The 227,080-nt window shown below is 73.3% G+C and carries 205 protein-coding genes, 2 pseudogenes and 2 riboswitches (2 of these 209 running past the window's edge); of the genes and pseudogenes, 110 read left to right on the top strand and 97 right to left on the bottom strand.

All coding sequences use genetic code 11. The features are described from left to right. On the bottom strand, positions 1–17 hold the 5' portion of the coding sequence (locus ACGGAQ_RS17645) for an NAD(P)/FAD-dependent oxidoreductase (protein WP_393050269.1). Its footprint begins 1,540 nt before the window's first position; 17 of the gene's 1,557 nt are visible here — the first part of the coding sequence; the start codon lies at positions 15–17; its stop codon lies off the left edge, out of view. A 170-nt stretch (positions 18–187) separates the two neighbouring features. Between ACGGAQ_RS17645 and ACGGAQ_RS17640 the strand changes: the two genes are divergently transcribed. The 4 genes from ACGGAQ_RS17640 to ACGGAQ_RS17625 are packed head-to-tail and all read left to right on the top strand — an operon-like array spanning position 188 to position 3,015. After that, positions 188–1,453 (top strand): hypothetical protein, encoded by a 1,266-nt coding sequence (locus ACGGAQ_RS17640; RefSeq protein ID WP_393050266.1) that lies wholly within the window; start codon positions 188–190, stop codon positions 1,451–1,453. Positions 1,454–1,486: 33 nt separating this feature from the next. Then, positions 1,487–1,927: a hypothetical protein gene (locus ACGGAQ_RS17635; protein ID WP_393050263.1), complete on the top strand. Its 441-nt coding sequence runs from the start codon at positions 1,487–1,489 to the stop codon at positions 1,925–1,927. 59 nt (positions 1,928–1,986) lie between these two features. Continuing rightward, positions 1,987–2,559 carry a GNAT family N-acetyltransferase gene (locus tag ACGGAQ_RS17630; protein ID WP_393050261.1) on the top strand — a complete coding sequence of 191 codons (573 nt, stop codon included), beginning with the start codon at positions 1,987–1,989 and terminating at the stop codon, positions 2,557–2,559. Positions 2,560–2,601: 42 nt separating this feature from the next. Beyond that, entirely contained in the window at positions 2,602–3,015 is a 414-nt protein-coding gene (locus ACGGAQ_RS17625; protein WP_393050258.1) for a type II toxin-antitoxin system Phd/YefM family antitoxin, read from the top strand. A 51-nt stretch (positions 3,016–3,066) separates the two neighbouring features. Here ACGGAQ_RS17625 and ACGGAQ_RS17620 read toward each other — a convergent pair whose 3' ends face one another. From ACGGAQ_RS17620 to ACGGAQ_RS17590, 7 genes are all read right to left on the bottom strand, one after another. Then, positions 3,067–4,122 (bottom strand): ABC transporter ATP-binding protein, encoded by a 1,056-nt coding sequence (locus ACGGAQ_RS17620; RefSeq protein WP_393050430.1) that lies wholly within the window; start codon positions 4,120–4,122, stop codon positions 3,067–3,069. A gap of 62 nt (positions 4,123–4,184) precedes the next feature. Beyond that, positions 4,185–5,021 (bottom strand): ABC transporter permease, encoded by an 837-nt coding sequence (locus ACGGAQ_RS17615; RefSeq protein ID WP_393050255.1) that lies wholly within the window; start codon positions 5,019–5,021, stop codon positions 4,185–4,187. A 43-nt stretch (positions 5,022–5,064) separates the two neighbouring features. Next, entirely contained in the window at positions 5,065–5,856 is a 792-nt protein-coding gene (modA, locus tag ACGGAQ_RS17610; RefSeq protein ID WP_393050252.1) for a molybdate ABC transporter substrate-binding protein, read from the bottom strand. Next, the gene (locus tag ACGGAQ_RS17605; protein ID WP_354856049.1) at positions 5,853–6,278 is read right to left on the bottom strand and encodes a TOBE domain-containing protein; all 426 of its coding nucleotides are present in this window, start codon (positions 6,276–6,278) and stop codon (positions 5,853–5,855) included. Before ACGGAQ_RS17605 ends, modA begins: the two co-directional genes overlap by 4 nt. A gap of 199 nt (positions 6,279–6,477) precedes the next feature. Then, the gene (locus ACGGAQ_RS17600) at positions 6,478–6,870 is read right to left on the bottom strand and encodes an SCO5389 family protein (RefSeq protein WP_393050249.1); all 393 of its coding nucleotides are present in this window, start codon (positions 6,868–6,870) and stop codon (positions 6,478–6,480) included. A 117-nt stretch (positions 6,871–6,987) separates the two neighbouring features. Beyond that, the gene (gene smpB / locus ACGGAQ_RS17595) at positions 6,988–7,479 is read right to left on the bottom strand and encodes an SsrA-binding protein SmpB (protein WP_393050246.1); all 492 of its coding nucleotides are present in this window, start codon (positions 7,477–7,479) and stop codon (positions 6,988–6,990) included. A 25-nt stretch (positions 7,480–7,504) separates the two neighbouring features. Continuing rightward, entirely contained in the window at positions 7,505–9,760 is a 2,256-nt protein-coding gene (locus ACGGAQ_RS17590) for a hypothetical protein (protein ID WP_393050243.1), read from the bottom strand. Between the two features lie 148 nt (positions 9,761–9,908). Here ACGGAQ_RS17590 and ACGGAQ_RS17585 point away from each other — a divergent pair, with 148 nt between their 5' ends. The 3 genes from ACGGAQ_RS17585 (at position 9,909) to ACGGAQ_RS17575 (ending at position 15,109) form a co-directional block, all read left to right on the top strand. After that, a complete protein-coding gene (locus tag ACGGAQ_RS17585; RefSeq protein WP_393050240.1) occupies positions 9,909–11,567 on the top strand; it encodes an FAD-dependent oxidoreductase in 1,659 nt (552 codons plus the stop codon). Positions 11,568–11,622: 55 nt separating this feature from the next. After that, positions 11,623–13,062: an ATP-binding protein gene (locus tag ACGGAQ_RS17580; protein ID WP_393050237.1), complete on the top strand. Its 1,440-nt coding sequence runs from the start codon at positions 11,623–11,625 to the stop codon at positions 13,060–13,062. Positions 13,063–13,168: 106 nt separating this feature from the next. Beyond that, entirely contained in the window at positions 13,169–15,109 is a 1,941-nt protein-coding gene (locus ACGGAQ_RS17575) for an ABC transporter ATP-binding protein (RefSeq protein WP_393050427.1), read from the top strand. A 27-nt stretch (positions 15,110–15,136) separates the two neighbouring features. Here the strand turns inward: ACGGAQ_RS17575 and ACGGAQ_RS17570 are convergent, their stop codons facing one another. The 12 genes from ACGGAQ_RS17570 to ACGGAQ_RS17515 all read right to left on the bottom strand — a co-directional run bounded on the left by ACGGAQ_RS17570 (position 15,137) and on the right by ACGGAQ_RS17515 (position 27,753). Next, positions 15,137–15,652 (bottom strand): NUDIX domain-containing protein, encoded by a 516-nt coding sequence (locus tag ACGGAQ_RS17570; RefSeq protein WP_393050234.1) that lies wholly within the window; start codon positions 15,650–15,652, stop codon positions 15,137–15,139. A 49-nt stretch (positions 15,653–15,701) separates the two neighbouring features. Beyond that, positions 15,702–16,025 (bottom strand): hypothetical protein, encoded by a 324-nt coding sequence (locus ACGGAQ_RS17565; RefSeq protein WP_354862166.1) that lies wholly within the window; start codon positions 16,023–16,025, stop codon positions 15,702–15,704. Beyond that, positions 16,018–18,204, bottom strand: coding sequence for an EAL domain-containing protein (locus tag ACGGAQ_RS17560; RefSeq protein ID WP_393050231.1), 2,187 nt, complete (start codon positions 18,202–18,204; stop codon positions 16,018–16,020). Before ACGGAQ_RS17560 ends, ACGGAQ_RS17565 begins: the two co-directional genes overlap by 8 nt. 181 nt (positions 18,205–18,385) lie before the next feature. Then, complete coding sequence (locus tag ACGGAQ_RS17555) at positions 18,386–19,027, bottom strand: SRPBCC family protein (RefSeq protein ID WP_393050228.1); 642 nt, start codon at positions 19,025–19,027, stop codon at positions 18,386–18,388. Beyond that, positions 19,027–19,392 (bottom strand): ArsR/SmtB family transcription factor, encoded by a 366-nt coding sequence (locus ACGGAQ_RS17550; RefSeq protein ID WP_393050225.1) that lies wholly within the window; start codon positions 19,390–19,392, stop codon positions 19,027–19,029. Before ACGGAQ_RS17550 ends, ACGGAQ_RS17555 begins: the two co-directional genes overlap by 1 nt. 28 nt (positions 19,393–19,420) lie before the next feature. Then, positions 19,421–21,511 (bottom strand): xanthine dehydrogenase family protein molybdopterin-binding subunit, encoded by a 2,091-nt coding sequence (locus ACGGAQ_RS17545; protein ID WP_393050224.1) that lies wholly within the window; start codon positions 21,509–21,511, stop codon positions 19,421–19,423. Then, a complete protein-coding gene (locus tag ACGGAQ_RS17540) occupies positions 21,508–22,491 on the bottom strand; it encodes an FAD binding domain-containing protein (RefSeq protein ID WP_393050221.1) in 984 nt (327 codons plus the stop codon). The genes ACGGAQ_RS17545 and ACGGAQ_RS17540 overlap by 4 nt, the downstream gene beginning before the upstream one ends. Then, entirely contained in the window at positions 22,488–22,985 is a 498-nt protein-coding gene (locus ACGGAQ_RS17535; RefSeq protein WP_393050425.1) for a 2Fe-2S iron-sulfur cluster-binding protein, read from the bottom strand. Before ACGGAQ_RS17535 ends, ACGGAQ_RS17540 begins: the two co-directional genes overlap by 4 nt. A gap of 159 nt (positions 22,986–23,144) precedes the next feature. Then, entirely contained in the window at positions 23,145–24,530 is a 1,386-nt protein-coding gene (locus ACGGAQ_RS17530) for a GH1 family beta-glucosidase (RefSeq protein ID WP_393050218.1), read from the bottom strand. A gap of 29 nt (positions 24,531–24,559) precedes the next feature. Next, a complete protein-coding gene (locus ACGGAQ_RS17525; RefSeq protein ID WP_393050215.1) occupies positions 24,560–25,399 on the bottom strand; it encodes a carbohydrate ABC transporter permease in 840 nt (279 codons plus the stop codon). Continuing rightward, entirely contained in the window at positions 25,392–26,384 is a 993-nt protein-coding gene (locus ACGGAQ_RS17520; protein ID WP_393050212.1) for a carbohydrate ABC transporter permease, read from the bottom strand. The genes ACGGAQ_RS17525 and ACGGAQ_RS17520 overlap by 8 nt, the downstream gene beginning before the upstream one ends. A 70-nt stretch (positions 26,385–26,454) precedes the next feature. Beyond that, entirely contained in the window at positions 26,455–27,753 is a 1,299-nt protein-coding gene (locus ACGGAQ_RS17515; protein ID WP_393050209.1) for an ABC transporter substrate-binding protein, read from the bottom strand. A 237-nt stretch (positions 27,754–27,990) separates the two neighbouring features. On the opposite strand from ACGGAQ_RS17515, the gene ACGGAQ_RS17510 reads away from it, so the two are divergent. After that, positions 27,991–29,193 carry an ROK family protein gene (locus ACGGAQ_RS17510; protein WP_393050206.1) on the top strand — a complete coding sequence of 401 codons (1,203 nt, stop codon included), beginning with the start codon at positions 27,991–27,993 and terminating at the stop codon, positions 29,191–29,193. Between the two features lie 227 nt (positions 29,194–29,420). Continuing rightward, positions 29,421–32,060: a discoidin domain-containing protein gene (locus ACGGAQ_RS17505; RefSeq protein ID WP_393050204.1), complete on the top strand. Its 2,640-nt coding sequence runs from the start codon at positions 29,421–29,423 to the stop codon at positions 32,058–32,060. Between the two features lie 111 nt (positions 32,061–32,171). Here ACGGAQ_RS17505 and ACGGAQ_RS17500 read toward each other — a convergent pair whose 3' ends face one another. Then, positions 32,172–33,494 carry a flavin monoamine oxidase family protein gene (locus ACGGAQ_RS17500; protein ID WP_393050201.1) on the bottom strand — a complete coding sequence of 441 codons (1,323 nt, stop codon included), beginning with the start codon at positions 33,492–33,494 and terminating at the stop codon, positions 32,172–32,174. 133 nt (positions 33,495–33,627) lie between these two features. On the opposite strand from ACGGAQ_RS17500, the gene ACGGAQ_RS17495 reads away from it, so the two are divergent. Continuing rightward, positions 33,628–34,869, top strand: a complete 1,242-nt coding sequence (locus ACGGAQ_RS17495) for a TIR-like protein FxsC (RefSeq protein ID WP_393050200.1) — start codon at positions 33,628–33,630, stop codon at positions 34,867–34,869. Positions 34,870–34,881: 12 nt separating this feature from the next. Then, positions 34,882–38,793, top strand: coding sequence for an FxSxx-COOH system tetratricopeptide repeat protein (gene fxsT / locus ACGGAQ_RS17490; RefSeq protein ID WP_393050197.1), 3,912 nt, complete (start codon positions 34,882–34,884; stop codon positions 38,791–38,793). Positions 38,794–39,035: 242 nt separating this feature from the next. Here the strand turns inward: fxsT and ACGGAQ_RS17485 are convergent, their stop codons facing one another. The 4 genes from ACGGAQ_RS17485 to ACGGAQ_RS17470 all read right to left on the bottom strand — a co-directional run bounded on the left by ACGGAQ_RS17485 (position 39,036) and on the right by ACGGAQ_RS17470 (position 42,689). Then, positions 39,036–40,736 carry an aKG-HExxH-type peptide beta-hydroxylase gene (locus ACGGAQ_RS17485; RefSeq protein WP_393050194.1) on the bottom strand — a complete coding sequence of 567 codons (1,701 nt, stop codon included), beginning with the start codon at positions 40,734–40,736 and terminating at the stop codon, positions 39,036–39,038. Beyond that, positions 40,733–41,962: an FxsB family cyclophane-forming radical SAM/SPASM peptide maturase gene (locus ACGGAQ_RS17480; RefSeq protein ID WP_393050191.1), complete on the bottom strand. Its 1,230-nt coding sequence runs from the start codon at positions 41,960–41,962 to the stop codon at positions 40,733–40,735. The genes ACGGAQ_RS17485 and ACGGAQ_RS17480 overlap by 4 nt, the downstream gene beginning before the upstream one ends. 2 nt (positions 41,963–41,964) lie before the next feature. Beyond that, complete coding sequence (fxsA, locus tag ACGGAQ_RS17475; protein WP_393050188.1) at positions 41,965–42,156, bottom strand: FxSxx-COOH cyclophane-containing RiPP peptide; 192 nt, start codon at positions 42,154–42,156, stop codon at positions 41,965–41,967. Between the two features lie 179 nt (positions 42,157–42,335). Beyond that, the gene (locus tag ACGGAQ_RS17470; RefSeq protein ID WP_393050185.1) at positions 42,336–42,689 is read right to left on the bottom strand and encodes an ArsR/SmtB family transcription factor; all 354 of its coding nucleotides are present in this window, start codon (positions 42,687–42,689) and stop codon (positions 42,336–42,338) included. Positions 42,690–42,788: 99 nt separating this feature from the next. On the opposite strand from ACGGAQ_RS17470, the gene ACGGAQ_RS17465 reads away from it, so the two are divergent. Both ACGGAQ_RS17465 and ACGGAQ_RS17460 read left to right on the top strand, forming a co-directional pair. Beyond that, positions 42,789–43,808 carry an NADPH:quinone reductase gene (locus tag ACGGAQ_RS17465; RefSeq protein ID WP_393050183.1) on the top strand — a complete coding sequence of 340 codons (1,020 nt, stop codon included), beginning with the start codon at positions 42,789–42,791 and terminating at the stop codon, positions 43,806–43,808. 199 nt (positions 43,809–44,007) lie between these two features. Continuing rightward, positions 44,008–45,141, top strand: coding sequence for a glutamate--cysteine ligase (locus ACGGAQ_RS17460; protein WP_393050422.1), 1,134 nt, complete (start codon positions 44,008–44,010; stop codon positions 45,139–45,141). Between the two features lie 10 nt (positions 45,142–45,151). On the opposite strand, the gene ACGGAQ_RS17455 is transcribed toward ACGGAQ_RS17460, so the two are convergent. Together ACGGAQ_RS17455 and ACGGAQ_RS17450 are read right to left on the bottom strand one after the other, a co-directional pair. Further along, positions 45,152–46,936, bottom strand: a complete 1,785-nt coding sequence (locus tag ACGGAQ_RS17455; protein ID WP_393050181.1) for an N-acetylglutaminylglutamine amidotransferase — start codon at positions 46,934–46,936, stop codon at positions 45,152–45,154. A 118-nt stretch (positions 46,937–47,054) separates the two neighbouring features. Next, on the bottom strand, positions 47,055–47,483 hold the full coding sequence (locus ACGGAQ_RS17450) for a MarR family winged helix-turn-helix transcriptional regulator (RefSeq protein ID WP_393050178.1): 429 nt from the start codon (positions 47,481–47,483) through the stop codon (positions 47,055–47,057). A gap of 94 nt (positions 47,484–47,577) precedes the next feature. On the opposite strand from ACGGAQ_RS17450, the gene ACGGAQ_RS17445 reads away from it, so the two are divergent. The 3 genes from ACGGAQ_RS17445 to ACGGAQ_RS17435 all read left to right on the top strand — a co-directional run bounded on the left by ACGGAQ_RS17445 (position 47,578) and on the right by ACGGAQ_RS17435 (position 50,520). Further along, positions 47,578–49,356, top strand: a complete 1,779-nt coding sequence (locus tag ACGGAQ_RS17445) for an ABC transporter ATP-binding protein (protein ID WP_393050419.1) — start codon at positions 47,578–47,580, stop codon at positions 49,354–49,356. Positions 49,357–49,555: 199 nt separating this feature from the next. Beyond that, entirely contained in the window at positions 49,556–49,750 is a 195-nt protein-coding gene (locus ACGGAQ_RS17440; RefSeq protein ID WP_393050175.1) for a hypothetical protein, read from the top strand. Positions 49,751–49,989: 239 nt separating this feature from the next. After that, entirely contained in the window at positions 49,990–50,520 is a 531-nt protein-coding gene (locus ACGGAQ_RS17435) for an endonuclease domain-containing protein (protein WP_393050172.1), read from the top strand. A 463-nt stretch (positions 50,521–50,983) separates the two neighbouring features. On the opposite strand, the gene ACGGAQ_RS17430 is transcribed toward ACGGAQ_RS17435, so the two are convergent. After that, the gene (locus ACGGAQ_RS17430; RefSeq protein WP_393050169.1) at positions 50,984–51,547 is read right to left on the bottom strand and encodes a carboxymuconolactone decarboxylase family protein; all 564 of its coding nucleotides are present in this window, start codon (positions 51,545–51,547) and stop codon (positions 50,984–50,986) included. Between the two features lie 381 nt (positions 51,548–51,928). Here ACGGAQ_RS17430 and ACGGAQ_RS17425 point away from each other — a divergent pair, with 381 nt between their 5' ends. After that, positions 51,929–52,810, top strand: coding sequence for a DUF559 domain-containing protein (locus tag ACGGAQ_RS17425; protein WP_393050167.1), 882 nt, complete (start codon positions 51,929–51,931; stop codon positions 52,808–52,810). 75 nt (positions 52,811–52,885) lie between these two features. Here the strand turns inward: ACGGAQ_RS17425 and ACGGAQ_RS17420 are convergent, their stop codons facing one another. The 3 genes from ACGGAQ_RS17420 to ACGGAQ_RS17410 all read right to left on the bottom strand — a co-directional run bounded on the left by ACGGAQ_RS17420 (position 52,886) and on the right by ACGGAQ_RS17410 (position 54,836). After that, a complete protein-coding gene (locus ACGGAQ_RS17420; protein WP_393050164.1) occupies positions 52,886–53,347 on the bottom strand; it encodes a hypothetical protein in 462 nt (153 codons plus the stop codon). An 82-nt stretch (positions 53,348–53,429) separates the two neighbouring features. After that, a complete protein-coding gene (locus ACGGAQ_RS17415; protein WP_393050161.1) occupies positions 53,430–53,933 on the bottom strand; it encodes a hypothetical protein in 504 nt (167 codons plus the stop codon). 129 nt (positions 53,934–54,062) lie between these two features. After that, positions 54,063–54,836: a hypothetical protein gene (locus tag ACGGAQ_RS17410; RefSeq protein ID WP_393050159.1), complete on the bottom strand. Its 774-nt coding sequence runs from the start codon at positions 54,834–54,836 to the stop codon at positions 54,063–54,065. 341 nt (positions 54,837–55,177) lie between these two features. Between ACGGAQ_RS17410 and ACGGAQ_RS17405 the strand changes: the two genes are divergently transcribed. The 17 genes from ACGGAQ_RS17405 to ACGGAQ_RS17325 all read left to right on the top strand — a co-directional run bounded on the left by ACGGAQ_RS17405 (position 55,178) and on the right by ACGGAQ_RS17325 (position 73,585). After that, complete coding sequence (locus tag ACGGAQ_RS17405) at positions 55,178–55,549, top strand: ribonuclease domain-containing protein (RefSeq protein ID WP_393050416.1); 372 nt, start codon at positions 55,178–55,180, stop codon at positions 55,547–55,549. A 66-nt stretch (positions 55,550–55,615) separates the two neighbouring features. Beyond that, positions 55,616–55,963: a barstar family protein gene (locus tag ACGGAQ_RS17400; RefSeq protein WP_393050157.1), complete on the top strand. Its 348-nt coding sequence runs from the start codon at positions 55,616–55,618 to the stop codon at positions 55,961–55,963. A gap of 140 nt (positions 55,964–56,103) precedes the next feature. Continuing rightward, complete coding sequence (locus ACGGAQ_RS17395; RefSeq protein WP_393050154.1) at positions 56,104–57,045, top strand: hypothetical protein; 942 nt, start codon at positions 56,104–56,106, stop codon at positions 57,043–57,045. Positions 57,046–57,082: 37 nt separating this feature from the next. Beyond that, positions 57,083–58,252: a hypothetical protein gene (locus ACGGAQ_RS17390; protein ID WP_393050151.1), complete on the top strand. Its 1,170-nt coding sequence runs from the start codon at positions 57,083–57,085 to the stop codon at positions 58,250–58,252. Positions 58,253–58,268: 16 nt separating this feature from the next. Then, positions 58,269–58,697, top strand: coding sequence for a hypothetical protein (locus ACGGAQ_RS17385; RefSeq protein ID WP_234582446.1), 429 nt, complete (start codon positions 58,269–58,271; stop codon positions 58,695–58,697). Between the two features lie 28 nt (positions 58,698–58,725). Continuing rightward, positions 58,726–58,980: a hypothetical protein gene (locus tag ACGGAQ_RS17380; RefSeq protein ID WP_088989350.1), complete on the top strand. Its 255-nt coding sequence runs from the start codon at positions 58,726–58,728 to the stop codon at positions 58,978–58,980. A 2-nt stretch (positions 58,981–58,982) separates the two neighbouring features. After that, positions 58,983–62,225 (top strand): hypothetical protein, encoded by a 3,243-nt coding sequence (locus tag ACGGAQ_RS17375; protein WP_393050147.1) that lies wholly within the window; start codon positions 58,983–58,985, stop codon positions 62,223–62,225. After that, positions 62,222–63,700, top strand: coding sequence for a hypothetical protein (locus ACGGAQ_RS17370; RefSeq protein ID WP_393050144.1), 1,479 nt, complete (start codon positions 62,222–62,224; stop codon positions 63,698–63,700). Before ACGGAQ_RS17375 ends, ACGGAQ_RS17370 begins: the two co-directional genes overlap by 4 nt. Positions 63,701–63,702: 2 nt before the next feature. Then, a complete protein-coding gene (locus tag ACGGAQ_RS17365) occupies positions 63,703–64,203 on the top strand; it encodes a hypothetical protein (RefSeq protein ID WP_053659787.1) in 501 nt (166 codons plus the stop codon). Next, complete coding sequence (locus ACGGAQ_RS17360; RefSeq protein ID WP_393050140.1) at positions 64,203–64,853, top strand: hypothetical protein; 651 nt, start codon at positions 64,203–64,205, stop codon at positions 64,851–64,853. The genes ACGGAQ_RS17365 and ACGGAQ_RS17360 overlap by 1 nt, the downstream gene beginning before the upstream one ends. Next, a complete protein-coding gene (locus ACGGAQ_RS17355; protein WP_393050138.1) occupies positions 64,850–66,877 on the top strand; it encodes a hypothetical protein in 2,028 nt (675 codons plus the stop codon). Before ACGGAQ_RS17360 ends, ACGGAQ_RS17355 begins: the two co-directional genes overlap by 4 nt. Positions 66,878–66,887: 10 nt before the next feature. Then, entirely contained in the window at positions 66,888–67,211 is a 324-nt protein-coding gene (locus tag ACGGAQ_RS17350; RefSeq protein WP_387262213.1) for a hypothetical protein, read from the top strand. Position 67,212: 1 nt separating this feature from the next. Next, positions 67,213–67,716, top strand: a complete 504-nt coding sequence (locus ACGGAQ_RS17345) for a hypothetical protein (protein ID WP_387179680.1) — start codon at positions 67,213–67,215, stop codon at positions 67,714–67,716. Next, the gene (locus tag ACGGAQ_RS17340) at positions 67,709–69,145 is read left to right on the top strand and encodes a baseplate J/gp47 family protein (protein ID WP_393050134.1); all 1,437 of its coding nucleotides are present in this window, start codon (positions 67,709–67,711) and stop codon (positions 69,143–69,145) included. Before ACGGAQ_RS17345 ends, ACGGAQ_RS17340 begins: the two co-directional genes overlap by 8 nt. Positions 69,146–69,156: 11 nt before the next feature. Beyond that, positions 69,157–71,499 (top strand): hypothetical protein, encoded by a 2,343-nt coding sequence (locus ACGGAQ_RS17335; RefSeq protein WP_393050131.1) that lies wholly within the window; start codon positions 69,157–69,159, stop codon positions 71,497–71,499. A 13-nt stretch (positions 71,500–71,512) separates the two neighbouring features. Further along, on the top strand, positions 71,513–72,640 hold the full coding sequence (locus tag ACGGAQ_RS17330) for a hypothetical protein (protein ID WP_393050128.1): 1,128 nt from the start codon (positions 71,513–71,515) through the stop codon (positions 72,638–72,640). Positions 72,641–72,778: 138 nt separating this feature from the next. Continuing rightward, the gene (locus ACGGAQ_RS17325) at positions 72,779–73,585 is read left to right on the top strand and encodes a BTAD domain-containing putative transcriptional regulator (RefSeq protein WP_393050126.1); all 807 of its coding nucleotides are present in this window, start codon (positions 72,779–72,781) and stop codon (positions 73,583–73,585) included. Positions 73,586–73,612: 27 nt separating this feature from the next. On the opposite strand, the gene ACGGAQ_RS17320 is transcribed toward ACGGAQ_RS17325, so the two are convergent. Beyond that, positions 73,613–74,335, bottom strand: a complete 723-nt coding sequence (locus ACGGAQ_RS17320) for an HD domain-containing protein (RefSeq protein WP_393050123.1) — start codon at positions 74,333–74,335, stop codon at positions 73,613–73,615. 69 nt (positions 74,336–74,404) lie between these two features. Beyond that, on the bottom strand, positions 74,405–75,760 hold the full coding sequence (locus ACGGAQ_RS17315) for a polysaccharide lyase family 1 protein (RefSeq protein ID WP_393050120.1): 1,356 nt from the start codon (positions 75,758–75,760) through the stop codon (positions 74,405–74,407). A gap of 358 nt (positions 75,761–76,118) precedes the next feature. Between ACGGAQ_RS17315 and ACGGAQ_RS17310 the strand changes: the two genes are divergently transcribed. After that, positions 76,119–76,898, top strand: coding sequence for a phosphotransferase (locus ACGGAQ_RS17310; protein ID WP_393050118.1), 780 nt, complete (start codon positions 76,119–76,121; stop codon positions 76,896–76,898). A 69-nt stretch (positions 76,899–76,967) separates the two neighbouring features. Here ACGGAQ_RS17310 and ACGGAQ_RS17305 read toward each other — a convergent pair whose 3' ends face one another. Then, positions 76,968–77,303, bottom strand: coding sequence for a hypothetical protein (locus ACGGAQ_RS17305; protein ID WP_393050115.1), 336 nt, complete (start codon positions 77,301–77,303; stop codon positions 76,968–76,970). Positions 77,304–77,341: 38 nt separating this feature from the next. Then, positions 77,342–77,881, bottom strand: coding sequence for a GNAT family N-acetyltransferase (locus tag ACGGAQ_RS17300; RefSeq protein WP_393050112.1), 540 nt, complete (start codon positions 77,879–77,881; stop codon positions 77,342–77,344). Positions 77,882–77,955: 74 nt separating this feature from the next. Between ACGGAQ_RS17300 and ACGGAQ_RS17295 the strand changes: the two genes are divergently transcribed. Further along, the gene (locus ACGGAQ_RS17295) at positions 77,956–78,546 is read left to right on the top strand and encodes a TetR/AcrR family transcriptional regulator (protein ID WP_393050110.1); all 591 of its coding nucleotides are present in this window, start codon (positions 77,956–77,958) and stop codon (positions 78,544–78,546) included. Positions 78,547–78,548: 2 nt separating this feature from the next. Here the strand turns inward: ACGGAQ_RS17295 and ACGGAQ_RS17290 are convergent, their stop codons facing one another. The 5 genes from ACGGAQ_RS17290 to ACGGAQ_RS17270 are packed head-to-tail and all read right to left on the bottom strand — an operon-like array spanning position 78,549 to position 85,344. After that, positions 78,549–79,748, bottom strand: coding sequence for a Gfo/Idh/MocA family protein (locus ACGGAQ_RS17290; protein ID WP_393050107.1), 1,200 nt, complete (start codon positions 79,746–79,748; stop codon positions 78,549–78,551). 25 nt (positions 79,749–79,773) lie between these two features. Further along, a complete protein-coding gene (locus ACGGAQ_RS17285) occupies positions 79,774–81,267 on the bottom strand; it encodes a mannitol dehydrogenase family protein (protein WP_393050105.1) in 1,494 nt (497 codons plus the stop codon). Next, positions 81,258–82,562 (bottom strand): enolase C-terminal domain-like protein, encoded by a 1,305-nt coding sequence (locus ACGGAQ_RS17280; protein ID WP_393050102.1) that lies wholly within the window; start codon positions 82,560–82,562, stop codon positions 81,258–81,260. Before ACGGAQ_RS17280 ends, ACGGAQ_RS17285 begins: the two co-directional genes overlap by 10 nt. Then, entirely contained in the window at positions 82,559–83,992 is a 1,434-nt protein-coding gene (gene uxaC / locus ACGGAQ_RS17275) for a glucuronate isomerase (protein WP_393050100.1), read from the bottom strand. The genes ACGGAQ_RS17280 and uxaC overlap by 4 nt, the downstream gene beginning before the upstream one ends. 23 nt (positions 83,993–84,015) lie before the next feature. Beyond that, positions 84,016–85,344, bottom strand: a complete 1,329-nt coding sequence (locus ACGGAQ_RS17270) for a Gfo/Idh/MocA family protein (protein ID WP_393050097.1) — start codon at positions 85,342–85,344, stop codon at positions 84,016–84,018. Positions 85,345–85,582: 238 nt separating this feature from the next. Here ACGGAQ_RS17270 and ACGGAQ_RS17265 point away from each other — a divergent pair, with 238 nt between their 5' ends. The 6 genes from ACGGAQ_RS17265 to ACGGAQ_RS17240 all read left to right on the top strand — a co-directional run bounded on the left by ACGGAQ_RS17265 (position 85,583) and on the right by ACGGAQ_RS17240 (position 91,598). Then, the gene (locus ACGGAQ_RS17265; RefSeq protein ID WP_393050095.1) at positions 85,583–86,713 is read left to right on the top strand and encodes a LacI family DNA-binding transcriptional regulator; all 1,131 of its coding nucleotides are present in this window, start codon (positions 85,583–85,585) and stop codon (positions 86,711–86,713) included. A gap of 19 nt (positions 86,714–86,732) precedes the next feature. After that, positions 86,733–88,079: an ABC transporter substrate-binding protein gene (locus ACGGAQ_RS17260; RefSeq protein WP_393050093.1), complete on the top strand. Its 1,347-nt coding sequence runs from the start codon at positions 86,733–86,735 to the stop codon at positions 88,077–88,079. Positions 88,080–88,110: 31 nt separating this feature from the next. Next, entirely contained in the window at positions 88,111–89,094 is a 984-nt protein-coding gene (locus ACGGAQ_RS17255) for a carbohydrate ABC transporter permease (RefSeq protein ID WP_393050090.1), read from the top strand. Positions 89,095–89,201: 107 nt separating this feature from the next. After that, positions 89,202–89,963: a carbohydrate ABC transporter permease gene (locus tag ACGGAQ_RS17250; protein WP_393050414.1), complete on the top strand. Its 762-nt coding sequence runs from the start codon at positions 89,202–89,204 to the stop codon at positions 89,961–89,963. Next, the gene (locus ACGGAQ_RS17245; protein ID WP_393050087.1) at positions 89,947–90,636 is read left to right on the top strand and encodes a hypothetical protein; all 690 of its coding nucleotides are present in this window, start codon (positions 89,947–89,949) and stop codon (positions 90,634–90,636) included. The genes ACGGAQ_RS17250 and ACGGAQ_RS17245 overlap by 17 nt, the downstream gene beginning before the upstream one ends. Then, positions 90,633–91,598 carry a PmoA family protein gene (locus tag ACGGAQ_RS17240; RefSeq protein ID WP_393050084.1) on the top strand — a complete coding sequence of 322 codons (966 nt, stop codon included), beginning with the start codon at positions 90,633–90,635 and terminating at the stop codon, positions 91,596–91,598. Before ACGGAQ_RS17245 ends, ACGGAQ_RS17240 begins: the two co-directional genes overlap by 4 nt. A 20-nt stretch (positions 91,599–91,618) precedes the next feature. Here ACGGAQ_RS17240 and ACGGAQ_RS17235 read toward each other — a convergent pair whose 3' ends face one another. The 17 genes from ACGGAQ_RS17235 to ACGGAQ_RS17155 form a co-directional block, all read right to left on the bottom strand. Then, positions 91,619–92,371, bottom strand: coding sequence for a hypothetical protein (locus tag ACGGAQ_RS17235; RefSeq protein ID WP_393050082.1), 753 nt, complete (start codon positions 92,369–92,371; stop codon positions 91,619–91,621). A gap of 81 nt (positions 92,372–92,452) precedes the next feature. Then, positions 92,453–92,911 carry a hypothetical protein gene (locus ACGGAQ_RS17230; RefSeq protein ID WP_393050079.1) on the bottom strand — a complete coding sequence of 153 codons (459 nt, stop codon included), beginning with the start codon at positions 92,909–92,911 and terminating at the stop codon, positions 92,453–92,455. Continuing rightward, positions 92,908–93,840 (bottom strand): hypothetical protein, encoded by a 933-nt coding sequence (locus ACGGAQ_RS17225; RefSeq protein WP_393050076.1) that lies wholly within the window; start codon positions 93,838–93,840, stop codon positions 92,908–92,910. Before ACGGAQ_RS17225 ends, ACGGAQ_RS17230 begins: the two co-directional genes overlap by 4 nt. Further along, positions 93,837–94,394, bottom strand: coding sequence for a phage tail protein (locus tag ACGGAQ_RS17220; RefSeq protein WP_393050074.1), 558 nt, complete (start codon positions 94,392–94,394; stop codon positions 93,837–93,839). The genes ACGGAQ_RS17225 and ACGGAQ_RS17220 overlap by 4 nt, the downstream gene beginning before the upstream one ends. Further along, complete coding sequence (locus tag ACGGAQ_RS17215) at positions 94,375–97,011, bottom strand: putative baseplate assembly protein (RefSeq protein ID WP_393050072.1); 2,637 nt, start codon at positions 97,009–97,011, stop codon at positions 94,375–94,377. The genes ACGGAQ_RS17220 and ACGGAQ_RS17215 overlap by 20 nt, the downstream gene beginning before the upstream one ends. Continuing rightward, on the bottom strand, positions 97,008–97,439 hold the full coding sequence (locus ACGGAQ_RS17210; protein ID WP_354862851.1) for a GPW/gp25 family protein: 432 nt from the start codon (positions 97,437–97,439) through the stop codon (positions 97,008–97,010). Before ACGGAQ_RS17210 ends, ACGGAQ_RS17215 begins: the two co-directional genes overlap by 4 nt. Then, the gene (locus tag ACGGAQ_RS17205; protein ID WP_393050069.1) at positions 97,436–97,774 is read right to left on the bottom strand and encodes a hypothetical protein; all 339 of its coding nucleotides are present in this window, start codon (positions 97,772–97,774) and stop codon (positions 97,436–97,438) included. Before ACGGAQ_RS17205 ends, ACGGAQ_RS17210 begins: the two co-directional genes overlap by 4 nt. Further along, positions 97,774–99,378 (bottom strand): contractile injection system protein, VgrG/Pvc8 family, encoded by a 1,605-nt coding sequence (locus ACGGAQ_RS17200; protein WP_393050065.1) that lies wholly within the window; start codon positions 99,376–99,378, stop codon positions 97,774–97,776. The genes ACGGAQ_RS17205 and ACGGAQ_RS17200 overlap by 1 nt, the downstream gene beginning before the upstream one ends. Beyond that, the gene (locus ACGGAQ_RS17195; protein WP_393050062.1) at positions 99,375–100,277 is read right to left on the bottom strand and encodes a hypothetical protein; all 903 of its coding nucleotides are present in this window, start codon (positions 100,275–100,277) and stop codon (positions 99,375–99,377) included. Before ACGGAQ_RS17195 ends, ACGGAQ_RS17200 begins: the two co-directional genes overlap by 4 nt. After that, entirely contained in the window at positions 100,277–100,408 is a 132-nt protein-coding gene (locus ACGGAQ_RS17190) for a hypothetical protein (protein WP_363939500.1), read from the bottom strand. The genes ACGGAQ_RS17195 and ACGGAQ_RS17190 overlap by 1 nt, the downstream gene beginning before the upstream one ends. 1,225 nt (positions 100,409–101,633) lie before the next feature. Beyond that, positions 101,634–102,116: a phage tail protein gene (locus tag ACGGAQ_RS17185; protein WP_354862842.1), complete on the bottom strand. Its 483-nt coding sequence runs from the start codon at positions 102,114–102,116 to the stop codon at positions 101,634–101,636. 3 nt (positions 102,117–102,119) lie between these two features. Further along, positions 102,120–103,382, bottom strand: coding sequence for a phage tail sheath family protein (locus tag ACGGAQ_RS17180; protein WP_393050059.1), 1,263 nt, complete (start codon positions 103,380–103,382; stop codon positions 102,120–102,122). 23 nt (positions 103,383–103,405) lie between these two features. Next, positions 103,406–104,104 (bottom strand): carboxypeptidase-like regulatory domain-containing protein, encoded by a 699-nt coding sequence (locus ACGGAQ_RS17175; RefSeq protein ID WP_393050056.1) that lies wholly within the window; start codon positions 104,102–104,104, stop codon positions 103,406–103,408. Further along, entirely contained in the window at positions 104,101–104,709 is a 609-nt protein-coding gene (locus ACGGAQ_RS17170; protein WP_387179731.1) for a glycine zipper family protein, read from the bottom strand. The genes ACGGAQ_RS17175 and ACGGAQ_RS17170 overlap by 4 nt, the downstream gene beginning before the upstream one ends. An 11-nt stretch (positions 104,710–104,720) precedes the next feature. Continuing rightward, entirely contained in the window at positions 104,721–105,056 is a 336-nt protein-coding gene (locus ACGGAQ_RS17165) for a hypothetical protein (protein ID WP_355065267.1), read from the bottom strand. A gap of 143 nt (positions 105,057–105,199) precedes the next feature. Further along, positions 105,200–105,991, bottom strand: a complete 792-nt coding sequence (locus tag ACGGAQ_RS17160; RefSeq protein ID WP_393050053.1) for an LppM family (lipo)protein — start codon at positions 105,989–105,991, stop codon at positions 105,200–105,202. 194 nt (positions 105,992–106,185) lie between these two features. After that, on the bottom strand, positions 106,186–107,349 hold the full coding sequence (locus tag ACGGAQ_RS17155; protein ID WP_393050050.1) for an FAD-dependent oxidoreductase: 1,164 nt from the start codon (positions 107,347–107,349) through the stop codon (positions 106,186–106,188). Positions 107,350–107,415: 66 nt separating this feature from the next. Here ACGGAQ_RS17155 and ACGGAQ_RS17150 point away from each other — a divergent pair, with 66 nt between their 5' ends. Then, the gene (locus ACGGAQ_RS17150) at positions 107,416–108,045 is read left to right on the top strand and encodes a TetR/AcrR family transcriptional regulator (RefSeq protein ID WP_393050047.1); all 630 of its coding nucleotides are present in this window, start codon (positions 107,416–107,418) and stop codon (positions 108,043–108,045) included. 192 nt (positions 108,046–108,237) lie between these two features. Further along, entirely contained in the window at positions 108,238–109,362 is a 1,125-nt protein-coding gene (locus tag ACGGAQ_RS17145; protein WP_393050044.1) for an aromatic acid exporter family protein, read from the top strand. A gap of 4 nt (positions 109,363–109,366) precedes the next feature. On the opposite strand, the gene ACGGAQ_RS17140 is transcribed toward ACGGAQ_RS17145, so the two are convergent. Together ACGGAQ_RS17140 and ACGGAQ_RS17135 are read right to left on the bottom strand one after the other, a co-directional pair. Continuing rightward, entirely contained in the window at positions 109,367–110,101 is a 735-nt protein-coding gene (locus ACGGAQ_RS17140) for an alpha/beta hydrolase (protein WP_393050041.1), read from the bottom strand. A gap of 75 nt (positions 110,102–110,176) precedes the next feature. Further along, a complete protein-coding gene (locus ACGGAQ_RS17135; protein WP_393050038.1) occupies positions 110,177–111,166 on the bottom strand; it encodes a LacI family DNA-binding transcriptional regulator in 990 nt (329 codons plus the stop codon). Between the two features lie 161 nt (positions 111,167–111,327). Between ACGGAQ_RS17135 and ACGGAQ_RS17130 the strand changes: the two genes are divergently transcribed. Continuing rightward, positions 111,328–112,614: an MFS transporter gene (locus ACGGAQ_RS17130; RefSeq protein ID WP_393050035.1), complete on the top strand. Its 1,287-nt coding sequence runs from the start codon at positions 111,328–111,330 to the stop codon at positions 112,612–112,614. A 73-nt stretch (positions 112,615–112,687) separates the two neighbouring features. After that, complete coding sequence (locus ACGGAQ_RS17125) at positions 112,688–113,584, top strand: aldo/keto reductase (protein ID WP_393050032.1); 897 nt, start codon at positions 112,688–112,690, stop codon at positions 113,582–113,584. A 67-nt stretch (positions 113,585–113,651) separates the two neighbouring features. Here ACGGAQ_RS17125 and ACGGAQ_RS17120 read toward each other — a convergent pair whose 3' ends face one another. Both ACGGAQ_RS17120 and helR read right to left on the bottom strand, forming a co-directional pair. Further along, positions 113,652–114,314, bottom strand: a complete 663-nt coding sequence (locus tag ACGGAQ_RS17120) for a hypothetical protein (RefSeq protein WP_393050029.1) — start codon at positions 114,312–114,314, stop codon at positions 113,652–113,654. A gap of 18 nt (positions 114,315–114,332) precedes the next feature. Further along, complete coding sequence (gene helR, locus ACGGAQ_RS17115; RefSeq protein WP_393050027.1) at positions 114,333–116,495, bottom strand: RNA polymerase recycling motor ATPase HelR; 2,163 nt, start codon at positions 116,493–116,495, stop codon at positions 114,333–114,335. Between the two features lie 262 nt (positions 116,496–116,757). Here helR and ACGGAQ_RS17110 point away from each other — a divergent pair, with 262 nt between their 5' ends. The 13 genes from ACGGAQ_RS17110 to cobA all read left to right on the top strand — a co-directional run bounded on the left by ACGGAQ_RS17110 (position 116,758) and on the right by cobA (position 134,036). Continuing rightward, positions 116,758–117,093 (top strand): hypothetical protein, encoded by a 336-nt coding sequence (locus ACGGAQ_RS17110; protein WP_234589536.1) that lies wholly within the window; start codon positions 116,758–116,760, stop codon positions 117,091–117,093. Positions 117,094–117,376: 283 nt separating this feature from the next. After that, positions 117,377–117,506, top strand: a riboswitch (cobalamin riboswitch). A gap of 282 nt (positions 117,507–117,788) precedes the next feature. Continuing rightward, on the top strand, positions 117,789–121,457 hold the full coding sequence (gene cobN / locus ACGGAQ_RS17105) for a cobaltochelatase subunit CobN (protein ID WP_393050024.1): 3,669 nt from the start codon (positions 117,789–117,791) through the stop codon (positions 121,455–121,457). Further along, on the top strand, positions 121,454–123,733 hold the full coding sequence (locus tag ACGGAQ_RS17100; RefSeq protein ID WP_393050021.1) for a VWA domain-containing protein: 2,280 nt from the start codon (positions 121,454–121,456) through the stop codon (positions 123,731–123,733). Before cobN ends, ACGGAQ_RS17100 begins: the two co-directional genes overlap by 4 nt. A gap of 73 nt (positions 123,734–123,806) precedes the next feature. Next, positions 123,807–124,418, top strand: a complete 612-nt coding sequence (gene cobO / locus ACGGAQ_RS17095) for a cob(I)yrinic acid a,c-diamide adenosyltransferase (protein ID WP_393050018.1) — start codon at positions 123,807–123,809, stop codon at positions 124,416–124,418. Then, a complete protein-coding gene (locus tag ACGGAQ_RS17090; RefSeq protein WP_393050015.1) occupies positions 124,412–125,767 on the top strand; it encodes a cobyrinate a,c-diamide synthase in 1,356 nt (451 codons plus the stop codon). The genes cobO and ACGGAQ_RS17090 overlap by 7 nt, the downstream gene beginning before the upstream one ends. Next, positions 125,764–126,585, top strand: a complete 822-nt coding sequence (gene cobI, locus ACGGAQ_RS17085; protein WP_393050012.1) for a precorrin-2 C(20)-methyltransferase — start codon at positions 125,764–125,766, stop codon at positions 126,583–126,585. The genes ACGGAQ_RS17090 and cobI overlap by 4 nt, the downstream gene beginning before the upstream one ends. Beyond that, positions 126,582–127,415: a precorrin-4 C(11)-methyltransferase gene (cobM, locus tag ACGGAQ_RS17080; RefSeq protein ID WP_393050009.1), complete on the top strand. Its 834-nt coding sequence runs from the start codon at positions 126,582–126,584 to the stop codon at positions 127,413–127,415. Before cobI ends, cobM begins: the two co-directional genes overlap by 4 nt. Then, positions 127,412–128,563: a cobalt-precorrin-5B (C(1))-methyltransferase gene (locus tag ACGGAQ_RS17075; RefSeq protein WP_393050006.1), complete on the top strand. Its 1,152-nt coding sequence runs from the start codon at positions 127,412–127,414 to the stop codon at positions 128,561–128,563. The genes cobM and ACGGAQ_RS17075 overlap by 4 nt, the downstream gene beginning before the upstream one ends. Beyond that, on the top strand, positions 128,560–129,876 hold the full coding sequence (cbiE, locus tag ACGGAQ_RS17070) for a precorrin-6y C5,15-methyltransferase (decarboxylating) subunit CbiE (RefSeq protein WP_393050004.1): 1,317 nt from the start codon (positions 128,560–128,562) through the stop codon (positions 129,874–129,876). Before ACGGAQ_RS17075 ends, cbiE begins: the two co-directional genes overlap by 4 nt. Then, positions 129,873–131,600 (top strand): precorrin-3B C(17)-methyltransferase, encoded by a 1,728-nt coding sequence (gene cobJ, locus ACGGAQ_RS17065; RefSeq protein ID WP_393050002.1) that lies wholly within the window; start codon positions 129,873–129,875, stop codon positions 131,598–131,600. Before cbiE ends, cobJ begins: the two co-directional genes overlap by 4 nt. Next, on the top strand, positions 131,588–131,785 hold the full coding sequence (locus ACGGAQ_RS17060; protein ID WP_393050000.1) for a 4Fe-4S binding protein: 198 nt from the start codon (positions 131,588–131,590) through the stop codon (positions 131,783–131,785). Before cobJ ends, ACGGAQ_RS17060 begins: the two co-directional genes overlap by 13 nt. Further along, the gene (locus tag ACGGAQ_RS17055) at positions 131,782–132,378 is read left to right on the top strand and encodes a precorrin-8X methylmutase (RefSeq protein ID WP_393049999.1); all 597 of its coding nucleotides are present in this window, start codon (positions 131,782–131,784) and stop codon (positions 132,376–132,378) included. Before ACGGAQ_RS17060 ends, ACGGAQ_RS17055 begins: the two co-directional genes overlap by 4 nt. Further along, positions 132,375–134,036, top strand: a complete 1,662-nt coding sequence (gene cobA / locus ACGGAQ_RS17050) for a uroporphyrinogen-III C-methyltransferase (protein ID WP_393049996.1) — start codon at positions 132,375–132,377, stop codon at positions 134,034–134,036. The genes ACGGAQ_RS17055 and cobA overlap by 4 nt, the downstream gene beginning before the upstream one ends. Before the next feature lie 3 nt (positions 134,037–134,039). On the opposite strand, the gene ACGGAQ_RS17045 is transcribed toward cobA, so the two are convergent. The 7 genes from ACGGAQ_RS17045 to ACGGAQ_RS17015 all read right to left on the bottom strand — a co-directional run bounded on the left by ACGGAQ_RS17045 (position 134,040) and on the right by ACGGAQ_RS17015 (position 140,570). Next, positions 134,040–136,196 carry an FtsX-like permease family protein gene (locus ACGGAQ_RS17045; protein WP_393049993.1) on the bottom strand — a complete coding sequence of 719 codons (2,157 nt, stop codon included), beginning with the start codon at positions 136,194–136,196 and terminating at the stop codon, positions 134,040–134,042. Beyond that, positions 136,193–136,873: an ABC transporter ATP-binding protein gene (locus ACGGAQ_RS17040; RefSeq protein WP_393049991.1), complete on the bottom strand. Its 681-nt coding sequence runs from the start codon at positions 136,871–136,873 to the stop codon at positions 136,193–136,195. The genes ACGGAQ_RS17045 and ACGGAQ_RS17040 overlap by 4 nt, the downstream gene beginning before the upstream one ends. Continuing rightward, positions 136,870–137,394, bottom strand: coding sequence for a PadR family transcriptional regulator (locus tag ACGGAQ_RS17035; protein ID WP_354862237.1), 525 nt, complete (start codon positions 137,392–137,394; stop codon positions 136,870–136,872). The genes ACGGAQ_RS17040 and ACGGAQ_RS17035 overlap by 4 nt, the downstream gene beginning before the upstream one ends. An 89-nt stretch (positions 137,395–137,483) precedes the next feature. Next, positions 137,484–137,846, bottom strand: coding sequence for a fluoride efflux transporter CrcB (crcB, locus tag ACGGAQ_RS17030; protein ID WP_393049988.1), 363 nt, complete (start codon positions 137,844–137,846; stop codon positions 137,484–137,486). After that, entirely contained in the window at positions 137,843–138,319 is a 477-nt protein-coding gene (locus tag ACGGAQ_RS17025) for a fluoride efflux transporter FluC (RefSeq protein WP_393049985.1), read from the bottom strand. Before ACGGAQ_RS17025 ends, crcB begins: the two co-directional genes overlap by 4 nt. A gap of 130 nt (positions 138,320–138,449) precedes the next feature. After that, complete coding sequence (locus tag ACGGAQ_RS17020; RefSeq protein WP_393049983.1) at positions 138,450–139,208, bottom strand: class I SAM-dependent methyltransferase; 759 nt, start codon at positions 139,206–139,208, stop codon at positions 138,450–138,452. 141 nt (positions 139,209–139,349) lie between these two features. After that, a complete protein-coding gene (locus ACGGAQ_RS17015) occupies positions 139,350–140,570 on the bottom strand; it encodes an MFS transporter (RefSeq protein ID WP_393049980.1) in 1,221 nt (406 codons plus the stop codon). A gap of 136 nt (positions 140,571–140,706) precedes the next feature. Here ACGGAQ_RS17015 and ACGGAQ_RS17010 point away from each other — a divergent pair, with 136 nt between their 5' ends. The 6 genes from ACGGAQ_RS17010 (at position 140,707) to ACGGAQ_RS16985 (ending at position 145,943) form a co-directional block, all read left to right on the top strand. Then, positions 140,707–141,156, top strand: coding sequence for a MarR family winged helix-turn-helix transcriptional regulator (locus tag ACGGAQ_RS17010; protein ID WP_393049977.1), 450 nt, complete (start codon positions 140,707–140,709; stop codon positions 141,154–141,156). Between the two features lie 78 nt (positions 141,157–141,234). After that, entirely contained in the window at positions 141,235–142,542 is a 1,308-nt protein-coding gene (paaK, locus tag ACGGAQ_RS17005; RefSeq protein WP_393049975.1) for a phenylacetate--CoA ligase PaaK, read from the top strand. A 75-nt stretch (positions 142,543–142,617) separates the two neighbouring features. After that, positions 142,618–143,724 carry a nucleotide disphospho-sugar-binding domain-containing protein gene (locus ACGGAQ_RS17000; RefSeq protein ID WP_393049972.1) on the top strand — a complete coding sequence of 369 codons (1,107 nt, stop codon included), beginning with the start codon at positions 142,618–142,620 and terminating at the stop codon, positions 143,722–143,724. Between the two features lie 55 nt (positions 143,725–143,779). After that, positions 143,780–144,346 carry a dienelactone hydrolase family protein gene (locus tag ACGGAQ_RS16995; protein ID WP_393049969.1) on the top strand — a complete coding sequence of 189 codons (567 nt, stop codon included), beginning with the start codon at positions 143,780–143,782 and terminating at the stop codon, positions 144,344–144,346. A gap of 173 nt (positions 144,347–144,519) precedes the next feature. Then, a complete protein-coding gene (locus ACGGAQ_RS16990; RefSeq protein ID WP_393049966.1) occupies positions 144,520–145,338 on the top strand; it encodes a class I SAM-dependent methyltransferase in 819 nt (272 codons plus the stop codon). A 59-nt stretch (positions 145,339–145,397) separates the two neighbouring features. Next, positions 145,398–145,943 (top strand): YciI family protein, encoded by a 546-nt coding sequence (locus tag ACGGAQ_RS16985; RefSeq protein WP_393049963.1) that lies wholly within the window; start codon positions 145,398–145,400, stop codon positions 145,941–145,943. A gap of 4 nt (positions 145,944–145,947) precedes the next feature. On the opposite strand, the gene ACGGAQ_RS16980 is transcribed toward ACGGAQ_RS16985, so the two are convergent. Then, entirely contained in the window at positions 145,948–148,203 is a 2,256-nt protein-coding gene (locus ACGGAQ_RS16980; RefSeq protein ID WP_393049960.1) for an AAA family ATPase, read from the bottom strand. Between the two features lie 192 nt (positions 148,204–148,395). On the opposite strand from ACGGAQ_RS16980, the gene ACGGAQ_RS16975 reads away from it, so the two are divergent. The 4 genes from ACGGAQ_RS16975 (at position 148,396) to ACGGAQ_RS16960 (ending at position 155,274) form a co-directional block, all read left to right on the top strand. Further along, complete coding sequence (locus ACGGAQ_RS16975; RefSeq protein WP_393049958.1) at positions 148,396–151,293, top strand: AAA family ATPase; 2,898 nt, start codon at positions 148,396–148,398, stop codon at positions 151,291–151,293. A gap of 135 nt (positions 151,294–151,428) precedes the next feature. Beyond that, the gene (locus ACGGAQ_RS16970; RefSeq protein WP_393049955.1) at positions 151,429–152,199 is read left to right on the top strand and encodes a DUF5995 family protein; all 771 of its coding nucleotides are present in this window, start codon (positions 151,429–151,431) and stop codon (positions 152,197–152,199) included. A gap of 491 nt (positions 152,200–152,690) precedes the next feature. Then, positions 152,691–153,080, top strand: a complete 390-nt coding sequence (locus tag ACGGAQ_RS16965; RefSeq protein ID WP_393049953.1) for a hypothetical protein — start codon at positions 152,691–152,693, stop codon at positions 153,078–153,080. A 100-nt stretch (positions 153,081–153,180) separates the two neighbouring features. Next, on the top strand, positions 153,181–155,274 hold the full coding sequence (locus ACGGAQ_RS16960) for an amino acid transporter (protein ID WP_393049951.1): 2,094 nt from the start codon (positions 153,181–153,183) through the stop codon (positions 155,272–155,274). 76 nt (positions 155,275–155,350) lie between these two features. On the opposite strand, the gene ACGGAQ_RS16955 is transcribed toward ACGGAQ_RS16960, so the two are convergent. Both ACGGAQ_RS16955 and ACGGAQ_RS16950 read right to left on the bottom strand, forming a co-directional pair. Next, positions 155,351–156,322, bottom strand: a complete 972-nt coding sequence (locus tag ACGGAQ_RS16955; RefSeq protein ID WP_393049948.1) for a TIGR03557 family F420-dependent LLM class oxidoreductase — start codon at positions 156,320–156,322, stop codon at positions 155,351–155,353. A 248-nt stretch (positions 156,323–156,570) separates the two neighbouring features. Continuing rightward, positions 156,571–156,777, bottom strand: coding sequence for a hypothetical protein (locus tag ACGGAQ_RS16950; RefSeq protein ID WP_007460667.1), 207 nt, complete (start codon positions 156,775–156,777; stop codon positions 156,571–156,573). Between the two features lie 252 nt (positions 156,778–157,029). Between ACGGAQ_RS16950 and ACGGAQ_RS16945 the strand changes: the two genes are divergently transcribed. Beyond that, on the top strand, positions 157,030–157,857 hold the full coding sequence (locus ACGGAQ_RS16945; RefSeq protein WP_393049944.1) for a hypothetical protein: 828 nt from the start codon (positions 157,030–157,032) through the stop codon (positions 157,855–157,857). Between the two features lie 37 nt (positions 157,858–157,894). On the opposite strand, the gene ACGGAQ_RS16940 is transcribed toward ACGGAQ_RS16945, so the two are convergent. From ACGGAQ_RS16940 to ACGGAQ_RS16920, 5 genes and pseudogenes are all read right to left on the bottom strand, one after another. Then, positions 157,895–159,100 carry a low temperature requirement protein A gene (locus ACGGAQ_RS16940; protein WP_393049942.1) on the bottom strand — a complete coding sequence of 402 codons (1,206 nt, stop codon included), beginning with the start codon at positions 159,098–159,100 and terminating at the stop codon, positions 157,895–157,897. Positions 159,101–159,311: 211 nt separating this feature from the next. Beyond that, positions 159,312–160,319, bottom strand: a complete 1,008-nt coding sequence (locus ACGGAQ_RS16935) for a hypothetical protein (RefSeq protein ID WP_393049939.1) — start codon at positions 160,317–160,319, stop codon at positions 159,312–159,314. A 416-nt stretch (positions 160,320–160,735) separates the two neighbouring features. Beyond that, positions 160,736–161,041, bottom strand: a pseudogene (locus ACGGAQ_RS16930) (NAD(P)-binding protein); the annotation flags it as partial. 24 nt (positions 161,042–161,065) lie between these two features. Then, positions 161,066–161,413 carry a TcmI family type II polyketide cyclase gene (locus tag ACGGAQ_RS16925; RefSeq protein WP_393049936.1) on the bottom strand — a complete coding sequence of 116 codons (348 nt, stop codon included), beginning with the start codon at positions 161,411–161,413 and terminating at the stop codon, positions 161,066–161,068. A gap of 93 nt (positions 161,414–161,506) precedes the next feature. Beyond that, the gene (locus ACGGAQ_RS16920) at positions 161,507–162,319 is read right to left on the bottom strand and encodes a BTAD domain-containing putative transcriptional regulator (RefSeq protein WP_393049933.1); all 813 of its coding nucleotides are present in this window, start codon (positions 162,317–162,319) and stop codon (positions 161,507–161,509) included. A gap of 443 nt (positions 162,320–162,762) precedes the next feature. Here ACGGAQ_RS16920 and ACGGAQ_RS16915 point away from each other — a divergent pair, with 443 nt between their 5' ends. The 9 genes and pseudogenes from ACGGAQ_RS16915 to ACGGAQ_RS16875 all read left to right on the top strand — a co-directional run bounded on the left by ACGGAQ_RS16915 (position 162,763) and on the right by ACGGAQ_RS16875 (position 171,019). Then, on the top strand, positions 162,763–163,101 hold the full coding sequence (locus ACGGAQ_RS16915) for a TcmI family type II polyketide cyclase (protein ID WP_354862797.1): 339 nt from the start codon (positions 162,763–162,765) through the stop codon (positions 163,099–163,101). Beyond that, complete coding sequence (locus tag ACGGAQ_RS16910; protein ID WP_393049930.1) at positions 163,098–164,867, top strand: acetyl-CoA carboxylase carboxyltransferase subunit alpha; 1,770 nt, start codon at positions 163,098–163,100, stop codon at positions 164,865–164,867. The genes ACGGAQ_RS16915 and ACGGAQ_RS16910 overlap by 4 nt, the downstream gene beginning before the upstream one ends. Then, a complete protein-coding gene (locus ACGGAQ_RS16905) occupies positions 164,864–165,565 on the top strand; it encodes an acetyl-CoA carboxylase biotin carboxyl carrier protein (RefSeq protein ID WP_393049928.1) in 702 nt (233 codons plus the stop codon). The genes ACGGAQ_RS16910 and ACGGAQ_RS16905 overlap by 4 nt, the downstream gene beginning before the upstream one ends. A gap of 19 nt (positions 165,566–165,584) precedes the next feature. Continuing rightward, positions 165,585–167,027: an acetyl/propionyl/methylcrotonyl-CoA carboxylase subunit alpha gene (locus tag ACGGAQ_RS16900; RefSeq protein WP_393049926.1), complete on the top strand. Its 1,443-nt coding sequence runs from the start codon at positions 165,585–165,587 to the stop codon at positions 167,025–167,027. Then, positions 167,024–167,806: an SRPBCC family protein gene (locus ACGGAQ_RS16895; RefSeq protein ID WP_393049923.1), complete on the top strand. Its 783-nt coding sequence runs from the start codon at positions 167,024–167,026 to the stop codon at positions 167,804–167,806. The genes ACGGAQ_RS16900 and ACGGAQ_RS16895 overlap by 4 nt, the downstream gene beginning before the upstream one ends. Next, a complete protein-coding gene (locus ACGGAQ_RS16890; RefSeq protein ID WP_354862623.1) occupies positions 167,799–168,203 on the top strand; it encodes a cupin domain-containing protein in 405 nt (134 codons plus the stop codon). Before ACGGAQ_RS16895 ends, ACGGAQ_RS16890 begins: the two co-directional genes overlap by 8 nt. Next, the gene (locus ACGGAQ_RS16885; RefSeq protein WP_393049920.1) at positions 168,200–169,474 is read left to right on the top strand and encodes a beta-ketoacyl-[acyl-carrier-protein] synthase family protein; all 1,275 of its coding nucleotides are present in this window, start codon (positions 168,200–168,202) and stop codon (positions 169,472–169,474) included. The genes ACGGAQ_RS16890 and ACGGAQ_RS16885 overlap by 4 nt, the downstream gene beginning before the upstream one ends. Continuing rightward, positions 169,471–170,721, top strand: a complete 1,251-nt coding sequence (locus tag ACGGAQ_RS16880) for a beta-ketoacyl synthase N-terminal-like domain-containing protein (protein ID WP_393049918.1) — start codon at positions 169,471–169,473, stop codon at positions 170,719–170,721. Before ACGGAQ_RS16885 ends, ACGGAQ_RS16880 begins: the two co-directional genes overlap by 4 nt. A 17-nt stretch (positions 170,722–170,738) precedes the next feature. Continuing rightward, positions 170,739–171,019, top strand: a pseudogene (locus ACGGAQ_RS16875) (antibiotic biosynthesis monooxygenase family protein). On the opposite strand, the gene ACGGAQ_RS16870 reads toward ACGGAQ_RS16875, so the two are convergent. Both ACGGAQ_RS16870 and ACGGAQ_RS16865 read right to left on the bottom strand, forming a co-directional pair. Further along, positions 171,016–171,411, bottom strand: coding sequence for a DoxX family protein (locus tag ACGGAQ_RS16870; protein WP_393049915.1), 396 nt, complete (start codon positions 171,409–171,411; stop codon positions 171,016–171,018). The pseudogene ACGGAQ_RS16875 and the gene ACGGAQ_RS16870 sit on opposite strands and share 4 nt — an antisense overlap. Next, positions 171,408–172,064, bottom strand: a complete 657-nt coding sequence (locus ACGGAQ_RS16865) for a carboxymuconolactone decarboxylase family protein (protein WP_393049912.1) — start codon at positions 172,062–172,064, stop codon at positions 171,408–171,410. Before ACGGAQ_RS16865 ends, ACGGAQ_RS16870 begins: the two co-directional genes overlap by 4 nt. A 292-nt stretch (positions 172,065–172,356) precedes the next feature. Between ACGGAQ_RS16865 and ACGGAQ_RS16860 the strand changes: the two genes are divergently transcribed. Both ACGGAQ_RS16860 and ACGGAQ_RS16855 read left to right on the top strand, forming a co-directional pair. After that, a complete protein-coding gene (locus tag ACGGAQ_RS16860; RefSeq protein WP_393049909.1) occupies positions 172,357–173,034 on the top strand; it encodes a TetR/AcrR family transcriptional regulator in 678 nt (225 codons plus the stop codon). A 309-nt stretch (positions 173,035–173,343) separates the two neighbouring features. Continuing rightward, positions 173,344–174,738 (top strand): class I adenylate-forming enzyme family protein, encoded by a 1,395-nt coding sequence (locus ACGGAQ_RS16855; protein WP_393049906.1) that lies wholly within the window; start codon positions 173,344–173,346, stop codon positions 174,736–174,738. On the opposite strand, the gene ACGGAQ_RS16850 is transcribed toward ACGGAQ_RS16855, so the two are convergent. Continuing rightward, positions 174,633–175,409 (bottom strand): 4'-phosphopantetheinyl transferase family protein, encoded by a 777-nt coding sequence (locus ACGGAQ_RS16850; protein WP_393049903.1) that lies wholly within the window; start codon positions 175,407–175,409, stop codon positions 174,633–174,635. The genes ACGGAQ_RS16855 and ACGGAQ_RS16850 overlap by 106 nt on opposite strands. A gap of 15 nt (positions 175,410–175,424) precedes the next feature. Between ACGGAQ_RS16850 and ACGGAQ_RS16845 the strand changes: the two genes are divergently transcribed. The 12 genes from ACGGAQ_RS16845 (at position 175,425) to ACGGAQ_RS16790 (ending at position 186,709) form a co-directional block, all read left to right on the top strand. After that, a complete protein-coding gene (locus tag ACGGAQ_RS16845) occupies positions 175,425–175,691 on the top strand; it encodes an acyl carrier protein (RefSeq protein WP_354862635.1) in 267 nt (88 codons plus the stop codon). Then, positions 175,691–175,936: an acyl carrier protein gene (locus tag ACGGAQ_RS16840; RefSeq protein WP_393049899.1), complete on the top strand. Its 246-nt coding sequence runs from the start codon at positions 175,691–175,693 to the stop codon at positions 175,934–175,936. Before ACGGAQ_RS16845 ends, ACGGAQ_RS16840 begins: the two co-directional genes overlap by 1 nt. Beyond that, positions 175,929–177,041 (top strand): beta-ketoacyl-[acyl-carrier-protein] synthase family protein, encoded by a 1,113-nt coding sequence (locus ACGGAQ_RS16835; RefSeq protein WP_393049897.1) that lies wholly within the window; start codon positions 175,929–175,931, stop codon positions 177,039–177,041. The genes ACGGAQ_RS16840 and ACGGAQ_RS16835 overlap by 8 nt, the downstream gene beginning before the upstream one ends. Before the next feature lie 98 nt (positions 177,042–177,139). Continuing rightward, positions 177,140–177,634 carry a beta-ketoacyl synthase chain length factor gene (locus ACGGAQ_RS16830; RefSeq protein ID WP_393049894.1) on the top strand — a complete coding sequence of 165 codons (495 nt, stop codon included), beginning with the start codon at positions 177,140–177,142 and terminating at the stop codon, positions 177,632–177,634. Then, positions 177,631–179,247: a class I adenylate-forming enzyme family protein gene (locus tag ACGGAQ_RS16825; RefSeq protein WP_393049891.1), complete on the top strand. Its 1,617-nt coding sequence runs from the start codon at positions 177,631–177,633 to the stop codon at positions 179,245–179,247. The genes ACGGAQ_RS16830 and ACGGAQ_RS16825 overlap by 4 nt, the downstream gene beginning before the upstream one ends. Positions 179,248–179,269: 22 nt before the next feature. Continuing rightward, entirely contained in the window at positions 179,270–180,508 is a 1,239-nt protein-coding gene (locus ACGGAQ_RS16820) for a beta-ketoacyl-[acyl-carrier-protein] synthase family protein (protein ID WP_393049889.1), read from the top strand. A gap of 70 nt (positions 180,509–180,578) precedes the next feature. Further along, positions 180,579–181,670: a 4-hydroxyphenylpyruvate dioxygenase gene (gene hppD, locus ACGGAQ_RS16815; protein ID WP_393049887.1), complete on the top strand. Its 1,092-nt coding sequence runs from the start codon at positions 180,579–180,581 to the stop codon at positions 181,668–181,670. After that, positions 181,667–182,596 (top strand): phytanoyl-CoA dioxygenase family protein, encoded by a 930-nt coding sequence (locus ACGGAQ_RS16810; RefSeq protein WP_393049885.1) that lies wholly within the window; start codon positions 181,667–181,669, stop codon positions 182,594–182,596. The genes hppD and ACGGAQ_RS16810 overlap by 4 nt, the downstream gene beginning before the upstream one ends. A 1-nt stretch (position 182,597) precedes the next feature. Continuing rightward, complete coding sequence (locus tag ACGGAQ_RS16805; RefSeq protein ID WP_393049882.1) at positions 182,598–183,389, top strand: DUF3050 domain-containing protein; 792 nt, start codon at positions 182,598–182,600, stop codon at positions 183,387–183,389. Then, the gene (locus ACGGAQ_RS16800) at positions 183,386–184,357 is read left to right on the top strand and encodes a thiamine pyrophosphate-dependent dehydrogenase E1 component subunit alpha (RefSeq protein WP_393049880.1); all 972 of its coding nucleotides are present in this window, start codon (positions 183,386–183,388) and stop codon (positions 184,355–184,357) included. The genes ACGGAQ_RS16805 and ACGGAQ_RS16800 overlap by 4 nt, the downstream gene beginning before the upstream one ends. 28 nt (positions 184,358–184,385) lie before the next feature. After that, complete coding sequence (locus tag ACGGAQ_RS16795) at positions 184,386–185,354, top strand: alpha-ketoacid dehydrogenase subunit beta (RefSeq protein WP_393049877.1); 969 nt, start codon at positions 184,386–184,388, stop codon at positions 185,352–185,354. Next, positions 185,351–186,709 (top strand): hypothetical protein, encoded by a 1,359-nt coding sequence (locus ACGGAQ_RS16790; RefSeq protein WP_393049874.1) that lies wholly within the window; start codon positions 185,351–185,353, stop codon positions 186,707–186,709. Before ACGGAQ_RS16795 ends, ACGGAQ_RS16790 begins: the two co-directional genes overlap by 4 nt. Before the next feature lie 71 nt (positions 186,710–186,780). On the opposite strand, the gene ACGGAQ_RS16785 is transcribed toward ACGGAQ_RS16790, so the two are convergent. Both ACGGAQ_RS16785 and ACGGAQ_RS16780 read right to left on the bottom strand, forming a co-directional pair. Further along, positions 186,781–187,452 (bottom strand): SGNH/GDSL hydrolase family protein, encoded by a 672-nt coding sequence (locus tag ACGGAQ_RS16785; protein ID WP_393049872.1) that lies wholly within the window; start codon positions 187,450–187,452, stop codon positions 186,781–186,783. 9 nt (positions 187,453–187,461) lie between these two features. Continuing rightward, positions 187,462–188,418, bottom strand: coding sequence for an exo-alpha-sialidase (locus ACGGAQ_RS16780; protein ID WP_393049869.1), 957 nt, complete (start codon positions 188,416–188,418; stop codon positions 187,462–187,464). Positions 188,419–188,720: 302 nt separating this feature from the next. Between ACGGAQ_RS16780 and ACGGAQ_RS16775 the strand changes: the two genes are divergently transcribed. Next, entirely contained in the window at positions 188,721–189,296 is a 576-nt protein-coding gene (locus ACGGAQ_RS16775) for a hypothetical protein (RefSeq protein ID WP_393049866.1), read from the top strand. Positions 189,297–189,330: 34 nt separating this feature from the next. Here ACGGAQ_RS16775 and ACGGAQ_RS16770 read toward each other — a convergent pair whose 3' ends face one another. The 3 genes from ACGGAQ_RS16770 to ACGGAQ_RS16760 all read right to left on the bottom strand — a co-directional run bounded on the left by ACGGAQ_RS16770 (position 189,331) and on the right by ACGGAQ_RS16760 (position 193,273). Next, positions 189,331–190,254 (bottom strand): aminoglycoside phosphotransferase family protein, encoded by a 924-nt coding sequence (locus ACGGAQ_RS16770; RefSeq protein WP_393049864.1) that lies wholly within the window; start codon positions 190,252–190,254, stop codon positions 189,331–189,333. 233 nt (positions 190,255–190,487) lie between these two features. Next, positions 190,488–191,711: an MFS transporter gene (locus ACGGAQ_RS16765; protein ID WP_393049861.1), complete on the bottom strand. Its 1,224-nt coding sequence runs from the start codon at positions 191,709–191,711 to the stop codon at positions 190,488–190,490. Next, the gene (locus ACGGAQ_RS16760; protein WP_393049859.1) at positions 191,708–193,273 is read right to left on the bottom strand and encodes an AMP-binding protein; all 1,566 of its coding nucleotides are present in this window, start codon (positions 193,271–193,273) and stop codon (positions 191,708–191,710) included. Before ACGGAQ_RS16760 ends, ACGGAQ_RS16765 begins: the two co-directional genes overlap by 4 nt. 312 nt (positions 193,274–193,585) lie before the next feature. Between ACGGAQ_RS16760 and ACGGAQ_RS16755 the strand changes: the two genes are divergently transcribed. From ACGGAQ_RS16755 to ACGGAQ_RS16730, 6 genes are all read left to right on the top strand, one after another. Beyond that, positions 193,586–194,863, top strand: a complete 1,278-nt coding sequence (locus tag ACGGAQ_RS16755) for an SGNH/GDSL hydrolase family protein (protein WP_393050411.1) — start codon at positions 193,586–193,588, stop codon at positions 194,861–194,863. 67 nt (positions 194,864–194,930) lie between these two features. Then, positions 194,931–196,142, top strand: a complete 1,212-nt coding sequence (locus ACGGAQ_RS16750) for a cytochrome P450 (RefSeq protein ID WP_393049856.1) — start codon at positions 194,931–194,933, stop codon at positions 196,140–196,142. A 9-nt stretch (positions 196,143–196,151) separates the two neighbouring features. Then, a complete protein-coding gene (locus ACGGAQ_RS16745; RefSeq protein ID WP_393049853.1) occupies positions 196,152–197,219 on the top strand; it encodes an alpha/beta hydrolase in 1,068 nt (355 codons plus the stop codon). Then, entirely contained in the window at positions 197,212–198,333 is a 1,122-nt protein-coding gene (locus tag ACGGAQ_RS16740) for an alpha-hydroxy acid oxidase (RefSeq protein ID WP_393049851.1), read from the top strand. The genes ACGGAQ_RS16745 and ACGGAQ_RS16740 overlap by 8 nt, the downstream gene beginning before the upstream one ends. Before the next feature lie 3 nt (positions 198,334–198,336). Continuing rightward, positions 198,337–199,665: an aminotransferase class I/II-fold pyridoxal phosphate-dependent enzyme gene (locus ACGGAQ_RS16735; RefSeq protein ID WP_393049848.1), complete on the top strand. Its 1,329-nt coding sequence runs from the start codon at positions 198,337–198,339 to the stop codon at positions 199,663–199,665. Continuing rightward, positions 199,665–199,925, top strand: coding sequence for a hypothetical protein (locus ACGGAQ_RS16730; RefSeq protein WP_234587138.1), 261 nt, complete (start codon positions 199,665–199,667; stop codon positions 199,923–199,925). The genes ACGGAQ_RS16735 and ACGGAQ_RS16730 overlap by 1 nt, the downstream gene beginning before the upstream one ends. A gap of 140 nt (positions 199,926–200,065) precedes the next feature. On the opposite strand, the gene ACGGAQ_RS16725 is transcribed toward ACGGAQ_RS16730, so the two are convergent. The 5 genes from ACGGAQ_RS16725 to ACGGAQ_RS16705 all read right to left on the bottom strand — a co-directional run bounded on the left by ACGGAQ_RS16725 (position 200,066) and on the right by ACGGAQ_RS16705 (position 205,530). Next, on the bottom strand, positions 200,066–201,502 hold the full coding sequence (locus ACGGAQ_RS16725) for a glycine hydroxymethyltransferase (RefSeq protein WP_354860687.1): 1,437 nt from the start codon (positions 201,500–201,502) through the stop codon (positions 200,066–200,068). A 19-nt stretch (positions 201,503–201,521) separates the two neighbouring features. Then, positions 201,522–201,611, bottom strand: a riboswitch (ZMP/ZTP riboswitch). 111 nt (positions 201,612–201,722) lie between these two features. Further along, positions 201,723–202,223 (bottom strand): hemerythrin domain-containing protein, encoded by a 501-nt coding sequence (locus ACGGAQ_RS16720; protein ID WP_393050408.1) that lies wholly within the window; start codon positions 202,221–202,223, stop codon positions 201,723–201,725. Positions 202,224–202,314: 91 nt separating this feature from the next. Further along, positions 202,315–203,184: an NAD(P)H-hydrate dehydratase gene (locus ACGGAQ_RS16715; protein WP_393049844.1), complete on the bottom strand. Its 870-nt coding sequence runs from the start codon at positions 203,182–203,184 to the stop codon at positions 202,315–202,317. Next, positions 203,168–203,899, bottom strand: a complete 732-nt coding sequence (locus tag ACGGAQ_RS16710; RefSeq protein WP_393049843.1) for a histidine phosphatase family protein — start codon at positions 203,897–203,899, stop codon at positions 203,168–203,170. The genes ACGGAQ_RS16715 and ACGGAQ_RS16710 overlap by 17 nt, the downstream gene beginning before the upstream one ends. A 71-nt stretch (positions 203,900–203,970) precedes the next feature. Next, entirely contained in the window at positions 203,971–205,530 is a 1,560-nt protein-coding gene (locus ACGGAQ_RS16705; protein ID WP_393049840.1) for a glycosyltransferase family 39 protein, read from the bottom strand. 207 nt (positions 205,531–205,737) lie between these two features. Between ACGGAQ_RS16705 and ACGGAQ_RS16700 the strand changes: the two genes are divergently transcribed. The 4 genes from ACGGAQ_RS16700 to ACGGAQ_RS16685 are packed head-to-tail and all read left to right on the top strand — an operon-like array spanning position 205,738 to position 209,967. Next, positions 205,738–206,628 carry a glycosyltransferase gene (locus tag ACGGAQ_RS16700; protein WP_354862608.1) on the top strand — a complete coding sequence of 297 codons (891 nt, stop codon included), beginning with the start codon at positions 205,738–205,740 and terminating at the stop codon, positions 206,626–206,628. A 29-nt stretch (positions 206,629–206,657) separates the two neighbouring features. Beyond that, a complete protein-coding gene (locus tag ACGGAQ_RS16695; protein WP_393049837.1) occupies positions 206,658–207,632 on the top strand; it encodes an NAD-dependent epimerase/dehydratase family protein in 975 nt (324 codons plus the stop codon). A gap of 21 nt (positions 207,633–207,653) precedes the next feature. Further along, complete coding sequence (locus ACGGAQ_RS16690) at positions 207,654–208,958, top strand: acyltransferase family protein (protein ID WP_393049834.1); 1,305 nt, start codon at positions 207,654–207,656, stop codon at positions 208,956–208,958. A gap of 37 nt (positions 208,959–208,995) precedes the next feature. Beyond that, positions 208,996–209,967: a DNA polymerase domain-containing protein gene (locus ACGGAQ_RS16685; RefSeq protein WP_393049831.1), complete on the top strand. Its 972-nt coding sequence runs from the start codon at positions 208,996–208,998 to the stop codon at positions 209,965–209,967. Positions 209,968–209,989: 22 nt separating this feature from the next. On the opposite strand, the gene ACGGAQ_RS16680 is transcribed toward ACGGAQ_RS16685, so the two are convergent. Both ACGGAQ_RS16680 and ACGGAQ_RS16675 read right to left on the bottom strand, forming a co-directional pair. After that, positions 209,990–212,143, bottom strand: coding sequence for an acyltransferase family protein (locus tag ACGGAQ_RS16680; protein ID WP_393049828.1), 2,154 nt, complete (start codon positions 212,141–212,143; stop codon positions 209,990–209,992). Positions 212,144–212,218: 75 nt separating this feature from the next. Next, positions 212,219–212,662, bottom strand: coding sequence for an Lrp/AsnC family transcriptional regulator (locus ACGGAQ_RS16675; RefSeq protein WP_393049825.1), 444 nt, complete (start codon positions 212,660–212,662; stop codon positions 212,219–212,221). Positions 212,663–212,830: 168 nt separating this feature from the next. Here ACGGAQ_RS16675 and pdhA point away from each other — a divergent pair, with 168 nt between their 5' ends. From pdhA to ACGGAQ_RS16655, 4 genes are all read left to right on the top strand, one after another. Beyond that, positions 212,831–213,997 carry a pyruvate dehydrogenase (acetyl-transferring) E1 component subunit alpha gene (gene pdhA / locus ACGGAQ_RS16670; RefSeq protein WP_393049822.1) on the top strand — a complete coding sequence of 389 codons (1,167 nt, stop codon included), beginning with the start codon at positions 212,831–212,833 and terminating at the stop codon, positions 213,995–213,997. Further along, positions 213,994–215,010 carry an alpha-ketoacid dehydrogenase subunit beta gene (locus ACGGAQ_RS16665; RefSeq protein WP_393050406.1) on the top strand — a complete coding sequence of 339 codons (1,017 nt, stop codon included), beginning with the start codon at positions 213,994–213,996 and terminating at the stop codon, positions 215,008–215,010. Before pdhA ends, ACGGAQ_RS16665 begins: the two co-directional genes overlap by 4 nt. Beyond that, on the top strand, positions 215,007–216,395 hold the full coding sequence (locus ACGGAQ_RS16660; RefSeq protein WP_393049819.1) for a dihydrolipoamide acetyltransferase family protein: 1,389 nt from the start codon (positions 215,007–215,009) through the stop codon (positions 216,393–216,395). Before ACGGAQ_RS16665 ends, ACGGAQ_RS16660 begins: the two co-directional genes overlap by 4 nt. Positions 216,396–216,528: 133 nt before the next feature. Then, positions 216,529–218,208 carry a right-handed parallel beta-helix repeat-containing protein gene (locus ACGGAQ_RS16655; RefSeq protein WP_393050403.1) on the top strand — a complete coding sequence of 560 codons (1,680 nt, stop codon included), beginning with the start codon at positions 216,529–216,531 and terminating at the stop codon, positions 218,206–218,208. Positions 218,209–218,439: 231 nt separating this feature from the next. On the opposite strand, the gene ACGGAQ_RS16650 is transcribed toward ACGGAQ_RS16655, so the two are convergent. Further along, a complete protein-coding gene (locus ACGGAQ_RS16650) occupies positions 218,440–220,545 on the bottom strand; it encodes a PQQ-dependent sugar dehydrogenase (protein ID WP_393049816.1) in 2,106 nt (701 codons plus the stop codon). Positions 220,546–220,565: 20 nt separating this feature from the next. Next, positions 220,566–221,540, bottom strand: coding sequence for a sugar phosphate isomerase/epimerase family protein (locus ACGGAQ_RS16645; RefSeq protein WP_393049812.1), 975 nt, complete (start codon positions 221,538–221,540; stop codon positions 220,566–220,568). Positions 221,541–222,294: 754 nt separating this feature from the next. Between ACGGAQ_RS16645 and ACGGAQ_RS16640 the strand changes: the two genes are divergently transcribed. Continuing rightward, entirely contained in the window at positions 222,295–223,554 is a 1,260-nt protein-coding gene (locus tag ACGGAQ_RS16640; protein WP_393049809.1) for an Ig-like domain-containing protein, read from the top strand. Positions 223,555–223,662: 108 nt separating this feature from the next. Here the strand turns inward: ACGGAQ_RS16640 and ACGGAQ_RS16635 are convergent, their stop codons facing one another. Continuing rightward, entirely contained in the window at positions 223,663–224,679 is a 1,017-nt protein-coding gene (locus ACGGAQ_RS16635) for an SMP-30/gluconolactonase/LRE family protein (RefSeq protein WP_393049806.1), read from the bottom strand. A 201-nt stretch (positions 224,680–224,880) separates the two neighbouring features. Between ACGGAQ_RS16635 and ACGGAQ_RS16630 the strand changes: the two genes are divergently transcribed. After that, a complete protein-coding gene (locus tag ACGGAQ_RS16630) occupies positions 224,881–225,303 on the top strand; it encodes an STAS domain-containing protein (RefSeq protein WP_393049803.1) in 423 nt (140 codons plus the stop codon). Between the two features lie 131 nt (positions 225,304–225,434). Here the strand turns inward: ACGGAQ_RS16630 and ACGGAQ_RS16625 are convergent, their stop codons facing one another. The 3 genes from ACGGAQ_RS16625 to ACGGAQ_RS16615 form a co-directional block, all read right to left on the bottom strand. Then, positions 225,435–225,827, bottom strand: coding sequence for an FKBP-type peptidyl-prolyl cis-trans isomerase (locus ACGGAQ_RS16625; protein WP_393049800.1), 393 nt, complete (start codon positions 225,825–225,827; stop codon positions 225,435–225,437). Between the two features lie 194 nt (positions 225,828–226,021). Next, positions 226,022–226,579 carry a hypothetical protein gene (locus ACGGAQ_RS16620; protein ID WP_393049797.1) on the bottom strand — a complete coding sequence of 186 codons (558 nt, stop codon included), beginning with the start codon at positions 226,577–226,579 and terminating at the stop codon, positions 226,022–226,024. Between the two features lie 165 nt (positions 226,580–226,744). Then, on the bottom strand, positions 226,745–227,080 hold the 3' portion of the coding sequence (locus tag ACGGAQ_RS16615; RefSeq protein ID WP_393049795.1) for a hypothetical protein. Its footprint extends 225 nt past the window's final position; 336 of the gene's 561 nt are visible here — the last part of the coding sequence; its start codon lies beyond the right edge, outside the window; its stop codon occupies positions 226,745–226,747.

The raw sequence follows: 227,080 nt of genomic DNA, 5'->3' as shown, positions 1-227,080 counted from the left end.
CCGTGCTGCTCGCTCATGCCGCCCGTACTCCCTGCCGATGGTTGAGGCGCGGCGCGTACCCGTTATGCCCGGGATGTCACCTGCGGGTCGTGGTCGTTTCGCTCCGGCGGGGCGCGCCGGGGCGTACAACGAGAGGGGCAGCACCCCCACGCGGCGGGTGGGTCGGCGGACCGGGGGAGCGGGGCGGATGCACCGGTGGCGAAGCGGCCGGCGGCACGCAGCGATGCTGGCTGCCCGGCCCGCCGGGGTGGCGTGGGCGGCCCGGCTGGCCGGGGCGGCCGGAGCGGGCGCGCGGCTGGCCCGCCGCGTGCCGGCGCCCTGGCCGTACCTCATCGGGCTCTTTATCGGCGCGAAGCTGCTGCTGACCCTGCTCGGCCTGCTGGTCCTGCACGCCTGGGACGGCATTCCGGGCGCGCCGCCGCCGGACGAGGCGATGATGTGGGCGCAGCAGCGGGAGGTGTCCGGCCACCGGTGGATCTCCTTCTGGTTCGCCTGGGACGCGCTGCTCTACCTGCGGCTGAGCGAGCTGCCGCTGACCGGGCGGCCGTGGGGGGACTTCGGTTTCCCGCTGCTCTACCCCTTCCTCGCCCGGCCGGTCGGCGCGCTGCTCGGCGGCGACAACGCGCTGGCCCTGCTGCTGATCAGCAACGTCGCGTTCCTGGGCGCCCTCGCGTACGGCTACCGGCTGGCCGAGCTGCTGCTCGGCGACGCGGACGCGGCCCGTCGGTTCACCCGCTACCTGGTGCTGCTGCCGACGGCCTTCCTGTTCCAGGCCGCGCTGACCGAGTCGCTGTTCGTCTGCCTCGCGCTGGCCGCGTTCTACTACGCCGAGCGACGTCGGTGGCTGCTGGTCGGCGTGCTCGGCTACTTCCTGGCGATGAGCCGGTCGGTCGGGCTTCTCGTGGCGTTGCCGCTGGCGCTGGTGCTGCTGCGCCAGCACGACTGGCGGCTCGGCCCACGCGCCCTGCTCGGGTATCTGCGGATCGGCTGGCCATTGCTGCTGCTGCCCGCCGGATGGTTCACCTTCATGGCGTTCTGCCGGTGGCGCGGCGGGGACTGGTTCGCCTACCAGCACGCCCAACAGGTCGGCTGGGGGATCAGGGTGCAGAACCCGGTGCCGGTGGTGGTCGACGCTCTGGCCGGAGAGCCACGCGACGCCGGCCGGGTCCTCTTCGCCCTGGTCGTGCTGGCCGTGCTGGTCGCCGGGCTCCGTCGCCGGGAGCTGCCGTATCTGGTCTACGGCGTGCTCATGGTGCTGGTGCCGCTGTCGATGGGCCCGCCGGTCTACAAGAGCCTGCTGCGCTACCTGCTGGCCGTGTTCCCGGTGGCCCTGGTGCTGGCCCGCTGGGCCCGTCACGCCGGTGTCGACGTGTGGCTGACGGCGGCGCTCGCCGTGGTGCAGGGTGCGCTGTTCGCGCTCTGGCTCACCTACTGGACCCACATGATCATCTGATTGGGTGGCCGCCGATCGGGGCAGGATGAGGCGATGACCGAGCCACGGGTGCGCCTCGACGATCTCGGCGCCTGGCTGATCAAGGGCAACGCGGACGCCGTCGACCTCACCGCCCGGTTCGCCCGCGAGCCGCTGGTGACGGACTGGTGCGTACGCCCCGGCTACCGGGCCCGGTTGATGCGTGCCGGGCAGCCGGTGGTGTTCTGGGCCAGCGGCAGCCGCGCCCGCCTGCCGTACGGGGTGTGGGGCATCGGGCGGGTCACCGGGGTGGCCGAGCCCGCGCCACCGGGGCGACCCTGGTCGGTGCCGCTGGAGTTGCCCATCCTTCCCGAGCGGGACCGGGTGCCCCGGCAGGCGTTGCGCGCCGACGACCGGCTCGCCGCCCTGGAGGTGTTCCGTCAGCCGCAGGCGGCCAACCCGTCGTACCTGACGGTGGCCCAGTTCGCCGCCCTGCGGACGTACCTGCCGGTCTGAGCTTTCAGCCGGCCTGTGCAAGGCTGCTACCCGTCGTCGCCAACTTCGGGGGAGGCCCGGTGTTCGCCCTGCCGCTGACCGAGGACGTCGAGCTGCGCCCGCTGGACCCGTGGCGGGCCGAGGAGTTCCTCGCCCACCTGGACCGGGCCCGCGAGCACATCCGCCCCTGGGTGTCGCCGACCTTCGTCGCCACCGACCTGCCGTCGGCCCGCGCGGTGTTGCAGCGCTACGCCGACCGCTGGGCCAGCGACAGCGGCGGCATCTGGGGACTGTGGCGGCACGGGACCCTGGTCGGCGGGGTCATGTTCGTGTCGTTCGACGTCACGCTGGGCGTCTGCGAGGTCGGCTGCTGGCTGGAACCGGCGGCGCAGGGCCGGGGCATGATGGCCCCCGCCGTCCGCCGGATCGTCGACTGGGCGGTCCGCGAGCGCGGCATCCAGCGGGTGGAGTGGCGCACCAACGCGGCCAACACCCGCAGCATCGCCCTGGCCCGCCGGCTCGGCCTGCGCCACGACGGCACCCTGCGCCAGCTCTACCCGAGCCCGCGCGGGCGCATCGACCTGGAGGTCTGGTCGGTGCTGGCCGACGAGTGGCTGGCCCGGCCCACACCGTCACCGCCCACCGTCCACTGACGACGGCGGATTTCTGTCGTACCCGGGCGGCACCATGCATTCATGGCCGTCCCCGCGCTCACCCCGCATTCCGACCCGCCGCGTTCCGTGCCGCTGCGTGAGGCGCGCACCCGGTTCAGCCAGCTCGTCGCGCTGGCCGAGCTGACCGACGCCGTCACCGTCGTCACCCGCGACGGCGATCCCCGCCCGGTCGCCGCGATCGTTCCCGCCGCCGCCGCCCGCAGTGGCGCGCAGGCCCGCGCCGACGCCGACCGGCTCGCTGCGGTCACCGCCGGTTGGGCCCGCCGCCTCGACGAGCAGCACCGTCGCAGCAGCCAGCGACACGCCGCCGAGCTGGGGGCGGTCCGCGCGGCGCTGGCCGAGGTGTGGGCCGAGCTTGACCGCCGCGTCGTCCCGGGCAGCGACCCGGCGCTGTCCCGGCTGCGCGCCGCGCACGCCGACCTGCTCACCGACTGACCGCCGCTCGTCGAGGGCCGTCGCCGGCCCAGGTATCGCGCAGCGCAGGCGTCAGGTCGTGGCCGGGTAGGCGTGGGTCTCGGTCGCTTTGACCGCGACCCAGACCCGCTGGCCGGGGATCAGCCGCAGGTACGCCGCGGCGGCCGGCGTGACGTCGGCGGCCACGCCGATCGGCCCGTCCACCTGCACGCGGACGTTGTCGCCGTGGCGCTGCACGCCGGTCACGGTGCCCGCCCAGGTGTTGCGGGGGCTGCCGTCCGGCCGGGCCGGGTGCAGGGCCACCGCCGCCGGGCGGAACGCGACGAACGCGTCCCCGTCGAGCCGGTCGGCCACGCTGAGGGTCAGCTCCGGCGCGACACGTACCGCGTGGCCGTCCGCCCGGCCCCGGTAGAGGTTCAACCCGACCAGGCGGGCCACGTAGTCGGTGCGCGGGCGGGCGGTGACGCTCGGGCCGTCGCCCTCCTGCACCACGCGCCCGCCCTCGACGATGACCAGGCGGTCGGCCAGCGCCAACGCGTCCAGCGGATCGTGGGTGACCAGCACCGTGGCGCCCGGGTGCGCGGCCAGGTGGCGGTGCAGCTGCGCGCGGGTGTCCAGGCGGGTGCGGGCGTCCAGGGCGGCGAGCGGCTCGTCGAGCAGCAGCAGCGACGGCCCGACGGCCAGCGCGCGGGCCAGCGCCACCCGCTGCGCCTGCCCGCCGGAGAGCTGCCGAGGCCGGCGGTGCGACTGGCCGGCCAGGCCCACCCGGTCGAGCCAGTCCCGGGCGGTGGCCCGCGCCGCACGCCGGTCGACGCCGTGCCGGCGCGGCCCGAAGGCCACGTTGTCCAGCGCGTTGAGGTGCGGAAAGAGCAGGTAGTCCTGGAAGACCACGCCGATCGGCCGGCGTTCGGTGGGCACCCAGCCCCGGCTCGCCGGCCGATCCAGGTCGACGCCGCCGAGGGTGACGTGCCCGGCCGTGAGCGGGTGCAGCCCGGCCAGCGCGCGCAACGCGGTGGTCTTGCCGGCGCCGTTCGGCCCGAGCAGCGCGACGACCTCGCCCGACGCGACCCGCAACGGCACGTCCAACCGGAAGGCGCCCCGGTCGACGACGAGCCGGGCGTCGAGCAGCGGCGCAGGTCCCGCCTCGTCGTCCCGCGGCGCGGGTCCGGCCTCGTCGTGCAGCGGCGCGGTCACGGGCTGGCCAGCCAGCGGTCCCGCAGCGCGGCCAGGATGCCCACCGAGACGATCAGCAGCACCAGGCTGAGCACGATCGCGGACTCCAGGTCGGTCTCCAACGCGAGGTAGACGGCCAGCGGCATGGTCTGCGTACGCCCGGGATAGTTGCCGGCGAAGGTGATGGTGGCGCCGAACTCGCCGAGCGCCCGCGCCCAGCACAGCACCGCGCCGGCGGCCAGACCCGGTGCCACCAGGGGCAGCGTGACGTGGGTGAAGGTGGTCCACCGCCCGGCGCCGAGCGTCGCGGCGGCCTCCTCGTAGCGGTGGTCGGCGGCGCGCAGCGCACCCTCGACGGCGATGACGAGGAACGGCATGGCGACGAACGCCTCGGCCAGCACCACGCCCGCGGTCGTGAACGGCAGGGTGACGCCGAACGTGGCGTCGAGCCAGCCGCCGAGCAGCCCGCGCCGGCCGAAGACCAGCAGCAGCGCCACGCCGCCGACGACCGGTGGCAGCACCAGTGGCACGGTGACCAGGGCGCGGACCAGCCGGCGGCCGGGAAACTCGACCCGGGCCAGCAGCCAGGCCAGCGGCACCCCGAACAGCAGGCAGAACAGGGTGGCCAGGGTCGCGGTCTGCACCGACAGCCGCAGCGCCGTCAGCGCCCCCGGCGCGGTGAGCCGTTGCGGCAGCGTCGTCCACGGCGCCCGGACCACCAGCCCGGCCAGCGGCAGGACGAGGAAGAGCAGCCCGAGCCCGGCCGGGATCAGCAGCGCCGCCGGCACCCGCCCCCGTCGGCGCGGCGCGACGTCGGGAAGCCGCCTCGCGCTGCCGGGAGGGGTCTGTCGCACGGCGTTGGGAAGGGTCCGGCTCACGGTGCCGGGAAGGCCCGTCTCATGGCGCCTGGAAGCCGGCCGCGGCGAGGACCGTCTGTGCCGGCGTCGAGCGGACGTACGCGACGAAGGCCCGCGCGCCGGCCGGATTCGGCGCGTCCTTCAGCGCGACGATCGGATAGTCGTTGATCGCCCGCGCCGACTCGGGAAACTCGACACCGGTCACGTCGCTGCTCGCGGCGCGGGCGTCCGTGCGGTAGACGAGGGCCGCGTCGACCTCGCCGAGCTTGACCTTCGCCAGCGCTCCCTTGACGTCCTGTTCCAGGGTGACGGGGGTCAGCGCGACACCTGCCGCGGTCAGGGCGGTATGCGCCGCCGCGCCGCAGGGCACCTGGTCGGCGCAGAGCGCCACCTTCACCCCTGGGCGGGCCAGGTCGGCGAGACCGGTCACGCCCTTGGGGTTGCCGCTGGGCACCGCGATCACCAGTTGGTTGCGGGCGAAGACGAGCGGTGTGCCGTCGGCGTCGCCGGCCTCGGTCACGGTCGCCATGTTCTTCGGCGCGGCCGACGCGAAGACGTCCGCCGGAGCGCCCTGGGTGATCTGGTTGGCCAGGGCGGAGCTGCCGGCCAGGTTGAGGGTGACGGTGACGCCCGGGTTGGCGGCCTCGAAGTCCTTGGCGATGCGGGTGAACGACTCGGTCAGCGAGGCGGCGGCGAACACGGTCACCGTGCCCGATGCCCGACCGTCCCGGGTGTCGCCCCCGGATGCGGGGTCGCCGGCGCGGTCACAGCCGGTCGTCGCCAGCAGGGCCACCGCCAGCGCCACCGCGACGAATCTGGTCCGACGACTCATCCGACCGCCCTTGCTCCGGCCGGGGTGGTGGGCGCGGCGCGCTCCACCACCACGGTGGTCGACTTGATGACGGCGACGGCGACCGAACCGACCCTCAGGTCGAGGTCGTCGACGGCCTCCCGGCTCATCAGCGACACGACCCGGAAGGGGCCGGCCTGGATGTCGACCTGGGCCATCACCGTGTCCTTGCGGACGTCGACGACGATGCCGCGCAACCGGTTGCGGGCCGAGGAGAACTCGGCGCCCGCGTCCGGGTCGGCGGCCTGCGCGCGGGCGAACGCCGCGAGGTCGACGCCGTCGATGATCCGGTGGTCGTGCTCGTCACGCCCGGCGGGCAGCCGCCCGGCGTCCACCCAGCGGCGGATCGTGTCGGCGCTGACGCCGAGCAGTTCGGCCGCCGCGCCGATGCGGAACGTCGTCACCGCCTCACCCTAGCGGCCCGCATCCGCGAGGGCATAGACCCCATGCCACCCGCATTCGCATGGCTTCGCCGCTCGATATGCCAGCATCTGCTATCCGCCAGGTCGGCGACGTGGTGGTATCGCGCTGCTGCGACACCACCACATCGCCCACGCGGAGTGGATCATCCGATGAGACCGAGCGCGGTCCCGGACGTGGCCGTCAGCAGTTGCGCAGCGCGGGGGACTGGTTCAGGAGTTGGCCCCGAGGCGACACGAAGCGGCGGTAGCGCTCCCCGTCGACCGCCGACGGACGGAACGCGGCGACCCGGTGGCAGTTCTGGAAGGCCAGTCGCACCCCGAAGTGACGCTCCAGGCCGGAGCGGATCGCGTCGCTCGCCAGCGCCCGGAGAAGTTGTCCCCGTTCGGTGTCGGTGGGCGGCGGGACGACGTTGTCCGCCAGGTCGGCGTCGCTGGCTTCGAGGTCGGCGACCACGCGGCTGACGGTGGCCCAGGCGTACGGCAGGGAGTCGCGGACGCAGGCGATGAACGCCTCGTCGTCGACGGGGCCGCGCTCGGCGGCGTCGAGCAGGGCTGGCGGGACGGTGAGCGACATGATTCTCCTCCACATCTCGAAACGACTACCGTTTTCATTAACGGTGTCGAAGTGAGCACACCACGCCGTGCCGGCACCGTCAACGGTGGCGCGGCGTGCGGCGCGGAGAAATGCTGGTCAGTGGCGGCGGGGGTGGCCCTTGAGGTGTCGGCCCAGCTCCCGGGCGATCTCGCGGTTGGCGTCGCGTTCGGCGAGGGTCTGCCGCTTGTCGTACGCGCGCTTACCCTTGGCCAGGGCCAGCTCGACCTTGGCCCAGCCGTTGTCGAAGTACATCGACAACGGCACCAGCGTCACCCCGCCCTCGCGGACCTTCTCCAGGATCTTGCCGATCTCGGAGCGGTGCAGCAGCAGCTTGCGATTGCGGCGCGGCGCGTGGTTGGTCCACGTGCCGTAGCTGTACTCGGCGATGTGCAGCCCGTACAGCACGATCTCGCCGTCGCGTTCGTGCGCGAACGCGTCCACCAGCGACGCCCGTCCCTCGCGCAGCGACTTCACCTCGGTGCCGACCAGCACGATGCCCGCCTCGTACGTGCGCAGCACGGTGTACTCGTGCCGGGCCTTCTTGTTCGAGGCGATCAGTCGACGTTCGGGCTGCTTGGACGGGCTCACCCGGAGACGATATCCGGCCACCGCCTCAGCCGGTCGTCCGGCGCTGAGCGCGCAGCCGCGCGGCCAGTTCCCGCACCGCCTGCGTGAACTCCTCCTGCGACTCGCACAGCCAGTGGCCCAGGATCGGCGGCGGCACGCTGTCGCTGGGCGGAGGCAGTAGGCCCTGTGGGTCGGTCAACCGGCGGTCCACCGCCGCCTGCGGCCCGGTCAGCGTCGCGCGGTCCCCGGGCCGGTGCGGGACGAAGATCCACCCACCGATCGGGTCGGTGTCGCGCCACAGGTTCACCCAGCGCCAGCCGAGGCGCTCGCCGATCTCTCGCAGCGACGACTCGTTGACGTAGGCGGGGAACAGGCGCGAGTACAACCGGCTCAGCGGCGACCCGTAGGTGAGCAGGGCGACCCGGTCGGTGACCCGCGGCGGCAGTTGTAGCAGGGTGGCCGCGAGCAGCACCGAACCGTGGCTGTGCCCCGCCAGCAGCACCCCCGCGCCCTGGTCGACGAGGTAGGTGATCCGCTTGGTCAGCTCCGGCACGGCCCGTTCGGCGTAGCAGGGCGGCGCGAAGGGGTGCGCCGCCCGGGGCCAGAAGGTGCCCAGATCCCACAGGACGCCCACGTACCGACGGAATCCGGCCGTCCGGTACGCGAAGATGCCGCCGATCACGAGCCCGACCAGGATCGCGCCGATCGCGTAGCTGCCCGCCCCGATGAGGAAGTTGACGAGGGTGTCGGGCACCCCGACGTACTGCTCGAACACGTCCCCGGGATAGAGCTCGAGCAGGCCGAGCAGGCTGGTGGCCAGTCCGAGCGCGGCGGACCCGGCGTAGACCACGGCGAGCGGTTCCAGCCGTTCGGTGAACCGGGCCCGCGCCACCGCCTGCTCGACCCGGCGCAGCCGCGCCGCCGCCTCCGGCGGGGCGTGCGGGAAGTCGGCGGCCACGATCGCCCGTGCGACCCGCCACCGGCTGGGACGGGTCGCCACGGTGACCACCACGCCCACCAGCAGCGCGGCCAGCACTGCCAGGAAAAACCCGACGATCGCCCACTTGTACGACAGCGGCGGGCCGAAAACGAACCGTTCCCGGTACCCGCTGTTGCGGTCCAACACGTCCGCCACCCGATAGACCAACTCGGCGGAGAACGCCACCGCGAGCCCGGCGCCGACCGTGACGAAGACCGGAGCGCCCAGCGCGCGCAGCCGGGGGAGCCGCTGTCCGTCGGGGCGTCGCCCCCTGCCGCGCGCCCAGATCACCACCGCCGCGAGAATCACCAGCAGGACGGTCTGGCTGACGAACAACCAGGCCACGGTGGCGCTGTACCCGGGCAGCAGCCTGCTCCGCGGCCACGGCTCGCGGCTGGTGAGGGTGTACGCGATCACCAGGATCGTCAGCCCGCAGGCGATCGTGCGCAGCCCTCGCGTGACCGCCTCCAGCCGGGGCACCGGGCTGGGCCGGTCCATGCCCCGCACCCTCGTCAACAGGATCACGCAGGCGAGCAGCACGGCCCCGGTCGCCACCGCCAGCGCCGCTCGCACCGTCGACTCGTTCTGGCTGTCCCAGGCGGCCAGCAGGCTGACGTCCAGCGTGGCGAACGCGGCCGCGACGTGCACCGAGCGCAGCCGTCCCACCGCCGGGGTCCCGTCCCACTGGCCGACCGCGCTCAACTGCTGGACGGAGGTCTCCTGGGTCGCCCCGGTGCGAAAGGCGTCGAACGAGTGGCTCGGCCGCGCGCCGAGCCACCACACGATCCCGATGGCGACGACCGGCACCAGGGCCAACACACCCAGCCGTACCCCGGGCGGACGCTCGCCGAGCCAGGACAGCCAACTCCGGCCGGCCGTGCAGGTCGGGGAACCCATGCAGCGCCAGGCGACGAGGTCCAGCGCCATCCCGACGATGGAGAGCACGTAGAGCATCGTGAGGGTGAGCGCGAGCACCCGGCACAGCGCGACGATGACGTGTTTCCCCGAGAGGCTCGCCGGGCGCATCCAGAGCGCCACGTTGCAGAGCATGAACGGCAACAGGAACACCAGCGACAGCGTCCGTACGGCCGTGCCGGACGGCAGGTCGCTCCAGCGGTACGCCTCCAGCGTCACCCCGTCCGGGCCGGTCGAGTCCGGGTAGCCCGGGCGGGGGCGGAAGAACCCGCCGCTGCGGTCTCCGGCGACCTGGTGCACGTGCGGCCGGTTGAGGACCTGGTCGGCGCCCGCCCCGGAGACGCCGTGCACCCGCAGCTCCACTACTCGACCCGAGGTCGTCGGTTCGGTCGGCGACGCGTCCGTCATGGGCCCCCCGAGGTGTGCGACCGCCGGCGGGTCGGCGGTCGCACACCGCCCGCGGCGGTCCCGCTTACCCGTCCCGGCGCGGGTCACGCATGCGTCGGCGCCCACGTGGTGGTGCGACCGGGCCCTGCGGGGTGGTTCTATTGGCGCCATGGCAAACCCGGTGATCCTGACCGTCGACGACGATCCCGCGGTGTCCCGGGCGGTGGCCAGGGACATGCGACGCCACTACGGCGACCGTTACCGGGTGCTGCGCGCCGCCTCCGGGCCGGAGGCGCTGGACGCGCTGCGGGAGGTCAAGCTGCGCGGTGAGCAGGTCGCGCTGCTGCTGGCCGACCACCGGATGCCGGAGATGACCGGCGTCGAGTTCCTCGAAGCCGCGATGGACATCTTCCCCGCCGCGCGCCGGGTGCTGCTCACCGCGTACGCCGACACCGACGCGGCGATCCAGGCGATCAACGTGGTCGACCTGGACCACTACCTGCTCAAGCCCTGGCACCCGCCGGAGGAGAAGCTGTACCCGGTGGTCGACGGCCTGCTGGAGGCGTGGTCGGTCACCCCGGACGCGACGAGCGTCGAGATCCGGGTCGTCGGGCACCGCTGGTCGGCGCCGTCGTTCAAGGTCCGCGACTTCCTGGCCCGCAACCTCGTGCCGTACCGCTGGCTGTTGTCCGACGATCCGGAGGGCGCCCGCCTGCTCGACGCGGCCGGGGCCACCGAGGCGGACGTACCCCTGGTGGTGACCGCCGAGGGCAAGGCCCTGGTGGCCCCCGACGAGGCCGAGTTGGCCGCGCTGGCCGGGCTGACCGTGGTGCCGGCGTCCGACTTCTACGACCTCGTGGTGATCGGCGGCGGTCCGGCCGGCCTGGGCTCGGCCGTGTACGGCGCGTCGGAGGGGCTGCGCACCGTTCTCGTGGAGCGGCGGGCGACCGGCGGGCAGGCCGGGCAGAGCAGCCGGATCGAGAACTACCTGGGCTTCCCGGACGGCGTCTCCGGCGCGCAGTTGACCGACCGGGCCCGACGGCAGGCGGTGAAGTTCGGCGCCGAGCTGCTCAGCGCCCGGGAGGTGGTCGGCCTGAGCGAGGCCGGCGGGGCCCGGCTGCTGCGGTTCGGCGACGGCAGCGAGATCGCGGCGCACACCGTGGTGCTGGCCACCGGGGTCTCCTACCGGGTGCTCGACGCGCCCGGCCTCGCCGACTTCACCGGCCGGGGAGTGTTCTACGGCGCCGCTGCCACCGAGGCGCCCAGCTGTGTCGACCAGGACGTCTACATCGTGGGCGGGGCCAACTCGGCCGGCCAGGCCGCCGTGCACTTCTCCCGGTACGCCGCCCGCGTCCACCTGCTGATCCGCGGCGCGGACCTCACGGCGTCGATGTCGCGTTACCTGATCGACCAGCTGGAACGCATCGACCGGATCACCGTGCACCCGCACACGGCGGTGGTCGGCGCCACCGGGCAGGACCACCTGCAACAGCTCACGCTCTGCGACACCCGCACCGGGCAGGCCCGCTCGGTCGACACCTCCTGGCTGTTCATCTTCATCGGCGCCGAGCCCCGCACGGACTGGCTCGACGGGGTGCTCGTCCGCGACGGGCGCGGCTTCATCGTCACCGGCCCGGACCTGTTGAACGGTGGCCGCCGCCCGGCCGGGTGGTCGCTGTCGCGCGACCCGTACCACCTGGAGACCAGCCTGCCGGGGGTGTTCGCCGCCGGGGACGTCCGCGCCGAGTCGGTCAAGCGGGTCGCCTCGGCCGTCGGCGAGGGCGCGATGGCCGTCTCGCTCGTGCACCGCTACCTGGAGGCCCAGTGAGCGCGAGGAGTGAGCCGGGTTTGCGAGCCCCGCAGTCGCGAACGAAGGAGACCCCATGACCACCCCGTCGGAGCGGTTGACGCCCGCGCAGCTGCGTGCCCTGTTCCTGTTCGAGGCGCTCGACGACGAGCAGCTCGACTGGCTGCTCGAGCACGGCCGTGTGGAGCAGCGTGCCGGCGGCACCCTCGTGTACGGCGAGGGTGAGGCCGCCACCTGCTTCTTCGTGCTGCTGCGCGGCGCGGTGGCGTTGAGCCGTCAGGTCCGTGGCGACGACGTCGAGGTCAGCCGGACGGACCAGCCCGGGGTGTACGGCGGCGCCACCCAGGCGTACCTGGGCGACCAGGTCGAGCAGACCTACCGCAACAGTCTGCGGGCGGTGGTCGACTCCGACTTCTTCGTGCTGCCGGCGGAGGACTTCGCGCACGCCCTGCGGTCCTGGTTCCCGATGCCCATGCACCTGTTGGAGGGGCTGTTCTTCGGCATGCGGGACAGCCAGACCATCGTCGGCGAGCGGGAGCGGCTGTTGGCGCTCGGCTCGCTCTCGGCGGGGCTGACGCACGAGTTGAACAATCCGGCCGCGGCGGCGGTGCGGGCCACGTCGGTGCTGCGCGACCGGGTCGCGGGGATGCGGCACAAGCTCGCGATGATCGCCGACGGTCGGCTCGACGGCCGCGCGTTGCACGGGCTGGTCGCGTTGCAGGAGGAGGCGGTGGCCCGGGTGGCCACCGCGCCGAAGCTGAGTCCGGTTGCCACCGCCGACGCCGAGGACGCCCTCACCGACTGGCTGGAGGAGCACGGGGTGGGCGGCGCCTGGGACCTGGCGCCCATCCTGGTCGGCGGGGGTCTCGACGCGGCCTGGCTCGCTCAGGTGAAGGCGGCCGTCGGCCCGGCGGACCTGGAGGCCGCAGTGCGGTGGCTCTCCTACACCGTCGACACCGAGCTGCTGATGCGCGAGATCAGCGATGCGGTGACCCGGATCTCGGGTCTGGTGGGTGCCGCCAAGCAGTACTCCCAGTTGGACCGCGCCCCGCACCGCGTGGTGGACGTGCACGACCTGCTCGACGCCACGCTGGTCATGTTCAAGGGCAAGGTGCCCGCCGAGGTCAAGCTCGTCCGCGAGTACGACCGGTCGCTCCCGCCGATCCCGGCGTACGCGGCCGAGCTGAACCAGGTGTGGACGAACCTGATCGACAACGCGCTGGGCGCGATGGGGGAGAAGGGCGTGCTGACCGTCCGCACCGGCCGGGTCGGCGACCTGCTGGCGGTGGAGATCAGTGACACCGGTCCCGGTATCCCGCCCGAGGTGCGCCCGCGCATCTTCGAGCCGTTCTTCACCACCAAGCCGGTCGGTGCCGGCACGGGTCTGGGGTTGGACATCTCGTACCGGATCGTGGTCAACAAGCACCACGGCGACATCCGGGTGGAGACCGAGCCCGGAAACACCACGTTCCGGGTGCTGCTGCCGATCACCGAGGACGTCGCGCCGACTGTGTGAAACACGCGTACGACGCGCCGACTACCTACAGACATCGGGCAGTCGCTGGCAGTAGTCTCGGGCGGCGTTCGTGCTTCCCGCCCCCCGAGGAGCGTCCGTGGACTCGATGGCCCGCCCGCGCACCGCGCCCCACGACGACGACCAGCCGATCGATCCGCCTCACGACAGCTCCATGCTTCCGGAGCTGGAGGACGCCGCCTGGATGCACCACGCGAACACGTTCGCGCACACCAGTTTCTGGGCGGTGGCCCGACGCCTGCCGAGGTTGGTGCGGGAGGCGGTGGCGCTGGCCTGGGCCACCAACCGCATGGACACGGTCGCCTCCATCGGCCTGAACGTCGCCGCCGGGGTGATGACCACCTTCGGCCTGCTCGCCACGACAAGCGTGCTGACCGAACTCTTCGCCGCCGGTCCCACCCCGGACCGGGTGCGCTCCGCCCTGCCGGCGCTGGTCGTGGCCGCGGCGGCGGTCTCGGCGCGCGGCGGTCTGACGATCGCGGCCGGTTGGGCCCAGGCGCGGCTCACCCCGCAGATCAACTACCAGGTGGAGTTGCGGCTGTTCGAGGCCACCACCGCAGTGGATCTGGCCGCGTTCGACGACGCCGGGTTCGCCGAGGAGATGGACCGGGTCCGCGACCGGGGGATGGGCGAGGCGGCGTGGATCGTCGACCACACCGTCAACCTGGTCACCGGCGTGGTCGGGATGCTCGCCACCGCCGTGGCGGTCACCGTCATCCAGCCGCTGCTGCTGCCGTGCCTGCTGCTCGCGGCCGTGCCCCAGGCGATCACGGCGGTGCGGATGGCCCGCCGGGAGTACCTGGCGATGCTGGCCCGGATCACCCGCCGCCGGCGGATGTGGATGCTCGCCCACCTGATGGCCAACCGGCACACCGCCGCCGAGGTGCGCGCCTACCAGATGCGCGACTTCCTGCTCGCCGAGTACCGCGGTGTGATGGCCGTCGAGACCCGCGCCCAACTGCGGCTGGTGCGCTCGCAGACCGGCACCCGCGTGGCCGGCGCCAGCGTGGCGGGGCTGGCCACCTTCGGGGTGTACGCCGTGCTCGGCGGCCTGCTGCTGGCCGGCATGGTCGCCCTCGCCGCCGCGGCCACCGCCCTGCTCGCCCTGCAGTCCGCCCGGAACAGCCTGGGCGTCGCGGTCGTCGCCACCAACTCGCTGTACGAGGACGCCCTCTACTACCAGGACTACCGGGACTTCCTGACCCGGGCGCAGGGCCGGGTGCCCGTCGGCGGCGACCACGTGGTCGACGGGGTCGAGACGATCGACCTGCACGAGGTGAGCCTGCGCTACCCCGACACCGACGCGCCGGCGGTGGACCGGGTCAGCCTGACGATCCGACGTGGTGAGGTGATCGCGCTGGTCGGCGAGAACGGCTCCGGCAAGACCACTCTGGCCAAGTTGATCGCCGGGCTCTACCAGCCGACCGGTGGCACGATCCGCTGGGACGGCGTCGACGCCGCCGAGCTGGATCCGCGGGCGCTCGGCGCGCAGGTGGCCGTGATGACGCAGGAGTACTGGAAGTTCCCGTTCACCGCGGGGCAGAACATCCGCGTGGGCCGGCACGACCGTACGCCCGACCAACCCGGCCCCGACGTGCAGGAGGCCGCCGCCGCGGCCGCCGCCCACGACATGATCGTCGGTCTGCCGCACGGCTACGACACCCTGCTGGACCGGGAGTTCAAGAACGGTCACGAGTTGTCCGGCGGTCAGTGGCAGCGGCTCGTCGCCGCCCGCGGGCTCTACCGCGACGCCGACCTGCTGATCTGCGACGAGCCGTCGGCCGCCCTGGATGCCCGCGCCGAACATGCCCTGTTCCAGCACCTGCGCCGTCGGCCCGACCGGGCGGTCGTCCTGATCACCCACCGGCTGGCCAACGTCCGGCACGCCGACCGGATCTTCGTCATGGACCGGGGTCGCCTCGTCCAGCAGGGCAACCACGACGAGCTGATGGCGGCCGGCGGTCTCTACCGCGAGCTGTTCGAGTTGCAGGCCAGCGGCTACCGGGCCACCGACGCCGCAAACCACTGACCCCCGACCACTGTGCCCGCCGTGCCGTCAGGCGGCGTGGTGGCGGGTGAGGAAGTCCGCGAGGACCCGGGTGTGGGTGGAGAACGCCAGCTCGACCGGGTCGGTGAGCACCAGCCACTCGGTGGCCTCCTCCGTCGGCGCCGACGGCGGCAGGTCCTCGACGGCCCGCTCGGGCAGCACCCCGAAGACCATCATGGTGCCGCCCGCCGGGGCGCCGTGCACGGCGAAAAGCTGGGCGTCCTCGGCCGCCGCCACGAGCCCGGTCTCCTCCCGCAGCTCACGCACGAGCGCGTCGGACCACTCCTCGCCGTACTCGATGAAGCCGCCGGGCAGCGCGAGCAGCCCGCGGGCCGGTTCGATGTCCCGGCGGACGACCACCACCCCGAGGCCCTCGGCGGTGCGGACCGGGAGCACCGCCACCGCGACGGGCAGCGGGTTACGCCAGACGGTCTCGCCGCAGACCGCGCAGACCCGCGGCCATCGGGCCGCCGTCGGGTACGCGGCGCCGCAGTAGGAGCAGTGCGAGTATGGCGTGCCGGTCATGACGCAGCACGTTACCCGGGCCCGATCGGATCGACGCGCCGCCCGAGGCTCAGTCGTCCCGGTCGAGCAACGGGCGCAGTTGGTCGAGCAGCTGCGCCCGGCTCACGTTGCGCGGCAGCTCGATGGTGAGGTCCAGGCCGGGGCCTCGCGCGGTCAGCGTCACCGTCGGGCGGGGATCGCGCAGCCGCCAACCTCGGATGGCAGAGACCAGCGCCTCGGCCTGTGGTTGCAGGGTGGCCAGCGTGGCCAGATTCGCCAGGACGCTGATTCCTTCGATGGCCAGGGTCAGGGCGCCCGCGTCCCGAACGCCCTCGTGTGGCAGGCGCAGCTCGGCGACGACCTCGGGCGGTAGCAACAGTCGAACGCTAGTCATCCTCACCCCTCACCATCGCGGCGATCCGGTCCCGGACGCTCTGGCCGAGCGGACGCAGGGACGTCGACGCGGTCTCCCCGCAGATGAAGCCCTGTACGTGCCGGATCCGCAGGTCGTAAATCTGCTTGAGGGTCACCGGCGCCTGCTCGTCGAAGCCCTCCACGATGACGGCGCGTGGGTTCGGCGCGTGTCCGAGGTCGCTGGCGTAGCGGGCGACCCGGGTCACCAGGTCCAGTTCCTCGACGGCCAGCGGGTGGTGCAGGACGGCCCGGTCCACTTTGATCTGGGTCAACGGAAGCTCGGCCATCCGGGCGAGTGACGAGTAGCCGACCCCGAAGTCGTCCACCGCGAAGCTGATTTCCAGGTCACGGGCCAGGCTGGTCAGTCGACGATGGAAATACGTCAGCGGCTCCTGAGGCCACACCTCGCCGGGATTGGGCTGGATCGGGTCCTGCTCGGAGATCTCCAGCGTGACGGTGCGCGGATCCAGATTGGCTTCCATGATCGCCGTGCGCACCTGGGCGATGTAGGCGTCGCTGAGCAGCGAGCGGACCGCGACGTTGACCGAGATCGGCTTGGTGACGTCGAAGACGGACGCGACGTCCGCCTCGGCGTACGAGTCGATCGCCTTGGCCAGCAGCAGCGCGTCGCGTTCGATGACGAAGCGGTCACCCCAGGCGTAGGCCATCTGAAGGGCCGCGACCGGCGCGCGCACGTCGGTCTCCAGCCGCCTCGCCAGCGCCTCGTAGCTGTGGATGCCCACCCCGGCGGGCCGCCGGTCCAGCGACATCACCGGCTGGAACACCATGGTCAGTGACTCGATCAGCTTCTGGTACAGGCTGAAGGCGTGCGAGTACAGATCCACCGGCAGCCGGCCGTAGGCCGAGCGCAGGGCGGTGAGCACCTGCATCTCGGCGTGCACCGGGTCGTCGCGGACATCGGAGTTCCAGATGGCCCGCAGCATGGTGGCCAACGGCTCGCCCATGTCCAGTGCGGCGAGGGCGGGATCGACCACCGCGAGGGTGAGGTTTCGGCTGTTCTCCTGGGACAAGGGGACGCAGAGGATCCGTCGGCCAGCGTCGTCGGCCACCACATGCCCGGGGGAGGAGGTGCGGACCAGGGTCGTGTCCGCGGCGCTCAGTTCGAGCAGCGGTCGCAACTCCTCCTTGTTGAACCGGGCCGTGGAGGTGACCTGGCCGATACCCGTGGGGCTGGATTCCACCACCGCGACCGAATCCGCTTCCAGGGCGTACCGGATCACCTCGACCCGTTCGGCGTGCCCCGCCTGTTGGGCGGAACGCGGCGGACGAGACTGCGAGCGGAACACCCGCCCGAGCAGCTGGGTGATCGAGCTGGACAGGTCGTCGAGTGGGTTCTTGCAGGGCCGGATCGTGCCGGAGTTGACCGGGGCCGTCAGTGACTGCCGCTCGTGGCGGGACACCGGCGGCTGGGTGAGCACTGTGGTCGGGCCCCACATGTGGACGAGCTGCCCGGGTGCGGGGTGGATGCCCTGCTCGGCGACGAAGGTGGCCATCTGAGCGAAGGAGACCTTCCCGCTGGGGTCGGCGGCCTCGCCGCGCAACGCCCGCAGCAGTTGGTGGGTGAGCACACCCTGCCGGTGCTCCTCGCTCTCCCGGGCCGCGGCGCCGCTCGGGCACGCCAGCAGGGCGCTGTGCCGGTCGACCTGGGTGCGGTACGTCTGCATCGCCTCGGTGTGTCGCAGCTCCGAGTCCAGGTAGACGCCCGCATGGCAGCAGTCGAGGATCAGGAACGAGGTGCCGGCGAACGCCTCGAAGACGTCCCGCTTGAGGAACGCCATCCGCAGTCCGTTGTCCGGCTCGCGGCGCAGCCCGTCGGCCTCCAGGTCCGCCGTCACCAGGTACGCGTCGGACTGCGTGCCCCATTCCGGCACGAGGGCGTGACCGGCGAAGTAGACCAGCAGCACGTCGGAGGGGCGCGACTCCAGCACCCGCTCGCGCAGCCGGGCCTTGATCTGGCGCCAGTTGGCGCCCTCGCCGATGAACAGGTCGACGTCGCCGTCGTCGAACGTGCCGATCCGCTCGTCCAACAGCACCGCCCGTACCGCCCGCGCATCGTCCTCCGCATAGCGCAGGCTGGGCAGGTTGACGTCATACCCGCAAGCGTTGGCTCCGATCAGGATCGCCCACCGTCGGCTCATCACAGCACCCCCAGGTGATCCAGTGGGCAACTACGTTGCGACAGCACAGCAACGCTTTGCGTGACCCTACCGGATCTAGGAGAGGCCGCTGATCCAACCGATGAGTCGGATTCACGTCAGGTTCTCATCGGGTGCGCCGGACGACGGCGGCAGGCGGGCCCGCCGCCCTCGTCGGAGCCGCTCAGGCTTGCGGGGCGCCGGTGTAGAAGGCGGTGGTGCGCTCGGCGGCCGCCTTGGCCTCGTCGGCGTCGGTGCCGGCGGCGATGCTCGCCTCGCACCACAGCTGGCTGCTCAGCTCCATGGCGCGTCGTCCCTCGGCGGAGGCGACCCACTCGGCGCTGTCCTCCGGCCGGACGCCGCTGCCGTCGCCGGAGAGGTAGGTAGCAAGACCGAGCAGGCCCAGGTCCCAGCCGACGCCGACCGCGCCCGGCCCGAACTGTGCCCACCGGTCCTGGTCGACGTGCGCGATGTGGTCCAGGTCGAGGCGGGCCCGCTCGTCGCCGACCGGCGTGACCCGCACCTCGATCCAGCTCACCTCGCCGCCCATCTCCCAGGTGGCGGTGAAGCGGTGCGGAGGCTCGCAGCTCTCGATGGTGCCGTGGGCGTTGCCCTGGAGCTGGTACGTGCCGTGCAGCCGCAGGTCGCCGCTGATCGGCAGGAACCAGCGGGGGATGCGCTCGGCGTTGGTGCAGGCGTCCCACAGGTCCTCGGCCGTCGCCTGGTAGGTCTGGCTGATCGTGGTCACCCGGGCCTCGCCCGCGGCCAGGGTGCGGCTGCCGACCTGCCGCTGGACGGCGTTGATCTGCTCGGTCGCGTCGAACATCAGGTGTTCCTCTCCTTGGGTGGGTCGGCGGGCCCGCGTAGGCGACGCTCGCGTCGGCCCCGGGCCAGCTCGGTGGCGAGTGCCGCCAGGGGTGGCGCCCAGAACCGGCGGAAGTGCTCCAACCAGCCGTCGACCTCGCGCAACGGGCGTGGGTCGACCGCGTACAGCCGCCGGGCGCCCTCTGGCCGCACCGTGGCGAAGCCGTTGTCCCGCAACACTTTGAGGTGCTGTGACACGGCGGGCTGGGAGATGCCGAACTCGTCGCGGATGACCGCGCTGACCGCGCCCGCGGTCCGCTCGCCGTCGGCGAGCAGTTCCAGGATGCGGCGCCGGACCGGATCGCCCAGCACGTCGAAGGCGTGCACGGCGACAGTTGTATCACCTCTGGCTTATTTAAGCCAAGCCTGAAACTTCGAGCAGCTTGTCCAACCGGATGGGCAGGTCCCGGATGCGGACGCCGGTGGCGTGGTGGACGGCGTTGGCGACCGCCGCCGCGGTGCCGACGATGCCGATCTCGCCGACGCCCTTCACCCCGGCCGGATTCAGCTCGTCGTCCCGCTCGTCCAGCCAGTACGCGTCGATGGCCTCGACGTCCGCGCAGCCGGTGATGTGGTACGTGGCCAGGTCGTGGTTGACCCAGTCGCCGTAGCGCTCGTCGAGCAGGCCCTCCTCGTGCAGCGCCATCGACAGCCCCATCGTCATGCCGCCGATCAGCTGACTGCGCGCCGTCGTCGGGTTCACCACCCGTCCGGCGGCGAACACCCCGAGCATCCGGTTCACCCGCACCTCGCCGGTGTCCGCGTCCACCCGTACCTCGACGAACTGCGCCCCGTACGCGTACCGGGGCCGCTCGGGCTGCCCGCCCACCTCGTCGGTGGTGTCCGCCTCGGCGCTGACCTCGGTACCCGGCGCCGCGCCCTCGCGCAGCTTGCCGCGCAACGCCTCGCAGGCCCGGATCACGGCCCAGCTCCACGAGGCGGTGCCCATCGAGCCCCCCGCCAGTGGCGCCACCGGGAGGTCGCTGTCACCGATGCGGATCTCGACCCGCTCGGGCGGCACCCCCAGCGCGTCGGCGGCCACCTGCCAGAGCGCCGTCCTGGCGCCGGTGCCGATGTCGGTGGCGTCGATCCGTACCAGAAAGGTGCCGTCGGGCCGGGCGGTGGCCACCGCCGACGACGGTCTGGCCCGGGCCGGGTAGCTCGACCCGGCCACGCCGGTGCCGATCAGCCACCGCCCGTCGCGCCGGGCCCGGGGCGTGGGATCCCGGCCGGTCCAGCCGAACCGCTGCGCCCCCTCGCGCAGGCAGGCCACCAGATTGCGGCTGGTGAACGGCTCCCCCTGGTCGGGGTCGACCGGGGCGTCGTTGCGGATCCGCAACTCCACCGGGTCGACGCCGACGGCGATGGCGAGCTCGTCCATCGCCGACTCCAGGGCGTACGCGCCGGGGCACTCGCCGGGGGCGCGCATCCAGAACGGCGTGGGCACGTCGAGGCGGACCAGCCGGTGGGTGGTGCGTCGGTGCGGCGCCGCGTACATGCTGCGGGTGTAGACGGCGAGCTGCTCGGCGAACTCCCGGATGGTCGAGGTCTGGCTGATCGCGTCGTGACAGACCGCGGTGAGCCGGCCGTCGCCGTCGCAGGCGAGGCGGACCCGTTGGATGGTGGGGGTGCGGTAGCCGATCGGCCCGAACAGTTGCTGGCGGGTGAGCGCCAGCTTGACCGGGCGGTCCACGTGCCGCGCGGCGAGCGTGGCGAGGACGACGGCGGCCTTGGCGAAACCCTTGCTGCCGAAGCCGCCGCCGACGTGCTCCGCGACGACCCGGACCGACTGCTTGGACACCCCGAACATCTCGGCGAGGGTGGCCTGTACGGTCGCGGCGCCCTGGTTGGAGTCGTGCACCAGCAGCCGTCCGTCGTGCCACCGTGCCGTCGTGGCGTGCGGTTCCATCGGATTGTTGTGGTACGCCGGTGTCCGGTAGGTGGCGTCGACCCGTACCGGCGCGGCGGCGTACCCGGCGTCGAAGTCCCCCTCGGCGGTGTCCGTCGGATAGCTGGGATTGACGTGCTCCGGCCGGTACAGGCCGGGGTGGTCGTCGGTGAGCACGGTGCTGTGCGGGCCGGCGTCGTAGTCGATCCGCACCAGTCGGGCGCCCTCGCGGGCCGCCTCCAGGCTGGTGCCCACCACCACCGCGACGAACTGCCCCCGGTGGTGCACCGCCGGCTCCTGCAACAACCACAGCTCCGGCTGCGGGCCGGGCGCGATCCGGGGCGCGTTGCCGTGGTGCAGTACGGCGAGCACGCCGGGCGACGCCAGCGCCTCGTCGGTGTCGACGCGGGTGATCCGGCCCCGGACCACGGCCGCCGGCACCGCCCAGCCGTACGTGACGCCGTCCACCGGGTACTCCACCGCGTACCGGGCCGTGCCGGTGACCTTCTCCCGACCCTCCAGCCGGGGATGCGCCTGACCGACCGCGCCGGTGCTCACGAGGCCGCCAACTCGCTGAGCACCCGCACCGTGATGGCCCGGGTCAACGGCAGCTTGAACCCGTTGTGCCGCAGCGGCCGAGCCTCGGTCAACTCGGCGTCGGCGGCCCGCGCCGCCAGCTCCGGGCTGAACAGTCGACCGCGCAGCTCCTCCTCGGCCCGGTACGCCCGCCACGGCCGGTGCGCCACCGCCCCGTACGCCAGGCGGACGTCGCGGACCACGTCGCCGTCGAGGTCGAGGACCGCGGCCACCGAGCCGGCCGCGAAGGCGAACGACGCCCGGTCGCGCACCTTGAGGTACGCCGAGCGGCGCGCGGCCGGCAACGCGGGCAGCCGTACGGCGGTGATCAGCGCGCCACGCGCCAGGGTCGTCTCCCGCTCCGGATGCGTGCCGGGGGAGCGGTACAGCGCGGCGAGCGGGACGTCGCGGGGACCGTCGGCCTCGTGCACCTCCACCACGGCGTCCAGCGCGGCGAGGGCGACCGCCAGGTCCGACGGGTGGGTGGCCACGCACTGTTCGGACCAGTCCAGCACGGCGAGGTCGCGGTTCTGCCCGTGCAGGGCCGCGCAGCCGGTGCCCGGGTCGCGCTTGTTGCACGCCTTGCCGGTGTCCTGGAAGTAGACGCAGCGGGTGCGCTGCAACAGGTTGCCGCCGGTGGTGGCCAGGTTGCGCAGCTGACCGGACGCGGCGGCGAGCAGGGCGCGGGCCAGCACCGGATAGTCGCGGCGAACCGCCGGGTGGGCGGCGAGGTCGCTGTTGCGCACGGTCGCGCCGATGCGCAGCCCACCGTCGGGCAGCTCCTCGACCGTGTCCAGCGGCAGCCGGGTCACGTCCACCAGCAGCTCGGGCCGCTGCACCCCGAGCTTCATGAGGTCCACCAGGTTGGTCCCGCCGCCCAGGTACGCCGCGTGCGGCTCGCCGGCCAGCACGGCGACGGCGTCGGCCACGTCGGCCGGCCGGTGGTAGCGGAACGGCCTCACGGCGCGGTCGCCGTCTCGCGGATCGCCGCGACGATGTGCGGGTACGCGGCGCAGCGGCAGAGGTTGCCGGCCATCCGCTCCCGGATCTCGGCATCGGTCAGCTCGGGCGGCGCGTCGAGGTCGTCGGTGACCGCGCTGGGCCAGCCCTGGGCGACCTCGTCGAGCATGCCCCGGGCGGAGCAGAGCTGGCCCGGGGTGCAGTAGCCGCACTGGAACGCGTCGTGTGCGACGAACGCGGCCTGCAACGGGGACAGGTCGTCCGAACCGGCGAGCCCTTCGACGGTCAGCACCGAGCGGCCGTCCACCGTGACCGTGAAGACGAGACAGCTCTTCGCCCGCCGACCGTCCAGCAGCACCGTGCAGGAGCCGCACTGGCCGTGGTCGCAGCCCTTCTTCGCCCCGGTCAGGCCCAGGTGCTCGCGCAGCGCGTCGAGCAGGGTGGTGCGGTTGTCCAGCGTCAGCTCACGGCGGTCGCCGTTGACCTCGAACGCCACCCGGGACGAGTGACGCTCGTCGGTCGTCGTCTCGTTCTCCGGTCCGCCCCGCACCGGCCCAGACTAGCGGCAGTGGCACATAAGTGGGCGAATTACGCACAGAGCCCCATCGTGGTGCGCCCCGGGCGCCGCCGGCTGCGGCGCCCGGGGCCTGCGGGCTCAGGCCACCGGTGCGGCGGCGTCGGCGGCGTCGGTGGCGCGGGCGAGGTGTCGGTGGGCGCGGATCAGCTCCGCGTAGCGCAGGCCGCTCGCCTTCACCGTCCGCCGCTGGGTGGCGTAGTCGACGTGCACCAGCCCGAAGCGCTTGTCGTAGCCGTACGCCCACTCGAAGTTGTCCAGCAGCGACCACACGAAGTAGCCGTCCAGCGGCACCCCCCGGGCCACCGCCGACGCGCACGCCGCCAGGTGCTGCTCCAGGTGGTCGGTGCGTTCCTTGTCCTCGACCGTGCCGTCGGCGGTGACCTCGTCGTGCCACGCCGAGCCGCTCTCGGTGACGATGATCCGGGCCGGCCGGTACTCCTCGTGCACGTCGACCAGCAGCCGCTCCAGGCCGGCCGGGTACATCTCCCAGCCCATGGCGGTCTCCACCGAGCCGGGCACCGGCACCTGCTTCGCGTACGGCGCCGGGCCGGTCGGGTCGTCGACGACCAGTTGACGGAAGTAGTAGTTCACCCCGAGGAAGTCGGTCGGCGTGGCGATCACCGCCAGGTCGTCACCGCGCACCGGAGGCTCGACCCCGTACGTGTCGATCATGTCGGCGGGGTAGCCGCGCCCGTGGATCGGGTCCAGCCACCAGCGGTTGACGTGCCCGTCGGCCCGCCGGGCCGCCGCGACGTCCTCGGGTCGGTCGGTCGCCGGCTCGATCGGGCTGAGGTTGAGCACCAGACCGACCGACGCCGGCCGGGTGGCGTTCGCCCGGATCGCCTGCGTGGCCAGCCCGTGCCCGAGCAGCACGTGGTGCGAGGCGTGCACGGCGCGGGTCAGGTCCCGCTCGCCGGGGGCCATGTTCCCGTCCAGGTGCCCGATCCAGCACACGCAGAGCGGCTCGTTGACCGTGCACCAGTCGGCCACGCGGTCGCCGAGGCGGCCGGCGACCACTGCCGCGTAGTCGGCGAACGCCTCGGCGGTGGCGCGCTCCGGCCAACCGCCACGATCCTGGAGAACCTGCGGCAGGTCCCAGTGGTAGAGCGTGACGAACGGCCGGACCCCGTCGGCGAGCAGCGTGTCCACCAGCCGGTCGTAGAAGTCCAGCCCGGCGGGGTTGACCCGCCCGACGCCGTCGGGCATCACCCGGGGCCAGGCCACCGAGAAACGGTACGCGTCCACGCCGAGCCGGCGCAGCAACGCGAGATCCTCCGGCCACCGGTGGTAGTGGTCGCAGGCCACCGCGCCGGTGTCGCCGTTGTCGACGTTGCCGGGGATCGCCGAGAAGGTGTCCCAGATGGACGGCGCCCGGCCGTCGACGTCGACGGCCCCCTCGATCTGGTACGCCGCCGTGGCGACGCCCCAGAGGAAGTCGGGTGGCAGCTTGGACAGGTCGGGCACGGGAAGGCTCTCCTCTGGGATGGGGTGACTCACTTGACGGCACCGGCGGTGAGGCCGGCGACGAAATACCGCTGCAGGGCCAGGAACCCGGCGACGACCGGGATGCTGACCACCAGCGAGGCGGCCATGATCTGGTTCCAGTAGACGTTGAACTGGGTGGAGTAGCCCTGCAGGCCGACGGCCAGGGTGCGGCTGCCCTCATCGGTCATCACGGAGGCGAACAGCACCTCACCCCAGGCGGTCATGAACGCGTACACGGTCACCGCGACCACGCCGGGCACGGCGGCCGGCAGGATGACCTGGAACAGGGTGCGCAGCGCCCCGGCGCCGTCGACCTGAGCCGCCTCGTCCAGCCCGCGCGGGATCGAGTCGAAGTAGCCGACCAGCATCCAGATCGAGAACGGCAGCGAGAAGGTCAGGTACGTGATGATCAGGCCGGTGCGGCTGGCGTACAGCTCGATGCCTGTGGCGTTGCCCAGGTTGACGTAGATGAGGAACAGCGGCAGCAGGAACAGGATGCCGGGGAACATCTGCGTGGACAGCACCGTCACCGTGAAGACGCCCCGACCACGGAAGCGGTACCGGCTGACCGCGAACGCCGCGAAGATCGCCACCGCCACCGAGCAGACCGCCGCGACGCTCGACACCACGAGGCTGTTCACCAGGTAGCGGGCCAGCGGCACGGTGCTCCACATGTCCACGAACGGTTGCAGCGTGGGCCGGCTGGGCCACCAGGTGAAGCCGTTCTGCACGTCCCGCAGCGGTTTCGCCGCGGAGGTGACCATCACGTAGAGCGGGATGACGACGAAGAGGGTGAGCAGGGTCAGCACGATGCGCCGGCCCCAGCGCTCACCGGCGGTCTCACGCATGGTCGTCCCTCCGACGGTTGGTGATCAGCAGGTAGGCGGCCGAGACGATCATCAGGAACAGCAGCAGCGCCACCGACATCGCCGAGCCCGACCCGAAGTCCCAGGTCTTGAAGGAGCTGCGGTAGATGTGGATGGAGATCAGGTCCGCCTGCTCGGGCGCGGAGCCGCCGAAGAGCACGAACGGGGTGTTGAAGTCGTTGAACGTCCAGAGGAACAGCACCAGCAGCAGCACCAGGTTCACCGGCCGCAGCATGGGCAGGGTGACCGAGCGCAGTCGGCGCCAGAATCCCGCGCCGTCGATCGCGGCGGCCTCGTACAGCTCGCCCGGCACGTTCTGCAGGCCGGCCATCAGGCAGAGGAACGCGAACGGCCAGTTGCGCCAGACCGACACCACCAGCAGCGACCAGAAGCTGTTGTCGCCGATCAGCCAGAACGGCCGCTCGTTCAGCAGCCCGAGCTGGTCGACGAGCACGTGGTTGACCAGGCCGGTGTCGCGCTGCAGCAGAAAGCTCCAGGTGATCACGGCGGTGTAGACCGGCAGGGCGTACGGGGTGAGGAACAGCGCCCGCAGGATGGCCCGCCCACGAAACGGCTTCTGCAGCACGACGGCCGCCGCGATGCCGAGCAGCCAGGCGAACCCGACCGAGAGCACGCTGTAGACCAGCGTCACCCAGAACGAGTGCAGCAGCTCCTTGCCGGCGGCGCTGTTGAAATCGAGCGTGGCCCGGTAGTTCTCCAGCCCGACGAAGGGCGCGGTGGACCAGTCCCGGATGTGGAACTGGGTCAGCTCCAGCAGGCTCATCCAGACCCCGACCACCATCGGGATCACGTGGATGGCGAGTTCCAGCACGATGGCCGGGGCGAGCAGCAGGTACGGCAGGAGCGAGCGGCGGGGGCCGCGCGGCCGGCGGGCGGCCCCCCGGGCGGGTGACCCGGCCCGGGGTACGCGCCGGTCGGCGTTCGGCGCGGTGGTGCTGGTTGCCATCGGGGTCCTCTCGGAGGCGGTGGCCGTGGCCGGGCTCGTCGCCCGACCACGGCCACCGGCGCTGCGTGGGTCAGCGCATCTTCTGCTGCGCGTCGGTCAGCTTCGCCTTCACCGACTGCTCGGTGACCGGCTTGCCGCTCGCCGCGTCGGCGAACAACTCCTTCATCGCGGTGCCGACCAGGGTCTCGAAGGTGCTCTCGTCGGGCACCTGCGGCAGCGGGGCGGCGGTGGTGACCAGCGTCTCCTGGATGTTCTTCTGCTCCGGGGCGGTGAACGCCGGGTCGGCGCCCGCGGTCTTCACCGCCGGCAGCGAGCCGTACGTCTTGTTGAGGAGCGTCTGCTCCTCGTCGCTGGTCATGAACTTGACGAAGCTCAGCGCGCCGTCCTTGTTCTTGGTGTGCTTGAAGACCGCCATGTTGATGCCGGCGACCATGCTGTTGACCTTCTTGCCACCGGCCGGCGGGCTGGCCAGGAACGGCACCGGGGCCACCCCGTACGCGTCGGCGGGCATGTTCTGGGTCTTGAGGTTCGAGCCGGCGGACTGCCAGAGCAGCATGGCGGCCTTGCCGTTGGCGAAGTCGGAGACGGACTGGTTCTGCGCGTACTCGGCGTTGCTCGGGTTGGTGATCTTGTCAGCGGCCATGAAGTCGATGTAGCGCTTGATGGCCGAGACGTTCTGCGGGGTGTCGAAGGTCGGCTTGCCGGCTGAGTCGAACCACTCGCCGCCGTACTGCTGGCTGAAGGTGAAGGCGTGGTGCGCGTTCTCGGACGGGTTGGCGCCCTCGATCGCCAGGCCCCATTTGCCACCCTTGGTGAGCTTCTTGCCGTCCTCGGCGAGCTGCTCCCAGGTGGTCGGCGGGGCGGTGATGCCGGCGTCGGCGAACGCCTTCTTGTTGTAGTACAGGCTGTACGCCATGGAGTAGAGCGGCACGGCGGCCGGCGGCTTGCCGGGGGCGCCGGCGGCGGCGAGCGCGGCGGGCACGATCCGGTCCTTGCCGCCCACGGCCTGCAGGGTGGCGTCGTCGAACTCGACGAGCGCGCCGGTGGCCTGCAGCGACGCCGACCAGGTGTTGCCGATGTTCACCACGTCCGGGCCCTTGCCCGAGGTGGCGGCGGCGAGCAGCCGGTTGAGCAAGTCCGACCAGGGGACCACCTCGACGTTGACCTTGATGCCGGTCTGCTTCTCGAACTTGTCCAGCTCGGGCTGGAGGGTGGCCTTGTCGGCCTCCAGGCTGGCGCCCTGGTTGCTGGCCCAGTAGGTGAGGGTCTTGGGCGATGCGGCGGAGTCGTCGCCGGAGCCGCCACAGGCGGTCAGCGATGCGGCGGCCAGTACGGCGGCGGTGAATATCCCGAGGTGTCGTCTCGACACGGTCAGCCCTTCCGGTGCGTGGTGGGGGTCCGCCGACCGCCGTCGTCGATAGGGGTGCGGCGACGGTTGCCGGCTGCGGACGGGGTTTCTCCGGATGCGCCGTCGGGGGTCCGTCGGCGTTTCCCGGGAGTTACATCACGGCTTAATGAATGTCGTCATTAAAGTTGCTGGCAGGTGGGTCGTCAAGCACGGTGCGGTTACAGTCGCCACCTACGGCCGACGGGAACGAGGTGACGAGTGGAGCTGGCGCGTGCCACCAACCGGAGCGTCCGGCTGCGCAACCGGTCCGCCCTGCTGACGAAGCTCTTCCTGGACGCCCCGCTCACCCGGCAGGACCTGGTGCGCAGCACCGGGCTGAGCCAGCCGGCGGTGAGCAACGTGGTGGCCGACCTGATCGACGAGGGCATCGTGGCCGAGGCCGGCGCCGCCGAGTCCGACGGCGGCCGCCCCAGCATGCTGCTGCGGGTCGCACCCCGGTACGCCTTCGTGATCGGCGTCGACGTCGGCGAGACCCGGGTCCGGGTCGAGCTGTTCGACTTCGCGATGACCCTGCTCGCCAGCATCGAGTACCCGCTCGACCCGGCGCGCACCGAGCCCGACGTGGTGGCCGGGCACGTGCTGGCCGGCATCGAGGTCGTTACCGGGAAGGCCCGGGTGGCCACCGCCGACGTGCTCGGCGTCGGTATCGGCGTCTCCGGCGTGGTCGAGCAGGGCGTCGAGGCCGTCGTACACGCCCAGGCGCTCGGCTGGGACCGGGTCCCGCTGGAGCGCCTCATCGGCGCCGGCACCGACCTGCCGCTGCACATCGACAACGGGGCGAAGACCCTCGGCCAGGCCGAGATGTGGTTCGGCGCCGGGCGCGGCGCCCGGCACGCCGTCTTCGCGCTTGTCGGCTCCGGCGTGGGAGCGGCCGTGGTGACCAACGGCGCCACCTACCGGGGCGCGTCCAGCAGCGCGGGGGAGTGGGGGCACACCACCCTGGTGTACGGCGGCCGGGCCTGCCGGTGCGGCGCGCGCGGCTGCCTGGAGGCGTACGTGGGGGCGGAGGCGATCATCGACCGTTACCGCGAGGCGCGTCGGGGTCGCGCCGTGCCGGGCGAGGACGAGGAGTCGCAGCTCGCCGCGCTGGTCACCGCCGCCGGGTCGTCGGCCACCGCCCGCCGGGTGCTGGACGACACCGCCGGCTACCTCGGCGCGGGGGTGGCCAACCTGATCAACCTGTTCAACCCGGAGCGGGTCGTCCTCGGTGGATGGGCGGCGATGGCGCTGGGCGACCTGCTGCCGGCCGTGCGGGAGGCCGCCGGTCGGCAGGCGCTGCGCCAGCCGTACGAGCAGGCGTCGATCGAGCTGTGCCGCCTCGGCGTGGACGCGGTGGCCCTGGGAGCGGCCACCCTCCCCATCGCCCGCTTCCTCACCGAAGGTGGCGTCCGCCGCACCTGACCTGGGGGACGGGGGTGGGGGTTGGGAATTACACAAAACCGATCCTCGGGATAAATAACGAAGTTATAGATCGATGTCTTGACTCCGTCGCAACCTCGCCGCAACACTCCTACGAGAGCGCTCTCATCCCCCCGCGGCGTCGCATCGGCGGCACCACCCACGGCACCACGGGCGAAGACCGATCCCCCACCCCCGGCGTCCGTAACGCCCTATCGACAGGCGATGTCATGACATCTCGTGCTACATCCGTACGCCCGCGTCCCCGGCGGCGGACCGTCCGGCACCTCCTCGCCGGAGTCGCCGTGGCCCTGGTGGCGGCCCTGACCCCGGCCGTGGCCACCGCCCCGGCGCAGGCCGCCCCCACCCTGCTGTCGCAGGGACGCCCGGCGACCGCCTCGTCCACCGAGAACGCCGGCACCCCCGCGTCGGCTGCTGTCGACGGCAACACCGGCACCCGCTGGGCCAGCGCCTTCAGCGACCCCCAGTGGCTCCAGGTCGACCTGGGCGCGCGGGCCACCATCAGCCAGGTCAACCTGCTCTGGGAGGGCGCCTACGGCCGTGCCTTCCAGCTCCAGACCTCCGACGACGCGGCCACCTGGACCACGATCTACTCGACCACCACCGGCGCGGGCGGCACCCAGAACCTCACCGTCACCGGCGCCGGCCGGTACGTGCGCATGTACGGCACCGCCCGGGGCACCGGCTACGGCTACTCGCTCTGGGAGTTCCAGGTCTACGGCGAGACCGACGGCGGCACCTCCACCTGCGGCAGCACCAACGTCGCCCAGGGCAGCCCGGCGACCGCCTCGTCCACCGAGAACGCCGGCACCCCGGCGTCCGCCGCCGTCGACGGCAACACCGGCACCCGCTGGGCCAGCGCCGCCAGCGACCCGCAGTGGCTGCGCGTCGACCTCGGCAGCACCCGCACGATCTGCCGGGTGACGCTCACCTGGGAGGCCGCGTACGCCCGGGCCTTCCAGCTCCAGACCTCCGCGGACGGGTCCACCTGGACCACCATCTACTCGACCACGACGGCCACCGGCGGCACGCAGAGCCTCACCGTCACCGGCAGTGGCCGCTACCTGCGCGTGTACGGCACCGCCCGGGGCACCGCCTACGGCTACTCACTGTGGGAGCTGGCGGTGAACACGACCGGCGGCGGCACCACCGAGCCCCCGGTCGGCACCACCGACCCGTACAACCCCAACCTCGGGCCGAACACGTACGTCTTCGACCCGAGCACGCCGACGTCGACCATCCAGAGTCGACTGAACACCCTCTTCACCCAGCAGGAGACCAACCAGTTCGGCCCGCAGCGCTACGCCGTGCTGTTCAAGCCGGGCACCTACACCGCCGACGTCAACCTCGGCTTCTTCACCCAGGTCGCCGGGCTCGGCATGAGCCCCGACGACGTCAACCTCAACGGCCACGTCCGCACCGAGGCCTTCTGGATGGGCGGCAACGCCACCCAGAACTTCTGGCGGGCCGCGGAGAACCTCTCGGTCACCCTGCCCGCCGGGCAGACCGTGGAGCGCTGGGCGGTGTCGCAGGCCGCGCCGTACCGGCGGATGCACCTGCGCGGCGCGCAGAACCAGATCCAGCTCTGGAACGGCGGCGACGGCTGGTCCAGCGGCGGCCTGCTGGCCGACACCCGCATCGACGGCCTGGTCGTCTCCGGCTCGCAGCAGCAGTGGTACTCCCGCAACAGCGAGTTCGGCAACGGCTGGACCGGCTCGGTGTGGAACATGGTCTTCCAGGGCGTCGTCGGCGCCCCGGCGCCGAGCTTCCCCAACCCGTCGCACACGGTCATCGCACAGACCCCGCAGGTGCGGGAGAAGCCGTTCCTGTACGTCGACGGCAGCGGCGAGTACCGGGTCTTCGTGCCCGCCCTGCGCACCAACTCCACCGGCACCAGCTGGTACAACAAGACCCCGGCCGGCTCGTCGATCTCGCTGTCGCAGTTCTTCGTCGTCCAGCCCGGCACCAGCGCGGCCACCATCAACGCGGCCCTCGCCCAGGGCCGGCACCTGCTCTTCACCCCAGGCGTGCACCACGTGACCGAGCCGATCCAGGTCAACCGGGCCGACACGGTCGTCCTCGGCCTCGGCCTGGCCACCATCCAGGCCGACAACGGCAGCGTGGGGATGCGGGTGGCCGATGTGGACGGCGTCAAGGTCGCCGGCCTGATGTTCGAGGCCGGCACGACCAACTCGCCGGTGCTCATGGAGGTCGGGCCGTCCGGCTCGGCGGCGAGCCACGCCACGAACCCGACCTCGCTGCACGACGTGTTCTTCCGCATCGGCGGGCCGCACGTCGGCAAGGCCACCAACACGCTGACCGTCAACAGCGACAACGTGATCGGTGACCACATGTGGCTGTGGCGGGCCGACCACGCCGCCAGCGGCGTACCGACCGGGTGGACGCTGAACACCGCCGACACCGGACTGACCGTCAACGGCGACAACGTCACCATGTACGGCCTCTTCGTCGAGCACTACCAGAAGTACCAGACCGTCTGGAACGGCAACGGTGGGCGGACGTACTTCTACCAGAACGAGATGCCGTACGACCCGCCCAACCAGGCTGCCTGGATGAACGGGTCGACCCGGGGGTACGCCGCGTACAAGGTGGCCGACTCGGTCACCAGCCACGGGGCGTGGGGCCTGGGCAGCTACTGCTACTTCAACGTCAACCCGGCCGTCGTCGCGGACCGGGCCATCGAGGCGCCCACCAACTCGAATGTGCGGTTCACCAACATGGTGACCGTCTCGCTCGGGGGTGTCGGCACCATCAACCGGGTGATCAACAACGCCGGCGGGACCGCGAACGCGGCCACCCAGCAGGTGTACCTGACCACCTACCCCTGACCGGGGCGCCCGCGCCGGCCCGCTCGCACACGTGACCGGGCTGGCGCGGGTGGCACCGAGGGCCGGGCCGGCCCGGTCCCGCCGAAGACCGGGCCGGCCACGGTCCTTGCCTCAGTACGCCAGCACCTCGGCCGCCGCGCGTTCGCCCGCGCGTACCGCGCCCTCCAGATAGCCGGCCCACCGGGTCGCCGTCTCGGTGCCCGCCCAGTGCACCCGCCCAACCGGCGCCCGCAGCCGCGGCCCGTACGTGCGCCACGCCCCCGGAGTCAGCACGCCGCCGAAACAGCCCCGCGTCCACTCGTCGGCCGACCAGTCGTACTCGACAAGCGCCACCGGATCAGCCGCGCGCGGCCCGACCACGGCGGCGAACGCGTCCAGCACGCACTCGCGCCGCCGCGCCGGGGACATCTCCCGCAGCGCGGCGGCGTCGCCGGCGTAGCTGAACCCGGTCAGCACGCCGCGCGGCGAGGTCGGGGTGGAGTTGTCCACCGTCTCGGTGAGCGGCCCGGCGCTGCTGGTGGACACGCCGGAGCGCCCATCGGCACGCCAGAACGGCTCGGCGTAGACGGCGTGCACCTTCCACGCCGACCCCATCGGCATCCGCTGCGTCAGGCCGTCGCGCAGCGCCGGGAGCGGCGGGTCGTACCGGATCCGGCCGGCCAGCGCCGGCGCCAGCGCGACCACCACTGCGTCGCCGTCGACGGGCCCGGCGTCGGTGCACACCGTCACCCCGCCCGCGTCCTGCCGGATCGTGTGCACCGCGGCGCCCAGCCGCAGCGTCTCCGGTGGCAGCCCGGCCGCCATCCGCTCGGCCAGCGCCGGCGGACCGCCCACGATCCGGTCCTGCTGCGCGCCGCCGGCCATGCTCAGCAGGGGCCCGGTGCCGCCGGCGCTGCGCAGGTAGAACAGCAGGTGCAGCAGGGACAGCTCGTCCGCGGCGGTGGCCAGTAGCCCGCCGGCGAGCAGCCGTCCCAGGTAGTCGGCCGTGTCGGCGTCCCCGGCCGTGGCGCGCAGCCAGCCGCCGAGCGTCGTCGCGTCCCACCGTGCGGCCTCCGGCGCCCGCCACGGCTCGGCCGGGTCCAGGACGGCGGCGTACTCGTCGAGCAGCCCGAGCACCCGGGCGACCTGCGCCGGAGGGTCGGGTCGCCGCTCGCCGGACCACAGCAGAGTGGACGCGCCGAGCGCCGCCGAGGCGAAGGTGACCAGCCCGTGCTCGGCGACCAGCGCGTACATCCGGTCCTGGGTCGGGCCGATCCACTGGGCCCCCAGGTCGAGCTGGGTCCCGTCGGGCAGCCACCGGGTCAGCACCCGCCCGCCGACGCGGTCGCGGGCCTCGAGCACCCGCACGCGCGCGCCGGCCCGGTGCAGCGCCGCCGCGGCGGCGAGACCGGAGAAGCCGGCGCCGACCACGACGACCCGGACGCCCTCGGACACGGCACGGTCTACCCCAAAGCGTCGGGCATATGACTCTTCGCGGGCCCGCGGCGATGATCGCGGTCCGGGTGGGGTGGCATCGACGGTCCTATACTGTGCCTACCGGTCGTGGAACCCGTGAGCGGAGGCGGGCGTGCCACTCTTTTTCCTGAGTTACGCCCAGGAGGACAACCGCAACAGCCAGATACACGAGTTCTTCGTCGATCTCAGCGAGGCGGTGGCCGGGCTGGCTGCCCTGCACTGGGACGAGGCGGGGTTCATCGACGGGCACATCCCGCTCGGCAGCACCTGGCCGGACACCCTGTCCGACGCGTTGTCCACCAGCGCCTGCCTGGTCGCGCTCACCTCGCCGCGGTACGTCGTCAGCGACTACTGCGGTCGGGAGTTCCAGGTCTTCGCCGACCGGATCGACGAGCACGAGCGGCAGTTCCACGTTCGTCCGCCGGCGATCGTGCCGGTGCAGTGGCTTCCGTGTGACCGGCTGCCCACGGCGGTCGCCGCCTTCCAGTACCGCAACTTCCATACCGGCACCGCCTACGCCCAGGACGGCCTGCTCACCCTCAAGCAGCGCAAACGGCACGAGGACGATTACAAGGACTTCGTCGACGCGCTCGCCCGGCACATCGTGCAGACCGCCCGCGACCACACCCTGCACCGGCCGGCGCAGCGCCCCGTGCTGTCCAAGGTGACCAGTGCCTTCGACCGGCCGGCGCGGCAGCAGGCGCACCACGGCCCGAGCGTGTCGACGGCGGCGCAGCGGGCCACCAGTGCCCGGCACGTGCACATCGTGCTGGTCGCCGGCAGCTCCGCCGAGATGGCCGGCAGCCGGCCCGGCGCGGAGGACCGCTACGGCGCGGTCTCGCGGGACTGGCGGCCGTACCGGCCCGAGCTGGAGGTGCCGATCGGCAGCTGGGCCGGGGCCATCGCCACCACCAAGAGCTACGGCTGGACGGTGGAGGACGCCGAGGAGCTGGCCGCGGTCCGGGAGTGGGCGCGGGCGCACAACCAGATCGTCGTACTGGTGGTCGACGTCTGGTCCGCCGACCTGCCGCGCTACCAGGTCAGCCTGATCGCCTACGACCGTGACGTGAACTCGCCCCGGGCGCCGGTGCTGGTGCCGTGGACGGCCGCCGACGACGCGGCTGCCGGCGGCAACCGCAAGATGTGGGACACCCTGGCCCGGGTGCTCCCGCATCACGTGCTGCACAACACCCGCGACGTGTGGCGCACCGAGATCGCGACCTCCGCACGCTTCCAGGAGGAACTGGAGGACGTGCTGGTGGTCGAGCAGGGTCGGATCTACCGCACGGGCACGGTCTACCAGGAGCCGCCCACCGACGGCTCCGGTCTTCGCCCGATCCTCGAAGGTCCCTAGGGGAGGCACGCCATGGCGGTGAACGAGACGGCACGCGGCCAGATCGTGACCTTCTACTCGTACAAGGGCGGCACCGGCCGCACGATGGCGCTGGCCAACGTGGCCTGGATCCTGGCCAGCCAGGGGTTGCAGGTGCTGGTCGTCGACTGGGACCTGGAGTCCCCGGGCCTGCACCGCTACTTTCATCCGTTCCTGCGCGACAAGGAGCTGCGCGCCACCCCCGGCGTCATCGAGATGATCTGGGATTACTCGATCGCCACGATGCAGCGCAACCGTGACGAGGACTCCCAGGAAATCCTCACCGGTCATGCCAAGATCCAACGCCGTGCGGTCTCGCTGAACTGGGACTTCAGCCACGGCGGCGTGATCGACTTCGTGGCCGCCGGGCAGCAGGACTCGGCGTACTCCCGGCTGGTGAGCACCTTCGACTGGGCCAACTTCTACGAGCGGCAGGGCGGCGCGTCGTTCATCGACGCGGTCCGGGCGCAGATGCGCGCCGAGTACGACGTGGTGCTGATCGACAGCCGCACCGGCCTCAGCGACGTCGCCGGCATCTGCACCGTGCAACTGCCCGACCTGGTCGTCAACTGCTTCACCATGTCCACCCAGAGCATCCGCGGCGCGGCGGCGGTGGCCCGCTCCATCCGCAGCCAGCGCCCGGACGACCCGCCGCTGCTGCTGCCGGTGCCGATGCGCGTGGAGGACGCCGAGCTGCGCAAGCTGGAGACCGGTCGGGACCTGGTCCGCGCCGAGTTCGCCCCGTTCCTCGACCACCTCTCCGACGCGGCGGCCGCCCGCTACTGGAACACCATCGAGGTGCCGTACCGCACGTTCTACGCCTACGAGGAGATCCTCGCCGCGTTCGGCGACCGGCCCGAGCAGGTCGGCACCCTGCTGGCCGCGTACGAGCAGCTCGCCTCGGTGATCACCGACGGGCGGATCACCCAGCTGCACCCGATTGGCGAGACGGACCGTCGCCGCTCGCTCGCCGAGTTCGAACGGAGCCGGCTCACCGCCGAGCAGGCCGTGCTGCTCAGCTACGCCTCCGCCGACCGGCTCTGGGCCGAGTGGATCACCGACCAGTTGGAGGACGCCGGGCTGCGGGTGGACCGGCGCGCGCTGGACGTGCCGCTGCTCGCCGGCGGGCGGGCCGAGTTCGACCGGGCCGTCAGCGGCGCCAGCCGGGTGCTGGCCGTGCTCACCCGGCACTACGCGAGCACCTCCCTCGCGGGTGAGGTGTGGAAGACCGCCACCGGCCGCGACCAGCTCGGCGGCGGGGGAGTGCTGGTGCCGCTGCGGGTCGACGAGTCGCGGCTGACCGCCCCGTACAGCGAGCACAGCCCGGTCGACCTCACCGACAGTGACCCGTCCACCGCGCGGACCCGGCTGCTGGAGGCGGCGGGAACGCCGACGATCACGGCCGGCGGTCGCGCGGTCGGCCGGTTCCCCGGCCCGTTCCCGGCGATCTCCAACGTCCGCCAGCACGGGACGCCGTTCGTCGGCCGCGCCGCCCAGTTGGAGGCGCTGCGCGACCGGCTCACCACCTCGCCGGACTCGGCCACGCAGGTCGTGCACGGCCTCGGCGGCGTCGGCAAGACCCAGCTCGCCGCCGAGTACGCGCTGCGCTTCGCCCGCGACTACGACCTGGTCTGGTGGATCCCGGCGGACAGCGAGGACCGCATCCGCGGTGGTCTGGCCGACCTCGGCCAGGCGATGGGGCTGGGCACGGGCGGCGGCGCCGAGGCGGCCCGCCGGGTGCTCGACACGCTGCGCCGCGCCGGGCCCGACCGGCGCTGGCTGATCGTCCTGGACAACGCCGACAAGCCCACCCGCGCCACCCGGGCGCTGCTGCCGCAGGGGCCCGGCCACGTCCTGCTCACGACCCGCGACCAGAGCTGGAGCGAGTACGCCACCGCGACCGAACTGACCGTCTTCGACCGCGCCGAGAGCGTCCAACTGCTGCGCGACCGGGTCCGCGGGCTCACCGAGGCCGAGGCCGCCCAGGTGGCCGAGAAGCTCGGCGACCTGCCGCTCGCCGTCGAGCAGGGCGCGGCGTACCTGCGGGCCAGCGCCATGCAGGTCGAAAAGTATCTCAGCTCGCTGGACACCCCCGGCCTGTTGCGCATCCTCGACGGCCGGCAGTCCGCCGGCTACTCCAAGGCGCTCGCCGCGACCTGGCTGTTCACCCTCGGCCAGTTGCGCGAGGAGAAGCCGGCGGCGGCCCGGCTGCTGGAGCTGTGCTCGTTCTACGCGCCGGAGCCGATCCCGGTCGCGATGCTCACCGGCGACCGCTTCGCCAGCTTCATGGCCCCGATCGACCCGACGCTGACCGACCCGATCCTGCAGGGCCTGGTCACCGCCGAACTGGGCCGCTACGGCCTGGCCCAGGTCGACGCGGAGAACAACTCCGTGCGGATCCACCGGCTGGTTCAGCTCGTCATCCAGGACCAGCTGGCCGACCCCGACCAGGCCCGCCGGGAGGCCCAACTGCTGCTCGCCGCCGCCAGCCCACGCGACCCCGACAAGCCGGTCAACTGGCCGCGGTACGCCGAGCTGTGGCCGCACGTACGCCCCAGCGGCCTGCACCTGTCCACGATGGACGAAGCCCGGCAACTGGTCGTGGACATCGTGCGTTACCTCTACCGCCGGGGTGACTACGACACCAGCCGCGCACTGGCCGAGGAGTCGCTGGCCGCGTGGCGCGACACCGACGAGGACGACCCCACCAAGCTGCGGATGCGCTTTCACCTGGCGAACGTCCTGCGCGCGCAGAGCCACTTCGACGGGGCGTACGAGATCGACCGGGACGTCTACGACCGGCAACGGCGGATCTTCGGCGAGGAGCACCTCTACACCCTGATGACGGCCCGCAGCCTCGGTGCGGACCTGCGCGCCCAGGGCCTCTACCACGAGGCCGAGGCGCAGGATCGGCGCACCCTGGAGCTGAGCGTGCGCAGCTTCGGCGACGACAGCGGCCGTACGCTGACCGCGGAGAACAACCTCGCCGTCTCGCTGCGCCTGGTCGGCGACTTCCGTGGCGCCGCCGCGCTCGACCAGCACATCCACGAGCGGCGGCGGGACCGCTTCGGTGAGGAGGATCCGTCCACCCTCGCCTCGGCCAGCAACTACGGGCGCGGCCTGCGCGACACCGGCGAACTGTGGCGGTCGCACAGCGTCCTGCAACGCACCTACACCATCCAGCAGAAGGTGATCGGCGCGGACCATCCGGAGACCCTGCGAACGGCGAAGGAATTGGCGCTCACCCTGCGTCAGCTCGGGCGCTTCGCCGACGCGCACCGGCTGATCGAGCGGACCGTGGTCCGCTACCAGCGCACCCTGGGCGGTGAGCACGCCGACACGCTCTCCGCCGAGATGGCCCTGGCCACCACGTGGTCGGCGGTGGGCGACAACCAGACCGCCCTGCGGGTGGCACGCCGCCTGCGCGACGGCTACAACGAGGTGCTCGGCGAGTCGCACGCCATCACCCTGGCCTGCCTGAACAACCTCGGCGTGCTGCTGCGCAAGCAGGGCGACCACACCCAGGCCCGCGAGCTGTCCCAGCGGGTCCGCGACCAGTTGCTGACCAACCTCGGCGAGCGGCACCCGCACACCCTGCTGGCCACCCTCAACCTGGCCAACGACCTGTTCGCCCTCGGCGACCGCGACAACGCGTTGCTGCTGGACACCACCGCGTACGTGGAGCTGACCCGGGCGCTGGGCGCCGAGCACCCGGACACGCTCTCCGCCTCGGTCAACCTGGCATTGAGTCGGCAGGCCACCGAGAGCGAGGCGGACGCCGGCCGGGCCCTCTACGACGAGGCGTTCGGCCAGTTGGTGCAGCTCTTCGGCGGCGACAACCCGCGGGTGATACAGGCCCGCCAACGGGAACGCTCCAACGCCTATATCGAGCCTGCGCTGCTCTGACCCGCGCCGCCGTCCCGCCCCGCATCGCCGTCCCGCCCCGCGCCGCCACGTCTCGACGGCGTCGCGGTCCGCCTCGGCCATCTCTCGTGCGTCCTTTGCTCTGCTTCACTCCACGCAACACCGCCGGGCCGCGAGTGTTGCGCCCGTTGAAGCAGAGCAAAGGACGCAACTGCCCCCTGGCCTCGCGTCCGGAGCGGGGCGGGGGGCAGGGCGGGGCGGCGTTGCTGTCCGCAGCCGACCGGTCAGGCGGGCTGTGCCAGCCAGGCCGCGAGCGCGAGCGGGTCGGCGTCGGGGAGCGTGTGGCTCAGCGCCCGCACCAGCTCGGGCCGGCTGGTCAGCACCCCGGCCGCGGCCGGCTGCCCGGTGTGGTGGGCGGTCAGGGCCAGCCCCACCCAGGCGTCGACGTCCCCGCAGTCGGCCGCGACACGTCGCCGGTATCCGGCCAACGCGTCCTCGGAATTGCCCGCCGCGTACGCCTGGTCGCTCGGGCTCGACCCCGGCGGCGCGCCGGAGCCCAGCAGCCGTTGGCGGACGGCGCCCTCGGGACCGCCGCCCATGGTGAGGGCGGGGCGGGCCGCGGTCGGGACGACTGTCGACGTCGCGCGGCCGGCCTCCGGTGGCACACCCTGTCGCCACGCGTGCGCCAGGCGGGCAACCTCGTCCGGATCGGGGATCAGGTTGGCCAGGCCCCAGCGCACCGCGCTGGCGTCCGCCACGTCCCGCACCGCCGCCGCGACCGCGCCGTCGACCGGGTCGCGCCAGCCGCGCAGGGTGCCCGCCATGTCGGCCACGAACGACCGGCCGGCCGCGGTCAGCTCGGCCGCGTCGGCGAGCTGCCGGACCGCGCGGATGGTCTGCTCCCGCCAGTACGCGTACTCGAACGCGGCGGCGGTGCCCTCGTGCCGCCGGCAACGCCACACCTCGGCCACCCCCAGGTGGGCGTAAGCGCCTTGGAGCAGCGCGCCGACCGGGCGCGGGTCCAGTCGCCAGGGCGCCCGGTAGCGGGCCGGCCCACCCGGTTCGTGGAGCGGGACCAGGTCGAGCAGCGCGCCGAGTTTGGTGTGCTGCAACTCGTGCACGAGCAACAGCGCGAGGGTCCGCGCGTCGGCGGGCACGGAGAGCGCGATGGCGCCGAGCGCGTCCCTGCTGGTGGCGCTCACCGGGTTGCCCGAGGGCGGCGGCCGCAGCGGCACGAGTGTGCGCAGCAGCCCGGCCAGCGCGTCGGCGTGCGCCGGAAGGTGGGCACGCAGCCACTGCCCGGCCTCGGCGGTGAGCCGGTCCAGTCGGTCGGCCGACACGTCGTCCAGTCGGGGTGCCGACGGCCGGTGGTAGCAGTCGCGCCACGGGTCCTGGTCGTCGACCAGCACCTCGACCGCGTCGAACGGCCTGGTCCTGCGGACCGGTAGCCAGCCGATCCCGCCGACGCCCGCGTCGAGCAGCCGGCCACCGCCCGCCTCGATCCGTACCCCGTCCGCGTCGCCGCTGGCGGCGTCGATCCGCAGCGTGCCGGCCGCGCCGGACAGCCGCACCGGGCTGTCGAAGGGCAGGCCCGTCGCCGCGCCGACGGTGGGCAGCGGCAGCACACCGTCGGCCGGCCGGGGCAGTGTCAGCGTGAACGTCAGGCCGGCGCGGGTCGCCGCCGCCGCGGCGAGCGCGGCCAGGTAGGCGGGCCCGGCGGCGCCGTCCAGCGCGGCGCGGGCCCATCCGGTCACCGGCGGATGGGTCAGCACCGCGGCAACCGTTGCCGGGTCGGCGTGCTCGGCGCGGGTGAGCAGCTCCAGACTCTGCCGGACCAGTGGCTCGCCACGGCAGGCGCGGGCCGCGGCGACGGTCAGCAGCCGACGGCGACCGAGCTGCCCGCCCCGCAACACCGCGACCGTCGCGGCGTCGCCGTGGCCCCCGGCCAGCCCGGCGAGCTGCGCCGCCGACAGCGGGCCGGTCATGGGCGTGCCACCGGCGTCGGCACGCTCGCCCCGGCGACGCGACGGTGCAGCGCGTCCAGGTCGGCGGTCACCACCGTCCGCACGTGCTGGATCAGCCGCAGCAGGTCGGCACAGTAGACGGACGGGTGGGCAAAGCCGGCGCCGTCGCGGAAGCGGTGCGCGTACAGGCCGCCACCGCAGACGTCGACGACCGGGCAGGCCCGGCAGGCCGGCGCGAGCGCCGCGGTCCCGGTGGGACGCCCGGCCAGCGACGGGTGCCGCAGCGCCTCGTCGAAGCTGTGCCGGAAGACGTCGAAGCCGGTCCGCATCGCCGACGCGGTGGTCGTCTTGAGCGTGTCGGTGCCCTCGATGGTGCCGTCGGTCTCGATCGTCATGACGTCCGGCTCGGCGGCGCCCAGCGCCTGGGTGCCGCTGCGTCCGCCCAGCAGCAGCGCGATAAGTGACTCGAACAGGCGGATGCCGGTACGCCGGGGCGTCTCGGCGTACCAGCGGTCGAAGACGGCGATCAGCCAGTCCGCGTACGGGGTGGCGGGGTCGTCCGGGTGGCGCCCGGGTGGGGGAGCGCTCCAGTTGCCGTGCGGCAGCAGCAGATCCAGTCGGGGCGGGTCGAACTCCCGCAGGCCCTCGTAGACGGCGATCGGGTCGTTGGCCAGGTCGACCGTGCAGAGCAGACCGGCGTAGCGAGCCCGGTGTTCGGGCCGGGCCAGCAGGCGCAGCGCGGCGGCCACCTCGGCGAAGCTGCCCCGGCCGTCGGCGTGGCGGCGATGGCGGTCGTTGGCGGCGCGGTCGCCGTCCACGCTCACCCCGACGTCGATGCCGTGCGTGTGGCACAGCTCGAGCGCGGCCTCGTCGAGCAGGAGCCCGTTGGTCTGCATCGCCACGTCGAGTGCGACGCCGGAGGGCATCGCGGCGCGCAGCGTGCGTACCGTCCGGTCGAGCACTGCGGGGCCGGCGAGCAGCGGCTCCCCGCCGTGCAGCACCACCCGGACCCGGTCGGTGCCGTGCCGGGCCACGTGGGCGGCGAGCCGGTCGGCGACCCGGCCCACGGTGCCGGGGGCCATGACCCGTGGCCGGGTCCGCCAGCCCTGGTCGGCGTGGCGGTAGACGTAGCAGTAGTCGCAGGCCAGGTTGCACCGTGAGTGGATCTTCAGCACCACCTGGCGGATGCGGGGCGCGGCCACGGCAGGGCGGTGTCGGGTGGCCGACGGCGGGGCGTCGGCCGGCACGGTCAGAAGCTCGACTCGAACGCCGACACGTCGCCGGGCCGGCCCGGCTCACTCTCGGCGGCCAGCGTGCCCAGCACGTGGGCCAGGACGCCGTCACCGGCGCCGGCCAGCAGGTCCGCCAGAGGTACGTCGCCGAGCTGCACCAGAGCGGTGCCGACAGTGCGGGGGATAAGCGGCTGGTCGTGGTCAGCCACCGTGGATCGTCCTTCGGTCGAAGACCGGCACCTGCGTCACCGCTGCGCTCACTCCGCCTTTCTACACCATCGCACCCGGCCCCGGACGGCGCGACACCGCAGCCCGTACGCGCTGGCCACCGTGCCGTTACCTGGCGTACGACCGGGGCCGCCCGGCGGGCCTGTCGGACCTGTTCGCGTCATGGGGTCGACACGGGTTCCTGCGCGGAGGCACGGGCCGGGTCGTGGTCGCGGAGCATGGCCAGCAGCCCGGGAAACCGTTGTTCCACCTCGTCGTGGCGGAGCGTGACCAGCCGGCGGATGCCGTCGACGCGCGTGCGGATCAGGCCGGCATGGCGCAGCACCTTGATGTGGTGCGACAACGTCGACTTGCCGATCGTGACGTGAGTGTCCCGGAGGACGTCGCTGCCGCAGGTCCAGTCCCCGGCGGCGTCGAGGGCGCGCACGAGCGTGAGCCGTACCGGATCGGCGAGCGCGCTGAGCACGACGTCGATCGTCACGGTCTCGATGGCGGGTTCGATCACCTCGGTCACGAGACGAAGCCTAGCCAGTTGTTGCAGAAAGTACGACCTTCGTCGTACTGTTCGACGCATCTCGAACAGTACGATGCGGATCGAACATTGGGTAGAACCTTGAGAGCGATCATCTACCGCGACAACGGCGGCCCCGACGTCCTGCAACTCGTCGAGCGTGACCGGCCGGCGCCCGCACCCGGCGAGGTCCTCGTCCGAGTCGCCGTGTCCGGGGTCAACCCGACCGACTGGCAGGCCCGCTCCGGCGTCGCCCACCGCAAGCTGTTCCCCGAGATCACCCCGCACCTCGACGGGGCCGGTGTCATCGACGCCGTCGGTGACGGGGTCGACCCGGGCCGCGTCGGTCAGCGGGTGTGGCTGTTCATGGCCGCCGCCGGGCGACCCACCGGCACCTCCGCCGAGTTCACCGTCGTACCGGCCGAGCAGGCAGTGCCGCTGCCGGACGAGGTCGGGTTCGACGTCGGCGCCTCGCTCGGCGTGCCCGCGCTCACCGCCCACCGCGCGCTGACCGTCGCCGAGGACGGGCCACGCCGTCTGCGCCCCGGCGCGCTCAACGGCGCGGTGGTGCTCGCCGCCGGCGGGGCCGGCGCGGTCGGCCACGCGGTGATCCAACTCGCCCGATGGGCCGGCGCCATGGTGATCAGTACGGTCAGCGGCCCGGAGAAGGCCAAGCTGGCCACCGCCGCCGGGGCCCACCACACGATCAGCTATCGCGAGGGCGACCCTGCCGCCGACATCCGTGCCATCGCCCCCGACGGCGTCGATATCGTCGCCGAGGTGGCCCTCGGCGCCAACCTCGCTCTGGACCTGGCCGTGCTGCGCACCCGCGGCACGATCGCCACGTACGCCAACCAGGGCGGGCAGGCCGTCGAGCTCAACGTCGGGCAGAACATGGTGCTGAACACGCGCCTGCAGTTCCTGGTGCTCTACACGGCTGGCCCGCAGGCGCGCGCCGCAGCCGTCGAGGACGTCGCCGCCGCGGTCCGTGACGGCGCCCTGCCGGTCGGCGCGCAGCACGGCCTGCCACTGCACCGCTTCCCGCTGCACCGCACCGCCGACGCGCACCGAGCGGTGCAGGACGGCGCGGTCGGCAAGGTGCTGGTGGACGTCGCACCCTGACGTTCAACCGGCTACGCCCGCTTGGACGCGCTATGGGACGTACCGGACGGCCGCCGCCGTGACGGACAAGGCGGTCGAACGGGACGACCGGGTGGCGGTGCCGGTGGGCCGGACCGCGCGTTTGCTCACGGCCCGGGCCGGGAAACCGAGCCGCCCGGCCGGGGTCCACCCGTGGCCGCAGCAGCGGATGGAGGCGGCCATGGCGTACCGACCGGCGACCGTCGACACCGTGCCCGACCTCGGCACCCTCACCCTCGGTGTCGAGGAGGAGTTCCTGCTGCTCGACCCGGACAGCGGCCGGAACCTGCCGGTGGCCGACCAGGTGCTGGCCGCGCTGCGCGGCCCGGCCCGCGACCAGGGCCGCCAGGAGTTCCGGCACAGCATGGTGGAGATGGTGACCCCGGTCTGCGCCGATCTCACCGAGTTGCGCACCCACCTGGTGGCGCTGCGCCGCTCCGCCGTCGAGGCCGCCGCGGTGGCCGGGGCCCGGCTCGTGGCGGTCGGCGCCACCCCGGTGGCCGAGCCGCACCGGACGGTGCCCGACCGGCCGCGCTACCACGCCATGTCCCGCCGGTACGGGCCGGTGGCGCACGACCCGGCGGTCTGCGGCTGTCACGTGCACGTCGGGCTGCCGGACCGGGAGCTGGCCGTACAGGTCTGCAACCACCTGCGGGTGTGGCTGCCGGTGGTGCAGGCGATCGCCACCAACTCGCCGCTGCACGACGGGTACGACACCGGCCACGCCAGCTGGCGGTCCATGCAGTTGGAACGCTGGCCCAGCATCGGCCCCACGCCGTACTTCGACTCCGCCGCCGACTACGACCGCACCGTCGACGAGCTGATCGCCGCCGGCATCATGCTGGACGCGGCGATGGTCTACTGGTACGCCCGGCCGTCGTCGGCGTACCCGACGGTGGAGGTCCGTGTCGGTGACGTCTGCCCGACCGTGGACGACGCCGTGCTGGTCGCGGCCCTGGTCCGCAGCCTGGTCGCGACACTGGCCGACGACGTACGCGCCGGGGTGCTCGCCCCGCCCGTGCGCGACTGCCTCGTCGCCGCCGCGCACTGGCGGGCGGCCCACGACGGGCTGGACGGCGAGCTGATCGACCTGCGCGCCGGCGGCACCAGACCGGCCTGGGATCTGGTGGACGAGCTGATGGCGGTGATCGCCCCGGCGCTGCTGCGTCACGGCGATCTCGGCTACGTGCTGGCCCAACTGGCCCGGCTGCGCCGCGACGGCACCGGCGCGACCCGACAGCGACGGGTGCTGGAGCACACCGGCGACCTGCGTGCGGTCATCGACGACCTCGCCGCCCACACCGCCGCCGGCTGACGGGCCGAACTCAGCGGATGTCGTGGGTCTGCAACCACAGTTCCAGCAGACCGAGCTGCCACAGCTTGTTGCTGCCCGCCGCGGCCTCGGCCCGGTCCGGCTCGGCGAGCAGCTGCGCCACGTACTCGGGGCGGAACAGGCCCCGCTCGCGCGCGACCGGGGCCTGCAACGCTTCGGCGACCAGCTCGCGCACCGGCCCGTCCACGTTGCGCAGCGCCGGCACCGGGAAGTAGCCCTTCGGCCGGTCGACCACCTCGGCCGGCAGCACCTCCCGGGCGACCTCCTTGAGCACGCCCTTGCCGCCCTGGGCCACCTTGTGCTCCGGTGGGCAGTGCGCGGCAAGGGTGACCAGGTCCTGGTCGAGGAACGGCGTACGCACCTCCAGCCCCCAGGCCATGGACATGCTGTCCACCCGCTTCACCGGGTCGTCGGGGAGCATCAGGTGGGTGTCCAGGCGCAGGACGGCGTCCAGCGCGGTCTGCGCCCCGGGCGCGGCGAGGTGATCGGTGAGCAGGTCACGGCTGGCGTCGTGCTCCAGCGCGTACGCTGGGCCGACGATGGCGCGCAGCTCGTCGTGGTCACGGTCGAAGAAGGCGGCGGCGAACGTCTCGGCCGCGCCGTGCCGGGGCGCCTCGGTCAGCGGCTGGTGGTAGCCGTAGCCGGCGAACACCTCGTCGGCGCCCTGCCCGGACTGCGCCACCTTCACATGCCGCGCCACCTGCTCCGACAGCAGGTGGAAGGCGACCACGTCGTGGCTGCCCATCGGCTCGGTCATGGCCAGCACGGCCCCTCGTACGGCGGGCGTCAGGTCGTCGTCGGCGAGCCGGATCCGGTGGTGGTCGGTGTCGTACGCGCGGGCCACCAGGTCGGAGTAGTGGAACTCGTCGCCGGACTCGTCGCCCCGGCTGTCGAAGCCGATGCTGAACGTGCGCAGGTGCTCCTGGCCGGCCTCGGCGAGCAGCGCCACGATGAGGCTGGAGTCCAGACCGCCGGAGAGCAGCACCCCGACCGGGACGTCGGCGACCAGCCGTCGGCGTACGGCCGTGCGCAGCGCGTCGGAGATGGCGGCCCGCCAGTCGGCGGCGTCCATCCCGGCGTCGGCCGGCTCCCGCACGTAGTCGGGCTGCCAGTACACCTGCTCACGGCTGCGCCCGTCGGCCTCGATCACCCGCACCGTGGCGGGCGGGAGCTTGCGGACGCCGCGCAGCACGGTCCTGGGCGCCGGCACGATGGAGTGCCAGGACAGGTAGTGGTGCAGCGCCACCGGGTCGATGCCGGTGTCGACGTCGCCGGCGCGCAGCAGCGCGGGCAGGGTGGAGGCGAACCGGAGCCGCCCGGGGGTCTCGGCGAGGTAGAGCGGTTTGATGCCGAGCCGGTCGCGGGCCAGGACGAGCCGCCGCCGGGGCCGGTCGACCAGCCCGACCGCGAACATGCCGACCAGGTGGTCGACGAAGCGTTCACCCCAGTGCGCGTACGCCACCAGGATCACCTCGGTGTCGCTGGTGGATCCGAAGGAGTACCCGGCGTTCCGCAGCTCGTCGCGCAGCTGCGGATAGTTGTAAATGCAACCGTTGAAGACCAGCGCCAGGCCCAGGTCGTCGCGCACCATCGGCTGGCCGCCGGCATCGGACAGGTCGATGATGGTCAGCCGCCGGTGCCCGAGGAGCACCCAGTCGTCGGCGTACAGGCCCTCGTCGTCCGGGCCGCGCGAGCGCATCGCCTCGGTCATCCGGGTGACCGCCGCCGCGTCGGGCGGCCGGCCGTCGAAGCGCACCTCCCCGCTGATCCCGCACATCAGGCGGGGTGGCGGTGGTTCAGGGCAGACATGAGCGCCTCCTGTCACGTCTCCCCGGCTGGTGGTGGCGGGGGTCCGGCGAACGAACGGGGCGGCTGGCTACCCGCGTGCGGGGCGGTTATGCGCGCAGGGTGCGCAGGATGCGGGCCAGCTCGGCGCGGTCGGCGTCGGGGAGGTGGCCGAAGAAGCGATCCGCCTCGGCGCGGCGGGCGGCCCGGATGGCGGCGCTGACGCGGTTGCCCTCGTCGGTGAGCGCGACAAGGGTCGCCCGGCGGTCGGCCGGGTCGGGCCTGCGTTCGACGAGCCCTCGGGCCTGGAGGTCGTCGACGACCTCGGTGGCCGAGCGGGGCGCGATGTGCAGGTGCTCGGCGAGCGTGCCGGGGCGTACCTCACCGTGACGGCCGAGCACCCCGAGCGCCCGGGACTGGCTGGGGGTGACGTCCCACGGCGCCAACGACTCCCGGGTCTGTCGGCGCAGACGGGACGCGACCGCCCAGAACGTTTCGGCCAGGCTCTCGTCGCCGCTGTCGGTGGTGTCCTCGGTCACCGGAATACGGTAGCAGCCGATACTGTTGTTCCCTCATGTTGAGGTAACCTCAGCATATCGCCTCCGGAAGGAGTTCCCCTTGGAACGCACCCCGATGGGCCGCGACCGCGGCCACCGCACCGTCAGCGCCGAGGAGAAGACGCAGGCCCGCCAGGTGTCCCTGCGCCGCATCGGCCGTCTGTTCACCCCACACCGACCCGCGCTGGCCATCGTCACCGCGATCATCGTGCTCTCCTCGGTCGTCGCGATGGCCAGCCCGTTCCTGCTGCGTGCCGTGATCGACCGTGCCCTCCCGCAGGGCGACGTGACCCTGCTGGTCTGGCTGGTCCTCGGCATGGTCGCCGTGGCCGCCGCGACCGCCGCCCTCGGCGTCGTCCAGACCTGGATCTCCACCCAGGTCGGGCAGCGGGTCATGCACCGGCTGCGCACCGACGTGTTCAGCCACCTTCAGCGGCAGTCGCTGGGCTTCTTCACCCGCACCCGCACCGGCGAGGTGCAGTCCCGCATCACCAACGACATCGGCGGCATGCAGTCGGTGGTCACCTCCACCGCCACCGCCGTCGCGGCCAACCTCACCACCGTGGTCGCCACCGCCGTCGCCATGGTCGCGCTCTCCTGGCAGCTCTCCCTGGTCTCGCTCGTGGTGCTCCCGCCGGCCATCTGGCTGACCCGCCGGGTCGCCCGGATGCGCCGCGAGATCACCGACCAGCGCCAGCGCGAACTCGCCGACCTGAACGTCACCGTTGAGGAAGGGCTGTCGATCAGCGGCGTCCAGCTCGCCAAGACCCTCGGCACCGGCCCCGCCCTGATCGACAGGTTCACCGCCTCGTCGGCCCGCCTCGTCGACCTGGAGCTGCGCAGCGAGCTGGCCGGCCGCTGGCGGATGGCCTCGATGAGCATCATCTTCGCCGCCGTACCGGCAGTGATCTACCTCGCCGCCGGCCTGCCCGGCACCGCCGGCACGCTGAGCATCGGCACCCTGGTCGCCTTCACCGCCCTACAGGGCGGCCTGTTCCGGCCACTGATGGGCCTGCTCAACGTGGGCGTGTCGCTGACCGCCTCGCTGGCCCTGTTCGCCCGGATCTTCGAATACCTCGACCTGCCGGTCGACGTGGCCGACCCCGCCGAGCCGGTCCGCCTCGACCCCACCCGGGTCCGCGGCCACCTGCGCCTGGACGACGTCACCTTCGGCTACCCCGGCAGCGACACCGCCGCCCTCGCCGGCATCACCCTCGACGTGCCCGCCGGCACCAGCCTCGCCCTCGTCGGCGAGACCGGCTCCGGCAAGAGCACCCTCGCCGGCCTCGTCAGCCGCCTGCACGACCCGACCGCCGGCCGCATCACCATCGACGGCGTCGACCTGCGCGACCTGCGCCTGACCGACCTGGCCGCGATCGTCGGCGTCGTCAGCCAGGAGACGTACCTGCTGCACACCACCGTCCGGGAGAACCTGCGCTACGCCCGGCCGGACGCCACCGACGCCGAGATCGAGGCCGCCGCCCGCGCCGCCCAGATCCACGACCTCATCGCCGGCCTCCCCGACGGCTACGACACGATGGTCGGCTCCCGCGGGCACCGCTTCTCCGGCGGCGAGAAGCAACGACTCGCCATCGCCCGTACGCTGCTGCGCGACCCGCGCATCCTGGTCCTCGACGAGGCCACCAGCGCGCTGGACACCGAGACCGAACGAGCCGTACAGCGAGCGTTCGACGTGCTCGCCCAGGGTCGTACGACGATCACCATCGCGCACCGGCTGTCCACGGTCCGCGACGCCGACCAGATCGCCGTGCTCGACCACGGCCGCATCGTCGAGACCGGCGACCACGACAGCCTGCTCAACCGCAACGGCCGCTACGCCACCCTCGCCGCCTGACCCCCTCGCTCCCTCGCTCCCTTGCTCCCTTGATCGTTGGCGGCTGGGCGACACGACACGCCGAGAGTTTCGCTGCTGAGCTGCCACCGATCATCGCGGGCTAGCAGAACACGGGCGCACGTGGGGGTTTTCCACATGGGGAGCGCTGTCCACAGAGGCCGACGGGGGTCCTTGCGGCCCTCGGGGGCGGAGCCGCACGGTGCGTGGTGTGAACTCGGTGCTGCGGGAACTGGTGAAGCGGTCCGGAGGGCTGGTGACCCGCGCGGCGGTGGCACAGGTGGTGCCGGAGTGCGCGCTGGAGCATGCCTGCCGCGACGGCGAACTGGTACGGGTGCTGCCGGAGGTCTTCGTGGCGGCGCACCTGGTGCACAGTCGGCCGGGCACCCGGTCCTGAAGCAGCTCGACCCGAGCGTGGCCCCGCTCGCAGCTCTCGCATGGGCACGGGGGTGCGCCACACTCAGCCATGTCAGCGCGCTCGCCGCATGGGGCCTGCACACGCCGACTGCCAACGAGCCACTGCACCTCAGCGCACCGATCAACGCTGGCCTACGGACGCGCCCGGGAGTGGTGGTGCATCGACGCAGGGGTCTCGTCATCCAGCCGCCGCACGTGATCGTTCGCAGAGAGCTGACGGTGACCCGTCTTGAGGAGTCCATCGTCGACTCGTGGCCGATCCTGCCGTCCGCCGAGCGACGGGCACCCGTGATCCGGGCGGTCAACGACTGGCTGACTACCCCCGAGCGGCTGGCGGTCGCCCTCACCAACGAGCCGAAGCTGACCGACCGGGCAGCGTTGCGGATCCTGCTGACCAGGCTCGGCGAGGGATGTCGTAGCCCGCTGGAGATCTGGGGCCATGAGCACGTCTTCACCGGCCCGACCATGCCGGAGTTCCGCCGGCAGGTGCCGGTGCGTCTCGGGCGACGCACCGTGTACCTCGACATGTTCGCCGAGCGGGAACGGGTCAACATCGAACTCGACGGCGCCACCACTCATGGCGACCCTCGCCAGCGGGAGGCCGACCTGCGCCGGGACGCTCTGTTGGCGGCCGTCGGAATCCTGGTGGTCCGCTTCGCCCATCGCCGGCTGGTGCACGAGGCCGACGACGCACGCCGGGAGACCCTGGCGATCCTCGCGACCCGTAGGGCGACCCAACCGTCGAGCTGAGGCCTGGGACCGATGACTTCGGCCGCCCCGAGTCGGAGTGGCGGGCGCGGGGGCGGGCCGAAGGCCGGCGAGTTGGACGAAGATCTCGCGTTTGGCGGTCGCGTCGCCTCGGCGGTTGAGGACGTAGCCGGTCAACCAGACCCACCCCTGATACGTCGGCCGGTCCGACACGCAGACGACCCGGAAGGTCAACGCGCGGTCCCCGGCGAACTGCACCGAGGTTCGCCCGTCGACGATGAGCAGATCGCCGGGGGAGGGGCGCCCGGTCACCAGTGTCCGGTGCCGACTCGCAGGAGACGAGTGTGCTCAGCCGGTCGACCAGGTCAGCTCGGAGCCGATGGGCGGCGTCGAGCAGGAAGCGGGGACGGTCCATCGATCCCTCCAACCGCACGGCCGACGGGCTTCATCAGGCGTGCCCGTCGACCATCGCAGGGGGATCGGGGTGCGGCACCAGTGGTTGTGCTCAGACTGCCGGTGTCCGGGCGGGTGACCCGTAGCCGAAGTCGACAATCCGGTGTGCCATCCCGGCGTAGGCCTCCTGGCCCTCGGGCGCGAACGTGCCGAGCCCGTCGACGTAGCGGTTGAACATGCAGAACGCGGCGGCGATCAGGACGGTGTCGTGGATCTCCAGGTCGGTGGCACCCTCGGCGCGGGCATTGGCGACCAGTTCGGTGGTGACGTTGCGGCCACTGATCTGCACCGCGCCGGCGATGCGCAGCAGCGCCCGCAGCTTGGCCGAGATGGGGGCGGTGTCGAGGTCCGCGCGTACCTGGTCGACGAGGGTCATGCCCTCATCGAGCTGCGCGGCGGCGAATGCCGAGTGCGACGCGCAGCAGAAGGTGCACTCGTTGCGCCCGGAGACGTACGCGGCGATCAGCTCGCGCTCGCCGGCCGGGAGCGTGTGCGGGCCGCGCAGCAGCACCTCGGCCAACTCGTTGAGCGGCTTCGCTGTTTCCGGACGGTACCGCATCAGGCCGGCGACGCCGGGAAACTCCTTCTCGTCGATCCCGAGATCGATGTGTGCCATGGTGATCTGCCCTCCAGCCGTGAACCGGCCCGACCGGGAGGACGCCTGTGCCGGCGACGACTACCCGTGCGGGGCGACGTGACGGGCGTCGCGCAGCCACGATCTCATCCCGTCCGACGAAATTCTCTCTCCATTCATGCTCCCCCCACGACCGACCCGGCAGGCGCGGCGACGGCCGGGCAGATCCGGACGGATCACCACCACCTACCACAGGGATCCGTGGAGTGGGGTGCCGTCCACAGGCCCCCGCACTGTCCACGGCGGCGCCCGCACCGGCAATGGTCGACGGCTCGGTGCGGCACGGTCGAGCCCGTGGATCCGCGACTGCGTGCCCTGTTGGTTCAAGGCGGTGGGCTGTGCACCTGGTCAGACGTGGTGCGAGTGGCACCCGAGTGGACGATTCAGGCCGCCCGGCGGGCGGGTCGGTTGGTGCACCCGCTGCCCGGGGTCTACCTGGATGCCGCCCTGATCCTGAGCACGTGCGCGGACGTGCCGATCCTGGCCCGGATCGAGCCCGAGCTGGCACGCCGGGCAGTCCTCGCGTACGCCGACGGCCGGGGCGCGCTCGGTCGACTGACGGCGCTCGACGTGTGGGGCGTACGCCGCCAGCCACCTGGTGAGCCGGTACACCTCGATGTGCCCGCCGGATCGGGCCTGCGGGATCGGCCGCATCTCGTGGTGCGCCATCGCACCGGGTTCGCGGTCGGGCCGCCGCAGGTGGTGGTACGGGGTGGGTTGCCGGTGACGCGGCTCGACCGGACCCTGGTGGACTGTTGGCCGCTGCTGCCGCCGGTCGACCGCCCCGGGCCCCTCATCAGGGCGGTCAACGACCGGCTCACCACGCCACAGCGGCTCGTCGTCGCCCTGGCCGAGGTGCCCCGGTTGACCGATCGCGCGGCGCTGCGCCGTCTGCTGGATCGGCTCGCCGCCGGTTGCCGCAGCCCGCTTGAGATCTGGGGCCACGACCACGTCTTCACGGGTCCGGGTATGCCCACCTTCACCCGGCAGGCGCGGGTACGGGTCGGTGCCCGAACCGTCTATCTCGACATGTTCGCCGAGGCGGAGCGCGTCAACGTCGAACTGGACGGTGCCACCACCCATGGCGATCCGGCCGAACGCGAGATCGACCTCCGCCGCGACGCCCTGCTGGCCACCAGGGGGATCCTCGTCGTCCGCTTCACCCACCGCCGCCTCCTGGCGAACCCCGCCGAGGTCCGCCAGCAGACCTTGGCGATCCTCGCCAGCCGCCGCGCTCACTCATGATCGCTTGATGCGGACCAGTTCCCCAGGGCCCCTGACAACTGCTCAGCATCAAGTGATCATGAGCGGGATGCGGTGCTACTCGGAGGTGGCGAAGGCCAGGGCGCCGCAGCCGATCACCAGTACGAGCACGGTCACCAGGATGAGGCTCACGATCGCGCCCGGGCGCTGGATCAGCGGCTTGCCGGGGTCGAGGGGTGCCGGCAGCGACGCCGCGACGCCCGGCGTGGGCTGGGGCGGGGCGAGCCGCAGGATGCGACGCAGCCGGAAGCGGTCGATGCCGAGGAAAATCGGAATGCCGATGACACCGACTCCCCACCATCCGGCGAGCAGGGTCTTGTTCGAGTAGTGACGGAACATCGCGAGACCGCAGCTGCGACACATCCACCCGCGCTGCGAGGAGACGACGTACAGGATCACGATGCTCGTCATCGACTGGAAGGACACGTGGGCGGCGGGGTGGCTGCCGCAGAACTGGCATTCCCCGTCGGCGGGCGGGCGTAGGGCGGGCGGCGGTACGGGCGCGGGCATTGTCGTCACAGGTCGCTCCGGCTGGCGAAAGGCTGGCGAAAGGGCTGGCGAGTGAAAGGGCTGGCGACTGGAAGCGTTGCTGCGGGCGTCGTCAGCGGGCCGGTGCGGGGTAGCGGTCGCCGGCGTACTGGCGCAGGGCCGCCGCGACCTGGTCGCGCGACTGCTTGGTGCTCTTCAGGTCGGCGATGCGGTAGCCGCGCAGGCCGGTCAGCTCGACGTCGGGCGCCAGCGCGCGCTCGGTCTGGTCGCCGACCCAGACGGTCAGGATGCTCGGCTTCTCCAGCTTGCCGGCGTTGGGCTTCTTCTCGATCGCCACCCGGCTCACGTCCGACCAGGCGAAGTCCACTGTCGCCTCGCCCTTGGTCCAGGTGATGCCCTGCTCACCGATGCGGACGGCGAACGCCTGACGGCTCTCCCGCACCGCGCCCAGGCCGCCGATCAGGGCGAGCAGCGCCATCACGTAGCCGACCCAGTTGCCGAAGGTGAACTCCCGGCCCATCGCCGCCAGGATCTCCGGCGAGAACACCAGGACGACCGCCAGCACGAGCAGCGCCGGGCCCTTGGCGTACGGCTTCCAATTCCGTTCGAGTTCCATGGTGTATTCCTCCCCCGTGCCTTCCTGAGCGGAAGGACGGGAGGATGCTAGCCAGCCGGGTCAGCGTTGGCGATCATGGCAGAACGCGCGGATCGGGAAGAATCGGCATGAAGGTCGATGCCGAGCTGATCAAGATTTGGTAGCGCGGAGATGAAGGAGTTCGCCGATCCACCGCGCGGCCTCCCGCTGGGCGGCGAGCAGGTGCTGGCGGGCGTCGGCCACCTCCTGGTCGGCGTCCGCGTCGAGGTGGTCTCCCAGAATCGTCGTCCACCGTCGGCTCAGCTCCTCGGCGTACGTCGCCCTGCGCAACTGCTCGTCGAACTGGTACTCCAGTTTCACCATCCGGTCGACGTGCGGCTGGAGCGCCGGCATGATCCGCTCGTCGAGCCGGACGGCGGCGTCGGGTCGGCAGGTGATGAGGACATCACCGCGCTGGTAGCGCCACTCGGGATCGTCGGCGAGCGCCCGCTGCAACGCCACCTCCAGATCGGCTGCCCGGTGCGGCGGCAGGTCCCGGGCGGCGTCGGCGGCCAGCCGGGTCAGCCGTTGGATCGCGTTCGGTTGGAAGTAGTGCACGTACCAGCTCAACACCTCGGCGCGCAGGCTCGCCGGTGACGACCAGGCGAACGTGGCACGGATGTAGAACGAGTACACGTACCCCCGTGCGGGGACCGCGATCAGCCGGGGTGCGTCGCGCTGTTCGATGAGCGGACCCGGCGGGGACGGTCCGGCCCCGGCTCCGACGGGCGCCTCGTCCTGGAGCGCGGCCACCAGCCGATCCCATGTCCGCGCCCACCACCGCCAACCCCGGACACTCACGTCCCGGGCGATGGTCAGCCCACGGATGCCCCGCCGACGCCACAGGTCCGCGGGCCTCGGCCTCTCCTCGGGAGCGTCCGTCATGGCACCCCTTCACGGTCACCGATCCGCATGTCACGCTAACAACCGATGACCGATATGCCCGTAGCCGCGCCGATAGCCCCAGGTCGGGTCCGCGTCGGAGCGCTCGCGCTGCCCGCCGCCGGTGGGGGGTGATCGTCCGGGGTTCACCGAGCATTGTGGAGCAGTTGGGATGCGCGGGCTGTCGCTGACGGCCGGCAACGGCGAGACTGACTCCGGTCCGCCAATCACGCGGATCGATGGATCGGATGGTCTGGAGGCAGCCTGTGTCCACCCTCGTGTCCCCGCTGGACACGCTCGGCGCGATCCGCCGGCGTACCACCACCCTCGCCCTGCTTTTCACCATGGTCGCAGCCGCGCTGGTCGGCCCGTCCGTGGTGGCCCCACGGCTGACCGACTCCGCGTCGGCGGCGGTCTACAGCTCCTGCACGGTCAGCCGCTGCGCGGACGCGCGCACCGCCCGTTCCGGCTGGTCCGCCAAGGGCTTCCCGACCAGCCGCGGCTGGTACTCCTGGAGCGGCGGGCTGTCCAACTTCGCCGGCGGCCGGTTCTACAACTACGAGGGTCAACTGCCCACCAACGCCACCTACTACGAGTACGACGTGTACCCGCGTACCCAGGGCGCCGCCCGCGACGCGTACCGGATCGTGGTGAACCGCAGCACCGGGGCCACCTGGTTCTCGCCCAACCACTACACCGACTTCTACCGGCTCTGACCGACCCGGGCCGGCCGGTTCCCCTCGGCCGGCCCGGCACGTAGGCCCGCATCCAGAAAGGCCCCGATGTCGCACACCGACGACTGGCTCAGCGTCGGCGCGGACGCGAACCGCGACGCGCCCGGCGCGGTGGCGCTGCCCGGCGCGGCGCTGCGGACCCGGTCCGCGCTCTTCGCCGCGCTGACCGACGCGCTTGACCTGCCCGGCTACCGGGGAGACACCTGGGACGCGCTCGCCGACGTGCTCGCCGACCGGCTGGACGCCGGCCCGCTCACCCTGCTGATCACCGACGCCGAGCAGGTGCTCGCCGACGAGCCGGCCGATCAGCACGCGCTGCTGCTCGCCGTGCTCCGCAACCTCGCCGGCAGCGCCGGGCACCCGCTGCGCGTGCTCCTGCGCGACACACCCGATTGAGCGCGTGCTCAGTTCCCGACAGTCCGGACCTCGCGGGGGCACGGTGACGGTGGTGGTGACGCTCGGGTGACGGCCCTTTCGCGATCCTCGTGCCCAGCCGGGCGGCGTGCCCCGGCGGGGGCAGCGGGGAGGCCGGCGCGGTGGACTTCGTCGACGGGGTGCTGGTGCGGTTGGCCGATCCGGGCACCCGCGCCGCCGTCTTCGACGACGCGTCGCTGGCCCACCTGGTCGAGGCCGCCTACGACACCGAGGCGATGCCGGTCGCGCCCCCGTACGCGGCGGTCTTCGACGAGCTGACCCTCGGCTTCGCCGCCGCGCCCGCGACGCTGGCCGAGGGGGAGTGGCTGGGCTCCGGCGGCACCACCCGTACCGAGCTGCGCGTGCGGCTGCACGGTCTCGGCGGGTCGGCGCTGCGCATCGACGCGCTCTGGCGGGGCAGCCTGGTGGTGCGCACGAGCCTCGCCCGGGACCGGGTCGAGGACCTCGACGTGGCGGTGCCGGCCTTCGACGTCGACCTGCAGATCATCGCCGACCTCGGCGCGTTGCCCACCGACCCGGCGTTGTTGGAGACCGAGCGTCGTACCCGACTGGTGGCCCGGCTGCGGGCGGGCCTGCACCAGCCGGCCGCGTTCACCGACGCGCACCTGGACCGGCTGCTCGCGGGCGTCGGCGCCGCGAACGCGGGTGACCTGGTGGCGCGGATGCGCGGGCAGACCGCCGGCGCCACCGTACGGCTGCGCTACGCGGCGCCGCCGGCCGCGCCGCCCACACCCCGTCCGCTGCCGTTCGCCGCAGCCGTGCTGATCCGCGACCGGGGCTTCTCCCTCGCCGACCTGCTCGTCGAGACGCGGCTGGTCCGGGCCCGCGCCGAGGAGTTGGGCCTGGACGTGCCCGCACCCGACGACGTCCGGCGGCGGCACCGGGTGGTCGCCGTCTGGGTGGTCCCCATCGAGACGTTCGACGACGACGGTTGGCCCGGCGGTGACGCCGGCACCGCCGCGCAGAAGCGGGCCACCCGGTTCGCCCGCGCCGGCCAGTGGCTCGCCCGCAGCGGCATCGGACTGGCCGCCGTGACGACCTGAGAACCCAGACCAGCAGCAACTTCGTCCGGGAGGACCCGTGGCACCGACAGCAGCATTCCCGTTCATCGAGGTCCGGATCGTGCCGCCACCGGCGCCGCTGGCCCAGCGCTCGCCGGGCGTCATCGCCGTGGTGGGCAAGGCGCCGTCCACGGCCGACGGTGGCTCCGCCCCGGCGAACACGCCGGTCCGGATCGAGACCCTGGACGACGCGGTCACCAACTTCGCCCGCCGGCAGGCCGGCAACGTGGTCCGCAACGCCCTCTACAACTCCCTCGAACTGGCGTTCCTGCAGGACCCGCGGCCGGCCAAGGTGTACGGGGTCAAGGTGGCCGGCGACGACTACGCCGCCGCGCTCGGCGGTCTGGAGGCCGCCGACGACGTGACCATGGTGTCGCTGGCCAACGAGTCGACCGTCGGCAACCCGGCCGGAGCCGGGGCGCCCACCGGGTTGCAGGCCCTCAAGGCGCACGTGGAGACGATGTCGGCCGCCGGCCAGCGGCGGATCGGCTTCGCCATGGTCAACCCGGCCACCGAGAAGAGCCCCAGCTACGTCGCCGACATCACCACCGCGGCGAACCCACTCAAGAGCAGCACCAGCCGGATGGTGATGATCGCCGCCCGGGGCGCCGACGGCGACGCCGCCACCGCCGCGATGGCGGCCGTGGCCGGCCTGCCGGTGCACCACAGCATCGTGCTGAAGAAGATCCGTGGGGTGGCCATCCCGGTGGCCAAGCAGTACAGCCCGGCCGAGATCAAGGGCCTCTCCGAAGCCAACCTCACCCCGATCATCGACCCGACGCTGATCACCGGCGAGAGCCTGCACTTCGCCGACGGGCGGCTGTTCACCACCGATGCGAGCCTGCTGCACGTCGACCTGGTCCGCACCCTCGACCAGATCGAGTTCATGCTCCGCGCCGGTCTCATCGGCCTGGTCGGCGACGCCCGCATCACCAAGCCGGGCATGACCCTGCTCAAGACCCAGGTGGACGGCATCCTCGGCCCACTCAAGCGGCAGGCGGTCATCGACGACTACCGCGTCGAGATCCCGGTGCTCGACATCCTCACCATCCCCGAGGCCGCCCGTACCGCCACCGACACCTCGATCGTCACCGCCGCCCGGGCCGACCGCACCGTCGACCTGGTCGTCACCGTCACGTACGGCCCGGCCGTGAGCCGCCTGCTGGTCACGCTCGTGGCCAAGTTCTGACCGGAGGAACCAGACCATGGAGTGGAAGACCCGCCTCGCGGTGCAGTACACCAAGGGCACCGAGACGGTGTTGATCAGCCCGATCGACTCGTTCAGCCCGTCCTTCTCGCTCAACGTCGAGGCGCTGCACTCGTGCGAGGTGACCCACATGGGCGTCATCCACGCGCCGGTGTCGATGAACTTCACGATGACCGTCAAGGCGATCGGGGACGTCGCCGGCCGGCTCACCAAGCTGGCGCTCGACGGCGAGCTGTTCGACATCGCGCTGCTGGAGCACACCGGCGACGACTGGGCGTTCTCGTCCTTCGTGCTGCGGGACTGCCTGATCACCAGCGCGACACCCACCACCGCCACCATCTCCGGCGCCCCGGCCGCGACCTTCAGCGGCTTCAGCCTGGCCGCCTCGGTCGACCCGAAGACCGGCGACCCGTCCGTCCTGCCGTAACCGACCGACGAGGAACCGGAGGTAGCAGATGGCGACCGGAGCTGGCCGCGCCGCCCGGGTCACCCGTACCGGGCTGGCCCTGGTGCACGCGGGTGAGCTGGTGCTGCCGGCGGCCGGCAGCGAGGCGGAGGCCGAGCAGGTGGCCGAGGACGATCGCGCGGTCATCGCGTACCACTTCCCGGTGGAGATCGAGGTGGTCGCGGCCGGCGGCGCCCTCGACGCCGACGCGCTCGCCGACCTCGCGCTGGCCCGGCTCGCCGAGCACCTGGACGGGCGGTTCTGACGGTGGCCATCTCGGTGCACGTGCCGGTGCGGATCCGGCTGGACGCCCGGTCGGTGACCGAGCGGCCGGAGGCCGTGACCGACGCGCTCGCCGCGGCCCTGGCCCGCGCCCTGGAACGCTCCCGGCAGGAGGTGGTCTCGCCGCGCGGCGGCTATCTGGAGGTACGCGCCGCGGCGCCGGACGTCCGGTGGACCGGCGCGGCCGCCGAGCGGGTGTCCCCGGACGACCGGCGGGCCTTCGAGGCCCGGCTGCGCCGGCGCATCGACGAGGTGGTCGCCGCGGCGCGGCTGGACCCGGGGCTGCCGCCCGGGGTGGCCCTGCCGCTGAGCGAACCGGCGACCGAACTGTTCGACCCGCAGCGGATGCGCCACCTCCTCGCGGTCTACCGGGTGCCGTCCTACGACGACGGCGGGGACGCCGCCGAGGTGCCGGTGGACGGAGACGAGCCGCCTCCGGTGACCTACCAGTGGCTATTGCGACCAGCCACCTACCTGGCCGATCACTTCGCCGAGCTGGCCCGCGAGGCGGTACGCCAGCACGGTGGCCTGCCCTCCGGCGCACCACAGGGGATCATCGCGCGGGTGGTCGGCCCCGACAGCCGTCCGGTCTGGGCGATCATGGTGACCACCACGCCACTGTCGGTCCTGACCTTCGAGCGCTTCGGCGAGACGGTGTTCCGGGCCACCCCGCAGCCGCACTTCGAGGTGGAGGCGCGGGTGCCCAGCCCGCAACCCGGGACGGTGCAGCGGCGGCCGGTCGCCGACCGGTCCGCCCTGGTGGCCATGGTGGACGAGGAGCTGAGCGCCGACATCCGGCAGCGGCTGCGGACCGCCTCGCCACGCGGCGAGACCACCAGCGCCCAGGAGTACCAGGCGCAGATCGAGCGGGCCGTCGACGCGGAGGTGACCCGGCGGGTCGACGCGATCCTCGCCTCGGTGGGCGGGGCGACGCCGACGTGCCTGGTGGTGGTCAGCATCGGCGGGGTGTCCCTGCTGCTGGTCGGCACCGAGGAGACCGACGCCACCCTGCACTGGACCGGCACGGCCAACCTGCTGCCGATCACCATCGAGCAGCACCCGGCGGCCCCGCCGGACCCGAACGCGCCACCCGGCGGCGGCGGCACGGGCACCGGCACCGGCACCGGCACCGGCACCGGCACCGGCACCGGCACCGGCACCGGCACCGGCACGGGCACGGGCACCGGCGCGGGCACCGGGTCCGGCAGTGGGTCGGGCGGCGCCAGCGGCACGGGCACCGGCCCGGGCGGCGGCACCGGAGGCACCGGGGACGGCAGTGGCGGCGGCCGGCGGGGCGGGTTCGTCTTCGACCCGAGCAGCCCGAGCGCGCCGGCCGGCGCCGAGGGCAGCCGGTTCCCCGTCGTCGGCGCCGGGCACTCGACGATGCCCGCCTGCGCGCCGTTCAACGGCGAACCGGAGCTGGCCGCCCTCGGGCCGGACGGCGACGAGCTGCGTCGACTGATGGACGACATCGCGTTCCGGCTGCAGATGGGTGAGCCGTGCCGCTATCCGGCGAACTTCTGCCTCCAGGCCGCCGCCGTGCTGCGCGGCCGGGCCGCGGCGATCAGCCTGCTCGTCGGCTCCGCCGAACGCGAGGCGTTCACCCGACCCGTCCCCGAGGGCACCGGAGGGCTCGGCCCGCTGGACTTCCGGCCGGTCGCCTCGCCCGCCGTGCAGTTCCTGCGCCACCTGGCCGGGGTGGTGCCCCGCCTGGACCACCTCGCCCAACTGGTCATGCGCCGTTACAGCCAGCCCGAGCACTTCGCCCACGTCCAGGGCGGCTGGATCGACACGTCCGCCTCCTGGAACCTGCACTTCGTCCAGGCGCTCAGCCCGGCCGTCAAGGCCGCGGTGGGGCAGCTGTTCATCGTCGGCAGCCAGGCCATGCTGGTGCAACTGCTGCTCAGCTCGCAGACCGGCATCAACGCGCGGATCGCCCACTTCGACAGGTACGCGCCGATCTTCGAGCGGTTGATCGTCTCCCAGCTCACCGACTACGCCGAACTGCAGGGCCTGCGCGAGCGGCTGCGCCGGCACGAGGCGGCGCGGTGGACGGCCGAGCACACCGACGCCGGCGGCGGCGTCCTCGCCACGGTGAGCATGGCCAACCCGTCCACCGCCTGGTACGGCGCAGCCCGCGCCATCTCCACCGCGTTCCTCGCCACCGAGGCCGCCCTGACCAGCCCCGGCGCGGCCGGCGAGATCGTCGAACGCGACGGCGTCACGCGCATCCGCGACTCGCACGCGGTGCTGTGGACCCTCGCCGAGATCGAACAGGCGCTGGTCATCCAACGCGGTGAGGCCGAGGGCGTCGACCCGCTGGTCAAGCAGATCACCGACCTGCCCGACGTGCTGGCCCGCTTCGCCGGCAACCGGTCGGCGATCCGCGACGAGTTGTGGCGGGTGCTGCAGGACATGCGGCGCAACAACACCGAGATGCTGGGCCGCGCCCGCACCGACGCGCGGTTCGCCTTCCGGTCCAGCCGGATCAGCGAGCACATCCCGTCGGCCACCATCGCCGGGTCGAGCTTCGCGTTGCAGGGCATCCACCTGGTCACGCACCAGCAGATCGGTGAGTTCTTCGGCGGCAACCTCTACTACGCCACCGGCGTCGACAGCCTGTTCCACACCGAGCTGGGCCGGGAGGCGCTGAGCGCATTCGCGATCATGGTGGGGATCATCGCGCTGTCCATTCTCTGCCCACCGCTGGGCTTCGTGGTCGGGGTGGCCGTCGCCGCCGTCGACGTGGCGCACGCCCACCAGCGGGCCCGCCTCTACTCCTCGATGCTCGACCCGGAGCTGGTGCTCACCCGCACCGAGGTGGAGGTCGAGCTGTTCGCCGCGTACCTCGGGTTGGCGATGTCGCTGATCCCGGAGGCCGGCACCATCGGCGGCGCGGCCGTGCGCGGCGGCCGGGTCGCCCTGCGGTTCGGCGTCCGCGCGGGGCTGCGCGCCGCCCGGGGGTACGTCGTACGCCGGGTCACCCGACAGATCGTCGAAGCGGCCTCCCGCGACCTGCTCCAGGCGTTCCTCACCGAGATCCTGCTCAACGAGGTGCTGGAACGGGTCGTGCAGAAGCTGATGGAGCCGATCCTCGCGTACGTGGAGCGCGAGGCGATGCTCAGCGGCGCGGTCGGCGGCCCGGAGGGCGCCCGATTCATCCTCATGGTGCTCGACTCGCAGCACGCCGCCGCGTCCGGCCCGCGCGTGCCGGTGGTGCGGCCGTGACCGGGCCCCGCCGGTTCCGCGCCGGCCGGTTCCTCGACGCCGCCGCCGTGCACGCCGCCGCCGACGCGAACCCCCGGCTGCGCCGGTTCATGCGGACCATCGCCGAACACAGCGAGGCCGGCGAGGTGCGGTCGCGGCGGCTGCTGGAGCACCTCATCCGCCGCATCGTCGACGACGTCGGCGACCTGCACCTGGGCAACGCGCTCAACCGGCTGGAACGCATCGCCGTCCTGCGGGACAACATCGCCGCCATCCTCGATCACGTGCTGGAGGGTGGCACCCTGCCCGAGGGGGTGCGGGTGGCGACCCTCGGGGAGTACTTCGACCAGCTCAGCACCGAGATGCGCGAGCTGAGCCGACCTCGCGAGGGCATCGTCGGCGACGCGCCGCTGCGGTTGGCCGACGACGCTGGCGCGTACGCCGACTCGCTGCTGCGCGAGTTCGACGGCGGCGGCGGCGCGGCCGGCCGGCACGCCGAGCCGGCCGCGATCGTCGGTGACGCGTTCCGGGCCATGCCGGCGGACCGGCAGGCGGCGCTGCGCCGCGCCGCCGAGCTGGAACCGGCCGCGCTGTGGCGCGCGGTGGCCGCCGAGAGCGAGGGTGGCAAGCGGGCCGCCGTCGCCGACCTCCAAGCCCGCCTCGGCGGCCGGCTCACGCCCGACGAGCTGGCCCGGCTGCGCACCGCCGTCGACGACCTCGGCCGGGCCCGCTCGCGCGGTCTGCAGATGAGCGACGCCCGCCTCGCCGACGCTCTGGCCCGCATCGGTGATCCGGAGCTGCGAGCCGTGGTGGCCGGCGGCGACGTCTGGCTCACCCAACAACTCGCCGTGCACAACCCGGAGGCCCTGGCCACCCTGTGGCGGCGCTTCCGCGACGGGGGCGGACGCGCCGACGACGGCCCGGGCTTTCGCGCCTACCTGCGCCACGACATGGTCACCTACGGCCGGGGTGTCCTCGGTGAGTACACCGCCGCGTTCTCCCTGAGCAGCATCGAGCTGTTCCTCAAGGGACCGGACGCCAACGTCAAGGTCGCCGGCACCGACCTCGTCGGCATCGGCCACGACGGCTGGGTGTGGCTCGTCGACGACAAGTCGCACCGGGCGAGCAGCGTCGCCGGGGTCAGCGCGCTCACCGACAACCTGGTCACCAACCTGCGCCGCGACGCCGCCGACTTCCGCGACGCCATCGCGCGGCTGCAACGCGACGACCCCGGCTTCACCCCCGACCCGCGCATCCTCGACGCGATCTCCCGGATGGAGGACGCCGCCGCCGAGATCGACCGGATCAACCGGCGCGGCTCCGCGTCCACCCGACCCGCGCGGATCAGCGCGGCGCTCGAGGAACGCCGGCTGCGGCTGCGGGTCACCAGCGCCGCGGGCGAGGTCCGCGAGATCACCCAGGCGCTGCGCGACCTGGGTCTGGCCGTCGAACCCACCGGTACGCCGGTGCCGCTGCCACGCGTCGGAGGGCGTTGAGCATGGCCATCACCAGCAGCTTCATGCGCTACGGCACAGTCCCGTCGGCGATCATCAGCGACGGGGTGCTGCCGATCCCGCTCTGGGCGGTCACCGCCATCTCTCTCGCCCAGACCTACCACCTGCCGCCGATCGGTTCCACCGCGCACAAGGCCATCGTGGCCACCCACGACGACACCATCACCCTGACCGGGGTGCTCGTCGGCGCGGAACGCTATGCCTGGAAGTTCGCCCTGGAGACGATGGCCGAGGCGAGCAAGCGGGGCACCGCCCTCGCGGCGTACTCCGGGGGGAAGTTCGGCGGGCTCATCCTCGTCACCTCGATGACCATCCGCACCGACATGCAGGTGCAGTCACTGACCTTCAACGCCTCGGCCGCCCGCCGCGACGTCCTGGACACCACCATCACCCTCGTCCACGTGCCCCGTCCCAGCCTGCTCGGCAAGCTGCTCGACGTGGCCAGCATCGGAGTCGGCGCGCTCGCCGACGGGTTGGGCAACTGATGCCACCGTTCCCGATCGACCGCTACCTGCTGCCGGAGACGCCCATCGAGGTGCCCCCCGGGTTCACCGAGGTCCGGCAGAGCCTCACCGCCGGCCTGCCGCACCGCGTCGAGCTGGGCGCCGGCGTGCACGCGGTGCTGATCCTGCCCACCGGGCTGGCCCGGCAGTGGCTGAACACCGACCCCCTCGCCGTGGTGAGCAGCTCCGCCGACGACCTGACGCCCCGACCCGCGCCGCCCGTCACACCCCGGGCGCCGGCCCTGGTCGGTCGGGTGCCGCTGCGCCTGGTCGTCCGCCAGGGCACCCGGATCCTCGGCTCGGTGCCGCTCGCCGCCGGCCTGCGGCGGGTCTGCCCCGACGCCGGCACACCCGTCGACCCCGCCGGGACCACCCCGGTCGCCGTCGAGGTGGTGGTGCTCGCCTGGCTGCTGCACGCCGGGACGGTACGCGGCTCCGGCGACTACGGCTCCACCCTCACGGTGGCGTGGCGGCCCGCCGACCGCGCGGTCGACACCTTCGGGCCGCCGCCCATCAACGAGTTCGTCTGGCGTCGCCGCCCACCCGCGCAGCGCGTCGAATCCGAGCTGGGCCCCGGCAGGCTGCGCTACCGCTACCTGCTCGACAAGAAGATGCGGAGGGTGCTGCGGTGACGCTCACGCCGTTCCAGACCGGCCAGGTACGCCAGGGCGCGGTCGGCAACGACGCCGGCTGGACCCTGACGTTCCACCGGGAGACCCCGACCGGGCTCAGCCCCGACGTCGCGCTCACCCTGTCCAGCGCCGACTACTACGCGGCCATCGACGCCGCGCTGCCGGAAGGGCTGGGCCCCGGCGCGTACACGATCACCGTGCAGGGCCTGATCGACGAGCACTTCGCCGCGCTGCGTACCGCCGAGGGGCAGCCGCCGCTGGTGGCGAAACTGCACCTGTACTGGCGCGACGCCAACACCTCCGTCGGCGCGTTCTTCACCAACCTGGTCGGCGTCAACGCCGGCCCGACCCCGGCCGAGCTGACCCAGGCGCTGGTCGCCGTGCTGCGGGTGACGAAGGTGCGCCGGCTCACCGGCGAGCGGACGTACGACACCGAGCTGACCCTCGTCGAGCAGGCGTACGCCCGGCTCGGGCAGCGCGTCGCCGAACGGTTCGAGGCCGCCACCTTCAGCGCCGCGATCCAAGCCATCGGCGACCGGACCCGGGTCGACGTGACCGGATGGGGCGCCAACCCCGACGGCACGATGACCCGGGGCGCCACCGAGGCGGCCGGCGACGAGCGGGTCGCCTTCGGGGCGGGGCTGCTCTACCGCGCCGCCCTGGAACGCATCGGCGGCGCGTTGCAGCAGTCGCTCAACGCGTACGGGCGGGGGATGCTGCTGATCCGCGACGGCACCGTGCACGTCGGGAAGCGGCCGATTCCGTACCCGGAGGGGGAGCCCAAGCCGCTGACCCTCGCCACCGGTCTGCTGGAGTGCACCGAGAACGGCACCCAGGACACCGACCCGTACGCGGCCACCGAGGCCGGCGGCACGGCCGCACCGCGGCGCAGGGCGTGGACGCTGACCCTCAAGGGCCGCCCCGACCTGAAGCCCGGCGACCTGGTGCGCTTCGACCCGCCGGCGACCGACGAGGCCACCACCCTGGGCAGTGTCGGCGCGGCGCTGCTCGGCTCGTTCGCCGCCCCGTTCGCCCCGTCGACCGGGGAGTTGGGCGCGGGGGCGAAACTGCTCTACCTCAGCGCCGCCCGGCACACCCTGTCGCGTACCGCCGGGTTCGTCACGGTGGTGCAGGGCGTCGAGGTCACCTCGGGCGCCCAGGCGTGGGACACCTGGAGCGACGCGTCCGGTGTGGCCGCCGCCGAGCCGGCCGGTCCGGCGTCGTCGCCCGGGGTGGCCGCCGCCGAGGCGGTGCGCCGCGCGGCCCGTGCCGCCCGGGGCGAGACGCGCGGCCTGGAGATCGGCGAGGTACGCGCCGCCGCCACCAACGCCAGCGGCGCGGTCGAGCCGCCCGCGCAGACCGAGACGGTGTGGGAGGGCCTGGTCCGCCCGGACGGCCGACCCAACGCCGCCCGCCGTCTGCCGGTACGCCGGGAACAGCCCGCGCCGCTGCCCGGGGTGGCCTACCTGACCCCGTTCGCCTGGGGTGGTTGCGGGCTCATCCTGCCCCGCTATCCGGGCACCCGGGTGGCGCTGGCCTACCGCAACGGCGCCCCCGACGACCCGGTCGAGGTGGGCGCGCTCTGGCCCACCGGGCACGCCCCGGTGTCGCAGCCGGGGGACTGGTGGCTGTCGCTGCCGGTCGGGGTGGCCACGAACAGCCGCTCGTCGATCGGCGACACGGTGGTGCCCGCCGACCACGACGGCAAGGTCACGCACGACCTCACCGACGGCGACGGCAACCGCGTCATCGAGCTGGGCGAGCTGACCGTGCGGGTGGGCCGGGACCAGTTACGCGGTCGGGGTCAGCGCCCGGCCCGTGCCGACGAGGCCGACAGCATCACCATCGAGCACGCCGCCGGCGGCTCGTCGATCGTCATGAAGCAGGACGGCTCGATCACCATCACCGCCACCCGGATCGACCTGGACGCCGGCAACGGCGCGGTGAACATCAGCGGCGGCACGGTGAGCATCGCCGCCGACGACGTCGACGTCCAGGTCGACAACGCGATGAACGTCCACTGAGGAGAGCGACATGGCATTCGTGCTTACCACGTCGAGCAACGTGCACTGCCCCAGCCAGGGCACGGTCACCCCGGCCGGGCAGGCGAAGCTGACGGTGGCCGGCGCCCCGGTCGTTCGCCCGGACGGCATCACCGGCAAGTCGGTGAGCGGGTGCGGGATCACCGACAGCAGCTCCACCGTGCAGTGCAAGAACGTCGTGTCGGCGTCCGGGGCCGCGCAGAAGCTGCACGTCGGGGGCGCCGGGGTAGCGCTGGACACCCTCAGCGGCGCCACCAACGGGAGCACCTCCGGCCTCGCGGCCACCGCCGGACAGAGCAAACTGAAGGCGGTCTGAGATGGACCGCACCGAGCGCGAACGGCAGGCCGCCCAGCGCCGCTACCTCGGCTGGGGCCTCGCCTTCGAACCCACCATGCCCGGGGTGGACCTGGCCCGGGACATCGTCTTCGACGACGGCCCGAACGGCCGGGCCCTGGCCCTCGTCGAGGGCACCGGCAACGTGGCGCAGAGCCTCGCGGTGGCGCTGACCACGTTGCGCGGCTCGAACGTCTTCGACGCCACCTTCGGCTTCGACGGGCTCAACGCCCTCGCCGAGCAGATCGAGCCGAACCTCATTCGCGAGCAGGTCCGCATCGGCATCATCACGCTGCTCGACCGCGATCCCCGGGTCCGCAAGATCGTCGACGTGAACCTCGACGACGGCCGACTCGGCGCGGGAAGTGCCGACGACGCGGCGGCGGCCGCCCTGCGCTCGTCGCGCACCCTGCAGGTGCAGGTCCAGTTCGAAACCATCACCGACGACCGGCTCTCGGTGCGCCTCGGGGAGCTGCCCAGTGTCTGACCCGACCCTCCCGGCCGAGCTGGCCGACGTCCTCGCCGTCGACGCCGCCGCGCTACGGGCCACCGGCTCGACCGGCTTCGGCATCGTCGAGACCGGCTTCGTGCCCAAGTCCTTCGCCCGCCTGCTCGCCGAGAAACTGGCCACCGCCCGACTGCTCTTCGGCGAGGACGTCGACCTGACCAGCGGCGCGGTGCTGCGCAAGGTCCTCGAACTGGCCGCCCTGGAGGACGCCCGACTGTGGGCGGCGCTCGGCGCGGTCTACGACAACTCCTTCGTCGTGTCGGCGACCGCCGACGCGCTGACCCGCCTCGGCGAGGAACTCGGCATCGCCCGGCCGTACCTGCCGGCGCGGGGCACGGTGAAACTGAAGCTGAAGGCGGCGCCGCCCACCGGCCACACCCCGCTCACGCTGCCCCGGGGCGCCCGGCTGTCCACAGCCGGCGGGCACCACGTGGCCCTGGACGAGACGGTGGTGCTCTCCGCCGCCGTCGGCGAGCGCGAACCGGCCGTGGCCGCCTTCTATCCCGGCCCGGCGCACAACCTCGACCCGACGCAGCCCAACCAGAAGATCGACCGGTGGAACCGCGCCGACACCCTGCTGGCCGACCTCGACGACGCCGAGCAGGCCGCCGGCAAGGAGCTGGTCGAGATCACCCACACCGTCGCGCTGACCGGGGGTGAACAGCAGGTCTCCGACGCCCGCTACCGCCAACTGCTGCTGGCCGCGCCGCGCTCGATCTGGACGGCCGAGGCGATCGGCCTGGCCGTGGCCACCGTGCCCGGCGTCCGTCAGGTGCAGGTCTTCGACGGCCGGGGCGGACTGGACCTCAACCAGTCCATCTTCGGCAACTTCAACTTCATCGAGCGGGTCTTCAGCACCGAACGCGACCTGGGCAACCCGTACTACGTCACGGTGCTCGTCGCGCCGACCGCCGCCGCCATCTGGGACGGGCCGGACGGGCTGCACGCCGCCGTCGAGTCGGTCATCGAGGACCTGCGCCCGGTGGGCATCTTCGCCTCGGTGGACCGGGCCGACGAGGTCGGCATCGGCGTCGAGGCGGACCTGGTGATCCGTGGCCTGCCGCTGCCCACCGGTTCGAAGGAGACGGTGAACGCGTCCACCGCGGCCACCGAGCTGCGCGCCCGACTGCACGCGCGGCTGCGCCGCTACGTCGACGAGCTGCCCTTCGGTGAGCCGGTCCGGGCCGCCGAGGTGATCTGGACGCTGATGAACGAGCCGGGCGTCGCCGACGTACGCGGGCTGCGCCTCGTGCGCTTCCCGGCCGACTCGGCGGTGGTGGTGACCGGCAGCGCGCCCACCGGCGACGGGGTGCAGCGGCTGCCGGTCGGCGACAACGCGGTGCTCGCCGCCAACCAGGTGCCCGTCTACGTCGACCGGGACGATCCCCGGCCGTTCCGGATCGTCTGAGCGGGGGCGCGATGACCGACATCCGGGTGCCGGTGGACGGCGCCGACCCGTCCGTCGAACGCAACCTCGTCGACCAGTTGGAGGGCCCCTACCCGGGGACTGTCCGCCGGGTCGTCGTGCCGCTGGCCACCACCGGCGCCGCCGCGGTGGACTGGACCAGCCGGCACCCCCTGCTCACCGTCGTGCTGCGTCGCGACCTGGTCGAGGAGACCGTCCGGGTGAGCGTCACCGTCAACCCCGGCGGGGGCGAGCGGGTGCTCCCGCCGGTGGTCTTCGCGCCCTGGTCCGCCGCGGGAGCGTCGGTGCCGGCGTACGCGCCGGACACCGCCGACGAGCCGCTGGTAGCGCCGTTCGCGGTCGCCGTGACGGCCGAGCGGGCCGTCGACGGGGCGGCCGCCACGGCGGTCACCGGTGCGGCGCTCACCGCCCTGGTCGAGCTGGCCGTCGTCGAGGGCAACCTGGGCCGGCTGCTCTACCTGGTGTCGTACGAGAAGCACCGGCTGCGCCGCACGGCGCGGGAGGTGCACGCCTATCGGACCCTCGCGCACGCCCGACGTGACGCGCTGGACCGGATCGGCGCGGACGTTGGGGTGGCCCGGTTCGTCGACGAGTTGGTGCACGAGCCGGCCAGCGGCGACGTCTACGCCCGCCGGCTGGCACCGCCGGCCCGCGAGCCGGACGCCGCGTACGCCCACCGGTTGGGGCTCTACCGGCGGTTCCTGCTGCCCACCCCGGGCGCGATACGCCGGCTGCTCAACGGACCCGGCGCGGACACCGACCCGAACGCGGGGCTTTTCGCCGACCTGCCCGGCGGCGCCCGGTTCACGCTGCGCGAGGAGGACGACCGGTTCGCGGTGGCGATCCGGCTGGTCGCCGCCGGTGACCCGCAGCACCGCACCAACTTCCTCGCCCAACTGCGCCGCGACCGCCTGGTGCTGCCCGCCAACACCCCGCCGAACAACACCACGCACGCCGCTCGGGCGCTGCCGTCCGGCCGGCTGGCCGAGGTCACGGCGCTGCGCGCCAGCCTGCGGCAGTCGTACGCCTTCGACAGCGCGCACGCCATCGCGCCGCCGCTGGCCACCGCGCTGGACCGCGCCGGGCGCGTCTGCCGGGCACTCGGCTCGACCCTGGTGTGGCAGGTGACCCGGGCCCAGGACGACGCCGGTGGCAGCCGCTACGAGCTGGGTCTCGGTGTGGACGTAGCCTGGCCGACCCCCGCGCAGGCCACCGACCTGCGCAACCGGGTGCTGGACACCGGCCGCGCCGTCACCGCTGACCGGACCGCCGAGGCCCTGATCGCCGCCGCCCGCGCCGCCGGTGTGCCCACGGTGGCCGCCGACGGCGAGGTGGCCTGGCTGTGGCGCGTGTGCGGGGTGCAGACCACGCACCGGATCAGCACCACCAGGATGTACCTGTCCCACCTGCCCACCCGTGGGCTGGCGGTGACCGCGCCGACGGCCGCCACGGTCGGCGCCGACGTGGCCGTCGAGGCGCAGTTCCACGCGCCCGGCGACCCGGGTGGCAACGCGCTGCTGCTGGCCGGCCTGGCCGCCGCCGCGACGGCATGGACGGGCGCGGGGGAGCGGGCGTGGACGCCGATGACCGACGCGGCGGCCCGGACCCGGTGGGCGGGCGTACCGACCCGGCCGGCCGGACAGCCCGTCGATGCGGTCCTGGCCGCCGCCGGCCTGCCCGCGGTACGCGACCCGGCACCCGTGGTGGCCGCGCTGAACCGGCTCCCCGACGAGCTCGTGGAGACCATCGAGCTGCCGGCGGCGCTGGCGTCCGCGCTGATCGCCGGTCAGCCGGCCGCCGCCGACCGGCTGGCCCGACTGGTCGGCCTGCTCCGCGACCAGCATCTCGCCGCCGCGCTGCCGCTCGTCGACACCGGCAACCGGGTGCTGCTGGTGTGCAGCGTGATCGGGCTGCCCCAGGCCGGGCTCAACCTGGCCGAGCGGCGGGCCACCGGCTTCCGCTGGTACACCGTGGGGCTCGGCGGCGGCACCGCGGACATCAAGGCGGTCGGCGCGCGGACCACGCTGCGCCCCACCCACGCCGGGCTGGTCGCCGTGGTGGCGCTCTCCTACGTACGGACCGGGCTGACCGACCCGTACGAGTTCCGGATGGAGCTGCCCGACGGGGTGGCGTTGACCCTGGCCCAGTACGAGCGGCTGATGAACACGCTGACGCGGGTCTGCCCGCTCGGTGTGGAGATCAACACCTTCGGTATCCGGCGTGACCACGTCGACCTCGACGCCGACGGCGACGCCGAGCCGCTGCGCCCGGCGGTGGCCCGCACCTTCCGCACCTTCCAGCAGCGCCGGCACCGCGGCGTGTACGACCAGCTCTGAGAGGGACACCATCATGGCGAGCGAGATCAACTACGACGGGGTGACCGTCACCGAGCTGTACGAGGCGTTCACCAAGCACGGCATCCCGGCCTCGGACGCCAGCGTGCTGGTCTCCTCCTGGATCTACGAGAACGTGGGCACCGCGAAGCGGGTGTTCAGCTACGCGGAGCCGTTCCCGGCGGTGGAGCCGGGCTGCGCGCCACCACCGTTCGCCCGTACCTTCGCCCACACCGACTGGGTCGACGGCGAGGACGTCGTGCAGGCCGGGCAGACACCCGGCGAGCAGGGCTTCAACGAGCGGTTCCACCGCATCGAGCACGACCTGGACCACCTCGGCACCGACCTGGCCAAGGCGTTCACCTGCATGGCCGCGATGCGGGTGAGCCTGCGGCGGCTGCTCGACGAGATCCGCGCCGAGATCAACCGGCTGCACTCCACGGTGCACGAGACGAAGGTCAGCCCCGGCCCGTACCAGCTCGAGCAGATCCCCAACTACATCGGCACGCTCGACTTCGGCCGGTACATGGGCACCACGATGTTCATGGACAAGAAGGTCAGCATCTGGCAGACCAAGGCCGGCACGATCGTGCTGCCCGCCGTCGAGACCCTCGGCGTGGACGTGGTCGCCGGCCCGAAGGTCCGGGGCGCCGCCTACCTCGACCGGTACGCCGTCGAGAACGCCGACGTCCGGCAGCGCTTCCCGCGCGAGGTGAAGGTGGTGGAGTTCATCCGTACCTTCGGTGAGGACGAGGTGGCCGACGGCCGGACGATCCGCGACGTGCTCAAGGTGCTGCCGGCGGACAGCAGCTACCCGAGTGTGGACGCGATGGTCGCCGAGGTCAGCGAACGGGAGGCGGCCATCGTCCGGACCACGGCGGGCGCCCAGTCGGCGGTCTCCGCCGCGCTCGGTATCGATGCGGAACTGGAGAACGTCGCCGACGCCGACATCGCCATGCTCGCAGGGGTGCCCACCAAGGCCCGCGCGGCGCTGACCCGCGCCGGGATCAGCACGCTGGGCAAGCTTGCCGAGACGCCGACCGAGCGGGTCGTCGGCATCATGAAGGAGGCGGGGGTACGCGCCGACGTCGGCGACGCCGCCGAGTGGACCGGCTACGCCCGGACGCTGAGCAAGCTGCGCTGAACGGCCGGCCGTCGCTCCGGCGAACGGCTGATCCCCGCCGTTCGCCGGGTCGGTGTGACGACACTGCGCTGGCGTGCCGACCGTCCACACCCGAACGTGGAACTCCCACACCGGTGATCGGGTGCGAAGGGCGCAGGGATGGCAGCTCACGAGGTGACGCAGGACCTCCGCCCCGGGGCGCAGGAGGCCGGTGTGGCGCGACCAACCCGGTACACGTTGCGTCTGCTCGGCGGCTTCGGGCTGGAACGCGACGGCCGGTCCGTCGTGGTGCCGCAGGGCGCACGCCGGCTGCTCGCCTACCTCGGCGTACGCCAGCGGTGCGCCCGTTGGGAGGCGGCCGGCACCCTCTGGCCCGGCTCGCACGAGGAGCGGGCCCGCGCCAACCTGCGCACCATGCTCTGGCGGCTGCACCGGGTCACCCCCGAGCCCTTGGTCGAGGAGGACGACCGGCTGGCCCTGGCCGCCGGTGTGACAAGCGATGTCGCCACGCTGGGCGCGGCGTCCGCGGCGCTGCTGGCCGGCGGGGTGCCGGCGGGTGTCGGCGCGGGGGTGCCGGCGCTGGCGACGGGCGAGCTGCTGCCCGGCTGGTACGACGACTGGGTGCTGACCGAGCGGGAGCGGCTGCGCCAGACCCAGCTGTACGCGCTGGAGGCGCTCGCCGAACGGCTCACCACGCAGGGACGCTTCAGCGAGGCGGTGCAGGTGGCGTTGACCGCCGTGCAGTTGGAACCGTTGCGGGAGAGCGCCACCCGCGTGCTGATCGCCGTGCACCTGGCCGAACGCAACATCAACGAGGCGGTACGCCGGCTGGAGCTGTTCCGCGCCGACCTGGGCCGGGAGTTGGGTGTCGCCCCGACCTCCTGGCTGGAGCACCTGGTGCGCGACGGCCTGCACCGGGACAGGTTCGTGCCCGCGTCGGGTCTCGGCGACGGTGCGCAGGCGTGACCCGTGGGGCGCGCGTCCCGGCTCAGCTCAGCGTGAGTGGGCCGGCCGGTCGAGGATGGCGCTGAACCGTTCCTCGGCAAGGTCGAGCTGGCCGAAGATGTGGGCCTTCACCGCCGGGGACAGCGGGGTGTCCGGACGACCGATGAGATCCCGAAAGAGCGGCACCAGCGGCCGGTACTTGCGGGCCGACGAGACGACCTTCGGCCCGACGGTGTGGATCACCCCGACGCCGTTGTCGGTGAAGTCCGACACCTTGATCACCCGCGCCCAGGGTTCCCGGTCCAGGCTGACCGCCAGGTGCTCCCGGTACTGCTCGTTGCGGTCGCGCTGCGGGTCGTACATCGGGTTGGTGACCGCGGCGACCAGGGTGGCCACCCGCGGCCCGAACCGCGCGGCGAGCGTGGCCAGCGCCGCGGCGGTCGGGTCGCCGCCGCCCTCGGCCAGCTCGGCCGGGTGGTCCTCCACCGCGTCGTGCAGCAGACCCGCGACGATCACGTCGACGTCGCGGACCTGGTAGTGGTGCATGAGCCGGATGGCGACCCGCAGCAGGTGGTTGAGGTACGGCTCGCGGACCCGCCGGTCGTCGCGGTGCAGCTCGGCGGCGAGGTCGAGCGCGCCCCTCATACGGGCGCGTTCGCCGTCGTCGAAGCGCTCGACCTCCAGCCGGAAGCGCTCCAGCAGGCCCGGTTCGCCGTGGATCTCGGTGATCGCGTGCATCGGCATGCTGTCCAGGTGCGGCGGGAAGTCCATGCGTCACTTATAGCCGATCTTCCCCACATCGATGGCCCGGTACGTCGCCGACCCGACCATGGCGAATCGTCACAGCGGCAGCCGATCGGCCCCGGCGAGCGGGCCCACCAGGAGCGGGAGCAGCGGCGTCGGCAGGACCGGGTCGCGGCGCAGGGTCGGTGTCCAGCCGGCGTCGGCGCCCAGGTCGGGGTCGTGCGCCGCGTTGTACGCCGCGAGCAGGTCAACCGGCCGGGCCGGCCCGCCGCCCTCGCGCACCCACGAGCCGCGCTCGGTGAGCGCGGTGCCGCCCCAGTCGTAGAGCAGGTCGGCCGGGTCGACGCCCGCGTCGAGGGAGAAGAAGTTGTTCTGCGCGTAGATCGCCGACTGCACACCGACGCCCAGCGCGTACTGGAAGCCGTCGCCGCCCAGCCGGTACAGGTTGTTGTAGACGTCGACCTGACCGAACCGCACCCGCGGCAGTCGCTGCAGGACGCCGTCGAAGAGGTTGTGGTGCAGGGTGACCTTCAGCCGACCTACGTCCGGGCCGACGGTGTTGGACGAGCCGATCAGCATCAACTTGTCCCGTCCGGTGAAGCGGTTCCAGGAGGCGGTGACTCCACTGGCGGTGTGCGTGACGTCCAGCGATCCGTCGTGCACCTGGTACGGCCGGCCGAAGTAGACGGGCTGGGCGCTGTCCGGGTTGTCGCCGTCGGTGAACGTGTTGTGGTCGACCCAGACGTGCTCGCTGCGGCGTACCGAGATCTGGTCGTACTGGCTGTTCCAGTTGCCGGTGTCGCCGTCGGTGGGCGACCACGCGGGGAAGCAGTCCCGGGCGTCGACGAAGGTCAGGTTGCGCACGATGACGTTGGACGCCCGGTCGATCATGAGGGTGAGACCGGTCAGTCGGGCGCCGCGTAGGCCGACGATCGTGGTGTTGGGGCCGACGGTGATCTGGGTCTGGCGGGTCTGGTTGGCCACCGAGCGCACCCGGGCCTCCTCCAGCGGCCCGGCCGGCGCCACCCGACCCCAGACCGCCGGGTCGTACGCGGCGAGGTAGGCGTCCAGCCGGTACGCCGGGTCGGCCAGGTCGGCACAGCTCAGCGGCGTGCCCTCGGGCCCGGTGAAGCCGTCGACAGCACCGTCCACGAAGATCAGTTTCGGAGTGGCGTCGGTGGCGTTGCTGGCGTTGTCACCGCCGAGGGCGTCGACCAGTTCCGCTCGATCGTGGACCACCCGGGTCCGCTCGGGCGTCGCAGCCGAACCGCCGGTGGTGCCGGTGCCCTCGGCCGCCCAGCCGTCACGCTCGGGCAGGGCCTGTCGACCGACATGGAGTGCCGACCAGGACAGCCGGTCGGCGGCGGCCGGGTCGGCGGGTGCAGCGGCGGCGGCCGGTGCGGCACCGACCAGGACGGCGAGCGCGAGCGCGCCGACAAGAGGCGTACGCATCGATTGTTTCCATTCGCTGATGGCGGTTCGGGATTCACCAGGAACGGTAGGTTCGCGTTTTATCACGGTCAATATTTATTGTTTGCAGGAATGTTGCAGTGGTGGCTGTCGGGCGTGCGCCTGGTCGGCAGCGGCACGGCGCTCAACAGCCTCAGCCCGCGTCGCCGACGAGGTACACGGAAGCCTGCACGCAGACAGAGGCAATGCGGGACGGCGCCGCGATGACCTACACAACGGCGGCGTGGCAGGGCATCGGGTACCGCGTCGACATGGAATTCTGGAGCGACGAGGCCGAGTCCTGCTGCCCGCCGAACCCGCCTCAACCCGGGTGAGCGCCTAGCAGGCAGAGGAGACGGTGATGCGCACCGACTGGGCCGCCCTGCCGGCAACCATTACGACGCGGATCGCCGACCGGGTCGGCGGCGTCTTCGAGGTGATCCCCGCATCAAGCGGCGATCACGCTGAGATCGCCTCGACCCTCGTCGGACCCGACGCGACGGTCTTCGTCAAGGCGGCCTGCGCATCTCTCGGAGGCGGCTACCAGTCGCTGCGCTTCGAGGTGGCGGCAACCCAGGCCGTCGACGGGTGGCCGCCGGCTGTCCTGTGGCAGATCGAGTCCGACGGCTGGTTGGTGGTGGGGACCGAGCACCTCGACGGCCCGCATCCCGATCTGTCGCCGGGCAGCCCGGATCTTGAGGTGCTCGCCGCGTGCCTGAAGGAACTTCAGGAGTCTCCCGCTCCGGACGGCACGTGGTACGACCCGGCGACCAGGTGCGGGTTCACTCTCGCGGGAATGGCCGGCGGAGCGCTCGTTCATTCTGATCTCAACCCCAGCAATCTGATCATGACGCGGCGAGGTCTGCGGATCGTCGACTGGGCGTTCGCGACCAGGGCTGCGGCCTGGGTCGAGCTTGCGTTGCTCGTTCAGTGGCTCATCGGCGGTGGTCACACTCCGCGGCAGGCCGATGAGTGGGTCGGGCAGTTTCCCTCGTGGACGGCGACTGACCGCGACGTCGTCGACAGTTTCGCGGCGCTGGCCGCCTCGAAATGGTCCACAAGGTCCCTGAGCAGTGACGAGGGGTGGGTGCACGACCTCGCGGCCTGGAATGGCAAATGGGCGGCGTACCGAAACGTTTAGGAGGTACTGGCACGCCCGCTCGGGCGCTTCCGCCGAACCGCCGGTGTCGGATGTGTCGCCGCCGGTGCGCTAGCGCGCGGTGTTGCCAGGGGTGGAGCGTCCGTGCCGGAAGGCGACCAGCAGCGCTGTGACGAGGCCAGCCAGCAGCAGGACCCGGAGCACGTTGAACAGCACCGCGTCGCCCGTGGAGTGCGGAGGAAAGACGTCCTTGACCAGCCAGCCTGCCCCCAGCGGCCCCAACCCCAGGCAGATGTGCATCGCGGCCCGCAGGCGAGGGAACGGCTGTGGGCGGCCGAAGATCCGGGGCGGCGCCGTGCCGCCGCGACTCCTGGTCAGAAGCAGGGCGGCGATGGCCAGGTTGGCCAGGGCGGCCGCGGCGGCCAGGAACTGATCCACGAATCCCATGAGTCGGACGCTAGCGCACGGCCGCCGCCGTTCGGGATCTACGCCAGGGCCGGTGGATGCAGGGGGCGGCTACCGCGTGATCGAAGCCGCGTTGTGGGCTGCGGCCCGGGTGCTCCGTCAGGTAGGACGCGTTCGTAGCAGACCGAGTTGTCGGAGCCCACATACGCGCCGAACAGCGGGATCTCGCGGTAGCCCTCGCGCTCGTAGAAGCGCATCGCGTCCGGCTGGGCCGTGCCGGTCTCCAGCCGGATGGTCGTCCAACCGCGCTCCTGTGCGGCGTCCTCCAGCCCTCGGAGCAAGTCGGTCGCCACCCCCGAGCCGCGGCTCTCCGGTACCACGTACATCCGCTTGACCTCAACGGTGACCGGGTCGAGGCGGCGCAGCGCGGCGCAGCCGAGCGGTTGGCCGGTGGCTTCGTCGACCGCGACCAGGAACAGGTCGATGTTCTCGGCCGTCGGCGGCGTGCCGGGCTCATGGTCGTCGGTACCGTAGCGCAGGTCGAGTTCGGCTTTCTGCGCCACACGCAACGCCTCGCCCACCGGGTCGGTCCACGGACGCTGCGTGATGATCCAGGTCATGCCGCTCCTCACCAAGACTCGGTAACAAGCGTTACGGTAACATTCGTTACGACGACCATGAAGAGGTGAAAGTCGTGTCACTGCGTGCAGACCGAGCGGCCCAGGGCGAGGCGCTGTCGCGCGCGGTGTGGGACGTGCTCGCGCAGCAGGGCCTGGAAAAGCTGACGGTGCGCGCGGTAGCTGCGGCGGCCGGCTGCACGACTGGGCTGGTCATGCACCGCTTCCCGAATCGTCGAGCGCTGCTGCTGCACGCCCGGCAACTGCTGCACGACACCACCCGGGAGCGGGTTGAGGCACTCGAAGCCGCGGCCACCTCGCCGCGGGCGGCGCTGCGCGCGGTCCTCCGCCAGGGCATGGCGACCGATCTGGAGACGACCAACTGGAGCATCGTCTGGTTGGGCTTCCTGGCTGCGGCGGTGGCGGACGCCGAGCTGATCGGCATGCACCGCCGCAACAACCGAGCCTGGCGGCAACGGGTCGAGCGGCTGGTCGCCGCGGCTGCCCCGGACTGGCCGGTCGACCAGGTCGGCGCGGTCGCCCTGGGGTTGATCGCCATGACCGAGGGAGTCGCGGCTCTCGCCGCCGCGGATCCCGCTGCCTACCCGGCGGATCAGCAGGAACGCATGCTCGACGCGGCCCTAGTGGCCTACGGCCTGGGCTGCTGAGATCACCGCGTTTCGCCCTTCGGTGGGGCCGCCAACTCCGCGTGGTACGCCGGCACCGCCCACGGCATGCCCCACTCGCTCGGCAGCGCCCCGCGTTCGGCCGCGGCGCGCAGCACGTCGGTGACGCCGCGCAGGTGGCGTACCCGCTGGTCTCCGTCGCCCACCACGTCGACCAGGTCCCCGCCGAGCAGTTGGGGCTCGGGCGCGGCCCGCAACGCGTCCAGCAGGGCGGTGAACGGCGCGGTACGGGCCAGCGGGGCGATCAGCGGCACTCCGAACGGGTCGGCGCGGTGGGCGAGCAGGTTCTCCAGCAGGCCCCGTCGACCGGGGACGCGGCGGGTCACGACGTCACCGGGCAGGCGCAACCGGTCCGTCGGGTACTCCAGCACGGCCTGTCCCGTCGTGCCGGTCACCACCACCTCGCCCGCCACGAACTCCTCGGATGCCAGGGTGACCGCCGCCAGCACCGGTGGGCCGGCGCGGAACCGCACCCGCAGCAACGCCGTGTCCTCCACCTCGATCGGCCGCACCCGGTAGCGCTCCACCTCGATGGCGACCGGCCACGGTGGCGCCCCGCCGAGCGCCTCGGCGACGGCGAGGCACTGCATCACCGCGTGCGCGAGCGGGTTGGCCAGCGCGCCGTCCAGCACGGGTCGGCCGTCCACGCTCCGGCGGCCGGCCCACGGGGAGCGGGCGTAGTAGGCGTCCGGCCGTTGCCACGCCGCGACTGTCGCGATGCCGGTGACCGTGCCGAGGCGGCCGGCAGCGAGGGCGTCGGTCAGCGCGGTCAGCGCCGCCGAACCGAGCGCCTGGAAACCGACCTGGGCCACCCGGCCGGTCGTCGTCAGCGCGTCGGTCAGCTCGTCGTGCTCGGCCAGCGACAGCACCGGCGGCTTCTCCAGCAGCAGGTCCGCGCCGGCCGCGAGGGCGTCGCGGGCGATCGGCAGGTGCGTGTGCGGCGGGGTGCAGATCACCACCACCTCCGGTCGGGTGGCGGCGAGCATCGCCCGGTGGTCGGTGAACACCTCGACCCCGGGCGGCACCGGCGCCTCCCGCTCGTCGCGCACCGGTTGGACGTCGACGAGGGCGACCAGCCGCAACCGGCCGCCGGCGTGCAGTGGCGCGATCACCCGCCGGTGCCAGTGGCCGTGCCCGTTCGCCCCGATCACCGCCACCGTCGGCGGCGGCGCCGACCCGTTCACGCGACACCAGCGAATGCCGACCCGCTCACCGGGCACCGGCCAGGGTCGCCTCGACGCCGTGTCGGCCGAGCGCGGTCAGCCAGGCGGTCACCTCGGCGCGTACCTCGTCGTCGTCGGCCACCTCGGCCGGGATGACCTCGCGCAGCGCGAAGACGGCGTCCACCGCGCCGGCCGGGCTCTGCGCGCCGGCGTCCAGGGCGGACCGGATCGGCCCCGCGAGGGGGTCCTGCAACGGCAGCGGTCCGCCGTCGTCGGCGTACCCCAGGGCGAAGCGCAACCAGGACGCCACGACCAGCGCGCCCCAGCGCGCGGACCGGCCGGCCGCGCGAAGGTCGGCGATGGTGTGCAGGATGCGCTGCGGCAACTTCTGCGAGCCGTCCACCGCGACCTGCAGGGTGCGGTGCCGGATCGCCGGGTTGGCGAACCGGGCGAGGACCTGCTCGCCGTAGTCGACCACGCGCACCCCGTCCGGCGGCGTGAAGCTGGCCGCGACGTCCTCGGCGATCAGCCGGCGCAGCACGTCGGTCAGGTGCGGGATCTCCAGGGCGTCGGCGATGGTCTCCCGGCCGGCCAGCGCGCCGAGGTACGCCACGGCCGAGTGCACGCCGTTGAGGGTGCGCAGCTTCAACCGCTCCCACGGCCCGGCGTCGCCGGTGAGCACCGCCCCGGCGTGCTCCCAGCCGGGCCGCCCGCCGGGGAAGTCGTCCTCGATCACCCACTGCGCGTACGGTTCGGCGGCCACCGCGGCCAGGTCGGTCACGCCGAGCGCCTGGCGGGCCGCGTCGATGGTCTCCGGGGTGCTGGCCGGCACGATGCGGTCCACCATGGTGCCGGGGCAGGTCACGTTGGCGACCACCCAGTCGACGAGCCCGGCGGGCACCCCGGCGGCCCGCTCGACCGCCTGGTCGACCAGACCGCGCAGCCGCCGGCCGTTGGCCGGCAGGTTGTCGCAGCTCACCAGCGCCAGCGGCCCGGCGTCGGCGGCGGCGCGGGCGGCCAGCCCACGCAGCAGCAGCCCCGGCACGGTCGTCGGTGCCCGATGACCGGCGAGGTCCGCGGCGAGCGCGGCGTCCGGGGAGAGTCGGCCGGTCACCGGGTCGAGCTGGTACGCCTTCTCGGTGACGGTGAGCGTCACGACGCGTACCGCCGGGTCGGCGAGCAACGCCACCACGGCGTCCGGGTCGCTGGGAGCATGCCGTACGCCGCTGAGCGCGCCCACCACCCGGGTGGTGGTGCCAGCGGCGGACAGGGCGCTGACGCTGAACAGGTTGTCCTGAGCGGTGAGCGCCTCGACCACTGCGGTGCTGCGCGGGGCGACGGCCACGATGCCCCAGTCGCCGCCGGCCGCGCCGACCGCCGCCTCGGTGTAGACGGCCTGGTGCGCCCGGTGGAACGCGCCCAACCCCAGGTGGACGACGCCCGTCGGCACGGTGCCCGGCCGGATGAGGGGACGGGACTCGACGGGCAGGTGGCGCAGCACCCCCAGGCCGAGGCGGGACGCGCCGACGGTCACCGCCATGCCGGACCGTCCGGGAAGCGGAACTCGGCGATCGACGACGGTTTCATGGTGGCGCTGTAACCGGGCCGGTCGGGCAGCAGGTAGCGGCCGCCGCGGGTGCGTACCGGGTCGACGAAGTGTTCGTGCAGGTGGTCGACGTACTCGATCATCCGACCGTCCAGGGTGGTGCCCACCCGCAGGTAGTCGAAGATCGCCAGGTGCTGGACGTACTCGCAGAGGCCGACGCCGCCGGCGTGCGGGCAGACCGGCACCCCGAACTTCGCCGCCAGCAGCAGCTCGGCCAGGACCTCGTTGACGCCGCCGACCCGGCACGCGTCGATCTGCATCACGCCGATCGCCTCGGCCTGGAGCAGCTGCTTGAAGATCACCCGGTTGGCGGCGACCTCGCCGGTGGCCACCCGGCACCGGCCGCCGGTCAGCTCGGTGACCGCGCGGGCGATCCGGGCGTGCCCGAGGATGTCGTCGGCGTGCGTCGGCTCCTCGATCCAGTACGGGTCCACCTCCGCGAGGGCGGTCATCGCGGTGATCGCCTCGTCGACGTCCCAGACCTGGTTGGCGTCCATCATCAGCAGCGCGTCCGGGCCGATCTCGGAGCGGATGATCCGGGCCCGGCGCAGGTCGTCGGCGAGCGGGCCGCCCACCTTCATCTTCATCGCCCGCCACCCGTCGTCATACGCCTGCCGGGTCAACGCGCGCACCTTGTCGTCGGGGTAGCCGAGCCAACCGACCGAGGTGGTGTACGAAGGAAAACCGTCACGTTCGAGCGTGCTCAGTCGGTCGGCCATGCCGTCGCGTCCCTTGTCGAGGATGGCCGCGGCGTCGTCCGGGGTGAGCGCGTCGGTGATGTGGTGAAAGTCGACGCTGGCGACCAGCTCGTCGGTCGGCAGTTCGGCCAGGAACCGCCACATGGGTTTGCCGGCGATCCTGGCCCGCAGGTCCCACACGGCGTTGACGAGCGCGCCGGTCGCCATGTGGATGACACCCTTCTCCGGCCCCAGCCAGCGCAACTGCACGTCGGCGCTGAGCGAGCGCCAGAACGCCACGGGCTCGGCCACGATCTCCTCGATCGTCCGCCGCTGGACGTGGTGGGCCAGCGCCCGCACCGCCGCGCAGGTGATCTCGTTGCCCCGGCCGTTGGTGAACGTGAACCCGGCGCCGACCGGCCCGGCGTCGGTACCCAGCTCGACGTACGTCGCCGAGTAGTCGCCCCGGTTGATCGCGTCGGACCCGTCGCCCCGCGCGGCGGTCGGGAACCGCACGTCGTGCACCTCGACGGACGTGATGGTGACACTCACTTGTCGACCCCTTCGAAGTTGAAGACCCGCTTGGGCAGCCGGTACGCCAGGTCGACGATCGTCTCGGCCGCCTCGTCCAGCGGCAGCCGCTGCTCGGCGACCAGCCGGGCCAGGAAGCCGGCGTCGACCCGGCGGGCCACGTCGTGGCGTACCGGGATGGAGCAGAACGCCCGGGTGTCGTCGACGAACCCGGTGGTGTTGTAGAAGCCGGCGCTCTCGGTGACCGTCTCCCGGAACCGGCGCAGCACCTCGGGGGAGTCCAGGAACCACCAGGGCGCGCCGAGCAGCAGCGCGGCGTAGCCGCCCGCGAGGGGCGCGAGCTCGCGGGTGAAGGTGTCCTCGTCGAGCGTGTAGAGCACCACCCGCAGCCGAGGGTCGTTGCCGTGGCGCGCCAGCAGCGGCGCGAGCGCGTGCACGTACTCGGTGGCCTGCGGCACGTCGCCGCCCACGTCGCGGCCGTGCCGGTCGTACAGCCAGCGGTTGTGGTTGCGCACCGCGCCGGGGTGCAGCTGCATGACCAGGCCGTCGTCGAGCGACATCCGGGCGAACTCCATGAGCATGTGCGCCCGGAACGACTCCGCGTCGGCCGCGTCGGCCGTGCCGCGCAGACCCCGGTCGTACAGCCGGGCGGCCTCGGCCGGGGTCAGGTCCAGGGTGCGGGCGGTGGGGTGGCCGTGGTCCGACGAGGTCGCCCCGGCCGCGATGAACGCGGCCCGCCGGGCCCGCAGCGCGGCCAGATAACCGGTGTACGTGCCGGTGTCCTCGCCGGCCAGCGCGCCGAGGCGCGCCACGTTGGACGCCCAGCCCTCGTACTCCATGTCCACCACGTCGTCCGGGCGGAACGTGGTGACCACCCGGCCGCCCGGCCCGCCCCACCCGTCGGCGGCGAGCTTGGCGTGCTGCGCGAGGTCGTCCAGCGGCGACTCGGTGGTCGCGAGCACCTCGATGTCGAACCGCTCGAACAGCGCCCGGGGCCGGAAGTCCGGCTCGGCGAGCCGGGCCGCGATCTCGTCGTAGACGGTGTCGGCGGTGGCCGGGCCGAGCGGGGTGTGCACCCCGAACACGGTGCGGAAGGTCTGCTCCAGCCAGAGCCGCGACGGGGTTCCCCGGAACAGGTGCCAGTGCGCCGCGAAGCGCCGCCAGATCACCCGGCCGTCGGTCTCGGTCGGGCTGCCGTCGCGGGTCGGCACGCCCAGGTCCGCCGGGGGGACGCCCTGACTGAGCAGCATCCTCGTCAGGTAGTGGTCGGGCACGATGAGCAGCCGCGCCGGGTCGCCGAAGGGCTGGTCCTGCGCGAGCAGGGCCGGGTCGACGTGCCCGTGCGGCGAGATGATCGGCTGCTGCGCCGCGAGGGCGTACAGCTCCCGGGCGATCGCGCGCTGCCCGGGCTCGGAGGGCAGGAGCAGGTCGGTGTGGTCGGACGTCGGCACGGGGCGGGGCTCCTCGTCGATGGTCAGCGGGGGGTGAGCAGATCGGCGACCCGGACCGGTTGCCCGGTCTCGAAGGACCGGTTGGCGGCCAGGCCGGTGAGCAGGGCCAGCGCGCCGTCGTCGGCCGTCGCGGCGCGGCCCAGCGGATCGGGCTGGCCGCCGAGGAGCACCGCGGTCATCCGGGCGTCCGCGCCGCCGTGCCCGTGGCGGGTACGACCCTCGACGGGGATCTGCCGGGGCGGTTCCCAGAACGGGCGCAGGGTGAGCGTCGCGCCGCCCCCTTCGGCCGGCGCCTCGACGCCGTGCAGCGCCGCGCCCTTGACCGCGCCCGCGGTGCCCCGGTCGACGAAGTCGTTCTCGGTCACCTCCAGCTCCAGGCGACCCCGGCTGCCGTTGACCATCACCCGGTAGCCCTCCCAGGGGGCGTACGCCGTGAGGTGGTAGGTCATCGTGGCGCCGGTGGAGTAGCGGGCGAGCACGGCCATGTCGTCCTCGATGCTCACGCCCGGGGCGAACACGTTGCGGTCGCGCTGGTAGCCGTCCTCGGCCTCGGCGTCGAGGTACAGCTCGCGCAGCCGGGGGTGGGCATCGAGGCGCAGCGCGAACGGGTCGTCGACGGCGGCGGGGGAGCCGTACGCCCGCTCGTAGTCGCGGGCGTAGCCGTGCCGGCGACCGTCCTCGCCGTAGAAGAACAGGCGGCCGGCGGCATACACCTCGACCGGGGTGGCCCCCAGCCACCAGTTGACCAGGTCGAAGTGGTGGCTGGCCTTGTGCACCATCAGCCCGCCGGAGGTGGCCTTGTCGCGGTGCCAGCGCCGGAAGTAGTCGGCGCCGTGCCGAACGTCGAGCAGCCACTCGAAGTGCACCGAGCCGATCTCACCGACCGCGCCGTCGGCGAGCAGGCGGCGGACCTGCTCGTGCAGCGGGTTGTAGCGGTAGTTGAAGGCGACAGTCACCCGGCCGCCGGTCTCGGTCACCGCGTCCAGGATGCGTCGGCAGCGTGGGGCGTCGACGGTCATCGGCTTCTCGGTGACGACGTCTCGGCCGGCGCGCAGCGCGGCCACCACGTACTCGCCGTGGGTGACGTCCACACTGGTCACCAGCACGATGTCGACCCGCTCTTTGTCCAGCATGGCCCGGAACTCACCGGCCGGGTACGTCGGCACCGGGCGGTGGCCCAGCTCGGCGAGCCAGCGGTTGTGCGCGTCCATCCGGGCCTGGTTCACGTCGGCGAAGGCGACCAGCTCGGTGGTGTCGGCGTGGTCGAGCACCAGGGCCCGGACGAACATCTCGGCCCGTGCGCCGGTGCCCACGACGGCGTACCGGACTCGCGCGTCGGATCTCCGTGACATGTGGTCGCCCCCAGGTGATCCCTGCAAAGGTTTGCAGTGAAGTAACCACGATCGATGCGACGGCGTCAACGCCGGCGGCGCAATCGGCGATAAATGTCAGTGTTTGCGGCGTTGTAGGTCACCACGGGGAGCGTCGACGCAACAGAATCGCAACCATTGACCGTTGACACTGGAGCAACCGTTTGCATTAATTGGCGGCACCCACGTGACCGTCGCCACATCGGACGAAGGGCCCGCCGTGCCAGTCACCATCCGGGACGTCGCCCGCGCCTCCGGGGTGCACATCTCCACCGTGTCCCGCACCTTCTCTGCCCCGCACCTGGTCAACCCGGAGACCCGGGTCCGGGTGCTCGCCTGCGCGGAGGACCTGGGCTACCGGCCGAACCGCGCCGCCCGGGCCCTGATCACCGGGCGGACGCACAACATCGGCCTGATCATCGCGGACATCGCGAACCCGTTCTTCCCGCCGCTGATCAAGGCGGCGGAGAGCCAGGCCCGCCATCGCGACTACCACGTCTTCGTGGCCGACACCAACGAGGACCCGACTGCCGAGGAGGAGCTGGTCCACGCGCTCGCCAAGCAGGTCGACGGGGTGCTGCTGTGCAGCCCGCGGATGAGCAACAGCCTGATCGAGCAGCTCAGCCGGGAGGTGCCGTTGGTGGTGGTGAACCGCCAGGTGGCCGGCCTGCCCTGCGTGCTGATGGACGTCGGGCAGGGCGCCCGGGCGGCGATCGAGCACCTGATCGGTCTCGGTCACCGCGGCATCGCGTTGCTCGGCGGCCCCCGCAGCTCGTGGACCAACCGGGAGATGCGCCGCGCCGCCGCCACGGCCGCCCGCAGCGGCGGCGCGGAGCTGACCGTGCTCGGCCCCAACGCGCCCACCGAGACCGGCGGCCTCGCCGTCGCCGACCAGGTGCGGCGCAGTGGCGTGACGGCCGTGCTCGCCTACAACGACCTGATGGCGATCGGCCTCATCGAGGGGCTGGACGCGCTCGGGGTCCGGGTGCCCCAGGAGGTGAGTGTCGTCGGGGTCGACGACATCGCCCTGAGTCGGCTCACCCGCCCCAAACTGACGACGGTGGCCACACCCACCGGGGCCGCTGGCCGGACGGCCGTCGACATGCTGCTGCAACAGGACATCGAGTCACCGCGCGGCGCGCGGAGCCCCGGTGCCGGCACGGCGCTCGGCGTTCGTCGTACCACCGCACAGGTAATGCTCCAGACCGACCTGGTCATCCGCGACTCGACCGGCCCGGGCCCACACGCCCGACCGGCACGTCCCCTGGCCGCGCCGCCTGGCCCGGACCCGCATTGCCCTGCGGGCCCGGGCGTCCCGACCGCGGCCACCGGTGACGCCGTCGCCTCCTAATGCCGAGGAGTGAGCGCACATGCACCCCGCAACGCCCCCCACCACTGACACGCCCGCCGGGCGCCATCACGGTACCCCGGTGCCCCGGCGGCGACTCCTGCGCGGCCTGCTCGCCGCGACCGTCGCCGCGCCGCTGATGTTCGGCGGCGCCGCCTGCGGAGACGACGACGGCGCCGCCGACCCGAACACGCCGGTCAAGCTCTCGATCTTCTGGTGGGGCGGCGACGCCCGCGCCAAGCTGACCGAGGACGCCCTGGCCCTCTACACGAAGAAGCATCCGAACGTGACCTTCGAGAAGACCTGGCAGGCCAACCAGGGCTACTTCGACAAGCTCGCCACGCTCACCGCCGGCGGCAACCCGCCGGACCTGTTCCAGATCGACGACAACTACCTCGCCGAGTACGCGGCCCGCAGCACCACCCTCGACCTGAAGAGCTACCAGGACTCCGGCAAGCTCGACGTCACCAAGTTCCCCAAGAGCCTGCTGGAGTACGGCGTGGTCGGCGGCAAGCTCGCCGGGGTGGCCGCCGGGGAGAACACCCAGGGCCTGGTCTACAACAAGACGCTGCTGACCAAGCACAACCTGCCCGAGCCCACCACCGGGATGACCTGGGAGCAGCACATCGCCTGGGCCGCGCAGGTGTCGGAGAAGACCGGTGTACCCGGCACCCAGGACCCGAGCGCCGACTACAAGGCGTACTGGATCTGGCTGCGCCAGCAGGGCAAGGACCTCTACAAGGGCAACGAGCTGGGCTTCGCGGCCGAGGACGTGACCGCGTGGTTCGACCTGTGGAAGGGCGCGCGGGACCGCAAGGCGACCCCGACCGCCGACGTCATCCACGAGGGCAACTCCAGCGACGTCACCAAGCAGCTGGTGGTCACCGGCAAGGCCGGCACCAGTTGGGTCTGGGCCAACCAGATGCCCGACCTGAAAAAGAACACCAAGGACGAGCTGGGCGTCGTCGCCTATCCCGGTGACCCCAGCGCGCAGTGGGCCCGGGCCTCCATGTACTGGTCGGTCTTCAAGGGCAGCAAGAACAAGGACGTCGCGGTCGACGTGATCAACTTCCTGAACAACGACCAGGAGGCGGTCAAGCTGCTCGGGACCGACCGCGGCCTGCCGTCCAACCTGGACCTGCGCCGGGTGGTCAGCGACGACACCACCGACCCGGCGATGAAGCAGTCCATCGCGGTCGAGACCGAGCTGGCGCAGAAGTTCGGCCAGTCCCCGCAGGTGCCGATCAAGGGACACAGCAAGGTCAAGTCCGAGCTGACCAAGGCCGCCGAGAACGTGCAGTACGGCCGGGCCACGTCCGCGCAGGCCGCCGCCCAGTTCGTCGAGGCGTGCAAGTCCGCCATCGCCTGACCGCCGCACGAGGCGAGGAGAGGAGCTGTTCGTGGCCTTGACCACGGCGCCCGACCCGACCCGACGCGGCCCCGGATCCGGCCGGGCCCACGCCTTTAGGCGTGGGCCCGGCAGCATCCGGCACAGCGAAGGTCTGGCGGGGTACGTCTTCCTGTCGCCGTGGCTCATCGGTCTGATGGGTGTCACGGCGGTCCCCATGCTGCTGTCGCTCTACCTGAGCTTCACCAACTACGACATCCTCACCCCGTTCTCCGAGGTGCGGTGGGTGGGGTTGGCCAACTACGAGCGGATGTTCACCGCCGACCCGTCGTACTGGCACGCGGTGCGGGTCACCCTGACGTTCGCGTTGGTCGCGGTGCCGCTGAAGCTGGCCACCGCGCTCGGCGTGGCGTTGCTGCTCAACCGTGCCTGGCGCGGTGTCGGGCTGTTCCGCGGGCTGTTCTACCTGCCGTCGCTGCTCGGCGGCAGCGTCGCGCTGGCCATCGTCTGGGTCAACATGTTCAACCGCGACGGGGCGTTCAACTCGCTGCTGAGCCTCGTCGGCATCACCGGCAGACCGTGGGTCAACGACCCCGACTGGGCCCTGGAGACGCTGATGGTGCTCGCCATCTGGCAGTTCGGGGCGCCGATGGTGATCTTCCTGGCCGGGCTCAAGCAGGTGCCCACCGAGCTGTACGAGGCCGCCTCGGTCGACGGCGCCGGCAGGTTCCGCCAGTTCCGCAACGTCACGCTGCCGATGCTCTCCCCGGTCATCTTCTTCAACCTGGTGCTGGAGACGATCAACGGCTTCCAGGGCTTCACGGCCGCGTTCGTGCTCAGCAACGGCACCGGCGGCCCGGTCGACTCCACCCTCATGTACACGCTGAACCTCTACATCACCGGCTTCACCGACCTCAACATGGGCTACGCCTCGGCGATGGCCTGGGTGTTCCTGCTCGCCATCGCGGTCATCACCGCGATCTTCTTCAGCACCGGACGGTTCTGGGTGCACTACTCCGACGGGGAGGACCGGTGACTGTGGACCCGGCGGCGATCGCCCCGCGACGCCCGAACGGCCGGCCTCTGCTGCGGCTGCTGATCCTGGTGGTGATCGTCGTCGTGGTGCTCTACCCGCTGATCTGGATGGTGGGCACGTCGGTGAAATCCCAGGAGGAGATCGTCAACAACGTCGGGCTGCTGCCCGAGCGCTTCACCCCGGGCAACTACACCGCCGGGTGGTCCAACTTCGACGTCAGCTTCGGTCGGTTCTTCCTCAACAGCGCGATGGTCAGCCTGCTCACCGTCGTCGGCAACGGGCTCTCCTGCCTGCTGGCCGCGTACGCCTTCGCCCGGCTGCGGTTCCGGCTGCGCGGCATGTGGTTCGCCGTCATGATCGGCACGCTGCTGCTGCCCCAGCACGTGCTGATCGTGCCGCAGTACATCCTGTTCCGGACGCTCGGGCTGGTGGGCGGCGACTGGCCGTACCTGCCACTGCTCATCCCGCAGTTCCTGGCCACCGAGGCGTTCTTCGTCTTCCTCATGGTGCAGTTCATGCGCGGCGTCCCGCGCGAGTTGGACGAGGCGGCCCGGATCGACGGCGCCGGCCCGTACGGCATCTTCCGGCACATCATCCTGCCGCTGAGCCGTCCCGCGCTGGTCACCACGGCGATCTTCTCGTTCATCTGGACCTGGAACGACTTCTTCCGCCAGTTGGTCTTCCTGTCCCAGCTCCAGGACTACACCGTGCCGGTCGCGCTGACCCTGTTCATCGACTCGACCAGCCAGAGCGCGGTCGGGCCGATGTTCGCCATGTCGGTGCTGTCGCTGCTGCCGGTCTTCCTGTTCTTCGTCGCCTTCCAGCGGATGCTCGTCGAGGGGATCAACACCAGTGGCATCAAGGGCTGAGCCGGTCGACACCGGCGGGCGACGGGACTGGCGGGACGTCGCCCGGGACGCCGCCGACCTCGCGCTGCTCGGCATCCTGCTGACCCTCGCCGCGGCGCCGGTGCTCACCGCCGCCGCGGCCGTCGGCGTGGCCAGCGCGGCCGTGCACGACTGGACGCGTACCGGCAGTTGGCCGTCGGCGCGGGCCACCCTGCGCCGGTTCGGCCGCGCGGTGCTGCCCGGCGTGCCGGTCAGTCTGCTCGCGCTCGCCGTGGCCGGGCTGCTCGCCGCCGACCTGGCGGCGCTGGCCGCCGGCCGGGTGCCGGGCGGCCCGCCGGCGCTGGCGGTGACCGCGCTGGTCGCGGCCGGTCTGGCCGGGTACGCCGGGCTGGTCGTCGTCGAGGTGGGCGGCAACGGGGGCGGGCGGTGGCGGGTCGCGGCCCGCTGGGCCGCCTGCGCCTGCCTCGACGCGCCGACCCGTTGGGCCGCCCTCACCGGGGTGACCGCGCTGGCCGGGCTGCTCGCCGTCCTGGTCACCCCGGTCGCGGTGCCGATCCTCGCCGGCTACACCGTGGCCGCCCTGCACGCCGTCGCCAGCCGCCGCCCGGCTCTCGCCGGTGTCGCCAGCCGCCGGCCGGTCTCCGCCGGTGTCGCTGGCGGCCGGCCGGTCTACGCCCAGCCGGAGGTGCCGTGAGCGCCGAGCCGGCGGCCGCCGGCGGTGACGCGGCGGCCCGTACCGGGCCCGAGCAGGTCGAGACGGCCGCCGAGGAGCCGGCGCGGCTGCTGGTCGGCGGGACGGAGGTGGCCCGGTACGTGGTGGACCCGGCACTGGACGCGCGGCACGGGCCCCGGCCGTACCTGCACCCGGTACGCACCCTGGGCGGCACGCTGGTCACCGACGCGCTCCCCGCCGACCACGTGTGGCACCTCGGCGCCTCCCTCGCCGTGCAGGACGTCAACGGCAGCAACCTGTGGGGCGGGCGCACCTACGTGCGCGACGTCGGCTACACGTGGCGCGACGACCACGGGCGGATCGCGCACACCGGCTGGTCGCAGCGGTTGCCGGACCGGCTGGCCCACCGGCTGGAGTGGCGCGACCCGACAGGGGCGGTGCTGCTCACCGAGCGCCGCCACCTGGCGGCCGTCGGCGTGACCGGACAGGGGCCGGCGGGGGAGCTGCCGGCCTGGCGGCTGGAGCTGGACTACGCGCTCAACGCCCCCGCCGGGCAGGACGTGCGGCTGGGCAGCCCGGCCACCAACGGTCGCCCCGGCGGGGCCGGCTACGGCGGGTTCTTCTGGCGGGCGGTCTCGGCCGAGCCGGCCAGAGTGTTCAGCGCCAGCGCGACGGGGGAGGAGGCCGTCAACGGTTCCGCCGAGCCGTGGGTCGCCCTCGTCGGCGCCGGGCCGGACGGTGGGGCGTACACCCTGGTCTTCGATGGTCTTGGCGACGGCGACCGATGGTTCGTGCGGACCGCCATGTACCCGGGGGTGGGGGTGGCCTTCGCGTTCGCGCGTCCGGTGACCATCGCGGCCGGCGCGACGCGGCGGGGTCGGCACCGGGTGGTCGTCGCCGACGGCGCCCTGGACGTCGCCGCCGCCGGGGCACTGCTCGGCTCTCCCGGCGATCATCGCCTCGGCCGGGAGGCAATCGACTGATTGTGGTGCGACCTCGGAGGTCAGCGGGTGGGCAGGGCGGCGGTCACCCGCACGGACTTGACGATGGCGGGGATGGAGCCGATCAGCAGGACCAGACCCCAGATGATGGCCACGATGGCGAAGACCAGCGCGCCCACGTCGTCGAGGATGCTCACCACGATGACCGGGACGAGCCGGTGCAGGAACTCCAGCACGACGGTGCAGAGCAAGGTGGTGAGCGCCAGCAGCACGAGGCCCTTGTTCTGCGCGAACCGCGGCTGGGCGAGCAGCAGCAGCGCCGCCCAGACCAGCTTCAGCAGCAGCGCCAGCCCCAGCAGCAGGCTCGCCTCGCCCACCGGGAAGAAACCCCACAACGCCAGGTACGCCAGGGTGCCGAACGGCACGGCCAGGAACAGCGACACCATGATGGTCAGCTCCACGAAGGCGATGATCAGCAGCACGAGCGAGCCCAGGATGAGCAGGATCGAGAAGATCAGCGTCGCCACACCCTGGATCCGGCCCTGCACCCGCTCGGGCACGACCAGGCTCAGGCAGAACAGGCCGGTGGTCCACAGCGCCACCACGTCGATCAGCGCCAGGTAGCTCGTACCCCGCCCGGAGGGCTCGCTGATTCCGCCGGCGTCCACCTCCACGCCGAGGTCCGCCGCGCCGGCCAGCATCGCGCCAGTGGCGTCCCCACCCCCGGTGAGCAGCGACGATCCGATCTCGACGAGGACCACAAGCGTGACCGCGACCAGCGCGAGCAGCAGGAAGGGCTTGCGCAGCTCACCCATGTCGGGCCTCCTCGCGGTCGTGCCGGCCGACGGGCGTGCGGCCGGAGCCGGCGGCCGGCACGGGCCCGGCCGGTGGACGGGTCAGTCGGCGGCGACGGTGACCGTGCATCCGACACCTCCCGGACAGCTCAGCAGCACCGTGACCGCACGATCGACGGCGATCCGGGCGACCGCCTCGCCGCCGTCGTCCGGCTCGACCTCGGAGCGCACGGTGAGGTCGGCGTCGCGGGGCGCCGGAGCGCGCACCACGAACGGGCGACCACTGCGCAGCACCAGAGTCCGCAGCTCGCCCGGGTCGGCGACCCGCACCGCGCAACCGCCGACGAAGCTGAGCACGTCGCCGGTGCGGTCGCAGTCGGCCTGCACGGTCGCCGGGTCGACGCTCGTACTCGCGCCGGCGAGCCGGCCGAGCCGCTCGACGACCCCCGGCGGATCGTCCGCGCGGCCCTGGTCGCCGCCGGAGACGCCGATGGCGAGGACGAAGAACGCCACCAGCAGCGCCGCCAGGGTCACCAGCACCACCTTCTGCCGACCGCTCATCGCTGCGCGACCGCCCCGGTCACCTCGGTGAACCGGATCTGGTCCACGCCGGCGAAGTACCTGTCGAAGCCCTGCGTCTTGCCCACCGCGACAAGGGTGAGCGTGTGCCGACCCGGCCCGAGCCGGACGGTGCCCACGTCGGTGAAGTCCTGCAGGACGACGTTCGGCGTGAAGCCGAAGAAGGTGCCGCCGAGCTGCACCCCGTCGACCTGCCAGATGGTGTTGGCGTAGTCGAAGGACGTGGTGCGCCTGGTGGAGAACCGCCAGAGCGCGTCGGCGGGCAGTTCGACCGTGACGCTCACCCGGTCGCCGGGTGCCAGGCCGGTGAAGAACAGCTGTTTGTCGCCCGACCAGGTCACGTCGCAGCAGTTTTCCTGCGCCCCGACCGCCGCGGCGGTCTTCGCCGGCGATTCGATCCGAGCGCCGGCGACCAGGCTCTCCGCCTCCACCGTCACGACTCGTGGCGCGCCCGGTGTGGGTGTGCCGTCGGGGCGGGTCAGCAGGTAGCCGACCACGCCGCCGACCACGAGCACCAGCGCCGCCGCGGCGGCGATCCACGGCCACGGCGTCCGCTTCGGCGCGGCGACCGCGCGGACCTCGTACGTCACCCGGCCGCTGGAGCGCGAGCTCTCCTCCGGGGCGGTGTTCGCCGAGTACGCGAACCCGGTCATGTCGTAGCGGCGCGGCGCGGTGCCCGCCGGTACGGCGAGGCGGACCAGGAAGGACACCGAGCCCTGCCCGGGGACCACCCGCTGCGGCTCGGTGACCGTGAACCAGGCCCGCTGGCTGCCCTCGCCGGGTGCCACGTCGAAGACCACGGTGTCCGGCGCCAGGCCCGGATTGGAGACGGTGAAGGTCAGCTCGCCGTGGTTGGCGGCATCCAGGGTGAACTGCGACGCGGCAGCGACGACGGTCCATTCGGTGGTCATGACGGCTCCTCTGCGGACGGTGCCGCGCTCGGCGGGGTGGGTGGCGGCGAAGCGGCGACGACGATCTCGGCGGTGGTCGACGCGGGCTTCTCCGCCTCGACGATTCGGGTGATCACGGCGAGCTGACCGGCGGCGGCCGCCGGCACCCGCACCACGATGTGGAAGGGCCGCTCGTCGGGTTCGTCGATGACGAACCCGGACAGCCCGGTGGCCAGCTCCAGGGCTCGGCGCATCCCGTACGGGGTGCCGCGCCACCGGGCCAGCAGCGCGCCGTTGGCCACCAGGTCACGGAGCCGGCCCACCGGCAGCGGCAGCGGGGCGTCCGGCCGGGGCGAGGCCACCACGTGGTCCATCGCCACCCAGCGGGTCAACCGAACGACCAGGTGGTCGGGCGCCCGGTACGGGTCGAACAGGGCGTCCACCTCGGCGAGGATCGCCTCGTCCGGAGCGTGCAGCCCCTCCATGACGTCCAGCAGCGCCCAGAGCACGCTGCCCGGCACGCACGCCCGCTGGTAGGCGGCGGGCAGCAGCCGCTCAATCGCCGAGCGTCGCATCCTGGCGCACCACCTCGATGTCGTGCTCGCCGGAGCAGAGCAGCCACGTGTCCGGGACGGTCACCACGTCGGCGGTGGCCTGGTTGGCGCTGGCGGTCCAGTTGACCGCATCGGCACTGCGGTACACGCCGCGCTCACCGCAGGCCAGGACCAGTCGGTCGCCCGCCGTGGGACCGTTCGCGCCGACGGTCGCCGGGCCGCTCACGGCGACGGCGTCCACCGGCACGAACCGGGTCCGGTCGCGCAGCGGCAGCCCGCAGTTGACCGACACCGACTGCCACTGCGGCTGGGCCGCGAGGGTGTCCAGCCGCAGCACCCCGCCGCTCTGCGTGGCGGCGAGGGCCTGCGATCCGGCGAACGCCAGGTCGCGACAGGTCCCGCCGATCCAGCCGGCCTGCACGGTCTGCCACTGCACGTCGGACTCGAACAGCCGGGTGCGGTGGCAGCCCTGGCCGGGTTTCTTCGGGTCCGGCTCGCCCGCGCCGCTCCACAGCAGGGTGGCCGGGCCGTCGTACTGCACCGCGAGGACCCTGTTGTCCACGTTGGAGAGCCCGACGTGCGCGAAGCTGCCCGGCCGGCCACCGGCGGTCGACAGGTACACCCCGAAGCCCGCCTGCGCGGCGACCGCCACACCGGGCGCGCCCCGCTCGGAGACGAACGCGCGTACGGCGTAGAAGCCCCGGTCGGCGTCGGACGGGTCGACGAGGATCTGCAGCGGCACCGCGCCGGGCAGCAGCGACACCTCGTACAGCCCGGTGTCGGTCGCCACCAGCAGCGCGCCGGCGCCGTCGCGGTCCAGCCACGCCACGTCGGAGATGCGCGAGTCCAGGTCGGTCAGCAGCGACCACGTCTCACCCAGGTCCGTGCTCAGGTGCACCCGGGAGCCACCCGAGGCGCGCAGCGTCACCACCGCAACCGAGCCGGGACGCGCGACGATGCCCGGTCGCACCGGCGCCGGCGCGGGCGCCACCCGCAGCACCGTCTCGTCGTCGAACCGGCCGGCCGGCTCCCAGCCGGAGCCCGCGTTGCTGGAGCGGAACAGCACCGGGCCGCGTCCGGCGTACCAGGTGCGCGGCTGGTACTGGTCGACGGCGAGGGCGCGGACGTCGGCGTCGGGGGCCTCGTCGACCACGAACCGCACCGACTCGACGTAGCGCACGCCCGGCTCGGCGTGCTCCAACAACCGGTACACGTTGGACGCGCGCAGCGGCTCACCGAACGGCCAGCCGGTCGGGTTGAGCGCGGTGGGCAGCGGGCTGAGCGTCTGGTGCAGCCGGTCGTGGATGCGTCGCCGGACGGCGTCCACGTCCTCCTCCCGGCGCACCACCACCCGGGCCCGCACCGACACCGCCTTGAACCGGGCCCAGGTGGCCCGCGAGCGGATGCCGACCATCCGGCGCTGTTCCAGGTCCGCCTCGACGCGGTGGCGAGCCTCGGGCATTTCGTGCTCGCGCAGCACCGCCACCGGCAGTCGGCCACCCGGGCGGGCCGTCGGCGGCACGTACGGCACCAGCACCACCTCGACCTCACCGGGCCGGGCGAAGCTGTAGACGGCCGAGCGGGTGAACGCGCGGGCCCGCGCCACTGCGCCGGAGCTGGTGGCCAGCACCTCGAAGTCGCGGGCGGTGACGGCACGCTGCTGGGCGAAGAACTCGTACGGGCCGCGCAGCAGCACCGATTCCAGCGCCTCCATCTCCCGGCCGCCGGCCGCGGGCGCGGGGTTGTCGACCCGTACCCCGGGCAGTGGATCGCGCAGGCTGGTCAGCGTGCCGGCCGCCACGTTGCCGGTCGGACCGCCGCCGGCCCGGTACCAGAGCCGGACCTGTCGCCCGGCCGGCGGCACCGCCGCCACCGTCACCGGCCCGCGCGGCACGGCGGCCTCGCCCGGAGCGGCGGGCGGTCGCAGGTCGAGGGCGGGGGCGAAGGTGACGGTGCCCGAACAGCGGTCGACGAGGTACGCCTTGGCCTGCGGACCGAGCCCGGCGAAGCTGTCCACCGGCTGCCAGATCTCGAACGTGCGGCCGTCGTGCTCGCGGGCTGCCACCCCCAGCTCCACCGAGCCGGCCGGCACCTCCACCCCGAGCAGCAGGTCCAGCGGCTCGCCGGTGTGGGTGAGGGGGGCGTGCGCCGCCCGGAGCACCTGGCCCGGCTGCCCTGTGCCGACGCCCAGCAGCTCCGCCTCGACGGGCTCGCAGTGGTGCATCCGGACCGTCACCGACGCCTCCCCGGCCGCCAGCACGGCCGGTTCGGTGGTGACGAACAGGACCGGTCGGGGATCGGCGCCGCGCGCCGCCGCGACCCGCAGGCCGGCCGGGATCCGCACCGCGCCCCGGTCGGTGCCGGCGCGAGTGAACACGACGTCCGCCCAGGCCGCGGTGGGCGCGTGCCGCGCCACCCCGAGCAGGTTCAGAAACGAGACGTACGCCTTCTCCGGCAACTGGTTCAGCCGGTAGATCATCACTTCGGTGAGGTGCGCGAACGCCTCCACCAGTGCCATGCCCGGGTCGTGCGCCGACAGGTCGGTCCAGGCGGGGCAGGACTGTTGGATCCGCTCGCGGGCCTCGGTGACGAGGTCGAGGAACCCACGGTCGTCCAGGTGCGGCACGGGCAGCGTCATGACTGTCCTCCCGGTTCGTCGTCGGCGGGGAGCAGGTCCACGGAGAACACCAGCTGCCCGGGCGTCAGGCTGGCCCGCACCCGGTAGTCCAGCCGGATCACCAGCCGCCACGCGTCGTCCGGGTCCGGTCCGGCGTCGGTGTCGATGACCTCCACCCGGGGCTCCCAGCGGGCGATGGCCTGCCGGACGTAGTGGATGGCCAGCCCGGCCGTCGTGTCGTCGTTGGGCGCGAAGACCAGCCGGTGCAGCCGGGAGCCGTACCCGGGTCGCATCAGCCGTTCGCCCGGCGTCGTGGACAACAACAGAAACAGCGCCTGGCGTACGCTCTCGTCGCCCTCGGTCATGGCCAGGCCGCCCGCCGCGGTGAGCGCCAGCCCGCCGCCCCGACCGGCGTCGAAGCCCGCGCCGACGAAACGGAACGCCCTCATCGGTCCGCCCCCAGGAACTGCTGGCGCGGGTCGCGCACCGTGTGGTGGATCGCCTTGGGCGGCGTGCCGTTGGTGAACCCCTCCAGGTGCGACAGCACCACCCGCTGCCCGTCGATCCGCAGCCAGTCGCTGTAGCCGACGCGCAGGCCCTCGGTCGTCGTGCACGGCTTGACCGTGGGGCCGTAGTTCGGGCAGGCGATGATCTTTCGTCCCTCCGGGTCGTCGTCCACCAGCACCGGCACGGCGGTGACGGTCACCCAGAGCTGCGAGGGCCGGTTCTCGACCCGGCCGTCGTGGTCGCAGGTGATCACCGAGTCGCGGTGGATCCAGCGCATCAGCCGCCTCCTTCGTGATGGGCGCGGGCGAGCGAACGGGCCTGCTGCGCCGCAGTGGACGCGTCCTCCGCCGCCTCGGCGTGCAGGAAGTCCACGCTGCGGGCGCGGACCACCATGGCCCGGCCCGGCGCGGAGATCACCAAATCGCTCGCCGCGTGCAGGGTGGCCAGGTCGGGGGTGAGTTCCAGCCAACTGCCGCCCTCGGTGGCGAGCCGCAGGCTGCGCTGGACGTCGTCCACGACGATCGACTGCCCGCCGGCGGTCCGCAGGGACCAGCGGCGGGACCTCCCGTCGTCGACACCCGCGTCGTACGGCTCGACGGCGCCGAACAGCGAGCCCAGCACGATGCCCGAGGCGGGCTCGCCGCCGGGCAGCACCACCAGCACGGTGTCGTCCGGATCGGGGAGCGCCACCAGGCCCTTGCCGCGTCCCGCACCGGGGCAGAGCACACCGAGCCAGCCGGCGTCCAGGTCCCCGTACGCCGGCAGGGTCAGCCGCACCCGGCCCAACCCGTCGGGGTCGGCCACGTCGGTGACGGTGCCCAGGGTGACCACCGCCGCGCCCGCCGCGTTGGCCGCCGTCGTGGGCACAGCCGCCGGTGGCACGGTGGAGAACCGGGTCAGGTGCCCGTCGCCGTCCACTGTGTGCACCACCTCGGTCAGCACGTACGCCCCGGCCAGCGGGTCGGGCACACCGGCCAGGTCGATCCGCCGGCCCGGCCGCAGCGCCGGATCACCCTCGGCCAGCCCTTCGGCGGTGGCCAGCGCGGCGGCGCGCAGGTCCAGTCGCGCCTGGGCCAGGGCCGCCAACTCGTCGTCGCTGCGCCCCGGCTGGTCGACGGCGGTGCGTACCCCGTCCGCCCCGACGTCGGCCGGGTCCGGCCGGTCACCTGCCGGCCGGCCGCAGCGCGCCTCGTCGGCCTGCTGGCTGATCGGCTCGGCCCGCTGCGGATGCCACCCCAGTGCGGCGCTGGCGCCGCTGGCCTGGTCCGCGTTGGTGGACAGCCGCAGGGTGTGCACATTCGCGCCCAGGGCCAGCGCGACGGGCTCCCCGTAGCCGGCGAGGGTGATCAGCCGGACGTCGTCGCCGTCGGCGGCCAGGTGCAGCCCGGCCCGGCCGGTGACCTCCCGGAGCAGCTCCAGGTCGCTGTGCCGGTGCTGAAGCAGCCGTTCCAGTCGCGGCCCGTCGCTCTCCGCCGTCACGGTCAGCCCCACCTCGCCGCACAGCTCACGGGCCAGCTCCGCCGCCGTCACCGAGGTGAAGACCCGCAGGTCCTGCCGCTTGCGCAGGCGGTGCAGCGCGTCGTACGCCCGCAGGCGCAGCACGGCCGCGCCGTCGGCGGCGTACTCGACCTCCACGGCGGTGACCTCACCGGTGAACAGCGCGTCGGGATGATCGGCGAGCCGCACGTCGAGGGTCGTGCCCGGCCGCGCCGCCGGGTCGAGGGCGCCGTTCCCGGCGGCGGTGGCGAGCACCAGCTCGGCCTGGGTCGGCTGGTCGAGCCGGGCGGCCACCCGCAGCGAGCGGACCCGCTGGCGGGCCGTGGCGTTCAGTTCCACGCCGTCCAGCGAAACGGTCAGCGCGCGGGGCGCGACGCTGGTCATGGCGTACTCCCCGAGCCGGTGCCGAGCGGCGTGCTGTCCGGGTTGGTGCTGGCGGTCGTCGTGCCGGTCGGCGTGGCCCAGCTCGCGGTGGCGATCGAGGCGCCCACGAACGACGCGCCGGCGCCCACCGCGCCGGCCACCGCCCGCGCCATCGGGGCCAGCGTCGACTCCGGCCCGCCGCCGCCCGAGGCGCTGGTGGGGACCGCGAGGGTCGTGCCGGCGGGCACCGCGAGCGGGTCGGTGATCCGGTTGTGCTCGGCCAGCAACCGCCACCGCAGCGGCGACCCGAGCGCGTCGTTGGCCAGCAGGTCGAACCGCACCCCGGAGTGACCCGGTTCGGCGGCACCGTCACCGGCGGCGACCACGGCGCTGCCCGGAGCGGCGGCCGGGGTGCTCACCGCGGCCAGCTCCTCGGCGAATCCCGCCTGCGCCTGGTCGGCCGTCTCGGCGGCCCGGACCAGCTTCAGCCGCAGCCAGGAGCGCCGTGGCGAGCCCGTACCGGTGAACGCGTCGAACCGCTCGGCCACCGCGATGATCACGCCGGGCACGTTCCAGGTCTTGCCCCAGACCAGCCGGACCAGCGGTGGGCGCAGCCACCCGTGCTCGGCGGTGGAGTTCTCGGCCAGCATCCACAGCGGCCGGGTGAGCACCCGTACGTCGGTGGGGCGGACCTGGGCCTGGACGAAGTCGACGTCGAACAGCAGGTCGAGCACCAGCTCCGTACGGCCGCCGCCGGTGAAGACCAGCGGGTCGTCGGCCAGTCCGGACCCGGTGAGCTGCCCGCCGCCCGCGCCCCGATGACGTACGCCGGCGAGCCGGGTCACCTGCACGGTCTCCGGGTTGAGCAGGCAGTCCACCCGCTCCCCGGAGGAGTCGATGAGGAAGGCGACACGTTCCATCAGCCGCCCGCCTGTTCCCGATCCAGGCGGTCCACGTGACCGGCGTCGAGCGCCGCCCCGGGCACCGTCCACAGCGGAGCGTCGTCCGGCAGCTCCGGCCACGGGTCGACGGCCGTGGACGCCGGGAACACCGGGCCGAGCGACCATTGCCCGGCACCCGGTTCGCGTTGATCGCGGTCGGGCTCGGCCGGCCGCGTGGCCCGTACGCCGCCCTGCTGTGCTCGTTCGTCCGGTAGGGCTGGCCACAACCCGCTGCCAGCGCCGTCCCTCGCCATTCCGCCGACGGCGGTGGGGGCGGTGGTGGATCGTGGCTGGGAGGTGCCCCTGGAGGGGCCGAATTCCTCCACGATCGCGGGCGGTGAGCTGCGGCGGGTGGCCGGGGGCGGGGCGGCGGGCCGTCCTGCCCGGGTCGGGACGCGTGCGTCGGTGGTCGGGGTGTCACGTCGTGCCGGTCCCACCGGTGCGGGGGGCGTGGCCGCCGTGGCCGTCGGGGTCGTCGCGTCCGGCCACGATGACGGGCGCGAGGGCCAACGATTCGGTATCCGGCCGGACCAGCGCCGATTCGCCGGCGAGGACGCCGCCTCCCCGCCGTGCCCGCCCGAGGGGTGGGTGGCGTCGGAATCGCCACCAGGGCTGACGCTGCCGGTTCCCGAGCTGCCCGGTCGACCGCCCGGGCCAGAGGCGTCGGGCACCCAACCCGACCTCCCACCCCGGCCCGATGGCCGCCATCCGTCCGGTCTCCCGTCCGCCCCCACCGCACCCGTCCGGCCGAGGACGTCTGTCCCGCCCGTCCCGGCGACGTCGGCTCTCCCGGCGAGACCGGCTGTCCGGCCGAGGCCGTCTCTCCCGCCGAGGCCGGCCGTCCTGCTGCGGCCGTGGGCGTCGGGTGCACCAGGGCCGCGTACCGTGCTCGGGCCGTCCGTCGCGCCGAGGTCGTCCGCCGTACCGGTCGCCCGGACGCCGCGTGCGCGGTCATCGGGTGGGGCGGCCGGGCCGCGAACGCGGCGACCGGCCCGCTCGGCGAAGCGCCGGTTCTTCTCATCGGCAGAGCCGGTTCCTTCCTCGACCTCGTACGGGTGCGCCGGAGCGGTCGACGGCACACCACCTTCTCCCCGGTCGTCCCGCCGCTCGTCGCGGCCCGGCGTCTGCTCGGCGCCGGGCGGGGTCGCGTCGAGGTCCAGTTCGCGCAGCAGGCCGGGGGCGTGTGCGGCGACCAGGTTCAGCCAGTGCTGGGGCGGCTCCCCGAGACGACGTGGCACCTGCGCCGGAGGCGCCGGGGGTACGCCGGTGTTCTCGACGAGTCCGGCGAGGCGCTGCACCGCGCCGGCCGCCGAGCGGAGCCGGCCGGCCAGCCACCTACGCGGGCGTCGGCGCGGCGGCACCGCCGGTCTCCAACTCCAGGCCCTCGTAGCGCAGCGTCAGCGACGCGATGGCGATCTCGTGGCTGACCGTGTTGAGGTGCGCCCCGCGCCACCGGGTGGGCCAGGCGTCGATCAGGTTCCAGCGCAGCACCTCGGCGGTGCCCGCGGAGTCCAGCAGCACCACCGACACGTTGCGGCGGTTGAGGGTGCCCTGGGCGGTGGCGTTCACCCAGTCCCACAGCTCGCGGGACGCGGTGAGGCCGAAGTGCAGGGTCACCGGCTCGTACTCGGCCTGGCCGGGGACCATCCGCGTCGGTCCGGGGCCGTGCTCGCGGTACGGCTGCCCGGGGATGTTCACCTCCAGTCCGCTCATCTCGGTGAAGTGGCCGTTGGTGACGCCGTTGATGAGGAGCCGGAAGTTGTACGCCCGGTACGGGTCGACCGGGGCGCCCGGCTGCGGGGTGGCTGTGGTGGGCATGTGTCAGCCTCCGATCGTCTCGGTCTCGGTGCCGCCGGCCCACTGGCTCAACTTGAACACCACGAATTCGGCGGGCTTGACGACGGCGATGCCGATGTGGGCGATCACCATGCCGGCGTCGCGGACGTCCACCGGGTTGGTCTCCTCGTCGCACTTGACGAAGAACGCCTCCTCGGGGCTGCGCCCGAGCAGCGCGCCGTCGCGCCACACCCGGGTCAGGAACGCCCCGATGTCGCGCCGGATCGAGCGCCAGAGGGTGAAGTCGTTCGGCTCGAAGACCATCCAGCGGGTGCCGTTGGCGATGGCCTGCTCGATGGCGATGCTGAGCCGCCGTACGTTGAGGTAGCGCCACTCGCTGGCCTCGGCGGCGAGCGTACGGGCGCCCCAGACGCGGATGCCCTCGCCGGCGAAGTAGCGGATCACGTTGACGCCCTTGGGGTTGAGCACGTCGTGCTCCGGGCGGGTGACCAGGTAGCCCAGGTTGACCGCGCCGCGCACGGGTTCGTTGGCCGGCGCCTTGTGCACGCCCCGCAGGGCGTCGGTGCGGGCCCAGATGCCGGCGAGGTGCCCGCTCGGCGGGGTGAGTTCCAGCTCCCCGCTGATCGGGTCGCGTACCTCGATCCACGGGTAGTAGAACGCGCCGAACTCGGACTGCCGGGGCCGGTACGCCGGTCCCTCGCCGCCGCCGGACCCACCGGGTGCCGCGCTGCCGGCCGCGCCCTCGGCGGGCTTGGGCGCGGTCGCGCCGTCGGCGGGCTTGGGCGGCTTGCCGGACGACGGGGTGGCGACCCGGGTCAGCGCGGAGATGTCGTCGATGTCCGGGGCAGGGTCGCAGATCGCCACCATGGTGCGGGTGCGCTCGGCCATGCTGAGCAGCGCCTCGTGGGACACCACGTCGGAAAAGCCGGGAGCGGCGAGGATGGAGATTTCGTCGATGGCCTCCAGCAGTTGCAGGCCGCCGCGTCGCTGGCCGGTGCCGGTGATGGCGCCGCCCTCGCCGACGTTGACCACCCAGCAGCGGGCGCCTCCGTTGTCGAGGAAACCGAACACGGCCCGGGCCAGCGGGGTGCTCTCGACCTGGTCCCCGTCGGCGAAGAGCCGCAGGAACTCGGTCCAGTTGTTGACCGGTACCGCCTTGCCCAGGTGGGCGCCGCGGTTCGGGGCGACGCCGACGAACGCGGCGATGCTGGTGCTCGCCGGTCCGATCGGTCGGGCGCCGCTGGGGACCTCCTCGACGTAGATGCCGGGGGAGAAGTAGCTGGGCATCGGTCCTCCTGTGCGGGTGGGCGTCAGTGGGTCGGTGGCGCGCAGACGATGACGATGTCGTCCTCGTCTGCGTCGACGTCGGCGGTGAGCACGAGACCGCGCCCGCTGAGCCGCAGCCGTACCGGGCCGGGGTGTTCCGGGTCGTGCGGGACCCCGGCGATCAGGAACCGGCCGTCGGGGCCGGTGCGGGTCGCGGACGCCGTGCCGGGCAGTTCGACGCGCATGGCGGCGAGCGGCTGGTCCGCGGGGCCGACGACGCGACCGGCGAGGGTGCGCATCGACAGCTGGCGCAGCCGTAGCGGTTGCAGGACCGGCGGCGCGGCGGGGGTCGGGTGGTCCACCTGCGTCGGCACGTCGATCAGCAGCGCCGGTCGGGGCGCGGCGTCGAACGCGCTCCACAGCGCGGCGTCGCCGGCCTCCAGCACCAGCGGGTAGCTGCCGTCGCTTGTCGCGGCGGTGAGCACCCGGTCCAGGACGGCCAGCCCGGCCGGCCCGGCCACGCAGAGCAGGTAGCGGACCGTGAACCGGTACGGCTCGCGGACCGCGCCGCTGGAGCGCGTCTGCTGGGCCGGGCGCAGTTCGAGGGGCCACAGGGTCAGCCCGTCGGCGTCGACGCCGGCGTGGGGCGGGCCGATCGGGACGGGTTGCCCCGCCACGCCGGTCAGCCATTCGGCCAGCTCGGCGGTGGCCGTCTCGATCGGTCCGCGCCCGTCGGTGGTCATCGCGGCGGCGTCCCCTGGATGCGGTACGCGATGGCCTCGTTCCACACGTGCGGGTAGACGCCGATCTCGAAGTAGCGGGTGAACCGGTTGATCGGCGCGTTGGTGTGGTCGTGGTAGAGCAGCCAGACCGGCGCGATGGTGAACAGCACGTAGTTCGCCAGCACCAGCGGGATGTAGAGCGGGCCGAGCAGCCGCGCCTGGAAGATGTGCACGTCCTCGTGGCGCTGGATGCCCGAGCTGGAGCCGGCGCAGACGGTGCCGATGGTGGTGGCGTAGCGGGGTGAGACGCCCTCCACCACGCTGACCCGGCCGCTGCCGGCCGAGGTGGGCCGGTCCAGCGAGTGCCCGAAGATCAGGTGCACGGCCAGGTAGATGGCCCCGACGATCGTGTTGAGCAGGCTCCACGTGTGGTCGACGACGAAGAGGAAGATGCCGCGGGCGTCCGGCGCGTACACCCCGGCGGAGGTGACCGCCCAGCCGAACGCCGCACCGACCAGCAGGCCCACGACGGCGCCGATGAGCAGGCCGACCGGGCCGCCGGCCAGGAGGCCGAGGACGGCGCCGAGACCCACCTGGATCGCCGCGCTGAGAATTCCGAAGATCATGACGTCACTCCTCAGACCCACGAGCGGAAGACACGGGGCTCGCGACCGCTCGCGAGCTGGGTGGGCGTCGCCTGGCGGTTGCCGGGCGGGAACTGGTTGACGCCGAGCGCGGCGGAGAAGATCACCAGCGCATTGAAGAACGCGATGACCCACTTCTCGCCGCCGGCGTCGTCGGCGAAGGCCGCGGTCAGGTACGACAGCAGCAGCGCGATGGCGATGGCGATCCACTTGCGGAGCTTGTCGCCGCTCGGGCCGATGAGCCCGCCGATGACGTTGGTGGCCAGCAGGGTGGCGGCGCTCGCGCCGGCGATGGTCCCCAGGGCGGCCCAGGTGAAGAGATCGTTCACGGCGATCCCCCTTTTCTGCGATGGTGCGACCGGGATGTGGTGGTGGTGAGGGCCGGTGCTCCGCGGGGGAGCACCGGCGCCGGTCGCCGTCGTCGCGGGCGGCCGGGGCCGGACGTGGCCGGCGGGGCCGGCCACCGGATGGATCAACCGGGCCCGGGAGCGCCGGCGGGCGGGCCCGGCGAGGTCGGCCCCGGTGCGGTCGCGCCGGGTGCGGCCGGCGCCGTCGGGCGACGGCGGCGCAGCAGGAGTACGCCCACCGCGGCGAGCACCAGCAGCAGGAGTACGCCGCCGCCGACCAGCAGCCACGGGAAACCGCCGGAGTCGGAGTCGGCGGCTGCCGGTGACGCCGAGGGGCGGGGCGGCGCCTCGGCGATGGCCCGCAGCTCGATCGGCTTGTCCTGGTTGGAGTCGACCTTCCAGGTGACCGACCGGCCGTTGACGGTGCCATTGGTGTCGATCACCCGACCGGGAAACGTCACCGAGATCTCGAACGACATCAGCTTGAGGAAAGCCTGCTGTTGTTGAGGATTCTGCTGGGCAATTTTCCCGCCGTATTTCTTCGGATCCAGCGGTAACGTGAAACGGTAGAATTCGCCGTCTCGGACCAGTTTGACGCTTTCGCTGTCGAAGCTCGCGAGCGGTGCCCTGCGGTAACTGATCTGGGTGCCGAAGAGTTTGCTGTCCTCGTAGCTGGTCTCCTCGCCGGGCGGCAGCGCCGGAATATTCTGCCGCAGCTCGGCGAAGGCCGTCGGGATGTTCTTGTTCCGGGCGCTCAGCAGGGACTTCTGGGCGGTCAGCAGCAACTGCCCGTCGACCGTGTCATCAGCGTTGACGGTGAGCCCGATGTTGAGTTGCATGCAGCCGCTCAACGCGGCGAGAAGGAGGAGGCACACCGCGACGCGGAGTGCCCTGCCGCGGTTGACGCTCCTGTTCATGCGCTCAGTGTGTGTGATCGCTTTCACCATGAGCAGTCAGCGATCGGTCACAAGGCAGTCGCCGATTGTACCGGCGCACTGTCGTATTCGACCGAGGTGGGAAGCGGCGGAAAACAATAAACTGGAGTTTTGCGTCCCGGTGTGCCCGAACCCAGGCCGAGTCGATGATCGTGGTTGGCTGAGTCGCCGCTCGCTCAGCCCGCCGGTGGTCGCCAGTCGACCTGCCGGGTCATGCCGCGCAGGACGGCGCCGGCCGGGATCAGTCGCAGCGCGGCGCCGCGCACGGCGAGGGCGAGCGGGTTGCGCAGTTGTTGGCCGTACCGGCCGGCGCGCAGCGAGGCACGGGCGATGGCCTGGCTGCGGGGGCGACGCTGCTCGTCGTACGACGCCAGGGCGGCCGGCAACCCCTGCGCGCCGCCGGAGCAGGCCGCGCCGAGCACGACCGCGTCCTCGATCGCCTGCCCGGCGCCCTGCCCGAGGTTGGGCGTCATCGCGTGGGCCGCGTCGCCGAGCAACGCCACCCGTCCCCGCACGTACGAGTGCAGCGCCGTGGCCAGGTGGTGGATGTCGTTGCGCAGCACCACCCCGGGTGGGGTCGCCGCCAGCAGCGCGGGAATGGGCTCGTGCCAGGCGCCGAAGTGGTCCCGTACGGCCGCCAGCTCGTCCGGGGCGTGGCCACCGGGCGGAGCGGTGAGTGCCGCGAACCAGTAGACCTGGCCCTCCCCGAGCGGCACCATGCCGAACTCGGCGGCCGGGCCCCAGGTGATCGCCGTCGGGATCGGGTCGGGGAACGCGACGGCGGCCCGCCAGGCCGTCGAGCCCGCGTACACCGGGGCCGGGATCTCCGGCCAGAGCTGGGTGCGCAGTCGGCTGTGCAGGCCGTCGGCGCCGACGACCAGGTCGGCGTCGAGGGTTCGGGGGCCGTCGGGCCCGCGGTAGCGCACCGTGGCACGGTCGGGTTCGGACTCGACGTGCTCGACCTCGGCCCCGGTGTGCAGCGACGACGCGGGCAGCGCCTCGCGCAGGATGCGGTGCAGGGTGGCCCGGTGGATGCCGAGCGCGCTGGTGCCGAGCTGCCGGATCATCTCCGCGCCGTCCATCCGGGACAGCCACCGGCCCCGCCGGTCGCGGATCCCGCCGGGGGCCTCGGCATGCGCGCTGGACCGCAGCGCCGGGCTCAGGCCGAGGGAGTCCAGGGCGCGCAGCGAGTTGGCCATCAGGGTCAGTCCGGCGCCCACCTCGCGTAGTTCGGGGGCGCGCTCCAGCACGGTCACCCGCCATCCATGCCGGTGCAGGGCGAGGGCCGCGCTCAGCCCGCCGATGCCGCCGCCGACCACGACCGCGTGTGGCTCGCCCATGTCGCCCACCCTTCTACATCTGTAGAAGAGCGATACTACCTGCGGACCTCGACCCGAAGGAGACCCGTGACGGCCCGCGCCAACCGGATCGCGCTGCTGACCGACGCCGCCATCGAGCTGATCGCCGACGGTGGCATGCGGGCGCTGACCCACCGGGCCGTCGACGGTCGCGCCGGGCTGCCGGCCGGCACCACCTCCGCGTACCTGCGCACCCGGCAGGCGCTGATCGAAGCGGTGGTGGAACGCCTCGCCGAGCGGGAACGGACCGACCTGGCCGCGTACGACCTGCCGACCGGCCCGCCCTCCCCGACGCCGGGTCCCCGGCTCGACGGCGACGACCTCGACCGGCTCGCTGCCGGGGTGGCCGAGGTTCTCGACCGCTGGCTGAGCACCGGACGCAGCCGGACGCTGGCCCGCTACGCCTGTCTGCTGGAGGCGGTCCACCGCCCCGAACTGCGCGGCATCCTGCAACACGGCACCGGCCTGCGGGCACAGGCACGGGACCTGCTGACCCGGGCCGGGGCCACCGACCCCGAGCGGCAGGGCGACCAGTTCGTCGCCTTCGTCGACGGGCTGCTCTTCCACCGTCTGGTCGGCGCCGGCGCGCTCACCGCCCCGCACCCCGGCGGCCCGGCCAGCCGCGCCGATCTCGCGGGCGCCGTCCGCACGCTGCTGCGCGCCCTGACCGGCAGCTGAGCCCCGGGCCGGGATCAGCCGGCCGGTGCGCCGATCCGCGGCCCGTACGGCGGGTCGACCACCGAGCGCGGCAGCCCGGTGAGCGGGTCGACCGCGCGATGGTGAACGATCGCGAGGGGCGCTCCGGGCCGCCGGACGGGCGCGGGTGATCATGGACCCCCGGCGTGCGGTCGAGGTGAGCGGAGGTAGGCGATGGCGTGGTTCGGGGGCCTACGGGTCGCCGCTCACCGGCTGCGGCAGGGCTGGCGGCCGGTGCTGGAGGCGACCGTCGCGGCGACCGTGGCCTGGCTGCTCGCCACCCGCCTGCTCGGGCATCCGGAGCCCTTCTTCGCGCCGGCCGCCGCGCTGATCGTGCTCGGTCAGGCCCGTGGGCAGCGGATCCGGCGGGCCGTCGAGGTCGTGCTCGGGGTGGCCGCCGGAGTGCTCGTCGCGGACCTGGTCGTGCAGGCGCTCGGCCCGGGCACCACGTGGACGGTCGGCACCGTCATCCTGCTCACCGTCCTGCTCGCGGTCGCCTTCGGCGCCACCGGCGTGACCCTGGTCCAGGCCGCGGTCTCCGCGCTCTACCTGGTGGTGGTCGCGCCACCGGACGGGTCGCTGGTGCCGTTCCGCTTCGTCGACGCGCTGGTCGGCGGCGCGGTCGCGCTCGCCGTCAGCCTCCTCGTCGACGCCCGGCACCCGCTCGCCCCCCTCGTCGCCGAGGTCCGGCGGACCTTCGACGAGCTGGCCGGCCTGGTGGGCGGGATCGCCGACGCCCTGGACGATCGCGACGAGTCGGCGGCGATGGCCGCGCTGACGCGGGCCCGGGGCATGGACGCCCGGGTCGACGGGCTGCGCGAGGGCGTGCTCGCCGCCGGTGAGGCGCTGCGGCTCAACGTGCGCCGGCGTCGGCACATCGGCCGGCTGCGGTCGGTGGACGAGTCGCTCCGGCAGACCGACTACGTCGTCCGCAACGTCCGGGTGCTGGCCCGCGCCGGGGTGACGCTCAGTCGACTGCGGACCTCCACGCCACCGGAGCTGGGCGAGGCGCTGCGTTGCCTGGTCGAGGCGGTCCGGGAGACCGGCGCGGCGCTCGCCGCCGACCTGGACGGGCGGGAGGAGGCCGCCGACCGGCACGCCGCCCGGGCGGACGAGGCGGCGCTGGCCGCCGTCCGCACGGCCGGGCAGCTCTTCGGGTCGACCCCGACCCTCCCACTCGCCATGATCATCGGACAGATCCGGGCGACGGCCATCGACCTGCTGCGGGGCGTGCACCCCGACGACGACGCCGCCGTCCTGGCCCGCGTGGACGAGGCCCTCGGCCTGCCCGCCGTGTGACCCGTCACCGCGTCCCTGCGCTCGGGTCTTGCCCGGTGCCGGCGGTGAGCCATCCGGTGGCGCTCTGCCGGATCGGGCCCGGGACGTCGTGGCCGTCGGGGAACTCCTCGTAGGTGACGTCGTAGCCGAGGTCGCGCAGGTGCGGCACGAAGCGGCGGCTGCACACGTCGATTGGCAGGACGCGGTCCTCCACCCCGTGCGAGACGAAGATACGGGGCCGGCCGCAGATGCGCGGCGGCGCGGCGAAGCCGGGGGAGAAGGCCAGCACCGCGTCCACCAGGTCGCCGTTGGCCAGGCCCAGCGAGAGGGCGTACGAGGCCCCGTCGGAGAAGCCGCCCAGCGTCACACCGCTGACGGGGTAGCCGTCGAACGCGCTGGCCACCAGGGCGTCGACGTGCTGCACGTCCACCCCGAAGCCGCCGGCGATCAGGTCCCAGCTGGCCCCCGAGGACTGCGGGGCGACCAGCAGCAGGTGATGCGCGTCCGCCACCGACAGCAGCAGGTCCAGGCCCTGCCGCGCGGAGCCGCCCGCCCCGTGCAGCAGCACCACCAGCCGGTACGCGGCGCCGTCGGCCGCCGGCTCCGGCACGTACGCCATCGCCGGCCGGCCGCCGTCGCCGCCGGGCAGCGGCACGAGGCCGGTGGGACCCGACACCACCGGCGGGTGCGGGCGGGTGGTCAACCGGCCGTGCCGGGGACCCTGCGCGGACGCCCCGGTCGGCGGCGCGGAGTCGGACACGAGCCACCACTCCTCGCGGTCGGCGAAAGGTGCGAGGCGGTTACCCGACCGGCCGCCGGTTAACCGGCGGCCCGCTCAGGCGCTGTCGCGGGGCACCAGGGCGGACGGGAAGAGCGTCACCGGCGCGGCCGGGCGGCCGGCCAGCACGGCGGTGGCCGCCGCGGTGGCGATCCGGCCCACGGGGTGGCTCGCGGTGGTCAACGCCGGCGCGGTCATACCGGCCAGCGGGATGTCGTCGAAGCCGGCCACCGCGACGTCACCGGGCACCCGCACACCGCCCTCGCGCAGCGCCGCGATGACCCCGAGCGCGGTCTCGTCGCTGATCGCGAAGATCGCGTCCACGTCCGGCCAGCGGCGCAGCGCCTCGCCGGCCGCCGCCCGGCCACGCGCCGCCGTGAAGTCCCCGTCCACCACCCGCTCGGGCAGGCCGGCCTGGCGCATCAGGTGGCGGTACGCCTGCACGGGGCGCTGCGAGCACGGCAGCCACGCCGGGCCGGTCACCATGGCGATCCGGCGGCGGCCTGTGGCGTACAGGTGGCGCAGCACCTCGCCGGCGCCAGCGGCGTTGTCGACGTCGAACGACGGCACCTCGGCCGAGCCGATGCCGATCGAGGCGACCCGGCCGTGCAGCGACCGGGGTACGGCGTCCAGCAGGGCCTCGGTGGTGTTGACCAGCACGACGCCGCACACGCTGCGGTCCGCGGCGAGCCGGTCCAGGCCGCGTGGGTCGCCCAGCGGCAGCCAGTGCAGCGCCACCCCGACGCCGGCCGGCGCGCACACCCGGGCTGCCGAGCCGACCACCCGGTGGACGTACGGGTCGTCCAACACCGCCGCGCTGGCCCCCGCGACGGCCACCACCAGCCGTACGCCGCCGCCGCGCACCAGCGCCCGGGCGGCCGAGTTGGGCACGTAACCCAACTGGTCGGCGGCCGTCACCACGCGCTCCCGGGCGGCCGGCGAGGCGAATCCCGTCCCGGCGATCACCCGCGAGGCCGTGGACCGGGACACCCCGGCGGCCCGGGCGACGTCCTCCAGAGTGGCTGGCCGGTGTGCCGCTGCCGTCATGGTGCCCTCCCCCCGGCGCCCGCCCGGGGCGGGCGTACGCCTGCCAGGAATCATCCCCCGGCCTGCGCGTCGTCGGTAAGGGGCTGACCCGCTTGTGGTGGTAGCGCTCTCAGGTGTGCGATCGTGCCAGGAGATCACCCCGAGGAAGAGGACCCACAGCTGTGAGCGCCCCCACCAGCCCGGCCGTCGCCCCGGACACCACAGTTCCGGCACGGATCGTCCGGCTCGCCCGCAACGGCGTCGCCGTCACCTTCACCCTGAACGGCCTGGCCGTCGGCAGCTGGTTCTCCCGGGTGCCGGCGGTCCGCGAGGCGCTGGACCTCTCCGCCGGGCGCCTCGGCCTCCTGCTGCTGGCGATGAGCGTGGGCGCGCTGCTCGCCATGCCGACCTCCGGGCTGCTCGCCCAGCGCCTCGGCTCGGCCCGCACCGTGACGATCGCCACCGCGCTGGTCGCGGTCGGCCTGATCGTGGCCGGGCTGGGCGCGACGGTCGCCGGGTCGTCCGTCGTCGTCGGGCTGGGGCTGGTCGCCTTCGGCTACGGTTCCGGCGCCTGCGACGTGGCGATGAACGTCGAGGGCGCCACGGTGGAGCGGCGGTTGGGGCGTACCGTCATGCCCCGTTTCCACGCGGCCTGGAGTCTCGGGTCGGTGGCCGGCGCGGGTCTCGGCGCCGGGGCCGCCCGCCTGGACGTGCCGGTCGGCGCGCACCTCGCCGCGGTGGCGGTGGTGGTACTCGTCGGCACCGTGCTCGCCTCCCGGATGTTCCTGCCCCAACCGGCCGTCGACGCGGGCAACCAGACGGCGGACACCAGCCCGGCCGGCCGTCGCCGGGCCCAACTCGCCGCCTGGCGGGAGCCGCGCACCCTGCTCATCGGGCTGTTCGTGCTGGTGGCGGCGTTCACGGAGGGCAGCGCCAACGACTGGCTGGCGGTCGCTTTCGTGGACGGCCGGGACCTGAGCGAGGCCGCCGGAGCGGCGGTCTTCGGCGTGTTCGTCGTCGGCATGACCATCGGGCGCACCGCGGGCACCATCGCGCTGGACCGCTGGGGTCGGGTGCCGGTGCTCAGCAGCACCCTGCTGCTCGCCGCTGCCGGCGCCGGCCTGGCCGTGCTGGCCGGCTCGGGGCCGGTGGCCATCGTCGGCGTCGCGCTGTGGGGCCTCGGCGCGTCGCTGGGCTTCCCGGTCGGCATGAGCGCGGCGGCCGACGAGGAGGCGCACGCGGCGGTACGGGTCAGCGTCGTCGCGGTGATCGGCTACACGGCCTTCCTGGGCGGGCCGCCGCTGCTGGGCCTGCTCGGTGACCACGTCGGCACCCTGCGGGCGCTGCTGGTGGTGCCGCTGCTGCTCCTGCCGACGCTGGCGCTGGTGCCGGCGCTGCGCCCGCCGCGAGCCGACGAGCAGGCCCCGGCAGCAGCCGACGAGCAGGCTCCGGCAGCACAGAAAAACTAACCCAGATCGGGGCGCGGCGGTATCGGGTGCGCGGCCGAGTGCGCCGCGCGCCCCCGCTGGCTACGGTCGCCCGATGCCAACCGACGAGATCACCGCCGCCGCGGCGGGCAGCTGGACCCTGGGCGACCGCACCGTGCACCGGATGGGCTTCGGCTCGATGCGGATCACCGCGAACCCCGACCGCGAGCGTGCGATCGCGCTGCTGCGCCGCGCCGTGGAGTGGGGCGTCAACCACATCGACACGGCCGCGTTCTACGTCTCGCCCGGCGGAACCCTGCGGGTGGGTACCGGCCCCGCCCGGTACGCCACCGAGCTGATCCGCGCGGCGCTCGCCCCGTACCCCGAGGATCTGGTCATCGCCACCAAGGTCGGCTTCGGCTACGACCCGGTGACCGGATTCAGCGAGGCGGAAACCCCGGCGCAGCTGCGCGCCCAGGTCGAGGAGAACCTGCGCCGCCTCGGCCGCGACCGGCTGGACGTGGTGAACCTGCGGCTCGGCCGGGGGCCGGGCGCGATGCCGCTGGCCGAGCGGTTCGGCACCCTGGCCGAGCTGCGCGCCGCCGGGCTGATCCGGCATCTCGGGCTGTCCAACGTCCGGCCCGAGCAGCTGGACGAGGTGGCGGGCATCGCGCCGGTGGTCTGCGTGCAGAACAACTACGGCCTGGACGCGTACCGGGAGCAGGACGCATTCGTCCGCGTCTGCGGCGAGCGGGGGATCGCCTACGTGCCCTTCTTCGCGCTGGCCGGCACCAGTCGGGAGGCGGGTGCGAGCGCCACGCCGGGCGCGGCCGTCGAGGCGGTCGCCCGGGCCCACGGCGTCACCCCCCAGCAGGTACGCCTGGCCTGGACGCTGCACCAGGGCCCGCACGTCCTCGCGATCCCCGGCACCGGCGACCCGGCCCACCTGCGGGAGAACATCGCCGCCGCCTCCCTGACCCTGACCCCCGAGGACCTGACCCGCCTGACCTGACCCCTGTCCCCGGTGATCATGAAGCTATTGCCGGCGATGCCGGCGTGTCGCGCCGATAACTTCATGATCACCGGAGCCAGACCCGGAGGGGACCGGCAGGGAGGAAGCCGGCTCGGCGGGCGGGTGGTAGGTCGGGGGTGGTTTCGTAGCCGACCAGGGGTACGCCGGGCAGGGTGGCGGGAATCGCGTGCCAGATCTCGTCCGGGTCGTCGGTGTGGGTGAACAGGTTGGAGACGCCGGCCGGGTCGTCGCCGCTGACCACCGCCCCGCCGACGACAGCGCCCCGCTCATCGTGGCGGGCCAGCACCCGGATGCGCGGGTCGGCCAGCAGCGCCGGGCGGAACAGCTCCCCGCCGCCGTGCGCGCTCGCCCAGGCCGCCAGCCCTTCGGGAGTGGTGACCGGGGTGAGCGGCCGGCCGGCCGGCGGGTCGGTCGGCGGGCGGTGGATCCACTGCGCGTCGAAGAGCACCCGGAACCCGTACGCCGAGAGGTCGAGGTCGGCGAAGCTGTCCTTCACCGACGCGCCGGGCCCGACGTCGATCCGCGCCAGCAGCGCCTCGGGGTCGACGCCGGGGCGCAGGGCGACCGCGTCCGGATACCAGGGTGGCGAGCGGCGGGGCACCGACCACGCCTCGGCGTCGATCCGGCCGGCCAGCCCGTGACTGGCGCACACGGCGTCGCACCATTGCGCGTTGTTGTGCGCCGCCGCCTCCCGCACGTCCTTCGACACGCCCGGCAGCCTACGAGGTCAGGACCCGGTGAGGACGACGAGTCGCTGCGTCGCGCGGGTCATCGCGACGTACCTGTCGACCGCCCCCTGGATGCCCTCGCCGAACGTCTCCGGGTTGACGAGGACGACCAGGTCGAACTCGAGCCCCTTGGACAGTTCCGGGCTCAGCGACCGGACGCGATTCGTCGCTGGCCGGAAGGTGGGCTCGCCGATGACGCAGGCGATCCCGTCGGCGTGCTCCGCGAGCCAGCCGTCGACGATCGCGTCCCGCTCGCGCACCGATCCGTGGGTCACCGGAATCCCGTTGCCACGGATCGAGGTCGGCACGTTCGCGTCCGGGAGCACGGCCCGGATGACCGGCTCGGCCTGTGCCATGACCTCGCGCGGCGTCCGGTAGTTGATGCTCAGCGAGGTCAGGGTGACCCGGTCGAGGCCGATGCGCCTCAGTCGTTCCGGCCACGACTCGGTGAACCCGTGCCGGGCCTGGGCGCGGTCCCCGACGATGGTGAAGCTGCGCGACGGGCAGCGCGACAGCAGCATCTGCCACTGCGCGTCGGTCAGCTCCTGCGCCTCGTCCACGACGATGTGCGCGAACGGGCCGGCCAGCAGATCCGCATCGGCGCTGGGGAGTACGGCCTCGTCGACAAGCGCGTCCTGCAGGTCCAGTTGGCGCAGGCTGGACAGCACACCCTCACCGTCGTCGTAGGCGTGGGCCTCGATCAGCTCGTCGACGACAGTCGCCATGCGCGCGCGTTCGGCGGCGATGGTGGCCTCGTGGCGGCGGGTACGCCGGGACGCCTCCGGGTCGCCGAGCCGTTGCCGTGCCGCGTCCAGCAGCGGCAGGTCGGACACCGTCCAGGCGCGGGCGTCGACGCGCTGGAGCCGGCGGATGTCCTCGGGGTCGAGCCAGGGGGCGCACCGGCGCAGATAGGCGGGCACCGACCACAGGTCGGCGACGATGTCGGTCGCCTCGAGCAGCGGCCAGGCGCGGTTGAACGCCGTGCGCAGGTCCCGGTTGCGCAGCAGCGATCCGCGTACCAGGTCGTCCGACTCGTCGCCGTCGTACCTCCCGAGCAGGATCGCCAGCAGCTCCTCCCAGATCTCGTCCCGCGCCTCGTTGTGCGGGGTGCCGGGTCCGGGCGCCTCGAACGCCTGGGCCCAGTCGTCCGCGCTCAGCCGCACGTCGGTGTCGCCGGCCGTGACCGTCATCGCCGTGGTCGGCGGCTCCTCGTAGAACCGCACGGCCGCCTCGATCGCCCGGACCAGATCCGCGGAGGACTTCAGGCGGGCCACGGCCGGGTCGGCCTCGACCGTCGCCGCGGCGCCCTGGGGTACGAGGTCGCGCAGGGTGCAGGTCTGCACGTCCTCCTCGCCGAGGCTGGGCAGGACGTCGGCGACGTACGCCAGGTAGGGCTCGTGCGGGCCGACGAACAACACCCCGCCGCGGCGGTGACCGAGGCGGGGGTCGGAGTAGAGCAGGTACGCGGTGCGGTGCAGGGCCACCACGGTCTTGCCCGTGCCCGGACCGCCGTCGACGACGAGAGCGCCGCGCGATCCGGCCCGGATGATGGCGTCCTGGTCGGCCTGGATGGTGCCGAGCACGTCGCGCATCCGGGCCGACCGGTTGCCGCCGAGGCTGGCGATGAACGCGGACTGGTTGTCCAGCGCCGCGTGCCCCTCGAACCCGTCCGCTGTGAACACCTCGTCCCAGTAGTCGCTGATCCGGCCGAGCGTCCAGCGGTACCGACGCCGGCTCGCCAGGCCCATCGGGTTGGCGTGGGTCGCCCCGAAGAACGGCTCGGCCGCGGGGGAGCGCCAGTCGAGCAGCAGCCGCCGACCGTTGCCGTCGGTGAGGCCGAAGCGTCCGATGTAGACCGGCTCGGGGTCGTCCGCGCTGACGATGCGCCCGAGGCACAGGTCCAGACCGAAGCGACGCAGGGCGCGCAGGCGGCCGGTCAACCGGCGGATCTCCTCGTCCCGGGCGACCGCCTGGCGGCCCTTGCCGGCGGGTGCCCGGCGCTCGACGTCGAGGCGGTCGGACAGGTCGGCGATCGACCGCTCCAGGCTCGCCGCGATGACGGCGAAGTGCTGCTCGTCACGGGCGATCAGCGCCGGGTCGGCCTTGGCGGCGAGGTTGTCGGGAAGGTCGAACGCGCTGGCCGCCGCCGACGAGTTGTGCATGTATTGGCTCCCGTTTCCGCAGGTCCTGGCCTTGGACGGGCAATTCTGCGGTACACCGGGGGCCTTGCCGCAAGTCCCCCCATGCGGTATATGTTGAATATGGCGGGGAGTGTTGTCCCCCGCTTTCAGGGCTTCCGTTCGGTACGCCCGCTCCAGCGGTTCCGTCCGCGCTCCGCCGAGTCAGATTTCTCCCACCTGGCGTGCAGCGTATTGCCAGGAATCGGTGCTGAACTGGAGTGGCGTCCGAGGAGAGGGGCTGGGCATGGGCTGGTTCAACCGGCGGTCACGGGGCACCGAGGCGACCCCGACGAAGCTGGACCGCGAGGCCACCCGGGACGATCTCGCCGCGCTGGAGTCGTTCGTCGCCAGCCGGCGGGGAGTGGAGTTCTACCTGGAGCCGGAGACCACCGCCACCGACACCACAGTGGTGGCGATCGCCCACGACGGCGAATGGATCCGCCGCCGCACCGGCACACCCCGCGCGGCGGGCGCCATCGCCCGCAAGCACGCGGTGCCGCTGTACGAGGCGGCCCGCACCGGCTACCCCGAGCGGATGCGGGTGTGGAATCGGGCACACCCGGAGCGCCACGCCCGCTGAGACTCCTCAGCCCAGAAGCCACCACCGCCGGGCCAGCGGCGCGAGCCAGAGTGCTCTGCCGATCCTTTGCTCTGCTTACCCATAAGCGCCAGTGACGCTCCCTTCTCGTTGCGTATAGGGAAGCAGAGCAGAGGATGTCGGGCATTGATCCGGGGCATCGAGGTCAGGTGATCGGCTGTCGCGTCGACAGTTGAGGCTCGGTGACGCACGCCCGCTCGGCGGGCCGGAGCGGCGTTGACCCGCAGCGCAGGGGTGTGGCAGCATTCGCGGCCTGACGGCAGTGAAGGAAGTCGGTGCGAATCCGACGCGGTCCCGCCACTGTCACCGGGGAGCGATCCCCCCTCGTGAGTCACGACCGTGTGTCTGCGGTTGGAAGGCCGGGGGAGAGCATCGATCCGGAAGCCAGGATACTTCGGCCGTCGGGACGTACCCCAGGGCGTGGACACCCGAGGAGGACCCGATGACGCTTGGCGTCTCCATCATCGACGGCTGCTGCCGTCTTGCGCACCGCGGCCGTGCCGCCGCCGCGATCGGCATCGACTCCGTTCACCGCTGAGTTCCGGACCGCGCCGCCCGTCGCTCCCGGCCGCAGGCCGCTGAGCCGGCCGGATCGCGGTTTTCGCTGAACCCTGCGCCCATCACACGTCGTCTGGTCGCTCTCGCGAGCGTGCCGACGTTACCGTCCGGAGCCTGCCGTGCGCGTTCTGCTGCTCTCCACCGCCGACACCGACCTGCTGGCCGCCCGCGCCAGCGACGCCGACTACCGGCTCGCCAACCCGGCGCGGGTGGCGGCCGACGAGGTGCCCGCCCTGCTCGACGGGGTCGACCTCGCCGTCGTACGTCTGCTCGGGGGTCGGCAGGCGTGGCCGGACGGCCTCGCCGCGGTGCTCGCCACCGGCGTGCCGACGGTCGTGCTCGGCGGTGAGGCGGTGCCCGACGCGGAGCTGATGGCAATCTCCACGGTGCCGTCCGGAGTGGTCACCCAGGCGCTGGCGTACCTGGTGGAGGGCGGGCCGGACAACCTCGGGCACCTGGCCCGGTTCCTCAGCGACACGGTGCTGCTCACCGGCGAGGGGTTCGCCCCGCCCGCGCCCACCCCGGCGTACGGCGTGCACGGCGACCACCCGACCGACCCGCAGCGTCCCACCGTGGGGATCGTCTTCTACCGGGCGCACGCCCTCGCCGGCAACACCGCCTTCGTCGACGTCCTGGCCGAGGCCGTGCGGGAGGCCGGGGGCAACCCGCTGCCGATCTTCTGTGGCTCGCTGCGCGGCCTGACCACGGGCGCGGGCCCGCTCGGGCTGTTCGCCCGCTGTGACGCGCTGCTGGTCACCGTGCTCGCGGCCGGCGGCGCGGTCGCCGCCGACGCGTCCTCCGGCGGCGACGAGGACGCGTGGGACGTCGGCGCGCTCGCCGCCCTGGACGTGCCCGTCATTCAGGCGCTCTGCCTGACCAGCACCAGGGAGCAGTGGGCCGGCAGCGACGCTGGGCTGTCCCCGTTGGACGCGGCGATGCAGGTGGCCATCCCCGAGTTCGACGGCCGGATCGTCACCGTGCCGTTCTCGTTCAAGCGGATCGACGCGGACGGCCTCTCGGTCTACGCGGCCGACCCCGAGCGGGCCGCCCGGGTGGCCGGCATCGCGGTACGACACGCCCGGCTGCGGTACGTGCCCAACGCCGACAAGCGGGTCGCCGTGGTGCTCAGCTCGTACCCCACCAAGCACTCCCGGGTCGGCAACGCCGTCGGGCTGGACACCCCCGTCTCGGCGGTCCGGCTGCTCGCCGCACTGGCCGAGGCCGGCTACGACCTGGGGGACGCGCCGCCGCCCGACGACGGCGACGCGCTGATCCACGCCCTGATCGCCGCCGGTGGTCACGACGTGGAGTGGCTCACCCCGGAGCAGTTGGCCGCCGCCGAGGCCCGGGTGCCCGGCGAGACCTACCGGCGATGGTTCGACCAGGTACCGGCCGAGCTGCGCGAGCGGATGCGGGAGCACTGGGGTGAGCCGCCCGGCGAGCTCTACACCGACGGCGGGGACCTCGTGCTCGCGGGGCTGCGCTTCGGCAACGTCGTGCTGCTGATCCAGCCGCCGCGCGGCTTCGGGGAGAACCCGATCGCCATCTACCACGACCCGGACCTGCCGCCGAGCCACCACTACCTGGCCGCGTACCGCTGGCTGGCCGCGCCCGTCGCGGACGGCGGCTTCGGCGCGGACGCCGTGGTGCACCTGGGCAAGCACGGGACCCTGGAGTGGCTGCCCGGCAAGGGCCTCGGCCTGGCCGCCGACTGCGCGCCCGACGCGGTCCTCGGTGATCTGCCGCTGGTCTACCCGTTCATCGTCAACGACCCCGGCGAGGGCACCCAGGCCAAGCGGCGGGCGCACGCCGTGGTGATCGACCACCTGGTGCCGCCGATGGCCCGCGCCGAGACCTACGGCGACCTGGCCAAGCTGGAGCAACTGCTCGACGAGTACGCGACCGTGCAGGCCCTCGACCCGGCCAAGGTGCCCACCGTGCGGGCGCAGATCTGGGACCTGGTGCGCGCCGCCGAACTGCACCACGACCTGCACGCCGAGGCGATGCCCGACGCCGACGACTTCGACGACTTCGTGCTGCACCTCGACGGGTACCTCTGCGAGGTCAAGGACGTGCAGATCCGCGACGGGCTGCACATCCTCGCCGACGCGCCGACCGGTGAACCACGGGTCAACCTGGTGCTCGCCGTGCTGCGCGCCCCGCAGATCTGGGGCGGCAACCACGCCCTGCCCGGCCTGCGGCAGGCCCTCGCCGCCGCGTACGGCCTCGACGAGCAGGACCTGCTCGCGTCGCCGGGACAGCGCCTGAGCGTGCCGGCGGCGCTGACCGACATCGTGGACGGGCCGGCCGGCACCGCCGCCGACGCCGTCGACCTCATCGAGGCGCTCGCCCGGAGGCTGGTCATCGGGATGGAGACGCTCGGCTGGGACGTCGACGCCGTCGACGCGGTGGTCGTGGAGGTGACCGGGCAACCGATCCCGGACCTCGTCGCGGTGCTGCGCTTCGCGGCCACCGAACTGGTGCCCCGGCTCGCGCGCACCACCGACGAACTGACCCACACCCTCGGGGCGCTGGACGGGCGGTTCGTGCCGCCCGGACCGTCCGGTTCACCCACCCGGGGCCTGGTCAACGTGCTGCCCACCGGCCGCAACTTCTACTCCGTCGACCCGAAGGCCATCCCCAGCCGCAACGCCTGGGACGTCGGGGTGGCCCTCGCGGACTCGCTGCTGGCCCGGCACCTCGCCGACACCGGCACGTACCCCCGCTCGGTCGGGTTGACCGTGTGGGGCACCAGTGCCATGCGCACGCAGGGCGACGACATCGCCGAGGTGCTCGCGCTGCTGGGCTGCCGCCCGGTCTGGGACGACCGGTCCCGGCGGGTCACCGGCATCGAGGTGGTGCCGACCGCCGAGCTGGGCCGGCCCCGCGTCGACGTGACCGTGCGCATCTCCGGCTTCTTCCGCGACGCGTTCCCGCACGTCGTGGCGCTGCTCGACGACGCCGTACGGCGGGTCGCCGCGCTGAACGAGCCGGACGAGGAGAACTACGTGCGGGCGCACGTCGCCGCCGACCTCGCCGAGCACGGCGACGAGCGGCGGGCCACCGCCCGGATCTTCGGCTCCAAGCCCGGGGCGTACGGCGCGGGCCTGCTGCCGCTGATCGACGCGCGGACCTGGCGCAGCGACGCCGACCTGGCCGAGGTGTACGCGGTGTGGGGCGGCTACGCGTACGGCCGGGGCCTGGACGGGCGGGAGGCGCGCGCCGACATGGAACGCTCCTTCGCGCGGATCGCGGTGGCGGTGAAGAACCAGGACACCCGCGAGCACGACATCGTCGACTCGGACGACTACTTCCAGTACCACGGCGGGATGGTGGCGATGGTCCGTCACCTCACCGGCACGTCGCCGGCGGCGTACGTGGGTGACTCGGCGATGCCGCACGACGTGCGCACCCGCACGCTGGGCGAGGAGACCCGGCGGGTGTTCCGGGCCCGGGTGGTCAACCCGAAGTGGATCGCGGCGATGCGCCGGCACGGCTACAAGGGCGCGTTCGAGCTGGCGGCCACCGTGGACTACCTGTTCGGCTACGACGCCACCGCCGGCGTGGTCGACGACTGGATGTACGAGCACCTGGCCGCCGCGTACCTCTTCGACGACACCACCCGGGAGTTCCTGGAGCAGTCCAACCCGTGGGCGCTGCGCGGCATCACCGAGCGGCTGCTGGAGGCCGCCGACCGGGGGCTGTGGGCCAAACCCGAGCCGGCCACCCTGGACCGACTCCGTGACACGTACCTGGCCAGCGAGGGCGATCTGGAGGACCGGGTGTGAGCGCGAGGAGTGAGCCGGTTTTGCGAGCCCCGCAGTCGCGAACGAAAGAAGGCGCAGTGACGATCTACCCGTTCAGCGCGGTGCTCGGCATGGCCGACATGCGGTTGGCGCTGCTGCTCAACGCCGTCTCCCCGGCGATCGGCGGGGTCCTCGTGCGCGGCGAGAAGGGCACCGCCAAGTCCACCGCCGTGCGCGCCCTCGCCGCGTTGCTGCCCCCGGTCCGTCGGGTCGCCGGCTGCCGCTTCGGCTGCGACCCCGCCGAGCCCGACCCGGGCTGCCCGGACGGGCCGCACCCGGCCGACGCCACCGCCGAGACCCGTCCGGCCCGTCTCGTGGAGTTGCCGGTCGGCGCCGCCGAGGACCGGGTCGTCGGCTCGCTCGACCTGGAGAAGGCCCTCGGTGCGGGGGTACGCGCCTTCGAACCGGGCCTGCTCGCCGCCGCGCACCGGGGCGTGCTCTACGTCGACGAGGTCAACCTGCTGCACGACCACCTCGTCGACCTGCTGCTCGACGCGGCGGCGATGGGCCGCAGCCACGTCGAGCGCGAGGGCGTCTCGGTCAGCCACGCGGCCCGCTTCCTGCTGGTCGGCACCATGAACCCGGAGGAGGGGGAGCTGCGACCGCAGCTGCTCGACCGGTTCGGGCTCACCGTCGAGGTGGGTGCCAGCCGGGACCCGGAGGTCCGGGTCGAGGTGGTGCGTCGCCGGCTCGCCGCCGACGCCGACCCGGCGGGCTTCGCCGCCCGGTGGGCCGACGCCGACGCCCAGATCGCCGCCCAGGTGGCCGCCGCCCGCCGCCGGCTTCCCGGGGTACGTCTTCCGGACGCCGCGCTGCGGCAGATCGCCGAGGTGTGCGCCGCGTTCGACGTGGACGGGATGCGCGCCGACATCGTCACCGCCCGTACCGCCCTCGCCCACGCCGCCTGGCACGGCCGGGACCGGGTCACCATCGACGACGTACGGGTCGCCGCCCGCCTCGCCCTGCCGCACCGCCGCCGCCGCGATCCGTTCGACACGCCGGGCCTGGATGAGAAGCGCCTCGACGAGGCGTTGCAGCGCGCCCAGGACGCCCACCCCGACGACCCGGACGACGACGGCGGCCCGCACGACGGTGGCCCCGCTGGATCGCGCCCCGACGGCTCGGACCCCGACGGTGGCGGCCCGGGCGGTGGCTCCGGCGGGCACGGCGGCCCGGACGGCGGTGGCCCGCAGGGCGGTGCCGGCGGCGGCGCCGGCCGCAGCGGCCCCGACGGCGCGGGACCCCACGGTGGCAGCGGCGACGCCGTTGACCAGGATGCATCCGGCGCGACCGAGCGCTCGGGGTCCCGCGCCGACGTCGGCCCGGACGGCGGCGCTGAGTCGCCGAACGGGAGGGACGACGACGGGGGCGGGCACCGTCGGAGCGCGGGGGTGCACGGTGGCGACGACGATCCGACCCGGCAGCGGGGCTCCGGCGGGCAGGGTCAGCCGGTGGCCGTACCCCAGGGTGGTCTGCGGGCCCGGTTGCTCACCGCGCCGGGCGTCGGTGACGGCGTGCCCGGGCGGCGGTCGCGCGCCCGCACCGGGCGGGGACGCACCACCGGGGCCCGGGTGCCGGCCGCTCGGGTCGGCGCGCTGCACCTGCCGGCCACGATTCGCGCCGCCGCGCCGCACCAGGCGGCCCGGGGACGGCTGAACGGCCCGCTGCGACTGCGCCCGGACGACGTGCGGGAGGCGGTCCGGGAGGGGCGTGAGGGCAACCTCGTGCTGTTCGTGGTGGACGCGAGCGGGTCGATGGGCGCCCGGCAGCGGATGACCGCTGTGAAGGACGCGGTCCTCGCGCTGCTCACCGACGCCTACCAGCGGCGGGACAAGGTCGCCGTGATCGCCTTTCGGGCCAGCGGTGCGCGGACGCTGCTGCCGGCCACCTCGTCGGTGCTGGCCGCCTCGACGCGGCTGGCCGAGCTGCCCACCGGTGGTCGGACGCCGCTGGCCGAGGGCCTGCTCGCCGCCGCCGAGCTGCTGCGGCTGGAGCGCCGACGTGATCCGAAGCGCCGCCCCCTGGTCCTCATCGTCACCGACGGCAGAGCGACCGCCGGGCCGCGTCCACTGGACCGGGCCGCGGCGGCCGCGGCGGTGCTGGCCGCGACAGCGGCCCCCTGCGTCGTCGTCGACTGCGAGTCCGGCCCGGTCCGCCTGCACCTGGCGCGGCGCCTGGCGACCCAGCTGAACGCGCCCCTGACGCCCCTGGCCGCCCTGACCCAACCCCGCGATCGTGCGGTTCCGGTCGCGACATGAGGGGACGAGGCGCGCAGATGACCAGCAGAAGCTGCACGATCGCGGGAGTGCCCGCGGGACGGGGGACGCACTGATGCCGCAGGGACAGCCGAGTGTGGTGCCCGCTGACGGGTTGACGACCCGGCAGCGGCGGCACCGGCCACTGCTGATCGTCCACACCGGACAGATGAAGGGCAAGTCCACTGCGGCCTTCGGGCTGGCGTTGCGGGCCTGGACCGCCGGCCTGCCGGTCGGGGTGTTCCAGTTCGTCAAGAGCGCCAAGTGGCGGGTGGGGGAGGAGAACGCCTTCCGGGCGCTCGGCGAGGTGCACGAGCGTACCGGCCAGGGCGCGCCGGTCGCCTGGCACAAGATGGGCGAGGGCTGGTCCTGGATCCAGCGCGGCGGCGAGGCCGACCACGCCGCCGACGCCCTGGAGGGCTGGCGGCAGATCCAGCGCGACCTGGCCGCGCAGCGGTACGGGTTGTACGTGCTGGACGAGTTCACCTACCCGATGAAGTGGGGTTGGGTGGACGTCGACGAGGTGGTCGCCACCCTGGCCGAGCGCCCCGGCTTCCAGCATGTCGTCATCACCGGCCGGGACGCCGACCCGCGCCTGATCGCCGCCGCTGACCTGGTGGCCGAGCTGACCAAGGTCAAGCACCCGATGGACGCCGGCCAGAAGGGCCAGAAGGGCATCGAGTGGTGAGCGCGCCCTGGGCGCTGCCCCGAGTGGTCATCGCCGCGCCGGCCAGCGGCCACGGCAAGACCACAGTCGCCACCGGGCTGCTCGCCGCGCTGCGCCGTCGCGGCCTGACGGTCAGCCCGCACAAGGTCGGCCCGGACTACATCGACCCCGGCTACCACGCCCTCGCCGCCGGGCGGCCCGGCCGGAACCTCGATCCGTTCCTGGTCGGGGCCGAGCGGATCGCCGGTCTGCTGCGCCACGGCGCGAGCGTCCCGACGCCCGCCGACATCGCCGTGGTGGAGGGTGTGATGGGCCTGCACGACGGGGCGGTGGGTCGACGCGACTTCGCCTCCACCGCGCACGTCGCCCGCCTGATCGAGGCATCCGTGGTGCTGGTGCTGGACACCACCGCGCAGGGCCGCTCGGCCGCCGCGCTGACCCTCGGCATGGCCGCGTTCGACCCGGCGGTCCGCATCGGCGGGGTGATCCTCAACCGGGTCGGCTCGCCCCGGCACGAGACGCTGCTGCGCGACGCCCTCGCCGAGGTCGGCGTACCGGTGCTCGGGGCGGTCACCCGCGCCGCCGAGGTTGCCGCGCCGGCCCGGCACCTCGGGCTGGTCCCGGTGGCGGAGCGGGCACCCGAGTCCCTCGCGATCGTCACCGCCCTCGCCGAACTGGTGGAGGCCACCGTGGACCTCGACGCCGTCCTCGACCTGGCCCGCACCGCCGCGCCGCTGACCGCCGCGGCCTGGGACCCGGTCGTCGCCGTCGGCGGTCCGGCCGGCGACGAACGCCCGCTCGTCGCGCTCGCCGGTGGACCGGCCTTCACCTTCTCGTACGCGGAGACCGCCGAGCTGCTCACCGCCGCCGGGGCGGACGTCGTCACCGTCGACCCGCTGCGCGACCCGGCACTGCCCGCCGGCACCCGCGCGGTCGTGATCGGCGGCGGGTTCCCCGAGGCGTACGCGGAGGCCCTCGCGGGCAACGGCACACTCCGGGCCGAGCTGGCCGACTTCGACGGGCCGGTCGTGGCCGAGTGCGCCGGGCTGCTCTACCTCGGGCGAGCCCTGGACGGCGTACCGATGTGCGGTCGGCTGGACCTCGCCGCCCGGATGACCGGCCGGCTCACCCTCGGCTACCGCGAGGCCCTGGCCGTCACCGACTCCCCGGTGGCCCGCGCGGGCGAGCCGGTACGTGGCCACGAGTTCCACCGCACCACCACCGACCCCGGGTACGGCGAGCGGCCGGCGTGGCGCTGGAACGGCACGGACCACGGCTTCGTCGCCGGCCGCGTACACGCCTCCTACCTGCACACCCACTGGGCCGGCCACCCCACTGCGGCCCGCCGGCTGGTCGAGGCGTGCCGATGAGCGCGCAGCGCGCCCACGCGAGGCCGACCACCGACGCGTGTCCCGCCGACGCCACGCTGACCGGCGTCGGTGTCGGGCCGGGCGACCCGGAACTGCTCACCGTCAAGGCCGTGCGGATCCTGCGCGAGGCCGACGTGGTCTTCGTACCCGTGATGGCGGACCGGGTCGCGCCGACCGGGACCGCCGGTGCGACGCCGCCGGGCTCGGAGGCCGGGCGGGCCGAGGCGACCGTCCGGGAGTACGTGCCGGCGGACCGGCTGCGTCGGCTGCCGTTCGCCCTCGACGACCGGGGTGGGGTGACCGCCCGCCGGGCAGCGGCCTGGGACGACGCCGCCCGGAGCGTGGTCGACGCGGTCGACGCGGGCGCGCGGTCCCTCGCCTTCGCCACCATCGGCGACCCCAACGTCTACTCCACCTTCGGCTATCTGGCGCAGAGCGTCCGCGCGCTGCGCCCCACCGTGCGGGTGGCGACCGTGCCCGGCGTCACCGCCATGCAGGAACTGGCCGCCCGCAGCGGCGTTCCGCTCTGCGAGGGACGCGAACCGCTGACCCTGCTGCCGGCCACCGCCGGTCTGGCGCTGTTCGCCGACGCCCTCGCCGGGCCGGGCACCGTGGTCGCCTACAAGGGCTGGCGGCAGCACCCGGAGCTGCTCGCCGAACTGCGCCGACAGGGCCGCCTCGCCGACGCGGTGCTCGGGCGCAGCCTGGGCCTGCCCGGCGAACACGTCGGCGGAGTCGACGACACCGCGCACGACCTGCCGTACCTGTCGACGCTGCTGGTGCCCGCCCGCCGCGACCACCGAGGAGGAAAGCTGTGACCAGCAACGGCAAGGTGTGGTTCGTCGGGGCCGGCCCGGGTGCGGCGGACCTGCTGACCCTGCGGGCCGCCCGGGTGATCGCCGCGGCCGACATCGTGATCTGGGCGGCCAGCCTGGTGCACGCCGACGTCCTGCACCACGCGCGCCCCGACGCGGAGATCGTCGACTCGTCGCAGCTGCCCATCGAGGGCGTGCTCCCGCTCTACCAGCGCGCCGCCGAGCAGGGCCTGACCGTGGCCCGCATCCACTCCGGTGACCCGGCGCTCTGGGGCGCCGTGCAGGAGCAACTGGATCTGTGCCGAACGCTCGACCTGGCCGTCGAGATCGTGCCCGGAGTGTCGTCGTTCACCGCCGTCGCGGCGCTCGTCGGGCGGGAGCTGACCGTGCCCGAGGTCGCCCAGTCGGTGATCCTCACCCGCCTCGAAGGCGGCAAGACCCCGATGCCGCCCGGCGAGCGGGTCCGCGACTTCGCCCGGCACGGCACCACCATGGCGCTGTTCCTCTCCGCCGCCCGCTCCGGTCAGGTGCAGGCCGAACTGCTGGCCGGCGGCTACCCGGCGGACACCCCGGCCGTGGTGGCGTACCAGGCGACCTGGCCCGACGAGCTGGTCGTGCGCTGCACGGTCGGCACCCTGGAGGCCACGGTCAAGCAGCACAAGCTGTGGAAACACACGCTCTTCCTGGTCGGGCCGGCGCTGGGCGCCGAGGGCACCCGCTCGCACCTGTACCACCCCGGGCACTTCCACACCTTCCGTCGCGCCGAGCCGGCCGCACGTGCCGAGCTGCGCCGCCAGTCCGGCGGTCGCGCCGGGGGAACAGGCACCCCGTGACGTACGCCGAGCCGCCGCTGCGCGAGCCGGACCTGCCACGTACGGCGAAGGTCCGGCCCACCGCGCTGCGGACGGGTTGGACCACCGGGGCCTGCGCCACCGCCGCGGCGAAGGCGGCCGTCTCGGCGCTGGTCACCGGCGTGGCCCCGCCGGAGGTGGAGATCGGGCTGCCCGCCGGGCAGCGGGTGCGGTTCCCGGTCGAACGCTGCGAGGTGACCGGCAACCCACCGGCGCGCGCCGAGGCGGTGGTCGTGAAGGACGCCGGTGACGACCCGGACGTCACCCACGGCGCCGAGCTGACCGCCACCGTGGACTGGACCGACGTCCCCGGGCTGCGCCTGGCCGGCGGTCCCGGCGTCGGCACCGTCACCAAGCCGGGCCTCGGCCTCGCGGTCGGCGGCCCGGCCATCAACGACACCCCACGCCGGATGATCGGCGAGGCGGTGGCCGAGGTCGTCGACCTCACCGAGGTCGGTGTCCGCGTGGTCATCAGCGTGCCCCGGGGCGAGATCATGGCCCGCAAGACCACCAACCGGCGGCTCGGCGTCCTCGGCGGCATCTCGATCCTCGGCACCACCGGGATCGTCCGACCCTTCTCCACCGCCTCCTGGCGGGCCAGCGTCGTACAGGCCGTGCACGTGATGGCCGCCCAGGGCGAGCGGACGGTGGTGCTGTGCACCGGCGGGCGTACCGAGCGGGCCGCCCGCGCGCTGCTGCCCGACCTGCCCGAGGTGTGCTTCGTCGAGGTGGGCGACTTCACCGGCGCGGCCGTCACCGCCGCCGTGGGCGACGCGATGACCGGGGTGGTCTTCGTCGGCATGGCCGGCAAGCTCGCCAAACTCGCCGCCGGAATCCTGATGACCCACTACACCCGCTCGAAGGTGGACCTGTCCCTGCTCGGCGCGGTGACGGCCGACGCCGGTGGCGATCCGGCGCTGGTCGCCGCGGTGACCGAGGCGAACACCGGGCGGCACGCGTACGAGCTGTGGGAGGCCGCCGGGCTGCTCGGCCCGGCCGGGGACCTGCTCTGCCAGCGGGTCGGGCAGGTGCTGCGGCGCTTCGCCGGGCCGACGGTCACCGTGGACGTGGCGATGGTCGACTTCGCCGGCGCGCGGGTGGTCGCCTCGTCGGGCCGGTGGCCGCGATGAGCCGGGCGACCGCGGCGGCCGCCGACCCGCTGGCGAACCTGGCGTACCCGGACGCTGTGGTGACCGAGTCCGCCCCGGACGCGGTGGTGACCGTGGTCGGGGTGGACGCGGCCGGAGCGCCACCCCACCCCGCCCTCGCGCCCGCGCTGGCCGGGGCCGGGCTGGTCGTCGGAGCGGCCCGGCACCTGGCCACCGTTTCCGTGCCGCCCGGCGTGGACACCGTCGTCCTCGGGCCGCTCGCCCCGGCCGTACGGCGGTTGAACGCCGCCGTGGCCGCCGGGGTGCCGGCCGTGGTGCTGGCCAGCGGCGATCCCGGCCTGTTCGGCATCGTCCGGCGGCTGCGCGCGGCCGGGCTGCCCCTGCGGGTGGTGCCGGCGGTCTCCAGTGTGGCCGCCGCGTTCGCCCGTGCCGGGCTGCCCTGGGACGGTGCAGCCGTGGTCACCGCGCACGGCCGCGATCCGCGACCGGCCCTGAACGCCTGCCGGGCGCTGCCCCTGGTCGCGGTGCTCACCGCGCCGGGCGTCGGCGCGGCCGAGCTGGGCGCCGGACTGGTCGGCTGGTCCCGCCGGCTGGTGGTCGCCGAACACCTCGGCACCGACGCCGAACGCGTCCGGGCGGCGACCCCCGAGCAGGCCGCCGCCGGCACCTGGTCCGACCCGCACGTCCTGCTCAGCATCGCCGCGCCCGGTCCCGCCGCGCCCGCTCCCGATCTTGTCGCGCCCGATGGGATGCGCGCCGACAACCAGCCCGCCGCCGCGCCGGCCGGTGGCTGGGCACTGCCGGAGGACCGGTACGCCCACCGCGATTCCATGATCACCAAGTCCGAGGTGCGTGCTCTCGTCGTCGCCCGGCTGCGCCCCCGACTGGGCCGGCTGATCTGGGACGTCGGCGCGGGCAGCGGCTCGGTCGGCATCGAGTGCGCGCTGCTCGGCGCTGCCGTGCTCGCCGTGGAGCAGCACTCCGCGTCCGCCGCGACGATCCGGGACAACGCCGCCGTACACGCCGTCGACGTGCGGGTCGTCGTCGGGCGGGCCCCGGCGGCGCTGGACGGGCTGCCCGAGCCGGACGCGGTCTTCGTGGGCGGTGGCGGCACCGATGTCCTCACCGCCGTGGTGGCCCGCCGACCCGAGCGGGTGGTGCTCACCCTGGCCGCGCTGGACCGCGTCGCGCCGGCCGTGGGCCTGCTGCGTGCCGCCGGCTACACCGTCGAGGGCAGCCAGCTCTCCGCCGCCCGCCTCGCCGACCTGCCCGGCGGGTCGATCCGCCTCGCGGCCACCAACCCGGTGGTCGTCCTCACCGGGGAGCGCCCGTGACCGACCAGAACCCGCCCGCCCGGATCGGTCTGGTGGCGGCCACCGCTGCCGGCCGACGGCACGCCGACACTGTGACCGCCGCGTGGCCGCACGCGCGGCTGGTCGAGGGGGAGAGCGTCGCCGACGCGCTGCGCAGCGCCTGGGCCGGCTGTGACGCGGTGATCGCGTTCCTGGCCACCGGCGCGGTGGTGCGGATCGTCGCGCCGCTGCTCGACGACAAGCGCACCGACCCGGCGGTGGTGGTCGTCGACGAGGCGGCCCGGCACGCCGTGGCGCTGCTCGGCGGTCACGCCGGCGGCGGCAACGACCTCGCGGAAGCCGTCGCCGCGCTGCTGGATGCCCGGCCGGTGATCACCACCGCCACCGACGCGGTCGGGCTGCCGGGGTTGGACACCCTCGGTTGGCCGGTGCAGGGCGCGGTCGCCGCGGTGTCCCGGGCCATCCTGGACGGCGAACCGGTCCGGCTGGTCGCCGACGCCGACTGGCCGCTGCCCGCCCTGCCCCCGAACGTGCGCGCCGCGGACGAGGACATACCGGACGACGGGTACCGGCTGCTGGTCACCGACCGGGTGGTGCCGTTCGACGGGCGCACGGCCGTGCTGCGACCGCCGTCGCTGGTCGCCGGCGTGGGCGCGAGTCGGGGCGTGCCGGCCGCCGAGGTGACCGAGCTGCTGCACCGGGTGCTGGCCGAGGCCGGCCTCGACCCGGCGAGCCTGCGCTGCCTGGCCAGCGCCGACATCAAGGCCGACGAGGCGGGCATCCGCAGCACCGCCGACGCGCTCGGCGTACCCCTGGTGACCTGGCCGGCGACGCGGCTGGCAACTGTCGATGTGCCGCATCCCAGCGAGGTGGTCCGCGCCGCGGTCGGCACGCCGAGCGTCGCGGAGGCCGCGGCGCTGCTCGGCCCGGACGGCCGGTCCGACGACGCGACGCTGCTGGTCGGCAAGACCGCGACGGCGATGGCGACAGTGGCGGTGGCCCGGCACGCGCCGCGCGGCCGGCTCGCCGTCGTCGGCCTCGGGCCGGGCGCCGCCGACCTGCGGACCCCCCGCGCGGTGGCGGAGTTGCGTCGCGCGGCGGTCGTGGTCGGCCTGGACCAGTACCTCGACCAGGTGCGGGACGTGCTGCGGCCGGGCACCCGGGTGCTGTCCAGCGGCCTGGGCGCGGAGGAGGCGCGGGCCCGCGCGGCAGTCGCCGAGGCCGCCGCCGGCCGGGCGGTCGCGCTGATCGGCTCCGGCGACGCCGGGGTGTACGCGATGGCGAGCCCCGCCCTGGAGTACGCCGACGAGCGGATCGACGTGGTCGGTGTGCCCGGGGTGACCGCCGCCCTCGCCGCCGGGGCGCTGCTCGGCGCGCCGCTCGGGCACGACCACGCCTACGTGAGCCTGTCCGACCTGCACACCCCGTGGGAGGTCATCGAGCGGCGGGTGACCGCCGCCGCCGAGGGCGACTTCGTGACGCTGTTCTACAACCCGCGCAGCCGGGCGCGCGACTGGCAGCTCGGCAAGGCGCTCGGCATCCTCGCCGCGCACCGGCCACCGGCCACCCCGGTCGGCGTGGTACGCAACGCCAGCCGCCCCGGCGAGCGGGTGCACCTGGCGACGCTGGCCACCCTCGACCCGGCCATCGTCGACATGTACAGCGTGGTCGTGGTCGGCAACAGCGACACCCGGTTGGTCGCCGGCCGAATGGTCACGCCCCGGGGGTACCGGTGGCGATCGTGACCATCGGCGCCTGCCAGGGCTGCGGCGCCTGCCTGCTCACCTGCCCCACGCACGCGATCCGGCCGGTCGCCGGCGGCCTGACGGTACGCGCCGACCGCTGCACCGGCTGCCTGGAGTGCCTGGAGATCTGCCCGGTCGACGCGATCTGCGTCGCCGAGCCCGACCCCTGCGAAGGAGCCCGATGAGCCGGGTGGTGCATCCGATCGAGGTCGAGTCGTACCGCATCCTGCGCGAGCGGGTCGACCTGTCGCACCTGCCGCCGCTGAGCCGAGCGGTGACCGAACGGGTGGTACACGCCAGCGCCGACCTCGCGTACGTCGACGACCTGGTCTGCGACGAGACCGCCCTGGAGGCGGGGCTGGCGGCGCTGCGCGCCGGTGCGACCGTGGTCACCGACGTGGCGATGGTCGCGGCCGGCATCACCCGCGCCGGCCTGGAGCTGGTCTGCCCGGTCGCCGAGCCGGCCGCCGCCCAACTGGGCCGCGCGGCCGGCATCACCCGCTCGGCGGCCGCCGTGCGGATCGCGCTGGACCGGGTCGGCCCCGGCGCGGTGTGGGTGGTCGGTTGCGCGCCCACCGCGCTCGTCGAACTGCTCACCCTCAACGCCGCGCCCGCGCTGGTCGTCGGCCTGCCGGTCGGCTTCGTGGGCGCCGCCGAGTCGAAGGCGGCGCTGCGGGCCAGCGGCCTGCCCGGGGTGTCCAACGTGGGCGAGAAGGGTGGCTCGGCGGTCGCCGCGGCCGCCCTCAACGCTCTGCTCTACACCGAGGAGAAGTCATGACCGGTCTGGTCATCGTCGGGCACGGCACGCGCAGCGCTGCCGGGGTCGACCAGTTCGCCGCGCTCGTCGAGCGGGTCCGCCGTCGCGGTGACGTCGCGGACGTCGAGGGCGGCTTCATCGAGCTGTCCCGCCCACCGCTGACCGACGCGGTCGGCGCGCTCGTCGCGCGCGGGCACCGGGCCCTCGTCGCGTTGCCGCTGGTGCTCACCGGTGCTGGGCACGGCAAGGGCGACATCCCCGCCGCCATGGCCCGTGAGCAGGAGCGGCACCCCGGGCTGACCTACCGCTACGGACGCCCGCTCGGCCCGCACCCACTGCTGCACACGGCCCTCGAAGAGCGCATCGACGCCGCGCTTGCGGGTGCCGACCGGGCCGGCACGGCGTTGGCGGGTGCCGACCGGGCCGGCACGTGGGTGGCGTTGATCGGACGGGGGTCCACCGACCCGGACGCCAACGCCGAGGTGGCCAAGGTCGCCCGGCTGCTCTGGGAGGGACGCGGCTACGCGGGCGTCGAGCCGGGCTTCATCTCCCTGGCGCAGCCGTCGGTGCCGGAGGTGCTGGACCGGTTGCGCCGGCTCGGCGCGCGGCGGATCGTCGTGGCGCCGTACTTCCTGTTCGCCGGGGTGCTGCCCGACCGGATCGTCGCCCAGTCGGCGGAGTTCGCCGCCGCGCACCCCGACCTGGACGTCCGGGTCGCCGAGGTGATCGGCGACTGTGACGCCCTCGCGGATCTGGTGCTCGAACGCCACGCCGAGGCGCTCGGCGGGGACATCCGGATGAACTGCGACACCTGCGCGTACCGCGTGTTGATGCCCGGCTTCGCGGACAAGGTGGGCCGCCCGCAACGCCCGCACGACCACCCCGACGACCCGGTCGGCCATCACCATCACCACGGGCACGCCCACCACGGCCACGACCACAACGGCTCGGTCGCCGTGGTGGGCGGCGGGCCGGGCCCCGACGACCTGATCACGGTACGCGCAAAGGCCCTCCTCGACGCCGCGGACGTCGTCGTGGTCGACCGGCTCGCCCCGCAGGGGCTGCTCGCCGGACTGCGCCCCGACGTACTGGTCATCGATGCCGCGAAGGTGCCCCGTGGCCCCTCGATGGCCCAGGACGCGATCAACGCGGCCCTGGTGTCGCACGCCAAGGCCGGTCGCCGGGTGGTGCGGCTCAAGGGCGGCGACCCGTACGTCTTCGGACGCGGCCACGAGGAGATGCAGGCCTGCGCGGCGGCCGGCGTGCCGGTGACGGTGGTCCCGGGGGTCAGCAGTGCCCTCGCCGCGCCGGCCCTCGCCGGTGTGCCGGTCACGCACCGGGGCGTGGCGCACGACGTCACCGTGGTCTCCGGGCATCTGCCGCCCGGGCACCCCGACTCGCTTGTCGACTGGGCGGCTCTGGCGCGCGCCCGGGGCACCGTCGTGCTGCTGATGGCCGTGGACACCATCGCGAAGATCGCGGCCGTGCTGGTCGAGCACGGTCGGGCTCCGGAGACCCCGGTGCTGGCCGTGCAGGACGCGGGGCTGCCCGACCAGCGGTCCGTGCCCGCCCGGTTGGACGAGATCGGCGCGGTCGCCGCCCGGGAGGGCATCGGCCCGCCCGCCGTCTTCGTGCTCGGCCCGGTGGTCGCTCTCGCGGCCACCGGGCCGAGCGCCTGACGACTACTCGCTGCGGGCGGTCTCCGGCCCGGTGACGCGTTCCAGCAGCGGCATCGTGGAGGCGATGACGCCGAGGCAGGCGACCAGTCCGACGGCGACGATCACGTAGAAGCGCGGCTCGGGCGCGACGAGCGTGTAGTCCATCTGTGCCCGCAGGAACAGGTGCGCGGCGAGCAGGCCCATCCCGATGGCGAGGGCGGCGACGGCGAGCATCGGTACGGCGCTCTCCAGCGCGACCACTCGACGCAGGACCCGTACCGGTGCGCCGCTGAGGCGCAGCAGGCTGAATGGACGGCGTCGTTCGGTCAGGCCACCGATGACGCTGACCGCGAGGCTGCACCCGCCGAGCGCCAGGCTGGCGATGATGATGACGTTGGCCAGTTGTTCCCAGCCGCGCAGCGTGTCGGCGAAATCCGACTCGAAGTCGCCGGGCACGTTCGGCCCCACCCAGAAGGTCGGGAAGGCGACCTCCAGCACGGTGCGGACGCGCTCGATAGCGGAGGCCGAGCCGTCTGTGCCCACGACGACCGAGCTCACCGGCAGCCGCTGGAGCTCGTCGAGCGTGATCGACGCCGCGCGCCACTCCGTTGTGGACGACGCCGACTCCTGCCAACGGCTCAGACCCATCGGGACCTCGATGACGACGGCGCCTTGGGCGCACCTGCCGTACGCGCTCGGCAGGTCGGCGCAGGCGATCACCCCGCCCTCGCCGCCGGTGTTGATGTTCGGGGCTTCGCGGATGGCGGTCGCGGACCGCACGCCGCTGATGGCGCGCAGCTCGGCGAAGAGGGTGTCGGGCACCGTCTCCACCTTCTCGGTGAAGATGGTGTTCACCGTGCCGGCGTCGGTCGAGCCGACCGGGGCCGGGCCGCGTTCGTCGACGATCGTGGTGATCACACCGACGGCGACACTGGTGACGAAGAGCGCGAGCATGATGCCGCTGATCGCCCGGAAGCCGGCCTTCGGGTTGTCGGCGAGGCGTCGCGCGGCAATGAGCGTGGCCGGGCGGTTGGCGTACCGGGCCAGGACGCGGGCGCCGACCATCGTCAACCACGGGCCGGCGAGGACCAGGCCGGCCATGATGAGCAGCAGGCCGGGCAGGAACACCGCGGTCTGGCCGTCGGAGGTCTCGGGCCGATATCCGAGGGCGAACACCAGCACGGCGAGGCCGAGCACCATCGGAATCAGCCGGTACGCGCGCGGGGCGCGGGGGGTGACGCGGCGGGTGACGCCCAGCGGCGAGATCCGGACCCGGCGTAGCGAGATCTGTGCGGCCAGCGCCGCGCCGGCCGGGACGCCGAGCGCCACGAGCAGAACGTTCAGCAGGCCCAGCGACATGTCGCCGGGGAAGAACGGCATGCCGGTGAACGGGATGCCCGCGAGCGTGTCGCGGAAGGCGTAGAACAGGCCGAAGCCGACGGCGGTGCCGGCGACGGCGGCGGCGGCCGCCTCTACCGCGGCGACCGTCGAGATCTGCCGGGGTGTCGCGCCGACCAGGCGCATCGCGGCGAAACGCTGCTCCCGGCGGGCGGCGCTGAGGCGGGTGGCGGTGCCGATGAAGATCAGCACCGGGAACAGCAGCCCACCGGCGATCACGCCCAGGATGAGGTTGACCGCCGTCTCGGGGAGAGCGGGCTTGTCATCGAGGTTGTCGACCTGCCGGGAGTTGGGCAGCTTGGCGACGCTGTCCGGCGTGCCGCCCACGATGGCGAGCAGGGTGTCCGGTGAGGTCAACCCGGACGGTCCGACGGTGCCGAGGTCACGCCCCGGGTATCGGTCGGCCAGGTGGTCGGCCGGCTGTGCCGCGAACAGTTCCCGTAGCGCCGGCGAGACGTAGAACTCGCCGGGGCCCGGAGTGGTCGGGACGCCGGCCGGGGTGGGCGCGGTCGGTCCGGTGGCGGCGACGTCGATCCGGAGGATCTGCTTGCTGTGGAAGAAGTCGTCCCGCGTCGACCACCACAGTGGATCGGCGGCACCGGCGGTGGAGGCCTGGGGATAGATCGACGCGTACCGGGTGAGCTGGGCGTCGACCGCGTTGACCCCGGCGAGGGTGGTCAGCAGCAGCCCGCTGCCGATGGCGACAGCGGCGGCGATGACGATCAGGCGGGTGAGCGCCTCCCGGCCGCCGGCCACGGCGAGGCGGAGCCCGAAGCGGATCACGACGCGATCCGGTCCGGCGCGTTGACGCGCCCGTCGCGGACCATGACCTCACGGTCGGCGTACGCGGCGATCCGGGGTTCGTGGGTGACCAGGATGACCGTGGTGCCCTGCTCGCGGGCGGCGCCGACCAGCAGGTCCATGACGTGCTCGCCGGTGAGCGAGTCGAGCGCGCCGGTCGGCTCGTCGGCGAAGAGCACCCGCGGCTCGGCGACCAGGCCCCGGGCCAGGGCGACGCGTTGCGCCTGCCCGCCGGACAACTCACCCGAGCGCCGCTGCTCCAGGCCGTCCAGGCCGAGGCGTGCGAACCAGGCGTACGCCTTGGGCAACGCCTGCTTGCGGTGTACGCCACTGAGCAGCAGCGGCAGGGCGACGTTCTCCACCGCGGTCAGCTCGGGGACGAGTTGGCCGAACTGGAACACGAAGCCGAACCGGTCGCGGCGCAGGCTGCTGCGCTTGGTCTCGGGCATGGCGTCGACCCGGGCCCCGTCGAAGAGGATCTCGCCGGAGTTGGGCACGAGGATGCCGGCCAGGCAGTGCAGCAGGGTGGACTTGCCCGAGCCGCTGGGGCCCATGACGGCGAGGATCTCACCCGCCTCCACGGCGACGCTCGCGCCGCGCAGGGCGGGTGTCTGGCCGAAGGCGAACTCCACGTCCCGTGCTTCGAGCACCACGCTCATGGCCGCACCTCTTTCCGTAGGGCGTCCAGGCGGGCGCCGGTCATCTCGATCCACCGGAGGTCCGCCTCCAGGTGGTACAGGCCGTGGTCGGCGAGCAGCGCGTCGACCAGGCTGCCGGCGCGCTTGATCTCGGTCAGCTCACGCATCCGCTGCAGGTGCGCGCTGCGCTGGGTGTCGAGGTACTCGGCTGCGGGACGGTCCAGCATCAGCGCGAGCACGACCTTGGCGAAGAGCACTGTCTGCAGGTGCGGCTCCGGGTCGACCGGCTGGGTCAGCCACTGCTCGACCTCGGTCGCCCCGACGTCGGTGATGACGTAGCGCTTGCGGTCGGGGCCGGAGCCGGGGGCGACGTCGCTGATCACCACCTTGCCGTCGCGGGCCAGGCGGCTGAGGGTGGAGTAGACCTGGCCGAACGGCAGTGGCTTGCCCCGGCCGAAGAAGGCGTCGTAGTCGCGCTTCAGGTCGTAGCCGTGGCTGGGCTCCCGTTCGAGGAGGCCGAGAAGGGTCAGTGGCACGCTCATGCCAGGAGACTACCCCGAGGGTATACCTCGCGTATATACCCTCAGGGTGTTCTCGATCGTTCCCTTGCTCAGGGCATGGCGTGCGGAGGTCAGCCCAGCAGGGCGCGGGCCAGGGCGTAGCCGACGGCGGCCGCGGCGAGCCCGGCCGCGACGCTGCCCAGCACGTTGGCCAGCGCGAGCAGCCGATTACCACCCTTGGTCAGCCGCAGGGTCTCGTAGCTGAAGGTGGAGTAGGTGGTCAGGGCGCCGCAGAACCCGGTGCCGAGCAGCGCGCCGACCGCGGGGTCGACCGGCCACCCGACCAGGACGCCGAGCAGCAGCGACCCAACCACGTTGACGCTGAACGTGCCCCAGGGGAACGCCGAGGAGTGGCGGGACTGCACGGCCCGGTCGGTGAGGTAGCGCAGCGGCGCGCCGACGGCCGCCCCCAGGGCGATGAGCAGCACGGTCATCGGGCCACCCGGCGCCGCAGCAGTCCGGTGGCGGCGGCGTCGCCCAACCCGACCGCGACGAGCGCCCCGAGCACCGTCGCGGCCAGGTACGCCAGCGCGACGCCCGGTGCGCCCGCCACGAGGGCCTGCTGGACGTCCACCGCGTAGGTCGAGAAGGTGGTGAATCCGCCGAGGACCCCGACCCCGAGGAACGGGCGGGCCAGCGGATGCCCACCGTCGAGGTGCCCGAGCACCGCCATCAGCACACCGATCAGCAGGCAGCCGGACACGTTGACGCCGAACGTCGCCCACGGGAAGCCGGTCGGCGGGTGCGGTATGGCGTGTTGCAGACCGGCCCGGGCCAGCGCGCCGAGCACCCCGCCGGCCGCGATCACGGCGAGAATCGTCGCGGGGCGCGCGATCAGCTCGCGGCGGTCGGCGGGGATCCGTAGGTCGACGTCGGGGTCGGTACGCGGCTCGAACGGCTCTGGCACGGCTCCTGAGCGTAGTGCCGCCGCCAGCCGGCGTTGACGCACTGCCGGCGCTGGCGGCCTCAACCCGCTGCCGGCGTCAGTCGGCGTCAACGCGCTGCCGGCGCGCGGCGGCGTCCACGCGCTGTCGTCGTCAGCGAACTGCCGCGACGGCGGCGTCCGGACCGCCTCGCCAGACCGTGCCGACCTCGCTGAAGCCGGCCGCGGTGAGCGCGGCCAGGTGCCAGGAGACCGGGGGGTTCCACTCGGGGCTGTGCCCGGTCGGGTAGATCGCGTGTCGTTGGGCGACCAGCGGGGCGAGCGCCGGGTCGGCGCCGGCCCGCTCCCACCAATCCGACCAGGACAGCATCGAGCCGGCGGCGTACCGGGCGTTGCGCCGGTCCCGGGCCCGGTCCATCAGCCGCTTGGTCAGCTCCGGCATGGTGTCGTCCGGCATGTGGTCGGCGTTGACGAAGACGCCGCCCGGTCGCAGCACGTCGCGCAGCTCGGCGTAGAGCTGCCCGAGTCGGTCGGCCGGCAGCCAGTGCAGGGCGGTGGCGGTGAGCACGGCGTCGTACTCCTGGTGCGGGAGCGTGGAGCGCCATCCGGGGGTGCCGAGGTCGGCGGTGATGATGGTGGCGCGGCCGGCCAGCGAGGCGCTGGCGATGGCGAGCAGCGCCGGGTCGAGGTCGACCAGGGTCGCCTCGGCGGCGGGGAAGCGAGCGAGGGTCCGCAGCGAGATGGTGCCGGTGCCGCCGGCCAGGTCGAGCACCCGCGGCGGCCGGCCGTCGAGGACCGCGTCGACGGTGTCGAGCATGGCGGTGAATCGGTGTTCCCGGTCCGGGAGGTAGGCCTCCTGCTGGCGGTCCCAGCTTTCCTGCCAGGCCCAGGGATCCGCGACGTAAGGACTCATGGCGATCAGGCTAGTTACGGCCCGAGCGGGTGTCCAGACCTTGTTGCACATCTTTTGCAATTGCGGGAAGATGGTAGGGCGATGATCAGAGCGACGCCGGGCCGGGCAGCTGCCCGGCCCGGCGTTGTCCTCCCCGCGGGGTCAGACCGTCGTGTCCACCAGGCCCGGGTCGGCCCGGGTCGGCTCGTGACGACGGGCCAGGCGCAGCGCGCCGAGGAGCACGCCCAGGCCGGCCAGGGTGAGCGCGGCGCCGGCCCAGATCGGCGAGGTGTAGCCGAGTCCGGCGGCGATGGTCACCCCGCCGATCCAGGCGCCCAACGCGTTGCCGAGGTTGAACGCGGCGATGTTCGCCCCGGACGCCAGGGTCGGCGCCTGGTGGGCGTAGCGCATGATCCGCATCTGCAGCGGCGGCACGGTGGCGAAGCCGAACCCACCCATCAGCACCAGTGCGACGATGGTCAGCACCGGGTTGGTGGCGGTCAGCGCGAAGCCGACGAGCACCACGGTGAGCACCGCCAGGACGGTGACCAGGGTGCGTGACAGTGACCTGTCCGCCGCCCGGCCGCCGAGCAGGTTGCCCGCGAAGAGCCCCACTCCGAAGAGGACGAGCAGCCATGGCACGGTGCTGGTGGCGAAGCCGCTGACCTCGGTGAGCGTGTAGGCGATGTAGGTGAACGCGCCGAACATTCCGCCGAAGCCCAGGACGGTGATCACCAGGGAGAGCCAGACCTGGGCGTGGGTGAAGGCCCGCAACTCGCCGCGCAGACCGCCCGCCGGGCGGTCGGCGTCCGCAGTGTCGCCGGTGGGAATGAGCAGGGCCAGCCCGATCAGGGCGACCACCCCGATGGCGGTGATCGCCCAGAACGTCGACCGCCAGCCGAAGTGCTGCCCGAGGAAGGTGCCGAAGGGCACGCCGAGCACGTTCGCGATGGTCAGGCCGGCGAACATCATGGCGATGGCGCCCGCCCGGCGGGCCGGTGCGACCAGGCCGGCGGCGACCACCGCGCCGATGCCGAAGAACGCGCCGTGACAGAGCGCGGCGACGATCCGGCCGGCCATCATCACGGCGTAGTCGCCGGCGACGGCGGAGAGCAGGTTGCCGATGATGAAGAGCACCATCAGGCCGAGCAGCACCGGTTTGCGGGGCAGTCGGGTGACCGCCGCGGTGAGGGCGACCCCGCCGACGGCCACGCTGAGCGCGTAGCCGGAGATCAACCAGCCGGCCACCGGCTCGGTGACCGCGAAGTCCGCGGCCACCTCGGGCAACAGCCCCATGATCACGAACTCGGTGAGTCCGATGCCGAAGGCGCCGATGGCCAGCGCGATCAGGCCGGGCGGCAGGGACGTGTGGCGTACGGACATCGTCTTCCCATCGGGAGCGGAACAGATATGCGGCGCGTGCAACTACACGCGCCGGCAAAGAAATACTTGCACGCGCCTGATATCGGCGCAAGCGTGGTAGCCTGGGGCCGGTTCAGATCACACCGAGGAGGCCGCCATGGGCATCGCCGACGACGCGGTCGAGATCCGCGCGCAGGGCTGGCGCACCCTCGCCGCCCTGCACGGGCTGATCGAGACGTCCCTGGAGCGGGCCCTACAGGCCGACCACGGCCTGTCCGTCGTGGAATACACGGTCCTCGACGCGCTGTCCCGGCAGGACGGCTGGCACATGCGGATGAGCCAGCTCGCCCGCGCCGCCGCGCTCTCCGGTAGCGCCACCACCCGGCTGGTCACCCGCCTGGAGCAGCGAGGGCTGCTCACCCGGATCCTCTGCGCCGACGACCGGCGCGGCATCTACACCGAGCTGACCCCGGCCGGCTCCGAGCTGCTCGCCCAGACCCGACCGACCCACGACCGGGTGCTCACCGACGCGCTCGCCGAGGCGGAGGCCACCCCCGAGCTGGCGCCACTTGTCGACGCCCTGCACCGGCTGCCGGCCGCCCGCTGACCGCTCCGCCGGCCCGGGCGACGGCGGGCGTACGGTACCCGCAGCCCGCACCGGGACCGTCGCGCAAGGAGGCAGGCGATGCAGGACCGCACCCCTCGTCCGGAGGAACTGGAGCCGATCGAGCGCGCCGACGTCAACGAGCTGCGGGTCCTGCAACGTGAACGGCTGCGCTGGTCGTTGCGGCACGCGTACGACCACGTGCCGCACTACCGCCGGGCGTTCGACGACGCCGGCGTGCACCCCGACGACTGCCGCGACCTCGCCGACCTGGCCCGCTTCCCGTTCACCGGCAAGGCGGAGCTGCGTGACAACTATCCGTTCGGCATGTTCGCCGTACCCCGGGAGCGGGTCGCCCGACTGCACGCCTCCTCCGGCACCACCGGTCGACCCACAGTGGTCGGCTACACCCGCGACGACCTGCGGACCTGGGCCCGGCTGATGGCCCGGTCCATCCGCGCCTCCGGCGGCCGTCCCGGCGACCGCGTGCACGTCGCGTACGGCTACGGGCTCTTCACCGGCGGCCTGGGCGCCCATTACGGGGCCGAGGAGCTCGGCTGCACGGTCATCCCGGTCTCCGGCGGCATGACTGAACGGCAGGTGCTGCTGATCCGCGACTTCGAACCCGAGGTCATCATGGTCACGCCCAGCTACATGCTCGCCATCGTCGACGAGATGCAGCGCCAGGGCGTCGACCCCCGCACCACCTCGCTGCGGGTCGGCATCTTCGGCGCGGAGCCGTGGACCGAGGACATGCGCCGCGAGATGGAACAGCGGTTGGACATCCACGCGGTCGACATCTACGGGCTCTCCGAGGTGATGGGCCCCGGCGTGGCCACCGAGTGCGTCGAGACCAAGGACGGGCTGCACCTCTGGGAGGACCACTTCTACCCGGAGATCATCGACCCGGTCACCGGGGCGGTGCTGCCCGACGGTGAGCGGGGCGAGCTGGTGCTCACCTCGCTGACCAAGGAGGCGATGCCGGTGGTGCGCTACCGCACCCGGGACCTCACCCGGCTGCTTCCCGGCACCGCGCGGCCGATGCGCCGGATCGAGAAGATCACCGGCCGGACGGACGACATGATGATCGTGCGCGGGGTGAACGTGTTCCCCACGCAGATCGAGGAGCTGATCCTGCGTACGCCGCAGCTGTCGCCGCACTTCCAGTGCGTCCTCGACCGGCGGGGCCGGCTGGACACCCTGACCGTACGGGTGGAGCGGCGCGTCGGGGTCGCCGTGGACGCCGCCGAGCGGGCCGGCGCGACGCTTGTCGAGTTGGTGAAGAACACCATCGGGGTGAGCGTCGCGGTGGCTGTGCTCGCCCCGGACTCGGTGGAACGGTCGATGGGCAAGATGCGCCGCATCGTCGACCAGCGCGACGGCGGCTGAACGGCGACTGACGGCGCGGCGGCGCGGGGGTCAACGGGGCACCGCGCCCGGCGGCGTCGACATAGGATCCGCGAGATGCGCGTGCTGGTGGTCTCCGCCCCACTCGTCGGGCACGTTTTTCCCCTGGTGCCGCTGGCCGTCGCGCTGCGCGACGCCGGCCACGACGTGCTGGTGGCCACCGGCGGTGGGGCGATGGCCGCCGCCGGCGCCGGGCTCGCCGTGCACGATGTCGCGCCCGGCTTCGACTTCGGCCGGATCGCGCTGCGGGTCCTTCCCCGCCATCCGCTGATCGCGCGCGCCGAACTCGCCGGCACCGCCGGCACGCGGGGCGCCGGGCTGCTCTTCGGCGCTCTCAACGACCAGCTCACCGACCCGGTCGTCACGCTGGCCACCCGGTGGCGACCGGATCTGGTGGTGTACGAGCCGTTCGCGGTCGCCGGCGCGGTGGCGGCGGCGCGGCTCGACGTGCCGGCCGTACGCCAGGAGAACACCCTCTTCGACGGCCGGGACCTGGTCGCCGCGACCACCGCCCGGCTCGGGGCCGCGCTGCGCCGGCACGGCCTCGCGGAGCTGCCGCCACCCGCCGCCGCCCTCGCCGTGGCCCCGCCCAGCGTGGCCGCCCAGGCCGGCTGGCCGATGCGCTACACGTCCTACGTGGGCGGCGGCGAGCTGCCGGCCTGGCTGCGCGAGCCGGGCGAGCGACAGCGGATCCTGGTCACCCGCAGCACCCTCACCGGCCCCGGCGACCGGGGCCCGATGCCCGCCGTGGTGGCCGCCGCGTCCCAGGTGGACGCCGAGATCGTGCTGGTCCGGCCCGATGAGCGCTCGGCCCGTTCGCTGCCCGGCAACGTCCGGGTGGTGGACTGGATCCCGCTCGACGAGGCGTTGCCGGCGAGCGCGGCGCTGGTGCACCACGGCGGTGCGGGCAGCGTTTACGGCGCCCTCGCCGCAGGCCTGCCGCAACTGGCCACTGTGGGCCCGGGGGACCGGCGGCACAACGCCGAGCTGGTGGCCCGCCGGGGCGCCGGCCTCGCGCTGCGTCCGGCCGACATCACCGCCGAGGCACTGACCCGGCTGCTCACCGACGAGAGCCTGCGGACGGCCGCCGGGCAGGTCAGCCAGGAGATCGCCGCGATGCCACCCCCGACGGCCCTGGTGGCCCGGCTGACGGCGCTGGTCTGATTCCCGCCCCGCGTGCCACCGCCGCGCCCACCCCCGGCTGCGGCACGATGGCCTGATGCGACACGTCGTGCTGTTCCACTCCGTGTACGGGCTGCGGCCCGCCGTTCGCGCCGCCGCCGACCGGTTGCGCGCCGCCGGGCACCAGGTCACCACCCCCGACCTGTACGGCGTCCCGGCCGCCGACACCGTCGAGGACGGCTTCGCGCTGCTCGACAAGATCGGCCACGAGGTGGTGCTCGACCGGGCCCGCGCGGCGGTGCGCGACCTGCCGCCGCGGACGGTCCTCGCCGGTTTCTCGATGGGCGCCGGCGTCGCCGGGGCGCTGCTCGCCGAGCGCCCCGACGCCGCCGGACTGCTCCTGCTGCACGGCACCGGCGGCGCGCCGGACACGGCCCGGCCCGGGTTGCCGGTGCAGCTGCACGTCGCCGACCCGGACCCGTACGACGCGCCGGACGAGGTCGACGAGTGGCAGCGGACGATGAGCGACGCCGGCGCCGACCTGACCGTGTTCCGCTATCCCGGCGCCGGGCACCTGTTCACCGACCCGGACCTCACCGAGTACGCCCCGGACGCCGCCGCGCAGGTCTGGCCGCGGGTGCTGGCCTTCCTCGCCGCCGACTGAACGACCGCCGAGCCGTCAGGCGTTCAGCGGGTGGTGGCGCCGATGCGCGGGGGAGTGGCGGTGCCGTGACTGCGCCCATTGCAAGTCACCCGCGCCGGCCGGTTAGCGGATTCCGCCGGGCCCTTGGCGGGGCGCTATCGTGGCGGCGATCATGATCCTCACGGGGGTGCGGCATGACGACCACAGCCTTCGATGACCACGAGCGGTCGCGCTGGGCCGGGCGGGCGGCGGCGTACGACGGCAGTTTCGCGCTGCTGTGCGCCCATCCCGCCCCGGCACTGTTGGACGCTGCCCACGTCGGTGCCGGAACCCGAATGCTCGACGTCGGCACCGGTTCCGGGACCGTCGCCGGGTTGGCGTGCGCGCGCGGCGCCAGTGTGGTGGCCGTCGACGCGGAGCCCAGCATGGTCGACCTGGCCCGCAGCCGGCTCCCGTCCGCCGACGAGGTTCGCCTCGCGGCTCTGCCCCATCTCCCGTTCGACTCCGGGCAGTTCGACGCGGCCGTGGCGAACTTCGTGATCAATCACGTGGGCGACCCGACGGCCGCGATCACCGAACTCCGACGGGTCGTCCGGCCGGGCGGACGGATCGCGGTGACGATCTGGCCCCACCCGCCGCCCGAGGCGCAGAGCCTCTGGGGCGAGGTCTTCGACGCCGCCGGGGTCGACCGCCCGACCTCGATGCCGAGGGTGGACGCGGAGCGGGACTTTCCCCGTACCCCCGAGGGGTTGGCCGGGTTGCTCGACGCCCCCGGCCTCGCCGACGTGCGGTGCGAGACGATCACCTGGGCGCATCGCACCGACCCCGAGGCGTGGTGGAGCGGTCCGGCGAATGGCATCAGCGGGCCCGGCCTGCTGATGGAGACCCAGCCGCCGGCGGTGATCGCCCGCATTCGTGCCGCGTACGACGAGCTGACCGCCGCCTACCGCGACCCGGACGGCCTGCTCGCGCTGCCCACCGCCGCGCTGTTGGCCTCGGCGTCCGTGCCGTAGGGCGACCCGACGCCGTGCCCGCCCCGCAGGGGGTGGGCACGGCGTCGAGAATGGGCGGCGTGGAGTTCCTGTGTTACCACCGCGACCGGCCCGACTCGGCGACGTTGCGCGACGAGTTACTGGCCCAGCACTGGACCTACATGGACCGGTTCGCGGCGGAGATGATTGCGCGCGGCCCTACCCTGTCCGGCGACACGGCCACCGGCAGCGTGCACATCGTCGACGTGCCCGACCCGGGCGCCGCGCGGGCGTTCGCCTTCGACGAGCCGAACTACCAGGCCGGCGTGTACCGGGATGTGCTGCTGCGCCGGTGGCGCAACACGCTGGGCCGCACGATGTGGGACTTTCCCGGCGGTCGGACCGGCGGCAACCGGTATCTGGTGCTCGGCCTCGGCGCGGGGCCGGCCGTTGACCTGGCCGTGCCGCCCGACCGGGACGAGTTGATCGCGTACGGGCCTCTGCTGTCCGACGACGGCGGCACCTGGCTCGGCACCGCCGCGCTGGTTCGGGCGCCGACCCCGGACGCGGCGCGCGCCATCCTGACCGTGGAGCGGTACGCCGACGTCGAGGTGCACCACTGGCAGTTCGGCGGGCGACCGGTCTGACCCCTCAGGCGGCGGCCAGGCCGTTCGGCCAGTGGATCAACGGCGGGCGAGGTGCGGCGCGCACGACTCTGGCCGGTGGGCCGACGGTGGCGGGTCCGCCGCGTTCGGGTGGCCCCGGCACGGTAGGCACCGCACGGATCGTCACCGGGGTCCGGGCCACGTCCGCAAGCCAGTGCCCGCCCGTGTCGGTCGGCGTCGCGGACGCTCGGGTCGGTGGCACGTCACTGGCGGACGCGACGGCGCGCAGGCGGCGGGCACCCGCCGGGCGGTTGGCCCGGCGACTCGGCGCGACCGGTGCGGTGGCCATCGTCGCCGTCGGGAGACGTCGGCGCGGCGGTTCGGTGCGGCGCGATGAGACCGTCGGGGCCACCACCGCGAAGGCGGCGCCGAGGCGGCCAGCCCGGGAGCGAACGGCGTCGGGACGCGCCACGTCGGCTGGGCGGTCCGCGACAGGGTGATCTGCGGCGGAACGGTCCGCGGCGCGACGGACCGAGGTGGGGTCGAGTGCGTCCGGGCGGACGGTGTCGAGGCGCGGTGCTTCGGCGGCACGGCGACCGAAGACGGCCCGCAACGCGCGGGGCAACCGCTCGGCGGCGACCTGGCGCAGCGCGGGCGCGGCGAACACGTACGCGTCGGCGCGCCGGGGGAGCAGCAGCCCGGCCGCGACCAGCCCGCGTAGGGCCGATGCGGATCGGCCAGGCGCCCAACCGAGGGCCCGATCGACGGCAGTGCCGGAGACCGGACCGCGGGTGGTGGCAGCGGCCATCAGCACCGCCCGTCGTTCACCGTCGAGGTGGTCCAGTTCCGCGCCGACGGCCCTGCGGACCGCGTCGGGCAGCGGGAGCGTCACCCGGTCGGCGCCGTCCACGATTGACCGCACGTATGCGGCCGCGTGGCCGGGACGGCCCGCCACCAGTGGCAGCAGCCGGTCGGCCAGGGTCACCGGTTGCCCGGCCCGGGTGAGCAGGTGGCGCAGCAGCCGCCCGGACTGCACGGTGGCCAGGGGGCGGATCGGCACGCGGCGGGCCGGGCCCGGGCGGGTGTCGGCCCACTGCGGCTGATGCACGGTGAGCACCGCGAGCGGCAGCCCGCGTGCCGCCGCCGCGGTGAACAGCGCGTGCAGGAAGTGGCTCACGGCGGGCGCCGCACGGTCCACGTCGTCCACGGCGACGACAAGCGGTCGGTGGGCGGCCAGGCGCAGCAGCGCGTCCCGGCAGACCGCCGCGGCGGCCAGCGCCTCGGCCGAACCGTCCGGAGTGGTCAGCAGCGATTGCAGCGCCCCCACCGCCGCCGCGACCCGGTCCGGCGGGTACAGCGGTGTCAGAGCGTCGGTCAGGCGGTCGCGGACCGCCGCCGGGCCGTCGCCGTGGCGAATGCCGGCGACGCCGCGGACCAGCTCGGCGACCGGCGCGAGCACCTGGTCGGGGTACGGCGGGCAGCCCACCACGCACCAGCGCACCGGCATCCCGTCCACCGTGCGCAGCGCCCGGGCCAGCTCGTGCAGCAGTCGGCTGCGGCCGCTGCCGCTCGGGCCGACCAGGGACACCCAGCGCGGGTCGCGCTCGTGCAGCGCCCGGGTCACCTGGTCGGTGATGCTGGCCAGTTCGCGACGTCGCCCGATCAGCGGGCCGTCGTGTCGGTCGGCGCCCGCTCGCGCCAGGCCGGCGGCATGCCACACCGGCATCGGCGGCACCCGGCCGGCGACCGGCACCGGCGCCAGTTGACGCTGCACGATGAGACCGGCGGTGGCCCGCGCCGTGGCGGCGCACAGCGCGACGGCGCCGGGTGCGGCGTACTCCTGCAGGCGGGCCGCGGTGGTGATCACCGCGCCGCTGGCCACGCCGTGGCCGCCGCTGACCGCGTCGCCCAGGTCGACCACCGCCTCGCCGGTGGCGACCCCGACGCGCACCCGCAGGGTGATGTCGCCGAGGATCGGCCGGCGATCCAACGCGGCCTGGATCTCCAGCCCCGCCCGCACCGCCCGGTACGCGTCGAAGCCGTCGGAGTGTCGCGCCCCGAACAGCGCCATCACCGCGTCGCCGACGTACTTCTCGACCACGCCGTGCCAGCGGCGCAGCACGGAGGCGACCGTGTCGAAGTACGCCCGTTGCAGCGCGCGGACGTCCTCCGGGTCGAGCCGGTCGACAAGTGCGGTGGAGCCGACGATGTCGGCGAACAGCACGGTGACCGTCCGTCTCTCCTCCGACACCGGCCAGTGTGGGCGGTCGGTCCGCTGCGTGTCGGCGACGATAGTGATCATGGGTGCGCACCGGTCCTTCCCCCGCTGATGGCTGACGACCCTCGGAGATTGGCATTCCTGGGCCGACGGGGGATCGGCAGAACGACGTATGTCGGCCACCCGCAACCATTAGTCGCAATGTCGACGCGAGGAGTACCACAAGCGGCACATGGCCGTAGAACGGTACGGGGGCGTGTGATTAGGCTGCGTCCCATGGCCAGCGATGTGGACACCGCACCGCTCGTCGGCCGGGCCGAGCTGGTGCAGACGGTTCGGTCGGCGCTGCTTGGTGACGTGGCACAGGGGCAGACGGCCGCCGTCTTCCTCACCGGTGAGAGCGGTGTGGGCAAGACCCGCCTCCTCGGTGAGATCGGTGCCCGATTGCGCGACCAGGGCGCATTGGTGCTGACCGGCAGTTGCCTGGACATCGGCGACGCCTCGCCGCTGCACCCGTTGCTGCAGGCGCTGCGGCGTTTCGACGCGGACCTGTCCGCGGCGCAGGCGCGCACCTCCTCGGCGGTGCGCGGGCTGTTGCAGATGTTCGCCGACGAGACGGGCGGCCCGGACGGCGCTGGCGCCCTGCTGGAACGCGTCTCCCGGGGCCTGCACCTGATCGCCGAGGGGCGACCGCTGGTGCTGATCCTCGACGACCTCCAGTGGGTCGACCGCAGCACCCGCCAGCTCCTGCTCTATCTGCTGGCCGGTCTCGGTGACCTCCAGCTCTCGGTGCTGGCCGCGGTGCGGGCCGAATCGTTGCAGGGCGCGCACCCGCTGCGCCGGGTGCTCACCGAGCTGCGCCGGCTGCGGACGGTCCGGGTGCTCGACCTGTCCCCGCTGGACCGCGCCGGCACCGAGCAGCTCGCCGCCGCGGTGGTCGGCCGGGCGCTTCCGCCCGACGCGGCCGAGCAGGTGTGGCAGCGCAGCGGCGGCAACCCGTTCGTCATCGAGGAGTTGGCCCGCGACCTGCGCGACGGGCGGGACGGGCTGTCCGAGACGCTGCGCGAGATCTTCCTCGACCGGGTCGACGCGCTGCCGCAGCACGCGCACGCCGTGGTGCACGCGGTGGCGGCGGGCGTCGAGCCCGTGCAGCACTGGCTGTTGGCCGAGGTGTTGCGGCTGCCCGAGGACGAGCTGATCGACGCCGCACGCGCCGCGGTCGCGCACCGGCTGCTGGTCGGCGCCGACGACGGCTACCGGCTGCGGCACCGCCTCGTCGCCGAGGTGCTGGCGCACGAGCTGCTGCCGGCCGAACGCTCCGGGCTGCACCGCCGCTACGCCGAGGCGCTGACCGCGGCGCCCGGCGAGCTGCACCAGGCCCGGCTGGCGCATCACTGGCGGCTGGCCGGCGAGCCGGCGCGGGCGTTGCCGGCGGCGGTGGCCGCCGCGCAGGAGGCCGAGCGGCTGCACGGTTACGCCGAGGCGCACCGCCACTGGACGGCGGCGTTGCACCTGGCCGGCGACTCCGGCTCGCTGGAGGTGGACCGGATCGAGCTGCTCGGCAACGCCGCCGAGGCGGCCCACCACTGTGGGGAGCACGCCCGCGCGTTGGCCCTGCTGGAGGAGTTGGCCGCCGTACAGGGTGGCGCTCCGAGCTGCGCGCTGCACATCCGCCGGGCACGGTACCTGGCCGCCGCGGGGCGCTCGGCGCTCGCCGAGGAGGAGTACGAGCGGGCGCTGGAGGCGGCGGACTGCTCACCGCGAGACCGGGCCGCCGCCGCCGCGCGGCTGGCCGAGCTGTTGCTGCACCTGGGCCGCTACGCCGACGCCGGCGAGCGGGCGCGGGAGGCGCTGGCGCTGGCCGAGAACGCGGAGGGTTCCGCCACCGAGGTCGTGCTGGCCAGCTCGGCGCTGGGCTTCAGCGACGCCTTTCTGGAAGACCCGGACGCCGGTCTGGCGGTCATGCGCGACGCCCTCGACACCGCCGAGCGCGCCGGCCAGCCCGAGGACGTGGCCTGCGCCTACCTGCACCTGGCGGAGCTGCTGACCGGGCCGCTGAACATCCTCGAAGAGGGCGTGGTGGTGGCACGGCGGGGCGCCGAGCGGGTGGCCGAGCTCGGGCTGGGCCGCACCTGGGGCACCCGACTGCTGGCCATCGCCATCAACGGGCTGTTCCGGGTGGGCCAGTGGGCCGAGGCGGAGAAGGTGGTGGCCGTGGCCCTGCGGCAGCGACCGTCCGGCGCGGACGCCGTCGAGTTGCTGCTCGCCCGCTGCCGGCTCTCGGTGGGCTACGGCGACATCGAGGCCGCGGGTCGGGACCTCGACGCGGTGGCGACCCTGCTCGCCGGCGGTGGGGCGCGCCACGTCATCCCGCTGCTCACCCTGCGGTCCGGGTTGGCGATGTGGGAGGGCCGGCACGACGTGGCGCGGCTGGCGGTCCAGCGCGGCCTCACCGAGAGCCGCTCCGACGACGTGATGATCCTGTCCGCCCTGGTCTGGCACGGGCTGCGCGCCGAGGCGGAGGCGCACGCCAGCCGCACCGTGGACGTGGACCCGACGGCCGTACGCCGGCTGCGGGACGTCGCCGAACGGATGGCCCGCACGAGCGCCGGAGCGGCCCGACCGGTGCGCTCGGTGGTGGAGGGCTTCCTGGCCCTGTGCGCCGCCGAGGTGAGCCGCCTCGACGGCAGCGACCCGGAGCTGTGGGCTACCTCGGTCGCCGAGTGGGACCGTCGTAACCACCCCTATCCGGCGGCGTACTCCCGGCTGCGGCAGGCGGAGGCTCTGCTCGCCCGGCGCAGTCGGGTGGCCACCGCGGGCAAGCTGCTGCGGGAGGCGTACCGGGTGGCGCAGGGGTTGGGCGCGGTGCCGTTGACCTCGGAGATCCGGGAGTTGGCGGGGCGGGCCCGGGTGTCGCTGGAGGAGCGCGACGCCGACGGCGCGCGCGCCGCCGCGTCGGCCGAGCCGGTCGGCGACGAGTTGGCTGCTCTCACCGCGCGCGAGCGGGAGGTGCTCGCGCTCGTCGCCGAGGGGTTGACCAACAAGGAGATCGGGCAGCGGCTGTTCATCAGCGAGCGGACCATCGGTGTGCACGTGTCGCACATCTTCGACAAACTCCAGGTCCGCACCCGCGTCCAGGCCAGCGCGATCATGCTGCGCAACTCCCGCGGCTGACGAGCACCGGTACGTATCCCGGCGCGTGTGCGCGCCGGGATACGTCGTTCTACTGATCCCGGCGACGGCCCTCGGCTGAGAGGCTGAGCCCCGTCGACGGCGTCACGGGGGCGTCACGACCACAATGGAGGAGAGATGACCGAACCCGTCTGGGGGCCCGTGCACCGGGACATCGTCGACCTGCTGGCCGACCATCCGGCGGACGTGCCAGCGGTGGTCGATCACCTCACCAAGCTCCAGGACATGCTGGTGCGGCTGCCGCCGCTGGAGGCGAGCTGCCCGCTCGCCGACTTCAACAAGCTCTACCTGACGATCACCAGCAGCGTGCTGGACGGTCTGTACGACGACCGTTTCGTCGACCCGGTGTTCCTCTCCCGGCTGGACGTCGAGTTCGCGGCCCGCTACTTCGACGCCCTGCGGCTGTGGACCGACTCCAGCCCCGGCACGCCGAAGGCGTGGTCGTGCCTGTTCTCGCGGATGCGCGGGCCGGACGCCCGCCCGTTGCCGTCGGCGGCGGCAGGTGTGAACGCGCACATCAACTTCGATCTGCCGTTCGCGTTGGTGACGACGTTCGACCACCTGGAGTCGGAGCCGGTCGACGGCACCGACCAGCACCACGACTACCTGGAAATCAACAACATCTTCGCGGACAAGATCCCCGGCCTGCGCCGAGGCTATCTGGAGCAGTGGCAGCTGCTCATCGACATGCTCAACGGCGACATCGACGACTGGTACCAGGGGGAACTGGTCGAGTACACCCGCGATGTCGCCTGGCGCAACGCGCAGAAGATCTGGCGGTGCCGGCACGATCCGGACGCCCGCGAGTGTGAGCGCACGCGGTTGGACGACAACGCCGCGGCGCTCGGCCGGTTGCTGCTCTCGCCCCTCGGGGCGTTCCTGCAGTAGCCGGGACGGGGGGTCCCCGCGCTCCGCCCGTGGGGGCGGCGGAGCGCGGGGGCGCGTCCGCCCCACCAGCTCCACCACCCGCAGGTCGACCGGTGTCCACCGGCGGCGGCGGGGAGTCAGCCGGTCGACTCGGGGGGTGTCGACCGTCTGCCGTCGTCGGCCGGCCCGGGGGGTGCCGGCCGGCGGCGGGGGAGCCGGTGCGGGCCGGGCTCGCTGCGCCGGTCGGCGGCGACGGGACGGGCCGCCGGCCGGCCCAGCGGCCACGCGGGGGGTACGGGCCACCGCACTGTGGTGGAGGGCTGGACCGGCGGCGGTGTGCTCGGTCGTCAACGGGGCGCCGGCCGGGGGTGTCGGTCGGCTCGTACGGGGTACGCCCGCGCCATGACCGTCCTGGCCCGCCGCCGGCCCGCCGCCCGACCCCGCCCCGCTCGGCCCGGTCCGCTGCGGCCGGGCGGCCCGGTACCGCGACCCGCCGCCCGTCCCGGTGCGCGATGACCGCCACTCCGGCCCGGTTTCCCTTCCGCTTCGACCCGGCGTTCCGTCCGCCGTTGGCGCTGCTGGGCGTGCGGCCGGCGACGGCCTGGGTCGCCGTCACCGACCAGGACCTCCTGATCCGGTACGGGCCGTGGCGGCTGCGCACCGGCCGGGACAACGTGCTCGGCGCCGAGGTGGGCGGCCCGTACCGCTGGTGGCGGGTGATCGGCCCGCACCTGTCGCTGGTCGACGGCGGCGTGAGCTTCGGCAGCAGCACGGCGGGCGGGGTCTGCCTGCGCTTCGGCGTACCGGTGCCGGCCCTGGCGCCCGGCGGCTGGCCCCGGCATCCGGCGGCCACCGTCACCGTCACCGACCCGCCGGCCCTCGCTCGGCTGCTCGCCGGATGAGGACCTGCCCTGAGCAGGCCATCCGCGTACCCGGTTCCGCCGGTCGGACCGCCGGGCACCACCTACCGTCGGATCAGGACCTGCGAGGGTGGGACGGGCGATGGCTGACGAGCACCGGGCGAGACCGCGACGCTGGAACGGACGACGCCATACGCCGACGGGACCGGATCCGGCCCTGCGCGCCGCCCGCGACCCGGCCCGCCCGCACTCCGGCGGCCGGCGGGGTGTCGTTGTGCCCGAGCGGGTCGACAGCCCGGCCCGGTCGGCGCCGCCGGCCAGCCCGCTGCGCCGGTGGCTCTTCCAGCACCAGGTGCAGCCGCCCGGCCCGGAGGCCGAAGAGGGGCAGAGCCGCCGGCACCCCTGGTGGCAGGTGATGTGCCTAACCGGCGTGGACTACTTCTCCACCCTGTCCTACCTGCCGGGCATCGCGGCGGTGGCCGCTGGTGCGCTGTCCCCGCTGGCGACCATGCTGATCGTCGCGCTGACACTGTTCGGCATGCTGCCCATGTACCGCCGGGTGGCCCAGGAGAGCCCGCACGGGCAGGGCTCGGTCGCGATGCTGGAACGGCTGCTGCCGTTCTGGCGGGGGAAGATCTTCGTGCTCGTGCTCCTCGGGTTCGTGGCCACCTCGTGGATCATCACGATCACCCTGTCCTCGGCCGACGCCACCGTGCACCTGCTGGAGAACCCGTACCTGCCGGACGCCCTGCATGGCCCGGTGGTGCCGGTGCTGGTCACCGTGGCGCTGCTGCTCGTCCTCGGCGGCGTGTTCCTGCTCGGCTTCCGCGAGGCCGTCGTGGTGGCCATCCCGCTGGTGGCGGTCTTCCTCGTCCTCAACGCGGTGATCGTGGTGGTCGCGGTGACCCGGATCGTCGAGAACCCCGCCATCGTGTCGGACTGGACCACCGCGCTGACCGCGGGCGGCGGGGCGGGTCACGTCCTGATCACGGCCGTGCTGGCGTTCCCGCTGCTGGTGCTGGGGCTGTCCGGCTTCGAGACCGGCGTCAGCATGATGCCGCTGGTGTCGGCCGACGGCCCGGACCGGGAGGCCCGGCTGGCCGCCCGGATCCGCAATACCCGCCGGCTGCTCACCACCGCCGCGCTGATCATGTCGGTGTACCTGATCTCGACGACCTTCGTGACCACCGCGCTCATTCCCGCCGCCGAGTTCCGCCCGGGCGGCCCCGCGAACGGTCGGGCGCTGGCCTTCCTGGCGCACACCTATCTCGGCGAGGGTTTCGGCACCGTCTACGACGTGAGCAGCGTGCTCATCCTCTGGTTCGCCGGCGCGTCGGCCATGGCCGGCCTGATCAACATCGTGCCCCGCTACCTGCCCTCGTACGGCATGGCCCCGGAGTGGGCACGCGCGGTACGGCCGGTGGTGATCGTCTACACCGTGGTCAGCGTCGCCATCACGATCGCCTTCCGGGCCGACGTCAACGCCCAGGCCGGGGCGTACGCCACAGGCATCCTGGCGATGATGGTCTCGGGCGCGGTGGCGGTGACCATTTCCGCGGTCCGGCACGGCCAGCGCGCCGCCGGCATCGGCTTCACGGTGCTGACCCTGGTGCTGCTGTACGCGCTGCTGGAGAACGTCGTCGAGCAACCGGACGGGATCACCATCTCGGCGCTGTTCATTCTCGGCATCATCGTGGTGTCGCTGATCTCCCGCGTCACCCGAACGACGGAGCTGCGCGCCGAGCGGATCGAGTTCGACGAGCCGGCCCGCCGGTTCGTCGCCGATTCGCTGGCTCATGACGGGCAGTTGCACCTCATCGCGAACAAGCGGCAGAGCGGCTCGGCGAAGGAGTACACGATCAAGGAGCGGGCGCAGCGGAGCATGAACCCGGTGCCCGGGGCTGCGGACGTGCTGTTCCTGGAGATCGACGTGGTGGATCCGTCGGGGTTCAGCCAGGTGCTGCGGGTGCACGGCGTCGAGGTGGCCGGCTTCCGGGTGCTGCGGGCCAGCAGCCCGGCCGCGCCGAACGCGATCGCCGCGATCCTGCTGGCGCTGCGCGACGCCACCGGGGTACGCCCGCACGCGCACTTCGAGTGGTCGGAGGGCAGCCCGATCGCGCACCTGCTGCGCTACCTGATCCTCGGCCAGGGGGACACCCCGCCGGTGGTACGGGAGATCCTTCGCCGTACCGAGCCGGACCCGCTGCGTCGGCCCGGCATCCACGTCGGCGGGTGAGCGCGCACCGTCTGCGGTCGTTGAAGATGAATGGCAGCCCTATCCACCTCCCCACCTTCCTGTCCGTATTGCGGTTTTATGGTGACCTTTGGTGGTCGGCGCGCAGCCGGCCGGCGAGGTCGGCGGCGAAGAAGTCGAGGAAGCCGTCGGGGTCGCCGCCGGCGTTCTGCAGAACGACGTGGTCGAAGCCGGCGTCGACGTACGACCGGACCTTCGCCACGTGCGGCTCGGGATCGGGGCCGACGGCGAAGAGCTCGCGGATGTGCTTCTCCTCCACGTGTGCGCTGGCCGCGTCGAAGTTGACCGGGTTCGGCAGCTCGCTCATCACCTTCCAGCCGGTGACCAGCCACCGGCTGGTCCGCAACACCGCTTGCACCGCCTGTTGCTCGTCGGTGGCCCAGGCCAGGGGCACTTCGGCGTAGCGGGGGCCCGATCCGCCGGCACGCCGGTAGTGCTCGACGATCGAGGCGTCCGGATCGGTGGCGAACAGCCCGTCGCCCAGTTCGGCGGCGAGCCGGGCCGATGCCTCTCCGCTCGCCGCGACCGCGATCACCGGCGGGGTGTCCGGCAGGTCGAAGACCTGGGCGTCCTCCAGGTGCAGGTGTCGCCCCTCGTACGACTGGTAGCCACCCTGCCAGAGCAGCCGGATGATCTCCAGCGCCTCACGCAGCCGTTCGTGCCGCCCTCGCACGCTGGGAAAGCCCTGCCCCACGACGTGTTCATTGAGCCGTTCGCCGGCCCCGACGCCGAGGGTGAAGCGTCCGTCGGAGATCAGCGCCATGGTCGCCGCGGCCTGCGCGATGATCGCCGGGTGGTAGCGCACGGTCGGGCAGGTGACGCCGGTGGCCAGGCGCAGCGTGGTGGTTCGCGCCGCGATCGCGCCGAGCACGCTCCAGGTGAAGGACGAGTGGCCCTGCGCGTCCAGCCAGGGGTGGAAGTGATCGCTCATCTCGACGAAGTCGAAACCGGCCTGCTCGGCCCGGACGGCCTGCCGGATGATCTCCTGCGGCCCGAAGCCCTCCGACGCCAGCTTGTAGCCGATCTGCATGGCACGCTCCCGATTCCGTCCGCCCGCTGACGCCGGTCGTTCCCGCCCTCGGGAACGACAAACGCCGCCCACGCGTCCGAACCAGCCTCCTAGGACGCGCTGCGCGGTGTGACGGTGCTGTCCGGGCGGTGTGACGGTGCTGTCCGCGCGGTGTGACGGTGCCGTCCGGGGCGCGCACCGCGCCCCTCAACCCGGGCAGCAAACGGCCCGCGCCCTGGACGGGCGCGGGCCGGTGGGTCGTGTTCGTCCTACTTGGACGGCTCGGGCAGCTTGCAGTCGACCTTGGGGTTGGCCCCGATGTAGTTCAGCGGTCCGGCCACGATCGTGACCAGGATCGTGCCGGCCTCGGCGCAGTTGGTGTCGTCGCCGCTGTAGTAGCCCCGCTGACCGCCGGCAATGGCGCCGATCACCAGCCAGATCACGACGATGACTCCGAGTATCGAGGTGCCGCGCATCGCTGCCTCCTGAAGGAATGTGGTGGATCTGAGGTGCAGGCGTTGTACCCAATCGGGTCGCGCGGCTAACGGTGGGCGTCCGGCACCTACGCCGGATCCTCCGTCCGGCCGATGCCGTCCGCCGTCGGTACCGCGTCGGCATCGGCCGCCCGCATCGCGTCCCGACGGTCGGCTATCGGATCGCCGACCGACTCGGCCGCGGTACGGGCGACCGGACGTAGAACTGCCTCACGGCCCCGCCGAGGAGGACCCATGAACGCGCCGACCCCGTTTCTGTCCATCGACCGCCCCGAGGACGTCGCGGTCGCGGCCCGCGCGCTCGCCGGCGGCGCGGTCGTCGCGGCGGCGTTCGCCAACTTCTACGCGATCGTCACCCGGCCGGACGCGACCACCGTCCGCCGGGTCAACCTGGCCAAGGGCCGCCCGGTCCACCAGGTCGGCAGCATCACCACCGCCATCGGGCGGATCCCGGGAATGTTCGACTGGTCCCGGATCTCGCCCCGGTTGCCGATCGGCCGGGTGCGGGCGCTGATGGACGCCCTCTACGGCGCCGGGCCGTTCGGCTTCCGGGGCCCCGCCGTCGACCGGCTGCCCGAACACCTCACCCAGCTCGACCACGGCCTGCGTACCACCCAGGTCATCGCTCCCGGTCTGACCTGCCCGTCCAACACGTTCTTCGAGCGGGCGCTCGCCGAGACCGGCACCGATCACCTCTACATCACGTCGGCGAACCGGTCCCGACACCACACCGGGGTGGTCGAGGAGCCGGCACACTGGAAGGCCGGCGCTCTTGCCGCCGACTTCGCCCACCTCGACGACCTGGTGGTGCTCGCCCACCCGGACGAGGCGGCCGCCCGCGCCGCCTACCCCGGCTACCTCACCACATCGGTGACCCTGCTTTCCTTCCACGCGCCGGAGTGCGAGCTGGAGGAGCCGCCGGTGCTGACCGTGGACCGGCACGGTTCGCTGCACCTGGACGACGTACGCCGGGCCGCCGCTCCGCTGGGCCTCCAGGTGCGCCTCGGCAGCACCGCCGGGCGACGGTTGCAGGTCCGGGGGTACGCGGAAGCGCTGGTGTGAGCCACCACCGGATCGGCCTGCCGGTGCTGGCCGGGGGTCAGTGCGGCGGGGCGGGGGACTCCGGCGGTTTGCCGCGACTGCGGCGATAGTCGGCGTACGCGACGCCGGCCAACACCAGCAGGGCGCCGAGGGAGGCGCACAGCGGCGGCAGGTACATCGCCGCCGGCGCGATCGTCAGCAGCGCCAGGAGGCCGCCGGCCCGCGACGGCGACACCCGGCTGAACACCTCGTACTCGAATGAGGACCGGCCGACCAGGAACAGCGCCGGACCGCCGAGGATCACCGCCACCCAGGCCGGCGGCGTACGGCCGGGGTCGTCGTGCAGCACCAGGTCGAACCCGGAGGCCGTGACCACCACTCCGGAGATCATCAGCAGGTGGGTGTACGGCGCGGTGAACAGGAACTTGCCCGGCGCTCCGGACATCTTGATCGCCGTCGGCAGCAGCTGGCCGGACTTGTGGACGTAGATCCGCCAGAGAAGCAGGGTGGTCGCGAACGCCACGGCGAACGACGCGATGTTCTGCGCCTCGGAGTGGGCCAGGTTGAACATGGTGCCGATGGTCAGGATGGCGTCGCCGAGGGCGATGATGAAGAACTGCTGGTACCGCTCGGAGAGGTGCTCGGCTGTGACGTTGCGCTGCGGCTCCGGCACCACCCCCAACCCGGGCACCGGGTACGCGAGCCGGAAGCCGCCGTAGTCGATGGCGAGCGCGATGGCCCAGCACGCGAGCCGGGCGTCGCCGCTGACGAACCCGCCGATGATCCAGGGGATCGCCGACACGGTGAACCAGACGAAGATGCGCACGGCCCTGCGCTGGGTCTGCGGTTCCCGGCGCACGGCCGGCATCAGGAACAGCCCGCGCCCGAGATGGATGGCCACGTACGTGGCGGCGAAGACGATTCCCCGTGCGCCGAACGCCTCCGGGATCGCGGTGGTCATCAACAGGGCGCCGAACATCACGGCGCTGATCAGGAGCTTGATCTCGGTGCGTTCCGGGTCGTACAGGTCGGTGACGAGGGTGGTGATCGCCCACGTCCACCAGACGGCGGCCAGCAGGATCAGCGTCTGACCGGCGCTGCGCCAGTCGAGCTGGTTGACCATGCCCCGCGAGATGAGGGCGAGCGCGACCACGTACACCAGGTCGAAGAAGAGTTCGAGCAGCGTCACCCGGCGGGGGGAATCCGGGTCGCGCACCGGCGGTCGGGTCCTGCGGTGCCCGGGCTCCGGCGCGGGGAGGTGCACTATCGCTCCTGCGGTGCCGGTGGACGCGGCGAGCCATCCGGCCCACCTCGACCGACGCTAGCCAGCGGCCGGACGCGTCAGTCCGGATTCGCCTGGTCGTCCCCCGACCGGGGAAGCGGTTGATCGACTCGGCCCGACTGCACCGCCACAACGACGGAACCCCCGGGTCGACCGTCGGGAAGACGGACGCCCGGGGGTTCGCTGTCGGCACTCAGCCCTGGCTGCCGCCCGGCAACACCGCGGTCGCCTGGTCGCCGGCGCCGGCCAGCACCCGCGCCTGCTGGGGCCAGGTGGCCAACGCGGGCGCCGGACGAAGGCCCGCGGCCCGGATCAGGTCGCGCAGCGCCGGCTCGTCCAGCTCGCCGAGCTGGCGGTAGGTGCGTACGCCGGCCGCCTGCAACGCGGCCGCCATCTTCGGCCCGACCCCCTGGATCCGGCGGAAGTCGTCCGCCGGGCCCGTCGGTTCGGTGTCCGCCTGCGTCGGCGTGGTGTCGGCCATCCGGACCGGCGGGGCGGCCCGCACCGGCTCGGCGTCCTCGACGTCCGCCGAGGTCGCGCCCGCCGCAACCGCCGGCGTCGCCTCGGCCGGGGTGACCTCGGCGTCCGTGGTCTCGGCCTGCGTGGCCTCCGCCTGCGTGGCCTCGGCCTCGGTGGTCTCCGCCGGGCTGGTCTCCGCCTGCGCGACCTCCGCCGGGGTCGCCTCGGCGTGGGACGCCTCGGACGGCAGGGTGTCGATGCTGTCGTCCATCGGCTGCCGCGGGGCGATCACCGTCGCCGGGGCGGGCTGCTCGTCGACCGCGACCGGCTCCGGTTCCGCCGCGAACGCGGGCGGTTCGTCGACCGCGTCGGTCCGTTCGGTGGCGGGGACGGGCGGCGGGGCGTCGGTGAGGGCCATGTCGCCCGTGTCGACGGCGTCCGGGTCGGAGTCGTCCCGCGTGGTCACCGCAGCCGGTGCGCTGACCGTGTCCACCGGGGTCGGCTCCTCGGTGACCGCGGCCGGGGGAGCGTCCACGGCCGCCGCCGGGGAGGCCTCGTCGGTGGCGGCCGGCGGCACCGGCGCGTCGATCACGGCCAGGCCGGCGACGGGGTCACCGTCCACGATCGACTGACCCTGCCCGCTGGCCCGCGTGTCCTGCCGGCCGCGCAGCAACCATCCGGCGGCCAGGCCCAGCAACAACGCCAGTACCACTATCAGCGAGTGTCCGATAGACCACTCCACGGCGAACCTCCCTCTCTGCTCGTCGAAAAAGTCACGAAAAAAACTCGCCGCAGCTTTGCACACGCGCTCTGCCGACGACAGAGAGGACCGGTCGTCGGCACCATGGTTGGGACGGTCACCTCGCGCGGTGCCTGACGGGTGACGCAGCGTCGCAGCCACGGCAGGACGGAACCGGCGGGTTCCGTGCACCGTTCGGCGGCGTTCCGCGCGACGACCAGGGCCGGGCCCCGGGGTGACCGCACACATGCAGCGACCCGGGTCGGCGCCGTGTCGCCGTGCCCGGGTCGGTGGTGCCGCGCTCAGTCCTCGTCGCCGGCGTAGGTGTGGAAGTCGTCGATGAAGCGGCGCCGCAGCGGGGGCACCCGACTGGTCACTCCGAAATAGCCGCGCGCGCCGAGCAACGCGAGCCGGCCCACCACCGAGTGTTCGGTGCGCACCGGGTCGACGGCCGGCCGCAACTCGAGCGAGGCGGTCTGGCGCAGCCGTTGGGTGACGACGTTGAAGTAGCTCGGCGGTCGGGCGCAGGTGGCCAGGAACGTGGCGAACAGTTTCGGCGGCAGGCACTCGCGCAGCGCCCGGCTGGCGGTGGGGTCGATGCCCACCCGGTAACCGAGCAGCCCTTCGGCGCGGTGGTGGTGGCGTTCGTAGACGGCGACGCTGGTCCCGGCGCGGCGCAGCCCGTGCGCGAGGCACAGCCCGCCGGTGCCGGCGCCGATGATCAGGACGTGCGGCGGGCGGTGGACATGTCAGGCGGCCGGGTGGGGCGCCGCCGCGTCGGCCGCGTCCCAGCGGTAGAAGCAGTCGGCGATGGCGTCCTGGGGGGAGCGCGAGGTCGACAGGTACGGCGAGGTGTGGGCGGCGAGCCGTTCGTTGACCTGCTGGAAGAGCGGGTGGTTGCCGGCGGCGGCGAGGGCGCCCGGGTCGACGTCCGAGGTCTCGATGAGGTGCACGAACACGTCGTGCAGGCAGTACAGGGACCGGTGCGTGACGCCGGTCAGACGGGGCAGTTCGGTGGCGTCGGACTCGGCGAAGATCTGGGCGACCCGCCCCTCCGCGCCCGGGATGATCCGGCTGACGATCAGTAGACGACTCATGTGGACCCTTCCGCCGGTGGCCGATCCCGGCCCGTGGGCCGGTGCTCACGTGCTCGTTGCGCCCACCGTGCCGCAGGGTGTGTCATTTCACCGTCACGTGCGTCGCCCGGCCGGTGACGGCCAGGCGGCGGTCTCCCGACCGACGGGCGCGGGGCGGGTGGCCGCCCGGATCGGGGCGAGCGTGTCGTCGAGCAGGGCGCTCATCGCCGGGCTGGGCTCCAGGCGTAGCTCCCGGCGCAACAGGTCACGGTAGACGTAGAAGGCGTGCACGGCCTCGAAGGCGTTGCCCTCGGCGAGATGGATGCGTACCACCAGCCGGTGTGGCGTCTCACGCAGCGGCTCGGCGGCCATCGCCTCCAACGCGGCCTCCAGCGCCTCGCCGTGCCGCCCCGCCGCGAGGTGCTGCGCGGCCACCTGCTCCAGCATGTGCAGGCGCAGTTGTCGCAGCCGTTCCCGGTCCAACAGCACCCAGTCGTCGTACCAGCCGGGCAGCAGGTCGTGCCGGCCGGCGGCGAGCGCCCCGGCGGTGGTCCGCGGGTCGTCGCCGTTGCGGACGCGGGCGGCCGTCTGCACGAGGTCGTCCACGTCGAGCCGTACCGCCGGTGCCAGTCGGACCGTGTCGCCGGCCACGACCATCGGGCAGCACGGGTCCTGCCGCAGCCGCCACAGCGCGGTACGCAGCGACGACAGCGCCCGCTCCTCCGACACGTCGGGCCAGAGCAGCCCGGCGAGCTGGCTGCGGGTCGCGCCGGGACGCAGCCCGATCAGCGCGATCACCCGTTGCAGACCGCGCGGCACCACGATGTGCACGGTGGCGTGCAGGAGCCGGAAACCGCCGAGCAGGTGCAGTGCGAGGTCGGCCTCGCCGGGACCTGCGGCGGTCGGCACGGACGGCTCAGCGGCCACGGCGGCACCCCCTGCGGAACGCTCGTCTCGACTGTCTGCTGTGTTCCGGATCGGCTGCCGCCTCGCCGTCGACCCCGTCGACCGAATGCGACCACGGCTGCGAAGGCGCGGCACCGCCCGCCGGAGCCGCCGGGTCGACCATTGTGAAGATTATCAATAGTGGTCACAGTGAGTCAACGTCGATGTTGGCCTTCGCTCAGCTGTGCCCAACCGTGAGATTGGTTCTGAACTGCTAAGACATCATTCTCTCGGACCGGGGTCGCACACATGGAACGCATAGGTCATACACAGGTTGCGTCAACGCAGCGTCACCGTGCCGCGTTGCCGGTCGGGCCGCTGCGGTGACGCCTTCGTGACGACGACTGCCGCATCGTGGCGACAGTCGTCCAGCGCGTCCGGAGGTTCACCGGCCGGCCCGGACGCCGTTGGGGGGAGGCCCAGCCATGGACCGATCGCTGATCGTCGCGAAGGTCGTACCGACCGCCGAGGAACAGGTCGCCGACATCTTCGCCGAGTCGGACGCGACCGAGCTGCCGCGCCTGGTCGGCGTCCGGCACCGCTCGCTGTACCGATTGCACGACCTCTACGTGCACCTGCTCGACACCGAGCATCCGGCGCAGGAGGCAGTGGAGGCCGCCCGTGGTCACCCCGAGTTCGTCCGGGTCAGCGACCGGCTGCGGCCGTACGTCTCGCCGTACCTGCCGACCTGGCGCTCGCCGCGCGACGCGATGGCGCACTGCTTCTACCGGTTCGACGCCCCGGACGCTGGGGGGCGCTCGTGACCGCCCCCGCCGGGCACGCGGAGCAACTCTGGTCCCGCTGCGCCGGCTGTGCGAGCCTGCTCTACCGCAAGCGGCTGCGACGCAACCTGGACGTCTGCCCGGAGTGCGGTGAGCACACCCGGCTCGGCGCCCCGGAACGACTCCGGCAGCTCGTGGACCCGGGGTCCCTGCGCCTCCTGCCCGACCGGCTGCCCGAGGCGGACCCGCTCGACTTCGTCGACGTGTTGCCGTACCCGCACCGGCTCAGCGCCGCGCGGGCCAGCACCGGCCTGGCCGAGGCGGTCCTCTGCGGGACCGCCACCATCGGCGGACAGCCGGCCGCTCTGGCCGTGATGGACTTCCGCTTCCTCGGCGGCAGCCTCGGCTGCGCGGTGGGTGAGCTCATCACCCGAACCGCCGAGCGGGCGCTGGACGACCGCGTGCCGCTCATCCTGGTCACCGCGTCCGGTGGGGCACGGATGCAGGAGGGCGCCCTGTCGCTGATGCAGATGGCCACGGTCAGCCAGGCCATCGCCGCGCTGCGCGAGGCGGGTCTGCTCACCGTCAGCGTGCTCACCGACCCGACCTATGGAGGAGTGGCGGCATCGTTCGCCACCAACACCGACCTGGTGCTCGCCGAGAGTGGCGCCCGGATGGGTTTCGCCGGACCACGGGTGATCCGCCAGGTCACCGGCCGGGCGCTGCCGGAGGGGTTCCAGACCGCCGACTTCCTGCTGCGCCACGGTCAGGTGGACATGGTGGTGCAGCGCCGGTCGCTGCGGGGTCGACTGGCGGCGCTGCTGGCCGCGGCCCGCGCCGGCCGTCCGGCGCGTGCGCCCGTACCCCGTCAGGAGCCGGCGCGACACCACGAGCGCCTGGCCGGCGCGGCCCCGCCGGTCCCGCCGGCGGAGGCCGACGGCCACCGCCCGGTCGGGGAGCGGCCGGCCGACGACGGTCCGACACCTGCGGTACGCGACGCGTGGGACACCGTGCGCACGGCCCGTCACCCGGGTCGACCCACCACCCTGGACTATCTCGACTCGGTCTTCGACGGGTTCGTCGAGCTGCACGGCGACCGGCTCGGCGGGGACTGCCCCGCCATCGTCGGCGGTATCGCCCGGCTGGCCGGCCGGCACGTCATGGTCATCGGCCACCAGAAGGGGCACACCACCGCCGACCTTGTCGCCCGCAACTTCGGGATGGCCAGCCCCGCCGGGCACCGCAAGGCGCTGCGACTGATGCGTCTCGCCGCCCGCCTCGGCCTGCCGGTGGTCACTCTCGTCGACACCCCCGGCGCCGACCCGGGGATCAGCGCCGAGGAGCAGGGCCAGGCGGCCGCCATCGCGGAGAACATCCTCACCCTCACCGTCCTGCCCACCCCCGTCCTCGCGGTGATCACCGGTGAGGGCGGAAGCGGTGGCGCGCTGGCCCTCGCCGTCGCCGACCGGGTGCTGATGCTCCAACACGCCGTCTATTCGGTGATCAGCCCGGAGGGCTGCGCCGCCATCCTCTGGCCGGACCGCTCCGCCGCGCCGCAGGCCGCCCGCGCGCTCCGGCTGACCGCACCCGACCTGTGTCGCCTCGGCGTCGTCGACGAGATCGTCCCCGAACCGGCGACGGCCGCCCACGACGACCCCGCGGAGACCGCCCGACGGCTGCGGGCAGCGCTGCTGGCGAACCTGCTGCCGCTGCTGGACGTGCCGCCCGCCATGCTGGTCCGCCTGCGGCGGCAGCGGTTCCGCCGGTTCGGCGCCCCGCGCGCCGGTGCCCGGGCGGGTGCCCGATGACCGCCGCGCCCACGGTCTCCACGGTGGACGGCCCGAACGGCCGGCCGGACGCCGAGGGCCAAACCGACGCCGACGGCCGCACCGACACCGAGGGCCGCGCCGACGCCGAGAGCCCAAGCGCGGCGCAGAGCGGCCCCGAGCCGGCCGACGCCCGCGACGGTGTCCGCCCGGACGGACGTCAGCCGGCGGACGGGCAACCGAGGACCGACGCGCACGGCGAGGAGGTGCTGGTCGGGCTGCGTCGACAGGCGCAACACCTGCTCGCCGAACTCCCCGGTCCGCTGCGTCGGATCCGGTTGCGCAGCGGGACGACGGTGCTGGATGTCCAGTGGCACCCGGACGAGGCGGCCGCCCGGCCGGACGTACCCCGGGCACTGCCGCCGGCCGGCGCCACGCCGTCGGCGGGCGCGGGCGTGCCCGGCCCGCCGGCCGCGCTGATCCGGCCGCCGGTCCCCGGGCGCGCGGCGGTCCGGGCGCCGATCGTCGGCACGTTCTACCGCGCGTCGGAGCCCGGCGCGAAGCCGTTCGTCGCGGTGGGTGACCTGGTCCGCCCCGGGCAGCCGGTCGCGATCGTCGAGGCGATGAAGCTGATGAACGAGGTGACCGCCGACCGGGCCGGGCGGGTGGCCGCGATCCTCGTCGAGGACGGCCAGCCGGTGGAGTACGACCAGCCACTGCTCGAGCTGGATCCGGCCTGACGGCGGGGATGGGTGAGAAATGTTCGAGACCGTGCTGATCGCCAACCGGGGTGAGATCGCGCTGCGAGTGCTGCGGGCCTGTCGGGAGCTGGGTGTGCGCACGGCGGTGGTCTACTCCGCCGCCGACGCCGACTCGGCGGCCGTGCGCCTCGCCGACCAGGCCGTCCGCATCGGGCCGGCGTCGAGCCGACGCAGCTACCTCAACGCCGCCGCCATCGTGGAGGCGGCCCGGCAGGTGGGCGCGCAGGCCGTGCATCCCGGGTACGGCTTCCTCTCCGAGGACGCCGACTTCGCAGAGATCTGCGCGGACAACGGCCTGACGTTCATCGGCCCGCCGCCGGCGGTGATGGCGGCGCTTGCCGACAAGTCCTCGGCCCGGGCCCTCATGAGCCGGGCCGGGCTGCCGCTGCCGGCGGGCAGCGTCGCGCCGGTGGCGACCGCCGCCGCGGCGGCCGAGGTCGCCGACGCCGTCGGCTACCCAGTGATCGTGAAGGCCGCCGCCGGGGGCGGGGGCCGGGGGATGACCGTGGTGCGCCGCCCGGCCGAGCTGGCCCGGGCCTACGCGCGGACACGGGCCGCCGCGCAGGCCGCCTTCGGCGACGACCGGGTGTACGTCGAGCGGTACCTCACCGAGGCCCGGCACGTCGAGGTGCAGGTGCTCTGCGACTCCCACGGCAACGGCGTGCACCTGGGCACCCGGGACTGCTCGGTGCAGCGCCGGCACCAGAAACTCATCGAGGAGGCGCCCGCTCCGGCGCTGTCCGCCGCCGCGCTCGACGCCATCGCCGAGACCGCGCTGCGGGGTGCCCTGGAGGTCGGCTTCGTCGGCGCGGGCACGCTGGAGTTCCTGGTGGACGCCGAGGAACGCTTCCACTTCCTGGAGATCAACTGTCGGATCCAGGTGGAACATCCCGTCACCGAGATGGTCACCGGGATCGACCTGGTGCACGAGCAACTGCACATCGCGGCCGGGGTGCCGCTGCGGTGGCGGCAGGAGGAGATCCAGCTGCACGGCGTGGCCGTGGAGTGCCGCGTCAACACCGAGGACCCGGAGCGCGACTTCGCGCCCACGCCCGGTCGCCTGGAGCGGTTCACCCCGCCCGGCGGCCCGTTCACCCGCGTGGACACCCACGCCAGCGCCGGCTACCTGGTCGGCCCCTGGTACGACTCGCTGCTGGCCAAGGTGATCGTCTGGGCGCCCGACCGGGAGCTGGCGCTCAACCGGCTGGAGCGTGCCCTGGAGGAGTTCGACATCGCCGGGCCGGGCGTGCACACCACCATCGGGTTCGTCCGACGCGTGCTCGACGACGCCGCGTTCCGCAAGGGCCGCTACACCACCGGCCTGGTCGACCGCCTGCTCGCCATGCCGCCGCCGGTGCCCGCACAGCGGCCGACGGCCACCCCCACACCTCGCGCCGCGCCCGCCGCGGAGCCCGACGTATCCAACCGGAGGACCCGATGACCGTCACCCATGGTCGCCCGATGACCGCCGAGATCACCGACATCCTGGTGGCGCACTGCGGGCTGGACGCCGACGCCGCCGCGCGGGCGCCCGCCGCGTCACTGGAAGAGCTGGGCATGGACTCGCTCGCCCTGCTGGAACTCTCCGCGGTCGTCGCCGACCGATGGCAGGTGAGCATCCCCGAACAGGCCGGGCAGCTGAGCATCCCGGCGGTGGCCGACCTGGTCGCCCGGCGCACCGACCCGCCCGGGCACACCGAGAACTCCGTGGTCATCGACGCGCCGCTCGCGCTGGTCTGGGACGTCACCAACGACGTGGCGAACTGGACCGAGCTGTTCACCGAGTACGCCGTGGTGGAGATCCTGCACCGCGACGGGCACACCGTACGGTTCCGGCTCACCATGCACCCCGACGAGTCCGGGGTGGCGTGGAGCTGGGTCAGCGAACGCACCGCCGACCCGGTCAGCCGACAGGTGCGGGCGCACCGGGTGGAGACCGGGCCGTTCGAGTACATGCGGATCCACTGGCGCTACACCGAGGAGGCCGGCGGCACCCGGATGACCTGGACGCAGGACTTCGCCATGAAGCCCACCGCACCGGTCGACAACGCCGGGATGACCGAGCGGATCAACACCAACAGCGTCATCCAACTCGCGGTGATCAAGGATCGGGTGGAGCGGATCGCCCGGCAGCGCGAGGAGCAGGACAGCCCGGCGGCCGGCGCCGCGCCGGACAGCCCGGTTGCCGCCGGCGAGTCGACGGGGGCCGGCGATGAGTGACCTGGGCACCCGGCCGATCGGCGCGGCGGACGTACCGGCCGACCGGCGGCGCGGCGGCGAACTGCGGGTGCTGCTCGGGCCCCGCACCGTCGGCAGCACCTCGGGCTTCCTCGGGGTGGCCACCCTGGCGCCGGGGGAGCGGATCGCCGAGCACTACCACCCGTACAGCGAGGAGTTCCTGTACGTGGCCCGTGGCGCGATCACTGTCGACCTGGACGACCAGCCCACCGAGGTCGCCGCCGGGGAGGCGCTGTTCGTGCCGGTCAACGTGCGGCACCGGCTGCGCAACACCGGGTCCGAGCCGGCCGAGGTGGTCTTCCACCTGGGCCCGCTGGCCCCGCGTCCGGAGCTGGGACACGTCGACACGGAGCTGGTCGAGCAACGGGGCGGGTCGTGAGCGGGCGTCGCACGGTGGTGACCGGCATCGGGGTGGTCGCTCCCGGCGGCGCCAGCCGGGACCGCTTCTGGAAGACCATCACCGAGGGACGTACGGCCACCCGGCGGATCAGCTTCTTCGACCCGTCGCCGTTCCGCTCCCAGATCGCCGCCGAGTGCGACTTCAACCCGATCGCCGCGGGGCTCACCGACGCCGAACGGAGCCGCGCCGACCGGTACGTGCAGTTCGCGCTGGCCTGCTCCACCGAGGCGATCGCCGACGCCGGCCTGGTGCTCAGCGACGCCGAGCGGGACCGCGCCGGGGTGGTGCTCGGCACCGCCGTGGGCGGCACGATGGCCCTGGAACAGGAGTACGTGCGGGTCAGCGACCACGGCCGGCGTTGGCTGGTCGACGCGGCGCTCGGCGGCCCGTACCTCTACCAGGCGCTGGTGCCGAGCAGCCTGGCCGCCGACGTGGCCTGCCGGCACGGGCTGCACGGCCCGGCGCAGGTGGTATCCACCGGCTGCACGTCGGGCATCGACGCCATCGGCTACGCCCACCAGCTGATCGTGGACGGCGAGGCGGACATCGTGCTGGCCGGCGCGGCCGATTCGCCGATCTCACCGGTGACCGTCGCCTCGTTCGACGCGATCAAGGCGACCAGCCCCGACAACGACGACCCCGCGCACGCCTCCCGTCCCTTCGACGCCGACCGGCACGGGTTCGTGCTGGCCGAGGGCGCGGCGGTGCTGGTGCTGGAGGAGGCGGGGCACGCCCGCAGGCGCGGCGCCCACATCTACTGCGAGGTCGCCGGCTACGCCAGCCGCAGCAACGGCTACCACATGACCGGGCTGCGCCCGGACGGGCTGGAGATGGGCCTCGCCGTCACCGACGCGCTGCGGCAGGGCCAGATCATCCCCGAGCAGGTCTCCTACATCAGCGCCCACGGCTCGGGGACCCGGCAGAACGACCGGCACGAGACGGCCGCGTTCAAGCGGGCGCTGGGCCAGGCCGCGTACCGGGTGCCGATCAGCTCGATCAAGTCGATGGTGGGGCACTCGCTCGGCGCGATCGGGTCGATCGAGATGGCCGCCTGCGCCCTCGCGATCGAGTTCGGCGTCGTGCCGCCCACGGCCAACTGGAGCACCCGCGACCCGGAGTGCGACCTGGACTACGTACCCAACGAGGCGCGGGAGGTGCCCGTCAACGTGGCCCTGTCGGTGGGCAGCGGGTTCGGCGGCTTCCAGTCGGCGATGGTGTTCCGTCGACTGCCTCCGACGGTGGCGGCGTGAGCGCCGCCCGGGCGGTCGTCACCGGCATCGGGGTGGTCGCGCCCAGCGGCGTCGGCGTGGACGCGCACTGGCGCACCGTGCTGGCCGGCACCCGACGCACCGGGCCGATCACCCTGTTCGACCCGGCCGGCTACCCGACCCGCTTCGGCGGCGAGGTCCCCGACTTCACTGCCGACTCCTACGCCGACAGCCGGCAACTGGTGCAGACCGACCGGTGGACGCACCTCGGCTTCGCCGCCACCCGGCTGGCGCTCACCGACGCCGGCCTGCCCGAACGGGCACCCGACCCGTACGGCTACGCGGTGGCCCTGGCCAGCTCGTCCGGGGGCAACCTGTTCGGCCAGCGGGAGCTGCAACGACTGTGGGGCGGGACGTCGCGCACCGTCGGCGCGTACCAGTCGATCGCCTGGTTCTACGCGGCCAGCGTCGGGCAGCTCTCCATCCACCACCAGTTCAAGGGGCCGAGCGGGGTGCTGGTCGCGGAGACGGCCGGCGGGCTGGACAGCCTCGCGCACGCCGCCCGCGCCGTACGCCGGGGCACGCCGGTGGTGATCGCCGGGGCGACCGAGTGTCCACTGAGTCCGTACGCGCTGGCCTGCCAGCTGCGCTCCGGGCTGCTCAGCGACGTCGCCGACCCGGAGCGGGCGTACCGGCCGTTCGACGCGGCGGCCAGCGGCTACCTGCCGGCCGAGGGCGGCGCGGTGTTCGTGGTGGAGGAGCTGGGGCACGCCCTGTCGCGGGGCGCCCGGATCTACGGCGAGGTGAGCGGCTGGGGCGCCACCCACGACGCCGCGCACACCACGGCCGACAGCGCCGGCGATCCGGCCCAGTACGCCCGCGCGATGCGGCTGGCCCTGGACCGGGCGGGTGTCTCGGCGGCCGGGATCGACGTGGTGCTGCCGGACGCTCTCGGTGTGCCCCGCTACGACCGCAGCGAGGCCGAGGCGCTGCGCGCCGTGTTCGCCGACCGGTCGCCCCCGGTCACCACCCAGAAGCCGTTGACCGGCCGGGCGCACCAGGGCGGCTCGGCGCTGGACGTGGCCACCGCGCTGCTCGCGTTCGCGCACGACACGCTGCCCGCGTCCGCCGCCCCGGACGAGGTGGCCGACGGGTGCGAGCTGGACTTCCTGCGCGAGCACCGCCGGCCGCGCAGTCGGCTCGCGCTGGTCTGCGCGCGGGGCTTCGACGGGTTCAACAGCGCGCTGGTCCTGCGGGGGGCCGCGCCGGCGAGGGGAGAGACGCCATGAGCGAGCAGCGGGCCTGAGTGGTCTTCCTGGTCCGGGTGCCGGCGCCACGCACCGAGGAGTTCCTTGCCGCGTACGAGGAGGTGCGGCATCTGGTCGCCGGGGCATCTGGTCGATCAGGTCTGCCGCTCGTCGACCGACCCGGAGCAGTGGCTGATCACCAGCGAGTGGGCGAGCCTTGCCCGACTTCGAGAACTGGGAGCGCACTGAAGAGCACCGGGACCCGGTGCGCCCGATGCGGGAGTGCTTCACCGACGCCCGCATGCGGGCGGGGTTGGACGAGCACACGGATGCGTACTAGAGCCGTCGGGTTGGTGGGCGCAGCGTCCAGGACAGCAGCGCCAGCCCGGCGACCATGGCAGGTGGGATGAGAGCGGTGGCCGATTGACGCGTGGCGACGATTGAGGCGGCCGCACCGATCATGTTGATCAGGATGCCGGCGTAGGCCCATTCCTTCAGCCGTGGCAGGCGGGGCGCGAGCACCACCACCCCGGCGATGAGCTTCGCGGTTCCCAGGATGGTGGCCAGGTAGCCGGGATACCCGAGGTCGATCATCGCCGGGTAGAACGGCGGCATGTGGAGGAGGTCCATCGTGCCGCCGATGGCGCACTCAGCGACGACGGCTGCGGTGGTGCCCCAGTAGGCACCGGCCCGGACAAGACCTCGGGCGGCGGTGGTGGGTGCCGTGGTCATGACTGCTCCTCGGAGGCAGTGCCGGCGGCAGCGTCGTCGGTCCGGTGGCGGGCCACGTCTGACGGCGGGGCGGGCAGGGCGCGAACCGGCCCCTTCGTCCCCGCCCGCTGGGCCAGCTCGCAGAAGCCGTCTGATCCGATGCCCAGGCCGATGTTGGTCATGTTGTTCAGGTGCTCGCTGGCCACCAGCCAGACGATGTCGCAGACCTCGCGCTCGCTGTAGTGCCGGGTGAGCCGGGCGAACGTGGCGGGCTCGACCTTCTTGTCGCGGGTGAGCTCGGTTGCGTAGTCCAGGGCCGCGCGCTGGGCCGCGGTGAACAGCGGGCTGGTCTGGTACTCCGGCAGCGCGTCCAGGCGGGCCAGGTCGTCGGGCGTCTTCGTCATGACGTACCACCTGGCCGCGTCCATGCAGAACATGCACATGTTGGTACTGGCCACCTGCTCGCGGATGAGCAGCGCGGTCTGCGACGCAAGCCGGAGTTTTCGGTCCAGTCTCGGTAGCTTGCCGTAAAAGGACCCGAACGCGAGTGGCATGCGAGGGGGCAGCACCTTGATCGGGGTCATCACCCTGCCGAACTGGCGGCGGCTGACGACGTACACCATCTTCATGATCAGGCCCCGCGGCTTGTCGATCGGGGGCAGTAACGGTGCCATTGCTGGCCTCCTCTGTCGTCAATCCACCTCTACCGACGCGACGGCAGGCACGGCCTGAAACGGCCGGGACTGGTCCGATCGGTATTGGCCACGATGGTCCGGTGACCCGCCACTCAGCGATCCCGCCCGATCACCCGGGGCCGGCGCGACGCGGGCGAGATGAACCTGCTCGACCGGGTGCAGCGCCTGCGTCGGGCCGAGGGTCGCCGTGCTCGCCATGCGTGTCTCCTGTGGAGTAGAACTTTCATTTCGAGAGTACTACTCTTGATTCGAGAGTGATAGTCTCGATCATGTGGCGACCAGGGTCAGTGGGCAAGGGTCCCGCGACGGTCAGGCGCGGACGCGCCTGGCTCGCGCCGCGGTCGTTGCGGCCGCGCGGGACCTGTTCCTTGAGCGCGGCTACGCCGCAACGACGATCGAGACGATCAGCAAGGTGTCGGACGTCCCGCCCGCGACGGTGTACCGGTTGTTCTCTTCCAAGCTCGGGATCCTCAAGGCACTGCTCGACATCTCGATAGCCGGTGACGACCGGGCCGTAGCGTTGCCCGACCGGCCCATGGTCCGTGCGCTTCTCGCCGACCGCGACCCGAGGAGCCAGCTGTCAGGTTTGGCCGGCCTCGTCCGCGGCATCATGTCCAGGGCCGAGCCTGTGCACCGGATTCTCGTCAGTGCGGCGGGCACAGATCCCGATGCCGCCGCACTGCTCGCCGAGCTGACGCGGCAGAGGCAACACGGCCACGCGCAGTTCGCGCGGTCCCTCGCGCGCACCGACGCACTGAAGCCGACGCTGCGCGAACGCGACGCCGACGACATCATCAACGCGCTCACGTCCCCGGAGGTCTACCGCCTGCTCGTCAGCGACCGAGGTTGGTCCCCGCAGCGGTACGAGCAATGGCTGACGGAAATCCTCGTCGGTCAACTGCTTCCTCCGCCGACGGACACGTCAACCGCACCCGGCACCGACGACTGACCGCGTTCGTCCACACTCACCGCCTGCCATCCCACATCGGCTCGTGTTCCCGCAGACCGCGGTATCCCGCTCACCCGGACACCCCGGCTGCACCGAACCCGAGTCGATCATGGACGGTGGGCCGTGATGGTGGTCCGAGTGACGGTGGGCGCCGGTATGCGGCAATCGGTCCGGGCGCTCTGTTTGATCTAGCCATTTGCATCTAGCGATGCTCCGCGCGGCTGTCGTAGGGTTCCGTCAGCACCCCGAAAGTTGTTCACAAACGGTTGCTATGCCCTAATTTGTGCTGCGGGTTGAACGGCGAGGGCGATGGATCAATCGACAGGAAACCTTACGGCTGAAGACCCCGGATGGGTGGATGACATCCTGTTCTCCGGCCATCCGACCGATGTTTGTCTCCGCCTGCCGGAATCGATCGACCGGGTCACATTGCACCGGCTGGTGACCGCCGCGCAGGACCGGCTCATCGCTGCCGGCCTGCGCCCCGGTGGCGCCGCCGCGCTACGACTGCCGCCGTCGCTGGCGTACGTGGTGAACCTGCTGGCCACCTGGCGCACTGGCGCACAGGCGATCCTGCTCGACCACCGGCTGACCGACCACGAGGTGGATCGGGCCCTGGCACGGCTCACCCCGCAGGTGGTGATCGCGCCGCTGCGGACCACCGGCGGCGCGCTGAAGGTCTTCGTCGACGTCACCGAGAGCGTCACCCGCTACGCCGACCGCCCGGCGGTCAGCGGACACGCCGTCATCCAGCTCAGCTCCGGCTCCACCGGACCGTCCAAGGTGATCGGCCGTACCGCCGCCGACCTGGTCGCCGAGGTGGGCCGCTACACCCGCATCGACGGCGTGCCGCTGCCTGGCGAGCGCATCATCCTGCTGCCCTCCATGGTGCACGTGCTCGGACTCGTCGGCGGCCTGCTCTACGGCCTGCACGCAGGGGTCGAGCTGGTGCCGCCACAGCGGCTCAGCGGTGACGCCGTGCTGGCCGCGATCGCCGCCGACCCGACGCCGGCCACCGTGCTGGGTGTGCCTTTCCACATCGGTCTGCTCGCCTCCACGCGGCCGTCCGGGCCCCTGCCGCAGTTGCGGCGGATGACCACCGGCGGCGAACTCGTGCCGGCCGCCGTGGCCCAGGCGTTCACCGACCGGTACCGGGTGCCGCTGGGCAACATGTACGGGATGACCGAGGTCGGGGTGATCGGCACCGATCTGCACGGCGCACACCGGCCGTCGATCGCCCCGGCGCCCGGCATCGAGGTCCGCGAGACCGACGGCGAGCTGTGGGTGTCCTGCCCGGCGTCGCCGTACGTCGGGCTGAGCGACCCGACCCGCTGGGCCGACGGCTGGCTGCACACCCGCGACGCCGGCACCGTCGACGCCGAATCCGGCCTGGTCACCGTGCGCGGCCGGCTCGACTCGCAGGTCTCGGTGGGCGGGATGAAGGTCGACCTCACCGAGGTGGAGGCCACCGTCGCCGAGCTGCCCGGCGTGGCCGCCGCCGTGGTGGTGTGGGACGACGGCATCACCGCCTACGTCCAACCGGACGGCCCGCTGTCGGAGGAGATGCTGGACAAGCTCCTCGCCGAACGGTTGGCCGGCTACAAGCGACCCCGGGTGCTGCGCCTGCTCGACGCGTTGCCCCGCACCACCACCGGCAAGCTGGTCCGCTCGACCGGCGCGCTGCGGTCGGCGGCGACGTCGTGACCGGCCCGCTGCACCACCTCGACGTCGACGCCGTAACCGGCCGGCTCCACCACCTCGACGTCGACGTCGACGCCCGCCTCGGCGCGTACCGCGACGGCCAGGACGAGACCGCCACCCAGCTCCGGATGACCGACCCGCAGGGGTTCGCCGCCGGGCAGCGGGCGCAGCGGCAGCCCGGGCCCGACCGGTGGGGGCATCTGCCGGAGCAGTCCGCCGGCGCGCAGCCCCAGGCCGAGCGCCTTGCCGACCGCCTCCTTGGCGGTCCACAGCCGCAGGAACTCCGCGGCCCGGCCGGCCTCGGGTCGACCGGCCAGCCAGGCCAGCTCGTCCGGCGAGAACCAGCGGCGGGCCAGCGCGAGCGCGGGCAGCGGACGGATCTCCTCCACGTCCACCCCGACCGGGCCGGCTGCCCGGGCGGCGACCACCACGACCCGACCGGCCCGGCTGACGCTGACCGGCAGCTCGACGGGCCCCGGGTCCGCCGAGGCGGCGACCCGTACGACCGGGTTGCCGGCGGGACCGTGTGCCAGCACCACCTCCGCCTCGGCGCGGCCGAGCAGCGCCGCGCCCGCCCGCCGCAGCAACCGCACGGCGGGACCCGGCCGACCGCCGGTGTCCCGACCGACCCACACGTAGGCGGTGTCCCGATCGGACACCGTCAGTTGGCCCACGCAGAGAGGGTATCCATGAGAGCCGAGGTCCGTGCCTTCGTCGTCGAGCAGCTCGCCGACATGAACTACGACGTCGAGGGGCTCGACGACGACACCACGCTCGGCCCGTCCGGCGTCGACCTGGAGTCGCTGGCCCTGGCCGACCTGTCCGTCCGCGTCGAGGACCGCTACGGCGTGACGTTCGCCGACGACGAGTCGGAGAAGCTGGCCCTCATGACGGTCGGCGAGTTCACCACCATGGTCGCGGATCGTGTCGCCGAGGCGACGAGCGACAACGCCTGATGTCCGGTCAGCCCGACCTGGGGCGAGCTGACCTGCTGACCATGCTCGCCGAACTCACCGCGAAACCCGCCGCCGAGGTCCCCGACCGGATCGGCTCGATGGAACTCGCCTGGCTCGTGCACCTCATCGAGCAGCGCTACGAGCGTCGGCTCGACCTCTCCGACGACGACCTGGCCGGCATCCGTACCGTCGACGACGCCCTGGTGGTCTTCCGGGCGTCGCTGGCCGCTACCGCAGATGGCTGAGCCACCCGTCGCCCAGCTCACCGGTGTGCACGCGGTCAGCGCCCTCGGTCGGGGCGCCGACGCGCAGCTCGCCGGCGTCCTGGCCGGTGAGCCGGCGTTCGGCCCGGTACGCCGCTTCGACACCACCGCCCGCCGGGTCGCCGTGGCCGCCACCCTGCCCGACGTCGGCACCCTCGCCGACGAGTTGGCCGCCGCGATCGACGCGGCCTGCGCGGCGGCCGGCCTGACCGACGTACGGCGGGCGGGGTGCGCGTTGCTGCTCGCCGTGCACGGCGGGCCGGCGCCGGGCGCGGGGCCCACCCCGGCCGCGCTCGCCGGCCAGCTCGCGCTGCGCACCGGACTGTCCGGTCCGACCCGCGTCTACACCAGCGCCTGCGTGTCGGCGAGCACGGCGGTGGCCGACGCCGCCGCCCTGATCGCCCGGGGTGACCTGGACCGGGCGGTGGTGGCCGCAGGCTACCTCGTCGAACCGGACCAGTTCGCGCTCTTCGACGCCGGCAGGGCTCTCGCCGACGACGGGGCGGTACGCCCGTTCAGCGCCGGCCGACGGGGTTTGCTGCTCGGCGACGGGGTGGCCGCGGTGGTGCTCGAGTCCAGCGCGGTGGCCCGTCGACGCGACGGTGAGCCGGTGGCCACAGTGGTCGGTTGGGGGCGGGCCGGGGACGCGTTCCACCCCTGCCAGCCGGACCCGTCCGGCACCGGGCTGGCGCACGCGGTACGCGCGGCGCTGCGCCGGGCCGGGCTGTCACCGCAGGCCGTCGGCTACGTCAACGCCAACGCCACCGGCACCGCGCAGAGCGACGCCGCCGAGGCGGCAGCGCTGCGCCAGGCCCTCGACGGGTACGCCGGGCAGGTGCCGGTCAGCTCCACCAAGGCGCTGCACGGGCACGCGTTGGAGGCGTCCGGGCTGCTCGAACTGGTGGTCACCGCGCTGGCGCTGCGCCACGGCGACCTGCCCGTCAACGCGGGCTGGCGGGGCCCGGATGAGGCGTGCCCCCTGGATGTCATCACGGACCGCCCCCGCAGGACGACCGCGACCCACGCCCTGACCCTCAACGCCGCCTTCGGTGGCGCCAACACCGCCCTGCTGGTCGGCACCCCGTGACCGCCCCGAACCCCCCGCGATCTCTCACGTCCTGTCCCGACGAATCCGATGGACCACGCGAAACGGCGATCGAAACCGCACGAGCGCGGCAGGCGGGGGTGTGGGAGCTCGCGCGGGCTCGCTGGCCCGAGGACGGGGACGGGGACGTGCCGGGAGTTCCGGGGTTCGTGTTCTCGGGGTTCGCCCCGGTGGTGGTGGCCGTTGCCGAGCGGTGCCTGCGGCGACGGTACGGGGCGGGGCCGGTGCCCGCCGGGACGCGGACGGCGATCGTGCTGGTCACCGCCAGCGGCGACCGGGCCAGCGCCGAGCACGTGCGGGCCACGGTCGAGGCCGGTGGACGGGTCGGCCCGCTGTTCTTCTACCAGTCCGTGCCCAACAGCGTCGCCGGGCACCTCGCGGCCCGCTGGGGGCTGCGCGGCCCGGTGGTCTGCCTCAGCCCGACCGGCGACCCGTACGCCGACGGCACCGCCGAGGCGGCCCTGCTGCGCGACGACGGCGACGCCGACGAGGTGTTGCTGGTCCTGATCGAACAGGCGCCCGACACGTCCGCCGAGGCGGTCGCGGTGCTGCTGGGGGGAGGAGCACGACCATGAGGACACCGGGACTGCGCGGCGCGTTGGCCGCCGACACCGAGCTGGGCGCGGGCAACATGCTGGCCCGGGTGCTGGCGCACGGCGCCGACCCGGACGGGCCCGGCCTGACCTTCGACACCGCCGTCGACGGGCGCCCGGCGCAGGCGCCGCTCACGCTGGGCCAGCTCGACGAGCGGGTCGCCGCCCGCGCCGCCTGGCTGCACGAGCGCGGGGTACGCCCCCGCGACCCGGTCGCCGTCTGGGCCACCGCCGCCGCCGACATGGTGCTGAGCTTCCTGGCGCTGGCCCGGCTCGGGGCGATCCCGGCGCTGATGAACGGCAAGCTCCGCCCGGAGATCGCCGCCGAGTACATCCGCCGGCTGCGCGGCGTCGGTGTGCTCGCCGACGACGCGCACACCGCGCTGCTGGCCGGGCACGACCTGGGCGTACCGCTGCTGGGCACGCCCGCGCAGGCCGGCACCGGCGACCCGGCCGCGGCCCCGGCGCACTACCGGCACCACCCCGACGACCCGATCGTGATCACCCACACCTCCGGAACGACAGGGGTGCCCAAGGCGGTGCTGCACTCGCACGCCAGCCTCTTCGCCGCCACCCGGCACCTGCTCACCATGCCGCAGGCGCAGGGCACCCGCCGGATCCTCAACGCGCTGCCCGCACCGCACACCGCCACCGTGCTGATGGTCAACCAGGCGCTGGGCAACCGCGCGGAGATGTTCCTCCTGTCCGAGCAGGGCGGCGAGCGGGTGCTCGACGCCATCCAGCGCTGGCGTCCCGACGGGGTGTTCGGTTTCTCGGTCACCTGGGCCGAGCTGGCCCGCTTCGACCTGTCCGGGTACGACCTGGACTCGGTGCGGCTGTGGTTCAACACCGGCGACTGCTCCCACGAGCCGCACATCCGCCGGCTGGTCGCGACCGGCTGGCGGGACACCGTCACCCGCGACGTTGTGGCCCGGGTGCCCGGCTCGGTCTTCATCGACGGGCTGGGCTCCAGCGAGATGGGGCACTCCATGTTCCACATCACCCACCGTGCCGACACCGACCGGTACGGCCGCTGCATCGGCCGGCCGTACGCGTTCGCCCGGGTCGCGGTGCTCGACGCCGAGGGCGAGCCGGTGCCGGTCGGCGAGGTGGGTTTCCTGGGCGTCGACTCGCCGTCGTTGTTCCGGGGCTACTGGAACGACTCGGTCACCACCCACCGGTTCCGCCAGCGCGGCTGGTACCTCACGGGTGACCTGGTCCGGGCCGACGCCGACGGCCGCTACTACCACCTGGACCGGGCGGTCGACTCGGTCGACACCGGAGACGGCCGGCGGTTCTTCACCGCCCTGTCCGAGGAGAAGATCCTCGCCACCTGCCCGGACGTCACCGACTGCACGGTGGTGATCGTCGCCGAGGCCGGCGGTGTGGTCACCGACGTGCTGCTGGAGTTGGCGGCCGGCGCCGACGAGGCCGAGGACCGCACCGAACGGGTCCGCGCCGCGCTCGGCGCGGACGTCGGCGCCACGCTGCGCCGGGTGGTGCCGGTGCGCTCCGACGACATCCCGGTCACCGTCACCGGCAAGGTCCGCAAGGTGGTCCTGCGCGAGCGCTACCTGAGCGAGGCGTCGTCGTGAGCGAGCGAAGCGGAGTGGCGGCGTGAGCGCGCTGATCACCGGGATGGGCCTGTTCACCCCGGTCGGGCGGGGCGTCGAGGAGACCTTCGACGCGCTGACCACCGGCCGTTCCGGGCTGACCCGGCCGCCCGACGGTCATCCGGCGCGCGAGTCGCTGGACGTCGCCGGCCTGCTGCCGGACATCGACCCGCGCAGCGTCGTGTCCGGGCCGGAGAGCCGCGTGCTGGACCGGATCGTGGTGCTCGCGCTGCTCGCCGCCGCCGACGCGCTCGCCGACGCTGGCATCGAGGTGGGCCGCGACGTCGACGAGTCCCGGATCGGCGTGATCGTCGGCGGGGTCGGCGGGATGGCCACCCTGGAGACCCAGGTGCTCGCCCGTGCCGCCCGGGGCCGCGCGGCGGTCAGCCCGTACCTGCTCACCGGCATCCTGCCGAACATGCCGGCGGCGCGGATCGCCATCGCGCACGGCATCCGGGGCTACAGCTCGTCGGTCGGCACGGCCTGCGCGTCCGGCGCGCAGGCGGTCGCCGACGCGGTCCGGTTGATCCGGGCCGGGGAGGCCGACGTGGTGGTCTGCGGGGCCAGCGAGGCGCCGCTCTTTCCCACTTTCGCCGACACCTTCGGCAACGCGCGGGCGCTGGCCCGCGCCGGCGACGACCCGTCCCGGGCGAGCCGGCCGTTCGACACGTCCCGCTCCGGGTTCGTGCTGGCCGAGGGCGCGGCGCTGCTGGTGCTCGAACGTGCCGAGCACGCCGCCGCCCGCGGCGCCACCGGGTACGCCGAGGTGGCCGGCTACGGCGCGACCACCGACGCGTACCACCCGACCGCCCCGCGCCCCGACGGCGCCGGCGCGGCCGCGTGCATGCGCGGCGCGCTGCGCAGCTCGGGCGTGCCCGCGGCCGCGGTCGGCTACGTCAACGCGCACGGCACCGGCACGAAGCTCGGCGACATCGCCGAGACCACCGCCCTCGCGGACGTCTTCGGCGACGGCGGTGTGCCGGTCAGCTCCACCAAGGCGCTCACCGGCCACCTGCTCGGCGCCTCCGGGGTGCTGGAGGCGGCGGCGACCGCGCTGGCGCTCGGTCGGGGGCTGCTGCCACCGACGTACCACCTCGACGACCCGGACCGGGCCTGCCCGGCGGACCACATCCGTGGCACGCCCCGCAAGGCCGACCCGGAGTACGCGCTGACCAACTCGTTCGGGTTCGGCGGCCAGAACGTGAGCCTGCTGCTCGCGCGGGTCGCCGAGCCGAGGAGGTGAGCGACGCGGCATCCCGGACGGGGGGCGTCCGGACGGCAACACGGGGGAAGCATGGGGAGGGGCACTGAACATGGACATCCGTGGGATCGACCACATCGAACTCTACGTAGGTGACGCCCGACAGGCGGCCTTCTACTTCAGCACCGCCGTCGGTTTCCAGATCTGCGGCCAGGGTGGCCCGGAGACCGGCCTGACCGGGCAGCGCTCACTGCTGCTCTGCCACGGCGACATCCGCCTGCTGCTCACCTCCGGGCTGAGCGCCGAGCATCCGGCGGCCCGGTACGTGCAGCGCCACGGCGACGGCATCGCGGTCGTCGCGGTCGAGGTCGGCGACGTCACCGAGGCGTACGCCGAGCTGGTGGGCCGGGGGGCGACCGGCGTGACGCCACCGACCACGCTGACCGGCGCGGACGCCGAGGTGGTGACCGCCGAGGTGGAGGGCTTCGCCGACGTGCGGCACCGCCTGGTGCAGCGCCGGGGGAGCCGGGCCGACTTCCTGCCCGGCGTGATCACGCCGACGCCGTTCACGACGGACGAGGGGAAGCCGGTCCTCGCCGAGGTCGACCACCTGGCGGTCTGCGTGCCGTCCGGCGAGCTGGACGAGACGGTCCGGCACTTCGAGGGGCTGTTCGACTTCGCGCAGATCTTCGAGGAGCACATTGAGGTCGACGGGCAGGGGATGAACTCCAAGGTGGTGCAGAGCCCGTCCGGGCAGGTCACCGTGGTGCTGCTGGAGCCCGACCGGGCCCGCCGGCCGGGGCAGATCGACGCGTTCCTCGACCAGCACGCCGGTGGGGGAGTGCAGCACCTGGGGCTGCGTACCGACGACATCGTGACGGCCGTGGAGTCGCTGGGCCGGCGCGGGGTCCGTTTCGCCGGCACCCCGGCCAGCTACTACGACGCCCTGGAGGCGCGGGTCGGTCGGGTGGACGCCCCGCTGGAACGGCTGCGCGAGCTGGGCGTGCTGGTCGACTCCGATCACGGCGGGCAGCTGTTGCAGATCTTCGCCGAGTCGATGCACGTGCGCCGCACGCTGTTCCTGGAGCTGATCGAGCGGCGGGGCGCGAGCGGCTTCGGCAGCGGCAACATCAAGGCGCTGTACGAGGCCAAGGAGCGGGAACTGGCCGCCGCGGCGGCCACACCACAGGGGGTGGGGGCATGACCGCGACCGAGTACGAACCGACGCTGACCGCCCAGGAGCGGGCGCTGCTGCCCTCCGACGACGACGTGCGGCACTACGCCGAGCACGGCTGGTACCTGTCGAAGAAGCTGTTCACCGACGACGAGGTGGACGCGCTCGCCGCCGCCGCGCAGCGCTACTACGACGGCGAACGCGACCGCCGGCTGCCGGTGCGCCCACCGAAGCTCGCCTACTGGGAGCCCGCGAAAGGGCCGGTGCAGCGGCACAACGACTACGTCCACCACGAGCACGACGGGCTGGGCGCGATCCTGCGCAAACCGCTGATCGGCGCGGTCGCCGCCCGGCTCGCCGAGGCCGACGAGATCCGCGTCTTCCAGTCCACGCTGATCTACAAGCCGCCGATCTCCGGCGAGCCGAGCAACATCGTGCCGTGGCACTTCGACAAGCACTACTGGGCGTCGTCGTCGTCGGAGAAGATGCTCACCGCGTTCATCCCCTTTCACGACTGCGGCCAGGAGATGGGCACCATCACCATGGTCGACGGCTCGCACCGGTGGTCCGAAGTCGGCGCCGACGACACCGTCGTGCGGCACTTCGCCGACCGTGACCGCAGCCAGCTGGAGGAGATGCTGGCCGAGAACGCCGCACACAACGGCGCCGAGATCCGCAAGATCCCGATGGTGATCCCCAAGGGACACGTGAGCTTCCACCACTGCCGTACCTACCACGGCAGCGGCCCCAACGTCAGCGGTCGGCCTCGACAGGCGATCTCGCTGCACCTGCAGGACGGCGACAACGCCTGGCGGGAGTACCCGCTCTCGGACGGCTCGCTCGCCGCGTACAACCACGACGTGCTGGTCCGCCGCACCCACGACGGGCGGCCGGACTACGCGGACCCCGACTACTGCCCGGTCATCTGGCGCCACCGCGCCCAGCAGGGAGGCTGACATGTCACGCTACGACTGGGGTAGGACGCACCCGGGCATCGAGCGGCTGGAACGGGCGGTGACCGAACGGCGCGACGTCGTGGTCAAGCACCCGCTCTACGCCAACCTCGACACCCACGAGTCGCTGGTCACCTTCATGGAGCACCACGTCTTCGCGGTCTGGGACTTCATGTCGCTGCTGAAGTCGTTGCAGCGGCAGTTGACCTGCGTGAGCGTCCCCTGGATCCCGACCGGCCCGACCGGCAGCCGCCGCCTCATCAACGACATCGTCATGGTGGAGGAGAGCGACGAGCTGGGCGAGGGCTACATCAGCCACTTCGAGCTGTACGTGCGGGGCATGGCCGAGGCCGGCGCGGACACCACCGCCGTGAACGCCCTCGTCGACCTGCTGCGCGCCGGCCGGCCGGTGACCGACGCGCTCGCCGAGGCGGGGGCGCCGGCCGCGTCCGCGCGGTTCGCCGCGACCACCTGGCACATCATCGAGTCCACCCCGGTGCACTGTCAGGCCGCGGCCTTCGCGTTCGGCCGGGAGGACCTGATCCCGGACATGTTCACCCAGGTCGTCGCGGTCAACGAGCGCAGCAACCGGCTGCACACCTTCGTCGACTACCTGGAACGGCACATCGAGGTCGACGGCGAGCAGCACACCCCGATGGCCATGCAGATGCTCGCCGACCTGTGCGGCGACGACGACACGAAGTGGCAGGAGTGCGCCGACACGGTCAACACCGCCCTCGCCGCCCGCGCCCGGCTCTGGGACGACATCCTCGCTGCGGTCAAGGGGCCGGCGTGACCGACGCCGACCCGGTCCGGCTCTACCGCACGGTCCGGCTGATCCGCCGGTTCGAACAGCGTGCGGTGGAGCTGGTCCACGGCGGACAGATCGTCGGCGGCATCCACCCGTACCTCGGTCAGGAGGGGATCGCCGCCGGCGTCTGCGCCGCGCTCGGGGCCGACGACGTGCTCGCCGGCACCCACCGCGGGCACGGGCACGTACTGGCCCGCGGCGCCGACCCGGCCCGGATGCTCGCCGAGTTGTGCGGCCGGCTGACCGGCCTCAACGCCGGGCGGGGCGGCTCGATGCATGCCGCCGACCTCAGCATCGGCGTGCTCGGCGCGAACGCCATCGTCGGCGCCTCCGGGGGAATCATCACGGGCGCGGTGTGGGCCCGCCGACGGCAGGGCCACGACACCGTCGGGGTGAGCTTCTTCGGCGACGGCGCGGTCAACGAGGGGATGCTGCTGGAGGCGTTCAACCTGGCCGCGCTGTGGCGGGTGCCGGTGCTGTTCGTCTGCGAGAACAACGGCTACGCCACCACGATGCCGGTCGCCGGCGCGGTGGCCGGCAGCATCGCCGGCCGCGCCGCCGCCTTCGGCATCCCGGCCGTCGAGGTCGACGGCCAGGACCCAGAGGCGGTACGCGACGCGTCGGCCGCCGCCGTCGGCCGGATGCGCGCCGGCGGCGGCCCCGAGCTGATCGAGGCCCGGACCTACCGCTTCGACGCCCACCACACCTTCGAACACGCGGTACGCCTCGACTACCGCCCGCCCGACGAGGTGAGCCGGGGCCGGGCCCGGGACCCGGTGCGCATCCAGGGCGACCGGCTCTCCGACGCCGAGCGCGCCGCCGTGGACGCCGAGGTCGAGGCGACCCTGGACGCGGCGGTGCGCTTCGCCCTGGACAGCCCGCACCCCGACCCGGCCGACGCGCTGACCTACCTGTACGCCAGCGGCCTGACCGCCCGCACCGGAGGTGGCTGAATGACCGTGCGCACCGGAGGTGGCTGAGGTGCCCCGACTGTCGTACCGCCGGGCGTTGACCCGGGCACTTGCCGACGAGCTGGCCCGCGACGAGGCGGTGTTCCTGCTCGGCGAGGACATCCAGGTCGGCGCGTCGCTGGTGACCACCGGGCTGGCCAAACGGTTCGGCGTCGACCGGGTCCGCGACACTCCGCTGTCCGAGCAGGCGTTCACCAGCTTCGCCACCGGGGCGGCGCTGGCCGGACTCCGGCCGGTGATCGAGTTCCAGATCCCGTCGCTGCTGTTCCTGGTCTTCGAGCAGATCGTCAACCACGCGCACAAGTTCCCGCTGATGACCGGCGGGCAGTGCGCGGTGCCGGTCACCTACCTGGTGCCCGGCTCCGGGTCGCGTACCGGCTGGGCGGGGCAGCACTCCGACCACCCGTACAGCCTCTTCGCCCACGTCGGCGTGGTCACCGTCGTGCCGGCCACCCCGGCCGACGCGTACGGGCTGCTGGTCAGCGCGATCCGGCACGACGACCCGGTGGTGGTGTTCGCCCCGGCCGGCGCGATGGACATGCGCGACGACGTGTCCGATCTGGAGCCGGTGCCGCTGGGCCGCGGCCGCATCCACCGCTTCGGCGACGACGTGACAGTGGTCGCGGTCGGGCACCTGGTGCACGACGCGCTCGCGGTCGCCGAGGAGATGGCCGACCAGGTCTCGGTGGAGGTGTTCGACCCGCGCACCCTGTACCCCTTCGACATCGACGGGTTGACCGAGTCGGTGGCCCGCACCGGGCGTCTCGTGGTGCTCGACGACGCCAACCGCTCCTGCGGCATGGCCGCCGAGATCATCGCCTCGGTGGTGGAGCGGGTCCGGCTGCTCGCCCCGCCGCGCCGGGTCACCCGCCCGGACGGGGCGGTGCTGCCGTTCGCCCCCGCGCTGGACCGCGCCGTGCAGCCCTCCCGGGAGCAGCTCGCCACCGCCATCCACCTGACCATGAAGGACTCATCATGATCGACCCGAACTACCCGTGGCCGTCCGCCGACGGGGCCTGGACCGACCTGCCGGAGCCGGCCCGCCGGGCCATGGTGGCCACCGGCGCGGCCGCCTGGGAACGCGTCTTTCATGGGCGGGCCACCTACAACAAAGAGTGGCGGCTGGCCCGCCCCCCGGTCCTGACCGGCGACGCCTGGCGGGAGCTGAACGAGGTCTGCGACCGGCTGGCCCAGCTCATCCTGGACACCTGCCGGCGGCGGGTGGACACCGCCGGTGAGCTGCGCCGGCTGCTCGGCGTCCCGGCCGGGGAGACCCGCCTGCTGGACGAGTCGGAGCCGCTGACCGAGGCGCTGCTCGCCGCGTACCGGCCGGATGTGATCTTCACCGACGGCGTGCCGAAGTTCGTCGAGTACAACATCGACAGCAGCCTCGGGGGAGGATTCGACGCCGACACCGTCATCCAGCGGTTCGCGCAGCTCTACACCGAGCACGGCATCCTCGACGACCTGCCGGTACGCGCCGCGCCGTCACTGCTGGACCAGCGTTTCGTGGCGATCCGCGAGGAGCTGGGATTGCCCGACGGCGCCCTGCTGGCGCTGCTGATGGACTTCGACGCCGACTATCCGGGGCTGGACGACCCGGAGACGTTCATCCGCATCCTCAGCCCGCTCGCCGTCCGCGCCCGGGACTTCGGCATCGACCTGGTCATCGCGCCCCTGTCCACCGCCACCCTGGCCGCCGACGACCGGCTCGTGGTCGACGGCGCGCCGGTCGACGCGCTGTTCCGCCTCTTCGTGCCCAACCGGGTCACCCCGACCGCCGGCCTGGACGCGGTGGCCGGCGCGTTGGCCGCCGGCACGCTGCCGATGTTCGTGTCGGCGGCGGCCTGGCTGCTCGGCAACAAGACCACCTTCGCCTGGCTGTGGGAGGACGTGGACGCCCTGCCCGCCGACGACCAGACACTGATCCGCCGGCACGTGCCGTACACGGTGCCGTTGACCGCCGCGGTGCTCGACCGGGCGATCGCCGAGCAGGCCGAGCTGGTGGCGAAACCGGCGGACGGCTCGGCCGGGCACGGCGTGCTGATCGGCCCCGAGCTGAGCCCGTCGGACTGGGCCGACAGCCTGCGCGCGGCCGTCGACCGGGGCGGCAACATCCTGCAGCAGTATCTACCGGCCGACCGGGTGCCGATGGACTTCGTGCAGATCGAGACCGGCGAGACGGTGACGGCCGACGTCCCGTACAGCCTGGCCCCGTACCTGTTCGGCCGCCACGCCTCCGGCGGCCTGGCGAGGGTCGGTTTTCCCGGCGGCGACGGAATCCTCAACCTGGCCCACGGAGTCCTCCTAACGGGAATCCTCCTGTCCAACTGACCCCGGCCCTCACCCGTTGATCATGAAGTTATTGCCCCGACACGCCGCGTCGGACGGCAATAACTTCATGATCACCGTCGCGGCCGAAGGGCGCGGAGGGTTTCGGCTGTCGCTATCGCGTCGCTGCGGGCGCTGCCGTGGCGGCCGTCGGTGCTGTAGAGGGTGGGGTCGGCCGTCAGTGGGTGGTCCGTGAGGTGCACGTGGAACGTTCCCAGGCGTTCGGCCAGCCGCGCCGTGTGCGCCGAGAGGCGTCGCATCCGTTCCCCGAGGCCAGCCCGCACGTGCTCGGGCACGGCCGGGCTGTGCGACACGTCGAACATGCCCACCGTGATCACGTCCGCGCCGACGTCCCGTAGCGCGCTGATCATCGCGGTCAGCTCGGTGTCCACCGCGTCCGCGTCGTACGCCGGATGAAAGGCGTCGTTGCCGCCGCAGACCACCAGCGCCAGGTCCGGCTCGAAGGCCAGCGCCGGGGCGAGCTGCGCGGCCCGCACCTGGTGCGCGCGCAGCCCGCGCCGACCCAGATTTCGGTACGCCAGCTCGGGGCGGACGGCGGTCAGCTCGGCGGCGACCCGGTCGACCCACTGCACGTCCGGGTAGCCCGGGGTCGGCTCGCACATGCCCTCCACGACGCTGTCGCCGATCGCCACGAACCGCCGCCACGGGTGCCCGCGCAGCAGTTCGCCGGCCTCACCGGGGCGAAGGCAGTACGGATCGGTCGCTTCGTCGAGCGTCGATGGCATGCCGGCACGCTAACCGACCGCCGCCTCCTCGGCCAGGCTGACCTCGGCCAGGTAGACACACGTGCGCCCCTCATGGGAGGAGTAGTAGCTGACCCAGAGCAGATCGTCGTGCCAGACCAGGCCCGGGTAGCTGGTGTCGCCGCCGGAGGGCAACGCGACCAGTTCGGTCAGCGCGCCGCGCTCCGGGTCGACGGCGCAGATCGCGGTGCGGACGTCGCCGTCGAGCAGCCGTACGCCGGCCAGCAGCCGTCCGTCGGGCAGCCGGAGCAGCGCCGGCCCGCCCACCTGCACCCCCAGGTCGATCCAGGTCCACTCCCGGTACGGCGGTCGGGCCCGGCCGAGCTGCGCGGTGGCGCTGTCGCCGTCGCGGCGCAGCAGGCAGTGGGCGGTGCCGTCCGGAGCGAAGGCCAGACCCGACTCATTGGGGTAGCCGCCCTCGAACAGCGTCGGCACCCACTGCCGCAGGTCGACGCCGTCGACGCTGCGGTAGAGCCGGGCGAACCGTGGCCCCCGGGTGGCGTAGCCGACGGCGTACATCGCGTCGTCGTGCCAGGCGGCCCGCCACACCCAGACGCCCGGTTCACCGACGGGAACCGGCTCGCCCCAGCTGCGCCCGTCCCCGGAGATCCAGGTCACCGTGTCGAACATCTTGCTCGTCTCTCCGGTCGCCGCCGCCGCGAACAGTTGCAGGCGTCCGTCGGGCCGCGCGACGAACCGGGGGTCACGCAGGTCGACGCCGTCCTGCCGGATGACCGCCGCGGAGTTCCACGCCCGACCGTCCGCCGAGGTCAGCACCCGGATCACGCCGTCGTTCGAGAGGTGCGTCCGCGCCTCACGGAAGGCGCAGAACCACATCCCGGCGTACCTGACGAGGTCGGTGAACGCGCTGTGCGGCGCGCTGTCGCCGATCCGCCGCACGGCGGTGACCTCGGCGGTGCGGCGGTGGGTGGGTGACGACGACGTCATGCGCGGCGGCCTCCTGGCTGCGGAAAGAGCGGTACTCCCGGGGCCGACGCGCGGCCGGCTCGGCAGTTCTCCGGCCCGACGGGCTCCGGCGGGGCCGCGACGGGCCGACGCTAGCCGCCCCGGCCGACGCCGACGCGGCCAACAGAAGAACGGACGACGAACGACGAGGTCCGTTGCCCTGTCGGATCGCCGTCATCGGGGCGGTGGCGTCGGCGCGGTGGGGCGGTGCGCTGGCACGGGTCCGCCACGATGACGGTGGGCCAGCCGACCCGGGCTGGCATGCCGGTCGGAGGGAGGGGCCGATGCTCAGCGCCTTTCTGCAGGCCCTGGCGAGCAAGCTGGTCGAGGCGATCCTCGGCAAACTGACCGAATGGCTCGCGCCGAAGGCGCTGCGGGCCGTACCGCACCGTGCCTCGCCGAACTGTCCACGCTGCGGCGGGTACGGCGTCCGGCGGTGGGCGCCCGGTGGCATGTGGGTGGTGTTCCTGCTGTCGCTGCTGGCCTTCGCGTGGGGCTTCGGGTTCACCCTGCTCGGCGTGCCGGTGGTCGTGTTGGTCGTGGTCGGCGCGGTGGTGTCCGACGGCGTCGGCGCCCTGTGGCCCGCCCTGCTCGCGCCGCTGGGCCTGCTGGTCCCCGGCACCCTGATGGTCGGGGGAGCGTTCGGGCTGGCCTGGTATCACAGCTACCCGCCGAAGTGGTGTGCCCGCTGCCACGGCCGCTGGCCACGCCGCGACCGCGCCGAGTACCTGCGCTCGGCCCGGGAGTTCACCTGCGGCTGCGGGCAGCGGCTGCGCGTGCCGACCGTCGCCGCCGGGGCGAAGCTGCGCTGCCCGCGCTGCCGGACCGAACATTCCACCCCGGTCCGAACCGGTCGCTGACGAGTCGCCCCGGCCGGGCCCGGTGCGGCGGGAATCAGCGGGACACGGCGTGCTCGGTGAGCAGTTCGTCGAGCACCCGCCGGGCCCAGGCCGCCGTGGCCGGCTCCGGGGCGTCCAGCGTGATGAGCGCCTTCCACAGCGCCCACCCACGCCCGCGCGCCCAGGTGGCCGCGTCGACGTCGAGCGCGTCGCGGAACGCCGCCCGGGCGGCGCCGTGCAGCAGGGTCCAGGCGATCACCGTGTCGCAGGCGGGGTCGCCGACGCCGCAGCAGCCAAAGTCGATGACGGCGACGAGCCGGCCGTCGCGGACCAGCAGGTTGCCCTCCGCGACGTCGCCGTGGAACCAGACCGGCGGCCCGGACCAGGTGGCGTCGAGAGCGGCCTGCCAGATGTCGGTGACCACCTCGACGGGCAGCCAGTGGCGGTGCGCCTCGATCGTCGCCCGGGTCTCCGGGTCGTACGTGGACAGCGGACCCCCGCGCCAGGCGCTGTGCGGGCCGGCCGCCGGGGCGTCGGTGGTGTCGACGGCGCGCAGGGCGCGCAGGAAGGCGGCGAGGTCGGTGGCGAAGCGGGTCGGGTCGTCGATCCGTTCGGGGCGCGCGGTCCGGCCGTCGATCCAGCCGTAGACCGACCACGGGTACGGGTAGCCGGCGCCGGGTCGCCCGTGGGCCAGCGGAGTGGGGATCTCCAGCGGCAGCTGCCCGCCGAGTACCGGCAGCCAGCGCTGCTCCTTGGGGACCTGCAACGCGTAGCCCTCCCCGCTGGGCAGCCGCACCGTCATCTCCGTACCCAGGTGGAAGGTCCGGTTGTCCCAGCCGCCGACCTCGACCGGGCGTAACGGCAGCTCGGCCCACCGGGGGAACTGCTCGGCGACCAGTCGGCGGACCAGGCCCACGTCGATGCGCCGGGCCGTCGTCTCGTCAATGTCCGGCACGTCGGGTGCGGGCGGTGCGCTCATCCGCCCGAGCCTGCGGGCTCCGCCGGCCGCCCGCAACCGATTTGCGCCGACAGTGGAACCGGCCGGGCCAGCGCTCGGGACAGGTGACCGGGAGGTGCGGGCCTGGCCGTACCTCAACTGCCCCCTTTGCTCTGCTTCAACCGCCGCAACACCGACGCCCCGAAGTGTTGCGTGGGTGTAAGCAGAGCAAAGGGGGCGCACGAGACGGTTGCGAGCCGCTGGGCAGCAGGGCATCAGGCGGTGGCGGCAGGTGTGGGCCTCGTCGGCGCCTTCGGGTTGGACGACCTGGCCACCAGCGGGAATGCGGTGACGAGCAGGCAGGCCGCCGCCATGAGCAGCAGCGCCGGGGTGAGCCCGAACGCGTCCACCGACCAGCCGCCGAGCAACGCGCCGACCGGCAGGCCGACGAAGGCCAGCGATCCGGCGATGCCGAGCACCCGGGTCTGCAGGTCCGACGGCACCCGCTCGTAGAGCGCCACCCCGAGCAGCGGGTTGACCGCCGCGATGCCGATGCCGGACAGGAACGTCACCACGAGCACGACCGGCAACTCGTCGCTGATCGCCAGGGCGACCAGTCGGGGCGTGCCGGCGACCGTCGCCCCGAGCAGGAACGTCAGCCGGCCGGGCAGCCGCGGTCCAAGCGCGGTGAACAGCACGTTGCCCAGCAGCGCGCCCGCCGAGAACGCTGCCAGCACGAGGCCGAGCCCGCTCGGGCCGTGCAGCTCTCGGGCGACCCAGAACGGGATGTAGACGGCCACGCTGGCGTTGGCGACCATGTTCAGCGCCGAGACGACGACCAGCATGCCCAGCAGCGGCCGGTCCCGACCGAGGTAGCCGAACCCGTCGCGCAGTGCGCGCAGGTAGCCGACCGGGGCGGCGGGTTGCGCCGGGGCGGCCGGGGGCCGGACCAGGAGGCCGATCAGCATGGCGCAGATCGCGAAGCTGGCCGCGTCGATGAGGATCGCCTGGCTCACCCCGAAGGCGGCGATCAACAGACCGCCCACGGCGGCGCCGAACAGCGTCACCACCCGGCTCAACCCGTCGTACGCCGAGGTCAGGCGGATCAGCGGCACCCCGGCGGCCTCGGCCACCGGCCGGAACATGACGTGCTTGACCCGGTCCCCGATGCCGCGTAGCCCGCCGGCCACCGCGACCAGCGCCACCAGGGGGGCGAAGCCCAGCCACGGGGTCATCGCGACGACCACCATGGCCACCGCGCTACCCGCGTCGCACAGGATGGAGGTGCGGCGCAGGCCGATCCGGTCCGCCCAGGGCGTGCCCAGGGCACTGGACAGCAGGTACGGCAGTGTCTCGGCGAACGCGACCAGACCCATCTTGGTCGGGCTGCCGGTGGTGACCAGCACCAGCCAGGGGATGGTCACCACCGAGATGCGGGTGCCCAGGTTGGAGACCAGGTCCGCGCTGACCAGGACGACCAGCTGCCGGCGGGGGGTCACGTCCCGACCGCCGCCGCCCGGCGCGCGGCGTACTGCGCGCGCAGCGCCCGCTTGTCCACCTTCACCGACCGGTTCACCGGCAACCGGTCGACGAACTCCACCCCGGCCGGCGCCCACATCTCGTTGAGCTCGGCGCTCACCAGGTCGATCAGCTCCGCCCCGGTGACCGTCGCGTCCGGCGCGGTCACCACGTACGCGTACGGCACCTCGCCCACCGTCTCGTCCGGCACGCCGATCACGGCGGCGGCCCGCACCTGCGGGTGCCCGGCCAGGACGTCCTCGATGGGGCGGCAGAAGATCGCCCAGTTCCGCCGGTGCGTGACGATCATGTCGTGCGCCCGGTCGACCAGGTAGAGGAAGCCGTCGTCGTCGAGGTGGCCGATGTCGCGGGTGCGGACCCACCCGTCGACGAGGGTCTGCGCGGTCAACTCGGGCTGGCCGTGGTAGCCGGCGAAGCTCAGCTTCGTACGCACCCACACCTCGCCGTCGCGGCCCGGCGGCAGCACCGTGCCGTCGTCGTCGCGGATCTCGATGCGCACGTCGCCGTAGGGCCGCCCGCAGGAGCGCAGCCGCTCCGGGTGCTCCGGATCGTCGGTCAGTCCCGGCAGAGCGGTGATGACCACGGCCTCGCTGAGGCCGTACACGATGCGCAGTACCGGGCCGAAGCGCGCGATGGCCTGGCGCAGCCGGGCGGGCGCGGCGGGCCCGGCGCCCACGTTGAACATGAACATGGCCGAGAAGTCGGCGCCCACCAGCGCCGGATGGTCCAGCAGCTCGTAGAGCATCGGCGGGGTGACGAAGGTCGAGTTGATCCGCTCCCGCTGCACGGTGGCCACGAACGCCAGCGGGTCCCAGTCGTCGCGCAGGAACAGCACCCCGCCGGTGAACAGGTTGAACAGGGTGGTGATCTGGCCGCTGGCCAGCCACATCGGCGAGTGCGACAGGTGCCGCAGCACCGGGAACCCGGCGGCGCGGAAGTCGGCCGCGAGGGTGAGGATCTGGGCGTAGAAGCTCTCGGTGTGGTGCACCAGCTTGGGGGTGCCGGTGGTGCCGCTGGTCTGCAGGAACGACTCCGGCGCACTGACGGCCGCCGGCAGCGCCACCGCACCAGCCGGATCGGCGTCGCCCGTGAGGTCCGGGCCGGCGCCGCCGGGACCCAGGCAGCACACCGGCACACCGGGCAGCGCGGCGGCCAGCTCCGGCCCCAGGCTGGCCGGGTCGCGGGCGTCGTAGACCAGGGCGTCGGGGCGGGCCAGCCGGATGAACTCGTCGACCTCCCGGCGGGCGGTGACCGGGGCGACCCACATCGTCCGGCAGCCGATCAGGTGCAGGGCGAGCTGGAGCAACGGCCCCTCCACGGCGTTCGCCACGGTCACCAGCACGGCCGAGCCGGGCCGTACGCCGTGCCGGGTCAGGGCGGTGGCCATCGCACGCACCAGCGCGGCGGCCTCGGTGTACGTGATGCGGCGGCCACCGCCGACCAGCGCCTCCCGGTCGCCGAAGTCGGCGAAGAGATCCAGTGCCCTGTCCACATAGGTCGCGTGCCCGGGTCCGTCAGTCATCCGGCAAACCCCCATCGGAAGAAAGCGGCGGTCTCCGGGCAGCTCCCGGTGACGTCGCGGGCGGTGGGCGCGCGTTCGGCGACCGCACCGCCGCCGCCTGCGAGCCTAGGCCGGCGGGGGCGCGGCGGGACCGGGCCGAAGGGCGATCCAGCAGGCCCGGTGGACATTTGATCGCGTCGATCAGGTTGATTGACGCCCGTCATCGGCGGCGGCTAGGTTTCTGGACCATCGTCCAGGCGGGAGCCGTCAGCGGACGGCCCTGGGCTGCCACACGATGGAGGTTCAATGTCGACCCCGAAGAGATGGCATGTCATCGCCGCGGCCGCGGCGCTGCTGGTCACGGCAACGCCCGCCGTCGTCGCCAGCGCCAGCGGATCCCCGACCGCCGCGGCCCGGGCGGACCGGGGCGAGTGGGCGGGCAGTTGGGCGGCCGCGGTCACCCGGGGCAACTCGGTCGGGTTGACCAACACCGGTCTGAACAACCAGAGCGTCCGGATGGTCGTACACGTCTCCGTGGGTGGCCCGGCCCTGCGCGTACGGCTGAGCAACCTCTACGGCGAGCAGGCGGTCCGGGTGGGCCGCGCCACCGTCGCCCGGCCGAACACCGCGACCGTCGACGACGTCTCCGACATCGACCCGTCATCGCTGCGCGCGCTGACGTTCACCGGCGCCGCCTCGGCCACCATGAACCGGGGCGCCGAGCTGCTCAGCGACCCCCTGACCTTCACCGTCGCGGACGACAGCGACCTGGTGGTCACCCTGCACTTCCCGACACCGACCGGGCCGACCACCTTCCATGGGCAGTCCCAGCAGACCAACTTCATCGGCGCCGGCGACCTGACCGGGGCCGCCGACGGCAGCGGTTTCACCATCCGACCCACCTGCTGCTGGTTCTTCCTGTCCGGCGTCGACGTGCAGCGCAAGGGCAGTCCGGGGGCGCTGGTCGTGCTCAGCGACTCCATCGGCGACGGCAACGGCAGCACGGTCAACGCCAACCGGCGCTGGCCCGACCTGCTCGCCGACCGGCTGCTCGCCGACCGGCCGGACCGGCGCACCCCGGGCGTGCTCAACCTGAGCCTGGCCGGCAACCGCCTCAACCACGAGGGCACCGAGCCGGGCGCCGGCGACTACCCCGGCTACTTCCAGCTCGGCCCGAACGCGGCGGCCCGCCTCAACGAGGACGTCTTCCCCCAGACCGGGGTCCGTACGGTCGTCACGCACCTGGGCATCAACGACATCTGGATGTCCAACGACCCGCCGGAGGCGATCATCGCCACCCTCCGGCAGATCAACCAGCAGCTCCAGCAGCGCGGGCTGACCAGCCTGGTGGCCACGCTGACCCCGTACGAGGGGCACGGCGCGCCGGGTGTGTGGACGCCGGATAAGGAGGCCACCCGGCAGGCAGTGAACGCGTACCTGCGCGGCAGCCGGGAGTTCGACGGGCTGCTCGACTTCGACCGGGTGCTGCGTGACCCGGCCCGGCCCAGCCAGTTGCTGCCCGCGTACGACTCCGGGGACCACATCCACCCGAACGACGCCGGCAACCAGGCGATGGCCGACGCCGTCCCGGTGCGGCTGCTCAACCTGTGACACCGGCCCGGGGGCGGCGGCCGATCCCGCCGCCCCCGGGCACCGACATCCTGGGGAGGAGAACGTCGTGACGGTGCAGGACCTGCTCACCGGCCTCTACAGCGAAGAGGGCCGCCAGAACCCGTACCCGTGGTACGCCGAGTTGCACCGGCTCGGGCCGATCAGCGCGGTGCCGCCCCGCGCCGAGCACCGCACCGTGGCGGCGGTGGCGGTCGGGTACGACCTGATCGACGGGCTGCTGCGCGATCCGCAGTGGACCAAACAGCCGCCGCCGGGCTGGGAGGAACACGAGATCCTGCGCACCTTCCAGACCTCGATGATGTTCATCAACCCGCCCGATCACACCCGAATGCGGCACGTCTTCTCCCGTACCTTCACGCCGCGCCGCCTCGGCGCGCTGGAGCCGGTGATCCTGCGGGTCGTCGACGAGCTGCTGGACAGGATGGCCGACGCCGGTGGCGGCGTCGTCGACTTCGTGGCCGACTTCGCGTACCCGATCCCCGCCCTGGTGATGGCGGAGTTCATCGGCATCCCGGCGGGGGAGCTGCAGTGGTACCGGGACCGGGTGGAGCGCATCGACGAGTTCCTGGACGTGGCCGGGAAGACCCCGCAGCGGCTGGCCGCCGCGAACACGGCGGCGCAGGAGCTGCGGGCGTTCTACCGGGAGTTGCTGGCCCACCGCCGCCGCACGCCCGGCGAGGATCTGATCAGCGCTCTGGTCGAGGCCGTCGGCGCGGGCGAGGTGGAGCTGACCGAGGAGGAGCTGATCAGCAACCTGATCGTCCTGTTCAACGCCAGCTTCGTCACCACCGTCTACATGTTCAGCAACGGTCTGCCGCTGCTGTTGGCCCACCCGGGGGCGGTCACCGCGCTGCCCACCGACGACGACCTCGCCCGGGGCTGCGTCGACGAGGTGCTGCGCCTGCAGAGCCCGGTGCACTTCCTCGCCCGGGCCGCGCCGCAGGACACCGTGCTGGCCGGCGTGCCTGTCGCCCGCGACGACAACGTGCTCATCATCATCGGGGCCGCCAACCGGGACCCGGCGCGGTTTCCCGATCCGGACGTCTTCGACCCCACCCGCCCCGGTCCGCCGTCGCTGGCCTTCGGTGTGGGCCTGCACTTCTGCCTCGGCGCGGCGGTGTCCCGGCTGGAGGGACGCCTCGCCCTGCCCCGCCTGTTCGCCCGGTTCCCCCGGCTCGCGGTCACCGAGACCCCGACGTACAGCGGCAGCCTCTTCCTGCGCGGCATCGACAAGCTGCTGGTCAGCACCGGCGGATAGGAGACCCGCATGGCCCTGCACCCGGAGGTGGCGGCCTACCGCGCCGCCCGTGTCGCGGCCGGCACGCCGCCGCTCTACACGCAGACCCTCAGCGAGGCGCGCGCCGCGGACCTGGCCGCGATCCGCGCCGGCGGCGGCGCGGTCGAGCAGGTCGCCGAGGTACGCGACGAGCGGATCCCCGGGCCGGGCGGTGACCTGCCGATCCGGGTGTACCGGCCGGGCGGGCCGGGGCCGCTGCCCACCCTGCTGTACTTCTTCGGCGGCGGGTGGACGCTCGGCAGCGTGGACACCGCCGACGGCATCTGCCGACGACTGGCCAACGCGGCGGAATGCCAGGTGGTGACCGTCGGCTACCGACTGGCCCCGGAGCACCCCTTCCCGGCCGCGGTGCACGACTGCCACGCCGCGACCGTGTGGATCGCCGCGAACGCCGAGGAGTTCGGCGTCGACCCGACCCGGCTGGCGGTGGGCGGGGACAGCGCGGGCGGCAACCTGGCCGCGGCGGTGACGCTGCTCTGCCGCACGGACGGGCCCCCGCTCGCCGCGCAGCTGTTGGTTTATCCGAACACCGACGTCAGCGCCGAGCCGTCCGGCCCGGTCGACGACGACCCGGCGTTGTTCAACCGCCGGTCGGTGGCCTGGTACCGGACGCACTACCTGGCCGATGAGGAGCAATCCCGAAACCCGCTGGCGTCGCCGCTGCTCGCCGACGACCTGTCCGGCCTGCCTCCGGCGCTGGTGGTCACCGCCGAGCTGGACCCGCTGTGCGCCGAGGGGCAGCGCTACGCGCAGCGGCTACGCGCCTGCGGTGTGCCCACCCGCCTCGACCACTATCCGCAGATGATCCACGGGTTCTTCGCCATGCCCGGCGCCTTCACCGACGGCCAGCGGGCGCAGCACCGCGCGGCCGCGTTCCTGCGGGAACGGTTCGGGCTGCCGTCCCGGCGGGACGAACCCGCCGCGGGCCAGGCTGACGATGACCCGGCCGCCGCCGGCTCAGGTGTCGGCGCAGCCGCCGCCGGCCCGGACGCCACTCCGGGCGCCGCTGCGGCCGATGCGGGGGTGCGCGGTGGCTGAGCCGGTGCTGGCGGCCGACCTGCCGACCGGGGTGCCGGCGGCGGTGACGTTCGCCGACTACGGACCGCGGGCGCGGGCGGTGCTGGCCCCGGACGTGTGGGACTACATCGCCGGCGGCAGCGCGGCCGAGGTGACCCTGGCCGCCAACCGGGCCGCGCTGGACCGGGTGGCCGTGCTGCCCCGGGTGCTGCGCGGCAGCCACGCCGTGGACCTCGGCGCCCGGCTGCTCGGCCGGCCGTACGCGATGCCGGTCGGGGTCGCGCCGATGGCGTACCAGCGGCTCGTGCACCCGGACGGGGAACTGGGCCTCGCGGCGGCGGCCGGCGCGGCCGGCGTGCCGTATCTGGCGAGCACGTTGAGCAGCACGCCGATCGAGGAGATCACCGGAGCCGGCGCGGAGGTCTGGTTCCAGCTCTACTGGCTGCGCGACCGGGCGCTGGTCCGCGATCTTCTGGACCGGGTCGTGGCGGCGGGCTGCCACGCGCTGGTGGTCACCGTGGACGTCCCGGTGCTCGGTCGACGCCCACGTGACCTGCGCAACGCGTTCCGCCTCCCGGCCGACGTGGTCGCCGCGAACCTGCCGCACGGCCGGGACGCCCTGGCACACGCCGGCGCCCCCGGTGTGTCCGCGATCGCCGCCCACACCGACGCGTCGTTCGAGTCCGCCCTGCGCTGGGCGGATCTGGCCTGGCTGCGTGAGCACGTCGACCTGCCGCTAGTCGTCAAGGGGGTGCTGGATCCCCGCGACGCGGTCGAGGCGGTGCGGATCGGGGCGGACGCGGTGGTGGTGTCCAACCACGGCGGGCGTCAGTTGGACGGGGCGCCGGCCAGCGTCACCATGCTGGCGGAGGTCGTGGACGCCGTCGGCGACGGTGGGCAGGTGCTGCTGGACAGCGGCATCCGTGGAGGCACCGACGTGCTGCGGGCGCTGGCGTTGGGCGCGGCGGGCGTCCTGGTCGGTCGTCCGTTGCTCTGGGCGCTGGCCGTCGGGGGGCGGCGCGGCGCGCAGGACGCGTTGGCGCTGCTCGCCGCGGAGGTGCGGGACGCGTTCACCCTGGCCGGCTGCGCCGATCCGGCGGCGGTGGCCGAGCTGCGGACGCTCGTGGCGGGCTGAGCGGTGGCCCCGACGGAGTCGGCCGACCTGAGCGTCGCCGACCTGCACCCCGCGCTGGGTGATCCGGCGCTGACCTCGATGAACTTCCTCAACGAGGTGTCCGAACGCTATCCGGCGGCGGTGTCGCTCGCAGCCGGGCGCCCGTACGAGGAGTTCTTCGACGTCGCGGCGGTGCACCGGCACCTGGACACGTTCCACCGGCACCTCGTCGACGAGCTGGGTCACACGCCCGAGCAGGCCCGACGGCTGCTGCTGCAGTACGGCCGGACCAAGGGCATCGTGCACCACCTCATCGCCCGCAACCTCGCGGTCGACGAGGGGATCACTGTCGACCCGGAGGCCGTCGTGGTGACCGTCGGCTGCCAGGAGGCGATGTTCCTGGTGTTGCGGGCGTTGCGAGCCGACCCGGCGGACGTGCTGCTGGCGGTCGCTCCGACCTACGTCGGGCTGACCGGGGCGGCGCGGCTGGTGGACCTGCCGGTGTGGCCGGTCGCCGGTGGACCGTCCGGGGTGGACCTGGCCGACCTGCGGGCACAGGCGCGTCGGGCCCGGGCGTCGGGACGTCGGCCGCGCGCCTGCTACGTGCTGCCGGACTTCGCCAACCCGTCCGGGGTCAGCATGAACGTCCCGGACCGGCAGCGGCTGTTGGCGCTGGCCGCCGAGGAGGACCTGCTCCTGCTGGAGGACAACCCGTACGGGCTGTTCCCCGTCGACGACGGGCCGCGCCCGCCCACCCTGAAGGCGTTGGACACCGACCGGCGAGTGGTCTACCTCGGCTCCTTCGCCAAGACCGTGCTGCCCGGGGCGCGGGTCGGCTACGTGGTCGCCGACCAGCGGGTGGCCGGATCGGACGGCCGGGTCGGCCCGCTCGCCGACCAGCTCGCGATGATCAAGAGCATGGTCACGGTGAACACCTCACCGATCGCGCAGGCGGTGATCGGTGGGCGGCTGCTGGAGCACGGGTGCAGCCTGGTGCCCGCGAACATCCGGGAGCGGGCGGCGTACGCCCGCAATCTGCGTCACCTGGTCGCCGGGCTCGCCCGGCGTTTTCCGAACCGGCCGGACCGGCCGGCGGTGGTGCGGTGGACGGTGCCGGCCGGCGGGTTCTTCGTGGTGGTGACCGTGCCGTTCGCGGTCGACGACGCGCTGCTGGACACCTCGGCGCGTGACTACGGGGTGCTCTGGACGCCGATGGCGCACTTCTACGACGACACGGCGCCGGTGTGCGCGCTGCGGTTGTCGGTCAGCGCGGTGACGCCCGAGCAGATCGACCTGGGGTTGGACCGGCTCGCCGCCCTCATCACCGACGAGCTCCTGCGTGGACGGTCATAATGGGCCGCATGGTTGCCTGGGAGTACGCCTTGCTCGTCCGCCGCTATCAGGGACAGGGCCGCAATTTCACCGTCTCGTTCGTCTGGTACGGCCCGGACGGGTCGCGCAAGGACATCACCCCCTATGGCGACACGGCCATCGCGCACCTCAACCGCGCCGGCCGGGAGGGCTGGGAGCTGGTCTCGGCCGCCGAGGACGTCAACAACGTCCAGGGCAGCACCGAGGTCCACCGCTACCACCTCAAGCGTCCCCTGAACTGACTGCCGGCCGCCCGCCGGGGCGGTCACACCGTTGAGCGGTATACCGCAGAGTCATATCTATGACTCTGCGGTATACCGCTCGTTGCGGTGACCGCCACCGACAGCCCGGCCCGGGTGCCGTCGGACCCGGTTGACGACCGTCAGCCCAGGTCGATGGCCGGGTAGAGCGGGTGGGGGGCCAGCAGGTCGGTGGCCTGGCGGGCGATCTTGTCGGCCAGGTCGGCGTCGAGCGTGTACTTCGCCTTGGACGGGGTGCCGTCGGCGTTCGCGCCGGCGGTGGTCTGGGTCAGCACGGTGTGGATCAGCTCGGCGGTCTGGTCCATCTCGGCGGTGCCCAGCCCGCGGGTGGTCAGCGCCGGGGTGCCGATCCGGATGCCGGACGTGTACCAGGCGCCGTTCGGGTCCTGCGGGACCGAGTTGCGGTTGGTGACGATGCCCGAGTCGAGCAGGGCCTGCTCGGCCTGCCGGCCGGTGAGCCCGTAGCCGGACACGTCGATCAGCACCAGGTGGTTGTCGGTGCCGCCGGTGACCAGCGTCGCGCCCCGGCGCAGCAGCCCGTCGGCGAGCGCCTGCGCGTTGTCCACGATCCGCTGGGCGTAGTCGGCGAAGTCGGGGCGGCGGGCCTCCGCGAGGGCGACGGCCTTGGCGGCCATCACGTGCGGCAGCGGACCGCCGAGCACCATCGGGCAACCCCGGTCCACCTGGTCGGCCAGCTCGGGCTGGCAGAGCACCATGCCGCCGCGCGGGCCGCGCAGCGACTTGTGGGTGGTGGTGGTGACGATGTGCGCGTGCGGCACCGGGTCGAAGTCGCCGGTGAAGACCTTGCCGGCCACCAGGCCCGCGAAGTGCGCCATGTCGACCATGAAGGTGGCGCCGACCGAGTCGGCGATCTCCCGCAGGATCCGGAAGTTCACCTTGCGGGGGTACGCCGAGTAGCCGCCGACCAGGATCAGCGGCTTGAACTCGCGGGCCGCCTCGGCGACCCGGTCGTAGTCGATCAGGCCGGTCGCCGGGTCGGTGCCGTAGCTGCGCTGGTCGAACATCTTGCCGGAGATGTTCGGCCGGAAACCGTGGGTGAGGTGACCGCCGGCGTCCAGCGACATGCCGAGCATCCGCTGGTTGCCCAGCTCGCGGCGCAGCGCGAACCAGTCCGCCTCGGTGAGGTCGTTGACCTGGCGGACCTGGGCCTTCTTCAGGGCGGGGGACTCCACCCGATCGGCCAGCACCGCCCAGAACGCGACCAGGTTGGCGTCGATGCCCGAGTGCGGCTGCACGTACGCGTGCGCGGCGCCGAACAGCTCCCGGGCGTGCTCGGCGGCGAGCGCCTCGACGGTGTCGACGTTCTGGCAGCCGGCGTAGAAGCGACGCCCGACGGTGCCCTCGGCGTACTTGTCGCTGAACCAGTTGCCCATGGCCAGCAGGGTCGCCGGGGAGGCGTAGTTCTCGCTGGCGATGAGCTTGAGGGACTCGCGCTGGTCGGTCAGCTCGGCGCCGATGGCGTCGGCCACCCGCGGCTCGACAGCCCGGATCACCTCAAGGGCGCTCCGGAATGCGGTGGACTCGGCGTTGTGCGACATGCGACCTCCAACAGACGTGCGGGAAGGCCCAGGCGCTCGGCAGACGTCCTCATGACGGGGCCGCTCCCCGATGGTTCTCCATCCCCACGCGCCAGTAACGGCCCGCGCCGATCCTACCGGGCCGGCCCCGGGCGACCCGGCCGACCTCCCGGCACGGCACCCCGCCGTACGCCGAAGGGCCCGGCGCGATGCCGGGCCCTTCGCGATGTACGGGGGTGAGTCAGGCCGTCACCGCGTCGCGGGCCTTCTTGATCGCCTTCGGCTGGGTGGGGGTACGCGGCGCGTCCGCGCGCAGCGCGATCATCTTCTCGCCGATCTCCTGGAGCTGCTTACGGCCCAACGCCTCGCGGACCTTGGGGAACCACTCCTCCTCTTCCTCCTCGACGTGGTGGGTGACGTTCTCGATCAGCACTGTCGTCTTGGCGGTGAAGCGCTCGTCGTCGGCGTTCATGCTGGCCAGTTCGAGGCAGAGCACGTCGGCCACGTGGTGCTCCTCGTACGACTCGAGGATGTCGTCCTCCAGGTCGGGCAGGAGCCGGCGGACCTCCGGGTACATCACCTCGTTCTCCAGGTAGGTGTGCACCGTCAGGGCCTCGAGGATCTGGTTCACCAGCTTCTGCCGCTGGCTCGCCGGCCCCTCCTCGGCGTCCTGGAAGGCCTTGAACAGGCGACGCATCTCCTTGTGGTCCTCTTTGAGCAGGACGATGGCATCGGTCGACACCGGCATGACCCCCTTGGTAGCTCGTCTGGTGTGGGTTCGGTACCCAGAGGGCGAGCTGGCGAAACGGGCGAATGCGGCCGAAGTCGCCCGATCAGACGGTGGCCAGGGTGCGCGGGATCTCGTCGAGCAGTTCCCGCGCCAGGAAACCGATCCGGCCGTACCGGGGGATCAACCGTTGACCGCTCACGGCGTGCGCGAACGCTCCCCAGCAGGCGGCCTGCGCCGGGTCGGCGCCCCGGGAGAGCAGCCCGGCGAGCAGGCCGGCGAGCACGTCTCCGCTGCCGGACGTGCCGAGGCCCGCGTCGCCGCTCTCCTCCCGCCACCCGCGCCCGTCCGGGGCGGCCACGTGGCCGTAGAGCGAGACGACGGCCTCGTACCGTTGCGCCAGCTCGGCGGCCTCGGCGTCCAGGTCGTCGCCCGGCTCCCGGCCGAGCAGGTGCCCGGCCTCGGTCACGTTGGGGGTGAGCACCACCGGGCGGCCCGAGCCGACAAGCAGCTTCGGCTCGTGGCTGAGCGCCCCCAGGGCGTACGCGTCGAGGACCAGCGGGGTGCGCGGCCCCGCCGCCTCCAGGACGAGACTCAGCAGCTCGGCGGTCTCGTCGATGCCCTTCAACCCCGGGCCGAGGGCGACCACGTCGGCCACGCCGACCAGTTCACCGAGCTGGCCGGCCCGGTCGGCGGCGACCGCGCCGTCGGGGGTCTCCGGCAGCCCGACCACGAGCGCCTCGGGCACCTGGATGCTCAGCGTGGCCGCGGTGGACTCGGCGGCGGCGAGCTGGAGCACCCCGGCGCCGGCGCGCAGCGCGGCCACCCCGGCGAGCAGGACCGCCCCGGGCGTGAAGCGGGAGCCGCCGATCACCAGGACGGTGCCCCGGCTCTCCTTGCCGCCCGCCGGCACCGGCAGCGCCCAGTCGCGCAGCAGCCCCGGCGTGATCACCTGCACCTCAGACCGGTTCGGCATGGATCTCGTCCTCCCTGGTCGACTCGGCGCCCTGCCGATGCAGGTGGCCGACCTCGTTGAAACCGCCAAGCGTCAGCCTGCCCTGGTCGTCGGCCGACCAGTCGGTGATCGAGCAATTGGCGATGACGTGTTCGCGGGTCAACGCCATCAGCTCCGGCTCGGTCAGGCCCTCCACCAGGTACCGCAGGAGGAAGACCAGCGCGTCGTGGCCGAACAGCAGCACCCGCTGGCCCTCGTGGTCGCGGCGCAGGTCGCCCAGGAGCGTCCGCAGGCGCAGCGCCACGTCGGTCCAGGCCTCACCGCCGGGCGGCCGGTAGTAGAACTTGCCCAGCCGGGCGCGGCGCTCGGCCTCGTCGGGAAACCGGCGGCGTACCCCGTGCCCGGTCAGGCCGTCGAGGATGCCCAGCTCCCGGTCGCGCAGCCGCTCGTCCCGGCTCACCGGCACCCCGGTGCCGTGCAGCGCCAGCTCGGCCGTGGACACCGCCCGCAGGTACGGCGAGACCACCGCCACGTCGGGGCGCCGGTCCTCGGGCAGCCCGGCGAGCCAGCGGCCGGTCGCCCGCGCCTGCTCCTCGCCGGTGCCCGAGAGCGGCACGTCGGCGTCGCGATGGCTGAGCCCGATCACGTCCGCGCCGTTCTCCTCGGCCCGGGTGGCCGCCACGTTCGCGGTGCTCTCCCCGTGTCGGATGATCCAGAGCGTCGACAGTTCCGCCATGCCGACCCCCTACCCGGGCGCCGCGCGCGGTAACCGCGCCCGGGTCGCCACCGGGTGGCCGGTGCGTCGGCTCAGCCGCGCCGTTGCAGCAGGGCCACGGTTAATCCGGTCACGTGCGTGACGCGGACCACGTCGTAGCGCTGGGCGAGCACGGCGGACTGCTTCTTCGGCAGGCCGGTCAGCGGCGCGTCGGTGACCGTCGGCAGCAGCACCCACAGCCGGGGCTCGTCGCGCAGGCAGCGGGCCGGGTCGGCGCAGTCCGCGCCGAACAGCTCGTTGCGCTGGGCCGCCGACCGCTGTTGGAACACGTTGCGCGGCGACACGTCCGCCGGAAGGTAGTAGCGCACCCCCGGCTCGTGCATCCACCACCAGGGGCCGCCCGCGACGAGGCCGTCACCGGGCTGGTAGCCGGCCTCGATCACCCGTGCCGCCTCCGAATACGACAGCGGCTTGAACGCCCGCTCCTGCGGATACGTGTACCAGCCGTGCGAGTACTCCCCGCGCAGCGCGAGCTGACCGGGCACGCTCAGGGCGGCGAGCACCACCAGCCCCACCGCGACCAGCGGGGCGCGGCGCAGCGCGGCGACGCCCGCGCCGGCGAGCACCGCCCAGGCCGGCACGAGGAACAGCAGGTACTTGGAGAAGAAGTAGTTGATGTCGCCGGTGGAGGCCAGCAGGATCACCGGCAGCGGCAGGGCGGCGATCACCGCCGCCGCGGCGGTCCGCGCGAGGGCGTCGCGGCGCAGGTGGGTCAGCACGCCCACCACGGCCAGCGCGGTGATCGCGGCGGCGAGCAGCACCGAGCCGAAGGCCTGCTCCCAGACCGTCCAGGGCGCGCTGTCCGGGATCCAGCTGATCTGCCGTCCCGCCTGCTTCATACCGCGCAGGATCACCGGCGCGGCGATCCCCACCCCGCCGGCGGCGGCGAGCACGAACCAGGCCAGCGACCACCACCGGCGCTCCCGCCAGCAGTGGATCAACACGGCCACGCCGTGCCCGAGCAGCAGTGTGAGCGCCACCACGTTCACCAGGCCGATGCCGGCGACGGCGAGCACGTACGCGATCCAGCGCAACCACCCCGGCCGCTGCAACGCACGCAGCAGGAACAGGGTGGCGGCGGCCGCGGCGAGGACGACGAAGGCGTACGACCGGGTCTCCTGCCCGAAGCGGGTGACCGTGGGCACGAGGGCGAAGACGAACCCGGCGGCGATCCCCGCCGTCTGGTCGAAGACCCGTCGCCCGACCAGCGCCACGCACGCGGTGGCCAGGACCATGGCCAGGGCCGACGGCAGCCGCACGACGGCCGGGCCGGTGCCGAACAGGGTCGTCCAGCCGTGCATGAAGAGGTAGTACGTCCCGTGCACGGCGTCGACGTTCGCCAGCATGCCCAGAATCTGCCCGGTGGAGCGGGTCGCCACGTCGACGGTCACCAGCTCGTCGTGCCACATCTCCGGGCTGCCGAGACGCCAGCCGACCGCGAGCGCGGCGAAGGCCGTGGGCCAGAACCAGACGCTGAGCGCGAGGCGGCGGACGAGGGGGAGTTGCCGTCGGGCCGGCTCGGTGGCTGGCGGGGGCGGCCCCGCGTCGGTCTGCGCGGGAGGCGCGTCCGTGGTGACGGCGCGGTCTGGCATCGGCGTCCGATCGGGGGGGCGTGCGGTGCGGGCGCGACGATGATAGCCCCCGGCGCGGTCGCCGTCGGCCCCGTCGTCCGGTCACTGGCGGTGGCGTCGCGACGGCGGTCAGGCCGGCTCGCCGGTACTGGATCCGGACGGGATGCCTGATAATGTGGCCGCGCCCGTCGAGCACTTCCACCACGCACAGTAAGGCCCGCGGAACTGATGATTGTCGACATCATGCTGCCGTACTACGGGAGCGTGCCCCTCATGCAGGCGGCCGTCCGCAGCGTGATGGCGCAGAGTGACCCGGGTTGGCGCCTGACCGTGGTCGACGACGGCACCGAGCCGGGCGTGCCGGAGTGGTTCGCTCAGATCACCGACGAGCGGGTCCGCTACCAGCGCAACGAGCGCAACCTCGGGGTCACCGGCAACTACCGCAAGTGCGTCGGCCTCGCCGAGCACGAGTACCTGGTGATGATGGGCACGGACGACATCATGCACCCCAACTACGTCGCCACCGTGCGATCGGTGATCGAGCAGTACCCGGGCGTCGGCATGGTCCAGCCGGGGGTCGAGATCATCGACGCCACCGGCGCGGTGGTCAACACCATGGTCGACGAGGCCAAGCGGCGGCTCTACGCCCCGCGGGTCGAGTCCCGGGAGCTGATGGGCGGCGAGGATCTGGCGGCCAGCCTGCTGCGCGGCTGCTGGTTCTACTTCCCGTCGATCTGCTGGCGGACGGACGCGCTCAAGGCCGTGGACTTCCGCGACGAGTTCCAGGTCATCCAGGACCTTGCCCTGGTGATCGACCTGATCCAGCGCGGCGAGCAGATGGCCGTCGACACCACCCTGTGCTTCCAGTACCGGCGGCACGCGGTCAGCAAGTCCGCCGCCGACGCGGTCACCGGCACCCGGTTCACCGAGGCGCGGGCGTTCTTCGTCGACGTCGCCCGGCGGATGGACGAGCAGGGCTGGCCCCGGGCCGCGCGGGCCGCCCGCCGCTACATGTCGTCCCGGCTGCACGCCATCACGCTGCTGCCGACGGCGGTCCTCGCCGGCCGGATGACCGGCGTCAAGAGCCTGTCGCGGCACGCGTTCGGGCCGGGCCGATGACCGACCGCAGCCAGGGAGACGCCAACGCCATGATCGTCGAACCACGGCAATCGGCGGAGTCCGCCGGACAGCGGCGGAGGGTGGCCGTGCTCGGTGGCACCGGCTTCCTCGGCCGCCCCATCTGCCGGGCGCTGGCCGACCAGGGGCACACCGTGGTCGCCGTCGCCCGCACCGCGCGCGACGTCGGGCCGGGTGTCGAGGTCCGCGCGCTGGACCTGGCCGCCGCCGACGTCGACGAGATCACCGCGGTGCTGCGCGAGCTCGACCCGGACGTGGTGATCAACGCCGCGGGCGGCATGTGGGGGCTCACCGACGCGCAGATGCTCGCGGTCAACGTCACGCTTGTCGAGCGGCTGATCGAGGCCGCCGGCCGGTTGCCCGGGCGGGTCCGGGTGATCCAGCTGGGCAGCGTGCACGAGTACGGGCTGGTCCCGGTGGACACCTCGATGCCCGAGGGGCTGCCGCCCGCGCCGGTGATGCCGTACGGCGAGTTCAAGCTGCGCTGCACCACGGCGGTCGCCGAGGCCGACCGGCAGGGCCTGATCGAGGGCGTCACGCTGCGGGTCGGCAACGTCATCGGCGCCAGCCAGCCCGGGCACAGCCTGCTCGGGGTGGTCGCGGGTCGGCTGCGCGACGCCCAGCGCGCCGGTGAGCGGGCCCGTCTGGAGCTGGCCCCGCTGGGTTCGCGGCGTGACTTCGTCGGCCTCAGCGACGTCGTCGCCGCCGTGCTGCTGGCCGCGACCCGCCCCGGGGCGGCCGGCCACGTGATCAACATCGGTCGGGGGGTGGCCGCCAGCGCGCGTGATATGGTCCAGCTCCTCATCGACGTGAGTGAGGTGCCGACCGACCTGGTCGAGGCGGAACGCACCGGCCCGGCCGAGACGAACTGGCAGCGGCTGGACGTCGGGCTGGCCGCCGAGGTGCTCGGCTGGTCGCCGAGCGAAGATCTGCACACCGAGATGAAGCAGTTGTGGGAGCACGCCGGCGCCGAGGTGCCCGCCTGATGGTCGAGAGGTCCTGACCGCATGACTACCCCCGCCCTCGTCCGCTCCCGTGGCACGCTCGCTGATCTGCTCTCCGGCCGCAGCAACGGCATCGGGCTGATCCGGCTCTGCCTCGCCGTGGGCGTCGTGTTGTCGCACTCCAAGCCGCTCGGCTTCGGGGCCAACGACCTCGGCTACCACCTGACCGGTCGGCAGACCAACGTCGGCACCATGGCCGTGTACGGCTTCTTCGTGCTCTCCGGCCTGCTCATCACCCGCAGCGCCCGGCGTACCGGCATCATCCGCTACGCCTGGCACCGAGCCCTGCGCATCTTCCCCGGGCTCTGGGTCTGCCTGCTGATCACCGCGCTCGTGGTGGCCCCGCTGGTGGCGCTGCGCGAGCACGGCACCACCGCCGGCCTCTTCGACAACCCCTGGGACCGCGGCGGACCGTTGGCCTACCTGCAGGCCAACTGGTGGACCGGTGTCCGTCAGTACGGCATTCAGGACCTGCTCAAGCCGACCACCCCGTGGGGTGAGAAGAGCGGCTCCAGCGTCTTCAACGGCGCCCTGTGGTCGCTCAAGTACGAGATGTTCTGCTACGTCGTGGTGGGCGTCCTGGCGATCACCGCGGTGCTGCGCAACGCCCGCCGATTCGTGCTGTTCCTGACCGTCGCGCTCTACCTGAGCATCCTGCAGGACTGGGTGAGCTCCGGGCAGTTCAGCGGGCCGGCGTCCACGGCGAGCTGGTCGTTCAATTCGCCCCTGGTGGGCGGGATGAGCTTCCACTACATCGTCTACCTGGGCTTCCTGTTCGCGTTCGGCGCGACGCTGGATCTCTACCGGGAGCGGGTGCCGATCAACGACGCGCTGGGCATCGGCTCGGCCGTGGCGCTGGGGCTGTCCCTGCTCTTCGGCGGCTTCTTCGTCATCGGGCTGCCGGCGTTCGCGTACCTGCTGGTGTGGCTGTCGGTGCGGATGCCGCGCCAGCTGCACTGGGTGGGCCGCAAGAACGACTACTCGTACGGCATCTACATCTACGGGTTCGTCTTCCAGCAGGTGATGGCGAGCCTGGGCTGGAGCCGCTGGGGGTACGTGCCGTTCGCGGCGATGTCGGTCGCGGTCGCCTTCGCCGCCGCGTTCGTGTCGTGGAAGCTCGTCGAGCGGCCGGCTCTGCGGTTGAAGGACTGGACGCCGGGCTTCGTGGCCCGCCGTACGGCGCGGACGGTGCCGGTCGAGCAGCAGACCGCGGTGGCCGAGGAGCCACCGGGGACGCAGCCGGTGTCGGTCGGCGGCCCGACGGAGGAGTTGCCGCAGCAGCCCGCCACGCTGGTCCCCGGCCGGTAGCCCACCGGGCCCGCCTGGACGTCGTACCCTCTGGGGCGTGGCCACGGCGGCGGAGGAGATCTGGGTGGGGGAGCGGCTGGTCCGCGTCTCCAGCCCCGACAAGCCGTACTTCCCAGAACGCGGACTGACCAAGCTGGACGTGGTCCGCTACTTCCTGGCGGTCGGCGACGGCATCCTGCGGGCGCTGCGCGACCGGCCGACCATGCTGGAACGCTGGCCGCGCGGCGTCTTCGAGGGCGCGACGATCGCCACCCGGCAGACCAACCGCGGTGACGCGTTCTACCAGAAGCGGCTGCCGGCGGGCGCACCCGCGTGGGTGCGCACGGCGCACATCACCTTTCCCAGCGGCCGGACCGCCGACGAGGTCGCGCCGAGCGAGCTGGCCGTGGTGATCTGGGCGGCCAACCTGGGCACCCTGCGCTTCCACCCGTGGCCGGTCACCGCCGCCGACGTGGAGCGCCCCGACCAGCTGCGCATCGACCTGGACCCGATGCCCGGCGTCGGCTTCGAGCAGGTGGTGCCAGTGGCGCACGAGGTGCGGGCGTTCCTCGCCGAGCTGGGCATGACCGGCTATCCGAAGACCACCGGCGGGCGGGGCCTGCACGTCTACCTGTCGATCGAGCCGAGGTGGAGTTTCGGCGAGTGCCGACGGGCGGTGCTCGCGCTGGGGAGGGAGATGCAGCGCCGGCTGCCGGAGCTGGTCACCACCACCTGGTGGCGGGAGCAGCGGGACCGGCCGGTCTTCGTCGACTACAACCAGATGGCCCGCGACCACACGGTGACGTCGGCGTACTCGATCCGGCCGACACCGCAGGCCCTGGTGTCGGCGCCCCTGGACTGGACGGAGCTGGACGACGCCCGTCCGGAGGACTTCGACGTGCTCAGCATGCCGGCCCGCTTCGCCGAGCGCGGCGACCCGCACGCCGGCCTCGACGGGGACCGGCACTCGCTGGAGCCCCTGCTGGAGCTGGCCGACTCCGAGGGTCTGGAGGCGCCGCCGGAGCGGTGAACGGGCCAGGGCGGCCCGGCGGTCACAGCGCGGCGATCACGGGCTTGAGTGCGGCGGTCACCCGAGGTGCGAGGGTCGCCGAGTACGTGGCGGTCAGGTGGTGCGCGTCGCGCCAGACGAGGACGCCTCCGATGACCGGCGCGCAGCGGTCCGCAGGGCAGATCCAGTCGTTGAGGTCGATCAGGCGAACGCCGGTGAGGCCGTCGGCTGCCTCCTCCTGGGCGGGACCGCCACCACGGCCGAGGGCCACGGCCCGGGGCGTGGCGCACTTCGTCAGGTGGTTCGGATTCTTGGACACACACTCGGCGATGTCGGTGAGGTGCAGCGGCGTGTCCCGCAGCACCACCACCGGAATCTTCTCCTCGATCATGGCGCTCCACGTGTTCCTCATCTCGCGGGCCATCGCGGACCGCCCCGGCTTGCCGCGGACCGGGTACTCGGCGTTGGTCACGATCAGGAGATCGGGGCGGTCCCCGCCGAGCAGACCCTCCCGGACCTTCCGGTTCCATTCCGTGCAGGAGGTGTAGGGCCGGTCGTTCTGGAGGATCTCGGCCGTCAGGAACGGGCAGCCGCCCTTGGTGTAGGTGGCGAGGCGCCAGCCGTTCGCCTCCGCCGCTCGCGACATGGCGGGGACCCAGTGGTCGGCATGGGAGTCGCCAACGAGCGCGATCCTGGTCGGCCCGTCCTTCCTGCCGTAGACGCAGATCTCCGGGGTCGAGGATTCCAGCGACACATGGCAACTCTTCGTCGCCTGCAACAGCGGCGCGTCGCGAGCCGCCGTCGCGGGGTTGGGGGTGATCGAGTCGACGTGGTCGACGGGCACCCCGGCGCGGCTGGTGCGGGGAGAGGAGCCGAGAGCCGCGGCGCCCGGTGCGGACGGTGGTGCCGCCGGCGTGCTGGCACCGGGCGCCTGGCCCATGATGACCGACGAGGCGGGCGTCGGGCCGGCCGCCGACGGGAGGGCCAGTTGGAACGTCAGGCCGGCCAGCGCGGCGGCGCCGGTGCACACCGCGCCGACGCGCAGGGCGGCGGCTGGCCGGTCGGCGAGGGTCGGTGACCGGCGCACCGGATTCTCGACGAGGTGGTACGTCAGGACGGCGGGGATCGCCGAGGCGGCGACGACGACGAGCGAGGCGCCAACCCCGAGGTCGCCGAACTGTGCCTGCGCGGCGATCAGCACCGGCCAGTGCCACAGGTACAGCGAGTAGGAGATCCCACCGACGTAGCGCAGGGGTTGCCGGCCGAGCAGGAGGGCGGGCCCGGCGCGGCCGGCCGCCGGGCCGAACGCGATCACGGCGGCGGTGCCGAGGGTGGGGCCGAGCGCGGCGTACCCGGGGAAGCCGGCCGTCGAGGCGATCAGCACGGCCGACGCTCCCACGGCGATCAGCCCGGCCCAGGCCAGGGGCACGGCCAGCAGGCGCGGAGACCGGCTCAACCGGGCCGCCGTGACGGCGATGGCACCGCCGAGAGCCAGCTCCCACATGCGGGTCGTGGTGACGTAGTACGCCGACGGGTCGGTCGGCGAGGCGTGCAGCGCCCAGGCGAACGACGGGACCGCGATCAGCGCGAGCCCGAGCAGGTAGAGGCCCCGGTGCCCCCGTCCCCGACGCCGGGCGAGCCATCCGAGGGCGAGCAGCAGCAGTGGCCAGACCAGGTAGAACTGCTCCTCGACGGCGAGCGACCAGAAGTGCTGGGCGATGCTCGGGGCGTCGTTGGCGGCGACGTAGTCGAGGGACTGCCCGGCCATGCGCCAGTTCATGGCGTAGCAGGCGCTGGCGATGACGTCCCAGGCCGTCGTGGACCAGCGCCCGCGAGGCAGGAAGAAGTAGGTCAGCACCAGGGTGGCGACGAGCACGGTCGCGGCGGCGGGAAGGAGGCGCTTGGCCCGTCGGGCGTAGAAGGTGGCGAGCGAGAGCCGTCCACGCTGGTCGAGCTCTTCGAGCAGCAGGCCGGTGATGAGAAAGCCGGAGATCACGAAGAACACGTCCACACCGACGAAGCCGGCGGGCAGGTGCGGCACTCCGGCGTGGCCGAGGAGCACCAGCAGCACGGCGACGGCCCGCATGCCTTCGATGTCCCCGCGGAATGAGCGCGGGCTGACCGACGTCGACCTCGGCGCGGGCGGCGGGGTGGCGGCGACCCTGGCCTGTGTCCACAACTCGTTTGCGATAGCCACGCCGCGGATCGTACGGGTGATTTGTTACCCGAAGCGTTACATCGGGGTATTTGTCATCTGGTTCGTGTTATACCGCTACTGCCACGGGTTCTGCGTGCCGTCGAACTCCTCGAAGACCAGCCACGACCGCGTCGACAGCACCCCGGCGATGCGCTGCACCCGATCGAGCACCACGTCGCGCAGGGCGGCGTTGTCCGGAGCCCGAACGAGGGCCAGCACGTCGTGCTCGCCGCTGAGGAGCGCGACGTGCTCGACGTAGCGCACCTGGGCCAGCTCGGCCGACACCTCCCGCCAGGTGTTCTGCTCGATCGTCAACGCCATGTACGCCGATGTGCCCAACCCGGCGGCCTCGGGCGCCACCTGCGCCCGGAAGCCCGTGATCACTCCTTCGCGCAGCAGGCGCTCCACCCGGGCGTACGCGTTGGTGCGCGAGATGTGGATCCGCTCGGCCAGGGTGCGCACCGACGTGCGGCCGTCGCGGACCAGCTCGTCCAGGATCCGCCGGTCGACCTCGTCCATGGCTCGGGCCGATCGTCCCGATCCGGTTCCCCGGCTCGCTCCGTCCCCGTTCTCCTGGCTCACCGACGTGCCTCCCACATGCCAGATGTCCCGCCTTCTGCGTGGATCTTGAGTCAATCATCCGTCAGCGGAAGCATAGGCTCACCACACGTCCCAGGAGGTCCCGCCGTGACGACCACACCCCAGGCGGTCCGCAGGGCATCCCCGCGCGCCCGTCGGACGGTCACCCCGCCCGACCCGGCGCGCCCGCTGCTGCCGGACGCCGAACCGGTCCGCCTGCTCGATCCGAGCGGTACGCCGCTGCCGGCCCGTACCGACTACCCGGAGCCGCCCGTCGAGGCGCTGCGCGAGTTGTACCGCCGGATGGTGCTCGGCCGCCGGTTCGACACCCAGGCGACCGCGCTGACCAAGCAGGGCCGCCTCGCCGTCTACCCGTCGTCGCGCGGCCAGGAGGCGTGCCAGGTCGCCGCAGTGCTCGCCGTCCGCGACACCGACTGGGTCTTCCCCACCTACCGTGAATCGATGGCGCTGGTTGCCCGGGGCATCGACCCGGTCGAGGTGCTCACCCTGCTGCGCGGCGACTGGCACTGCGGTTACGACCCCACCGAGGTACGCACCGCGCCGCAGTGCACCCCGCTGGCCACCCAGTGTGTGCACGCCGCAGGTCTCGCGTACGGCGAGGCGTACCAGGGGCGCGACACCGTGGCGCTGGCGTTCATCGGCGACGGCGCGACAAGCGAGGGCGACTTCCACGAGGGCATCAACTTCGCCGCCGTGTTCAAAGCGCCGGTCGTCTACTTCGTGCAGAACAACCGGTACGCGATCAGCGTCCCGCTGTCGCGGCAGACCGCCGCGCCGTCGCTGGCGTACAAGGGCGTCGGCTACGGGGTGCCCAGCGAGCAGGTCGACGGCAACGACCCGGTCGCGGTGCTGGCCGTGCTGACCCGCGCGGTCGCGCACGCCCGCGCCGGCAACGGGCCGTTCCTGGTGGAGGCGCACACCTACCGGATGGAGCCGCACACCAACGCCGACGACGCCAGCCGCTACCGCGACGGCGCCGAGGTCGACGCCTGGCGCGACCGCGACCCGCTCGCCCGCCTGGAGACATACCTGCGCGCCCGTGGCGTGCTCGACGACGCGGCGGTCGCCGAGGTCGCCGAGCAGGCCGAGGCGTACGCGGCCGACCTGCGCACCCGGATGAACACCCAGCCCACTGTCGACCCGCTGAGCCTGTTCGACCACGTCTACGCCGAGCCGACCCCGCAGCTCGTCGAGCAGCGCGAGCAGGTCCGCGCCGAGCTGGCCGCCGCGCACGACGAGGAAAGTGACGACTGATGGCCACCACCATGGCGAAGGCGCTCAACACCGCGCTGGCCGACGCCCTCGCCGCCGACGATCGGGTCGTCGTCTTCGGCGAGGACGTCGGCCAGCTCGGCGGCGTCTTCCGGATCACCGATGGCCTGCAGGCCCGCTTCGGCGAGAAGCGCTGCTTCGACACGCCGCTTGCGGAGGCCGGCATCGTCGGCTTCGCCGTCGGCCTGGCCATGTCCGGGCTGCGGCCGGTGGTCGAGATGCAGTTCGACGCGTTCGCGTACCCGGCGTTCGAGCAGATCGCCTCGCACGTGGCGAAGCTGCGCAACCGCACCCGGGGCAAGCTCAGCGTGCCGATCGTCATCCGGGTGCCGTACGCCGGCGGCATCGGCGGGGTGGAGCACCACTGCGACTCGTCCGAGGCGTACTACGCGCACACCCCCGGCCTGAAGGTCGTCACCCCGGCGACGGTCGAGGACGCGTACTCGCTGCTGCGGGAGGCGATCGACGACCCCGACCCGGTGGTCTTCATGGAGCCCAAGAAGCTCTACTTCGGCAGCGCCGACGCCGAGCTGCCGGCACGGACCGAGCCGTTCGGCCGGGCCGTCGTGCGCCGGCCCGGCCGCGACGCCACCCTGGTGGCGTACGGGCCGGCGGTGCCGGTCGCGCTCGAGGCCGCCGAGGCCGCCCGCGAGGAGGGCTGGGACCTGGAGGTGGTCGACGTGCGGACCATCGTGCCGTTCGACGACGCCACCATCACCGCGTCGGTCCGGCGTACCGGCCGGTGCGTGGTGATCCAGGAGGCGCCCGGGTTCGCGGGTGTCGGCGCGGAGATCGCCGCCCGGGTGCAGGAGCGGTGCTTCCACGCGCTGCACGCCCCGGTGCTGCGCGTCGCCGGGCTGGACATCCCGTACCCGGCGCCGATGCTGGAGCACACCCACCTGCCCGGCGTGGACCGGGTGCTCGACGCGGTGGCCCGATTGCAGTGGGACGACCAGCCGGACCCGCGCTGGGCGGCGCAGGGCAGCGCGGCATGACCACCGTCGAGCGGACGCAGGTCTTCCTCCTGCCCGACCTGGGCGAGGGGCTGAGCGAGGCCGAGATCGTGGAATGGCGGGTCGCCGTGGGTGACATCGTCACGGTGGACCAGAGCGTGGTCGAGGTGGAGACCGCCAAGGCGGTCGTGGACGTGCCCTGCCCGTACGCCGGACGGGTCGTGACCCTGCACGGCGCGGCGGGTGAGGTCCGCCCGGTCGGCCAGCCGTTGATCACCATCGCCCCGCTGGACGGCGGCGACGAGCCCGCCGGGCACGCCACCTACCGCGAGGAGGAGCGTGCCGGCTCCGGCAACGTGCTGATCGGGTACGGCACCGGGCACGGCGGCGCGACCCGTCGTCGGCGTCGGCCCCGACTGGCGCTGGCGCCCGAACCGGCGGAAGCCGCCCCGGCGGGTGACACCGGCCCGGCAGTCGGCGTCGGCCCGGCGGCGGACGAAGCGGCCCCGGTCGCTGGCGGCGCCCCCGTCGAAACGCGGTCGGCGAGCGCCCTGGTCATCTCGCCGATCGTCCGTCGGTTGGCCCGGGAGCGCGGCGTCGACCTGGGTACGGTCCGTGGCAGCGGGCCCGGCGGGGTGATCCGCCGCGCCGACGTCGAGGCGGCGCTGGCCGTCCCCGTCGCCCGGCTCGCCGCCGTGCCGGACCCGCACGTCGCGCCGACCCCGCAGGGCGACGGCGACCTGATCGTCCCGCTCACCGGCGTGCGCAAGGTGATCGCCGACAAGCTCTCCCGCAGCCGGCGGGAGATCCCCGAGGTGACCATCTGGGTCGACGTCGACGCCACCGCGCTGCTGGAGACCCGCGCGGCGATCAACGCGGCGACGCCCGACGCGCCGGTGAGCATCCTGGCCCTGCTGGCCCGGATCTGCCTCAGCGGTCTACGCCGGTTCCCGCAGCTCAACTCCCGTGTCGACACCGAGGGCCAGCGGATCGTCCAGTCCGCCGGGGTGCACCTGGGCATCGCCGCGCAGACCGACCGGGGCCTGCTGGTGCCGGTGCTGCGCGACGCCCAGCGCCTCACCACGGCCGAGCTGGCCGCCGAGCTGTCGGCGACCACCGCCGCGGCGCGGGCCGGGACGCTCGCGCCGGCCCGGCTCACCGGCGGCACCTTCACGCTGAACAACTACGGGGTGTTCGGCGTGGACGGCTCCACGCCGATCATCAACCACCCCGAGGCGGCCCTGCTCGGCGTGGGCCGGATCGTGGACAAGCCGTGGGTGGTCGACGGGCAGTTGGCCGTCCGCAAGGTGACCCAGCTGAGCCTCACGTTCGACCACCGGGTCTGCGACGGTGGGGTGGCCGGTGGCTTCCTGCGGCACGTCGCCGACTGCGTGGAGCGCCCGGCGCTGCTGATCGCCGCCGTCTGACGCGTACCCCCGGCCCTGGCACCGCCCGCGCGGCGCCGGGGCCGGCGTGCGTGCGTGGTTTCGCGGTCGCGTCATCGGGAAGTCGGCCCCGCCGGTACGCACCGGAGGCGTCGAAGGGAGCCGACCCGTGGTCGTGGCGAACGAGCTGCTACTGAATTCGGTACGGGTGCGGCGGCCCGCCGCGGCCGGCGCACCGCTCTACTGCGACGCGCTGGAGTACGGGCTGACCGGCGACGGCGCGACCAACGACCAGCCGGCGTTGGCCGCCCTCGTGGACCGCCTCGGCGCCGGGTACGCCTCGGACGGGCGGGCCCGCGTCATCTACTGCCCGCCGGGCATCTACTCGATCCGCGATGCCGGCACGGTGTGGCGCAGTGGGGTCTCCCTGATCGGCGCCGGCCCGGCGGCGACCCGGTTCATGCTGAGCAACGAGGGCAACCGGGCCGACCCGACCCCGCTGGCCTTCTGGACCACCGTGCAGCACGGGGCCGACCGGGACCGGCACATCGCCGACTGCACCTTCGCCGACTTCCAGATCGACGGCTCCGGCGTGGCGATGGCCGAGTACAACTACCTCGCCAAGGGCCTGGGCCTGCAATACGTCGTGCGCGGCGTGTTCCGCAACCTCTACATCCACCACACCGCAGCCACCGGGCTGGGCTGCGACTTCCTCCAGGACTCGCTGATCGACGGCGTGGTGGTCGTCGGCTGCGGGCGACTGGACAACGGCGAGCAGATCGGCGGCGCCGGCATCGGCGTGGGCATCGGCGGTTGGGGCACGGTGGAGCGGTTGACCATCGCCAACTGCACCACGCTCGCCAACGGCACCAACGGCATCTTCCTGGAGCTGCAGAAGGACTACTGGCCCCCGCCCCGCGGCTACCGCATCATCGGCTGTCACAGCCAGGGCAACCGGTTCGGCATCTCCGACTGGGGCGCCGACGGTCTCATCGTCTCCGCCTGCACGATGACCGGCAACCTGGAGGCCGGGTTCGACATCTCCGCCCAGGGCACCGCGGCGGTGGCCGGACGGGGTGGGCTGCTCACCGACTGCGTCATCGACGGCAACATCCGCGACGGGGTCAGTGTCGGCAACAGCCCGGGCCCGTACACCATCCGGGGCAACCGGATCAGCGGGAACGGTCAGCACGGCTACCACGGGCACGACCTCGGGCGGGGCTACCAGGGCCCGGTACGGGACGTGGTGATCGAGAGCAACGAGTTCTGGGGCAACGGGCTGGACGCCGTCCGGATCGACCACCAGATGACCGACGCGGTGCTGCTCAACAACCGGATCCGCAACAACGGGCGACAGTACGCGCAGGCCGCCAGCGGCGGTGGCGAGACCGTCCGCTACGCCGAGCGGTCCGTGGTGGACCGGCACGCGAACTGGCCGCACGACGGGCACCGGGGCAAGGTCCTGCGGGTGGGGCGGGCCGTGGCCATGGTCGCCTCGAACACCGACGACGAACTCACCCTCGCCCCGGTCCGGCCCGACGGCATCAGCGCGTGGAGTGGGGACGTACCGCCCCCGGGCTGTGGGTACGAGCTGTCCGCGGCACCCGAGCGGCGGGCCGGCATCACCATCGACGCGGCGTTCGACTCGGCCACCATCCGCGGCAACCGGGTCTGGGACAACCACGAGAACAGCACCCAGACCCACGGTCTGTGGATCACCGAGCGGGGCAGCTGCGTGGACTGCCGGGTCGAGGACAACGACCTCGCCGGCAACGCCGACGGCGGGATGCGCCTGGACACCCCGCCGGTGGGCGGACGGTGGCGCGACAACCACGTCGACAGCGACTGGAGCTGACCAGCGGGGCGGGAACGCGAAGCGGGGGGGGGGGGGGGGGGGGGGGGGGGCGCCCCCCGCCGCGGGGGGGGGGGGGGGGGGGGGGGGGCGGGGGGGGGGGGGGCGCGGCCGCCCCCCCCCCGCCCCCCCCCCCCCGCCGCGGGCGCGCCGCGGGGGGGGGGGGGGCGCGCCCCCCCGCCCGGGGCGGGCCCCCCCCCCCCCCCCCCCCCCCCCGCCGCTCGTGGTGCGTGGTCAGCCGGCCAGGCCGGCCACCGGGGTGGGATCCAGCACGACCGTCGCCGTGGCGGTCTGCGGCGGCACACCGGGCTCCGTCGGCGCGTCGGTGTACTCGGCGACGAAGACCGCGGTGAGGTTGTCCGCGCCGCTGTGCCCACCGTCCACGAAGGTGGGAATCGTCCCGGAGCACCCCGTCGCCGTGGAGAGCGGGTGCCCGTGCTGGTCGTGCCCGAGCACGTAGGTGACCTTCACCCGGGAGCAGTCCACCGGCAGGTCGTCGGTGACCTTCACCTCGTACGCGACGGTCTGCCCGAACTCGAACGGCTGATCGGCCACCGGGGCGACGAACTCGATGATCGGCGCGGTCGGTCCGACCACCAGCGGCAGGGTCGCCGAGGCGGACCGCCCGGTGCGGTCGGTCACCTTCAGCGTCGGCGTGTACGAGCCGTTCTCCTGGAACGTCCAGGTCGGGTTGGGGTCGGTGCTGTCCACCGAGCCGTCCGCGTTGAAGTCCCACGCGTAGCTCAGCTTGTCACCGTCCGGGTCGGTGGTGCCGGCGCTGGAGAACGCGACGGTCAGCGGGGCCTGCCCGACGGTCGGCGTACCGCTGATCTTCGGGATCGGCGTCCGGTTGCCGCGGACGAAGTCGATCCGGGACAGCTGGGCGTCCGGGTTCTCGGCGAAGTAGCCGTCCCCGTACTCCAGCACGTAGAGCGCGCCGTCCGGACCGAACTCCATGTCCATCGGGTTGTCCACCACCAGCGACGGCGCCACCGGCCGGATGTCCTGCACGTCCCCGTCGGAGTCGAGGCGGAACTCCTTGATGTAGTCCCGGGTCCACTCGTAGAACAGCGGCACCCCGTCGTAGTAGGCCGGCCACCGGGTACGCGACGTGCTGGTCCCGTCGTAGTCGTACGCCGGGCCGCCCATCGGGGCGATGCCGCCGGTGCCCAGCTGCGGGAACTCGGCCGAGGCGGCCGCCGCGTACCAGACCTGCGGGGCCTCGACCGGCGGCAGTTGCCGCTTGCCGGTGTTGTGCGGTGAGTCGTTGACCGGTCGCTTGCAGTTGAACTTCGCACCGGACTCGCCGGTGGCGAAGTCGTAGTCGCGGTAGGCGATCGTCGGCGTCACGCAGTACGGCCAGCCGTAGTTCGCCGGCTTGTCGATCAGCATCCACCGGCCGTGTCCGGCCGGCCCGCGCTCCGGGTTCGCGGTGGAGGCGTCGGGGGAGTAGTCGCCCAGGTACACGTTGTCGGTACGCCGGTCGACGGCGAACCGGAACGCGTTGCGCAGCCCCATCGCGTAGATCTCCGGGCGGGTCTTCGCCGTGCCCGGCTTGAACAGGTTGCCAGCCGGCACCGTGTAACCGCCACCGGCCTTCACCTTGATGCGCAGCAGCTTGCCGCGCAGGTCGTTGGTGTTGGCCGCGGTGCGCTGGGCGTCGTACGCCGGGTTGCGGTCGGCCCGCTCGTCGATCGGGACGTAGCCGTCCGAGGAGAACGGGTTGGTGTCGTCACCGGTCGACAGGTACAGGTTGCCCTTGCTGTCGAAGTCGATCTGGCCGCCGACGTGGCAGCAGATGCCCCGGTCGGTCGGCACGTCGATGATCTGCTGCTCGCTGGCGAGGTTCAGCTTCATCCCGTCCAGCTTGAACCGGGACAGCCGCAGCGCGCCCCGGAACCGCTGCCAGTCGGCCTCGGTGCCGACCGCCGGCGCGTCCCCCTCGTTGACGTCGGGGGTCGCCGGGTCGTCCACCGGCGTGTCCAGTGGCGGCGAGTAGTAGAGGTACACCCACTTGTTCTGGGCGAAGTTCGGGTCGATGGCGATGCCCTGCAACCCCTCCTCGTCGTGCTCGTACACGTCGATGTCGGCGGCGAGGGTGTTCAGCCCGGTGCGCGGGTCGTGGATGCGGACCTCGCCGGTGCGGGAGGTGTGCAGCACCCGCAGGTCGGGCAGGACGGCGAGGCTCATCGGCTCGCCGGGGAAGTCGTTGAGCGTCACCTTCTGGAAGCTGCTGTCCGGCGGCGGGGCCGCCGGTGCGGCGGCTGCCGCCGTCGTCGGCGCGACCAGGCCGGCCGACACCAGGAGCAGGGCGGACAGGAAAGCGGTCCGGTTCATCATCAGGTAGTCCCCCGAGGTGGTCAGTACCGAAGTGCGGCGAGGTAGTCGAAGCCGATCCGGGCGGTGTCGAGGGCGTCGGCGGGGGCGCGCGGCGGGGTGCCCGCGTCGTCGCGCTCCACGATGTACTCCTCGATGCCCGCCTCCCGCTCGTGGTCGAAGATCCGGCCGAAGTCGATGACGCCGTCGCCCAGATCCGCGAAGCCGCCCTCGACGTCCAGGTCCTTGACGTGCACCTGGCGGATCCGGCCGCGGTTGGCCCGGATTACGTCGACCGGGTCGTGTGCGCCCCGCCAGGTCCAGTACAGGTCCAGTTCGAAGTGGACCAGCCGGGGATCGGTCTGCCCGGTGAGGATCTCGAAGCCGGTCGAGCCGTCGGTCAGCGGCACGAACTCCAACTGGTGGTTGTGGTAGCCGAAATCGAGCCCGGCGCGCTCGGCCAGCCGGCCCGCCTGGTTGAGATCCCGGGCCAGGGCACGGTAGACCGCGGGGTCCCGGTACGGACGCCCCTGGGCGTCCCGACCGAAGTACGGGTGGACGATCTTCTTGCAGCCCACCGTGTTGGCGTCCGCGAGGGCACGTTCCCAGGTGGCGGCGTCGAACGGCTGCGGGATGCCGGTGTGCCCGGAGGTGGCGCGCAGTCCGGCCGCGTCGAGCGCGGCCCGGAACTGGGCCGCCGTACGCCCCACGAAGCCGGCGTGCTCCACCCGCCGGTAACCGATGCGCCGCAGGGCGGTCAGGGTGCCCGGCAGGTCGGCGGCGAGCTGGTCGCGCACGGTGTAGAGCTGGATGCTGATGCGGTCCACCGGCACCCGACGTCGGCCGTGGGACTGGCCTCGGGCGGCGGTGTCGCCGGCGGGTGCGGCGTTCGCCGGGCCGGCGAGGAGCCCGGCGGCGCCGACGGCGGCGGCGGAGACGGTCGCGGCGCGGAGAAGTCCGCGCCGACTGACCGACTCGGAGGTCGCTGTCGGCTCCGAGCGGTTGGTCTGGTGATCCATGGTGGTGGTCCCTTCCTGACGGCTGGTGTGCCGTCGGCAACTTCGACCGGCTGCCGTTGCCGGGGCGCGCCGAACCGGCCGGAGGCGCGCTCCGGCTGGACGGTGAGAACGACGCGTCGGCGCGGTCGGCGCCCCGGAGGGGGACCGCGGCCGACCCGGCAAGGGAGGCAGGCAGGCTGATTGATGAATGGGCAACCTTCTATCTGAAAGCCGACCCTACCCTTGCCTCCGGACAATGGCAAAGCTCCGTCTCGATGAGCGGAAGTTTCGCTTCACATGACAAAAGTCCTCCCAGCAGGTGCGGCAGCCGCCCCGACCCGTCATGAGTGCCCGCCTCGCACGCCTTCCGAGCCGAGCGCGACCCGAGGGGCGCACCTGTCGAAGCCCTCGCCGATCGGCCGGTCCGTCGCGGAGATCCACACGACATCGGCGATGTGGCTGCCTCCCGCGCGTCGGAAACCGCACCATCCCCGATGTGGCGATGATCTTGGCGCGAGGGCGCGAGTGGTGCAACGGCGGCGATAGGTGCGGGCGTGGTGGGGTCGGGGTGGGACCGGACGTTGCGGGTCGGGTGACGTGGCGGAGTGCGGACGTGCCTCAAGGCGGCACTCGTGCGTTTTTCTCGCCAACCGGCGCAGGGGTCGGAAAATGCGCCGATAAATGCGCCGCCGCCGATTATTTCCGAATGCCCTGGATACTCCTGTCGGGGCCGACAGAATGTGGCGGAGGGCAGTCGAAAACGGGGGGACTCAACATGACACCTAGGCGGCGATTGACGCTGTTGGCGGTAACTATCGCGGCCGCACCGCTCGTGCTGGCCGGATGTACCGCCGACCGGGACGGGCCGGCCAAGGGACACGTCGCGGCGCCGGAGCTCACCGTGACCCCGGGGGACAAGACCCGGGACGTTCCGATCAGCGCCGAGGTCGGCGCGGTGGTCAAGGGTGGACGGGTCACCGGCGTCCGGCTCACCGACGACAAAGGCGCGCAGGTCAAGGCGGAACCGCGGGAGGACGGTTCCGGTTGGGTCCCGAGCGCGCCGCTGGCACCGAAGCGTACGTACACCGCGGAGGTGACCGCGACCGGTGACTCGGGTGCGACCACGACGCGGACCACCACGTTCACCACGATGGCCAAGTCCACGAAGCCGCAGATCACCAGCACTCTCTATTTCGTCGGCAACCGGACGTACGGCACGGCAATGCCGGTAACCGTGGCGTTCGACCCGGGCATTCCGAAAGAGGCCAGGGCGGATGTGCAGCGCCGGTTGTTCGTAAAGACGAATCCGCCGCAGCCGGGTACCTGGTCGTGGCTGGACGACGGAAGTCAGGTCTATTACCGGGCGCCCGATTTCTGGCGGCCGGGCACGACGATCAGTGTCCGGGCGGGGCTGGAGGGCTTGCCGATCGGCAAGAACCTCGTCGGGGACGCCGAGCGGACCGCGACCTCGAAGATTGGCAAACAGGTCTCGCTGGAGATCGACAACGCCACGAAGCAGATGACGGTGCTGCGCGACGGCAAGCTGGTGCGCCGCATTCCGGTGAGCCTGGGTAAGCCGAGTACGCCCAGTTCCAGCGGCAAGATGGTGATCATGGAGAAGCACGAGCGGACCACCTTCGACACCCGGGGTGAGCCGAACGGCGGCTACGTGGTCGACGTCGACGACGCCCAGCGGCTCACCTGGGGTGGTGAGTTCATCCACTCGGCCCCCTGGTCGGAGGGCGAGCAGGGCTACACCAACACCTCGCACGGCTGCGCGAACGTCTCCGCCACGGCCGCCGACTGGCTGATGGGGGTGACCCAGGTCGGCGACCTGGTCACCGTCAAGGGCACCGAGGTCGACCTGCAACCCGGCAACGGCTGGACGGCGTGGAACGTGAGTTGGGACGAGTTCGTCAAGGGCAGCGCCCTGCCGGTGCCGTCCGGGCTCAAGCCCGCGCCGGTCGCCCCGGCGCACCCGGGCGCGGTGGCCGGCGGGTCACCCGCGCCGGCGCCCTCGGTCAGCGGGCGCTGAGGCACCGGGCCGACCCACCGTCGCGGTGGGTCGGCCCGTTCGCCGTGCAGGCACCCCGGCCGCGCGCGGGTCGGCCACCGCCCGACACGCCGGGCGCGAGCCAGGTGGTCATCCCAGGGGTACGCGGGCCACGCCGGGCCCGATGAGGCTGCCCAGCCAGAGCTGGTCACCGTGCTGTCGTACCCCGGTGATCATCCAGTAGTTGCCGGCCGGGCCGTGCAGCGTACGACGGACCGTGCCCTCGCCGTCGACAAGCGCGACCAGCCCGTAGCGGCGCGGCTGCGGCTGCATCGCGTCGGGCAGCAGCGCGGCGAGCTGGCGCAGCCGCGGGTGCGGCAGCAGCCGTTCGGCGATGGGCACCCGGGGGCTGGGCAAGGCGATCCAGTACGTCCCGTCGCCCACCGCGGAGAGGTTGTCCGGGTACGCGGGCAGGTCGGCGAGCACCCGCACCCCGCCGCGCAACTCCACGCGGAGCAGCCGGTGGGTGGTGGTCTCGACCAGCATCAGCGCCGACTCGTCGGGGGTCAGCGCGATCCCGTTGGGGAAGTACAGCCCGTCGGCCACCACCTCGGTGCGTCCACTGCCCGGGTGGTGGGCCAGCACGCGGCCGTTGGGGCGGTGCTCCAGCAGGTCCCGCTTCCAGTGCGAGACCGGGAACCGGTCCGACGAGTCGGTGAAGTAGACGGTGCCGTCGCGGGCCACCGTCGCGTTGTTGGCCAGGTGCACCGGCGGCGCCGTGCCGGTCAGCTCGCGGACCGCCCCGTCCGGCGTGACCCGCAGCAACCCGCGGTACGCGTCGCAGACGATGAGCGACTCCCCGGACGGATCCGTCTCGATGCCGAGCGGCCGGCCGCCGGTCTCGGCCAGCAGCCGGGGTCGGGTGCCGGCCGGCGCGTCGGCCGGCCACCACCAGATGTTGCCGTCCTCGTCGCCGCTGATGACCCGGCCGCTCGCGTCGACCAGCACGTCCTCCGGCCCGACGGCCCCCGGGGGGAGGGGCAGGAGGTCGACCTGGTCGAGCCGGCGGTCCGTGGCCGCCCAGACGCCGTTGAGCGGAGGCGGGACGGTGGCCAATTCGCGGACGGGACGGATCAGCCGTGGCGGCCGGGGCCGGGGGATCACCATCGGGTCATTCTCCACTGCCGATGCCCCGTCGACCTGAAGCGCCGTGCACGCGGCGCGGCACCGGGCCGTTCGGTCGACCGCGAGGCCCTTGGCCTCCACCCCTAGGGGGACGAGGGGCACCTCCGGGGATGACCCTGGGCGTACCCGGAATCACTCCGCCGAGGGGCGAAACTGTCGGTGGTGGGGGCTAGATTTCACGTCATGGGAGAGCGCAGCGACCGGATCGACGTGCAGGTCAGCGTCGGTGACCAGGTGGTCCAGGTGCGGGTGGCCGGCGAGGTCGACATCGCCACCGTTGCCGCGTTCCGGTCCGCTCTGTGGTCCGCGCCGGCACGGCCGGTCGTGCAGCTGGAGATGTCCGGGCTGCGCCTGCTCTCCGCCGCTGGGGTGCGCGCGTTGCTCGCCGCGCACCTGCGCGTCCGGGCCCGGGGCGGCGAGCTGGTCCTGGTCGATCCCACCCCGGTGGTGGCCCGGGTGCTGCGCGCCACCGGCCTGCACCGGGTGATGCCGATCCTCGAGCCCGCCCGGGTGGTCGAGGCGGCCCGTCGTCCGGTGCCCGCCGATCTGGTCGAGGCGGCCCGTCGTCCGCCGGCCGCGGCCGGCGGCCTGGTGCTGGCCGCCTGACGCTGACCGCGGTGTGAGCAGGGGCCCGTCCGAAACGCGGACGAGCGCACGCCGATCAGCGGTCTGACGCCGGCAACGGGTGCGCTCAGGGGCCGCCCGGCATCGAGCCGAGCGACCCCTGCCACGTTCGATCAGCGCACGCCGAGCAGGTCGACGACGAAGATCAGCGTCTCGCCCGGCTTGATGACGCCGGCAGCGCCGCGGTCGCCGTACCCCAGGTGCGGCGGGATCGTGAGGCGGCGACGGCCGCCGACGCGCATCCCCGCCACGCCCTGGTCCCAGCCGGCGATGACCTGACCGCCGCCGAGCGGGAACTCGAACGCCTCGCCCCGGTTCCAGGACGAGTCGAACTCGCCGCCGGTGGAGTGGGACACGCCGACGTAGTGAACGCTTACCAACTGACCCGGCTCGGCCTGCGGGCCGTCGCCCACGACGATGTCCTCGATCACGAGGTCGGCCGGCGGCGCACCCTCGATCGGACCCACCTCGGGCTTGCCCGATCGGGCGCCTGCTGCCTGGTTCATGCGGGGATCTCCTAGCCGTGTTGGGTGTTGTGTCCGGTCACCGTCGATCCTGCCGGATAGCGCGTCACCGATGTGCGGCGGACCCGCCACCTGCCCCGACGCGTCCGGACCCGACCCCGGATCACCGAACTGGGGTACGCGTCTCGGCGGGCGTCACCGGTGGTGACGCCCGCCGTGCGACGGTGCGGTGGTACTCACCGCAGCCAGGGCATCCGCGCGACGATCGGCAGCTTCGCCCAAGGCTTCCCGAGGCCCCAGGTGTCGCCGGCGTTGACCAGCGCCAGGACCGCGAGCACCGCGGCGTAGATCAGGTGGTCGTCCATGAAGAGGTTGTTCTCCGGAGGCAGGACGGCGGTCCACATGAGGACCAGCAGCAGCCCACCGGCCACGGCCGCGACCCGCATGCCGACGCCGAGCAGGAGCGCGATGCCGATCCCGGCGAGGCCGGCCATGAACAGCCAGTCGGCCCAGGCGGCGCCGGCGATGCCGGTGTAGACGTCCTTGAACGGGCCGGCGACCCCGAAGGTGAGGAAGCCCTTCGTGGGGCTGCCCCCGTTGATCCAGGCGTTCTTCGACTCGGTCTCGTGGCCGAGGCCGAACAGCTTGTCGAGGAAGGCCCAGAGGAAGATCCAGCCGAGCGCCATCCGGGTGCCGGCCAGGACGTACCGGGTGGCCTTCTCCCGGGTGGTGCCGGTCGCCGGAGCGGTGGTCTCGGCGGTGGTCCGCTCGATCGTCGCGGTCATGGTGTCCACGTCCCTTCTCTGCCTCGCACCGCACTTCCCGGTGGCACCTCCATCAGACGCTCGCGGCGGCGCCCTCGGCAGGGCCGACCGGACCGCACCGACCCGGGACCTTGGACCCCCAACGGCCCTGCTGTTCGGGGTGGTCGTCTGGTGGGGCCCTCGGCGGCGACCGGCTCAGGGTCGGGCCGGCGCGATCCGGGCCGTCACGTCGAGGTGTGCGGGTTGGCAGCCGGCCGTCGTGGCGAACCGGCGGACCGCGTCGTGGACGTGCTCGCGGACTCCGGCGGCGCGGGCGTCGCTGGTCAGGTCCACCCGCACCCACACGTCGGGGCGTGGTGGCGTGCCGGTGAGCACCACCCGGGCCCGGTGCACCCCGGGCGTGCGCAGCAGGTCCCGTTCCAGCGCGCGTACGAGCACCTGACTGGCCAGCCGGGTGCGACCGGGCAGGCTTCCGGGTCGGCTCAGTGTGCCCCGCAGGGCCCGGTCGGGTCGGCGTAGCGCCCGGTGCAG

It is taken from the genome of Micromonospora sp. NPDC047557 (genome assembly GCF_043205095.1).
Taxonomy (GTDB): domain Bacteria; phylum Actinomycetota; class Actinomycetes; order Mycobacteriales; family Micromonosporaceae; genus Micromonospora.
This window is presented reverse-complemented; position numbering and strand designations above follow the sequence as displayed.

Bases quoted from the DNA above. Each gene is read 5' to 3' on its own strand.
- ACGGAQ_RS17215 (WP_393050072.1), bottom strand. From the start codon at position 97,011: ATGACGCTGCCCGTGCCGCACCTGGACGACCGTGGGTTCCTCGACCTC.
- ACGGAQ_RS16970 (WP_393049955.1), top strand. From the start codon at position 151,429: ATGACCGAACCCGTCTGGGGGCCCGTGCACCGGGACATCGTCGACCTG.
- ACGGAQ_RS17205 (WP_393050069.1), bottom strand. From the start codon at position 97,774: ATGCGCTGGATCCACCGCGACTCGGTGATCACCTGCGACCACGACGGC.
- ACGGAQ_RS16840 (WP_393049899.1), top strand. From the start codon at position 175,691: ATGTCCGGTCAGCCCGACCTGGGGCGAGCTGACCTGCTGACCATGCTC.
- ACGGAQ_RS16865 (WP_393049912.1), bottom strand. From the start codon at position 172,064: ATGGCACCGTTACTGCCCCCGATCGACAAGCCGCGGGGCCTGATCATG.
- ACGGAQ_RS16785 (WP_393049872.1), bottom strand. From the start codon at position 187,452: ATGCCATCGACGCTCGACGAAGCGACCGATCCGTACTGCCTTCGCCCC.
- ACGGAQ_RS17525 (WP_393050215.1), bottom strand. From the start codon at position 25,399: ATGCGTGAGACCGCCGGTGAGCGCTGGGGCCGGCGCATCGTGCTGACC.
- ACGGAQ_RS17315 (WP_393050120.1), bottom strand. From the start codon at position 75,760: ATGCGTACGCCTCTTGTCGGCGCGCTCGCGCTCGCCGTCCTGGTCGGT.
- ACGGAQ_RS16835 (WP_393049897.1), top strand. From the start codon at position 175,929: ATGGCTGAGCCACCCGTCGCCCAGCTCACCGGTGTGCACGCGGTCAGC.
- ACGGAQ_RS17410 (WP_393050159.1), bottom strand. From the start codon at position 54,836: ATGACGGACGCTCCCGAGGAGAGGCCGAGGCCCGCGGACCTGTGGCGT.
- ACGGAQ_RS17125 (WP_393050032.1), top strand. From the start codon at position 112,688: ATGCCAACCGACGAGATCACCGCCGCCGCGGCGGGCAGCTGGACCCTG.
- ACGGAQ_RS16975 (WP_393049958.1), top strand. From the start codon at position 148,396: ATGGCCAGCGATGTGGACACCGCACCGCTCGTCGGCCGGGCCGAGCTG.
- ACGGAQ_RS17170 (WP_387179731.1), bottom strand. From the start codon at position 104,709: ATGATCTTCGGAATTCTCAGCGCGGCGATCCAGGTGGGTCTCGGCGCC.
- ACGGAQ_RS16890 (WP_354862623.1), top strand. From the start codon at position 167,799: ATGAGTGACCTGGGCACCCGGCCGATCGGCGCGGCGGACGTACCGGCC.
- helR (WP_393050027.1), bottom strand. From the start codon at position 116,495: ATGCACAACTCGTCGGCGGCGGCCAGCGCGTTCGACCTTCCCGACAAC.
- ACGGAQ_RS17580 (WP_393050237.1), top strand. From the start codon at position 11,623: ATGACCACCCCGTCGGAGCGGTTGACGCCCGCGCAGCTGCGTGCCCTG.
- ACGGAQ_RS17585 (WP_393050240.1), top strand. From the start codon at position 9,909: ATGGCAAACCCGGTGATCCTGACCGTCGACGACGATCCCGCGGTGTCC.
- cobI (WP_393050012.1), top strand. From the start codon at position 125,764: ATGAGCGCGCAGCGCGCCCACGCGAGGCCGACCACCGACGCGTGTCCC.
- ACGGAQ_RS17520 (WP_393050212.1), bottom strand. From the start codon at position 26,384: ATGGCAACCAGCACCACCGCGCCGAACGCCGACCGGCGCGTACCCCGG.
- ACGGAQ_RS16660 (WP_393049819.1), top strand. From the start codon at position 215,007: ATGACCACCGTCGAGCGGACGCAGGTCTTCCTCCTGCCCGACCTGGGC.
- ACGGAQ_RS16745 (WP_393049853.1), top strand. From the start codon at position 196,152: ATGGCCCTGCACCCGGAGGTGGCGGCCTACCGCGCCGCCCGTGTCGCG.
- ACGGAQ_RS17210 (WP_354862851.1), bottom strand. From the start codon at position 97,439: ATGAGGGCGTTCCGTTTCGTCGGCGCGGGCTTCGACGCCGGTCGGGGC.
- ACGGAQ_RS17385 (WP_234582446.1), top strand. From the start codon at position 58,269: ATGGAGTGGAAGACCCGCCTCGCGGTGCAGTACACCAAGGGCACCGAG.
- ACGGAQ_RS16825 (WP_393049891.1), top strand. From the start codon at position 177,631: ATGAGGACACCGGGACTGCGCGGCGCGTTGGCCGCCGACACCGAGCTG.
- ACGGAQ_RS16925 (WP_393049936.1), bottom strand. From the start codon at position 161,413: ATGAGTCGTCTACTGATCGTCAGCCGGATCATCCCGGGCGCGGAGGGG.
- ACGGAQ_RS16845 (WP_354862635.1), top strand. From the start codon at position 175,425: ATGAGAGCCGAGGTCCGTGCCTTCGTCGTCGAGCAGCTCGCCGACATG.
- ACGGAQ_RS17015 (WP_393049980.1), bottom strand. From the start codon at position 140,570: ATGTCCGTACGCCACACGTCCCTGCCGCCCGGCCTGATCGCGCTGGCC.
- ACGGAQ_RS16730 (WP_234587138.1), top strand. From the start codon at position 199,665: ATGGGCCGCATGGTTGCCTGGGAGTACGCCTTGCTCGTCCGCCGCTAT.
- ACGGAQ_RS16710 (WP_393049843.1), bottom strand. From the start codon at position 203,899: ATGGCGGAACTGTCGACGCTCTGGATCATCCGACACGGGGAGAGCACC.
- ACGGAQ_RS16955 (WP_393049948.1), bottom strand. From the start codon at position 156,322: ATGCAGATCGGCTACAAGCTGGCGTCGGAGGGCTTCGGGCCGCAGGAG.
- ACGGAQ_RS17600 (WP_393050249.1), bottom strand. From the start codon at position 6,870: ATGTCGCTCACCGTCCCGCCAGCCCTGCTCGACGCCGCCGAGCGCGGC.
- cobO (WP_393050018.1), top strand. From the start codon at position 123,807: ATGCCGCAGGGACAGCCGAGTGTGGTGCCCGCTGACGGGTTGACGACC.
- ACGGAQ_RS17445 (WP_393050419.1), top strand. From the start codon at position 47,578: ATGGGCCGCGACCGCGGCCACCGCACCGTCAGCGCCGAGGAGAAGACG.
- ACGGAQ_RS17455 (WP_393050181.1), bottom strand. From the start codon at position 46,936: ATGTGCGGGATCAGCGGGGAGGTGCGCTTCGACGGCCGGCCGCCCGAC.
- ACGGAQ_RS16635 (WP_393049806.1), bottom strand. From the start codon at position 224,679: ATGGTGATCCCCCGGCCCCGGCCGCCACGGCTGATCCGTCCCGTCCGC.
- ACGGAQ_RS16640 (WP_393049809.1), top strand. From the start codon at position 222,295: ATGACACCTAGGCGGCGATTGACGCTGTTGGCGGTAACTATCGCGGCC.
- ACGGAQ_RS17590 (WP_393050243.1), bottom strand. From the start codon at position 9,760: ATGACGGACGCGTCGCCGACCGAACCGACGACCTCGGGTCGAGTAGTG.
- ACGGAQ_RS17335 (WP_393050131.1), top strand. From the start codon at position 69,157: ATGACCGACATCCGGGTGCCGGTGGACGGCGCCGACCCGTCCGTCGAA.
- ACGGAQ_RS16650 (WP_393049816.1), bottom strand. From the start codon at position 220,545: ATGATGAACCGGACCGCTTTCCTGTCCGCCCTGCTCCTGGTGTCGGCC.
- ACGGAQ_RS16855 (WP_393049906.1), top strand. From the start codon at position 173,344: ATGGATCAATCGACAGGAAACCTTACGGCTGAAGACCCCGGATGGGTG.
- ACGGAQ_RS16700 (WP_354862608.1), top strand. From the start codon at position 205,738: ATGATTGTCGACATCATGCTGCCGTACTACGGGAGCGTGCCCCTCATG.
- ACGGAQ_RS16630 (WP_393049803.1), top strand. From the start codon at position 224,881: ATGGGAGAGCGCAGCGACCGGATCGACGTGCAGGTCAGCGTCGGTGAC.
- ACGGAQ_RS17195 (WP_393050062.1), bottom strand. From the start codon at position 100,277: ATGGAACGTGTCGCCTTCCTCATCGACTCCTCCGGGGAGCGGGTGGAC.
- ACGGAQ_RS16995 (WP_393049969.1), top strand. From the start codon at position 143,780: ATGCGACACGTCGTGCTGTTCCACTCCGTGTACGGGCTGCGGCCCGCC.
- modA (WP_393050252.1), bottom strand. From the start codon at position 5,856: ATGAGTCGTCGGACCAGATTCGTCGCGGTGGCGCTGGCGGTGGCCCTG.
- ACGGAQ_RS17405 (WP_393050416.1), top strand. From the start codon at position 55,178: ATGGTCGCAGCCGCGCTGGTCGGCCCGTCCGTGGTGGCCCCACGGCTG.
- ACGGAQ_RS17330 (WP_393050128.1), top strand. From the start codon at position 71,513: ATGGCGAGCGAGATCAACTACGACGGGGTGACCGTCACCGAGCTGTAC.
- ACGGAQ_RS16960 (WP_393049951.1), top strand. From the start codon at position 153,181: ATGGCTGACGAGCACCGGGCGAGACCGCGACGCTGGAACGGACGACGC.
- ACGGAQ_RS17485 (WP_393050194.1), bottom strand. From the start codon at position 40,736: ATGACCGGCCCGCTGTCGGCGGCGCAGCTCGCCGGGCTGGCCGGGGGC.
- ACGGAQ_RS17020 (WP_393049983.1), bottom strand. From the start codon at position 139,208: ATGAGTCCTTACGTCGCGGATCCCTGGGCCTGGCAGGAAAGCTGGGAC.
- ACGGAQ_RS16980 (WP_393049960.1), bottom strand. From the start codon at position 148,203: ATGATCACTATCGTCGCCGACACGCAGCGGACCGACCGCCCACACTGG.
- ACGGAQ_RS17555 (WP_393050228.1), bottom strand. From the start codon at position 19,027: ATGTTCGACGCGACCGAGCAGATCAACGCCGTCCAGCGGCAGGTCGGC.
- ACGGAQ_RS17560 (WP_393050231.1), bottom strand. From the start codon at position 18,204: ATGAGCCGACGGTGGGCGATCCTGATCGGAGCCAACGCTTGCGGGTAT.
- paaK (WP_393049975.1), top strand. From the start codon at position 141,235: ATGCAGGACCGCACCCCTCGTCCGGAGGAACTGGAGCCGATCGAGCGC.
- ACGGAQ_RS16705 (WP_393049840.1), bottom strand. From the start codon at position 205,530: ATGCCAGACCGCGCCGTCACCACGGACGCGCCTCCCGCGCAGACCGAC.
- ACGGAQ_RS16770 (WP_393049864.1), bottom strand. From the start codon at position 190,254: ATGAGCGCACCGCCCGCACCCGACGTGCCGGACATTGACGAGACGACG.
- hppD (WP_393049887.1), top strand. From the start codon at position 180,579: ATGGACATCCGTGGGATCGACCACATCGAACTCTACGTAGGTGACGCC.
- ACGGAQ_RS17040 (WP_393049991.1), bottom strand. From the start codon at position 136,873: ATGAGCGTGGTGCTCGAAGCACGGGACGTGGAGTTCGCCTTCGGCCAG.
- ACGGAQ_RS16950 (WP_007460667.1), bottom strand. From the start codon at position 156,777: ATGCGCGGCACCTCGATACTCGGAGTCATCGTCGTGATCTGGCTGGTG.
- ACGGAQ_RS17505 (WP_393050204.1), top strand. From the start codon at position 29,421: ATGACATCTCGTGCTACATCCGTACGCCCGCGTCCCCGGCGGCGGACC.
- ACGGAQ_RS17310 (WP_393050118.1), top strand. From the start codon at position 76,119: ATGCGCACCGACTGGGCCGCCCTGCCGGCAACCATTACGACGCGGATC.
- ACGGAQ_RS17460 (WP_393050422.1), top strand. From the start codon at position 44,008: ATGGCGTACCGACCGGCGACCGTCGACACCGTGCCCGACCTCGGCACC.
- ACGGAQ_RS16945 (WP_393049944.1), top strand. From the start codon at position 157,030: ATGAACGCGCCGACCCCGTTTCTGTCCATCGACCGCCCCGAGGACGTC.
- ACGGAQ_RS17430 (WP_393050169.1), bottom strand. From the start codon at position 51,547: ATGGCACACATCGATCTCGGGATCGACGAGAAGGAGTTTCCCGGCGTC.
- fxsT (WP_393050197.1), top strand. From the start codon at position 34,882: ATGGCGGTGAACGAGACGGCACGCGGCCAGATCGTGACCTTCTACTCG.
- ACGGAQ_RS17365 (WP_053659787.1), top strand. From the start codon at position 63,703: ATGGCCATCACCAGCAGCTTCATGCGCTACGGCACAGTCCCGTCGGCG.
- ACGGAQ_RS17185 (WP_354862842.1), bottom strand. From the start codon at position 102,116: ATGCCCACCACAGCCACCCCGCAGCCGGGCGCCCCGGTCGACCCGTAC.
- ACGGAQ_RS16775 (WP_393049866.1), top strand. From the start codon at position 188,721: ATGCTCAGCGCCTTTCTGCAGGCCCTGGCGAGCAAGCTGGTCGAGGCG.
- ACGGAQ_RS16625 (WP_393049800.1), bottom strand. From the start codon at position 225,827: ATGAACCAGGCAGCAGGCGCCCGATCGGGCAAGCCCGAGGTGGGTCCG.
- ACGGAQ_RS17345 (WP_387179680.1), top strand. From the start codon at position 67,213: ATGGACCGCACCGAGCGCGAACGGCAGGCCGCCCAGCGCCGCTACCTC.
- ACGGAQ_RS17300 (WP_393050112.1), bottom strand. From the start codon at position 77,881: ATGACCTGGATCATCACGCAGCGTCCGTGGACCGACCCGGTGGGCGAG.
- ACGGAQ_RS17325 (WP_393050126.1), top strand. From the start codon at position 72,779: ATGGCAGCTCACGAGGTGACGCAGGACCTCCGCCCCGGGGCGCAGGAG.
- ACGGAQ_RS17575 (WP_393050427.1), top strand. From the start codon at position 13,169: ATGGCCCGCCCGCGCACCGCGCCCCACGACGACGACCAGCCGATCGAT.
- ACGGAQ_RS16870 (WP_393049915.1), bottom strand. From the start codon at position 171,411: ATGACCACGGCACCCACCACCGCCGCCCGAGGTCTTGTCCGGGCCGGT.
- ACGGAQ_RS16715 (WP_393049844.1), bottom strand. From the start codon at position 203,184: ATGCCGAACCGGTCTGAGGTGCAGGTGATCACGCCGGGGCTGCTGCGC.
- ACGGAQ_RS16805 (WP_393049882.1), top strand. From the start codon at position 182,598: ATGTCACGCTACGACTGGGGTAGGACGCACCCGGGCATCGAGCGGCTG.
- ACGGAQ_RS16790 (WP_393049874.1), top strand. From the start codon at position 185,351: ATGATCGACCCGAACTACCCGTGGCCGTCCGCCGACGGGGCCTGGACC.
- ACGGAQ_RS17320 (WP_393050123.1), bottom strand. From the start codon at position 74,335: ATGGACTTCCCGCCGCACCTGGACAGCATGCCGATGCACGCGATCACC.
- ACGGAQ_RS17380 (WP_088989350.1), top strand. From the start codon at position 58,726: ATGGCGACCGGAGCTGGCCGCGCCGCCCGGGTCACCCGTACCGGGCTG.
- ACGGAQ_RS17635 (WP_393050263.1), top strand. From the start codon at position 1,487: ATGACCGAGCCACGGGTGCGCCTCGACGATCTCGGCGCCTGGCTGATC.
- ACGGAQ_RS16725 (WP_354860687.1), bottom strand. From the start codon at position 201,502: ATGTCGCACAACGCCGAGTCCACCGCATTCCGGAGCGCCCTTGAGGTG.
- ACGGAQ_RS17155 (WP_393050050.1), bottom strand. From the start codon at position 107,349: ATGGGCGAGCCACACGCGGTCGTGGTCGGCGGCGGCATCGGCGGGCTG.
- ACGGAQ_RS17010 (WP_393049977.1), top strand. From the start codon at position 140,707: ATGGGCATCGCCGACGACGCGGTCGAGATCCGCGCGCAGGGCTGGCGC.
- ACGGAQ_RS16760 (WP_393049859.1), bottom strand. From the start codon at position 193,273: ATGACTGACGGACCCGGGCACGCGACCTATGTGGACAGGGCACTGGAT.
- ACGGAQ_RS17305 (WP_393050115.1), bottom strand. From the start codon at position 77,303: ATGGGATTCGTGGATCAGTTCCTGGCCGCCGCGGCCGCCCTGGCCAAC.
- ACGGAQ_RS17180 (WP_393050059.1), bottom strand. From the start codon at position 103,382: ATGCCCAGCTACTTCTCCCCCGGCATCTACGTCGAGGAGGTCCCCAGC.
- ACGGAQ_RS17565 (WP_354862166.1), bottom strand. From the start codon at position 16,025: ATGACTAGCGTTCGACTGTTGCTACCGCCCGAGGTCGTCGCCGAGCTG.
- ACGGAQ_RS17160 (WP_393050053.1), bottom strand. From the start codon at position 105,991: ATGAACAGGAGCGTCAACCGCGGCAGGGCACTCCGCGTCGCGGTGTGC.
- ACGGAQ_RS17055 (WP_393049999.1), top strand. From the start codon at position 131,782: ATGAGCCGGGTGGTGCATCCGATCGAGGTCGAGTCGTACCGCATCCTG.
- ACGGAQ_RS17135 (WP_393050038.1), bottom strand. From the start codon at position 111,166: ATGACGGCAGCGGCACACCGGCCAGCCACTCTGGAGGACGTCGCCCGG.
- ACGGAQ_RS17110 (WP_234589536.1), top strand. From the start codon at position 116,758: ATGGGCTGGTTCAACCGGCGGTCACGGGGCACCGAGGCGACCCCGACG.
- ACGGAQ_RS16780 (WP_393049869.1), bottom strand. From the start codon at position 188,418: ATGACGTCGTCGTCACCCACCCACCGCCGCACCGCCGAGGTCACCGCC.
- ACGGAQ_RS17350 (WP_387262213.1), top strand. From the start codon at position 66,888: ATGGCATTCGTGCTTACCACGTCGAGCAACGTGCACTGCCCCAGCCAG.
- ACGGAQ_RS17625 (WP_393050258.1), top strand. From the start codon at position 2,602: ATGGCCGTCCCCGCGCTCACCCCGCATTCCGACCCGCCGCGTTCCGTG.
- ACGGAQ_RS17200 (WP_393050065.1), bottom strand. From the start codon at position 99,378: ATGACCAGCGTCGCGCCCCGCGCGCTGACCGTTTCGCTGGACGGCGTG.
- ACGGAQ_RS17415 (WP_393050161.1), bottom strand. From the start codon at position 53,933: ATGGAACTCGAACGGAATTGGAAGCCGTACGCCAAGGGCCCGGCGCTG.
- ACGGAQ_RS17285 (WP_393050105.1), bottom strand. From the start codon at position 81,267: ATGGCGGTGACCGTCGGCGCGTCCCGCCTCGGCCTGGGGGTGCTGCGC.
- ACGGAQ_RS16905 (WP_393049928.1), top strand. From the start codon at position 164,864: ATGACCGCCGCGCCCACGGTCTCCACGGTGGACGGCCCGAACGGCCGG.
- ACGGAQ_RS17570 (WP_393050234.1), bottom strand. From the start codon at position 15,652: ATGACCGGCACGCCATACTCGCACTGCTCCTACTGCGGCGCCGCGTAC.
- ACGGAQ_RS17225 (WP_393050076.1), bottom strand. From the start codon at position 93,840: ATGACCACCGAATGGACCGTCGTCGCTGCCGCGTCGCAGTTCACCCTG.
- ACGGAQ_RS16990 (WP_393049966.1), top strand. From the start codon at position 144,520: ATGACGACCACAGCCTTCGATGACCACGAGCGGTCGCGCTGGGCCGGG.
- ACGGAQ_RS17145 (WP_393050044.1), top strand. From the start codon at position 108,238: ATGGCGTGGTTCGGGGGCCTACGGGTCGCCGCTCACCGGCTGCGGCAG.
- ACGGAQ_RS17175 (WP_393050056.1), bottom strand. From the start codon at position 104,104: ATGACCACCGACGGGCGCGGACCGATCGAGACGGCCACCGCCGAGCTG.
- ACGGAQ_RS17220 (WP_393050074.1), bottom strand. From the start codon at position 94,394: ATGCGACGCTCGGCGATTGAGCGGCTGCTGCCCGCCGCCTACCAGCGG.
- ACGGAQ_RS16675 (WP_393049825.1), bottom strand. From the start codon at position 212,662: ATGGACGAGGTCGACCGGCGGATCCTGGACGAGCTGGTCCGCGACGGC.
- ACGGAQ_RS16915 (WP_354862797.1), top strand. From the start codon at position 162,763: ATGGACCGATCGCTGATCGTCGCGAAGGTCGTACCGACCGCCGAGGAA.
- ACGGAQ_RS17360 (WP_393050140.1), top strand. From the start codon at position 64,203: ATGCCACCGTTCCCGATCGACCGCTACCTGCTGCCGGAGACGCCCATC.
- ACGGAQ_RS16810 (WP_393049885.1), top strand. From the start codon at position 181,667: ATGACCGCGACCGAGTACGAACCGACGCTGACCGCCCAGGAGCGGGCG.
- ACGGAQ_RS17640 (WP_393050266.1), top strand. From the start codon at position 188: ATGCACCGGTGGCGAAGCGGCCGGCGGCACGCAGCGATGCTGGCTGCC.
- ACGGAQ_RS17230 (WP_393050079.1), bottom strand. From the start codon at position 92,911: ATGAGCGGTCGGCAGAAGGTGGTGCTGGTGACCCTGGCGGCGCTGCTG.
- ACGGAQ_RS16695 (WP_393049837.1), top strand. From the start codon at position 206,658: ATGATCGTCGAACCACGGCAATCGGCGGAGTCCGCCGGACAGCGGCGG.
- ACGGAQ_RS16965 (WP_393049953.1), top strand. From the start codon at position 152,691: ATGACCGCCACTCCGGCCCGGTTTCCCTTCCGCTTCGACCCGGCGTTC.
- ACGGAQ_RS17260 (WP_393050093.1), top strand. From the start codon at position 86,733: ATGCACCCCGCAACGCCCCCCACCACTGACACGCCCGCCGGGCGCCAT.
- cobA (WP_393049996.1), top strand. From the start codon at position 132,375: ATGACCGGTCTGGTCATCGTCGGGCACGGCACGCGCAGCGCTGCCGGG.
- ACGGAQ_RS17035 (WP_354862237.1), bottom strand. From the start codon at position 137,394: ATGAGCGTGCCACTGACCCTTCTCGGCCTCCTCGAACGGGAGCCCAGC.
- ACGGAQ_RS16690 (WP_393049834.1), top strand. From the start codon at position 207,654: ATGACTACCCCCGCCCTCGTCCGCTCCCGTGGCACGCTCGCTGATCTG.
- ACGGAQ_RS16900 (WP_393049926.1), top strand. From the start codon at position 165,585: ATGTTCGAGACCGTGCTGATCGCCAACCGGGGTGAGATCGCGCTGCGA.
- ACGGAQ_RS17270 (WP_393050097.1), bottom strand. From the start codon at position 85,344: ATGTCACGGAGATCCGACGCGCGAGTCCGGTACGCCGTCGTGGGCACC.
- ACGGAQ_RS16895 (WP_393049923.1), top strand. From the start codon at position 167,024: ATGACCGTCACCCATGGTCGCCCGATGACCGCCGAGATCACCGACATC.
- ACGGAQ_RS16645 (WP_393049812.1), bottom strand. From the start codon at position 221,540: ATGGATCACCAGACCAACCGCTCGGAGCCGACAGCGACCTCCGAGTCG.
- ACGGAQ_RS17400 (WP_393050157.1), top strand. From the start codon at position 55,616: ATGTCGCACACCGACGACTGGCTCAGCGTCGGCGCGGACGCGAACCGC.
- ACGGAQ_RS17250 (WP_393050414.1), top strand. From the start codon at position 89,202: ATGGTGGGCACGTCGGTGAAATCCCAGGAGGAGATCGTCAACAACGTC.
- ACGGAQ_RS17000 (WP_393049972.1), top strand. From the start codon at position 142,618: ATGCGCGTGCTGGTGGTCTCCGCCCCACTCGTCGGGCACGTTTTTCCC.
- crcB (WP_393049988.1), bottom strand. From the start codon at position 137,846: ATGACCGTGCTGCTCATCGCCCTGGGGGCGGCCGTCGGCGCGCCGCTG.
- cbiE (WP_393050004.1), top strand. From the start codon at position 128,560: ATGAGCCGGGCGACCGCGGCGGCCGCCGACCCGCTGGCGAACCTGGCG.
- ACGGAQ_RS17235 (WP_393050082.1), bottom strand. From the start codon at position 92,371: ATGGGTGAGCTGCGCAAGCCCTTCCTGCTGCTCGCGCTGGTCGCGGTC.